Below are 226,508 nucleotides of genomic sequence, written 5' to 3' on the forward strand. Positions count from 1 at the left end.
TGGGGCCGGAGCACCAGGATGCGCAGGAACCGAGCGGATTGTCGCTCCACCCCAATCCAGCCGAAGAGGTGGTGACCGTCTCACGGGGTGGCCGGCCTCTGCCCGGTGTTCCCTATGTGGTACACGATGCGCTCGGGCGTCTTGTGGGGTCCGGCCGAACGGACGTGGTGTCCACCCTGGATGTGCGCTACCTGGTCCCAGGGGCGTATGCGGTCAGGGTGTTGAACAGCCAAGGCGCGGTGCTCGGCCAGGGGCGCATGATCAAGCACTGAGCGAACGGTCGGGGCTGTGGCCTCATCCATCGCATGGTGTGTTGTTGGTCGATCCATCCCTGAGTCCTCTCTTTGCCGCACGGGGTGCTTCCTTGGTCGAGGTGCTCCCTTGGCAGGCGGCTCCCCATGTCCCCCCGCACCCGCGCCCACCTGGCCCTCTTCGCGGTGAACCTCATCTATGGGGCCAACTACGCGGTGGCCAAGGGGCTGATGCCCGGGGTCATCGGTCCGTCCGGCTTCATCCTGGTGCGGGTGCTGGGGGCGGTGGGCCTCTTCTGGCTGCTGCGCCTGCTGCGGCCCGAACGCGTGGCCTGGAGCGATGCGCCCCGTCTGTTGCTCTGCGCGGTCTTCGGCGTGGCGCTCAATCAGCTCTGCTTCTTCCACGGGCTGATGCGCACCAGTCCGCTGCATGCCAGCCTCATCATGGTGGCCGCGCCCATCCTGGTGCTGGTCTTCGCGGCGGTGCTCATCGGCGAGCGGGTCAACTGGGGCAAGGCCGTGGGCATCGCCCTGGGCGCCACCGGGGCCACGGTGCTGCTGGTGCGCGGCGCGGAGGGCGGCGATGTGGGCGCCACCCTCACCGGCGACGGCTTCATCCTGGTGAACGCCGCCTCCTTCGCGCTGTACCTGGTGCTGGTGAAGCCTCTGATGCGCACCTACACCGCCGTCACCGTGATGGCCTGGAGCTTCGCGTTGGGCACGGTGATGGTGCTGCCGTTCGGATGGCACGAGCTGGCGGGGGTGCGCTGGGCGGCGCTGGACGGCGGCACCTGGGGGGCCATCGCCTTCGTGGTGGTGGGCGTCACCTTCGTGGCCTACCTGCTGAACACCTGGGCCCTGCGCGTGGTGGACCCCGGGGTGGTGGGCACTTACATCTACCTGCAGCCGCTGATGGCCGTGGCCTTCGCCTGGCTGTATGCGCTGGGGGGCATCGCTCCCTCCGCGATCACCGCGGCCCCGCCGGAGATCCGCCCGGTGCACGGCCTGTGCGCCGCGCTCATCTTCCTGGGGGTTCACCTGGTGAACCGCGCGGACCGTCGCACGTGAGGGCGGCCGATACCTTTGGCGAAAACCAGGGGATGCTGCGATCGATGACCGGCTTCGGCCGGGCGGAAGGCACGGTGGGTGAGCGCAAGGCGAGCGTGGAGCTGCGTTCGCTCAACAGCAAGCAGTTGGACCTGCTGGTGAAACTGCCGGCGGCGCATCGCGAGCGCGAGGCCGAGCTGCGCGCCTGGCTCGCCGAACGCGTGGTTCGGGGCAAGGTGGAGCTCTTCGTGAACATCGATCCCGTGCGTGCAGCGGACCGGACCGGCTTGGACGCCACCGTGGTGAAAGCTCAGTACGATCAGCTGAAAGCTCTGGCCGATGCGGTGGCCCCGGGGCACAGCACCGACCTGCTGGGCATCGTGCTCCGCCAGGCCGAGCAGTCGAGGCCCATGGACGAACCCACGGACCCCGCCGAATGGGAAGCGCTGCTGGCCCTGGTCCACCAGGCCGCCGAAGCGTTCACCGGCTTCCGTGCCGAGGAAGGTGCGCGCCTGATGGAGGACCTGCGCTCCACCGTGGGCCGGGTGGCAGCCCTCCTGGCCGAGGTGGAACAACTGGACGCCGGCCGGACCGACCGCGTGCGCGACCGGCTACGGAGCAAGGTCGAGGAGCTGGGTGTCACCATGGACCGGAACCGCTTCGAGCAGGAGCTTGTCTACTATTTGGAGAAGTTCGACATCAACGAGGAGAAGGTGCGCCTGAAGGCCCATTGCGCCTACTTCCTGGAGACCCTGGCGGCCCCCGACCAGCAGGGCCGCAAGCTGGGCTTCATCGCCCAGGAGATGGGGCGCGAGATGAACACCATCGGTTCCAAGGCCAACGATGCCATTCTCCAGAAGTTGGTGGTGCGCATGAAGGACGACCTGGAGAAGATCAAGGAACAACTGTTGAACGTGCTGTGACCAGCGAAGGCAAATGCGTCATCTGCTCGGCCCCTTCGGGTGCGGGCAAAACCACGTTGGTGCGCCACCTGCTGGCCATGGTGCCGCAGCTCGCTTTCTCGGTGTCCGCCACCAGCCGGCCGCGGCGCGCCAACGAAGTGGATGGGGTGGACTACCACTTCCTGAGCCCCGAGGTTTTTCGCGAGCGCATTACACAGGACGCGTTCGTGGAGTGGGAAGAGGTGTACCCGGGCCGGTACTACGGCACCCTGCGCAGTGAGGTGGAACGACTGTGGCGCGAAGGCCGGCACATCGCCTTCGACGTGGACGTGGTGGGCGGCCTCAACCTCAAGCGCCGGTTCGGGGGGCGGGCGCTTGCCTTGTTCATCCAGCCACCTTCGCTGGAGGTGCTGGCCGAGCGCCTGTCCCGGCGGGGTACGGAGACCACCGAGACCTTGAAGGTGCGGGTGGAGAAGGCGGCGGAGGAACTGCGCGCGGCCCCGTACTTCGATGCGGTGGTGGTGAACGACGACCTGGATCGTGCGTGCCGCGAAGCGGTGGAGCGGGTCCGCAGCTTCCTGGAGGCATGACCATCGCCTGCCTCTTCGGCACCTTCGATCCACCGCACCGGGGCCATGTGCACATCGCCCGGCGCGTGCTGGAGGTGCCGGGCATCGATCGGGTATGGCTGGTGGTGACCCCGCGCAATCCGTTCAAGGTGGAGCAGGCGGTGAGCCCGGATGCGCACCGGATGGCCATGGTGCGCATCGCCGTGCAGGGGGTGCCCGGCGTGGAGGCCAGCGATGCCGAGCTGGGCCTGCCGCCGCCCAACTACACGGTCGATACACTGCGCGAGTTCCGCACCCGCTGGCCGGAGCATCAGTTCGTCCTTGTGATCGGCAGCGACAACCTCGCGCAGCTGCACCGGTGGAAGGACCCGGAGGCCATCCTTGCCCACCATCGCGTGCTCGTCTTCCCGCGGCCGGGCGTCGAACTGCACCAAGGCCTGTCCGGGCTTGCCGGGCATCCGGTCATCAGCCTGCTCGAGGGGCCTGTGATGGACGTGAGCAGCACCCGCATCCGGCAGGCGTTGCGTGAGGGACGGGACCCGGGGCCGCAGCTCGACCCTTCGGTGGCCGACCACATCGGCCGGCATGGCCTTTACAGGGACTGAAGCGTCAGCGGGGCCACGCGCTCGGCGGCGCGGTGCAGGTGGTCGCCCAGCACATCGAGCGCCCGGGTCAGCGCCTGCTCGTTCACCACGTGCAGATCGCAATGGTGGCGGTAGGGCTCCAGGTAGTTGCGGTAGGCGGGCAGCACATGGTGCTCCCATTGGTAGAGCACCTCTTCGGCGCCATAGCCCCGTTCCACGCGGTCCCGCTCCAACCGGCGCCGCAGTTGGGTGTCGAGCCGTGCCTCCACGAACACGCGCAGGTCCAGGAGCTCGCGCAGCGGCTCATGGTGCAGCACGAACAGGCCTTCCACGACGATCACCGGTGCGGGCGCGATCTCGATGCGCCGGGGTTCCCGCCCCTCCTGATTGAAGGTGTACTCGGTCCGCACCAGGGTGTCCCCGGCCACCAGCAGTTGCACATCGCGCACCAAGGCGTCCAGGTCCACCGCGCCGGGCAGATCGAAGTTCAGGACCCCGTTCGCGTCGGGCAACTGCTCGTGCTTCGGGCGGTAGTAATCATCCTGGGACACCAAGCAGAGGCTGCCGGCGGGGAGCCGCTCGCGCAAGGCGCGCACCAGGCTTGTCTTGCCCGATCCGCTGCCCCCGGCGATCCCCACCAGGTAGGCGCCCCTGTGCATGGCGGCAAAGTTAGAAGAAGCAGCGGTGGAAGGAAAGATGCTCAATATCAGGGCATTGGGTCGCTAGGTTCAGGATGCGTCCGGGTTTGGCACGAAGCTTGGAACCAAGCTGCGCAAGCAACGACCCCAACGACGATGAAGACCCGCACGACCCGCGTGGAGCGCTTGAAGAAGCAGGCCCGGCGCCTGATGTTGGCCGGGGATGTGACACGCTACATGAGCAAGCTGAGGGAATTGTACGAGACCCGTTCCACCTCGGGCGGGCTCGCGATCGGATAGGGCTTGGTCCGGGGGACCGGACCGGGGACCTGGTTTTGGTGAAAGAAGGACGGGGCCTGTGGTGGGCCCCGTTCCTTTTTTCCAGGCCCTGCAAGGGCCGCGGCGCGATCCGACGACCGGCATGGATCCTTTTCCCCGCACCCCCGTACAAGGTGCCCATGACGAAGAAGGACAAGATAGCCTTCATCAAGAGCAGCAAGCGCAAATCGCACGTGTACAACGATCTGCAGCGCTACTCGGACCAGCAGCTCAACGACCTCATCCGTGAGATCGTGCAGGGCCTGGTGCGGGAGAGCGAGATCATCGCCAACGCCTACATCAACGGCTATCGGTGAACACGAGCAAGGAGCGCGCGCCGGCTTGAGCGAAGGCTGGAAGCGACAGGTAACCGGGCCCGGACGAACGTCCGGGCCTTGTTACTTCCGGGGGTCCTTGCCGCCACCGATGCTCAGTCCGAATCCATAGATGAAGCCGGCGGCCCGGAGGGAGCTTAGGTACACTTCGTCGAACAGGGCCGTTGCGCCGCCGACCTGGTAGCCCAGCATGAAGTGGACGTCCGCGTAAGCTCCGCGCAGGTCGCCGCGGAAACCGGCGCGCAGGCCGATGGGCATCAACAACCGCGACGTCTCCAGCGAAGGGGCCACGGCCTTGCCATCGGACCAGTCCCCACTGCCCTTCACCAAGGTGCGCCGTGCATACCGGATGCCCAGGAAGGGGCCCAGGTAGGGTGAGGCCTCCCGGTTGCCCAGGAAGAAATACGAGCTGTGGAGGATCGCGCTGGCTGCGAACGCCTTATCACCATACGAGAAGGACTGTGAGCCATAACGAATGTTGTTCGTGACCCCGTCCGATCCGCTGATGTCGCTCCGCAGGGTCAGGTCGAGTCCGATGGCGGAGTATGGGGATACATCCACCGACAGCCCGAGGCCATACCCGACGGCGATCCGCTGGATCTGGTCGGTGGGGCTGCGGAACCCATCGGTCGACTTGTCGGCGAACACCCGTTCGAAGCGGGGCAGGATCGCATGGACGCCCCATTGGGCTTGCGTGCTGCAAACGAGCAACAAGGCGGGAAGGAGGATCAGACGCGGGATCATGGCACCATGCGGATGTTGAGCATGTCCAGTGCGGTGCGGATGCCGAAGCCCAGGCCCTCCAGCCCGCGCCCGGTGATCTTGGCGCTGGCCACGCCCACCACATGGCCGTTCGTGTCCACCAAGGGTCCGCCACTGTTCCCCGGGTTGATGCTCACGTCGGTCTGCAGCAGTTCGCGGCCCTCGATGGTGCGCTTGCCGCTGAGGATGCCCCGGCTGACGCTCTGTCCCAGTTCGGTATCCAGCGGGGTGCCGATGGCGAAGAGCTCCTCGCCCACCAGCAGGCCGCCGTCGTCACCGATCGTTAGCGCGGGCACATCGGTCACTTCGGCCTTGAGCAGCGCGAGGTCCTGATCCACGTTCATCTTCACCACGGTGGCCTGCAGGGTGAAGCCTTGCGCGAAGCGGACCTTCACCTCCGTGACGTTCTCCACCACATGCTGGTTGGTGAGGAGGTGGCCGGTATTGCTGATCAGGAATCCGCTGCCGTGGCCTTTGCCGGTCTCCACCGTCACCACGGCGTTCACCAGGGCGCTGAGCATGTCCCGCCGCCCCTCGAAGGCGATCGCCTTGGGCCGTGGCACCTCCAGCAGCGCCCCGCGTGCCAGCGTCATCCCGGTGCGGCGCACCGAATCGATCCGGTCATGCAACCCGGGGACCTCCAGCAGGCTGCGCGCGTTGGCCTGTAGCGCCTCTTCGAGCAGGTCGCTGCCGCGGCTCCGATGGAGATGGTGCTGCTCCGTCACCGGATGGGTGAAAAGCAGGCTGTCCGTGTCGAGCCCACTATAGAAGCACCAGTCCACCGAAAGGGTCAGGGTGCCGCTATACTGATCGCGTCGCTCTTTCAGGTCCGCGTTCACGGCCGTGATGCGGGGGCGTACGTGCACCTTGGCCTTGGTCACTGCTTCCTTTCCAGCTGTGGTGTTCAGCCGCGCGGTGGGCATCTTCAACCAACTGGAACGGACGCCCTGCTGAAGGGGCACCAAGAGCTGCTCCGTGCGGCCCAGTTCCCGGGCCACCGGTGCCTCATCGCCGCGGATCGGTGTGCCGTTCACCCGGCCCAGTTCAGCGGTCCCCACCTTGTTCTCCACGCCGGTGAGCGGAACAGTGAGCGGTTCCAGCTCTTTGTTCAGCGGCCTTTTCAGGACGATGGTCCGCCCCTCCTCGTCATAGCTCCACAGGTACGGGCTCTTCCGGTCCACCAGCAGCGGGAGGTTGAAGAGCATCGCATCCGCGAACAAGGCCCCCTTGTTGGGCCTGGCTTCCACCGGAAAGGACGCATCCTCGTATCCATCGAGCCGGAGAACGATGTCCGTTCGCGCGGAGGTCCCTCCTCGATGGGTATGCGTGTACGGAGTGCGCCCCACCACGGCACTGTCCACCAGCACCTCTGCACCCTCGGGGATGGAACGAACGGTGAACGTGTTCCCGGTCCCGTTGCGCAGCAATCCGGCGCAGCCATGACCCAGCATGGCGAGCAGCAGGATCTGCGCGGTCATCCAACGGTTCATGGCGCCAAGGTATCCGATGGATCGTGACCCAGCAGTGCGGAACGCACCTCAGCCTTCCCAGCATGCGGACCATCGGTGCTGTGACGAACGGGGCGGACCGGTACTTTCACCGGGACCAAACCCCCGGACATGAGAGCACTGTACACCTTGCTGGCGGCCGCCCCCTTGTCGGCCCTCGGCCAATCGCTTGTTTCCACCCAGCCGGAGCTGCGCACGGCCCTGCTGGAGGATTTTACCGGCATTCACTGCCAGTACTGCCCTGAGGGCCATACCGTGGCGGCGGCCATCGAGGCTTCCGCGCCGGACCGCGTGGTGATCGTGGGCGTACATGCCGGCCCGTACGCCACACCCGGTACCGGCGAGCCGGATTTCCGCACGCAGGCGGGCACCGACATCGATGCCCATTTCACCATCGCCGGCTATCCGGCGGGCGTGATCAACCGCCACCTGTTCAACGGCGCCGATGACCTGGGTCGTGGCCAGTGGGAAGGTGCCGTGAACGAGATCCTGGGCCTGAGCTCCCCGGTGAACCTCGGTGTGGAAAGCAGCTTCGACATCGGCACGCGGGACCTGACGGTGAACGTGGTGGCCTACTACACGGACAACAGCCCTTCGGGCAACGACTTCATCAGCGTGCTGCTGAAGGAGAGCGACATCATCGGCCCGCAGACCAGCACCGGAGGCAACATCCCCAGCTACAACCACGAGCATGTGCTGCGCGCCTACATCACGCCCACCTGGGGTGATGAGGTGACCACCACCACGGCCGGCACCACGGTCACGCGGTCGTACACCTACAACGTCCCGGTGGACTTCGACATCGCCCATTGCGAGGTGGTGGCGTTCATCAGCGAGGACCAGAGCGAGGTGTACCAGGTGCGTGAGGTGATGGCCGATGGCGGCACCACCCTGCTGATCGGCGGCCTTGACGGCCCGGCCACACCCTATGCCGCAGGGACCAGCGGTTCGTCCACCGCCTTCGGGGCCACGTTCACCAACTCCCTTGGCGCGGATGGAGCGTTCACGGTCACCCTGGCGAGCACCGATGCCCCGGCCGACTGGACCTCCGGTTTCACCGTGCTGGGCAACAGCTACACGGGCACGGCCACGGTGACCTTCACCAACGGCAGCCCCGCGCCCATCGACATCACCGTCCAACCTGGCGCCAGCGCTGGGGTGGCCACCTACACCCTCACGGTGGCCTCGGTGGATGAGCCGAACGCGCCGGTGCTCACCGAACTGGTCCACGTCATCAGCGGGGTCAGCGACCTGGTGATCACCAATCCGCAGGCCGAGCCGCACGACCCCCTCTACATGGCCGGACTGGCCGCGGCCAACCAGGCCGGACGGGCAAAGACCAGCCGCGCCCTGTTCGGGGGCTTCGCCGATGCCGCCGCGCTCACCGGGGTGAACAACATCTACTACAATGTCAGCTGGACCTTCCCGAGCCTCACCGACGCCGTGGTGGCCCAGTTGGAGTCGTTCCTCGACGCGGGCGGCAACCTGATGATCGCCGGTCAGGACATCGGCTGGGACCAGAGCGGCGACCCCAATGCTTACGGCACCGCGCAGACCCAGGCCTTCTACACCACCTATATGTACGCCGACTTCGTAGCGGACGGCACCACGGCCAACAGCTCGGTGAACTTCGAGGATGCCGACGCGGTGTTCGGCGGTGTGCCCAACTCGAACATCAACAACGTGTTCCAAGGGAACAGCTATCCGGAGGAGATCACCCCGATCGCACCGGCCGTGCCCATCCTGCGCTACAACAACCCCAGCAAGATCGGCGGCCTGCGTGTGCAAACGGCCACCTACAAGCTGGTCTATTTCGGTGTGGGTCCCGAGCAGATGACCACCGCGAGCGTGGGCGAACAGATGGTGAAGCTGAGCCACGACTGGTTCTATGGTCTGGTGAGCGTGGACGAGCTGGATGCCGCGTTCGGCGGATCGCTCTGGCCCGTGCCGGCGGATGGTGAGCTGAACGTGTCGCTGGAGCGTCCCATCAACGCCTGGCAGGTGATCGATGCCGCCGGTCGCGCCGTGCTGCAGCCGCGCGCCGTTACGGCCACGGACCGCCTTGTGGTGAACGTGGCCGGTCTGGCCAACGGCACTTACACCTTGGTGGTGACCGCGGCCGATGGTCGGCGCGCGGCGCGCAGTTTCTCCGTGGCGCACTGACGCGGTCGCCCGCATGCGGACAGGGCCGGTGGCGAACGTCACCGGCCCTGTCCGTTCCAGGCCCTTCCTGAACGCGGATCATTAGCTTTAGGCCATGAGCCGACCCGCGAACATCCGTTGGCGCTTGAAGCCCGACCCGGACCCGGCGGCCGTGGCCGCATTGACCAACGACCGCTGTCCCGCGCCGCTGGCCCGGGTGCTCGCCCAGCGCGGCATCAGCCGCCCTGACGAGGCCGCCGCGTTCTTCCGTCCCGACCGGCGCGGGCTGCACGACCCCTTCCTGATGGCCGACATGCAGCGGGCCGTGGAACGCATCGAACAGGCGCTGGGTGATGGGGAGCGCATCATGGTCTATGGCGACTACGATGTGGACGGCACCACGGCCGTGGCTCTGGTCACCAGCTTCCTCCATCGCTTCACGGGCCACCTCTCCTTCTACATCCCGGACCGCTACGCCGAAGGGTATGGCATCTCCACCCTGGGCATCGATCACGCTGCGCGCGAAGGCGTGGGGCTGATCATCGCCCTGGACTGTGGCATCAAGTCGGTGGACAAGGTGGCCTACGCCGCGGAGAAAGGCATCGACATGATCATCTGCGACCACCACCGGCCGGGCGGGGTGCTCCCAGCGGCTGTGGCGGTGCTGGACCCCAAGCGGGACGATTGTCCGTACCCCTACAAGGAGCTCAGCGGCTGCGGCATCGGCTTCAAGCTCATGCAGGGTCTGGCCTCCCGCAACGGCATCCCCTTCAGCGAGCTGGAGGCCCTGCTCGACCTGGTGGCCGTGAGCACGGCATGCGACATCGTGCCGGTGACCGGAGAGAACCGGGTGCTGTGCGCCGCAGGGTTGGAGCGACTGAACAAGGATCCCCGGCCGGGCATCAAGGCCATGCTGGAGATGGCCAACGTGAAGCGGACCCTCACGGTCACCGACCTGGTCTTCGTGCTGGGCCCGCGCATCAACGCGGCGGGCCGCATCGAACATGGGCGGCAGGCCGTGGAGCTGCTGCTGGCCCACGATGCCGCGCAGGCCGAACAGATGAGCGCCCGCATCGACAAGAACAACGTGGAGCGCCAGGGCCTCGACAAGGAGACCACCCGCCAGGCGTTGGAGCGCATCGCCACCGATGAGTTCCTGCAGGCCTCGTGGAGCACGGTGGTGTTCGACCCGGGATGGCACAAGGGCGTCATCGGCATCGTGGCCTCGCGCCTCATCGAGGTGCACTACCGACCCACCATCGTGCTCACCGAGAGCAACGGCAAAGTGGCCGGCTCGGCGCGCAGCGTGAAGGGATTCGATGTGTACGAGGCCATCAGCGCCTGCAGCGACCTGCTGGAGCAGTTCGGCGGCCACACCTACGCGGCGGGGCTGACGCTCGACCCGAAGAACCTGGAGCCCTTCAGGATGCGTTTCGAGGAAGTGGTGCGCGCCACGCTGCGCGAGGAGCAGCGCACGCCCGAGGAGGAGGTCGATGCCGAGATCACCCTGCTGGCCATCAACGACCGCTTCGTGCGGGTGCTCCACCACATGGCGCCCTACGGTCCGGGCAACATGCGACCGGTCTTCCTCACCCGTGGGGTGGTGGACAAGGGGCGGGCGCGGATCGTGGGCGAGAACCACCTGAAGATGAACCTGGCCGACCCCAAGGACCCGCGCCGGGAGCTCGATGCCATCGCCTTCCGTCAGGCCCACCACCTGGACCTGGTGCGATCGGGCGCGCCCTTCAGCATCATCTATACCCTGGAGGAGAACACGTGGAACGGCCGCACCACGGTGCAGCTCAACATCAAGGACATCAAGCCCGGAACAGCAGACCTGCTGGTGAACGAGCCGCTGGCCAGCGCCGTGGGCGAACCGGCCTGATCGAACCCTGCCCTCTGCACCCCGTCAAACACGCCATGCGCACCCTGTTCACTGCCTTCCTGCTGTGCTCGTTCGCTGCTGCGGCACAGACGCCCACGCCCACGTGGAGCGCGGACATCGCCTGCATCGTGTACACCCACTGCGCCCCCTGCCACCGCGAGGGCGGTGCGGGCCACTTGCCGCTCACGAGCTTCATGGAGGCCTTCCCTTACCGCAACGACATCCACGATGCGACGCAGCTGCGCCTGATGCCGCCGTGGCCGCCGGACGAGGAGTACCGGAGCCTGGCGCACGAGCGGCTGCTGACCACGGAGGAGGTGGACCTCATCGCGGCCTGGGTGAACGGCGGCGCGCCGGAGGGCGATCCCAACCTGGCCCCGCCGCCGCCCACGTTCGTGAGCGACTGGGTGATCGCCCAGCCGGACATCACCGCGCGCATGGAGGAGTACGTGGTGCCGCCCTCCACCAACGACAATTACCGGTGCTTCGTGCTGCCCATCAACAACCCCGTGGACCGCTTCATCACGGGCTTCGAGGTGGTGCCGGGCAACACGGCCGTGGTGCACCACGTGCTCGTCTTCACCGACGAGACCGGCCAGGCCGCGCAGCTCGATGCCGGCGATCCGGAGCCGGGCTACACGAGCTTCGGCGGCATCGGCGTCCCCGGCGCCAAGCTGGTGGGCGAGTGGGTGCCCGGGGCCGATCCCTACTTCACGCCTCCGGGCATGGGGCTGCCTCTGCCCGCGAACGCCGACCTGGTGATCCAGGTGCACTACCCGGCCGGAAGCAGCTTCGCGCTGGACAGCACCCGCGTGAACCTGCAGCTGTCGCCCGGCGGCTTCGTGCGCAAGATGGCCTTGGACCCCATCCTGGAGCACGGAGCCACCCTGATCGACGGCCCCTTGGTGATCCCGCCCAACGTGGTGAAGACGTTCCACAACCAGTACACCGTGCCCATCCCGGCCACGATCACGGCCATCGGCCCGCACGCCCACCTGTTGTGCACACGCATGAGGTCGTACGCCGTGCTGCCGGGCAACGACACCGTGCCACTGATCGACATTCCCGAGTGGGATTTCCGCTGGCAGGGGCTCTACGCCTTTCGCAGACCGATCTTCCTGCCCACGGGCACGGTGCTGCATGGCGAGGCCACCTACGACAACACCACGAACAACCCCGATAACCCGAACGACCCGCCCCAGTGGGTGACGCTCGGCGAGGCCACCACGGACGAGATGATGTTGTTCTACTTCGGCTGGACCTACGGGTTCCCGGCCGACACCCTGATCGTGGTGGACACCGCCGCCCACGCCGCGCATCACCTGGACTGCGCACCGAGCACGGTCCTGGGCCTCGAGGAGGCGGCGGGCATGCCGGCGCTCACCGCCTACCCGGTCCCCGCCGAGGACGTGGTGCACCTCACCGGGCTGGCCGCACCGGGTGTGCTGGAGCTGCTGGACGCCGCGGGCCGGATGCACGGGCGCTGGACGGTGGCCGGCGCGTCCCTCACCCTGGAAGCGGACCACCTGCCCGCCGGGGTCTACACCGCGATCCTCCACGACCGCCAAGGTTCACCGGTGCAACGGGCCCGCGTGCTGAAGCGATGATCCAGGTGGGCGGCGATGAGCACTGGATGCGGCAGGCCCTGCGCGAGGCCGAGCGGGCGTTCAGCCTGGACGAGGTGCCCGTGGGCGCGGTGGTGGTGTGTCAGGACCGCATCATCGCCAAGGCCCACAACCTCACCGAGCGGCTCAACGACGTGACGGCCCACGCCGAAATGCAATGCATCACCGCCGCGGCCACGCACCTGGGCGGCAAGTACCTCGCCGATTGCACGCTGTACGTCACCCTGGAGCCCTGCGTGATGTGCGCCGGGGCGCTGCGCTGGTCGCAGCTGGGGCGGCTGGTCTTCGGTGCGTTCGACGAGAAGGCCGGCTACCGGCGGATCAGCGGCGGCCTGCTGCATCCCAAGACCCAGGTGACCGGCGGTGTGCTGGAACCCGAGTGCGCCGACCTGATGAAGGCCTTCTTCCGGAAGAAGCGGGCGCTGTGAGCGTGGATTAAGCGTGCCACGCGCAGAGGCGCAGTGGGCGCAGAGCAAGTTCGTTGTCGATGACGTGTTGAAAAAGAACAATGCAGGTACCGATCACCTCCGCACCGTCCCTGCGAGGCGCATGCGTGGTGGGTGGTGCGCTGGGCGCTGTGGCGGTCTCCCCGAGGTGGACGAGGTCCATTCGTCGCCATGGGCCGCCTTCGCTGTAGCTGCGGCGAGCCGAAGAGATCGCTTCGCCGGCAGAGCCCGGCTCGCGAAGACGGTTGTGCATTGGTCACAAGGAAATGGTGACCAGAAGTCTTTGTTGAGCTTGAGTTCTCGAACCTGAACCGTTTTCGGTTGAAAACCGCAACTTTTCAACAGCGTGAACCAATGCGTCGTATGTGCATTACATTGGGTGCCCCATGTGTCCCTTGCCTCCATCCAAGATCATGAAGCACCGCATGTTTGGTCGCGTACCGGAGGCTTGTGGCTGGCGGCCGATAGCCGGAAGCTGACAGCTGGAAGCTGGAAGCAGGAGGCAGGAGGCCGGAAGCAGGAAGCAGGCGGCTGGCGGCTGGCGGCTGGAGGCCAACAATCCTGGGACCTACCAAGGGAACCTCACCAACCATCGATGAAAGAAGCCCCCGGCGCTTAAGACACCGCGGGCTTTGGTCGCTCATGTCCCACTCAACCCACTGGAATAGGTAAACGAAACAGAGCAGCGCGAAGATAATGTGCCACCGCCGAGCCACCCAGGCAGCGCCGGGCCGTGCAGTCACGGTCTATCTGCGGAGCCTTGCCGCACCCCGCGACGGACAAGGACTTGAACGGAGCGGATCTTGACCGGATCGATACACGAACAGTGTATCACGAACGAGAACGAACGATGACCCTGCGACCGACGAATGGTGGGTGGCGGCGCGCAGCCGTGCGGCTCGTGTGCTGCTGCTCACTGTTCGTTGGGCCCTTGCCGGCGTTCGCCCAGAACCTCGTCCCCAACCCCAGCTTCGAGGAGCACACCGCTTGCCCTGTGACCATTGGCTTCCAGGGCTTTTCCAAGCCGCTCCAGTGGGAGAAGTGGAACGAATCCCCGGATTACTTCCACACATGCGCCGGTTCATTGGGCGGCGTGGACACCTTGATCACCGTGCCGTTGAACGGCTTTGGTTACCAGCATGCCTTGCATGGCGACGCGTATGTGGGGATGTATGCCTACGGTGCTTTGGCCGGTGGTGTCAGTTACCGGGAGATCGTCGGTTGCCAACTCCTTGAGCCATTGGTAGTAGGAGAGAGCTATGAGCTGAGCTTCTTCACCAATGTGGCGTTCGGTGGCAGCTACTGGTCACCTACCCAGGCGTGCAACAACATGGGCATGCTCTTCACCATGGAGCCGAACATCTGGACCGGATTGAACGGTCCGCTTTTCGCCCTGCGGAACTACGCGCACCTGCATAGCACGGCCATCATCAGCGATACGGCCAACTGGACCCTGGTGAGCGGCAGCTTCGTGGCCGATAGCGCCTACCAGTACCTGGTGATCGGCAACTTCTTCAGCAATGCGCTCACGGATACGATGGACCTGGCATCGGACACTTATGTACCTGCCTACTACTTCGTGGATGGTGTGTGCGTGCGCCCGAGCGGGCAGCCTTGCGAGTTCATCACGGGCATCACAGAGCCAGGTGAACAAGGACCCATCGTGTGGCCTAACCCGGCAGCGGATCTCGTGCAGGTGCGCGCTGGTGCAGGTACACGATGGCGGGCTTTCGATGCCATGGGCAGGCTGATGGATGCCGGGTTGAGCCCGGTGGATGTGCTGACTGTGCCTGTACACCATTGGGCGCCTGGGGAGTACGTTCTACGCTTGGAAGGGGCGATGAGGAGACACGTTCGTTTTGTCGTGATGCGGTAGCAGCGATCCGGTCTTCGGTTGAACACCAACAACGAAGACCATGAAAACGAAGAAGTTCTTGGGCTGCCTGGCAGCCTTGGCCATAACGCTCCAGGTGAGCGCACAAAACTGGTTGACCACTGGCAATACCGTCACCGGCGTCTCCGAGTGGTTCGGAGCGGATGCTAGTAGCACAGCGCCGCTTCGGATCGAGACCAGGGCGAACCAGCCGATCGACTGGTACACCGATGCCATCCAGCGTGTCACCCTGTCGCCCACGCTGACCGGGCAAACGGTGAACAGCTACACCGGGGTGAACCTCAGCGGCTTCCTGGGCATCGGGCCCTTCTCGAACGCGCTGGTGGACAAGCCCCAGGCCATGTTGCACCTGGACGGCGGGGGCAACCAGGACAGCGGATGGCGGCCCTGGATGAAACAGGGCACCTACATCACCTACTCGTCGGACCAGGCCTATCTGGGCTTGAAGGCCGAAGCCGGCGACAGGAACCACCTGACCCTGGCCTGGTCGGACAACGGCCTGTTGGGCGAGCCGGACGGCCCCGATCAACTGCGGTTCATCTTCACACGGAACAATGTGGGCACCACGCTGGCCGCTGGGGTTGATGGTCTGGAGGCGGGGCGCTTCACACCGGCCACGTCCTGCAACGAGGTCTTCTTCGGCCTGGGCCATTGGCAGGGTTTGGGTCTCGACCCGGACGAGCGGCTGGATCTCTTGGATCGCACCATCCGTCTGCGGAACTTCATGACCAACCCACCGATCGGCAGTGGCACCGATTACGAGAGCACGACCTTGGAGAACGTGCTGGTGGTGGACCCTGTGCCGATGGCCGGGTCCACTGGCGCACGCTTACCGGTTGGAACGGCGATTGCGACTGGGAGAACAACGGCGTGGATGACATCGTGACGGCCTGGCAGCCCGGACCCTTGAGCGGCTGCCCGGACGAGAGCAACATGGTGGGCATCGGCATGTTGGAGCCTGGGGCAAAGTTGGACGTGCTGAAGACCCGCAACACGGGGCTGGCGGAGGACATCGCGATCCGTGCGCAGAACGATGTGGCGGGTGGCACCAAAGTGGCCGCGGACCTCATCAACGTGAAGGAAGGTCTTCAGAACTTCGGCCTTCGGTCGGCGGTGGATGGGGCATACCGCAATTGGGGCGTCTCTTCCTTGACCGGAGCTGGTGTGTTGAACGGATCGGTGGTGTCGGGCTATTTCTTCGCCGATGGGGAGTACATCACGCAGGACCCGATCGCGGTGTGGGGTACGGCCGTCCGGGATATGTCCGGTGGGCCGGGCTGGGCGGCTTGGTTCGATGGCTACGGCTACCTTTCCCTGGGTCCGTGGGTCACGAGCGATGCCACGCTGAAGCAGAACATTGAGCCGTTGGGCGGTTGCCTGGATGTGGTGGACCAGCTGGCCCCCAAGTCGTATGAGTTCGCGGCGCAGGACCACCCGGAGATGAACCTGCCCACCGGCTACCAGGCGGGTGTGCTGGCGCAGGACCTGCAGCAGGTGCTGCCCCATCTGGTGCGCGAAGCGCATCGCCCGGAGGTGACGGACTCCTCTGGGAATGTGATCTCAGCATCGGCTGACCTCCTAACGGTGAATTACGAAGGGATCATTCCGTACCTCATCGGGGCCATCCAGGAGCAACAAGCCCAGATCAGTACCCTTCAACAGGACCTCGCATCGTGCTGCGCCGCCCATGGCGTACCGGATCAGCGCACCATGGGCCCGGGGGCAAGTGCAGGCGCGGCCGAAGTCCTGCGCACCGACCTCTTCATCCTGCCCAACCCGGTGGCGGACCTCACGCAGTTGCGCTACACGGTGGCCGCGCCGGGTCGCACGCGCCTGGAGGTCAGCGACGCCAGCGGCAAGCGGCTGGAGGTGCTGGAGGAGGCCGTGCGGGAGGTGGGCACGTACACCCACGACTGGACCACCACCGACCTAGCGCCGGGCACCTACCACTGTACCCTCTACCTCAACGACAGCTTCGTGGTGAAGAAGGCCGTGAAGGTGGCGCGGTAACGTTTTGCTGAACCTTGGCCGAGGGCCGCTTCGCGTTCGCGGGGCGGCCCTCGGTGCATGTGCACAAGGGCACATGAGCACGACTTGTCCCGCCCCAGCGGGATGGGCACATGCCCACGACCTGTCCCGCCCCAGCGGGATGAACACGACCCGTCCCGAACCGCACCCCCTCGCGCCCCGTTACCTTTGTACCCGCCTTCCCTGGAAGGCCTTCCAACCCGATCGACCATGTATCCCCCCGAACTCGTCGCCCCCATGAAGTCCGACCTCACCAGCGTCGGCTTCGAGGAGCTCAAGACCCCCGACCAAGTGGACAAGGCGCTGGCCCAGCCCGGCACCGTGCTCTGCGTGGTGAACAGCGTGTGCGGCTGTGCCGCCGGCGCGGCCCGCCCTGGTGTGAAGATGAGCCTGCGCGGCGCCAAGCGCCCGGAGAAGCTCGTCACGGTGTTCGCCGGGGTGGACACCGATGCCACCATGCAGGCGCGCAAGCATTTCCTGCCCTATCCGCCCAGCAGCCCCAGCATGGCGCTGTTCAAGGACGGCAAGCTGGTGCACTTCCTGGAACGCCACCACATCGAGGGCCGCACCGCGGAGATGATCGCGGACAACCTGCAGATGGCCTTCGAGGAGTTCTGCTGAGCGGGGGGCCTCTCTGCTACGGTAGCTGCTGGGCCCGCGTGGCCGTGGGCACGGTGCCGCCGATGTTCACCAGCACCATGTCGCGGTCGTTGGCGCTGCCGGCGTACTTCACCACGCCGTCCAGGTTCGTGTCCTCGATGCGGTAGCCGACCAGCGTGGCCGTGGGTACGCTGCCGCCCACGGCCACCAGGATGGGGTCGCGGTCGTTGTTGGCGCCGGCGTAACGCAGGGTGGCGTCCGGCTTCACGTTCCCGGTCCACAGCACCTGCACCCCGTTCACCGGCTTGCGCGCATCCGTCCCCCAGGTGGCGGTGCCGCCTGTGGTGAGGTCCAGCGCGGTGGTCGTCGAGGTGAGGGCCAGGGTGCCGGCGGTCATGACGCCGAGGTGGTTGCGGTGGCGCACGGCCACGTGGTAGCTGCCGGGCGGGGCCAACAAGGCCACCGGTGAGACCCCGTCCTCGGCCACCACATCGCCGTCGCGTTGCACCAGGGCCGCCCGGGTGGCCACGATGCTCGCGGGGCTCACCGCGCTGCGCAGCTCCAGCAGCACCCAGTCCACGATGGCCTGGTCGCCGGTGACGCCCGTGATGCCGGCCTGCAGGGCCTCACCACCACCGTCCGCGGCCTGCGTGAAGCCCAGTGCGGTATACGGCTCCGTGGCGGGGATGAGCCCGGCGCTGCGGAGCTGGTCGCGCATGCGGCCGGTGTTCGGGTCGTAGGGGCCTTCGAGCATCAGCTTCACGGCCAGGCGCAGGCCGCCGTTGAGCACCGCGATGTTGTCCAGGTAGAGACGATCGCCGTAGTCGTTCACCCCGGTGAAGCGCAACACCACCTGCTGTCCGTCGTAGGCGCTCAGGTCGATGTCGTGCAGCTCCCACTGGTTGGCGGCGGTGGGGGCCCAGGGGCTGCTGCCGGTGGTGGTGGTGCCCAGGGCCAGGGCCTCTTCGAAATAGAGCGTCGTCCAGTTCTGTCCGCAGTTCGTGCTGATCTCCACGCGCAGCCCGTCGGTATAGCTGGCGCCATAGGGCTTGTAAGCATGGTGGAACTGCAGTCGCGTGCCGGCGCTGCCCGCCAGGGAAAGGACAGGGCTCACCAACCGGTCCTGCTGGCCGGGTGCGTTGTAGTAGTAGTAGTCCATCCGCCAGGCGCGGGTGGCGTTGCCATCGGCACCCACAGAAAGGGCCTGGTTGGTCCATGTGGCCAGTCCATCGGGGTTCTCTAGCGACCATCCCTCAGGGGTCACCAATTGGTCCTCGGCATCGGCGGTCACCGGGGTCGCAGCGCCACCGGTGGGCACGGTGATGAAGCCCGGGATGGTGCGCGTGCTGCTGCCGTTCGCGTCCGTCACCGTCAGGGTGACGTCGTAGGAGCCCGCAGCGGTATAGGACACGAGCGGAGCGCGTGAGGTGCTGCTCGTGGGCGACCCCCCGGGGAAGCTCCAGCTCCAGGTGGCGTTGGTGCCGTGGAGCGCGCTGTTGTCCCAGAACTGGACGTTGGGGGCGAGGCAGCTCACCGTGCGCTTGTCCGCGCTGAAGTTGGCCAGGGGCTGCCCCGCGAACTCCAAGGAGCTTTCCCATACACTGCGGTCCGTGCCGTTGCGCACCTTGCCTTCGCGGTAGTTGATCAGCAGCCGGGTGCTGAAGATCTTGGAGGGAAGCCCGGCGTTCCACAAGGTCCAGGCCGGCGCCGCATCACTTCGCAGGTAGACCGCACGTCGTGTACCGATATAGAGGCCACCGTTGGTGCCCAGTTGATGGACGATGTTGGTGGGCCATTCCCCGTTCAGGTTGGCGTCGGTGATGTTGGTCCACGTGGTGCCCCCATTGGTGGAGCGGAACACGACGAAGCCGTTGAGGTCGGGATAGTTGCCGTACTGCGAGGTGCGCAGCAGCCAGAGGGTCTGGGGGTCCGTACCGCTCACGGTGATGTCGTAGGGCACCCAGGTGTTGCCGTTCAACTGCGCGCTCGCTGGCGTGATGTCGCTCCAGGTCGCCCCGCCGTCCGTGCTGCGCCACACCTTTTTCACGTCCCACCAGCCCGGGTAGGTGCACACATAGATGGTGTGGGGGTCGCTGAAGGCCACCTCGATGCTCGTGACCTTCTCGCCGAAGTCATGCACTTGTGCGAAGGAGGCGCCGTTGTCATCCGTACGCCAAAGGCTGTTGCCTTCGCCCACGAAGGCGGCGTTCACCAGGTTGGGGTGCCAGACCACCTCGCTGTTCTCGCCCACGATGTAGCTCGCGTTGGGTTCGCGCGCCCAGGAGCCGTTGGTGTTGTTCACAGTGCGGTCCCCGCTGAGCACCTTGTAGCCGTAGTCGCTCAGGGCGCGGCGGTCGTACTGCGGATGCACGAAGCCGCGGTAGTTGTCGCCGCCATCGGTGCTCACCCAGCCGCCCTGGTAGACGGCGTTGTCCTTCAGCAGGGTGCCGTTGTGGTAGGTGCCGCCGAGCATCACCTGCGCGCCGGTCCACCCGCCCTGCCCGAAGCCCCAGAAGTCGGTGCCGGCGATGCCGTTCATGCGGCGGGTGAAGGTGGCACCACCGTCGCTGCTGAAGAAGATGCCGCCGTCGCAGGCCACCCATAGCTCAGTCCCGTAGTAGCGCACGTCGTGGATGTCGGCGTGCACATAATCGACCTTGTTGCTGTGGCTCCACTTGGCCGGGCAGGTGAAGCTGACGCCACCATCCGCGCTCACCCAGCGGTTCACGGCCCCCACCTGAAGCGTGTTCGCGTTGGCGGGGTCCACATCCAGGGCAAGGTCGTAGTAGTACTGGCCGCCATCATCCTGGCCGGCATCGTCCCAGCCCATGAGGTTGAGGTTGGTGGGCGCGGGCGCACCGCCGGGCCCGGTGCCGCAGCACTGGAAGGTCCACGTGCTTCCGCTGTCCGTGCTCTTGTAGATGCCGTAGAGCCCGCTCCCGCCGTCGGCCACGCCGGTGCACAGCGCGTACACCGTGTTGGGTGCGGCGGCGCTCACCGCGATCTCGGTGCGTTCCTGTTCATCGGGGCTCGCCGGGGCGGGCCAACCGGTGCCCACGGGGGTGAAGGACACGCCGTTGTTGGTGCTGCGCCAGAACTCCGTGCGGTTGACCGTCTGCTTGATGGCGTACACGGTGTTGGGGTCTCCGGGCTTCAGTTCCAGCTCCTGCCACGACCCGTTCTGCACCTGGGTGAAGTTCGCGCCGGCGTTGATGCTGCGGTACAGGCCCTGGTCGCTGCACACGAAGAGGACCTGGTTGTTGGTGGGGTGCAGCACGAGGTCGCGGATGCTGTGCGTGGCGGCCTGGAACGTGGCATCGCCGATGGTGGCCCAGTTGGCGCCGCCGTCCGTGGTCTTCCACAGGTCGCCTTCGGCACCGAAGTAGGCGGTGTTCTGGGCGGTGTGGTCCAGCTCCACACTGAGCACGGTGCCGATCATGAGGCCTTTGGTGGCGTTGGTCCAGGTGAGGCCCTTGTCGGTGGTCTTCCACACGCCGGCATTGGCGGTGCCAGCGTAGAGCAGATCACTGTTCATCGCGCTTCGCTCCACGGTGTACACGTGCGCCGCACCGCAGGCATAGCTCTTGGCGGCCGCGCCGTGGTCCCAGTCGAAGGGTCCGATGCAGCTCCAATTGGCGGCGCGGCCGCTGCGCAATGCGTCCGTGGCGTCCAGGTAGCGGTGCAGGTCCTGGGCGTAGGTGGCGCGCTGCGTGGGATCGATGGGCAGCAGCGCATGGCCCAGCTCGCGTTTCCAGCGCTTGTAGAACTGCGTGTGGGCGTTCTTCTCGAAGGGATGTGCGGCGTAGTACGCTTCATACGCGGCGGCCACGGCACCGGGGTCGGGGTTCGGGGCATACATCAGCTGCGCCCACAGGGGCAGGGTGGAGCTGAGCGGAGGGGTCACTGGCTGCACCTGCGCATCCAGGGCGGGTGCGAGGGGCCAGGTACCCAAGGCCAGGATGAAGCAGTGGGGAAGCAGGCTACGGAAGCGGGGAAGGATCATGGAGCGAAGGTGTGGCGATCGCTGCATTGCGGGGATGACGGAAGTCGGGTAGGATGGGGATCCCGGTGCGGGGCGGGGTGATCGGGAACGAAGAAGCCCCGACCAGTGGCCGGGGCTTCCCATGGACGATCGGTCGGTGCTTACACCACGCCCTGGTCGAGCATGGCGTCGGCGACCTTCACGAAGCCGGCGATGTTGGCCTTGAGGAGGCAGCGGTCCGCTTGCTTGCTCGTGCTTCAAGCCATGCGTGCGAGCGGTTCGGGTTGACCTCATGCTCGATTTCGATCAATGAACTAGTCAAACGCAATATCCTGACACACAGGTAATTGTGCGTGGCGACATGCTTGAGCCGTTGACTTTGGAGCGCTTGCTTGCAGGTCCTTAGTCAAAGCATTTGCCCGAGGCTTGAACCGAATAGATGGGAGGTGTTTGACTAAGCTAAGTGGCGGGCGAACGCTCAGCCAGAGAAAGGGGCCTTGATGCTCAGGCCATTGCATGGTTGCAGGACCAGCGCTCATTGGCTTAGGGTCTGGCTGGTGCCGGACCGTAGCCAGAGGGAAGGCGCCAGCGCGCATTGCGTTTAACGCCGATGGCGACGATCCGGCCCTCCTTGCGCATGGCCGTCAGGAGGTTGCGGACCTTGTTCCGTTTCTGGTTGTCCGAAAGGCCATCAGAGAGCTTGGAAAGGAGGAGCTCGCGGATCTCGTGCGGCTTGGCTTCGACCCACTCCTCAAGGTAGTCGGTCACCAGCTTCTTGTAGTGCTCATCGTCCTGTTTCCGGGTCTTGATGTACTGGACCTTTTGTCCTGTGGTGGCAGCGATCGCCGCAGAGATGTGGATGTTTGGCTTGCGCCCTTCCACCCAGCCTCGCTCACGCAAGGCTCTCACCACCTGGTTCGGTACCGGCAGTCTTTTCTGGATACGGTCCAACGCGATGATGTCGGCGAGATCCAGCTCAGGCAGTGTGAGCAGTAACCGGCTGTAGTTCTCGTCGATGATGCGGCCGGGCAGGTGCAGGACCACATGGTCACCGCTATCGGTCTCATAGAAGGGCAAAGGTTTGTAGGCCCGTGCCTGCCCGCGGAACATCACTTCGCGGATGCCGAAGCCCATGCGGTCCACCATGCCCAAGTGAGACATGGCCCTGGTCAGAAAAGTGTTCCGGTACTTGCCGGGTGTACGGCTCGTCAGCAGGTAGTCCTCTGGCTTGCCATCATAGAATTGGCCGGCACTTCGGAATACCAGTTCATCCACATGCTCAGTGACCAGCACACGCTCCTGTCGGGTGTAGTCCTGGTGAGCGATGCAGTTGTGCAGCGCCTCTAGTACGATGCCCTGGTCATACTTGCGCATTTCCTTGGGGATCAACTGATCCACGGGCAGGAATTTGAGCGTGAGGTTGCGGATGCGCTGGTAGAGCAAGGAGGTAGTGAGCAGGAATGGCGGACCGAAGTGTTCGTAATCCCTTTCAGGACCTTCCAACTTCCAGGTGAGTTCGGCGGGTGCCGGACTTAAGTAATGCGCGGACGTAGGTTTACCAAGCAGGAGCAGCGCGGTGCGGGTGATACGGCCATCAATGGTGACCATCGCCTGATCAAGAAAGTGCGAAGTAGACCAGTCCATGATGGTATCACGGTCGATACGCGGCGCGCGATCGGCGAACTTCTCACGGGCCAGTTGGATAGCCTCGTCGGCGAGATCTGTTATGCCGGCATACTGTATGATCGCCGCGCTCCAATCCGAGGAACCGGTCTGCCCCCGGATCTCGTCACGTTTCGAATCGCTTAGGCCGACAAGACTGGTGTTCTCCCGTGCGTGGCAATAGCCGTTCCATGCGATGGGCATTCCCTGTGGCGCTGCAGGTATCTCGAACAGTACCACTCGACCTTGCGGGGTGTGGAGCACATGGATCTCGCGAAAGCTGATCCTTGGGCTTGTTCCGTTGGAGATGTCCAGTTTGAGCTCTTGGAGCCGTGGGACCTCTTCCCGATAATTGGTTCCAACGATCGTCCTGGTCTTGTTCTTCACACCCAGAACAAGCCATGCTCGTTGCTTTGAGCGAAGGTTGGCCTCATTGCTCAGGGCACTGAAGTACTTCCCGATCTCCTTCGTGGAGTACCCCTCATTCTCCTCCTTGAACTCCACGACCTCGCTTTCCCATCCAGCGATGAGTTCGTCAAGTAGCGTCTGTAGTTCTTCAGGGGTCATGTGCGCAGGAGCAAAGTAAAACGTGTCGGCCTGGAACGAAGAAGCCCCGACCAGTGGCCGGGGCTTCCCATGGACGATCGGTCGGTGCTTACACCACGCCCTGGTCGAGCATGGCGTCGGCGACCTTCACGAAGCCGGCGATGTTGGCGCCCTTCACGTAGTTGATGCCCTTGCCCTCTTTGCCGTGCTTCACGCAGGCGGCGTGGATGTTCTTCATGATGGTGTGCAGGCGCTGGTCCACCTCTTCGCGGGTCCAGCTCAGGCGCAGGCTGTTCTGGCTCATCTCCAGGCCGCTGGTGGCCACGCCACCGGCGTTGCTGGCCTTGCCGGGCGCGAAGGCCACGTTCGCAGCCTGGAACACGGCGATGCCTTCCGGGGTCGTGGGCATGTTCGCGCCCTCGGCCACGTACTTCACGCCCTTCTTCACAAGGTCCTTGGCGTTCTTGCCGTCGAGCTCGTTCTGCGTGGCGCAGGGCAGGGCCACATCGCACTTGGCCACCACGTCCCACACGCGCGCACCCTTTTTGTAGGTGACGCCCTTGAACTTCTTGGCGTACTCCTCGATGCGGCCGCGCTTCACGTTCTTCAGTTCCATGAGGAACGCGAGCTTCTCGGCGTTGATGCCGGCGGGGTCGTAGATGCTGCCATCGCTGTCGCTGGCGGTCACCACCTTGCCGCCGAGCTGCGTGGCCTTCTCAATGGCGTACTGGGCCACGTTGCCGCTGCCGCTCACGGCCACGGTCTTGCCCTTGAAGCCGGTCTTGTTGTGCTTCATCATCTCTTCCGCGAAGTACACGCAGCCGTAGCCGGTGGCTTCCGGACGGATCAGCGAGCCGCCCCAGGTGATGCCCTTGCCGGTGAACACGCCGGTGAACTCGTTGCGCAGGCGCTTGTCCTGGCCGTACATGAAGCCGATCTCGCGACCGCCCACGCCGATGTCGCCGGCGGGCACGTCCGTGAACTGGCCCACGTGGCGCCACAGCTCGGTCATGAAGCTCTGGCAGAAGCGCATCACTTCGCCGTCGCTCTTGCCTTTCGGGTCGAAATCGCTGCCGCCCTTGCCGCCGCCCATGGGCAGGGTGGTGAGGCTGTTCTTGAAGGTCTGCTCGAAGCCCAGGAACTTCAGGATGCTGAGGTTCACGCTGGGGTGGAAGCGCAGGCCGCCCTTGTAGGGGCCGATGGCGCTGTTGAACTCGATGCGGAAGCCGCGGTTCACCTGGATGTTGCCCTTGTCGTCCACCCAGGGTACGCGGAACATGATGGTGCGCTCCGGCTCCACCATGCGCTCCAGGAGCATCTTGCCCTTGTACTTGGGGTTCGCCTCGATGAAGGGGATCACCATCTCGGCCACTTCGTGCACGGCCTGGAGGAACTCCGGCTCGTTGCCGTTGCGCTTCTTCACCTCGGCCATGAAGGCATCCACGGCCTTGTTCGACTTTGCCATTCGTCGTGCGCCTTAGCGCTGGTTTGGTTTGTTCCGCCTGCCGGAAGGGGCGCGGCGGGTTGTTGGGTTATGCTCCCGGTGGGGAAAAGCGCGGCAAAGGTAGATGGGGGGGGCGCTCCCGCAAGGAGGGCCTAGTGCAGTTCGTAGACCTTGCCGGGAAGGCTGCGCACCACGCCGCTGAACTCCAGGTTCAGCAGCAGGGTGGCCGCTTTTCCGGGGTGCAACCGGCTGCGCAGGCACAGGTCGTCGATGCCCACGCGGCCACCGGCCCGCAGCACATCCACCAGCAGTTGTTCCTCGGGTCCCAGGTCGGCGAAGAGGGGCTGTTGCACGGGAGCCTTGCGCCGCGGAGCCTTGATGTTCCACTCCATGCGCGTGAGCAGGTCGGCGGCGCTGGTGATCAGGGCGGCCTTGTGCTGTTGGATGAGCCGGTTGCAACCCTCGCTGCGTGGATCGCCGGGCCTGCCGGGCACCGCCATCACCTCGCGGTCGTAGCTGTCGGCGATGTCGGCGGTGATGAGGCTGCCCCCTTTGGGCCCGCTCTCCACCACCACGGTGCAATCGCCGAGGCCGGCGATGATGCGGTTGCGGGCGGGGAAGTTGCCGGGTGCGAAGGGCGAACCGCTGGGCAGCTCGCTCACCACTGCGCCGTGTTCGGCGAGCTCCCGGGCCGTGGCGGCATGTTCGGCGGGGTACAACTTGTCCAGGCCATGCGCCACGCAGGCCACGGTGGGCAGGCCCTGCTTGAGGGCGGTGCGGTGGGCCACGATGTCGATGCCATAGGCCAGGCCGCTGACGATGATGGCGTTCACGGCGCGAAGGCCTTCGACCAGCTCGGCGCAGAACCGCTTGCCGTGCTCGGTGGGGGTGCGGGTGCCCACGATGCTCACCACGCGCTGGGCGTCGAGGTCGGCCGGCCCGCGTACGTAGAGCAGCACGGGGGCGTCCTCGGCCTGGGCCAGCCGGCGCGGATAGTCGGCGTCCAGGTAGAAGAGGGGCCGCAGCCCGTGCTTGCGCACGTAGGCCAGTTCCCGTTCGGCGGCGGGGATCACCCGGCGGTCCGTGACGCTGGCGGCCAGCTTGGGCCCGATCCCGGGGACCTTCTCCAGGGAACGCCGCACCTTGGGGTCGGTGAACAGGGCATCCACCCCTCCGCAATAGGCCACCAGGTTGCGCGCGTTCACCGGACCGATGCCCTTGAGCATGGCCAGGGCGATGCGGTACACCCAGGTGCGGTCGTCCACGGGAACGGCTGACGGGCTTCGCGTCATGGTGGTCCCGCCCAAGATAACCGCACACCCGATCGTGGAGGAGCGGTGGGCCGGCCACAAGGGCACGCCGGCGGGTTTGGCTACTTTCGACCCGCCACCAGACCCATGAGGAACCGCTTCGCCTGCCTTGCCCTGCTGATCGGGGCCGGCACGCAGGCCCAACAGCAGGCCGTCCTGCAGGGCCGCATCACCGACACCGCTTCAGGCATCGGCCTGATCGGTGTGAACGTCCTGGCCGGGCCCGGGAAGGGCACTGCCACCGACGCCAACGGCGACTATCGCCTCGCGCTCGACGCCGGGGAGCGCGCCATCACCTTCTCCCTGCTCGGCTATGCCAACGAGACCCGCACGGTGGTCCTCGTGGGGGGGCAGGAGACCCGACTGGACCTGGCCATGCGCGCCTCGGCGACGCAGTTGGACATGGTGGTGGTGACCGCGGGCAAGTTCGAGCAACGCGTGGGGGAGGTGAGCCAGAGCCTGAGCGTGCTGCGGCCCGAGGTGATCCAGAACAAGAACATCACCAACGTGAACGAGGTGCTGGGACAGGTGCCCGGTGTGGTGATCATCGACGAGGACCCACAGATCCGTGCCGGCAGTGGCTTCAGTTACGGGGCCGGCAGCCGCGTGATGGTGCTGGTGGACGATCTGCCCGTGCTGAGCGGCGACATCGGCCGCACCTCCTGGAGCATCGTGCCCACCGAGAACGTGGAGCAGATCGAGGTGATCAAGGGCGCCAGCAGCGTGCTGTACGGCAGCGCGGCACTGAGCGGGGTCATCAACGTGCGCACCGCCTACCCGCGCGAGGAGCCCATGACCCGCGTGAACGTGTTCGCCGGCATGTACGACACCCCTCGGAACAAAGCGGCCCGCCCGCGGACCGACCGCAACGCCTTCCTCGGCGGAACCAACTTTTTCCACAGCCAGCGCTTCGGCCAGTGGGACGTGGTGCTCGGCGGCAACTTGGTGTGGGACGAGGGCTTCCTGGGCCCCGAATCGGTGGGCAAGGACACGCTGAACCGCGACGACCCGAAATACAGCACCCCGGCGGGCTACGACCACCGCGTGCGGGTGAACGGCGGGGTGCGCTACCGGCACAAGAAGGTGAAGGGGCTCAACTACGGCATCAACGCCAACGCCATTCGGGCGGACAACACCAGCGTGTTCATCTGGGATGATGCCGGCGACAACATCTACCGCGCGGAGAACGGCACGGTGACCAACACGCAGGGGATGCAGTACTACGTGGACCCCTACGTGAACTACTTGAGCGACAAGCAGACGCGCCACAGCCTGCGGGGCCGCTACTTCAACCAGAAGTTCGACAACAGCGGCAACCAGAGCAACGCCAGCCACTTCCTTTACGGGGAGTACCAGGCTCAGCAACGGCTGGACATCTGGGGCGAGACGGTGCTCACGGGCGGTATCGTGGCCCAGCGCACCCGTTCGGTGGCCCTGCTGTACAGCGGCAGCCCCGACGGCGATACGGAGAACACGGCCACCAACACGGCCGCCTACCTGCAGGTGGACAAGAAGCTGATCAAGGAGCGTCTGGCGCTGAGCGCCGGGGTGCGTTACGAGAGCTTCGCGGTGAACGAGGACCAGCAGGCCGTGCCGGTGTTCCGTGCGGGCGGCACCTTCCGCGTGTTGAAGGGCACCTTCGTTCGGGCGAGCTATGGCCAGGGCTTCCGCTTCCCCACCATCGGCGAGCGGTTCATCCGAACCAACGTGGGCCAGCTCAACATCTACCCCAATCCGGAGCTGGAGCCCGAGGAGAGCTGGAACGCCGAGGCCGGCATCAAGCAGGGCTTCCGCATCGGCGGCTTCACCGGCTATTTCGACGCGGTGTATTTCCAGCAGGAGTACAGCCGCTACATCGAGTTCACCTTCGGACAGTGGGCGGTGCCCACCTTCACCAACTTCGCCGGCCTGGGCTTCAAGTCGGTGAACACCGGCAACGCGCGGGTGAGCGGCGTGGAGATGGAGTTGGCCGGCAAGGGCAAGGTCGGCGCCGTGGAGCTGATGGTGCTGGCCGGATACACGTGGTCCCAGCCCATTACCACCACCCCGGACGAGGTGTACGCACAGCCCGTGATCCAGGGCTACCCGCCTTCCACCTACAGCAACACCAGCTACGACGCCAGCGCCGACCTGCTGAAGTTCCGGGTGGAGCACCTGGTCCGTGCCGATGTGCAGGCCGAGTGGCGCCGCCTCAGCGCCGGCTTCAGCGTGCGCTACAACAGCCATGTGCGCAACATCGACAAGGTGTTCGTGGACCTGGACGAGAGCGCCGTGGAGCTCACCGCCCTGCGCACCGGGGTGGGTGAGTGGATGGCCACGCGCCGGAGCGGCGACACCGTTCTCGACGCCCGCGTGGGGGTCCGGGTGGGCGAGAACAACCGGGTCTCCATGGTGGTGAACAACCTCACCAACCTCACCTACGCCATCCGCCCGCTGAGCGTGGAGGCGCCGCGCACCTTCCAGTTGCAGTTCAGCCGCAGCATCTAGGCCGTGCGCATCCTGGGCGTGATCCCCGCGCGGTTCGGCAGCAGCCGGCTGCCCGGCAAGGTGCTCCTCGACATCGGCGGCCGCAGCATGGTCGCCCGCGTGATCGAACAGGCCCGGCGGTGCCCCGGGTTGGCCGCGGTCGTGGTGGCCACCGACGACGAGCGCGTGGCCGGGCACGTGCGGGGCCTCGATGCCGAGGTGGTGATGACCTCCCCGGACCATCCCAGCGGCACGGACCGCTGCTACGAGGCCCTGGAACGCTTGGGCCGCGACCGCTACGACGCGGTGGTGAACATCCAAGGCGATGAGCCCTTCCTGGACCCGGCCCAGCTGGACCTGGTGTGCGCCACGCTCCTTCGGCCCGGCGTGCAAGTGGCCACCCTGGCCAAAGCGGTGACCGATGACCGTGAACTGGACGACCCCGGAGAGGCCCACCTGGTGGTGGACAAGGACCTGAACGCCCTGTATTTCAGCCGCGCGTCGATCCCGTTCCTGCGCGAAGGCACGGCAGGACCGCGGCACAGGGCCTTTCCCTTCCTGAAGCACGTGGGCGTCTATGGTTACCGCAGCGAGGTGCTGGAGCAGCTGGTGGCGTTGCCGCCCAGCCTGCTGGAGCAGGCCGAACGGCTCGAGCAGCTACGCTGGCTGGAGAACGGTTTCCGCGTCACGGTGGCCCTGACGGAGCACGACAGTTTCTGTGTGGACACCGAGGCCGACCTCGCCGAGGCCAGGCGGCGTGCGGCGGCATTGTAATTTGGCCGGCCCCGATGGCCATCGAGCGCGACATCCACGACCTGCTGCACCATCACGACTGCGTGATCGTGCCGCGCTTCGGCGGCTTTCTGGCCCACTACCGGCCGGCCCGGTTGGACGAGGTGCACGATCTGGTGCATCCGCCGGCGCGCGAGCTCAGCTTCAACCGGCACCTGGTGCGGAACGACGGGCTGCTGGCCGACCAGCTGGCGCGTCGCACCGGGGCGGGCTTCGATGAGGCATCGGGCCGGATCGCCCAGGAGGTCGGCGGCTGGCACGAACGGATCGCTCTGGACCGACGCCTCGAACTGCCGCGCATCGGCACCTTCTTCACCGACGCGGAGGGCAACCTGCAGTTCGATCCCGACCGCCGGGTGAACTACCTGCGCGATGCCTACGGCCTGCGGCCGGTGGCGGCTGTTCCCGTGCCGCGCAAGCAGACCACGATCGCCTCTGCCGTGGTGCATCAGCTACCCCGGGTGGAGGCGGTGCCCGACGACGGTCGCCGGCCCCTGATCTGGGCCGCCGCCGCCGCGGCGGGCCTGGTGTTCCTGCTGGGCGCAGGCGTTCTCGTACGCCGTACGTGGGACACACGGCAGCTGAGCGCCCTGTTGCCCTGGAGCGGAGAACCGGCACGCTACGTCATGCGCGATGCCGTTCCGTCCTTCGACCCGGCTGTGGACACGGTGTTCCATGTTCCGGTGCCCGAAGGGTCCGGCGTGATGGTGCTGCCCCTGTTGGGCGAAGGCCATGACCCCGTACCGGTGCACCTCGGCGAACCGCCGGTGGCGGCCGTCGATTCCACCCACGTGGCCGTACCCGCGATGCCCGAGGCGCGCTACCACGTGATCGGAGGCTGCTTCAGCATCGAGGACAATGCGGGCCGCTTCATCGCGGACATGGCCCGGCGCGGCTTCCAGGCCAGGGTCATCGACGTGCATCGCGGGTTGTACCGGGTGGCGGTGGCCAGCTACGCCGACCGGTCCGCGGCGGTGAAGGCCGTATCGGCCCTGAACCAGGGGACCGTCGAGGGCGCCTGGTTGCTTGTGCACTGACGGGTGTCGGGGCCGCAGGGCACCGCACTACATTTGCCGCCCCGCCCTCGGACCATGCCCCGCCTGGAGCTTGAAGCCTGCACCATCGACCTGCTCGACGGCGATGTGGCGCACGTGCACTTCCGCGATGGGCGCACGGTGCAGGTGGAGGAGGTGCGCCGCATGTTCGAGGCCTTGGAGGCCGAGCGCAAGGGCCGGAAGGTGCTGCTGCTGGTGAGCGTGGGCGAGGGCACCACGATGTCCAACGAGGCACGCGCCTTCGCCAGCAGTCCGGAAAGCAATGTCTACGTGGCCGCGGACGCCATCATCGTGCGCGACTTCAGCCACCAGCTGGCCGCAAACGTGTTCGTGCGGCACCACAAGCCCACGCGGCCCATCCAGATGTTCCCGGACAAGGACACCGCCCTGGACTGGCTGCGGCAGCACCATCACCTGATCGATCCCGCCTGATGCGCACCCTGTTGATCCCCGTTCTGTGGGCCGCCATCCTTCCGTTGTCCGCGCAGGTGGCGAAGGAGCCCGCAGCACGCACCCTCAAACTGGCCAAGTGCGAGGTGACCTGCCTGGAGCTGGCGCCCAAGGGCGACCGCATCCTGGTGGGCACCGACAAGGGCGCCGAGCTTTGGGACATCGAGAGCGGCAAGCGGGTGCAGGCCTTTCCCTATGCGGAGGATGGCAGCACGGCGGTGTACCACGCTTCGTTCAATGCCAACGGCGAGTTCGTGGTGCTGATCGGCCACAGCGGCAAGCGCGAGGTGTGGGACGTGAAGAGCGGCAAGGTGGACAAGACCCTGCAGGGCCACACCTGGATCCCCGATCCGCGCGCGGTGAAGGCCATGGGGCTCGACATGAAGAACAGCACCTTCGACCGGTTCTACCAGCAGCTGGAGGCGCGCTCGGGCGACATCACGGCGAAGGCCGTGGAGAAGGGCGGAGTGGAGTTCCGCGATGCCACGGGCGATGTGGTGCAGAAGCTGACCTTCCCCGAGAACAAGGACCAGCACCACCGGGCGCCCTGCCTGTTCACCGAGGCGCAGTTCGTCACCGGCACCGACGACGGACGTGTCCTTTTCTACGACCGCCCATGAACAAGGTCGCCCGCTCCGTCACTGACAGCTATGCGCAGACCACCCATGTGGTCCTCCCCAACGACACCAACACGCTGGGCAATCTGTTCGGTGGGCGCTTGCTGCAATGGCTCGACATCAGTTGCGCGATCAGTGCGCACCGGCATTGCAAGCGCGTGGCGGTGACGGTGGCGGTGAACCATGTGGGATTCGACAAGCCGATCAAGCTGGGCGATTTCGTCACCATCCACAGCCATGTCAGCCGCGCGTTCGGCAGCAGCATGGAGGTGTGGAGCGATGTGTATGTGGAGGACCAGGTGACCGGCGAGAAGATCAAGTGCAACAGCGCGATCTATACGTTCGTGGCGGTGGACCAGGCCGGACGACCGGTGAACGTGCCCGAAGCGGTGCCCACGAATGAAGAGGAACAGCACCGGTATGATGGGGCGTTGCGCCGCAGGCAATTGCGGCTCATCCTCAGCGGCAAGATGAAGCCGGGGGAGGCCACCGAACTGAAGGCGCTCTTCGAGTAGAAGCGGGGTCAAAGGCCCTCCTCCAAGGTCTCGGCGTCGAACAGGTCGCCGGTGGCAGTGTCCAGTGCGCGCAAGCCGAGCTCGCGCAGCAGGGCGGCGATCCCGGCCGCGCTCTGTGGGCCCCCGTGCACATGCACCAGGATGTAGCGCACCTGCGAGGCATCCTCCAGATGCAGCTGCAGGCTCAGGTCCATGCCCGGTGCGTTCACGAAGAACCAGTCGCCATCCTGCGCATCGGCCATGGGGAAGACCTTGCGGATCCGCGCGGCCAGCAGGTCCCGCTCGCCGATCGGCCGGGGGCGGAAGTGCTCCGGGATCTCGTTCGCCGAGCGCACGGGAGGCAGGTCCTGGATGTAGATGTCCCAGCTCATGGAGCGGCAAGTTGCGCGATCCGCTGCACGTCCTGCTTCTCCATGCAGTGGAAGTGGCCCTTGGGGCAGTGGCCGAAGCCCAGCTTGCTGCACGGCCGGCAGCCGAGGCCCGGCACTTCCACCACGTGGGCCTGCTGCGGAAGGGTCGGTTGATAGGGTCCCATGCCGAAGGCGGGCACGGTGCTGCCCCACACGCTGACCACGGGTCTGGCCAGCGCGCAGGCGATGTGCATGGCGCCGCTGTCGTGCGTGATCACGCTGTGCGCGGAACCGATCAGCGAGGCGCTGCCCAGCAGGTCGAAGCGGCCGGTGGCGTCGAAGACCCGGGCCCCGACAGCGTCACCGATGGCCCGGGCCACCGCGCTGTCCACCTCGGAGCCGATGAGCACCATGGGCCCGGGGATGGCCTTCGCGAGCGTGATGAGCTTGTGCGGGGGCAGGCGTTTGGTGGCGTGCGCCGCGCCGATGGCCAGGGCGGTGTATCCGTTGCGGTGGCTGGCGGGCAGGATGTCCAGCGCCACGCGGCGGTCGGTGGGGATGTGCAGCTCAAGACCCAAGTCGTCGTTCTTCGCGCCGAGCGGGGCGATCGTGCTCATGTAGCGATCGACGATATGGACGCCCTCCATGGATGAGAGTCGAGCTTCCTTCCATCTCCACCACAAACGGGACAGGACCCGCCATTTCGCCGGCGCTTGTCCGTGTCCGAAGTTCACGAGCAGCCACTTCTCAATGTTGAGCTTGGGGAAGCTCTGCGCAGGAATGCCGAGCGCGCGCTTGATCCGTGCGGTGCGCAGGTTGTGGTGCAGGTCGATCACCCGGTCGAAGCGCTCGGCCTTCAACTGCGCGATCAGCGCGCCGAGGTCGTCGCCCAGTTCATGCACCCGGCTCACGTGCGGGTTGTAGCGCAACAGGTCGGCGAAGGCGCTCTTGGTGGCCACGTGCACCTCGGCGCCCGGCACCTGCTGCTTCACACAACGCAGCACCGGGCTGGTGAGCACGATGTCGCCGATCGAGGAGAAGCGGAGGACGAGGACCTTCATCGCGGTAAAGTTGCGCGTTCGTGCGATAGGTACCGGGACCCGCACGACACGTGACGCTGAACGCACCAATGCGCAGCTTGTCGCATTCTACATTCGCCCGATGTTCATCGATACCCACGCCCACCTCTATGGCAGGCAGTTCGACGGCGACCGCGAGGAAATGCTCGCTCGCGCCATCGCCGCCGGTGTGGAGAAGTTCTTCCTGCCCAACATCGACCTGGACAGCATCACGGGCATGAACGCGCTCGCCGCCGCGCATCCCGGGCGCTGCTTCCCCATGATGGGCCTGCACCCCTGCTCCGTGGGCGAGCACAACGATGCGGTGATGGCCGTGCTGGAACGCGAGCTGCGCACCGGCCGCTACTGCGCGGTGGGCGAGATCGGCATCGACCTCTACTGGGACAAGACCTGGCTCGCGCAGCAGCAGGAGGTCTTCCGGCAGCACATCCGCTGGGCGAAGGAGCTGCGCCTGCCCATCGTGATCCATTGCCGCAACAGCTTTGAAGCGACCATCGCGATCGTGGAGGAGGAGAAGAACGATGACCTGCGCGGCATCTTCCATTGCTTCGGCGGAACAGTGGAGGAGGGGCGGAGGATCCTGGCGCTGGACGGCTTCCTGCTCGGCATCGGCGGTGTGATCACCTACCCGAAGAGCGGCCTGGCCCAGGTAATGAGCGAGCTGGGACCGGAGCGCTGCGTCCTCGAGACCGATGCCCCCTACCTCGCGCCGTTGCCCCACCGCGGCAAGCGCAACGAGAGCAGCTACATCCCGTTCGTGGCCGCCGAACTGGCCAAGGCCACCGGTCGCTCCGTGGAGGAGATCGCGCGCATCACCACCGACAACGCCATGCGGTTGTTCGGGTTGAACCACTGATGGACACCGATGAACACGGATAACCCTGCGAACAGTTCGGGTATGGTCTGCCCGGCTTCTTGCATCCAGCCTTGCATTCATCCGTGTCCATCTGCGTTCATCTGTGGTTGAATCTCACTCGCCCATGACCCAGCGTTCCGTCCTCATCATCTACACCGGAGGCACCATCGGCATGTGGGCCGACCCGCGCACCGGCGCCCTGCGCCCCATGGACCTGGAGCATCTGGAGGAGCAGGTGCCCGAGCTGGAGCGCGTGGGCGTGAAGCTCGGCTCGGTGGCCTTCGAGAAGCCCATCGACAGCAGCGACATGCGGCCCACCGACTGGGTGCGCGTGGCGCGGATCATCGGTGAGCACTACGACCGGTACGATGGCTTCGTGGTGCTGCACGGCAGCGACACCATGGCGTACACGGCCAGTGCGCTCAGCTTCCTGCTCGAGGGGCTGGGCAAGCCCGTGGTGCTCACCGGGTCGCAGCTGCCCATCGGCACCATCCGCACCGACGCGAAGGAGAACCTGATCACCGCCATCGAGATCGCCGCGGCTGCCGAGAACGGCCGGCCCATCGTGCCCGAGGTGGCGGTGTACTTCGAGTACAGTCTGTTCCGCGGCAACCGCACGGTGAAGGTGCATGCCGAGCGCTTCGAGGCCTTCCGCAGCCCCAACTACCCGCGCCTGGCCGAGGCCGGCGTGCACCTGCGCTACGACCGCAACGCCGTGCTCCCTTTGCGCACCGGCCCGCTCACCGTACACACCGGCGTGGACGACCGCGTCGGCGTGCTGCGGCTTTTCCCCGGCATCCGGCCCGACTGGGTGCGGCACGCGCTCGCCACGCCCGACCTGCGCGCCGTGGTGCTCACCACCTTCGGCAGTGGCAACGGCCCCACCGACGAGGCCTTCCTCGAGGCCCTGCGCGAGGCCACGGAGCGCGGTGTACTGCTGGTGAACACCACCCAATGCGTCGGCGGACGGGTGGAACAGGGCCGCTACCAGACCAGCCGCGCCTTTGTGGACATGGGCATGCTCAGCGCCTACGACATGACCGTGGAGGCCGCGGTCACCAAGTTGATGTTCCTGCTGGGCCAGGGCCTTAGCGACGACCTGGTGCGCGAGCGCTTCCAGCGGCCGCTGTGCGGGGAGGTGAGCTCTGGGTAGGGACAGGTTGCTCCACTACTGGAGGCACAACCGTGTGTGATAGCGATGCTTGTCGGGAGCATGCAACTCCAGCAAGTAGGCCCCGCGTGGCAAGGCGGACACGTCGAGGGTCGCATCGCCACGGATCTGAACCGTTCGTATGACGCAGCCCTGCATGTTGCGGATCGTCGCGACCACCGTGGCCTGCGGTTCATCAAAGCGGATGTGCAGCTGTGTCTGAGCGGGGTTCGGGTGGATCTTGAAGCGCACCTGATCGGCGGGTTCATCGATCGAAACAATGGTCCATGTGCAGTCATCCGCATACGGGTCGATATAGAACAAGGAGTCATGCTCATGGAAGCAGACAAGGCTGGTGCCTGCATCTGCCATGAACGATGAGTGGGTCAAGGGACCTTCCGTGCTGCCGATCCCCTCGATCCAGACCTCCGCCCATGGAAAGTCCAACGCGGTCAGATGCCATCTTCGTCGCATGGTACCATTGAGCATGACCGTATCGAGCGCGTTTACCTGATACGCAACAGGACCCGATCCGAAGGCGGGTGGTTCAATGACGATCGTGTCACCCTCTGTACCGGTGAGGTCATAGATGCTCAACGCGAGGCTGTCACCCGGTGGCAGGAACTTCCATACGCCCAGTTCGTCGCGAAGGGCACCCGCATAGACTTGGTCCAGGCCATCGAGGACCGTGTCTTCGTTCCATACGATCTTCTTGTGGACGAGGCCATCGATCAGTGTGTCGCCGGCCATGCCATAAACCCGCCACGGCTCCGTCGCACCCATCGACCATAGATTCACTTGCCATCGAGCGGTCGCATCGGGGAAGATGAAGCTCCCCTGTGCTTGGACCATGGTGTCAGTGAACAGGGATAGCCCAAGTAGCGGCAGGAGCAGGGATCCAGATGGCCGGATGTCCATGGGAGTCAAGGATCGGACTTGTGCGTTGCCGAAAGCTACACCGCGTTGACGAGCGCAGCGTGAAGGACGCTGCTTGACGTTGACCTTCTCGAAGCGGTGAAGTTCCTCATGATGCCGGTTGGAGAAATGGCGCTTGATCCTCTGCGCTGCTGTTCAATGGGGCGCCTCCTTCTTGGATGATGGAGCCCTGTCTAGTGCGGCCCGGCCCTCTATCCCTCTTGCGGTCGTGAGCCATCCGCACCCATCCATGAACAACAAGCCCCGCTTTCGCGGGGCTGATCGGCGGAGAGAGAGGGATTCGAACCCCCGATACCCTGTTAAGGTATACGCACTTTCCAGGCGCGCGCCTTCAACCACTCGGCCATCTCTCCAAGGAGCGCGAAAGTAGCGAATGGGAGCATCCCTGGCCCCGCCCCTGCCCCTCCCGTACCTTTGCCGGCCCCTTTCCACATGCCCCGCATCGGTCCCATCGAGCTGCCGGAGTTCCCGTTGCTGCTGGCCCCCATGGAGGACGTCAGCGACCCGCCCTTCCGCGCGCTGTGCAAACAGCACGGGGCCGATCTGATGTTCACCGAGTTCATCAGCAGCGAGGGCCTCATCCGCAAGGCCGCCAAGGGGCTGAAGAAGCTCGACATCTTCGAGGCCGAGCGCCCCATCGGCATCCAGCTTTTCGGTGGTTCCGAGGACGCCATGGAGGAGGCCGCACGCATCGCCGAGGCCGCCGGGCCCGACCTCATCGACATCAACTACGGCTGCCCCGTGCATAAGGTGGTGAGCAAGGGCGCCGGCGCCTGCCTGCTGCTCGACGTGGACAAGATGGTGCGCCTCACCGAGAAGGTGGTGAAGGCCGTGAAGCTGCCCGTGACCGTGAAGACGCGCCTGGGCTGGGACGACAAAAGCAGGAACATCATCGAAGTGGCCGAGCGCCTGCAGGATGTGGGCATCCAGGCCTTGAGCATCCACGGCCGCACGCGCGCCCAGCTCTACAAAGGTCCGGCCGACTGGACGCTGATCGGCGAGGTGAAGAACAACCCGCGCATGCACATCCCCATCTTCGGCAACGGCGATGTGGACACGCCGGAGAAGGCCGTGGAGAACCGCGACCGTTACGGCGTGGACGGTGTGATGATCGGTCGTGCGAGCATCGGCCATCCGTGGATCTTCAACGAGATCAAGCATTACATGGCCACGGGCACGCACCGCACGCCGCCCACCGTGGCCGACCGCGTGGAGGCCGCCCGCCAGCACCTGCTCACCTCCATCGCGTGGAAGGGTCCGTGGGAAGGCGTGGTGGAGATGCGCCGGCACTATGGCAACTACCTCAAGGGCCTGCCCAACGTGAAGGAGGTGCGGCTGCGCCTGTGCACCGAGCGTGATCCGGCGAACATCGAGGCGATCCTGGACGAGGTGAAGGCCACCCACGCGCTGGCCGCCGTGGCCTAGGCGCTCTGGAGGAAGCGGCGGCTCAGCGCGCGCAGCGGCAGCCAGGTGGTCAGCAGCCCGATGACGGCCACGGCGCCGATCACCAGCAGCAGATCGCCGGGCAGCACCTGCACGGGGTAGCTGTCCACCACCGAGCCGCTGAGCGTGAGCAGCCCGAAGCGTTGCTGGGCCCAGCAGAGCCCCAGCCCCAAGGCGAGGCCGGCCATGGCGCCCACGCCCACGATCAGCAGGCCTTCGATCAGGAACACGCGCCGCACCAGCCGCTCATCGGCCCCCAGCGCCATCAGCGTGCGCATGTCGACCTTCTTGTCGATCATCATCATCGTCAGCGAGGCGATGATGTTGAAGGCGCCGATGAGGCCGATGAAGCTCAGCACCACGAAGGTGAACCACTTCTCGCTGGCGTTGGTGCTGTACATCAGGGCGTTCTTCTGGTGCCGCGTGCGCACGGTGCAGCGGTCGCCCAGGGCGCTGCGGAGGGTCGCGGCGGCGCGGTCGGCATCGGCCCCTGCGGGCAGCTGTAGTTCCACCGCGCTGGCCTCGCGCTCATAGTGCAGCAGGTTGGCGCCCAGCTCCAGTGGCAGCAGCACGTAGCGGGTGTCGAACTCCATGTTGATGCTGAAGGTGCCGCTCACCGCCACGTCCACCTGCTCGAAGGCGCGCCGCTGGTAGGTGCTCAGCTTGCGGCCGCGCACCGGAGCGCTGATGCGCAGGGGCGTCAGGATGCCGTCGTCCAGGGGCACGCCCAGGTCCATCTTGAGGCCCAGCCCCAGCAGGGCCGTGGGCCCCTGAACGCCTTCCAGCACGGGCTCGCCGCTGAACAGGTGGCGTTCCATGCCGCTCATGGCCAGGTACTGCGGCTCCACCGCCTTCAGGGTGGCCACCGCCTGCTGGCCATTGCCTTGCAGCAGCACGTTCTCCTCGATCACCCAGCTGGCCCGCTCGGCGCCGGCGGCCGTGCGCAGCGCCTCCACGTCCAGGCTGTCGCGCCACAGGGTCTTGCCGCGGGCCGGCGTGATGGTGAGGTCCTGGTCGAAAGGGCTGTAGATGGAATCCACCAGCTGGTTGATGCCGTTCAGCGTGCTGAGCACCACCACCATGGCCCCGGTGACCACGGCCACCACCACGATGCTGATCCAGGTGATCAGGTTGATGGCGTTGGTGCGACGCCCGGTGGCCTTGCGCGACGCCAGCAGGTAGCGCCGGGCGAAGAGGAGAGGGAGGTTCACGGCGTGAAGATCGGTGGTCACCTATCTTCGATCATCGGTGAACCCGATGAACCTCCGTTCAAGTCTGGTCTGCCTCACTTTGCTGCCGGTCTCGATGTTCGGTCAGTGGGAGCTGCGTGTGATGGCCGGCGGTGGTGCAGGGCGGATCCGGACGGACCTCTACCCGGTCACGGGCCGAGGGGAGTATCAGGTCGTCGATCATCGCTTTTCCTGGTGTGTTGGCGGAACCTTGTCGCACGCGCTCTCACGCCTCCTCCAGTTCAGCACGGGCCTTCACTGGAGCTTTATCGCTGGTCACGATGAGCACTGGCACCCAGGCGTGATGATCCGATCGACCGACCGGGCGGTGCATTCCCTGTGCCTGCCCATGATGGTGGACGTGAGCCTTTGGCGATTCCGGATCGGTACCGGACTCCAGGTGGCCACACCCCTCGTCGAACGCGGGACCTTCCGGACCTTTCCGTCCGCGAACGGGTATGGAACGCCGACCAGTGAAGAGGTCGATGACATGGGGTTGAAACACACGGACTTCGGGGCTGTGGCCAGCATCGATATCCAGCTGACGAAACTGACCCAGGCCGGTTTGCGGTACTACCATGGCCTCCAGGACGTGAAAGACCATACCGACGGGTTGATCTCCCCGCTCATGAACCAGCAGCTCGTTCTGACGTTCGGCTACCGGATATTGCCCAAGCGAAAGCCCAAGGCGAAGGAAGCACCCGTTGAACCTATGCCTACAGAATAGGGTTGCTGATCACACGAGCACATGGCACTTGGCTACTTCCACGCCTTCACGATCAGCCCCGTCCCCGTGGGGTGCTTCATGCGCACATCGGCCATGTTCAGCACGAAGGCGATGGGGTAGGTGATGAGGTAGTAGGCCGGCAGGATGAGGAAGAAGAGCTTGCTGGTATTGAGCATCAGCAACGGCCATTTCATGCTCAGCTTCCAGCTGATCTTGCCCGGGGTGCCGTAGCTGTAGCGCGCCTCCACCCGGCTGAAGCCGTTGCGCAGGCATTTCGCCTTCAGGTCGTCGATGTTGTAGCCGTCGCGAACGTGCTCCTCGATGAAGGAACCCTCGCCCTCGTCGTGCACGTCGCTGCCGCCCTGGTCGCTGGGCGTGCTGATGATGAGCATGCCGCCGGGCTTCAGGGAGCTGCCGTAGCACCGCAGGGCCGCCTCGTCCTCCAGGATGTGCTCCATCACATCCACGCACACCACCAGGTCGAAGCTGCCGGGCTGCTGGAACCGGGTGACATCGCCCACCTGGAAGCTCACCTGTGGGCGACCGATGGCGCGGAAGAAGGCGTTGCAATCGGCCACCTGCTCCTCCTTCACATCGATGGCGGTGATCCGCGCCTTCGGCAGGCGCCCGCTGAGCCAGTAGCTGTATTGGCCGTATCCGGCGCCGGCGTCGTACAGGTGCAGCGCCTTGTCGCCCACGCCGCGGGCCCAGGCCCTCAGCTCCCGGTGCACATGCCAGGCGCGCAGCAGCAACAGGTCCAGCAGGCGATAGAACAGCCGGCGCAGGAAGGGTGAGCGCTTGAAGACGGAGCCGAGCTGGCGCTTGACGGGGTCGTATTGCATTACCCTTCGGGAATTACCAATGTGGACATGAGGCGAAAGTGGCGTTCGTCATGCGTGGCTTCGATGCGGCTCGAAATGGCTCCACGTATCCACCTTCCCACGTGATCACATTTCCGCATTCGCACATTCTACTTCTTCAGGAGCTTGTCGATCTCCTCGGCCCGGTCGAGTGAATCGTCCACGTAGAAGAGCAGTTCGGGCACCACGCGCATCTGCCGGCCGATGCGTCGGCCCAGGAGCCCCCGCAGGTGATGGGCGTCGTCGCGGATGCGGTCGAGCGCGGCCTGTTTGTCCTTCACGGGGAAGAGGCTGAGGTAGGCCTTGGCCACGCCGAGGTCGGGGCTCACGCGCACGGCGCTGACGGTGATGAGGCTGCCGGGCAGCAGGCGCCGGCCCTCGGTCTGGAACACCGCGGCGAGCTCCTCCTGCAGCAGGCTGTTCACCTTGTTCTGTCGGATGCTGTCCATCGGTGGCGAAGATACCCGGCCGCGGCGGCGTGGGCGGCTACCTTTGGCCCCGCCCTGTGGGAGCGGGGATCCAGGCATGCGCAACTTCTTCCGCGTCCTGCGCTATGCGCGGCCTTACCGGGGCTACGCGGTGCTCAACGTGGTGTTCAACCTGGGGAGCACCGTGTTCCACCTGGCCTCGCTGCTGGTCTTCATCCCTTTCCTCAACCTGCTCTTCGGCCAGGCGCCGCCGCCCAGCGCACGGCCCGCGGTGGACCTCAGCCTGGAGGGCCTCAAGCGCCTGCCCGAGCTCTTCAACTGGCGGATGGCCACCTACATCCAGGAGCACGGGCAGATGGGGGGGCTGATCTTCATCTGCGTGGTGGTGGCCCTGTGCTTCCTGCTGAAGAACCTGTTCCGCTACTTCGCCTTGTGGGCCATCGGCATCCTGCGCAACCGGGCGGTGCGCGACCTGCGCAACGAGGTGTACGACAAGATCCTGGACCTGCCCATGCGCTTCCACACCGGCGAGCGCAAGGGCCACACGATCGCACGCATCACGCAGGACGTGCAGGAGGTGGAGTTCAGCATCATGAACTACATCGAGATGGTGTTCCGCGAGCCCATCACCATCGTGCTGTCGCTGGCGCTCATGATCGGCATCTCCTGGAAGCTCACCCTCATCGCGCTGCTGCTGCTGCCCCTGAGCGGGCTGCTGATCGGCCGCATCGGCAAGAGCCTGCGCAAGGAGGGCCTGCGGGCGCAGCAGAAGGCCGCCGACCTGTTGAGCACGGTGGAGGAGACCCTCACCGGCATGCGGGTGGTGAAGGCCTTCAATGGCGAGGAGCAGATGCGGCGGCGGTTCCGGCGAGAGAACGAGATGCTCAACAAGCTGAACGTGTTCACCCTGCGCCGGCGTGACATGGCCTCGCCCCTCAGCGAGTTCCTGGGCGCCCTGGTGATGGTGACGCTGGTGTACCTGGGCGGCAGCCTGGTGATCGGCCAGGACGCCAGCCTGAGCGGGGGGGCCTTCATCGGCTACATCATCCTGTTCAGCCAGCTGCTGGCGCCCGCCAAGAGCTTCACCACGGGCTATTACTGGATCCGCAAGGGCGGGGCCAGCGCAGAGCGCATCTTCGAGCTGCTGGCCGTGGACAATAGCGTGAAGGAACGCCCTGATGCCAGGCCCATCACCGCCTTCACCGACCGCGTGGTCTTCGAAAGCGTGCGGTTCGCCTATGACGAGCGCCCGGTGCTTCGCACGGTGGACCTGGTGCTGCCCAAGGGGCGCAGCGTGGCGCTGGTGGGCACCAGCGGCGGGGGCAAGAGCACGCTCGCCGGTCTGCTGCCGCGGTTCTACGACGTCACCGGCGGGCGCGTGCTGATCGACGGTCAGGATGTGCGCGGCCTGAAGCTCAAGGACCTGCGCGCCCTGATGGGCATCGTGACCCAGGACAGCATCCTGTTCAACGACACGGTGGCCAACAACATCGCCTTCGGGCAGCCGGGGGTGGCCACGGCCGACATCGAGCGGGCGGCGCGCATCGCCAACGCCCACGACTTCATCACACGGCTCGACCACGGCTACCAGACCGGCATCGGCGATATGGGGAACCGCCTGAGCGGGGGCCAGAAGCAGCGCCTGGCCATCGCCCGGGCGGTGCTGAAGAACCCCCCGATCCTCATCCTCGACGAGGCCACCAGCGCCCTGGACACCGAAAGCGAACGGCTGGTGCAGGATGCGCTCTTCCGGATGATGGAGGGGCGCACCAGCCTGGTGATCGCGCATCGGCTGAGCACGATCCAGCACTGTGACGAGATCTGCGTGGTGGTGGACGGCGCCATCGTGGAGCGGGGTACGCACGCCGGTCTGCACGCTGCGGGGGGGCATTACCGCCGGTTGTGCGATATGCAGGCCTTCGACTGACCTCCGCTTGGCCGTTCGCCGCTGATGCGTACATTTGCCCCGTCAGTCGGTTGAGCGAGGAAGAGGGGACCGCCCCTCTTTTTTGTTCCCCGGCGGTCAGGCACGATGATCACCGAAGGGCACATGCGGGAAATGGTGGAACGCCATCTGGCGGGCACCGGTCATTTCCTGGTGGACGTGGAGGTGCGCCCCGGCGACAAGGTGGTGGTGGAGGTCGACGACCCCCAGGCCATTACCCTCGAGCAGCTGGTGGCGCTGAACCGCGCCCTGCGCGCCGACCTGGATGCCCAGGGGCATGACCTGGAGCTTCAGGTGGGCAGCCCCGGCATGGGCCGTCCCTTCAAGGTGCCCGCCCAGTACGCCAAGCACACCGGCCGCCTGGTGGTGGTGAAGCTCGCCGACGGCCGCGCCCTGGAGGGGCGGTTGGAGTCGATGGACGCCGCCGCCATGAACCTCCGGCCGCTGATCCCGAGCAAGGTGAAGGGCAGGCCCGACAAGCTGGACGACAACGTGCTTGCGCTGCCTTTCGGCGACATCCGATCCACACAAGCCAGCTTAAAGTTCAATTGACCGTGCCATGAGCACCGTGAACCTCATCGAATCCTTCGGGGAATTCAAGGACATCAAGAACATCGACCGGGTGACCATGATGGGCATCCTGGAGGACGTGTTCCGGGGGGTGGTGAAGAAACGTTTCGGCGAGGAGGCCAACGTGGACATCATCATCAACCCCGACAAGGGCGACCTGGAGATCTGGCTCAACCGCGTGATCGTGGAGGACGGGATGAGCGAGGACGACAACCTGGAGATCGAGCTTAGCGAGGCCCGCAAGATCGAGCCGGACTTCGAGGTGGGCGAGGAGGTGAGCCAGGAGGTGAAGATCGTCGACTTCGGTCGTCGCAACATCTTGAGCCTGAAGCAGAACCTGCAGAGCCGGATCCTGGAGTTGGAGAAGGACCACCTGTACAACAAGTACAAGGAGCGGGTGGGCGAGATCATGACCGGCGAGGTGTACCAGGTGTGGAAGCGCGAGACGCTGATCCTGGACGACGAGGGCAACGAGCTCATCCTGCCCAAGGACCAGCAGATCAAGAGCGACTTCTTCAAGAAGGGCGACAGCGTGCGGGCGGTGGTGTGGAAGGTGGAGATGCGCAACAACACCCCGGTGGTGATCCTGAGCCGCACTGCGCCGGAGTTCCTGGCCAAGTTGTTCGAGCAGGAGGTGCCCGAGGTGGCCGACGGCCTCATCACCATCAAGCGCATCGTGCGCGAGCCGGGTGAACGGGCCAAGGTGGCCGTGGAGAGCTACGACGACCGCATCGATCCGGTGGGCGCCTGCGTGGGCATGAAGGGCAGCCGCATCCACGGTATCGTGCGCGAGCTGCGCAACGAGAACATCGACGTGATCAACTTCACGAGCAACGAGCAGCTGCTGATCCAGCGGGCGCTGAGCCCGGCCAAGATCGGCAACATCAAGCTCAACGTGGAGCACAAGCGCGCAGAGGTATACATGAAGCCCGATCAGGTGGCCCTGGCCATCGGCAAGGGCGGGCACAACATCAAGCTCGCCAGCCGCCTCACCGGCTACGAGATCGATGTGTACCGTGAGACCGACGAGGTCACCGATGACGTGGACCTGGAGGAGTTCGCCGACGAGATCGAGCACTGGATCATCGATGAGCTGAAGACCATCGGCTGCGACACGGCGCGCAGCGTGCTGGACATCCCGGTGGAGGAGCTGGTGAAGCGGACCGACCTGGAGGAGGAAACGATCAATGAAGTGGTGCGGATCCTGAAGGCGGAGCTGGAGGGCTGAGCCGGGGACCGCACGGAGAACGGCGAACGGACAACGCGAACTGAATGAGCGAAGCAGCGGACAAGGGCGTGCGATTGAGCAAGGTGGCCCGCGAGTTCAATCTCGGGCTCCACACCGTGGTGGAGTTCCTGGAGAAGAAAGGCCACAAGGTGGAGAGCAACCCGAACACGAAGATCGCCGGGGACCTCTATGAGCTGCTGCTGGCCGAATTCGGTTCGGACAAGGCCATCAAGGAGCAGAGCAAGGCCACGGTGCAACTGCGCCAGGAGCGGGAAACGATCAGCCTAGTGCCCGAAAAGCCCTCGGCCCGTCCAGTGGTCGAGGAACCCGTGCCCGCCCCTGCACCTGTGGCCACCGAGCCGGTGGCCGCACCGGAGGTCAAACCGGCCACCGAGACCATCAAGGCCAAGGTGGAGAAGCCCGCCGTGAAGGTCCTGGACAAGATCGACCTGGCCCCGCGCAAGAAGGCCGCCGCTGCGCCCGCCACCCCGGTGGAAGCGACCCCGGCGCCAGTGGCCCCCGCCGCCGCGGCCCCGTCCGCCCCTGCCGCGCCTGCGGCCCCGCCCCCGCCCGCTCCGGCCGAACCGGAGCTGATCCGTGCACGCGCCGAAAAGCTCACCGGTCCCAAGACCGTGGGCAAGATCGAACTGCCCGTGGAGCGGGAGCGCAAACCGGCCGACCGCGGTGATCAGGGCGGAGAGCGCGGACGGCGCAAGCGCATCGTGAAACCCGGGCCCGTGAACGTGGACCGGGCCGTGCAGCAGGAGCAGCGCGACGCCGCCAGCCGCCCCGGTGGCCGCCCCGGCGAGCTCGACGAGAACGCCGTGAAGAAGAAGGTGAGCGAGACCCTCGCGCGCCTGACCGGCGGCAAGAGCAAGGGCGCCAAGATCCGTCGCGACAAACGCGCCGAGCGTTTCCAACGCTTCGAGGAGGAGCAGGCTGCTCGCGAGTTGGCCGGCAAGACCCTCAAGGTCACCGAGTTCGTCACCGCGAGCGAGCTGGCCTCGATGATGGGCGTGCCCGTCACCGACATCATCAAGGCCTGCTTCAGCCTGGGCCTGATGGTGAGCATCAACCAGCGCCTCGACGCGGAGACCCTGTCGGTGATCGCCGATGAATACGGTTTCAAGGTGGAGTTCGTGGGTGCCGAGGTGCAGGAGAACATCCCCATGGAACCCGACGACGAGCGCCGCATGGTGCCACGCCCGCCCATCGTCACCGTCATGGGCCACGTGGACCATGGCAAGACCTCCCTGCTGGACCATGTGCGCAAGGCCAACGTGGTGGCCGGTGAGGCCGGTGGCATCACGCAGCACATCGGTGCGTACAGTGTGCAGCTGAAGAACGGCAAGCACATCACCTTCCTGGACACCCCGGGCCACGAGGCCTTCACGGCCATGCGCGCCCGCGGCGCCCAGGTAACGGACATCGCGATCATCGTGATCTCCGCGGACGACAGCGTGATGCCGCAGACGCGCGAGGCCATCAACCACGCGCAGGCCGCCGGCGTGCCGATGGTCTTCGCCTTGAACAAGATCGACAAGGAGGGGGCCAACCCCGATAAGATCCGCGAGGAGCTCAGCCAGATGAACATCCTGGTGGAGGAGTGGGGGGGCAAATTCCAGAGCCAGGAGATCAGCGCCAAGAAGGGCCTCGGTATCGAGAGCCTGCTGGACAAGGTGCTTCTGGAGGCGGAGATGCTGGATCTGAAGGCCGACCCGGCCAAGCGCGCCATGGGCGTGGTGATCGAGAGCACGCTGGAGCAGGGCCGCGGCTACGTCACCACCATCCTGGTGGAGGGCGGCACCCTACGCAAGGGCGATGTACTGCTGGCCGGCCAGTTCAGCGGTCGCGTGCGCAACATGTTCAACGAACGCGGGCAGGCCGTCAACGACGCGGGGCCCTCCACGCCGGTGTCGATCCTGGGCCTCGATGGTGCGCCCAACGCCGGCGACCATTTCTACGTGCTGGAGGATGAGCGCGAGGCCCGCCAGATCGCCACGCGCCGCCAGCAGCTGCAGCGCGAACAGGGCATCCGCACCCACAAGCACATCACGCTGGATGAGATCGGCCGCCGCCTCGCCATCGGCGACTTCAAGGAGCTGAACATCATCGTGAAGGGCGACGTGGACGGCTCGGTGGAGGCGCTCACCGACTCGCTGCTGAAGCTCAGCACCGAGAAGATCAAGGTGAACGTGATCCACAAGGCCGTGGGCCCGATCGCCGAGAGCGACGTGCTGCTGGCCACCGCGTCCGACGCCATCATCATCGGGTTCCAGGTGCGACCCACCCCCGGCGCGCGCAAGCTGGCCGAGACCGAGGAGATCGACATCCGCCTCTACTCCATCATCTACGACGCCATCGAGGAGATCAAGCAAGCCATGGAGGGCATGCTGGCGCCCAAGGAAGTGGAGAAGGTGGTGGGCACCGCCGAGGTGCGCGAGACCTTCAAGATCAGCAAGGTGGGCACCGTGGCCGGCTGCTTCGTCCTCGACGGCAAGCTCAAGCGCACCAACAAGGTGCGTGTGATCCGCGATGGCATTGTGGTGTACACCGGCGACCTCGGCACCCTGAAGCGCTTCAAGGACGATGTGAAGGAGGTGACCCACGGCTACGAGTGCGGCCTCAACGTGGAGAAGTTCAACGACATCAAGGTCGGCGACCACGTGGAGGCCTTCGAGCTGGTGGAGGTGAAGCAGACGCTCAACGACTGATCGGTGCGACGCACCGTCGTCCGCAGGGCCGCCCATCGGGCGGCCCTGCGACGTTCAAGCGGTGACATGATCGCGGGCGAGGGCGGTCATCGACCGCCAGGGCCTCTGCGATGCTTGGGGCCGGGAAGTATGTATGGCCATACATACTTCGGCTGAACGCCGATGACGGCCAAAGTCCCTCTATTACCTTGTTCTTGAGGGTGTTACTAATTTCTGCCCACCGCTGATGGTCGGTATCACGGCTGTATGGATGTGGCGGGGTCTGAGGCCCCGAGACCAGCGTCGTGGTAGGCATTGCGCGCGGCTTGCGTCGGACCTGGCACACTCGCAGCACGGGCACAGGAAGTATGTATGGCCATACATGTGTTCGGAGACCGCCCGCAGGCTCCGACCGCCTCACCACGGTTCCGGATCCTGACGTCCGCGAGAACGGCTTGCGCCGCTGAACCCTTTACCCTGCCGAAAACCGGGTCTTTGATCCGGTGCACCGATGATCGACCGTCGGCGCGATGTGCCGACCTTGTTCAAGGTTGTGGGAAGTGCGACCGCGGCGCCGCTTCAGCATCCGATGGGTTTCCACCATCCCAGGTGAAGCTCGCGAGCGCACGCCGTGCGATGGCTTCGATGGTCGGCGATGCTGCGGCGTGCGCAACATGGTGTTCACTGCGGAACGGGAGCAGCAGGGAATCGCGCCGGACCCGGCCCGACGGACCGGAACCGGTCCTAGAACACGATCTTCTGGCGGCGCAGGCGCGTGCGGTACTTCTTGCTGCGCGTCTTGTACTTGTACAGCTTGTAGTGCACCTGGGCGCGCAGGAAGAGGTAGGCGTCCAGGTCGTCGGGATCGCCGCGCTGTTCGCCTTCGCTGTAGCGGACCGCCTCGGGCTGCGGATCGGCGAGGAAGGCCGCCAGCTCGCCCGACTCCGAACCGATGCCACCGTTGGCCTCGGCGATCAGGTCGTTGTCGTAGTAATTGCCGCTCACGTCGTCGATGTAGTCCGTGAACGTCTTGGTGTACTGCATCTCCAGGCCCACGCTGAGCACCTTGCTGAGCTGCTTGCGGATGCCGATGCCCATGGGGATGCACAGGCTGAAGTTGCTGTACTCCTCTGGCCCGCCTTCCATGCCCTGGCCTTCGGTGCGCAGCGGCTTCAGATCGACCCAGGCGTTGTTGAACTTGGTCTTCGGGTTGAAGTAGAAGCCGCCCACGCCCACAAAGCCATAAAGGCCGATGCGCGAGGACTTGCTTCCCTTTACACCGCGGATGTCATACAGGTGGCCCAGCTCCTCCAGGAAGGGGTGGATCTCCAGCATCAGGGCCAGCTCGTACACGTCCGACCGGAAGGACAGGTTCCGCCGTTTGCGGGCAGGCTCCTCGGTGAGGTTGTCGTTGCCCGCGAGCACTCCGTAGGCCAGCTGGGTACGAAGGCTGAGGCGTTCACGCAGGTAGTACCGCCAGCCCAGGCTGAAGCCCGGACGTGTCTGGCTCACTTCCAGGTCCCAGATAAAGGAACTACCGATCTGGTCTCGTCCGCCCAATTCACCCAGGAAGTTGGAGGCGCCCAGGCCGATGGTGATCTCATTGCGATGCGTCTTCCAATAGTCCGTGGTGCGGAAATACTGGGCAGAGGATGGGACGCACAGCACGGCGGTGATGGCCGGGAGCACGATCCTGAGGGCGAGCACTGCGTTCCGCATGCGGACAGATCCGATCGGGAAGGGCGCAAGGCGCTTTGACCCGTGCACGACGCACGAGGTCCGCCACCGTTGCAACGGTCCCGAAAGGGGTGCCCAAGGTAGTGATCCGGTCCGAACCGCAGCCTACGGCGCCGAAGGAGGCTTGGCTTTGGAGAGCGCGGGCGGTTCGATCTGGTCCTGCACCACGTAGCAGCCGGGGAACTCCGAACGCAGTTCCTGCCGCAACCGCTCCGCATCCATCCGGTCGCGCAGATCGCCCACCCGGATCCGGAAGTTGGGTGCCAGATAGCTCAAGTAGGCGGGCACCTCCGGATGGCGTTGCAGGAAGGTCTGCCGCACCTTCACCGCATCGGTCTTGCTACCCAGGTGGATCTGCACGCGGTAACCTTCGATCACTCGGACCATCGTCGGGTAGGTGGCCATGAACTCCAAAGCGCGCGCATCACCGAGCCAGCGCATCGAAGTGCTATCGGCGGTCGATTGACCAACGAGCGGGCCGGCAGCTGAGAGGAGCACGACGGGAAGCAGGTGACGGAAGATCATCGCACGGCGAAGGTATCGGCGCTGGCAGCGGCATGATCATGTTTAGAACGATCCTAAATAACAACACACCTCAGGGTTCCCCATCAACCTCCTGTCCCGCGTACGCTCCGCCGTTTATTTTTGCGCCGGTCCAAAAAGGGGGGTCCCCTTCCTAAAACGTCCGGAATGCCGCGTCCATCAAGGTTCTCCTTCCGATCGCCCGGGCTGTTCCACGCACTGTTCGTCCTTGCTCTCTCGCTAGCCGCTGCGCCTGTGATGGCCCAGCCGGCGGACGCTGCGTTGTACGCCACCGGGGAAAAGGTCTTCAAAGGCAATTGCGCAAGCTGCCACAAGCCGGACAAGGACATGACCGGCCCAGCGTTGCTGGGAGCGCGTGCCCGCTGGGAGGGCAAGGGCGACATCTACGGCTGGGTGCGCAACAGCACCGATGTGATCAAGAGCGGTAACGCTTACGCCAACGAGCTCTTCAGCAAGTGGAACAAGAGCGTCATGACCCCCATGGCGCTCACCGACGTGGAGATCGACGCGGTGCTGTACTACGCGGACAACTACGTGCCGCCCGCATCGAAGACCCCCACGGACGGGACGCCCGTCCCGGCCGGTGAGCCGCAGGACGTGGCCTTCTGGCCGTGGGTGCTGGTGATCGGCCTGCTGCTGTTGGTGGTGGCGCTGAGCCTCGGCGGGGTGCGCAAGAGCCTCACCAATGCCGTGCGCGAGACGGAAGGCCGGGGCCCCGTGCCCTACCGCTCGGCCTGGCAGTCGTTCAAGGACTGGGTGTGGCACAACAAGACCTTCGCCTCGGTGCTCGGCCTGCTGCTGGTCACTTGGGGCATCGTGTCGGCCTGGGACTGGGCCCTCACCATCGGGGTGTATGGCGGCGATACCGTGGAGCACTACAAGCCCGAGCAGCCCATCCGGTTCGACCACACCCTGCATGCGGGCAAGGCCGACAAGGGCAACCTGGCCATCAACTGCGTGTACTGCCACAACAGCGCCGAGAAGAGCAAGCACGCCGGCATCCCCAGCGCCAACGTGTGCATGAACTGCCACCAGGCCGTCGGCGAATCGCAGCGCAATCCGTGGAGCAACGCGGAGATCAAGAAGATCCACGACGCCACCGGGTGGGACGGCAGGGCCTACACCGGCACGCCGAAGCCCATCGAATGGGTGAAGGTGCACAACCTGCCCGACCACGCCTACTTCAACCACGCGCAGCACGTGGCGGTGGGCAAGCTGGAGTGCCAGGAGTGCCATGGCCCCATCGACGAGAAGATGGACGTGGCAGAGCAGTGGGCCCCGCTGACGATGAGCTGGTGCATCCAGTGCCACAACGAGAAGGAGGTGAAGATGGCCGGCAACGGCTACTACGACGAGGTGATGGCCCGCCTGGAGAAGAACGAGAAGCTGGGCCACCGCGAGCTGAAGGAGTATCTGGAGGACGACAAGATCACCGTGAAGGAGCTTGGCGGCTGGGAATGCGCCAAGTGCCACTACTAAGAACACCGCCGCGCCGCATGTCGAGCACCAAGCGTTACTGGCAGGACCTGGCCCAACTGGACCAGGCCAGCGAAGCGATCCAAGGCCGGGACAACGAGTTCCAGGCTCCGCTGCCCATCGATGAGATGCTGGCGGACAAGGGCCTGACGGGAGCCACCACGGGCCGCCGCGATTTCCTCAAGTTCCTGGGCTTCGGCCTGGGCGCCGCCAGCCTCGCGGCCTGCGAGACGCCGGTGATCAAGAGCATCCCCTACGTCAACAAGCCCGAGGAGATCGTGCCCGGCGTGCCCACCTGGTACGCCAGCACCTACTACGACGGTCAGGACTACGCCAGCATCCTGGTGAAGACGCGCGAAGGCCGCCCCATCCACATCATGGGCAACCCTCGCCACGGCATCAACCGGAACCCCAGGCTGGACAAGGGCGCGATCAACGCCCGGATCAACAGCTCGCTGTTGTCGCTGTACGACGGCGAGCGCCTTCGGGGCCCGATGATGAAGGGTGCCGAGGGTCTGACGGCCACCACATGGGCCGATGCCGACAAGGCCATCAGCGGCAAGCTGGTCGAACTGAGCGCCGGAGGCAAGCGCATCGTGGTGCTGACGCCCACGGTGATCAGCCCCAGCGCCAAGGCCGCGATCGCCCAACTGCACGCCCGCTATGGCGCCAAGCCCGCCGTCGAGGGTCAGCCCGCCACCGGTGGTGCCCAGGTGGACCATGTGCAGGTGGACAGCATCAGCTATGCCGGCGTCACGGGCGCCAACCTCAAGAGCTTCGGCCTGCGGGTGATGCCCTCCTACGACCTCACCAAGGCCGACGTGCTGGTCTCCGTGGACTGCGACTTCCTGAGCAGCTGGGGCAGCACCACCGAGCATGCCTGGCAGTACACCAGCCGGCGCCGTCCTGAGGACGGGGCCATGAACAAGCACTGGCAGTTCGAGACGCGCATGAGCATCACGGGGGCCAACGCGGACGAGCGTGTGGCCATCAAGCCGAGCGAGGTGGCCGGTGCGGTGATCGCCCTGCACGATGCGGTGGCCCGCAAGGCCGGTGCCGGCGCTGCCGGTGGCGGTTTGGACCATCCGCAGCTCGCCGCCGCCGCCGATGCCCTATGGGCGGCCAAGGGCAAGGCCCTGGTGCTCTGCGGCAGCAACGACGAGGCCGTGCAGGTGGTGGTGAACCGCATCAACGACCTGCTCGGCGCCTATGGCAGCACCATCGACCTGAACAACCACACCTGGTTCTTCCAAGGCGATGACGCAGCGATGGCCCAGCTGGTGAAGGACATGAACGCCGGCCAGGTGGGCGCCCTGCTGATCGCCGGGACCAACCCGGCCTACAGCCTGCCCAACGCCGCCGAGTTCAAGGCCGGCCTGGAGAAGGTCGCGCTGACCGTGTGCATGAGCACCCATGCGGACGAGACCGCCAGCCTGTGCCAGTGGGTGTGCCCGGACCACCACTACCTGGAGGCCTGGGACGACCACATGCCCAAGGTGGGCCGGTATGCGCTCAGCCAACCTGTGATCAGCCCGCTGTTCGATACGCGCCAGTGGCAGGAGAGCCTCGTGCGCTGGTCCGGCGGCACGGGCAATTATCATGACCTGATCAAGTCGACCTGGCAGGGGGCCTTGGCCGCCCGTGCCGATGCCGCCACCCTGCCGCCCTTTGTCACGGTGTGGCAGACGAGCCTGCACAACGGTGTGTATGAGGCGTACACCAACCCGAACACCGCGGTGCCGTTCGCGGCCGATGCCGCCGCTGCCGCCACCATGGCCAGGAAGAACGCGGGCGCTGGTGGCGAATGGGAATTGATGCTGTACACCAAGGAGGGCATCGGTGACGGCCGCCATGCGAACAACCCGTGGTTGCAGGAGTTGCCCGACCCGCTCACCAAGGTGACCTGGGACAACTATGTGCTGATGGCCCCGAGCGACATGAAGCGTCTGGGCCTGCAGACCTACCTGGGCCAGGAAAGCCCGGCGAGCGTGGTGACGGTGGCGGCCAACGGCGTGGAGCTGCAGCTTCCCGTGGTGCCTGCCCCGGGTCAGAAGGCCGGCACCATCGCCATCGCCTTGGGCTATGGCCGCGGCGCCAACGGCGAGAAGGTCGGTAGGGCGGCCTGCCTACCGAACGATGACGGTGGCGCAACCCCGGTGGGCCGGAACGCCTGGCCGTTCGTGACCATGGTCGGCGGCAGCGCGAGCATGGCCGTGGGTAACGTGACGGTGACCCCGACCGGCACCACGTACCCCATCGCCATCACGCAGACGCACCTCACCCACATGGACCGCCACAGTGTGGTGAAGGAGACCACCTTCTCCACCTGGAGCAAGCACGACCCCAAGGGCACCTACAACCATCAGCATGAACTGGCGGTGCATGAGGATGTGAACGAGGATGGTGCGATCGATGCGCGCGACCGCCTGCCGGTGAAGGAGTTCGACCTATGGGAGGAGCACCCCGTGGAGGGCGTGGGCCATCGCTGGGGCCTGAGCATCGACCTGAACACCTGCACGGGCTGCGGGGCCTGTGTGACGGCCTGCACCAGCGAGAACAACGTGTCTGTGGTGGGCAAGGACGAGGTACGTCGGAGCCGCGAGATGCACTGGTTGCGCATCGACCGCTACTTCAGCTCCGACATGACCAAGGAGCGCGCGAAGGAGGAAGAACTGGGCAAGATCGACATGTACCTGGACATGGAGGTGCCTGGCGAGAACCCCCGCGTGGTGTTCATGCCGATGATGTGCCAGCACTGCAACCACGCGCCTTGCGAGACGGTGTGCCCGGTGGCGGCGACCACGCACAGCAACGAGGGCCTCAACCAGATGGCCTACAACCGCTGCATCGGCACGCGTTACTGCGCCAACAACTGCCCCTACAAGGTGCGCCGCTTCAACTGGTTCAACTACCTCACCGACAAGTTCGCCGACGTGAACCCCGCATGGGGCGAACTGGGCCGTATGGTGCTGAACCCGGACGTGGTGGTCCGCAGCCGCGGTGTCATCGAGAAATGCAGCCTGTGCGTGCAGCGCATCCAGGCCGGCAAGCTGGAGGCGAAGAAGGCCGGAGTGCCGGTGGCCGACGGTGCGGTGGAGACCGCCTGCAGCGCCGCGTGCGGCATGGGCGCCATCGTGTTCGGTGACCTCAATGACAACAAGAGCCGCGTGGCCAGGCTGCATGGCGAGGAGCGCGCATACATGGCCCTGGAGGAGATCGGCGTGAAGCCGAACGTAAGCTACCTGGCCAAGGTGCGCAACACCGAGGAGACCGCCGAAGCCCATCACGCGTAAGGAAAACAGACCGGACCCCATGCATTCCGAATCCGCGATCCGCAAGCCGCTCATCCTGGGCCACAAGACCTACCACGATATCACCAACGATATCGTGGCGCCCATCGAGAACAAGGCCCCGCGCGCCTGGTACGTCCTCATCACCATCAGCAGCCTGATCGCCCTGTACGGCATCGGCTGCATCCTGTACCTCATCGGCACGGGCATCGGGGTGTGGGGCCTGAACAAGACGGTGGACTGGGCCTGGGACATCACCAACTTCGTGTGGTGGGTGGGCATCGGCCACGCTGGTACCCTCATCAGCGCGGTGCTGCTGCTGTTCCGGCAGCGCTGGCGCATGGCGGTGAACCGCTCGGCGGAGGCCATGACCATCTTCGCGGTGATCATGGCGGCCACCTTCCCGGTGATCCACATGGGCCGGGTGTGGATGGCCTATTGGGTGCTGCCGTTGCCCAATACCTTCGGATCGCTGTGGGTGAACTTCAACAGTCCGCTGCTCTGGGACGTGTTCGCGATCACCACCTACTTCACGGTGTCGCTGGTGTTCTGGTACATCGGCCTGATCCCCGACTTCGCCACCATCCGCGACAAGGTGAAGAGCCCGGGGATGAAGAGGGCCTATGGCCTCCTGAGCTTCGGATGGACGGGCAACGCCAAGGCATGGACACGGTTCGAGGAGGTGAGCCTGGTGCTGGCCGGCATCGCCACCCCGTTGGTGTTCTCGGTGCACTCGGTGGTGAGCTTCGACTTCGCCACCTCGGTGATCCCCGGCTGGCACACCACCATCTTCCCGCCCTACTTCGTGAGCGGCGCCGTGTTCAGCGGCTTCGCCATGGTGCAGACCCTGCTGCTGGTGATGCGCAAGGTGATGAAGCTCGAGAGCTACATCACCATCAAGCACATCGAGTACATGAACATCGTGATCATCGTCACGGGCTCCATCGTGGGGGTGGCGTACATCACTGAGCTGTTCATCAGCTGGTACAGCGGTGTGGAGTACGAGAGCTACGCCTTCATCAACCGCGCTACGGGCCCCTACTGGTGGAGCTACTGGGCCATGATGACCTGCAACGTGGTGAGCCCGCAGGTGTTCTGGTTCAAGAAGCTCCGCACGAACCTCATGTTCACCTTCTTCATGAGCATCGTGGTGAACATCGGCATGTGGTTCGAGCGCTTCGTCATCATTGTCACCAGTCTTCACCGTGACTACCTGCCCAGCGCCTGGACCCTGTTCCACCCCACCTGGGTGGACGTGGGCATCTTCGTGGGCACGCTGGGCATCTTCTTCACCCTGTACCTGCTGTTCGCGCGCTTCTTCCCGGTGCTGGCCCTCAACGAGCTGAAGAGCATCCTCAAGCTGAGCGGCGAGAGCTACAAGCAGCAGGCCCAACATCACCATCACTGAGCCCATGGCCAACAAGCTCGTTTACGCGGTCTACGATGACCCCGAGGTGCTTAAAGGCGCCGCGCGCACGCTGGTGAGCGCTGGCGTCAAGGTGCGCGACGTGTTCAGCCCTTTCCCCGTGCACGGACTCGATCCGATCATCGGTGTGAAGCGCACACGCCTGGGCATCGCCGCCTTCATGTACGGCATCACCGGCACGAGCCTCGCGATGCTGAGCTTCTGGTACTTCATGATCCACGACTGGCCCATGAACATCGGGGGTAAGCCGAGCTTCACGCTGTACCAGAACCTGCCGGCCTTCATCCCGGTGGCCTTCGAGTTCGCCGTGTTCTGCGCCGCGCACGGCATGGCCATCACCTACCTGATCCGCAACAAGACGCTGCCGGGCATGCCGGCGCGCAACCCCGACCCGCGGAGCACCGATGACAAGTTCATCATGGAGGTGCGCACCGAGGAGAACCATCTGGGCGCCGAGGCCATCGTGGACCTGTTGCGCGGCACGTCGGCCCTGGAGATCAACGAACGCGAACGCTGAGCCATGCGCAAGCCGCACCCGATCACCGCCATCCCCGCCCTGCTCGCCGCGTCCCTGCTGCCGTCCTGTGGAGGCGACCCCAACAGCCCGGGCATCGAGTACATGCCCGACATGTACCGAAGCCCATCGTTGGAGGCCTATGTGGACCCCGGTCAGGATCCCTTCTACGTGGGTGAGGACAAGGCCCAAGCCCAGCGCGCCACCCAGAGCGCCCGCTTGCCGGTGGCCGGCACGGTGCCCTTCAGCATGGATCCGTCCAAGGCGGCGTTCAACTTCCCTTACCTGTACCCTGGAACGCCCGACGGCTATGAGCAGGCCGGCCTGGAGTTGAAGTGCCCCCTGCCCATGACGCAGGCCGTGGTGGACCAGGGCAAGGTGGTGTACGATAAGTTCTGCCAGCAATGCCATGGCGCCAAGGGAGAGGGCGATGGCAGTGTGGTGAAGAACGGCGACTATCCGCAGCCGCCCAGCTACACCGCTGCGCTGAAGGACCTGCCCGAGGGCAAGATCTTCCACAGCCTGGTGTACGGCAAGAACGTGGCCATGGGCAGCCATGCCGGCCAGCTGAACAAGGAGGAGCGCTGGCAGGTGACGCGCTATGTGCAGTTCCTGCAGAACGGCGGCAAGCTCACGCGGGATACGCCGCCACCCGCCGCAGATAGCACCGCCACCGCCGCCAAGTGAACCCGGACGAACACGGATCAGCGATGAACTTCACCTTCAGCAAACGGGCCCGCACCATCAGCATGTCGTTGATGGTCATCGGCGCCGTGGCCGCCGTCATCGGCATCCTCGGCGACCACACCGACCACCACCAGCGCACCTGGGCGAGCCTCTTCGTGAACGGCTTCTTCTTCTTCGGCATCGCCTTGGGCACCCTGTTCTTCTATGCGCTGCAGAACGCCACCGAGACCGCCTGGAGCGTGATGGTGAAGCGGGTGTATGAAGGCATCCTGGGCTTCCTGCCCATCGGCGCCGGCGTGGTGCTGCTGTGCCTGGCCGCAGGAAGCCTGGGCCTGCACCACATCTGGCACTGGATGGACCCGCGCGTGACCGACCCCACCAACGCCGAGCACTACGACGCGCTCATCGCCGGCAAGAGCTCCTTCCTCAACCTGCCTTTCTTCTGGGTGCGTGCCATCGCCTACATGGCCACCTTCATCCTGTTCGCCCGCTGGTTCCGCAAGCAGAGCCAGGCGCTGGACGAGCTGAGCGGCGAGGCCCTGGTGAAGCGCCACCTGCTGATGTACCGTCGGGGCGCCCTCTTCCTCGTGCTGTTCGCGGTGTTCAGCAGCATCCTGTCCTGGGACTGGCTGATGAGCATCGATGCGCACTGGTTCAGCACCCTGTTCGGCTGGTATGTGTTCAGCGGCATGTGGGTGAGCGCCATGATCACCGCGGTGGTGCTGGTGCTGTACCTGCGCCGCAAGGGCTATCTGCCCCAGGTGAACAACAGCCACATCCACGACATGGGCAAGTGGGTCTTCGCGATCAGCTTCCTTTGGAGCTACCTCTGGTTCAGCCAATTCATGCTGATCTGGTACGCCAACATCCCCGAGGAGGTCACCTGGTTCCAGACGCGGATCGACCATCACCCCGGGCTGCTGTGGACCATGTTCTTCATCAACTTCGCCGTGCCCATGGTGCTGCTCATGAGCCGCGATGCCAAGCGCAGCCCGCGCTTCCTGATCGGGGTGGGCGCCGTCATCTTCATCGGCCACTGGCTGGATGTGATCCAGATCGTGATGCCCGGTGCGTTGGGCCATCATTTCCATGGGGTGGGCCTGCTGGAGGTGGGCATGTTCCTGGCCTTCCTGGGCCTGCTGATCCACACGGTGCTCACCACCCTCACCAAGGCTCCCCTGACCCCCGTGCAGCACCCCTTCCTGGAGGAGGCCGTGCATCATTCCATCTGACGAACAAACACCCGCTTTCGAGGGTATTCCAATAGGCGAACGATGACGAAGCTGCTGATCCTCCTGGTCCTGGTCCTGGCCATCCTGGCGGTGGCCCAGCTGGCGCGGGTCTATGAACTGACCTCGAAGCTGCGCGGCAAGCGCGAGGAGGACATCTCCCCGGCCGACAACCGCATGAACGCCACCCTGTGGTATGTGTTCATGGTGGTGTACTACGCCTTCTTGTTCTGGTTGATGTGGGCCTACGGTGATAAGATGCTGCCGGTGTCCGCGAGCGAGCATGGCGTGGCCCTGGACGCCCTGCTGAACTTCAACTGGGTGATCCTCTTCATCGTTTTCTTCATCACCAACACGCTGCTGTTCTGGTTCGCCGGCAAGTACGCCTACCGGGCGGACCGGAAGGCCTACTTCTACGCCCACAACAACAAGTTGGAGCTGGTGTGGACGGTGGTGCCGGCGGCCTTCCTGGCGGTGATCATCATCTTCGGGCTGCGCACCTGGCAGGACATCACCGGCCCGGCCTCGCCCGACGCGCTGCAGGTGGAGCTTTACGCCAAGCAGTTCGATTGGACGGCCCGCTACCCCGGTGAGGACGGCATCCTGGGGGCCACGGACTTCCGCCTGATCAACGGGGACAACCCGCTGGGCATCGTCACCAAGGAGAGCATCGCCAGGCGATTGGCCGAACTGGCCGCGGACAAGGCGGAGATCGGTTCCACGCTGCATCATTCGATCCTGCCGGACGGCAAGGTGGACGAGCTGCACGCGCAGATGGCCAAGATCGACCGCCAGGCGGGCCGCATCGTGAACCTGCGCACCATGATGGAGCAGGACATCGCCGAGAAGGGCGATGCGAGCGCTTACGTGCACGGCGCCGATGACGTGGTGATCAAGGAGTTCCACCTGCCGCTGCGCAAGGAGGTGAACCTGCTCATCCGCAGCCGCGACGTCATCCACAGCGCCTACATCCCGCACATGCGCACCCAGATGAACGCCGTGCCGGGCATGACGACGACCTTCAAGATGGTGCCCACGATCAGCACCGACAGCATGCGTCTGGTAATGAAGGACGAGGCCTTCGACTTCATCCTGTTGTGCAACAAGATCTGCGGCGCCAGCCATTACAACATGCAGATGCCGCTGGTGGTGGAGGAGCAGGGCACCTATGACGCCTGGTACGCCGAGGCGCGCAAGAAGCCCTTCCAGGCCCCGCCGATGGCCGCCGCTCCTGCACCGCCCGCCGCTGCCGCGCCCGCGGACAGCACGGCCGCCCCTGCGGACAGCATCGCCGTCCCGGCCACCGCCACCGCCGCCCTGAAGCCCTGAACCGACGAGCCGCCGAACCATGGGATCCGTAGCCACCGCCCCCCACGCCCACGCCGGGCACGCGCACGATGCGCACCATCATCACGAGGAGAGCTTCGTGTCGAAGTACGTCTTCTCGCAGGACCACAAGATGATCAGCAAGCAGTTCCTGATCACAGCGATCATCATGGCGGTGGTCGCGGTGATCATGAGCGTGATCTTCCGCCTGCAGTTGGCCTGGCCGGGCGAGAGCTTTGCCTTCAGCAGCTTCTTCCTGGGAGAGAAGTGGGCGCCGAACGGTGTGCTCGACCCCAACATGTACCTAGGCCTGGTCACCATTCACGGCACCATCATGGTGTTCTTCGTGCTGACCGCTGGCCTCAGCGGCACCTTCAGCAACCTGTTGATCCCTCTGCAGGTGGGTGCGCGCGACATGGCGAGCGGCTTCCTGAACATGTTGAGCTACTGGTTCTTTTTCCTCAGCAGTGTACTGATGCTGGCCTCCCTCTACGTGGAGGGCGGCCCTGCGAGCGCGGGCTGGACGGTGTATCCGCCGCTGAGCGCGCTGCCCCAGTCGATCCCGGGTTCGGGCGCGGGCATGACCCTGTGGCTGGTGAGCATGGCCATTTTCATCGCCAGCGCCCTGTTGGGCGGCCTGAACTATGTGGTGACGGTGCTGAACCTGCGCACCAAGGGCATGAAGATGACGCGCATGCCGCTGACCATCTGGGCGTTCTTCGTGACGGCCGTGCTGGGCATCCTGAGCTTCCCGGTACTGCTGAGCTGCGCGCTGCTGCTGCTGATGGACCGCAGCCTGGGCACCAGCTTCTACCTGAGCGAGATCCACGTGGCCGGCGAGGCGCTGGACCATGTCGGGGGCAGCCCGATCCTCTTCCAGCACCTGTTCTGGTTCCTCGGCCACCCCGAGGTGTACATCGTGCTGCTGCCGGCGCTGGGCATCACCTCCGAGGTGATCGCCACCAATGCGCGCAAGCCCATCTTCGGTTACAGGGCCATGATCGGCTCGATCCTCGCGATCGGCTTCCTGAGCTTCATCGTGTGGGGCCACCACATGTTCCTCACGGGCATGAACCCCTTCCTGGGCTCGGTGTTCGTGTTCACCACCCTGCTGATCGCCATCCCCAGCGCGGTGAAGGTGTTCAACTACCTCACCACCCTGTGGCGCGGCAACCTGGTGATGAGCCCGGCGATGCTGTTCAGCATCGGCCTGGTGGCCACTTTCATCGCCGGCGGCCTCACGGGCATCATCCTGGCGGACAGCGCGCTGGACATCAACGTGCACGACACCTACTTCGTGGTGGCCCACTTCCACATCGTGATGGGCATGAGCGCCATCTTCGGCATGTTCGCGGGCGTCTACCACTGGTTCCCGAAGATGTACGGGAAGATGATGAACACCAAGTTGGGCTATGCGCACTTCTGGCTCACCTTCGTGGCGGCCTTCGGCGTGTTCTTCCCGATGCACTTCATCGGTCTGGCCGGGGCCCCGCGCCGCTACTATAGCTACACGGAGTTCCCCATGTTCGACGGTGTGGTGGACCTCAACGTGCTGGTGACCATCTTCGCCATCCTGGGTGCGCTGGCGCAGATCCTATTCCTCTTCAACTTCTTCTACAGCGTGTTCCGCGGTCCCAAGGCGGTGCAGAACCCCTGGAAGGGCACCACGCTCGAGTGGACCACACCGGTGGAGCACATCCACGGCAACTGGCCGGGCGCCATTCCCACGGTGCACCGTTGGCCGTACGACTACAGCAAGCCCGGCAAGGCGGAGGATTTTGTGCCGCAGACCGTGCCCCTGGAGCACGGCGAGGAGGAGGAGCACGGCTGATCCGTTCCGGAGATCGTTCGGGAATGTCCGCACCTTTATGGGCGGACATTCCGCTTTCCTGACCCATGCCCGCGCGGACCACGCACCGATCGCACCATCTGCTATCGCTCCTGCGCCTGCTCCTGGTCCTGCCCCTGCTCCTGCCCCTGTCCGCCCCAGCACAGCTGGTGGACAGCCTGGGCCACTTCCTGCACCTGCGCCCGCGCTGGACGCTGGGGGTGGATACGCGCGGATCCTTCATCAGCAACCGGGGCGTGAGCGTGGCCGGGGTGCGCGTGGGGCTGGAGCACGGTGGCCGCCTGCGCTACGGGCTGGGCTATCAGTTCCTGTTGACGCAGGTGGAGCGCGACCGCGCGGTGTGGGAGGACGGCGCCGAGCGTGTGGTGCCCACCCGGCTGCGGCTGGGCTATGTGGCGCCCTACATCAGCTACACCTTCCTGCAGCGGCGGCGCTGGTCCATGGCCATCCCCGTGCAGGTGGGGGTGGGGCGCGGATCGCTGCTGTACGAGGACCTGGACGGTGACCGTCGCCCGCTACAGCGCACCACCCTGTGGGTGTACGAGCCCCTGATGAACGTGCAGTACCGCTTCTGGCGCTACGCGGCCTTCCAGTTCGGCTGGGGCTACCGCCTGGTGGCGCGCAGCAAGGGCCTCGACGAGCAACTCACCGCGCCGATCTATCAGCTGGGCCTGCGGCTGTTCACGCGCGAGGTGGTGGAGGACCTGCGGAAGTGAGGGAGGCTGGCGAGGGCGGAAGGAACAAGGAGGAAGCGCCAAGAGCCAGGAAAAACGCCTTCGACAGGGCCTTCGGCGAGGCCAAGCGAGTGAAGGGAGCCGCGAGCCCGATGAGTCGACCGGGTCGGGGGCTGGGGAGTCGGCTGAGTCCACCGGGGCCGAAGCCTCGGCGATCATCGACGGAAAGTGGAGGCGACCTGTCGGCAGCGGTGGACAGGGTTTCCCGCGAATGGCGCAGAGCACCTCCGCACCGTCACTGCGAGGCACAGGTGTGTGGGTGGTGCGTTGGGCGCCGTGACAGGCTCCCTTGGATGGGCTGGTTCCTTCCCACCCCGCATCCCGAAGTTCAGCGAGCCCAGAACGCGTTGATGGGAAGGGAAAGGCGACCAGGAGTCTTTGTTGAGCTTGAGATACCGAACCTGAACCGTTCCCGGTTGAAAACCGTGACTTTTCAACAGCGGGAACCAATGCGTCGTTCGTGCACTACATTGGATGCCCCATGCGTCCCGTGCCTCCATCCAAGTTCATGAAGCACCGCATGCCTGGTCGCGTACCGGAGGCCTTTGCTGGAGGCTGGTGGCCTGAAGCCGACAAGCCGACAAGCCGACAAGCCGACAAGCCGACAAGCCGACAAGCCGACAAGCCGACAAGCCGACCGAACGGGGATCTACCAAGGTAGCCCCAGGACAGCCAGCCCGAATGAAAGAAGCCCCCGGCGCGCAAACACCGAGGGCTTTGGTCGCTCAACATTCACCCCCTAAGGCATAGGAACATGAACACGAGCTAGCGCAAAGGTACCGACCCGGGCCGGAACAGCCGCACGCCGGCCCGCGGCGGCGAGCACCCGCAGCACCAGGTGTTGCGCGGCAGGCAGCACGACCATGTGTCGGGCCCGTCCTGCATGTGCCCAAAGAGGCGGAGGCGAAAAGAAGGCGAAGAACATGAACGTGCTCAACGATCTTCCTTCCACCTGCCTGCGCGCTGTCGTCACCTTCGCGCGCGCGCGGGCCTGTCCGTTTCGCTTGTACTGTCGTCGCACCCCGGCAAAGCCCAGAACCTGGTGCCCAACTGGTCGTTCGAGGACACCGCCTATTGCACCACCGCCGATAACCCCATCCTGGTGGCCCCGCCTTGGTTCAGTGCCAACTATGCCACGCCGGACATCTACAACATGGATGATAGTCCGTGTGGGGTGTACATGGATACCACCGAATCCATTGGTCAATTCTGCTTCCAAGCACCGTACCATGGGAACCGGTTCGCAGGGGAGTATCTCTGGCAGACACTTGGAGAATTGAAGGAATACATGGAAGTGGCCCTAGCTGAGAGTCTTGTAGCTGGCCGTGCCTATCGTGTGGCCATGGAGATCTCCCTTCCCGATTGTTGGCAGCGGGCCGTGAGCACCTTGGGTGTCTACTTCTCTGCGGATAGTGTGTTTGATCCCACACTTCCGAATCCAGGGGTACTCCCTGTTGTGCCGCAGGCCACTTTTCATGATCCGTCCTACTACGTCGACGAGATCAACTGGATGCATGTAGAGGACACCATTGTCGCCGTTGGGGGCGAGCGCTTCATGGTGATCGGCTCGTTCACGAACAATGCACAGACCAACACCCTCCAGGTACCCGGGAGCAATGCGTTCTCCCATGCTTACTACTACTTCGATGCGGTCGTGGTCGAAGAGATCGGGGAGGTGCAATCAGTCGGTGATGCGCCGGTCGTGTGGTCCGGTCCTGGATGGCTGTCCGTGAGTTGGCCCGCCACCTTGTGGATCGATCGGATCTTGGTGTGGGATCTCGGCGGTCGGCAGGTGTTGGAATCCTCTGCACGCGTTCCCGGTCCGCAGGCCACCCTGGACGTGAACGCGCTGGCTTTGGGGACTTATGTGGTTGAGATCATTGGTGCTGATCGTCGTGCCACGGCGAAATGGACGAAGGTGGAATAGGTCGTTGGGCCAAACCCTGACGACATGAGAACGACTTGGTTAGTTGGAGCTTTAGTGCTTGGTTTCAGCAGCTCGGCGCAAGTGGTGGATTGGCACATCACTGGGAACGGCAGTACGTCCTTTGGGACCCATTTTGCGGGGACAACGGACAATGTACAGTTCACCATACGCACCTATGATAAGGTCCGTTTGGTGGTGAACAAAGAGGACAACTACGACATCGGCAGCTTCAGTCTGCTCCCCACAGCGGGTTTTGTCGGCATCAGCCCCAGCAGCTATTTCTGGGACAATGGGCCGGGCCCCTTCAGTCGGCTGCATCTGGCGGAACCCGGTGCCAACGGGTTCCAGGGCATCAGCTACCGGCCGTGGATGCGCAACGGCGTCACCTTCACAGGCAACAGCGACCACGGCTATGTGGGCCAGCGCTACTATGGTCACGATAGCACGGACATGGTGATCCACTGGAGCGATAACCCAGGCACCTGGCTCGGTCGTACGATCTGATCGGTGAAACCCACATGAAGTTTTCAACCGCGAGCACCAGCTTCCTTGATGTCGACTATCTTCGACCTGCCATGGCTGCCGTGAACCACATCTCCAGTGAACGCGGAGCACGCGGAGGCCTGCTGGAGGCCGGAGGCTGGAAGCTGGTAGCTGGAAGCCGACAAGCCTGGGACCTACCAAGGGAACCTCACCAACCATCGATGAAAGAAGCCCCCGGCGCTTGACACACCGAGGGCTTTGGTCGCTCAACATTCACCCCCTAAGGCATAGGAACATGAACACGAGCTAGGGCAAAGGTACAGACCCTTGGGGAGCAGGCGCATGGCCCCAATGGTGCCGGTCGCAACGGAGGGCCCAAGGCCGATCCGTACGGGAAGGCAGCGCATCCATGCGATGCGCGGTCTACCCGGCGACCAGGAGCGCCGCAACAAGTAAGGAGAACGTCTATGCCCAGAGCACTCCTTCTTCACTTGATGAACTTGGCCCTCGCCGCGATGGCGACGGCTCAGAACCTCGTGCCCAACCCGAGCTTCGAGGACACCACCCATTGCTCCCTGTATCAACCGCCTTACGAGGAGGCCGTCGGCTGGTATAGCGCCAACCTGGCCACACCGGACATCTTCGACTGCGATACTGTGGATCCTTGTGGCACCTTCATGGACCCCACGGACACTGGAATACAGGCAAAGGGGTACAGGACCGCATACGACGGGAGCCGATTGGCCGGCGGATTTCATTGGTATGGGACGGACAGTACTGGCAGCACGCGAGAGTACCTGAGCGCCAAGCTGCTCGCCGGGCTCGAGGCCGGTAGGAGCTATCGGGTGAGCCTGTATTGTGCACGACCAAAAGGGCACCGACGCGCTATTGACCACATTGGTGTGTACTTCGGCCCGGATAGTATTCACGAACCGCACACCACGGTGCTACCGTTCAGCCCGCAGATACAGCTCCGTGATCCGAACAACGCCTATCTGCTGGATACGAACTGGGTCGAACTGGCGGACACCCTTGTGGCGCAAGGCAACGAGCGCTGGCTGGTGATCGGCACCTTTCAGGACGACCCACAAGTGAACGGCATCGACCTGCCGCCCCTGTTCCCACAGCCCAAGGCCTACTATTACATTGATGCGGTGGCCGTGGTACCGCTGTATGCTGAGGCGGTTGAGGAGCAGCTGGCAGGGTCTGCAGAGCTATCGGCGACGTCCGAGATGATCCGATGGATCAGCAGCGAGCCCTTGCGCTCCTTGTCGGTCATTGATGCGGCCGGCCGGGTGGTCTGGCAGCCGCGCTTGTCCGAGAGCCGAGAGGGTGGCATCCTGGTTCCAAGCAGCTTGGCACAAGGCCTGTACACGGTCATCGCGTACATGGGTGGGCAACGAAGGGTCGTCAGGTTCATCAAGTGAGAAGGGGCCTTGGGCGCAACCCCAAGACCATGAGAACGACAGTTTTCGCAGGAACGTTGATACTTGGTTCCATTGCCGCCGTGGCCCAGAATCCGTGGCTACTCGCCGGGAATGGTGGTACAGACTACACGCTTGACTTTCTGGGCACCACCGATGCCGAGCGGCTTGCTCTTCGGACCTACGACAAGGTCCGGTTGGTGGTGAACCAGGAAGACAACTACGACATCGGCAGCTTCAGTCTGCTCCCCACATCGGGCTTCGTGGGTATCAGCCCCAGCAGCTATTTCTGGGACAATGGGCCGGGCCCCTTCAGTCGGCTGCATCTGGCAGAACCCGGTGCCAACGGGTTCCAGGGCATCGGCTACCGGCCGTGGATGCGCAACGGCGTCACCTTTACGGGCAACAGCGACCAGATGTACATCGGGCAGAAGTACACCTACGACAACCCCGAGGAGCCCGAGTCCGGTGAGCTGAACGACTACACCGATGCCGTTGTGCAGTGGAGCGATAACCCGGGCACCTGGCTCAGCGATCGCATGCGCTTCATCTTCACCTCGGAGTACAGCAGTTCCAGCCCCACCGGTAGCAACTCCATGGAGGGCTTGGAGGCCATGCAGCTCTATCCGCACGACAGCGGTTCGGAGGTGTTCGTGGGCATCGGCGATTGGTTCGGCCAGAGCGCCACGCCCGATGAGCGGCTGGACGTGCTGGACCGCACGATCATGATCCGCAGGCTGGTGCCGGACTATGAGGATGGCCAGTTGGACCGCCTGGTGGTGACGGATGCGGATGGGCGCTTGCATTGGCGCAGTCTGGCCAACCTGCCCGACAACTGCGAATGGACCATGAGCAGCACATCCCCGAACCATGTGATCACTGCAGTGGGTGCGGCCAACGGTGCATGCCCCGACGATGCCGAGAACGTAGGGATCGGTGACAGTTCGCCCGAAGCCAAACTGGACGTGCTGCGCAACCAGACCTCGTCCAACGACCTGGGATCCAGGTGTACACGAAAGGTGATAACAACGGCACTGAGAACATTGGGCTGAAGTGCGTGGTGCAGACGGCCAGCGGCCAGACCTCGGGCAACGAACACTATGGCGTGCATACGCGGGCCTACGACGGGGCTGTGAAGAACTATGGTGTATATGGCCGGGGCTGGCTCAACACCGGCAAGTCCACCACGGACAACATGGGTGTCTACGGGGACACGGAGAACGGATCCGGGCAGGCCACCAATGCGTATGGTGTAAAAGGCTACAGCAGCGGGCTGCCCACCACCAAGGGTTTCGGCGTGCATGGTTATGTGTACACCACCCCGAGCGACTCGAGCAGCGCAGTCCTATTGGCCGGCGTATATGGCAGCACGCAGCACACGAACTATCCCAATCGCTGGGCGGCCTATTTCGTCGGCGCGGGTTTTCATTCGGCCGGTGTGTGGCAGAGCTCCGATGCGATGCTGAAGCAGAATGTCACGGACCTGACCGATGCCTCGGATATACTCGCCCAGTTGCAGCCGAAGCGGTATCAGTTCAGGACGGCCGACTACCCCCAGTTGGGTCTACCGGAAGGCACCCACGATGGCATCATGGCTGGCGATCTTCAGGCCGTTCTGCCCGGTCTGGTCCGAACGGTGACCCAGCCTGCGGAGGTCGACTCGTTGGGGAACGTCCTTCAACCGGCGGTGACCTTCAAGGCCGTGAACTACGGCGGGCTGATCCCAGTGCTGGTCGGGGCCAGCAACGAACAAGGCGCACAGATGGCCGCTCTGCAAGACCAGGTCGCTCAGCTCCAGCAACAACTCGCTGCGATGCAGCAGGACCTCGCGAGCTGCTGCACGGCCAACGGAGGAACTGACCAGCGCACCATGAGCCCAGGGGCAGGGACAGGAGCGGGTGCAAACGAAGCCCTGCGCACCGATCTCTTCATCCTGCCCAACCCGGTGGCGGACCTCACGCAGCTGCGCTACACGGTGGCCGCGCCGGGCCGCACGCGCCTGGAGGTCAGCGATGCCAGCGGCAAGCGGCTGGAGGTGCTGGAGGAGGCCGTGCGGGAGGTGGGCACGTACACCCACGACTGGACCACCACCGACCTGGCGCCCGGCACCTACCACTGCACGCTGTTCCTCAACGACAGCTTCGTGGTGAAGAAGGCCGTGAAGGTGGCGCGGTAACGGGATCAGGCATTTACGGCGGGTGGTGCGAGGGTGTAAGGGTGCGAGGGTGGCAGGGACGGCCCTGGGCTCTCGCACTCTCTCACCCTTTCCCAACTGCCTCAGTGCCGACCTCGTTCGATCCGAGTGCGGCCTTCGGTGCATGGGCACATCCCGCCAAGGCGGGACAGCTCGTGGTCATGTGCACATGGGCAAATGGTCACATGCGCACATGAGCAAGTGCGCCCGCCCCGCCGAACTACCTTCGCCCCATGCCCGCGGCCTTCGACCCCCGCCAGGAGCAGCGCGCCGCCAGTGACAAGGAGCTGGAGCAGGTGCTGCGTCCGCGCCAGTTCGGCGAGTTCGCCGGGCAGCAGGCGGTGACGGACAACCTGAAGGTGTTCGTGCAGGCGGCCCGGCAGCGCGGCGAGGCCCTGGACCACGTGCTGCTTCATGGTCCGCCGGGGCTGGGCAAGACCACCCTGGCGAACATCATCGCCTCGGAGATGGGGGTGGGCATCCGGATCACCAGCGGTCCGGTGCTGGACAAACCCGCGGACCTGGCGGGTCTGCTGACGAACCTGGAGCCGCACGACGTGCTGTTCATCGACGAGATCCACCGGTTGACGCCGGTGATCGAGGAGTACCTGTACAGCGCCATGGAGGACTACCGGATCGACCTGGTGATCGATGCGGGGCCGAACGCGCGGACGGTGCAGATCGCGCTGAACCCCTTCACCCTGGTGGGGGCCACCACGCGGAGCGGCTTGCTGACGGCGCCGCTGCGGGCGCGCTTCGGCATCAACAGCCGACTGGACTACTACGACGCGCAGACCCTGACGGGCATCGTGAAGCGGAGCGCGGGCCTGCTGGGGGTGCCCATCGCCGAAGAGGCGGCCGTGGAGATCGCCCGGCGGAGCCGGGGCACGCCGAGGATCGCCAACGCGCTGCTGCGTCGGGTGCGCGACTTCGCCCAGATCCAGGGGGACGGCACCATCACGCTGGCCATCGCCCAGCACGCCCTGAAGGCCCTGAACGTGGACGCGCATGGGCTGGACGAGATGGACAACCGGATCCTGGGAGCCATCATCGACAAGTTCGGCGGCGGACCGGTGGGCCTCAACACCGTGGCCACGGCCGTGGGGGAGGAGGCCGGCACCATCGAGGAGGTGTACGAGCCCTTCCTGATCATGGAGGGCTACCTGCAGCGCACCCCGCGCGGCCGCATGGCCACCGAGCGGGCGTACCGCCACCTGGGCCGGGTGCCCAGCGCGAAGCCGGGCGGCCTGTTCGAGTGATCGGGCTGCGGCCGGCGATGGCCCTTACGCCTCGAACGTCCGCCGCGTGCCGCTGTACATCTCGTAGCGCATGAAGCGGCATTCGAGCGCACCGTTGAACAGCTTGATGCGGGGCTTGGGCGTGAGGTGGACGTGCTTCGCGGCCTCCAGGTTGCTGGTGATCATCCAGGCCGTCCAGCCGGCCCAGCGCTGCTTGAGCGTGTCGCCGATCATGGCGTAGAGGGCGTCGATGTCCTCGTCCTTCACCATGCGCTCGCCGTAGGGCGGGTTGAGCAGGAGGATGCCGCCGCCTTCGGGGGGCTCGAGCTCCTGGAAGGGCCGGTTGACCACCCGGATGCGGACCTTGAGCCCGGCGCTGGCGATGTTGCTCTCGGCCTTGCGGGCCACGTGGGGGCTGAGCTCGCCGCCGAGGATGAGGGGCTTGTGGGTGGTGTCGATGGCAGCGAGGGCCTGGGTGCGGACCGCCTGCCAGGTGTCGGCCTCGAACCCCTTCCAGCGCTCGAAGCCGAACCGCTTGCGGTGGATGCCGGGCGGGATGCGGCCGGCGATCATGGCGGCCTCGATGAGCAGGGTGCCGCTGCCGCACATGGGGTCCACCAGGTTGCTGCGCCCGTCCCAGCCCGAGAGGAGCACCAGCCCCGCGGCCAGCACCTCGTTGATGGGGGCGAGGTTGGTGTGGTCGCGGTAGCCGCGTTTGTGCAGGGAGCCGCCGCTGCTGTCCAACGACACCAAGCAGTCGTCGCCGTGCACGTGGAGGTGGATGCGCAGCGTGGGGTCCTCCAGGTCCACCGAGGGCCGCCGGCCCTGCCGTGCGCGGAAGCGGTCCACGATGGCGTCCTTGGCCTTGAGCGCCAGGAACTGCGAGTGGGTGAACCGGTCGGAGTGGAGCGTGCAGTGCACCGAAAGGGTGTCGTCCACGTCCATGTACCGCTCCCAGGGCATGGCCTTGATGCCGCGGTAGAGGTCTTCCTCGTGGCGTACGCCGAAGCCGTGGACGGGCACCAGGATCCGCAGGGCGGTGCGCAGGGTGTAATTCGCCCTGTACATGCAGGCTTCGTCGCCGCGGAAGCCCACGGCCCGGTTGTGCTTCTCGATGTCCCGCGCGCCGATGGCCTCGAGCTCGGCCACCAACAGATCCTCCAGCCCGAACATGGTCTGGGCGGTCATGGGAAAGAGGCCGTCGGACATGGGTGGGCAAAGGTCGGGTGGATCGCTTTTGCCTCACGCCTCCAGCCACGCGCTTCGCGCCTATCGCTCTCGGGGTGGCGCCCGTCCGCCTCAGCGTCCTCTGCGCCTCCGCGTGAGCCACCGTCCGCGTGCCGCGCGCTTCCCGCCTCCCTCCGCTTGCGGCCTATCGCTCCTTCCTCCAGCTTCCAGCGTCCGGCCGTCCGCCTCACCGCACCCTGCCTGGGCGCCATCGGACGTCCTCTAACTTGCCCGCATGGACGCCCGAGCTCGTGCTGAGGCCATCAAGCGCAAGGCGCACGAGCTGGGCTTTCTGGCCTGCGGGGTGGCGAAGGCGGGTTTCCTCGAGGAGGAAGCGCCGCGGCTCGAGCAATGGCTTCGGCAGGGCAGGCACGGCAGCATGAGCTACATGGAGAGCCACTTCGACCTGCGGCTGGACCCGACGAAGCTGATGCCTGGGGCGCGCAGCGTGATCAGCTTAGCGGTCAACTACTTCAGCCCGCCCCAGCAGCAGGACCCGGAGGCGCCGCTGCTGAGCACATATGCCTATGGGCGGGACTACCACAAGGTGGTGAAGCAGCGCTTGAAGCCCTTGATGGCCTTCATCGTGGAGCATTTCGGAGCGGTGGAGCTGCGCGCCTTCGTGGACAGCGCACCGGTGCTGGAGAAGGCCTGGGCCGAGCGGGCCGGCGTGGGCTGGCGGGGCAAGCACACCAACGTGATCCGCCAGGGCACAGGCAGCTGGTTCTTCCTGTGCGAGCTGATCACGGACCTGGAGTTGGCGCCCGATGCCCCGGCCACGGACCACTGCGGCACTTGCCGGCGCTGCCTCGATGCCTGCCCCACGGAGGCCATCACGCCCTATGGGGTGGACGGCGCGCGCTGCATCAGCCACCTCACCATCGAGCTGAAGGACGCGATCCCGGAGGAGTTCACCGGCAGGCTGGCGGGTTGGGCTTTCGGCTGCGACATCTGCCAGCAGGTGTGCCCATGGAACCGCTTCGCCACGCCGCATGCCGAGCCGCAGTTCGCCCCGCGGCCGGAGGTGATGGCCCTGACGGGGGAGGAGTGGCACGGCCTGACCGAAGTGGTCTTCGACCGCCTGTTCGAGGGCAGCGCGGTGAAGCGCACCAAATACGGCGGGCTGCGGCGCAACCTGGACTTTCTGCGCCGATCCGGGGGCTGAGCCCGACGGGCCCTCAGCTCCGCATGGTGGTCTGGAAGACCTCCAGGATCACATCCTTGTACATGTGCCCGAAGGTGGCCAGGCACCAGGCTTTCAGCACGAGCTGATCGCGCTGGCCGAGCCATCGGCGGGCCTTGATGAGTTCCTTGGTGAACAGCCGGCGGTCAAAGCTGACCTTTTGGAGCACCTGCTTGCTGAGCTCCATCATCTTCCTTCCCTGGTCCATCATCACAAAGCGGTTGATCAGGCGGTCGGTTCGGGGGAACGAGAGCCTGAAGGTAAGTCGTCGAACGGTCGGAACGCACCACCCGGTGGCGATCAGTTTTCCACAGGGCGGGATCGGGCCCCGGCCACAAAGAACGCGCCATGGACATCGAACTGTGCGAGGGGCGGGACGGGCGGGTGGCTCAGGGCTGGAACTTGCGTTCCTCCACCTGCATCACCTCCTTGGTGGTGGCGTCGTACACGTAGGCCACCAGGGCGCAGTTGTCCGGGTTGAGCACGCTGCCGGGCAGCGGGTTCGTGTAGGTGAAGGTGAGCGTATCGCCGGCGGCGGCGCTGCCCACGATGGCGGGCACGCCCCAGGTGCCGTTGAGGTTGCCGCGGAGCATGTGGCGGTGCTCATAGTCCGGCACCTCCGGCGGCGTGGCGTTCACGTCGATCTGCCAATCGATGATGTGGTCCTCGGTGAGGGCCACCACCAGGTTGTGGTCGCCGGTGACGGGGCCCAGAAGGGCGAGCTTCACGGTGGTGGAGACCGAACCACCCCCGACGGTGAGGGCGTCGAACCACAGGTGGAAGGCGGTGCTGTCGCCGATGATGTCGTTGATCGCATCACCCCAGTCGCCGTAGTCCAGTTGCAGGATGCTGTTGAACGGTCGGCGGCTGACCAGGCCGGTGGGTAGGAAAGTGATGCCGAAGGCGCTTTCGTAGGCCGTGCCCTCGGGGGTGCGGTGATCGCTGTCCAGGATGCCATCGCCCACGGGCGGCAAGGGTGCGGAGAAGCCGTTGACGCAGTGCACGGCGATGACGACCAGGTTCTCCCCATGGATGGCCTGCAGGGCGGCCGCCTGGGTGGCCGCGCCCGGGCAGTTGTTGCAGCGGTGGCCGGTCATGTCCTCCAACAGCACCTTGCGCACAACGGCATCCCCGCCGTTCCCCCCGCCGCCGCTCTGCACGGTCTCATAGGGCTGTTCCACCTTGTCACAGGCGGAGAAGGCAAGGGCGAGCACGAGCGCCAGGGCCGATGTGGGTCGCAGGGAGCGCATGGGTCAGAAGGTGCTGGTGATGGACACGGTGAGGCCGTTGGCGGCGGGCACCTGGCGGCATACCCCGCCCACGCAGAAGATGCCGGCGCGCTGGCGGCCGTAGTTCACCTGGAAGCGGTTGCCGCCGCGGATGTAGCCCACCGAGCCGATGGGGTAGTGCGTGCGTTCGGCCTCCACCTCCTTGCCGTCCTTGATGAAGGTGCTGCCGAAGGTCTCGTAGTTGTACTGGTCCTGAGCGGCCACGAACCAGTGCGGGCTGAAGGTGAGCTCGGCCACGGCGGTGGCCCAGTTGCCCAGGTCCTGCTTGGTCCAAAGGTGCTGCACCTCGAAGCGCAGGGAGGTGCGGTCGTTGAAGTTGTGCAGGCCCTCCAGCACCACCATGTCCGCGAAGACGAGCGGTTTGCCGGGTTTGCCCTGGATGACGTCGATGTCGTACTCGAAGTAGAGGTAGGTGAGGGCCAGCTCCCAGGTCTCCGACACGCGCTTGCGCAGCTCCACGTTGAGGTCGGTGAAGTACTTGCCATCGATGTCGTAGTTGCCAGCGAAGAGGCTGGAGCGGTAGCCGGTGCGGGCACTGTCAGTGAGCAGATTCACCCCGGTGGTGTCCAGGCCTACGGCTGTGCTTCCGTTGAGGGCGATCTTGGTGCCGTACTTGCCGCCCAGCGGAGTGCCCTTCTTGAACTTGTAGAATACCTCGCCCTGATAGCTCACCTCCCCGTTGGGCTGGGTGGCGTAGGGATAGAGGGTGGCGGGCAGGTTGTAGGTGTGCTGCTTGGTGAGGGGCGGCAGGAAGTTGATGTTCAGGTCGAACGGTGTGGGGGCGTTGCGCGCGCTCTGGTAGAGCATGTTGTCGTAGGAATGCGCGCCCACGCTCACACCAAGGCCCTTGGTGGAGTAGGTGGCGTTCACCAGCAGCCCCTGTCCGGGCTTGTAGATGTAGTTGTTCCGCCGGTTGGGGTCGTTGATCTTGAAGGCGTATTCCGCGTACACGTTCCAGCGTGGGCTGGTGAAGTTGATGCGCCCGGCCCAGGCGCCCACGTTGGCGGGCATCTCCAGCTGGGCCACGCTGCCGTCCGGCTGGGTCACCAGTTGCGAGGCGGCGCTCTGGTACTTGCTGACGAAGCTGCCCCCGAGGATGAGGTTCCAGGTGTGGCTCCAGGCGGAATCGAGCTCGCTGATGCTGAGCTCCGCATCGGCCCCGCGCACGAGGCCCTCACCCTTCACCGTGCCATCGTCGAAGGCCAGGCGCATGCGGCCCATCACGCCCTTGAGGTAGAGACCGGGTATCGGGCGGTATTTCACGCGCACACCGTCCATGGCGTTGTCCACACCGAGGTAGCGTTCCTCGTAGCTGCGGAACACCATGCCCTGGCCGAATTGTTCGAAGAAGTTGCCGACGGTGACGTCGAGGTCGGCTTGGTGATAGTTGATGTAGCGATAGCCGAGCCCGCTGCCCTTGTACGGGGTTCCGGCGGGATATCCGAGCAGGGAGGGTTCGTAGCTCTCCAGGCGGAGGCCGGCCTGGAAGCGGCCCATGGTCATCACCACGTTGCCCCAGGCGTTGAAGCCCCAGGTCTGGGGGGGCGGCACGGCTCCGATGTCCGGATCGTCGTTGTAGTACTGGCCGTCGGCGCTGAAATTGCCATGCACCTCGGGCAGCTGCTGGGCGACGCCGGGGATGTGGTATGCGGCCCAGGCCGTGGCCAGGGCGATGGCCGCGAGGCGGCGGGGATGACCGGAACCCATTGTGTTACTTGCCCGAGGCCTCCTTCACCTTCTGGTAGAGCTCGTTCTCGTCGCCCGGCTCGTAGTTGTTGTGCTGGTACACGATCTCGCCTTTGCCGTTCACGAGGAAGGTGTGCGGGATGTTGTTGACGTTGAGGGCGCGCTTGAGGTCGCCGTTGGGGTCCAGGAAGAACTCATAGTCCCAGTCCTGGCCGTTGACGTAGGGCGCCACACGGGCCATGCTGCGGGCGTCGTCGATGCTGACGGCGATGAGCTTCACGCCGGTCTCCTTCTGCCAGGTGGCGTACTTGTCGGCGATGGCGGTGAGCTCGCGTTTGCAGGGTGCGCACCAGGTCGCCCAGAAATTGATGATCATGGGTTTACCATCGTTGCTCCAGGTCTTGGTGTCCACCTTCTTGCCGTCCAGCGACTGCAGGGTGACGGAGGGGACGCGGCTCTGGGCGAGCAGCAGGGTGGGGGCCACGAACAAGGCCAAGGCGATCAGGAAGATCCTCATGAGGGGTGTGTGTTTGGAGCGTGAATGGAAAGGTCGGCGATCGGATGCAGATCCCGCACCAGACCGCCGACCTTTCCGATCCACGTTCGGCTTACTTGTTCAGGGTCACTTTGCGGGTGCTCTTCAGGTCGCCCGCGGTGATGGTCATGTAGTACACGCCGTTGGTGAGGCTGCTGAGGTCGACCAGCTCGCGCTGGGCGCCGGCGCCGATGCTGCGGGTGGTGGTGTACACCACTTCACCCAGCACGTTCGTCACCTCCAGGGAGGCCTGCTGGCCGCTGGGCAGGTCGAACGCCACGTTCACCACACCATTGCTCGGGTTGGGGAACACGCGCAGGCTGTTGTCCAGCAAGTTCTCCTCCACGCCCGTGGCCACCACGTTCACGAAGTCGGCCTGCAGCACCTCCTTGGTGGTGGTGTTCTGCACGAAGGCCACCAGTGTCACCCCGTCGAGGGTGCCCCACAGGTTGTAGTTGCCCTGCGCCGCACCACCCTCTGTGAAGGTGTAGCTCTGCGTGAAGCTCTGCGTGCCGCCTGCCGTAAGGGCCACCGTGCTGCCTTGGGCGTTCGGCATCATCTTGCGCTGGGCGTAGTGGTACTCGTCCTGGCCGGTGGTATTGCCGGAGAAGGTGTAGAAGTCCTCGATGGCGGCGATGTGCAGCTTGTAGGTGCCGGCGAAATCGGCGTAGGAATTCACCGTCACGTTGGCCGTAAGGTTGAAGCCGGAGAGGGCGTAGCTGAGGTCGATGTTGATGAAAGCGGGCTTCGCGGCCTCGGCGTTCAGGTTGGTGGCGCTGTTGATGAAGCCGTTCGCTTCGGAGCGGCCGTTCAGGAAGGCATCCGGGATGCCGGACACCCCGTAGTAGCTCTTGCGCGCATTGCCATCCGGGTTGTAGCTGGGGTCGTTGCCTGGGCTGGGCCAGTTCATCTGGTACTTGATGGCGGCGATGTTCGAGCCGGCATAGTTGGTGTTGAGGCTGCTGAGCAGGGGATCGAAGGTGCTGTTGTAGCTCGCGCAGGGAGGGCAGGTGCTGGAGGTGAACTCCTCGACCAGCACAACGCGCTGCACGCTCTGGGTGGCCACGCCGATGGTCTGCGTCAAGGTGTTGTTGCCGGCGAAGAGGTCGCCGTTCACGCCAGAGAGGGCCAGGTCAATGGTGTGGCTACCGACCGCGGCGTTCCACGGTGTGGTGAAGGAATAGGTGTAGCTGGCGCCGGGTTGCACGGTGGTGCTGAAGTTCTGGCTCACCGGGGTGCCGCCATCCACGGCGTAGGCGAGGGTGAAACCGGTGATCGCCGTGATGCCCGCGTTGGTCACCGTACCGGTCACCGTGGTGTTGCCCTGCGCGATGACAGCGGGGATGCCCAGGGTGGCGATGCCCATATCGGTGCCCGCCACCACGTTCGCCGTCTCGATGGTGGTGAAGCTGCCGCCCGTGGCAACAGGATCGCCGCCGACCGTGATGGTCCAGCTGCCATCGCCATAGGCGCAGCACATGCCATCCCCATAGCTGTCATTCACCGTCACGGTCAGTACCGTGCCATCGGGCACGCAGAAGCTCACCGGGGTCTGCGGGTATTCACCTGCGGCACCCTGATCGGTGTATGGACCACCGGAGCCGAAGACCGGGCTGCCACCGGGGCCGGTGACCTCCCAGGTGGTCTCAGAGCCATAGCGGTCGGTGACGATGGTCATGGTGACCTGCGTCTCGCCCGGCGGGCATTGCGCGAAGCTCTGGAACGAGGCCAGGGCCGCGAAGGTGGAAAGGAGTACAGCCTTCTTCATGATGTTAGGGTTGGGGTTCGGGTCGTAGGAGCGGCCGATGCGTTCACCGGTCCGGCATCACCGATGGATGGTGGCACTGACCAAAAGTAGGTGGGTGTGTCCAATGGCCAAGGGGGTTGTGGGATGCATCTTGGGATCCTACCCGAACCGACAGGGGCTGAGAAAGTGACCTCTGGGTGGGCGTTCCGCACTGCGGTCCGTCTACTTTTGTCCTCGAGCGCATCAGCCACCGTCAACAACCGACCATCATGAAGCGAACTTTCCTCTCCCTCTCCCTGCTCACCCTCTGCGGCGCGGCCCAGGCCCAGCTCGCCGAGCTGCATGACCACCTGACGGGGAACGTGGTGAACGGCCAGTTGCTCGAGCATTGGGGCGTGAACGATACGTCCAGCCATGAAGTGGATGTTCACCTGATCCTGAACGGTTCAGTGAACAAGACCGTCAACGTGCGGCGCTACGAGCTGTCGGTGGTGGCCAACACGGAGAACTACTTCTGTTGGGGTGTATGCTACGGTCCGCAAATGGCCGGGGCCCTGCCGGTGTGGAACGCTCAGCCGCAACACGCCATCCCCTGCCAGCCCGGCGTGATGGTGACCAACTTCCACGCCTATCACAACCCGTACGGAGCCTTGGGCTCAAGCACCTATCGTTACGTGTGGTATGATGTCGCCAACCCCACGGACAGTGTGTGGTGCGATATCCGATTCCAGGTGACGGCCGTGGGTGTGCCCGAACTGGCGGTGAAGGAGTTCGCGGCCTTCCCGAACCCGGCCATCGGCCAGGACGTGCAGTTGCGCCTGGAACTGAACGGCGACGCCGCTGGTGCACAAGTGGTGGTGCACAACATGGTGGGCGAGCAGGTGCTGTTGGTGCCGGTGCGCGGTGCCAGCGCGCGGATCACCATGCCCACGGCCCAGCTGGCGCCGGGCATGTACTTCGCCTCGCTGCAGCGCAACGGCCGCGCGGCTTCGAGCATCCGCTTCGTGGTGGCGGGGCGCTAGGCCTCGCCCAGCAGCCTGGAGGCCAGCATCGGCATGCCGATGCTGGCCTTCTGCTTGATGTGCTCCACGGAGGCGCTGCGCAGGGGCACGTCCGACGGATCGATGAGGTGGATGGCACGGCCCGGCCGGAGATGGTGGACCAGCCCGGCAGCCGGATATACCTGCAGGCTGGTGCCTACGATGATGAGCCGGTCGGCCAGGGCGACCAGGGCGGCGGCCTCGCCGATCAGCGGAACGGCCTCGCCGAACCACACGATGTGGGGCCGCAGTTGGGATCCCAGCGCACAGCGGTCGCCCAGGCGGAGGGTCGGACCGTTCACCGGGGTGATGAGCCGGGGTTCGGCGGTGCTGCGGGCCAGCAGGATCTCGCCATGCAGGTGCAACACGCGGGTGCTGCCGGCCCGCTCGTGCAGGTCGTCGATGTTCTGCGTCACCACGTCCACCGCGTGGGCCGTCTCCAGCCGGGCGATGGCCGCGTGGGCGGCGTTGGGGGCAGCGGCGATCACCTGGGCCCGGCGCTGGTCATAGAAGCGGAGCACCAGGGCCGGGTCGCGCTCCCAGGCCTCGGGGGTGGCCACATCCTCCACCCGATGCTCCTCCCACAGGCCGTCGCCGTCGCGGAAGGTGCGCAGTCCGCTCTCGGCGCTGACCCCGGCTCCGGTGAGCACCACGATGCGTTCGCGATCCATGCCGCAAAGGAAGCGCTGCCGCGCAGGTCCCGGATCGGGGGAAGCTCCTACATTCGCGCTTCCGAAAACCGCGCTGCATAGAAGGACCGCTACCCCGGAACATGCGAGCTGACCCCTTTCCGGGCGATCGATGATCGAGAGCCTGAGCGGAACCCTTTTGGAGAAGGCGCCCGGCCATGCCGTGGTGGAATGCCATGGTGTGGGCTATTGGGTCCAGTTGCCCGCCTCGGCCTACGAACTGCTTCCCGCCGAAGGCCGTCCCGTGCGGGTCCCTGTACACTATGCGGTCACCGTGGATGTGCGCAGCGGCCAGAGCGAGCACCGGCTCTTCGGCTTCATCAACGCCCAGGAACGGGGCTTGTTCAGGCAGTTGATCACCGTGCAAGGGGTAAGCGCCACGCTGGGGATGGCCCTGCTGGGCGCACGAAAAGCCGAGGACCTGCGGGGCGCTATCGTGGCCGGGGACGAGAGCGTTCTGCGCGGCATCAAGGGCATCGGGCCCAAGCTGGCCCAGCGCATCATCGCCGAGCTGGGTCCGGCCTTGGCCGGTGCTGCGTTCACCCCGGCCCCAGCGGCGGGCAATACGGTCCGGTCCGAGGCGTTATCGGCCTTGGTCTCCCTGGGGCTTGACCGGGTGAAGGCCGAGCGCGCACTGCAAGGGGTGCTCAAGGAACATGCGGACGGACCACCGCCATTGGAGGAGCTGATCAAGTTGACGCTGAAGAACCTGTGAATCGGTCCGTGCGCACGAACGGGGGCCTTATCAGCGCCCTTTACACCGGGTGGCCCCAGCGCCTGGTGATGCTGCTGGCCCTGCTGCTGGCCCTGCCGGAACTGGCCGAGGCCTCCATGGACCTCGGGTTCCTGGTGCAACAGGTGGATAGTCCCGAGGTGGAGCTGGTGTGGCCCATCAACAGCGATCCAGGCACCGGACAGAGCGACGGCGGGGTGGACCTGCAGGACCCGGAGAACATCGAGAGCGAAGTGATCTACGACCCGGTCACCGGTCAGTACATCCTCAACAGCAGCGTGGGCGGTTCGTTCGACTACCGCCCACCGATGAGCATGACGCTGGATGAGTACCTGCAGTACGACATGGAGCGCGCCATGCAGACGTACTGGACGGAGAAGAGCGAGAGCGAGTCGGAGCGTGCGGCCAAGGGCTTGATCCCTTCGCTGAACGTGAAGGGTGAACTGTTCGACCGGATCTTCGGGGGCAACACGATCGACATCCGGCCGCAGGGGTCGGCGGAGATCATCTTCGGGGTCAACGTGTCGAAGACGGAGAACCCGCGGATCCCGGTGGACCAGCGGCGCATCACCACCTTCGACTTCGACCAGCGGATCCAGTTGAACCTGACGGGCAACATCGGTGACAAGCTGAAGATCAACACCAGCTACAACACCGAGGCCACCTTCGATTTCGAGAACCAGGTGAAGCTGGACTACACGGGCTACGAGGACGAGATCATCCAGAAGATCGAGGCGGGCAACGTGAGCCTGCCGCTCCAGGGCCAGCTGATCCAGGGCAGCCAGAGCCTCTTCGGCATCAAGACCGAACTGCGGTTCGGGCGCCTGACGGCCACCGGCATCTTCAGCCAGGAGAAGGGGCAGCGGCGCAACATCCAGACCCAGGGCGGTGCGCAGACCACCAACTTCGACATCAAGGCGGATGAGTACGAGGCCAACAAGCACTATTTCCTGGGCCACTTCTTCCGCGACCTCTACGAGCAGAGCCTGCGCACCCTGCCCACGGTGAACAGCCCCATCCAGGTGACGCGTGTGGAGGTGTGGGTGACCAACACGCGCTTCGATTTCGCCCAGACGCGCAACATCGTGGCCTTCACCGACCTGGGGGAGAACGCCGATGCGGCCGCCATCGCCGCGGGAAAGGTGAGCGGCGACCTCCCTCCGGGTCTGCTGGTGGACCTTCCAGGCAGCGGCATCGCCGACAATTCGGCCAACTCGCTCTACCAGACCGTGGCGAACAACCCCGCCATCCGGGGCTTCGCCAATTCGAGCCAGGCCCTGCAGGCGCTGGGCGTTGTGGCCGCGCGCCACTTTGAGAAGCTGGAGAGCGCCCGTCTGCTGCAGCCCAACGAGTACAACCTCAACGACCGGCTGGGCTTCGTCAGCCTCAACCAGAGCCTCAACAACGACGAGGTGCTGGCCGTGGCCTACCAGTTCGTGTACAACGGGCAGACCTACCAGGTGGGCGAGTTCAGCACCGACGGCGCCACCGGCACCAGTGCCTTGATGCTGCGCCTGTTGAAGGCCACCATCACCAACCCGCGCATCCCGCTGTGGGACCTGATGATGAAGAACGTGTACTCCCTGGGCGCCTTCCAAGTGAACCGCGAGGACTTCCGGCTGGACCTGATCTACAACAACCCCACCACCGGGGTGGACCTGAACTACGTGCCACGCGTGCCGATCGACCAGATCCCGCTGCTGCAGGCGCTGAGCCTGGACCGGCTGGACCCGCAGAACGCGCCCAACCCCGATGGCTGGTTCGACTTCATCGACGGGGCGGCCACCACGGGCGGCACCATCAACAGCCAGAACGGGCGCATCTACTTCCCCGTGCTGGAACCCTTCGGCACCACGCTGGACCAAGCCCTGGACCCCGAGCAGCCTTTGGCCATCCGGCAACAGATCGTGTTCCAGGTGCTGTACGACAGCACCAAGGTGGCCGCGCAGAACCAACCTGAGCTCAACCGATTCCGCCTGAAGGGCAGCTACCGCAGCGCCAGCAGCGACGTCATCAGCCTCAACTCGGTGAACATCCCGCAAGGCAGCGTGGTGGTGACCGCCGGCGGGGTGCGACTGGTCGAGAACCAGGACTACACCGTGGACTACAACCTGGGCCGCGTGAAGATCATCAACCAAGGGATCCTCGAGAGCGGCACGCCGATCAACATCAGCCTGGAGAGCAACTCGTTGTTCAGCATCCAGACCAAGACCCTGGCCGGTGCGCGCCTCGACTTCCGGGTGAACAAGGACCTGACCATCGGCGGCACGGTGATGAACCTCTACGAACGGCCGTTGACCCAGAAGGTGAACGTGGGCGATGAGCCGATCAGCAACACCATCGTGGGCCTCGATGCCAACTGGCGGACGGAGAGCAACCTGATCACCACCCTGGTGGACAAGCTGCCCTTCTTCGCCACCAAGGAGATCAGCACGGTGAACGCCAGCGCCGAAGCCGCCTACCTGATCCCCGGGCACAGCAAGGCCATTGGCAACGCCGGCACCAGTTACATCGACGACTTCGAGGGCAGCGTGAGCACCATCGACCTGCGCCAGCAGAGCCTCTGGTTCCATGCGGCCACCCCGCAGGGTATCGACCTCTTCCCCGAGGGCGACTACATCAACGACCTGCGCACGGGCTTCCACCGGGCCAAGCTGGCTTGGTACGTGATCGACCCGCTCTTTTTCCGCAACAACAACCTCACGCCGTCCAACATCACCGGCGATATGCAGGCGGACCACCGCCAGCGCGAAGTGCTGGAACTGGAAGTGTTCCCCAACCGGCAGTTGCAGGCGGGCGCGCCGGCCAACATCCCCGTGCTGGACCTGGCCTACTACCCCCGCGAACGCGGCCCGTACAATTTCACCGTGAACGGGCTGGACCAGGACGGCTTCCTGCTCGACCCTGCGGACAGTTGGGCGGGCATCACACGGCGGATCACCACCACGGATTTCGAGGCCAGCAACATCGAGACCATCCAGTTCTGGATGATGGACCCCTTCAGCGAGGGCACGGGCGCGGGGAGCAACGAGGACAGCCAGAACAGCACGGGCGGCGACCTGTACATCGACCTGGGCAACATCAGCGAGGACGTGCTGCGCGACAGCCGGAAGAGCTTCGAGAACGGCCTGCCGCCCGACGGCACCGACCTGAGCTACACCACGGGAGAGACCAACTGGGGCGTGGTGGCCACCACCCAGAGCGTGGTCAACGCCTTCGCCATCACCGAGGACAACAGCAACCGGTACCAGGACGTGGGCCTGGACGGATTGAGCGACCAGCAGGCGGATGTGGAGGGCCGTACCGAGCAGAGCAAATACCAGACGGACTACCTGCAGCCGGTGGCCAGCGTGGTGACCAACGCGTCCGCCCTGGCGCGCATCAACGCCGACCCCTCGGCGGACAACTACCGCTTCTTCCGCGGCGACGACTACGACGGCAACCCGCTGGCCGACATGCTCTTCCGCTACAAGGAGTTCAACGGTCCGGAGGGCAACAGCATCACCGACGTGGACAGCCCGGAGGACTATCCCACGCAGCAGACCACCCTGCCCACCACCGAGGACATCAACCAGGACCAGAACCTGGCGGAGAACGAGAGCTACTTCCAGTACAGGGTGAACCTGCGGCCGAACGATCTCCAGGTGGGCAGCGGCTACGTCACCGACCGCGTGCTGGGCACGCACCCCATCAGCGGCAAGCAGGTGTACTGGTACCAGTTCAAGGTGCCCATCCGCCAGCCGGACCGCGTGGTGAACGGCATCCAGGACTTCCGCAGCATCCGCTTCATGCGCATGGTGATGCACGGCTGGCCGCAGGAGGCCGTGCTGCGCTTCGCCCGGCTGGAGTTCATCCGCGGCGAATGGCGCAAGTACTTCTTCTCCCTGGAGACGCCGGGCGAGGGCATCGGCACGGACCCCGACCCCACCACCTTCGAGGTGGCCGCGGTGAACGTGGAGGAGAACGGCAACCGGGTGCCCATCAACTACGTGGTGCCGCCGGGCATCCTGCAGGAGGTGGACGTGGCCAGCGCCAACCTGCGCAACCTCAACGAGCAGAGCCTGCAGCTGCGCACCTGCAACCTGCGCGACGGGGACGCCCGCGCCGCCTTCCGCAACGTGCAGTTCGACATCCGCAGCTACAAGAAGATGCGCATGTTCATCCACGCAGAGAGCTCCGACGCGGGCAATCCGGTGGAGTACGGCGACGTGAGCGTGTTCGTACGGCTGGGCAACGATTTCGACCAGAACTACTACGAGTACGAGGTGCCGGTGGTGCCCTCGGCCTTCGGCAACAACGATCCCAGCAGCGTGTGGCCCGAGGCCAACAACATGGTGATCGAGTTCGCCAAGCTCAATGACGTGAAGATCGAGCGCAACCGCGACGGATTCCCCACCAACCAACGCTACGTCCAGTTCGAAGGCGACCGCCGCATCGTGGTGAAGGGCAACCCCAACCTGAGCCAGATGCGCACCGTGATGATCGGCATCCGCAACCCCAAGAAGGACGGTGTGGAGGCCAATCCCTGGGGGATCGATGATGGGCTGAGCAAGTGCGTGGAGGTGTGGGTGAACGAACTGCGGCTCACCGACTTCGACCAGCGCGGCGGCTGGGCGGCCATCGGCCGGGTGAACACCACCCTGGCCGACCTGGGCACCCTGAGCGTGGCGGGCAACTACAGCACCCCCTTCTGGGGCAGCATCGACAAGCGCGTGAGCGAGCGCCAGCGCGAGACCAAATACGGCGTCGACCTGGCGGCCAACCTGGAGATGGGCAAGTTCCTGCCCGAGGAGAGCGGGGTGAAGGTGCCCGTGTTCGTGGGCTACAGCGAGCAGGTGAGCAACCCGCAGTTCGACCCCCTGAACCCCGATATCGAATGGGACGATGCCACGCGGAACCTCACCCCCGAGGAGCGGAAGGAGCGGCTCAAGCAGGTGCGCACCTACACACGCCGGCGCAGCATCAACCTCACCAACGTCCGCAAGGACCGCACGGCGGGCAAGAAGGAGCACTTCTGGGACGTGGAGAACCTCTCGCTCACCTACAGCTACGCCGACCAGGAATTCCACGACGTGAACACTGAGTTCGATAACACGGTGACGCACCGGGGTGCCCTTGCCTACGTGCACAACCCCAAGCCACGCGAGGTGAAGCCGCTGGCGAACATCAGCCTCATCAACAAGAGCAAGTGGCTGAAGTTGTTCAAGGAGTTCAACTTCAACCTGGGCTTCAAGCAGCTCAGCCTGCGCAGTTCGATCGACCGCGGCTACAACGAGCGGCTGATCCGGGCGAACCCCGACATCGCCTCGCTGCCTCCGCGCCCCACCTACAACAAGAACTTCAACTGGAACAGCCAGTACGGCTTCCGCTACGAGATCACCCGCAGCCTGAAGGTCGATTTCACCGCCAACAACAACGCCATCCTCGGCGAGCCGCCCGGCCGGGTGGACCCCAAGGTGAAGGGCGAGTACGAGGTGTGGAAGGACAGCGTGCTCACCAGCCTCAGCCAGTGGGGCGAGACCACCGGCTACGACCACACGGTGAACGTCACCTACACGCTGCCCTTCGACAAGCTCCCCCTCACCGATTGGATCACCTCCAATGCGGCGTATGCGGCGGGCTACCAGTGGGACCGGGCGCCCTTCACGCAGGACACCCTGGGCGCGGTGATCCAGAACTCGCAGAACATCAGCATCAACGGCCAGCTGAACTTCGTGAGCCTCTACAACAAGTCGAAGTACCTCAAGAAGGTGAACGACAAGGGCCGCACGAGCAACCGCAGCCAGAGCAACAAGGCCAAGGCGGGTGACAAGCCCAAGGAGGAGGAGAAGGACAAGGAGAAGGACAAAGGGGAGGACAAGGACAAGAAGGAGGGCGGGTTCAAGCCGCTGGATGCTTTCGCTCGTGTGCTCATGAGCATCCGGAACGGCAACATCACGTACAGCCAGAACTCGGGCATGCTGCTGCCGGGCTATGCGCGCAAGACCAACGTGATCGGGATGGACGACTTCGCGGCACCGGGCTTCGGCTTCATCCTGGGCCAGCAGAACCACGACGTCAGCGATGCCGTGGTGCGCGATTATGCCTCCTACGCCGCCGGGCAGGGATGGCTGGTGCAGACGCCCTCCATCTTCACACCGCACACCCAGACGCGCACCGAGAACATCAACGCGCGCCTCTCGCTGGAGCCGTTCAAGAGCATGCGCATCGAGCTCAGCGCCAACCGGGTGTACAGCGAGAACCGCAGCAGCTTCTTCCGGTGGAACGACTCGCTGGGCACCTACGTGAACGACAGTCCGCGCGAGTTCGGCAACTTCAGCGTCAGCACCATCACCTGGGGCACCGCCTTCAGCGTGGACGACGACAACTTCGTGAACCCGATCTTCCAGCAGATGCTGGAGAACCGGGCGATCGTCAGCGAGCGCTTGGGCCAGGAGCGGGAGGGCAGCGTGTTCGTGCCCGATAGCGGCTATTACTCGGGCTATGGGCCCACCAACCAGGACGTGGTGATCCCCGCCTTCCTGGCCGCTTACACCGGCCGCAGCGCGAGCAAGGTGACCACCAACCCGTTCAAGTTGATCCCGCTGCCGAACTGGGACGTCACGTACGACGGGCTGTCACGGATGAAACCCTTCAGCAAGTGGTTCCGCACCTTCACCGTGAAGCATAGCTACCGCAGCACCTTCAACATCGGGAACTACCAGACGAACCTGCTGTTCGTGGAGGGCGCCGGTGAACTGGACGCCGCGTTCAACTACATCCCCGAGCGGCAGATCGGCGTGGTCACCATCACCGAGGTGATGCGGCCGTTGCTGGGGGCCGATGTGACGCTGCAGAACAGCCTGCTGGCCAAGTTCGAGTACAACCGCGACCGCAACCTGAGCCTGAGCGTGAGCAACTACCAGGTGACCGAGGTGCGGGGCAAGGAGTACGTGTTCGGCACGGGCTACCGGTTCAAGAACGTGAAGTTCCCCGTCACCATCGGCGGCAACCGGCCCAAGAGCGACCTCAACCTGCGGGTGGACGTGAGCATCCGGCAGAACAACACCGTGATCCGCAAGATGCAGGAGGGCCAGAACCAGGTGACCGCCGGGCAGAACATCACCTCCATCAAGGCCTCGGCGGACTACGTGATCAGCCAGCGGCTCAACGTGCGCCTGTTCTACGAGCGCGTGGTGAACAAGCCGGTGATCTCCACCTCCTTCCCCAGCTCCAACAGCAACTTCGGCCTCAGCCTGCGCTTCACCCTCACCCAGTAGGGGTGACGGCGGCCCGATGGCCGACGCCCGATCCCGCCTATTTTCGCCGCGCAACGCAGAACACCGCACCCGATGAACTTCCCCGCAGACCTGAAGTACACCAAGGACCACGAGTGGATCCGCCTGGAGGGCGGGGAGGCCGTGGTGGGCATCACCGAATTCGCCCAGGGCGAGCTCGGCGACATCGTCTTCGTGGACATCGGCACCGAGGGCCAGGAGGTGGACGAGCATGCGGTCTTCGGCACCGTGGAGGCGGTGAAGACGGTGAGCGACCTGTTCATGCCGGTGAAGGGCACGGTGCTGGCGGTGAACGCCGGCCTGGCCGACGACCCCGCGAGCGTGAACAAGGACCCCTACGTCTCAGGCTGGATGGTGCGGATCAAGCCGGCGAACGTGGCCGATGTGGCCGCGCTGATGAGCGCCGACGAGTACCGCGCCCTGGTGGGTCACTGAGCCCATGCTGCGCCACCTGCGCTGGGCCCTGCTCTGGGCCATGGCCATCCTGGTGCTCTGCCTGATCCCCGGCCGGAGCCTGCCCCAATGGGGCTGGTTCGACCTGCTGGATCTGGACAAGCTGGTGCACGCCCTGCTCTTCCTCGGGCAGACGGTGTTGCTGGCCGCGGCTTTCCTGGGCCGCGGACGTCCGGTGTCCTACCTCGCCTGGGCCGTCGGGCTCAGCGTGGCCTATGGCCTGGGCACCGAGGTGCTGCAGGGGCTGCAGGCCCTGGGCCGCCGCACGGACCCCATGGACATGCTGGCCAACACCATCGGCGCGTTCAGCGGAGCCTGGTTCGTGGCCCTGCGCCGACGGAAGGGACGGGCCATCGTACCGGCCTTCCTCCGTTGATCACACGATCATCCCCGCCGCCACCGTCTCGTTGGTGCCCTCGTCGATGAGGATGAGGCTGCCGGTGTAGCGGTTGCGGCTGTAGGTATCGAAGTGCAGCGGCACGGTGGTGCGCAGTTGCACGCGGCCGATGTCGTTCATGCGGATGGTGGGGTCCTCCGCCTTGTGCAGGGTGCTGATGTCCATCTTGTACTTCACCTCCTTCACCATGCACCGCGCCTCGCGGCTGGTGTGTTTGAGGGCGTACTTGCCCCCCGGCTGCAAAGGCCGCTCGTTGAACCAGCAGAGCATCACGTCGATGTCCTGGCTGGTCCCGGGCACGTTGTTGGGGCTCACCAGCATGTCGCCGCGGCTGATGTCGATCTCGTCGTTCAGTGTGATCACGGCGCTCTGCGGGGCGAAGCATTCCTCCACCTTGTGCTCGCCGATGTGGATGCTCTTGATGGCGCTCTGGAAGCCGCTGGGCAGCACCTGGATGGCGTCGCCCGTGCGGAAGACGCCACCGGCCACGCGCCCGGCGAAGCCGCGGAAGTCGTGGTGCTCGGTGGTCATGGGGCGGATCACCGTCTGCACGGGGAAGCGGCGGTCGATGTGGTTGAGATCGCCCGCGATGTGGATGTTCTCCAGCAGGTACATGAGGGTGGGGCCCTGGTACCACGGCATCCGCGCGCTGCGCTCCACCACGTTGTCGCCCTTCAGCGCACTGATGGGGATGTAGCGGATGTCGCGCACCTCCAACTTGCTGCTGAAGTCCTCCAGCTCCTTCTGGATGCGGGTGAAGGTGGCCTCGTCATAGTCGACCAGATCCATCTTGTTGATGCAGAACACCAGGTGCGGGATGCCGAGCAATGACGCGATGAAGCTGTGGCGGCAGGTCTGTTCCAGGATCCCTTTGCGTGCGTCCACCAGGATGATCGCCAGGTTGGCCGTGCTGGCGCCTGTGACCATGTTGCGCGTGTACTGGATGTGTCCCGGCGTATCGGCGATGATGAACTTGCGCTTCGGCGTGGCGAAGTACCGGTAGGCCACATCGATGGTGATGCCCTGCTCGCGTTCGGCACGAAGGCCGTCCGTCAGCAGCGACAAGTCGACCTCGCCTGATCCACGCTTGGCGCTCGCACGCTCCACCGCCTCCAGCTGGTCCTCGAAGATCTGCTTGGTGTCGAAGAGCAGGCGACCGATCAAGGTGCTCTTACCGTCGTCGACGCTGCCTGCCGTGGTGAACCGCAGAAGATCCATGTCGAGGTAGCCGTGGGTGGAAGTGTCCTTCATCGTTCGGTGTCGGGGGTAGCGATCTTTCTTCTATGGAAGAGCAAGTATTGGCCGACTAGAAGAACCAGGCAAATACCGAGAGCAACATGAGGAAGGAATGTTGGCCACGCATCGAGGACGACCATGCGATACAAGACGACGAGAGAATAGCACGCGAGGAGCATGAGCAATGCAGTCCACGTGAGCTCCGCGATCTTTCTCCCTCGAAGAGCCATACGCACGGACGCGATCATCAGCCCTATCGCTACCAGGCCAGGTAGGACACCCCACAGGAGCAATTCAGGGTCCATCGCGTGCTAGAAATAACCCTCCTTCTTCCGGTCCTCCATCGCCGCTTCGCTTCGCTTGTCATCCATGCGGCTGCCACGCTCGGTCACGCGCGAGGACGCCACCTCCTCGATGATCTCCTCCAGCGTGCTCGCCGGCGAATCCACTGCGCCGGTGCAGCTCATGTCGCCGATGGTGCGGAAGCGCACGCGTTTCTGGTAGGGCTTCTCTTCCGGCTTCAGGCGCATGAAGGGCGAGTTCGCATAGATCACGCCGTCGCGATCGAAAACCTCGCGCTCGTGGCTGAAGTAGATGCTGGGGATCGGGATCCTCTCGAGCAGGATATACTGCCACACGTCCATCTCGGTCCAGTTGCTGATGGGGAAGGCGCGGAAGTGCTCGCCGGGACGCTTCTTGCCGTTGTAGAGGTTCCACAGCTCGGGCCGCTGGTTCTTGGGGTCCCACTGGCCGAACTCGTCGCGGTGGCTGAACACGCGCTCCTTCGCCCGGGCCTTCTCCTCATCACGGCGGCCGCCACCGATGGCGCAATCGATCTTGTGCTTCTCGATCGTATCGAGCAGGGTCACGGTCTGCAACTTGTTGCGGCTGGCGTAGTACCCCGTTTCCTCCTGCACGCGGCCGATGTCGATGCTCTCCTGCACACTGCCCACGATGAGCTTGGCGCCGTGCTCCTTCACCAGGTCGTCGCGGAAGATCATCGTCTCGGCGAAGTTGTGCCCGGTGTCCACGTGCACCAGGGGGAAGGGCACCTTGGCGGGGTGGAAGGCCTTGCGCGCCAGGTGGAAGCACACGATGGAATCCTTGCCGCCGCTGAAGAGCAGCGCGGGGTTCTCGAACTGTGCGGCCACCTCGCGCAGGATGTGCATGCTCTCGCTCTCGAGCTCCTTGAGGTGCGTTAATCGGTATGAATGCATGGTTCAGTTCGTTTTCACCACAGAGGCACAGAGCGCACAGAGAAGGTCAATGCGAACGGATGGGAATTCCCTCCGTGCCCTCCGTGCCTCTGTGGTGAACGCATTTGTCAGCTGCGAGATGCGCGGGGCATCACGAATTGGAAGAGCTCGAACGCGCATTCCTCTTCCGCGCGTCCGACGGTTGAGATGCGCACGGTGGGGGAAATCGGCGCCTCGAATGGCGCGCTGATGCCCGTGAAGTCCTTCACCTCGCCGGAGCGGGCCTTGGCGTAGAGCCCCTTCACGTCGCGGCGCTCGCACTCCTCCAGCGGGGTGTCGATGAAGACCTCGATGAAGTCGTCCGCACCGATGATGGCCTTTGCCTGCTCGCGGATGGCGATGGAGGGCGAGACGAAGCAGCAGATCACCACGGCGCCGTTCTGCACGAACAGCTTCGCCACTTCAGCGATGCGGCGGATGTTCTCCGTGCGGTCGGCCTCCGAGAAGCCCAGGTTGCTGTTGATGCCGGTGCGCACGTTGTCGCCGTCGAGGACGATCGAATGCACCTGCGAGGCATGGAGCATGCGCTCCAGTTCCCGGGCGATGGTGGTCTTGCCGCTGCCGCTGAGGCCGGTCATCCACACCGCGGCACCGCGCTGACCGAGGAGCGCCTCCTTGTCGGAGCGCTGGAGCAGGCGGTCGAACACCGGGTGGATGTGCGCGGGGGAGGGCATGGTGCGAAGGCCCGCGAAGGTACGCGATCACCCGTGGGAAACCCGCGCCGGACGCGGGGTCAGAGGGTGCGTGGCAGGCGCGCCAACCGGCTGTGGCGGTAGCCGTAGGCGAAGTAGCACACCAGGCCGATGACGAGCCAAGTGCCGAACCACTTCCAGTTGCTGGCGGCCATGCCGGTGAGCAGGTAGCAGCAGGAGGCCAGGCCGAGGACCGGGATCAGCGACCAGCGGTGCACGAAGCTCAGGGCGGCCATGCCGACGCAGAGCGCCCAATACACCAGCAGGGGGATGCGCTGGTCGCCGTGCTGCCCGGCAGGGTCGAGCAGGTCGCTGAAGTAGCCGGGGACGCCCAGGCGGACGAGCACCACGGCCAGCAGCAGGAGCGCGGGCACGATCCAGCGCCCGTTGATGTGCGGCAGGTGGAAGCCGGAGGGGCCGCGTTCGCGGCGGGGCATCAGCAGCACACCGCCGCAGACCAGCACGAACGCGAACAGGGTGCCGATGCTGGTGAAATCGAGGATGAAGGCCTCGTCGGTGAACAGGATGGGCACGCCCACCACCAGGCCGGTGACCAGGGTGCTGAAGCCGGGGGTGCGGTAGCGCGGGTGGATGCGGGCGAACGGCTTGGGCAGCAGGCCGTCGCGGCTCATGCTCATCCAGATGCGGGGCTGGCCGAGCTGGAAGACCAGCATCACGCTGGTCATGGCCACCACGGCGGCGATGCTCACCAGCAGCAGCATCCACTTCACCCCGCGCAGGGCGAAGACCTCGGCCAGCGGGTCGCTGACGCCCAGCTGGGCGAAGGGCACCATGCCGGTGAGCACGAGGGCGAGCAGGATGTAGACGACCGTGCAGATGACGAGGCTGAGCATCATGCCGCGGGGCAGGTCGCGCTGTGGGTCGCGGCTTTCCTCGGCCAGGGTGCTCACGGCGTCGAAGCCGATGTAGGCGAAGAAGACGGCGCTGGCCCCGGCCATCACGCCACCGAAGCCGTTGGGCAGGAAGGGCGTCCACCGGTCGATGTCGACATACGCGATGCCCACGCCGATCACCAGGACGATGATGACCAGCTTGACGATGACCATGATGTTGCTGGCGTTGCGGCTTTCGCGCACACCCACGTAGCACAGCGCGGTGATGAGGACGTTGATGGCGAAGGCCGGCAGGTCGAGGATGATGCGCAGACCGGCGATGAGGGGGGCGGTGGTCCAGGCGGTGAGGCCTTCACCGGCGGTGCCGGCAAGCGCTGCGTCGTGCGCACTGCGGTAGTTGATGGTGAGCCATTCGGGCAGGTGCAGGCCGGCGGCGTCGAGCAGGTTGGTGAAGTAGCCGCTCCAGCTGAAGGCCACGTAGATGTTGCCGATGCTGTACTCCATGAGCAGGGCCCAGCCGATGATCCAGGCGAAGAGCTCGCCGAAGCTCACGTAGGCATAGGTGTAGGCGCTTCCGCTGGCGGGAACGCGGGCGGCGAACTCGGCGTAGCACAGGGCGGTGAAGCCGCAGGCCACCGCGCACAGCACGAAGAGGAGCACCACGCCGGGGCCGCCGCTGGCGCAGGCCTGGCCCATGCTGCTGAAGCTGCCGGCGCCGATGATGGCGGCGATGCCGAAGAAGGTGAGGTCGCGCAGGGTGAGGTGTCGGCCGAGCGCCGCTCCGCCGTGGATCTCACCCTCCGGAGCAGCGTCGTGCGTAGCGGGTTTGCGGCGGAAGAGCTGGTTCATCCCGGATCGGTCTTTCTTTCCCTTCCCTCGTTGGTCGTTCTACTTCTCCAGCATCCCCTCCCACTTGCTCACCACCACGGTGGCCACGGCGTTGCCCACCACGTTGGTGGCGCTGCGGCCCATGTCCAGCAGGTGGTCCACGCCCAGCAGCAGCAGCAGGCCGGCCTCGGGGATGTCGAAGAGGGCCAGGGTGCCGGCGATCACCACCAGCGAGGCCCGTGGCACGCCGGCGATGCCCTTGCTGGTGACCATGAGCACGAGCAGCATGGTGAGCTGCTGGCTCACGCTCAGGTCGATGCCGTAAGCCTGCGCGATGAAGAGGCTGGCGAAGGTCATGTACATCATGCTGCCGTCCAGGTTGAAGCTGTAGCCCAAGGGCAGGATGAAGCTGACGATGCGGTTGGGGCAGCCGAAGCGCTCGAGGTTCTCCAGGGTTCGGGGGTAGGCCGCTTCGCTGCTGGCGGTGCTGAAGGCCAGCAGCAGCGGGTCCTTGATGCGGCCGATGAGGGTGCCGGTGCGGCGGCCGATGATGGCCCAGCACACGAGCAGCAGCACCACCCACAGCAGCACGAGGCCGAAGTAGAACTGCAGGATGAACCTCCCGTAGTCCCACAGGATGCCGAAGCCCTTCTGGGCGATGACGGCGGCCATGGCGCCGAAGACGGCGAAGGGGGCGGCGTTCATCACCATGCCGGTGACCTTGAGCATGACGTGGCCCAGGCTGTCCATGGCCTTCACGATGGGCTCGCCCTTCTCGCCGGTGGCGGCGCAGGCCACCCCGAGCATCAGGGAGAAGACCACGATCTGGAGGATCTCGTTGTGGGCCATGGCCTCCACCACGCTCTTTGGGAAGACGTGGGTGATGAAGCTGCGCAGGGTGAAGGCCTCGCGGTCGATGCCGGCGCTGGCGTCGGCGGGGGGCAGGGGCAGGTGGAGGCTCACGCCCGGTTCGAAGAGGTTCACCAGCAGCATGCCCAGGAGCAGGCTCACCAAGCTGGCGCTGATGAACCATAGCAGGGCGCGGCCGCCGATGCGCCCCACGCTGCCCAGGTCGCCCAGTTTGGCCACGCCCACCACCAGGGTGCTGAGCACCAGCGGGGCGATGATCATCTTCACCAGCCGCAGGAAGATGTCCGTGAGGATGGAGATGTGGTCGCTGAAGGCGGCGATGGAGCCCTCATCCGGGAAGGCGGCGCGGTAGCCGGCCCCCGTGGCGATCCCCAGCACCATGGCGATGAAGATCCACAGGGTGAGCCGGTTACTGCTGGTCATGCGGGGCAATGTACGCGCCGCGTTCCGGCCATGAAAAAGGGAGGCCGTGGCCTCCCTTCTCCGATGTCGGTGGCGCTGCCTACTGGGCGGGCAGGGTGCAGTCCTTGGCGCTCACGCCCTGAAGTTCCTTGGTCAGCAGCATGTCCATGCCCTGCTTGGTGTTGCTGGTGCCGGCGTTCAGGGTCTTCAGCTGTTCGAACCAGCACTTGGCCATGCCCATGTCCTTCTCCTTGCTGAAGTGGTAGAAGCCCAGGTAGAAGTAGGCCTCCTCCAGGTCCACCTTGTACTTGGCCTGGTCCTCGGGCTTGATGCGGCGCACCACGTCCTCATAGTAGGGCCGGGCCTGCCAGGTCTGCTTGTCGGGGTCGAGGCCCACGTTGGCCCGTGCCCGCCCGAGGAAGCCCTGGTGCAGGTTGGGCTGTTTCTCGCAGTACACCGTCCAGGCGCTGTCGGCGGTGGCGTACAGCTTGGCCTTGTTGGCGCTGCTGCCCAGGTAGTAGTAGTCGTTCACCTCGGGTTTGCCGCTGGCGATCTTCTCCCGGAAGGCGTGCGTGGCCAGGTCGTGGCGCTTGGCCTTGCCGAAGGCTTTGCCGGCCTCGGCGAAGAGGTAGGCCTTGGTGCGGTCCATGCGGGCGGCCTTCAGGTAGCTCTCGGCGGCCAGCGAGTCCAGGTCGGGGCCCAGGGCCGGCGGCACCGGGGCCTCGGCGGTGCCGGGGGGCGTGGGCGTGGTCGGCACCTTGGCGGCGAGCCCTGCGTAGATCTTGCCCATGTACTCGTGGTCGGTGGCGATCACCTTGTCGGCGGGCTGCTCGGCGAAGTAGGCCTCCATGGCGGCACGCGCCGCGGCGAAGTCCCCGGCCTCGCAGCGGGCGTAGCCCTCGATCCGGCGCAGGTTGTTGTCCTTCACACCGGTGCCGCGCACCGCGTCGATCTCGGCGATGCTCTCGGTGTACTTGCCCACCAGGAAGAGGAACTTGGCGTAGCGTACACGCGCGCTGATGTTGCCGGCGTTCAGCTCCAGGTACTTGGTGTAGTCCGCAGTGGCCTTGTCGTAGGCCTTGGTCATGAAGAGGGCTTCGGCACGGCCGCTGTAGGCGGGGGCGAAGGAGGGGTCGATGGCCACGGCGCGGTCGTATTCGGCCACGGCGGCCTCGTAGTTCTTGGCGCGGTGGTACATCAGGGCCTTCCTGGCCACGGGCCGGGCGGCGCTGGGCATCAGTTCGGCGGCGCGCTTGTAGGCGGCCACCGCCTCGCTGGCATCGAAGGAGCCGCGGGCCACCAGCAGGTCGCCGTGCAGCACGTGGGCGTCGGCGTCGTTGGGGTTCAGTTCGATGGCCTTGTCCACCTGGGCCAGCGCGGTGGCCACGTCCGGGTCGGGACCGGCGCCGTACGCATCAGCCACTTCACGGTAGGTGAGGGCCTTCAGCTCCTTGGGGTGCTTGGCGGTCTTGTCCTCGGCCAGGGCGATGGCCTCGTTCAGCTTGGCCTTGGCCTCTTCGCGGCGGGCCTGGGCCTCCTGCAAGGCGCCACCACTGGCGTCGTCGGGGATGCCGCGGGTGAAGAGCACCTTGCCCAGGCCGGCGTGGTTCAGCGGGTAGCGGGGGTTGAGGTCCGCGCCCCGGCGGTAGCAGAGCTGCGCGCTGTCCGGCTGTTCGTTCTCCCAGTAGTTCTCACCCATGAAGTACCAGGTGGCGCCGTCGTTGGGCGTGGCGGCCAGCAGCTTGCGGAAGGCCGTGGTGGCGGCCTCGAACTGTTCACGGTCGGTGAGGCGCTGGGCGTCCAGCAGGGTCTGGGCCTCCGTGGTGGCGGTGAAGGCGGTGAGGCTGAGGCCGGCCAGCAGGCCGATGTGGAGGTGGCGTTCTTTCAGGTGTTCCATCGTCATTCAGGGGGTCACGATCATCACTTCGCGGGCAGGCACGTGCGCTGGGGCGAGGCCTTTCTTGAGGAGGATGCGTTGACCCTTGTGTCCGGCCACAAAGGAAGCGAACCCCGTGCCAAGCCCGCTCTTGCCCTCGGTCACCAGCATCATCAAGGGCCGCCGCAGGGGGTAGCGCCCGTCCTTCAAGGTGCCCTGGGTGGGCACCAACGCCGGGCCCTGGCCAGCGTGGACGGGCACCAGCCGAAGTCCGTCGCGCAGCGCGCGGCAGGCGGGGTCGTCCAGGTCGCTCAACAGGCTGAAGGCGAGCAACCCGATGGAGGCGCTGTCGGTGCGCAGGCGCTGCACCAGGTCCTCCGGCCCCCGGGCCAGCTGCACCTTGAGGGGCTGGTCGGTGGCCCCCGTCCACAGGCTGTCCACCAGGGTGCGCGCCACCCCGCTGCCAGCGTCGTCCAGCAGGGCGGTGCAGGGCCGGTCGCCAAACCGGCCGTCGGTCAGGATGCCGCGGAGCTCGTCGAGGCTCAGGCTGTCGGGGCCGGCGGGGTGGCTCAGCACAGCGATGGCCTCAGTGGCCACGGCTTCGGTGAAGGGGGTCAGCTGCCGGGTGCGGAAGTAGGCCTGCTGGTCACCGCCGGGGAGGAAGGTGCCGAAGACGGCCCGTACGCTGTCGTTCAGCATGGCCTGAACGAGCTGGCGTTCAGGCAGGTAGCGCACCTCGATCCGGGCCTTTTCGTACAGGGCTTCGAAGGTGGTGCGCTGGTCCTCGATCACGGGTCGGAGGTCCTGGTCGGCCAGGACGAGCACGTGGCCGAAGGTGGGGCTGTCGTCGCTGCGCGGGTCGGGCGGGCCGCTGCGGCAGGCGGCCAGGAGGAGCATCAGCAGGCCGGGGCTCCGCATGGTTCAACCGGTGTGCGTGTCGGAGCGGCGCTTGCGCCACCACATCCCCAGGCGCAGCAGGCCGTAGCCCACCAGCACCAGCGCCAGGGCGGGGCGGTAGCTGGGCAACACGTCGCTGGCGAAGGGGGTGAGGCCGATGACGAGGCCGGCCAGCATGTAGAAGCCGGACATGCCGACGGCGAAGGCGGTGCGCACGTCCATCGCCCGGCCCGGCGCCTCAGCGCAGGTCGAAGTTGATGGGGATCACGTACCGCACCTTCACGGGGCGGCCGTTCTGCTTGCCGGGGCTCCACTTGGGGGAGGCCTTCATCACGCGGGTGGCCTCCTTGTCCAGGCCGGCGCTCACGCCACGCACGGTGCGCACCTCGGTGATGGTACCGTCCCTGTCCACGACGAACTCCACGAAGACCCGGCCCTCGATGCCCTGTTCCGCCTCCATCTGGGGGTACTTCACGTTCTTGCCGAGGTACTTGTAGAACTCGGCCTCACCCCCGGGGAAGGTGGGTTTCTCCTCCACGGCGGCGAACATCATCACCTCCTCCTCCACAGGCGGGGGCGGTGGCGGGGCGTCCTCACCCTTTTCGCCCTCCTGGGTCACGGTGCTGGCGGTGGTCTCCTCCAGGACCTCCTGGGTGGGGGGCGGTTCCTCGACGGGCTCGTCCACGGCCTCCAGGGCGGTGAACTGCACGGTCTCGATCTTGGGCGGCGGAGGCACCTCTACAGGCGGAGGAGGGGGTTCCTCCTTCTTCTCCTCCTCGAAGAGCTCGAGGTTCACGTCCACGATCTTCTTGGCCTCCACCACTTCCTCTTCGCCGCCACCGAGGGCTTCGATGATCTTCGGGGTGCCGATGGCCAGCCCGAAGAAGGCTACCGAGCCGCCCACGGCGATCATCAGCCGCTTCACGTAGTCGCGGCGGAGGACGAAGGCGCCGTAGGCCTGGTTGCGGCCCTCGAACACCAGCTGGTTGCGCACCGAGGTGAGCACGTTGTTCCAACTGAAATCCAGCGTCATCACCAGGGAAAGGACCAGCAGGATGCCGGTGATCAGGAGGTATTCCATGGCTCAGAGGGTTGCTTTCTCGGCGTCGAGCAGCAGCTGTTCGGCGGTCTTCAGGCTGTCCAGCACACCATAGGAGCCGATGCCGCTGATGTCCATCTCATCGACGATGTCGATCATGTTGCGGTACTTGGCGTCCTTGTCGGTCTTGATGATGGCCTTCAGGTTGGTGGGTTCGCCCTTGGTCTTGCGCCGCAGGCTGTCGTAGGCGGCCTCGTCGATCTTGCCGGTGTTGAAGTCGCGTGCCAGCTGATTGAGCTTCTCCACGGCCTCCTTGTTGCGCTCCAGCAGCACTTGACGCACCTTGCTGAAGTCGGTGCGGGTGAGGGCGGTGGGCGGCTTGCCGCTGCCGTCGGTGGGGGTGTGGAACTCGCCCAGGTAGTAGAAGATCTGGTCCTTGGCGGTGAGGATGAGCGTGATGGCGTTGCTCAGCTCGGTCTTTTTGTCGTCCGTGGGGTCCTCGTCCGGCACCGGGAAGGTCATCTGCAGGGTGCTCGGTTTGTACATGGTGGTGGTGAGGATGAAGAAGGTGAGCAGCAGGAAGGCCAGGTCCACCATCGGCGTCATGTCGATGCGGGTGCTGCCCTTCTTGGCGCGTTTCTTCTGGTGGCGTTTTCCGCCGCCGCCTTCTTCGCCTCCACCGGGTGCGTCTGCCATGGTCGGGTCTCGTTGGGCGGGTCGTTCCAAGGCCCCGTACACGCATGCACGGGAATGGTTCGACCGGCTGTTACATCCGTGATTCCTCCAGGTCGGTGATCATCTTGAAGCGGTTGATCTGGATCCCCGGGGATTGGAAGATCCGGATCACCTGCGCCACCTTGGAATAGTTGGTGTTGCCGTCGGCCTTCAAGGCCACCAGCGGGTTGATGCCCGCCTCTTCGTAGAACAGCAGGCGCGTGGTGATGATCCAGTCGCGCAGCTGGTTGTTGGTGCTGTCCGTGGGAATGCCTTTGAACTGCAGGTCGAACTCCTTGCGGGCCGCACCGGTGGGCAGGGCCAGGTAGGCGGGCAGCTGCTGGATGGGGATGCCCACGGCCCCCACGTTGGCGAACTTCACCTTGTCCTCGTCACTGGGGCTGTAGTTGATGCGCTTGCCCATCTCCTCGAGCACCTTGAGGCGCACCTTCTTGTCGGTCATGTCCCAGTACACCTTGCCGGTGCTGTCCACCACGATGGTCATCAGGTTCTCCGTGGGGATGGGGCTCTGGCTCATGGACGAGGGGGTATCCACGGCCACGGCCTCTTCCGGTCGGAACTGGGCGGTGAGCATGAAGAAGGTGACCAGCAGGAAGGCCAGGTCCACCATGGGGGTCATGTCCAGCTCCGGGCTCTTCCGGGGCATCTTCAGCTTCGGCATGCGTCGGGGGTCTGGTTGGTTGACGGTGAACGCCCGGCCGTCCGGGGGTGGACCCCGGCGGACGGTGCCGCGCCGATCACTTGTGGGAGGCCAGGGTCTGGCTCACGCTGAAGCCCGCCTCATCGATGCCATGGGTGATGGCGTCGATCTTGGTGCTGAAGAAGTTGAACATGATGATGGCCACGCACGAGCCGGTGATCCCGAAGGCCGTGTTGATGAGGGCCTCGGAGATACCGGTTGAAAGGGCGGAGGCGTCCGGCGTGCCGGCGGTGGCCAGCGCGCTGAACGCGCGGATCATTCCGAGCACCGTTCCGATCAGGCCCAGCAGGGTGCTGATGCTGGCGCAGGTGCTCAGGATCACCAGGTTCTTGCTCAGCATGGGCAGTTCCAGGGCGGTGGCCTCTTCCAGCTCCTGCTTCACGGCCTGCAGGCGGGTCTCCTTGTCGTGCGACGCATCACGCAGCACCTGCTTGTATTTCTGCAGGCCGCTGCGCATCACGTTGGCCACGCTGCCCTTCTGCTCATCGCACACGTTCACGGCCTCGTCCACCTGGTCGTTGGCCAGGAAGCCGCGCACCTGGCCCAGGAAGGCCTCGATGCGGCCCTTGCCCTTGGCCCGGTTCAGGGTGATGAAACGCTCCACCGAGAAGATGATGATGATGAGGTTGACGCTGATGAGGATGGGCACGATGAAGCCCCCCTTGTAGATGGTGCCGTAGAGCCGGCCGGGGTTCTCCGCGATGGGATGGCCCTTGATGGGGTCGCTGTTCTCGAAGTTCGCCGGATCGCCCAGGACGAACATGTAGATCATCACGCTGATGATCAGCACCAAGGGGAACACAATGGCCACGAAGAGGCTCGAGCCTTTCCCGGTGGACGTTTCGTTGCTCATGAGAAGAGGGGTCGGGTTTGCGGTTGGAGGCGTTGGTCGGTTCCGTGCGGTCGCCCGGGAGGAACGCCCGGGGCCGGTCAAGGGTTTGTGTTCAACAGGGGGGCAAACATAACAAGTCTGCCCATCCGGGCATGTTAACCCGGTGTGACCTGTGCCGGCCCCGTTGGCCGCGGGTTTCGGGCTTCCGCAGAGGCGTGGGGTGCGCGGTCGCGGGCATGGCGGTGCCGAAGTAACGGCCGCGGTCCCTCGCTTCGTCCACGGGTCCGGCGCGGAGCGGGGAACGGCAGGGCCTGGAAAAGGAACGGCGTCACCGGCCGTCGGGCTATCTTGGCCGCATGTCCACCAAGACCCTCGCGCCCGCCCGCGCCGTGCCGGTCACCGCGCCCACCATCGACCAGGTGGGCATCGAGGAGCGCGTGGCCCGCATCAAGGCCCGCAGCATCAAGAAGGAGACCAAGGTGCAGGGCATGAAGCTCGCCCTCAGCATGATCGACCTCACCACCCTGGAGGGCGCCGATACGCCCAGCAAGGTGAAGCAGCTCTGCTACAAGGGCATGCACCTGCACGACCAGCTCCCCGGTCTACCCACGGTCGCCGCCATCTGCGTGTACCCCACCATGGTGAAGGTCGCCAAGAAGGCCCTGGGCGATAGTGGGGTGAAGGTCGCCTCGGTTTCCACGGCTTTCCCAAGCGGACAGGCGCCTATGAACGTGAAGATCTCCGACACCAAGTTCGCGGTGAACCAAGGCGCCGACGAGATCGACATGGTCATCAGCCGCGGTCATTTCCACAGCGGCGACCACCACTTCGTGTTCGACGAGATCGCCGCCATCAAGGAAGCCTGTGGCGAGGCGCGCCTGAAGGTGATCCTGGAGACCGGCGAGCTGGGCACCTACGACAAGGTGCGCCTCGCGAGCGACATCGCCATCGCGGCGGGCGCCGACTTCATCAAGACCAGCACCGGCAAGATCAACCCGGCCGCCACCATGGAGGTGACGCTGGTGATGCTGCACGCCATCCGCGACCACTACCTGAGGACCGGGCAGATGATCGCCATGAAGCCTGCGGGCGGCATCCGCACCAGCAAGCAGGCCCTCCACTACCTGATGATGGTGAAGGAGGAACTGGGCCCCGATTGGCTCGATCCGAACTGGTTCCGCTTCGGCGCCAGCAGCCTGGCCAACGACATCCTGATGCAGTTGCAGAAGGAGGCCGACGGGCACTACCAGAGCGCGGACTACTTCAGTGTGGACTGAAGCAGCCCATCGCCCGACCCCATGGACCGCCTCACCATCACCCGCCCCGACGACTGGCACATCCATCTGCGCGATGGTGGTGCGCTGGCCACCACGGTGCCCCATGCCGCGCAGGTGTTCGGGCGTGCGATCGTCATGCCCAATCTGAAGCCGCCCGTCACCACGGTGAAGGACGCCATCGCCTACCGGGAGCGGATCATGGCCGCGGTGCCCGCGGGCAGCGCCTTCCGGCCGCTGATGACGCTGTACCTCACGGACCGCACCGCGCCGGCCGAGATCGCGCTGGCGAAGGAGAGCGGGGCGGTCACCGCGGTGAAGCTGTACCCCGCCGGCGCCACCACCAATTCCGATTCGGGCGTCACCTCGCTGGAGCTCTGCACCCCGGCGCTGGAGGCCATGCAGCGACACGACATCCCCCTGCTCATCCACGGGGAGGTGACCGATGCGGACATCGACATCTTCGATCGGGAGAAGGTCTTCCTGGACCGGCACCTGCGGCCCATCACGCAGCGCTTCCCCGAGCTGCGCATCGTGCTGGAGCACATCACCACGCGCGATGCCGTGCAGTTCGTGGAGGACGCTTCGCCCAAGGTGGCGGCCACCATCACCGCCCACCACCTGCTGCTGGACCGCAACGACATGCTGGCGGGCGGCATCCGTCCGCACCTCTATTGCCTGCCCATCCTGAAGCGCGGCACGCACCGCGAGGCCTTGGTGGCCGCGGCCACGAGCGGCAACCCCAAGTACTTCCTCGGCACCGACAGCGCGCCCCACGCCCGGCCCACTAAGGAGACGGCCTGCGGCTGTGCGGGTGTGTACACCGCGCATGCGGCCATCGCCCTCTATGCCGAGGTCTTCGAGCGGGCAGGGGCGCTGGACAAGCTGGAGGCCTTCGCGAGCTTCCACGGCCCGGATCATTACAAGCTGCCGCGCAACACCGATCGCATCACCCTCACGCGCCGCGAGGTGCCCGTGCCCGCCACCTTCCCCTTCGCCGGGGAGGAGCTGGTGCCCTTCCGTGCCGGAAGCACGGTGGGGTGGAGCGCGGCGCCGTCCGAGTCGTGATCATGGCACCACGAGGCTCCGCCGGGCCTCGCTTCGGCCGGGTATCGGCCCGTGGGATCGAGCTTGATCGGCGCGCCGCCAGGATGCGTGTCGCACCCTCACCGTCCAGCGCGCAGGACAGGGTATCGGACGCAGGCGATATCGGGTCCCCACAAAGGGCGAGACCCGGTCGCTGAACACGCAGCGCCGGGTCTCTGTCGGACGGGTCGCATCTGCTCCGGTGCGACGGTCGTCCGGTGCGGTCTAGGGATACAGCCACGCGTTCAGCCCCAGCAGCCCGGCCAGGCAAAGCAGCAGGGCCAGCCACCAAAGGACGGCCCGCGTGCGCGCACCGCGGGTGGGCACGTGGGGGTCGTTGGTGTGCAGGGGCATGGAACGCATGTGAGGACAAAGCTCCACGACCGGGAGGACCTGGAACAGGGGGTTTCCACGTGGGTGGGGGCAGGGAAAACCACGTGGGTGAGGGTGGCCGGAAGTTCCGTATCCTCCGCCCGAAGCAGGTCGCCCGCAATAGGAGCCCCTCCCGGTCGTTCATTGGTGCGGAACGACAAGCCCATGCGCACCCTGATCACCCTTTCGCTCATCGTGCTCACCACCACCAGCTCCTGGGCCCAGGACGGGCGCTGGCAGCTCGGGGTCCAGGCCGGCCCAGGACTCTCGTGGCTGCGCGGCAACCGGCTCATCAACCGCTCGGACGCGCTCTTCGGGCCTGCCGCAGGGCTTACCGTCCAGGTCGACCTGTCGAAGCGGTTCGGCGTCCGGCTCGGGGCCGGCTACCAGCGCAAGGGCATGCGCGAGGAGGTGACCCTGACCGATGTGAACGGCACCCCGGTCCGGGTGGTGAGCAGCCGCAACGCGATGGATCATCTCGTGGTGCCCGTGATGGCACAAGTCTCCTTCGGCGACCGGGCCCGCCTTGTGATCGCTGCCGGGCCGTATGCCGGGTTGTTGATGCGCTCGCGGCGATCATTCGGTGATGAACGGGACTACCCCACGGTCGACAACACGAACGAACTTGAGCCCTGGGACCTGGGCGTGAGCGCGAGCGTGGGTGGCGCCTTCGACGTCAGCGGTCATATCGTGCTACGGACCGAGGTCCGCTACGACAAGGGCCTCACCAACATCAGCGCGCTGCCCGTGGTGGACGATGGCAGCATCCGCACCCATGCCGTGAGCCTGTTGGTGGGCTGCAGCTACCGCTTCGGGAAGGCGCTGTAAGCGCTCCGGGGCCATATGCTTAGAGCGCATCTCAAAAATGCCCTTCGGGCTCCGCGAGGATCATTCGCGCCCATGCGTCGTTGTCGAGCCCTCACAGAGTACCCGACTATACACGGGTTCGACGCCTCGCCTGAACGCGGGATCCCGTTCGCTCGCCACTAAAAGCAATTTTGAGATGCACTCTAGCGACGAGGAGCCGACGACGGAAGAGATGATCGGGGTCTATGTCAAGGATAAGTGCTTCATACCACCTGGTTGTGGTGCCGAGCTGCCCGATTCGTACTGGACTTCTCCCCGCATCGGGATGCCCTGACCTTGCAGCGGGTCAAGCCTTGGCCGCCCAGCGCGATTCCTCACGCGCTTCTTGCCGGAGGGGGGGCACGAGGCGCTCCCGCCACCGCATGATGCCAGCAGCCCGGCCAATGACATCCTCATCCGATCGCGAAAGGAGCACGGCGGGTACTGCCAGAGCGCGGATTACATCAGCCTCGATTAGAACGCGCGCCTTCCTAACGCCTCCAGGATCTCCGTCTTGCGGCGGCGACTGATCTCCACGCGGCTGCCGTCGCTCATCAGCGCTTCATCCATGGCGGTCACCTCCTGTACGTGCATGCGATTCACGATGTGGGAGCGGTGCACGCGCAGAAAGTCATTCTCCGCTAGGAACTCCTCGTAGCTGTTCAGGGTGCGGCTGCTCACCACGCGCACGCCACGCGCCATGTGGAACACGGTGTAATTGCGGTCGGCCTCGCAACGGATGATGTCGGCCACGTTGATGTGGCGGTCGCCATCGCGCATGGGGATCACCAGCGTCCTGGGGGCACCGGCCTCCTTCGTGGTGCTCACCAATCGCTCCACGCGAGCAGGCAGTACGGCACGGTTGGCGATGAAGTGCCCCAGCGCCGCATCGAATTCCGATGGCTTGATGGGCTTGAGGAGGTAGTCGAGCGCGCTGTATCGGATAGCGCGTATGGCGTACTCATCGTGGCTGGTGGTGAAGATCACGCCGAAGTCGCGGCGCGGGAGCGCATCGAGCATGGCGAAGCCATCCATGCCCTTCATCTGGATGTCGAGGAAGACGAGGTCCGGCGCATGCGCGGTGATGGATCGAACGCCTTCCGCACCACTGGCGCATTCATCCAGAACGGCCACGGCATCGGTGAAGCGCTCGAGCTGCTTGCGTATCGCTGAGCGGGAATACGCATCGTCATCGACAATGATGGCGCGCACGATACTGGTCTGCGTGCTCATGCAAGCGACTCTTCAATGGCGTGCGCAAGTTCATGCGTATCCATGCTCCATGGCCCCGATCCATCGGAAGTCCCTTGCAGCACATGATCGCATAACGCGGCGAAGCGGGCATCGCGTTCCACCAATTGCGGCCGGAGCGTATGCACGATGCGCTTCACTTCATCATGACGCTTCTCCTCGATGGCTAAGAGCAGCGCCTTGAGCCTGGGCGGCACCAGCCAGCGGTACAGCGCCACCTGGGGGTCGGTGACATCGTAGCCCACGCCGGTGCGCGCCCCGTGGTCGCCGGTGAGCCTGCCGATGGCGCTGATGAGTTCACTGGCCTGGAAGGGCTTGCTCACGCATGCATCCATGCCCGCATCGATGCAGCGCGATAGGTCGCTGGGCAGCACGCTCGCGGTGAGCGCTATGATGGGCACCTCGCGGCGCGCCGTGCTCAGCTGCCTGATGAGGCGCGTGGCCGCCATGCCATCCAGCTCGGGCATCTGCACATCCATGAGCACGAGCGCGATATCGTCGTCCTCGTCCTCTTCGACCATGCGCACCGCCTCGGTTCCTGTGCGCACCACGATCGCTTCGGAGTCCGGGTAATAGCGGCGCAGCGTCTCGGTGGTCACCAGCGCGTTCATCTCGTTGTCCTCTGCGATCAGGATGGCGTGGCCAGCCAGGCTTCCGTTGGTGGCGTGCTTGGGCTCCTTGCTCGGCGCATGGGCAGGTGCTGCGGCAACGGGCAGGGGAAGGTCAACGGTGAAGGTGGTCCCCTTGCCCACTTCGCTCTCCACTTTGATGCTGCCCTGGTGGAGATCGACGAGCTCTTTGACGATGGTGAGGCCGAGGCCCATGCCGCTGTATCGCCGTTGATCGCTGGGAGCCACTTGCGTGAAGCGGTCGAAGATGCTGGCGAGCTTCTCCTGCGGTATGCCGATGCCGTTGTCGGATACCATGATGCGGCATCGGTCATCCGCGTGCTCGATTCTGAGCCGCACGGCACCGCCGTTGGTGAACTTGAGCGCATTGCCCACGAGGTTGAGCAGGATCTGCAGCAGGCGCGCGCTGTCGCCGTGCACCCAGCGCGGCACCGAAGGCTCTATCTCCAGCAGCAATTCATCGCCTTGCTCCAGCGCACGGTGCCGCAGCATCTCTTCGCAAAGGCTGGCCGTGCGCCGCAGGTCGAAGGATTCGCTCACCAAGCGCAGTCGTCCTGCCTCGATGCGGCTGAGGTCGAGCACATCGTTGATCACCACCAGCAGGTTGTCGCCTGCTTCGCGGATGTTGCCGAGGTAGCGCGCGGTGCGTTCATCGCGGTGCTCGTGCATGAGCAGCCCGGTGAAGCCCATGATGGCATTGAGCGGTGTACGGATCTCGTGGCTCACGTTGGCCAGGAAGCGGTCCTTGGCGCGCTCGCTCTCCTCGGCACGGTCCTTCTGCCTAAGGACCTCGGCGTTCACGCGCCCGAGCTCTTCGGCGGCCTTCCGTTTCATGCGGTAGCGCGATATGAAGAGCACCAGGAATGCGGCCAGTACGAGCGCGCCTCCGATATAGGCCGTGCGTTGCGCGCGCAGGCGATCGGCGGCGGCCGTGGCTTCGGCTTCGCGGGCCTTCGACTCCACGAGTTCCTTCTCCTTCTTCTCCGTCTCGAAGCGCGTGGTCATCTCGGCCATACTGGCATCACGGTCCTGCCTCTTCAATGAATCGTCGTAAGCCACGTAGCGCTTCATCCAATCCATGGCGCCGCGCGCATCGTTCTGTACCTCCTTCGCCAATGCCAGATTGTACATGGCCTGGGCACGATCGTCACGCAGTCCCAGCGAGTCCGCCAAGTGATAGGCTTGGAGCAGGTGCTTCTCTGCCACGACGCCTTCACCTCTCGCGATGTGCAAGCTGCCTAGCAGGATGGACGCGTGAGCGAGCTCGGCCTTGCGGTCCAGCTGTATGAACAGGTCCACGCTCGCACGCGCATGCGCGACAGCGGAAGCATCGTCACCGCGGCGATGCGCCAGTTCCCCGAGGTTGTAGTGGATGTACCCCGCCATGAGCCCATCGCCGCGCGCCTTCGAGATGGCGATGCTCTGCTCGTAATGATCGATGGCCACATCGTAGCGCTCCAGAGCGCTGTTCATGTTCGCCACGGCGATATGCTCCTGCGCGAGCCGCGAGGAGTCGCCGCGAGCACTATCGAGCGAGAGCGCCTCTGCATAGTACCCCAGCGCATCCTCGAAACGCAGGAGCGCTTCGTACGAGCTCCCTATGGCGAACAACCGTGTGCTGCGCACATGGTCGTGCGAACAGCCTTTCTCCAACTTCAGCGAGCGCATGAAACAGGCCAACGCCGAATCCTGTTGCTGCTGCATCTGATGGTTCAGGCCAACGGTGTGCAGCACGCTCGCATAGTCGCAGGAGTCGCCAACGCTGAGGTAGGTGTGCATGGCCTTATCGAGCTCGATACGAGCGGAATCGAACGCGCTCTTCCGCATGTACGCATAGCCAAGGTGGGCATGCGATCGCGCGATGCCTCCATTGAACTTGATGCGTTCCGCCAATGCGACCGCCTCTCGGCCGATGGCGATGGCCTTCACCGGGTCGAGATCGGCCTGCTCGAAGCACTTCAGGCTCAAGTCCATCACCTTCAGGCTATCCGCCTTGGTCCATTGCGCGACCAGCGATGACGAGAAGAGCGTGAACAGGATGAGCAGGACTGAACGCATCGGCCCAAGGTACCGATGCACTTCCGTGCTCGCCCTCTCCGCTGGATAATCAAGTTGCCGCTCGCACATTCCGGGGCATTCGCGGAACATGGATCGATGCTCGGCCGTTCGCTCAACGTATCACCGCTCGATCACCGTTCATGGACATGAGGGCCTTGCGCACGTTCAACTTGCCTAAACAAGCACCGGATGAACCGAACCAGACCACGAGCCTTTTCTTTCTTCCGTGTGAACGCGCTGGAAGCCCTGGCCATGCTGCTTCTAACTCTGGCCTTCGTGTTCCTGCTCTCCATTGGTGCATCGGCGCAGGGTGGGGTGGGCATCAACAACCCGGCGCCACATGCGAGTGCCTTGCTCGACCTCACGAGCACGAACAAAGGCCTGCTCATGCCGCGCATGACCTCCGCGCAACGCACGGCCATCGCTGCGCCCGCGACCGGTCTGCTGGTCTTCGACACATCGCTCAATGCGTTCTGGTATTACGACGGCGCGGCGTGGGTGCCGCTCGCTACAGGCAGCGGGTCGGGTTGGAGCACCACCGGAAATGCAGGCACCAATCCGGCCATCAATTTCCTCGGCACCACGGATAATCAAGCGCTGCGTTTCCGGGTGAACGGCCAGCATGCCGGTCGGCTGGACCCGGCGGGCGGCAACAGCACCTTCGGTCTGAACGCAGGCGCGCTGATCACGGGCACGGGCAACACCTTCGTCGGGTCCGGCAGCGGCGCAGCGAATGCGAGCGGTTCGAACAACGTGTTCGTTGGCGCAGGGACCGGGGCCACGAACGCCTGGGGATCGGAGAACACGTACTTGGGAGCAGGTGCAGGGTCCAATACGTCATGGGGCGCCATGAACACGATCGTGGGTCACGATGCCGGCCGTAGTGCCACAGCCAACCAGAACACGTTGGTGGGCGACCGTTGCGGATACTCCACCACCACCGGTGGGCTCAATACGTTCATGGGGAAATCCGCCGGCTACTGGAACACCACCGGATCATACAATACCTTCCTTGGCAATCAGGCGGGATTCTTCAACAGCACAGCTGAGTTCAACACATTCGTGGGTTTCGGCGCCGGGTATGCGAACACCACGGGGGCTGAGAACGCCTTCTTCGGCGCGTCGGCCGGAGGGGCCAACACCACCGGCGCCAACAACACCTTCGTGGGCTCCGATGCCGGCGATGCGAACACTTTGGGCAGCGCGAACACCTTCATGGGGCGCGAGGCCGGAACCAGCAACACCGTCGGGACCTGGAACACCTTCATCGGCGGTAATGCCGGATCGAACAACACAACTGCGAACTCCAACACCATGGTGGGCTGGGGAGCGGGTTTCTCCACCACGACCGGCGCGTCGAACACCTTCCTCGGCGTTGGCTCAGGCACGGCCAACACCGTCGGGAGCTCGAACACTTATGTAGGCAGCAACGCCGGTGGTGTGGCGAACCTGAACAAGGCCGTGGCCATCGGATTCAACGCGCAGGTGACCCAGAACAACAGCCTGGCGCTGGGAGGTACAGGCGCCGACGCGGTGAAGGTCGGCATCGGCACCACCGCGCCTGCGGCCGAGCTGGAAGTGAACGGCTTCACAATGCTCGGCTCCAATGCGCCGAAAGTGAAGATGTTGAAGCTGACCGGGACAACGGCCGCCAGCCAGGGGGCCTTTGTGGCGCTGCCCCACGGATTGAATGCGGCGAAGATCCTGGCCGTGAACGTATTGGTGGAGTCAGCGCCCGGCTCCAACTGGATGGCGCCCGATTTCACGCATGTGGCCGGATACCAATACGAGTACATGGTGCACTTCCTGAACATCGTGATCTATAACAACGCCACGAATTCGGCCAACATCCTGGGCAAACCGATCAAGGTGCTCATCACCTACGAGCAATGAGGAGGTTCACGGTCCTGCTCCTGTACGCTTGTTCGCTCACGCTCCATGCGCAGCTGCTCACCAACAGCGGCGCTGCCATGACCGTGCAAGCCGGCGCGCAGCTCACCGTCCAGGGCGAAGTGCTCAACGCTGCCAGCGGCACGATCAACAATAGCGGCACCATCGATCTCAACGGCAACTGGACCAACAACGCCGGCAATGATTGCTTCGGCAATAGCGAGGGAACGGTGATCCTTAACGGCGCAGGACAGCAGATCGGCGGATCGAGCTACACCATGTTCAATCACCTCGCGCTCGCTGGTGGCGATGTCACCTTGTTGCAGAACGCCTTCGTTGGCGGAGGAGCCCTGAGCATCGAGAGCGGTGTGCTCGCACTGGGTTCGGCACGCCTCTTCCTCAACAGCAGACAGATCGGCATCACCAACAGCGACCCTGCGGCAATGACTCGCACAACAGGTTTCGTCGTGAGCGAGACCGGTCCTGGCCTTGGTTACGGACGGGTGCGGTGGGACATCGCCGATCATGCACCGGCCGTGTACACCGTGCCGTTCGGTAGCGACGCGAGCGGAGACTTTCTCCCATTGAACCTGGACCTTACCGTTGCGGGAAGTGGCAGTTCGGCGTGGTTCACCTTCGCCACCTACCCGACGGATCCGTTCGCATTGCCCAACAACAGGCCATTGCCCGCGGGCATGACTTCGTTCACGGATCTTGCGGGTCTCGAGAACGCCCACAACGTGGTTGATCGTTTCTGGGTCATCGACACCGAGGAGTATCTCACTGAGCCCACGGCGGCACTGCGTTTCACATACCGCGACAGCGAGTGGAACGCCGGGACAAATGCCATCGTGGAGAGTACGCTTCAAGCCCAACGTTGGGATGGTGCGTTGTGGAGCAACCCGCCCATAGGCACCGTGAACACGCTGGCGAACACGGTGACGGCCCCTCCGGTGAACCTCTTCGCACAGGTATGGGCGCTGGTGCAGAGCTCCACACCGCTGCCCGTGGAATTGCTCGCGTTCGATGCGGAACCCGATGGCGATGATGTGCGCTGCACGTGGTCAACGGCGAGCGAGCAGAACAACGACTTCTTCACGGTGGAGCGCAGCCGAGATGGTGTTGTGTTCGATGACATCGGCGAGATGGAGGGCGCTGGCAATTCGCAACAGGTCTTGGGGTACTCGTTCTTGGATCCATCGCCTTACGCGGGTCTCTCTTATTACCGTTTGCGTCAAACCGACTTCGATGGAACCGAGACATGGTCGCAAGTCGTGGCGGTGGTGTTCGATCCGATAGGGAGCAGCCAACTGGCTGTTTACCCGAATCCAGCTCGTGATCAACTCATGCTCGCTGGCCTGCCGGACAACACCACGCGCATTGTTCTCTTCGATGCCACTGGTCGTTTGGTGCGCACTTGGAGCAACACCACGCTGCTCGACGATCTCGGCGACTTGGAGCGCGGGGTTTACACGGTGGGCGTGGAGAGCGAAGAGGGGATCACGAGCGTGAGGGTTGTGCTGGAGTGAGCGCTTCGCGCGATCTTGCGTTCGTGAGGGCGCTGATCTTGATCTGTGCATTGGTGCTGCCCGCGCTCTTGCGAGGGCAGGATGGCGGCAGGCCCCTTCGCTTCCTCAGCCTGACCGAGCGCGATGGCCTGCCGTTCCGCAACGCGCGATGCCTGCATGTGGACGACCGCGGGGCCTTGTGGATCGGCACGCGGCAGGGGCTCGCCGTGTATGATGGCGGTGTTCTTGTTCCGGTGCCGTTGGACACCGTTCGGACACAGCCGGACATCGCGGAGATCGTGCACGACAGCACCGGCACCTTATGGCTGGGCACAACGCGCGGGCTCTACCGTCTCGATCCGCGCACCAGGCTCTGGAAGCACTGGAAGCTGCCATGGGTGACCAAGCGGAACGGTTTCGTGGATGCGGTCTCCAGCCTGTGCATCACGGCCGATGACCAGCTCTATGGCGGAGGTGAAGGCGGCCTGTTCCGGTTCGATCCGGCGCATGAGCGCTTCGACAGCCTTGGCGTGAACGGGCGCAGGATCACCACGGCCAGCGCCATCATCCGTACCGACAGCGCGGGCACGGGTTTCTGGGCGACGAACGTGGAGCACAAGCTCATGTACTTCAGCACGCGCGACGGCCTGTTCCGCCATCAGGGCCATAACCCCGGAGCGCATCCTTTGCTCACCGGTCTGAGCGAGGAGTGCATGGTCGTTGATGGGCAGGGGAACATCTGGCTGGCCCGCAACCCCGACCCGGGCCTGCGGTGCTATTCCCCGGGCGACGGCCGCATGCGTGCATGGAGCCACCTGCCCGGGCATCCGGGGATCGCTGTGATGAGCTGGCCGGGAATGCGCACCGATGCCGCCGGGAGGATCTGGATGATGGGAACGGATTTCTATCCCATGCGCTTCGATCCAATGGACAGCAGCGTGGTGCGCGTGGCCAACGCCCCCGATGATCCAGGGACCATCGCCAGCAACTTCATCTCCGATGTGGCCATGGACAGGGAAGGGCGCACCTGGTTCGCGACGAACAGTGGCGTGAGCGTCCTGGTGGAAGAAGGGTTCACCTATGCCGTGCATCACATGGGCCGGCTGGTCGATGACCGCACGGATGTCTATGTCGCCGCCATCGAAGGCACCGCCGATGGCACCTTGTGGATGGCCACGGAGCTGGGCCTGCTGAGCTACGATCCCCGCGCGAACGCGAAGCGCCGTGACCTGTTGGATCCCTCTGAAGCGAGGAGCAACGCCATCCTCGACCTGTGCGAGCGAGGCGGTGTGCTGTGGCTCGCCACGCGCAATGGCATCTGGTCCTTCGACCCGCATACACGTAGAGCCAGGCATTTCACCGGCCTCCCGCCGGACGCGGGGAGCATGCGCGGCGTGGTGTACGCATGGATCACGAAGGACCGCCAGGGGATGATCTGGGCCGGCACCTGGGGCCGAGGGCTCGTGCGCATCGACCCTGCCACGAACGCGTGCACCTGGTTCGCCCCCGATGACGCTGATCCGAAAGCACCGCTGAGCGGCCAGCTCTTGTGCGCGACCAGCACGCGCGATGGCGATCTCTGGATCGGTCATGGTGGCAAGGGGCTCATGCGCTATGTGACGAGCACCGGCCGGTTCGAGCGGGTGCCGGTGCACGGAATGCCGAACGACAGCGCCCACACCATCGTGCTCGCGATCCAGGAGGATCCCAGCGGCAGGTTGTGGCTGGGCGTGCGGGACGTGGGCCTGGTGCGGTTCGAGCCAGCCACCGGCCGCACGGAGGTCTTCGGTTACGAGCATGGTCTGCGTGGCCTGGTCATCCAAGCGATGCGGATCGACAAGCGCGGCCGTCCGTGGGTGGGTACCACGAATGAGCTGGCCTGCTTCGATCCGGAGCAGAAGCGCTTCGTCGCCATGCCGGTGGCCCCCGGTGGGGCCTTTTCCGATTTCGAAGCGGGCTGCGCCGCGCTCAAGGACGGTGATCTCGTCTTCTCCTCGGTGAACACGCTCGTGCGGTTCGATCCGCTGAGCTTCGATGCCCCCGCTCCGCCACCCGCCCCGGCCCTGCGCGAAGCGCACGTGTACAACCACCGCCTGCCGTGGCTGCCCGGCGACAGCCTGGTGCTGGGCCATGAACAGGACCAGGTCGATCTGCGTTTCGGCGCGCCATCGTTGCCCCGCGCCATCGTCGCGTACAGCTATTTCCTCGACGGCGTTTCGCGCGAGTGGGTGACCACCGCCACCGGTGTCGCGCGTTTCGATCATGTGGCGCCGGGCGAGTACACGCTGCGGATGAAGGCGCGGGATCGATGGGGGAACTGGAGCCCGGAAGGCGCGCTCCGGTTCAGCGTGGTGCCGCCCTGGTGGCGGACGCTGTGGGCGCGCGGGCTCTTCGCGCTCGCCATCGCCGGCCTGATCGTGGTGAGCTTCCGCCTGCGGCTGAACTGGATCCGGAGGCGCGAGCGGAAGGAGGAGGCCATGGCGCGTTCCATGAACGAGCTGCGTCTGCAAGCGCTCAGCGCGCAGATGGATCCCCATTTCGTGTTCAACAGCCTCAACAGCATCGATCGCTTCATCCTCATGCAGCGGAGCGAGGAGGCCTCCCGTTACCTGAACCGCTTCGCCAAGCTGATCCGGCTGATCCTGCACCGGACGGACCAATTGACCGTGCCGCTGAAGAAGGAGGTGGAGATGCTCGGATACTACATGGAGCTTGAATCGCTGCGGTTCGAGACGCCGTTCAGCTTCGAGCTGAAGACCGACCCGCGCCTGCTGGATCGCGATGTGCGCCTGCCGCCCATGCTGGTGCAGCCGTTCGTTGAGAACGCCATCTGGCACGGCCTGCAGCATAAGCAGGGGCCCGGTCGCCTTCAGGTGGACTTCAGACTGCACGGCGAGGACCTGCTCATCACCGTGGAGGACGATGGGGTGGGGCGCGAGGCGAGCGCGCGGATCAACGCCCAGCGCCGCAGCGACCACCAGAGCAAGGCCACCGAGCTCACGGAGAACCGCTTGGAACTGCTGCGCCGCAACGCCGGATTGCACAGCCGCGTGGAGATCATCGACCTTCGCGATGCGGCCGGCGAGGCCTCGGGAACACGCGTGGCGATCACGCTTTCACTCGACGAGGGGTAATGCCCTTGACCCCATGTTGAACGCGATCCTCATCGACGACGAAGCGAACGCGCGGGAGAAGCTCGGCTTCATGCTCGAGCAGTATTGCGCCGCGAGCGTGAAGCTGGTGGCGCAGGCGCGCAATGTGGAAGAGGGCCTTGCCGCGATCGCCGCGCACCGGCCGCAACTGGTCTTCCTGGATGTGGAGATGCCCGGCGAGAGCGGCTTCGACCTGTTGCGACGCGTGGGCAGGCCCGAATTCGAAGTGGTGTTCACCACGGCGCACGATCACTATGCGATCAAGGCGATCAAGTTCGCCGCCGTGGACTACCTCTTGAAGCCGATCGACGTGGATCAGCTGCGCGAGGCCATTGCCCGCGTCGTGGAGAAGCGAGCAGGTGCCTCACAGGATTGCCGCATCGAGCAGCTGGTGGAATCCACGCGGCAGGGCGCGCAGGTGAGCAGCGTCAGCGTGCCTTCGCAGGATGGCTTCGTGCGCGTGAAGCTCACCGACATCATCTGGTGCGGGGCGGAGCGCTACTTCACCATCTTCCACCTCACGGGCGGGAAGGAGCTCGTGGCCACGCGCTCGCTGGGCGACTTCGAGGAGCTGCTCGACGGCAGCGGGTTCGTGCGCATCCACCACGGCCACCTCGTGAGCCTCGAGCACATCGCGCGCTACATCAAGGGCGAGGGCGGGCAGGTGGTGATGAGCGATGGCAGGACCCTGGACGTGAGCCGGCGCAAGAAGGAGGAGCTGATGAAGCGCCTCGGGAAGTAGCGCGCCCGCCAGTTATCGCGCGCGGCCGCCAGTTATCGGATGGGCCTTTTCGGGCCTGCGGGGTCGCGGGACTTTTGGCCGCACAGAACGACAACGGCCATGCGCGCGATCACGCCTTCCCTCCTTTTCCCGCTCTGCCTTGCGCCCACGCTCGCCGGCGCGCAGCTCAACATCAGCCTCGGCGACCGGTCGATCAAAGTGAACAACGGCAGCACGCTCGAATGCTCCGGGAACGTGATCATGTCGAATGCCGCCAACCGCATCTGGCTGAACGGCGTGCTGCGCGTGAACAACCCTTCGACCACCGCCTTCAACGTGAGCGCGGGCGGCATCGTGAACGAATACACGGGCACGGGCAGCGGAGTGGTCTGGAACATGAACCAGGCCGCCACTTACAGCCTGCCGTTCGTGAATGGCTCCGCGCAACCGATCCCCTTGGTGATCACACCGACCAGCGCGTTCGCGGGCACCCGTGATGTGTCCGCCTCCACGTACGCCAGTGCCAGCAACAACACACCTACGCCGTTCCTGGTGAGCAATACGCAGATCAACGGGAGCGAGGGCAGTACGCTGATGGCCGACCGCTTCTGGTCGCTCAGCAGCTCGCAGTTGATGGATGCGACCGTTGCGTTCAACCACGGAACGAGCGAGGATGCAGCGGCAGGCACCACGGCGATGCAGGCCAGACAGTGGTTCCTGGGCACGTGGAACAACATGGCCGCGAACCAGGTCCAGACCGGACAGCGACAGGTCACGGGCACGGTGAGCTTCGCGGCGAGCAATCGCCATTGGGTGCTGGCGCAGGAACCCGGCGTGCTGATCGCCCCGCGCATCTTCCTCGACGGTCCGTATGTGAGCGGCACAGGCATGATGGGCGACGGCCTGCGCGCGAACAACCTGATCCCGCTCACGGAGCCGTACACCGCCATGGGTGTGCCGATGAGCAGCTACGCATGGCCGCCGATCCAGTCGTCCGTGCTCGCCATCACCGGGGGCAATGCCATCGTGGATTGGGTGCTGGTCGATCTTCATTCCAGCATGGACGCCGCACAGCGCGTGATGACGAAGGCGGCGCTCTTGCAGCGCGATGGCGATGTGGTGGAGCTCGATGGCATCTCCGCCTTGCGCGTCCCTGCGCCGGCCGGCTCGTACTACGTGGCCATACGTCACCGCAACCACTTCGGCTGCATGACCGCGGCGCCCATCGCCTTGAGCGGTGCCATCACGAGCCTCGACCTCACGCAGCCCGGCACCGCCACCTACGGCTTGAACGCCCGCAAGAGCAACAGCGGCGTGATGACACTCTGGAGCGGCAATGTGATGCGCGACGCGATGCTGAAGTACACCGGGGCGAGCAACGACCGGGACCCCATCCTCACGGCGATCGGTGGCTCCGTGCCCACCAACGTGGTCACTGGATACGCGCTTTCCGATGTGAACATGGACGGCTCCACCAAGTACACGGGATCGGCCAACGACCGCGACCCCATCCTCAGCAACATCGGCGGTTCCGTGCCCACCAACACGCTTACCGAACAACTCCCTTGATCATGATCCGCGCATGGTTCCCGTTCCTGCTGCTACCGGCAGCGCTCAATGCCCAAGCGGTGGTCGATATCCGGCTGCGGCTTGCATCGCCCAACGAGACCCACGTGGTGCTGCTGCCGCACGACGACCACCACGGCGTGTTCAGCAGCGTGGCCTTCACCCTGCGCTGGCCAGCTGACGGAAGCCTGGAGATCACGGCCGTGCAGTCTGATCCGGCCTGCGGGGCTACGGTGGCCGTCAGCGGCGAAGCCGATGAAGAGGCGGGCCGCTACCATCAGGTCTTCGCTGGCTTCGGCTTCACCTCGCTCGATGACATCGGCGCACCGTGGGCCGCTGGTGAAGAGGTGGTGGTGCTCACGGTATCGCACACGGGTGCGGGAGCGCTGGAGCTGGTCAATGACGACTGGTCGGCCGCGCACAACGGCGACTACTACCTCTCGCTGAACGGAGCTGACCGCACCGGTGAAGTGCTTGAAGCCTTGGCCACCGCACTGCCGGAGAACGAGCAGAGGGCCGATGCGCATGTGATCGCTTATCCGAACCCCACGGATGGGCCGCTGACCGTGGCGATCCCCACGGGGATGGGGCCCGCGCGCGTGCGGATCCTGGATGGTGCAGGGCGCGTGGTCCTGGCACCGGGCATCGTCGCAGCAAGCATGACCGTTGATCTCGGCGCGCTCCCCGCTGGTTGCTATGTGATGCGATGCCAGGGGCCGGGATGGATCCACGAACAACGCATAACCAAGCAGTGAAGCCATGCGCGCGCGACGCAGGATGCCGGGCTTGCTGATGGAAGCGGTCATGCTGCTGGTCATCACAGCGGTGATCCTCATCGCCCTCTCCGTAGGCCGATAACAGATGAGAGAGCACCACCAGCCTGCCGGAAGACGCCAGCCGAATGCACGATCGACACATGACTCCAGAACTGAGACTTCCATGAAAACAGGAACGTACATGAACGAACGGGACCGCTCGGTCACAACCGCGACGCGCTGGACATGGCGCGATCTGCAGGATGCCCTCTTCTCGTTGCTGCTGGCCATGGCCGTGGTCGGGCTCAGTGCGCTGTCGGCCGCTGCCCAGAACGGCGTGGCCATCGGAACAGGCAACCCCACCGCCGACCCTTCGGCCGCGCTGGATGTGCAGAGCACCACGCAGGGCATGCTCTTCCCACGCATGACCGCCACGCAGCGCAACGCCATCGCCGCGCCTGCCACTGGCCTCATCGTCTTCGACACCTCATTGAACGAGTTCTTCTTCTTCGACGGAACCCAATGGCGTCAATGGGACGATTGGAGCCGCAACGGATCGGACGTGTACCGCATGGGCAATGTGGGCATCGGCGTGGCCGACCCCGCATTCTCGCTGGACGTGAACGGAAGCGCGCGCGTGCAGGGCTACACCAAGCTCGGTGGCGATGCGGCCACGCCGGCCATCCGGCAGAAGCTCATCACCACCAACCTGGGCGCAGGGCCCAGCACCACCATCGCGCACGGCCTCGACCAATCGAAGATCATCGGCACCAGCATGCGCGCGCAAACGACCGGAGGCTCATGGGTGGATGCGAGCGAGACCGGCGGAACCGGATCCAAGTTCCTCTGGAAGCTGACGGCCGCTTCCTACGTGGTCTCGCATACCGCCGCCACCGGCGGTTTCCTGGCGAACCAACCCATCCGCATCCTGATCACCTACATGCAATGAAGAACTCCTCGATCCGCACCCAGGCACTTCGGCTCCTTGCGGCCGGCCCCTTCGTGCTCGCGACATGCTGTAGCGCTCCGGTGCAAGCGCAGAACGGCGTGGCCATCGGCACGGGCACCCCGGTGGCGCACCCGAGCGCCGTACTGGACGTGCAGTCCCAGAGCCTCGGCGTGCTCACCCCGCGCATGACCACCGCGCAGCGCAACGCCATCGCTTCGCCGGTGGCCGGCCTGCTCGTGTTCGACACCGATACGGATGACTTCTGGCTCTACACGGGAAGCGCCTGGGTGAAGCTGGATAAATGGGAACGGAGCGGCCTGAACCACACGCGCTACGGCAACGTGGGCGTGGGCACCGTGATCCCCAGCCACGCCATCGACGTGAACGGCGATGCGCACGTGAGCGGCTACATGCGCCTTGGCGCGGACGCGCCCGGCATACGCACGAAGCGATTCACGGCATGCACTTCAGGACCGGGCACCAGTCACAGTCAGGCGCACGGCCTGGATGCCAGCAAGGTGGTGGACGTGAGCGCGACGTGGTATTGGCCGGACGATCAGGAGTACTACCCGCCGGAGTTCAGGCCCGATGTGGGCGCGCTCACCTACCGCATCACCATCGGCAATACCTACCTGAGCGCGGCAATGAGTTCCAATGCGCATCCCGGATTCGCCGGAAGCTGCGGCGTGATCCTGGTCACTTACATGGAATGAACGACATAAGCACTTTCAACATGGCACAACAACATCGGATATTCCTCGCTCTCGTAGCATTGGGAGCCTGCTTCCTGATCGCGGACCGGACGAGCGCGCAGAGCGGCGTGGCCATCGGCGCCGGAAGCCCCACCCCCGCGAGCTGCGCGGCCCTCGATGTGCAGAGCACCACGCAGGGCGCATTGATCCCGCGCATGACCAGCGCGCAGCGCAACGCGATCGCAGCGCCCGCTCAAGGTCTGACCATCTACGACACCACCGTGGGCGATGTCTACTACTTCGACGGCACGCTCTGGCGCCGCAGCGATCAATGGCACCGCACCGGGAGCGAAGTGAGCATCACCGGGAATGTCGGGATCAACACGCTGGTTCCCTCGTACCCGCTCGATTGCAACGGCACCGGACGCGTGCAGGGCTTCACCACGCTGGGCGATGGCGCGGAGACGAGCGCCGTGAAGATGAAACTGATCACCGGCACCCTGGCCTGGGGCATTGGGATATCGCACGGGCTGGACGCCTCGAAGATCATCGGCGTGGAAGCCATGGCCCAGGGAACGGACGGCGCATGGTACTGCCCGGGCTACGACGCGGTGAGCGGATACCGCTTCCACTGGTACGCGGACGGCGCGACCATCCGGTTCGATGTGGACACACAAGGGGCCAGCGCCCAAGTGCTCAACCAGCCGGTCAAGCTGCTGGTGACCTATCGGCAGTGAGCGGGGGCTCGGGGTCGCGGATCGCGGTGTACATTGGGGCGTTCGGCGAGGCGTATTGCTTCGTTCACGATGGCAACAAAGAAGAAACCCCTCGACTGGCCCCTCGCCCCAGCCCCCGAGTCCACCGACCACGTCAAGATCCAAGAGCAATACGACCTCCTCATCAACGGCAAGTGGGTGAAGCCGAAGTCCGGCAACTACTTCGACACCATCAACCCGGCCAACGAGCAGAAGCTCGCGCGCATCGCCGAGGCCGGCGAGGCCGACAGGGGCGTCGGTGTGAAGGCCCCGCGCAAGGCCCGGATCCAGTAGATGGGCTCGCCGATTTGTTGGATCCGTTCCCTTGGTGTACCATTACGCGAGGAATTACCCGCCTGTCATGGTGGCTGGCGGGAACGCAACAACCCGCACCATGCAGCAGAACCATGCCTCTTCCACACTACTGGCCAGCTTGGGCTTTCTGTTGGCGATGTCCGCCGCCGCGCAAGTGGACCTGCAGGCCGGTCTCATTGCGTACTATCCGTTCAACGGGAATGCTGACGACGCCAGCGGCAACGGGAATCATGGCACCGTGATGGGAGCGCAGCTCACTGCGGACCGTTTCGGATGGCCCGCCGCCGCGTATCTCTTCAATGGCTCATCGCACTACATCACCATTCCGGGAAGTTCCTCGCTCGATTCGCCGGACACGGCCTTGACCATGAGCGCCTGGTTGCTGTTCAACGGAACGAGCCAATCGGGAACGACCTCGATGGATCCGGTCCTGATGAAATCCGATCAGACCGCGAATGGCTTCATGTATCGCATGGATTGCACTCCCGCCTATGTCTCTGCAGCTACCGGCAATTGGCTGCACGTGACCGACATTGACACGGCCAATGTACTCGGCACGTGGTACCTGATCACGGTCGCGATGTCACCGGATACCGCGCGGATCTACATCAATGACGCCCTCGTGGCGACCAACGCGTACACGCCGCTGCTCACGCCCGATGGCCGGCCCTTGGAGATCGGCCGCGACATGCCTGGCGGGATCGAGTTTTTCAACGGCATCATCGACGAAGTGCGCATCTACGACCGTGCACTGAGCGCGGATGAGGCGGCCGCACTCTACGACTTCGCCACAGCTGAGGAAGGCCTGTCGGCGCAAGGTGGAGCGCCATCGTTTGTTGCCGTGGCCGGTGGTGTGCGGGTGGATGCGCGCGCTGGTGCGTGGTCCGCGCAGGTGATCGACCCCAGCGGCCGGATGATCGCATCGCACTCTTCCAGTTCGAAGGATGCGGCGGTGCTGCCCGTGCCAACGTCCGGTCTTTACGTGGTGACCTGCCGCACGGCCCAAGGTGTGTTCAGCCGGAAGCTCTTCGTGGAGCGTTGATGCATTTGTCTGCGACGGCGTAACCGTATAGGCGCCTGGTCGCCTCGGCCCGATGGGGCCGGTGGCGATGCTCCCATTGCTCAGGTTGCATCGCGGCTATCTTCGTCGCTCGCCCGCACGAGAACAGCAACGGCGACCAACGCATGGCCAAGAAGTAAGCCCTCGACTGGACCCTCGCCCCCGCCCCCGAGTCCACCGACCACGTCAAGCTCAACGCTCAATACGAGCTCTTCATCAACGGCAAGTGGGTGAAGCCCAAGAGCGGCAAGTACTTCGACATCATCAACCCCGCCAACGAGCAGAAGCTCGCGCGCATCGCCGAGGTGGACCTCCCCAAGGAACCGCACCGCAACAGGTTGAACGTGCTGATGAGCCGCACGAACCACCTGGCGTACCACCGTGGGCAGTTGATCATGTTGGCTGAGAAGTAGGAGGCTCGTCACCAACTGCCGCCACCGCCTCCTCCACCAAAGCCGCCCCCGCCGAAGCCCCCGAATCCACCACCACCACCACCATCACCACCGGCTCCACCAAAGCCACCCACGAATGCGCTACCATCCTCGGTACCGCCAAGCGTGAGTTCGAGGTAGCGCAGGATCGAGAAGACTGCTGCCAGATCCGAGCGACGAGGGGCGCGGCCTTCAGTTCCTCACGCGTGTCGTCGTCCAGCAACACGACGCAGCTCCACAGATCCTGCACGTGCTGCAACGATCGCTCCCATCCTCCGGGCAACTTGCCACCAATGTCCTTCTCCACCGTGAAGAGGAGATCTCGTGTACGTCGGCAAGCTTCGCGGCCTAGCTTAGAACGGAAATGCCTGGTATGGAGGAATCCCCCGGCCTTGAGGTCTTTGTACAGGTACTCGTACTTGAAGCGCTCGTGGTCCTCGATCTCCTCCTCTATCACTCGCCGCAGGTCCACAAGCATGATCGCCCGGTCAGGCGGGATCAGGTTCCAGGCGAAGGTCTGCGCGCTTGCGTCAGCGGCAGGAGCTATGCCTCGCGAAAGGAACAACCGCGTCATCATGCGCGGACGAGACCGCCCCACCATCACATCCTCATAGTGCACCTTCAAGGCTCCAGTGAAGCAGAGGTGCTGGAAAGTGTGGTACAGCATCGTCTCACCCGAGGACAGGATCGGATGCCGCAGATAGCAATAGGCCTGAGGGGAGAGCGTTGGCATATGCGTGGACCAAGTTCCTGTTTTGTGATCAACAGGCCATCCATCTTCGATCCATGGCCATCAAGAGCAAGAAGATCGTCCTCGACCAGAACAAGCGTCGCTCCCCGGGAAAGGGCCGTGACCGCCTCAGCGTGGCTTCACGGTGCGCAGCACATACACCGTCTCCGCGATCGTGAACGCGTCATCCATCGTTTCCATCGTCCACGGCGAGTCGAGGATCTCCGCTCCGTCAGGTCCGTAAACCTGCCACCACCATTGCTTCATGTCCATCTTCTCCACACGAAGCGTGTAACCGTCCTCTGTTCTGGCAACGAAATCGTCATCTGATGCGGTGGCCTCGGATGCTCCGCTCGTGGTGAGCCAGGTTACCGGTGCGAAGGGGCTCGGGCGGATGGGCATGAGCGGTCCGTACGCGCTGCGAGAAGCTCAGCGTGGCAGTTCCTTCAGCAGTTCATCAAGCTCCGCCCTGCTCACTGATGATTGCTCCGCCTTGTCATAGACCGTAAGCAGATGCACCTCCTTCGCCACATGGAACACGCATGTGACCACGCGAGCGCCGCCTGACTTGCCAGCACCTTTTGACTTGATGGCGATCCGCACCTTGAAGCAATGCTTGCCAATGGATGTGCCCTGCTCCGGATCTTGCTCCAACGATCCGATCAGCTCGTCGAGCTCGTGCTTCAACGAGGCGTACTTCTTGATCAGCCGCTTCGCTCTCGTCTTGAACGTGCGGGTGACGCTGACGCTATAGCTCATTCAGGAACTCTCTGGCTGATTGAAGTTTCCTCTTGCCCGCGAGGTGGTCCTTCACCTCCTTCACAGCCTGTTTGATATCGGCCACGAAGCGTTTCTCTTTCGTTGTCAGTTTTCGCTTCGCCGCCTTTGGCTTTGGTCGACCGGTGCCCTTGGTCGTCTTGGGTATACGCTCGACCGCAACGCCCTCGATCTCGTGCAGGATGTCCGTGACGAGCTTCTCCTTGTCCGGGTTCGTTATGCGCACCAGCAACTCTCTCATGGTGCCGCCAAGTTAAGGCGAGTTGGACGCCTATCTTCGGCGCATGGCCAAGAAGCAAGCCCTCGACTGGACCCTCGCCCCCGCCCCTGAGTCCAAGGACCATGGCCGCGGTGACCGGCTTCTGTCTTGGATTTGCGGCTTTCTTCTCGCCTTATTCTTCCTGCTCAGCATTCTCGACCTCTCTGATTTCTTGAAGGATCCAAGTCAGCACGCCATTGGTCAAGGATCGGCCACAGCGGAGGATGGTTGGCGTGAGCGATACTTGAATAGAGAGTTGACCTTCCTGGTCGGAACAGCTGCGTTATTCGGACTTATTGTTTACGCTGCGTGGAATCCGAAACAGGCTTGGACGAAGTACGCGTTACGGATCACGACGATCGGAGTGGTGGGATTTGTCGCGATGGGATACATCGCCTGGATCTGCGGCGGGTTTGATCATTGAACACGAAGGGAACGAACTATGGCAACCAAGAAGAAAGCAATTAACTGGGCGCTTGCTCCAGCACCGGAATCGAAAGACCACGTCAAGATCAACGCCCAATACGAGCTCTTCATCAACGGCAAGTGGGTGAAGCCCAGGAGCGGCAAGTACTTCGACACCATCAACCCAGCCAACGAGCAGAAGCTCGCGCGCATCGCCGAGGCCAATGAAGCCGATGTGGACGCCGCCGTGAAGGCCGCCCGCAAGGCCTACGACACCGTGTGGAGCAAGATGCCCGCGGCCGAACGCGCCAAGTACATCTACCGCATCGCGCGCTTGCTTCAGGAGAAGGCCCGCGAGTTCGCCGTCATCGAGAGCATGGACGGCGGCAAGGCCATCCGCGAAAGCCGCGACGTGGACGTGCCCCTCGCCGCCGCGCACTTCTTCTACTACGCCGGTTGGGCCGACAAGCTGCACTACGCCTTCCCTGGAAAGACCGTATCGCCGCTCGGCGTGGCGGGCCAGGTCATCCCCTGGAACTTCCCGCTGCTCATGGCCGCGTGGAAACTCGCGCCCGCACTGGCCTGCGGCAACACCGTGGTGCTGAAACCCGCCGAGACCACACCGCTCACCGCGCTCAAGCTCGCCGAACTGCTGCAAGAGGCCGAACTCCCCGATGGCGTCGTCAACATCGTTACCGGTGCGGGTGCCACGGGCGCGGCGGTCGTCAACCACCCCGATGTCAACAAGGTCGCCTTCACCGGCAGCACCGGCGTGGGCAAGCTCATCCAGCGCGCCACCGCGGGCAGCGGCAAGAAGCTCACCCTCGAGCTCGGCGGCAAGGCGGCCAACATCATCTTCGCCGACGCCGCCATCGACCAGGCCGTCGAAGGCATCATCAACGGCATCTACTTCAACCAGGGCCACGTGTGCTGCGCCGGCAGCCGCCTCTTCGTGGAGGAAGGCGTCTACGACGAGGTCATCCGCAAGCTCAAGCACCGCATGCGCTCGCTCGTGGTGGGCGATCCGCTCGACAAGAACACCGACATCGGCGCCATCAACAGCCGCGAGCAGCTCGGCACCATCAACAAATACCTCAAGGCCGGCGTGGCCGACGGTGCCGAGATGTACCAGCCCACCTGCGACCTGCCCAGCAAAGGCTTCTGGTGCCGCCCCACGCTCTTCCTCAACGTGGCGCAGAGCGCGCGCATCGCGCAGGAGGAGATCTTCGGTCCGGTGCTCGCCATCCAGACCTTCCGCACCGTGGACGAAGTGATCCAGAAAGCCAACAACACGCCCTACGGCCTCAGCGCCGGCGTGTGGACGGACAAGGGCAGCAAGATCTTCAACCTTACCAGCAAATTGCGCGCGGGCGTCATCTGGGCCAACACCTACAACAAGTTCGATCCCACCTCACCCTTCGGCGGCTACAAGGAGAGCGGGTATGGGCGGGAAGGCGGGGTGCATGGGTTGGGGGCGTATCTCAAGCTCAATTGAGGTGTGATGTGTGAGTGCGGAGCCGTGAGGTGTGAAGGGGCGCCACCTCACACCTCACAAATAACACTTCACACTTCAGCTTTCTTTGTTGGGGCGTTCCGGCTCGAAGACTCGCCGTCGGGCTTTCCCCTTCAAGTCCTCGACCGGATTACCGGCCTCCGGGCTTTCCGGTCCAATCCCTAACGCGAACTCAGTTCGTACATTCCGCATCAACACAGTTCCCATGGCACTAGAGCAGGAAATTGAAACGGGCAGACAGGACATATACGCCGAAGGCTATGATATGTCCTTTGGCGAATTGGCAAGTCTCTACAGGAACAAAGAGCTAGTCATCAACCCGGCTTACCAGCGCCTTTTCCGATGGGAGGATTCTCAGAAGACGAAGTTCATTGAATCAATTCTACTTCGGATACCAGTGCCCCCGATTTTCGTTTTCCAAAAGGAGGACGGTGTTTGGGAACTCATTGATGGCTTGCAACGTCTCTCTACTGTGTTTGAGTTCATGGGTATCCTTCGGAAGGATGAAGACAAGCTGTATCCGCCGTCTATTATGGAGGGAACAACACTGCTTCCTTCTCTGGGTGGGAAGCTCTGGGAGAAGGAAGACGACGAGGCCAACTCCTTGACTAGTGCGCAGCGAATTGAAGTGAAGCGCACACGGATACGTGTTGAGATTCTGCAGAAGGGAAGCTCGCCGAACGCTAAGTTCGAATTGTTCCAGCGGCTCAACACAGGGGGCACTCCTCTGTCTGAGCAAGAGGTACGGAACTGTGTTATGATCATGATAGACTCCTCCTTCTATGAGTGGGTTGAGGGTCTGTCAAAAGATCAGGCATTCTCGGGCACCGTTAGTTTAACAGAAACCGCAATCGAGAAGAGGGAGGACATGGAGTTCGTTCTCCGGTATCTCACCTTCATGAAGGTTCCTTACACTAACGGGTTGGATGTGCACGAGTACTTGGACATTGCAACAATCAAAATGGCGACAGACAAGGCGCTGGATCGATCGTTTGAGCAACAGAGATTCCAAGCGACCTTCGCGCTCATCAGGGATGCCTTAGGGTCGGGGGCTTTCAAGCGCTTTGATGGCTCAGGGCATTCGGGCAAGTTTCTTACCTCAATTTTCGAAGTGTTGGCGGTAGGTGTGGCGAGCAACTTGCAAGCCATTGAGGCTTTGGGTAACCCGGCCGATTTCGTAAAGAAGAAGGCTCAAGCACTTGGAACAGAAACAACCTATCAGCGGAATACAGGCGCCGGTGTTCGTGGTACCACGCGTCTGTCAAACCTCCTCTCTTGGGGAGTTGAGTACCTCAGGCCATGAAGCTGCGAACTGCAAGTGCAGCTCTGGATAAGATAGACGGGGAGTTTGCTTGGCGCCTCAAGGAGATTGCGGACCTGAAGCTCCAGACAAGTCTTTCTATTGGTGACCGTAGAAAGACAATCATCCGGTCAGGTGTGCCATTGTTATATGCCCACTGGGAGGGTTTCGTAAAGGCCAGCGCACAGCACTTCATCAATTTTGTCTCCAATCAGGCCATTACGTATCGAGAATTGGCGCCTTGCTTTGTCGTACGCAGTCTTCGTGGCCATATCTCGGGCCTATCAGGTCCTGGAAGCTATGCGCAGGCTATTGCTGGTGTGCAGCATCTGTTAGCATCACTTAATCAACCTTCTCAGTTGTCTCCCAATTCCCCTGTGGCCACACATTCCAACCTCAACTCGGAGCGATTCGTCGAATTGGCTTTGTCAATTGGCATTGATACAGCTCCATATTCGGCCAAATGGAATCTCATTGACGTTAGACTTCTTAGGTGCCGGAACATGATTGCACATGGTGAGTACTTGGAAATTGATCATGGTGCATTCATCACCCTGTGCAATGACGTGATACCACTTCTGAGACAATTCAAGAACGACTTGGAGAATGCGATCATGCTCAAGAAGTACGTGGTCGTTGCTGCTTGATGGAATACTTGCATGCCCCGCTCCATCGGCGGCGATTTATCCTCTCGCTTGTAGGCATGGTCTGACAGAAGAGTTTATCTGGTGTTTGTGCCTATCCGAAGTCTATTTCGCCTCTTATAAAAGCGAAAGTCATGACACGTGATGAAGTTTTAGACGTCTTCCTGGGAGTGCAGGATGAACTCGTAGGGGATATTAACATTCGGATTGGGAGGTTCGATCGAACGGGAGGGCTAATTGAGGCACCGCACTTGAATGAACCCGGAAGGGATGTTTTGATGAGCTTCAAGGCGACTGGTGATCGGGAACGGCTTGATTCGGTGCTCGACGAGCTACGAGGGGCACTTGGTCGATTCCTGAAGATGAATGGTCAATACAGTGGGGAATATAACTGTGTGATTCGCCTGCGCGATCAGGTGGATTGAAGGAGTGATGCCCTGCCCCACGGTCCGCGACTTCACCAGCTCGCACCCCGCAGCTTCCGTCCCGTCCTGTCGGCAGCCCTCGCCACCCTGTCAGCGCTGTTCCGCTGCATAGCGGAATACTGCACATTGGCGCATGCGCAGATCAGCGTCAGCACCTACATCCTTGCCGTGGATCGCCGCGTTCAGGAGATCGACGCGGCAAAGGACTATGAGACCAGGACACTTGAGAACGAGGAGTTCCTCGCGCAGATGATGGCCGCCTGTTTGAGGGTGGCTTTTCAAATTTTCGTCCCGAAACTTCAAAAGCTGCTCCCGCTTTTCAGATCCTGGTGAGGTTGGCCCATCAAACAACCATAAAAAAACTGAGCGTCTGTCTATCAGTCGATTAGGTTGTTGCTGCCGCCCTCCAGGGCCCTTCCCAGCAAACAAGCGGATGGGATGGGGGCAGGCGCCCAAGGCAACATCGTTTCGTTTGTTTCGTTTAGCTTTGCAGCACCTACACGGTCACCATGCCAGCAGTTGAGACCCATACCACCAAGCCCACCCGCTCCGAGCAGGAGGCCGCTCGTAGGTCGCTCCCTGCCTTGGAGGAGTCGTTGAAGAGCCTTGGCAAGAAGGACACGACCGAGATCGAGATCGAGGAGACGGCGCAGAAGATCATCGTCCCCACGATGGCACTGCAGCTGCTCTCGCGCATCCTGAAGGACCTGGGTGAAGGTCGTCCGGTGCAGATCGTGCCCATCGCTGCTGAGATGACCACACAGGCCGCTGCGGAGCTGCTCGGCTGTTCCCGGCCCCATGTGGTAAAGCTGTTGGAGCAGGGCAAGATCCCGTTCACCAAGATCGGCAAGCATCGCCGGGTGAGGTATGAGGATGTGATGAAGTACCGCAAGGCCATGAAGGAGGCGCAGCGGCAGTTGCTGAAGGACATGATGCGGGACGAGGAAGAGGCCGGTCTCTATGATACATAGCGTCCGCTTCACGTGTGTCCTGGACACCAACGTCATTTACCCGGTGAACATCCGGGATCTGTTGTTGTGGTTCGCGCATTACGACCTCTTCACCGTGAAGTGGAGCAGTGGCATTTGCGATGAGTGGGCCAAGGTGATGCGCGAGAAGGAGATCCCAGAAGCGGACATCGCCAAACGCATCCAACGCATGAGCGACGCGTTCCCGGATGCACTGGTGGAGAACTACGATGGTCTCATCGAAGGCCTGCAGTTACCCGACACGTGCGACCGCCACGTGCTGGCGGCGGCCATCAAGGCCAACGCCAACCTGATCGTCACCAACAACCTGCGCGATTTTCCCGCGGAGGAGCTGGCGAAGTATGGTCTGGAGGCCAAGAGCGCCGATGACTTTCTCACGGAAATCATCGACCTGAACCACGCCCGTGCGCTGGAGGCGTTCAAAGAGCTGGTGGCGAACCGACGTTCACCCGAGCTCGATGCGTATCAGGTGCTGGACCAGTTCCGAAGGGTCGGCCTGAAGGATACGGCCGACTACCTGCATGCGCTGTTGTGAGCGACCGCTTCCACGCCGAGATCGAATTGCGTGTCCGATATCGGTCCACATGAATGGTGAACGCACGTTCTTCACGGTGATCGGCGCTTCAACTATGGCGGATGTGCCATCATTCTTTTCGGTCGCATAGGGCAGTCGCTCAGTCCACAACCCCGTCGAATTCGACGGGGTTCGGACCACCCTGATGCCTCGTGGGTGGCTTACCTTCGTGAAGCCATGTCCACCGAGTCCCTCAAGCTCCAACTGATCGAGCGCCTGTTGCGCACGACCGATGAAGGGCTGCTGAAGAAAGTAGCCGACCTGTTCCGCTCAGAGAAAGGCGAGGATGATGACGGTCTCACCGACGAGCACTACAACATCGTAAAGGAGCGCTACGAGGAGTACAAGCGCGGTGAGGGCAAGAGCTACACTTGGGAGGAGACGAAAGCCATGATCCGCGCCGGCAAGGGCAAGGAGGCATGAGCGTGAAGATCCGTTGGCGCTACCGTGCGATCCATGAGGCCCAGGAGGCGTACGACTGGTACGAAGCTCAGTCGAGGGGGACCGGAGAGCGACTGATCGCCGAGTTGGACGAGCACATCGACTTCCTGCTGAAGCATCCAACGGGCTATCCGAAATGGCGCTCCATTTTTCGGAAGGTCACTCTGAAGCACTTCCCGTATCAGGTGATCTATCGCTTCGAGAAGGACACTGTCACGGTCTTCAGCATTTTCCATGGCAGCCGTAACCCCAGCCAATGGGGACGCCTTCGCTGATTGCATCTTTGAAGTGCAATGAAACCTGCCGTGAACAGCGACAGCGTATCCCCATGGCCTGTCTCACACTACCGGCAGTCCTCGCCACCATGGCAGCGCTGGTTTGCTGCACATTGACGCAGGCGCAGATCATCGACAGCACCTACATCCTTGCCGTGGATCGCCGCGTTCAGGAGATCGACGCGGCAAAGGACTATGGGATCAGGACACTCGAGAACGAGGAGTTCCTGGAGCAGATGACCGACGGTGGTGTGGGCAATTAGAACAACAAAGCCAGCAATTCCTCGCGCGTCATCTGATGGTGCGAAGCGACATCGCCAAGTATGCCTGCCAGCGTCCCGACCTTGATCGGCCGATGGTCCGGAATGGTGATGTGGTGCGTTCCGCTCCTTGAAGTGGTCATGCGGATGTGACCTCCGTCTGCCTTGTCACCTCGTATCCCAGCTTGCCCAGCGCCTTGATCAGTTCCCTGCCCGTGAGATCGCGCGGGATCCTCTAAGCGGCGATCACGATCTCCTTCACCATGTGCAGGCAGATCACCTTGGGCATCTGATCCGCCTCGAAGTGGGTCGCCACGGCGTCTTTCACGTTGGCTTTCAACTGCTCCAGGTCATCGCCATCCGTGAAGATGGAGTGATCCAACGCACGGGCCTCGTAGCCACCTTCCGGCGACTCTTCCACAACGAAGATGATCTCCTTCATGCTCCGAAGTTAAGCAAGCCCTACTTCGGCTCCCACAGCTCGATCTTGTTCCCCTCCGGATCATACACCCACGCGAAGCGGCCGTAATCCTCATCCTGCCGCTTGGGGTCGATGCGCACGCCGGCAGCCTCGAGCTTCTTGATCAGCCCATCGATGTCCTGCACGCGCAGGTTCAGCATGAACTGTTGCTTGCTGTCGAAGTAGTCGCTGTCGCGCTTGAACGGCGAGAACACTGTGGGGCCGGCATCCTGCTGCCAGATCCAGCCGTTGTCCTGGTCGTTGATGCCGAAGTGATCGTTGTACCACTTGGCGAGCGCCTTGTGGTCGTCCGCGCGGAAGAAGAATCCGCCGATACCGGTGACGTGTCGGGACATGGGATGCGGTTTTGCAACCCAAAGTAGGCGCGAAAACGAATGCACCCTTTGTGCCTACGCGAAACGCGCCCGGGACGGACCGATGTTCAGAGCGGTCGATGGGCCATTCGGCCGCTGACCATCCTGGTGCGCGGGTTCAGGGCGCAAGGATGACTTTCCCTTCGCGGAAGAGCGCCGGTGTGATCGCACGGATCAAGTAGCAGCCGGCACCTATACCGGCCAGGTCCAGTCGTGCGCTTGGGCTCCCTTGCACCACGGTGTTGGTGATCACAGAACCGGTGGTGCTCACGAGGAACAAATGGGTCGGGGTATCAAGTGGCAGCCCTTCGATGTTCAAGACCCCGGCGACAGGATTGGGATACCAGTTGATGCGCGCACCCAAGGCGTTCTCCTCCAAGCCCACGCTCAGCACTTCCACAGTGGTGTCGGAGGTGCAGGCATCGCGGATCGCCGTGAGCGTGACGTTGAAAGCGCCGCTGGTGAGGTAGGTATGCACCGGATGCTGCTGCGTAGCGGAGGTCCCGTCGCCGAAATCCCAGTGCCACGACAGGGCGTTGGTGGAGAGGTCGGTGAACGAGTAAGTGGCCGGTCCGGTGACCGTGTAGGCGAAGTCGGCGGAGGGCAGCAGTTCCGGCAGGTCGCCAACGGTGAAGGTGAAAAGGTTGGACCCGTTGGTGAGCGGCCCCGAATGGCAGCCGATACTGAAGGGTACCTGGGGCGTGATCGGTGCAGGATAGTCGCCGGTGACCACGATGGCATCGGCGCCGTGCACCGCTAGGTCATTGAACCGGCTCTGGCCATGCGGCGGGTCGGGGCTTTTCAGCCAGAGCACGTTGCCTGAGCCATCCAGCCTGGCCACGTACGGAGGCGTCTCCAACAGGTTGATGGCCGTAAGCGGCACACCACCGAACTGGCCCGGACCCTCGGCCCATCCAGCGATGGACACCTCTTGCTGCGCATCGATGGTGATCGCCTTGATGGCACCCATGGAGCCTTGTGAATAGCATCCAACGGCCCATTGCGGGACACCGTTGGCATCATACTTCAGCAGGGCGCAGTACGGAGGAGTGGAGGGCGTGTTCACCAACGTGTCCTCGGCGAAGAAGAGGGTGTCGCCCAGGGACCTCAAGGCGAGATAGACGTTGCCCATGTCGTCCAAGGCCACATGCGGCTGGCGCTCCGCCACGGTGGAACTGCTGTCCAGCGTGCGGGCCCAGAGCGCGCTGCCGTCCGCTTCCATCCGGAGCACGAAAAGCTCATCGCAGTATCCGGCCGGATCGAACTGCACGGTGAGGGCGTCGAACTGGACGCTGCCTCCCGCTGCGTTCTCATGGCCCGCCAGCACGAGGTGCCCGGTATTGCTGAACGCCATGTGCGACCGCGCTCCCTGGGGTCCGTAGTTGCTGAAGGTGAGGTTGGCATTGGACCCGCTGCGGGTCCATTGCACGTTCAAGGCCGTATCCAGCATCCGCACAGTATTGCCGTGGGCGATGGCCACATCGTCCCCATTGACCGCTGCGATGATCTCGTCAGGTTCGCTCAGGTACCGCAGGAAGTTCGCTGCCGTGTCGAACTGGATGACCTGATGGCTGTAAGGAGCGGCATAGGTCGTATCGCTCATGTGGGTCTCGCCCTGCACCGTGCATTCGGCATAGAGGTGACCGGTGCCATCCACATGGATCCCGTGGCCGATGTCGCTCGTTGACCCGCCGAACACCTTGGAATGGACCAGGTCGCCCTGTGCAGTGTATTTCATCAGGACAAGGTCCACGGCACCGAAAAGGTTGGTGAGGGTGTCCCCCTGCACGTAGGTTTCCGCATCGATCATGCCCAGCACGTAAACGTTGCCGTCGGCGTCCGAGACGACTCCAGTACCCTTGTGCGCCCCGCTGCTGGAACTCATGTAATCCACCCAGCCGATCCGCTGCGCGTGGCCGCCCAGCCAGAGCCCTGTGAAGAGCAGGAAGTGTAAATGCCGTTTCATCGTGGATGAAGGTGTTGCCCTGACATTGCGTCAACCATGATATATGTCAAGATCGCCAGTCTTTGCAACTGCGCTGGGAGCAGTTTGGGTCGCTCCACTTGCCAACGTGAGTGAGCTTTCTTCAGCTCCATCAACTCGATCTTGTTCCCCTCCGGGTCATACACCCACGCGAAGCGGCCGTAGTCCTCATCCTGGCGCTTGGGGTCGATGCGCACACCGGCGGCCTCGAGCTTCTTCACCAGTCCGTCGATGTCCTGCACGCGCAGGTTCAGCATGAACTGTTGCTTGCTGTCGAAGTAGTCGCTGTCGCGCTTGAAGGGCGAGAACACCGTGGGCCCGGCATCTTGTTGCCAGATCCAGCCGTTGTCCTGGTCGTTGATGCCGAAGTGGTCGTTGTACCATTTGGCCAAAGCCTTGTGTTCGTCCGCGCGGAAGAAGAAGCGGCCGATGCCGGTGACGTGTCGTGACATGGGATCGGGGTTGGTCATGCCAAAGTAAGCCGGTCTTCCCAATGCTATTACTTTGAACCATGGAGAAGCGCACCAAAGACAAACCCTGGAAACTGAAGACGCCACCCGGGACTTCGGAATACACCATGCATGTCGACGAGAAGGATGGGAAGGAAGTGCTTGTCTGTACCGTAGGCAAGACCGTGTTGCTCTACGACATCCGGTGCATCAACGACCTGCACGCCATGCTGAAGAAACACGGCGACTGGATGGACCTTGGCGGTGCTGATGAGCAGAAGCCTGCGAAAGAAGGCACCGTTGAGGCTTGGGGCCGCAGCGAGAAGAACCCGGTGAAAGGCTGGTACGGCCTGAAGAAAGGGCTTCGCGGGAGGTTCGGTGTCTACCTGCCGCCACTGATGGAGGCACTTGGTCTTGCCGAAGTGACGCACGAGGCGAAGGGGAACAAGATGCGGGCGAAATAGGCTGTCATGGGGCACCTAGCTTTGGCTACGATGCAACCACGCTTGTCCTTTATCACGCTCGGTGTTTCCGGCCTCGCCAAGTCCAAACGGTTCTACTCGGATGTCCTCGGCTGGACACCCATGCACGATTCGGACGGCATCGTGATGTACAAGCTCAACGGCATGGTGCTCTCGCTCTTCCCGCAGCATGAATTGATGGAGGACGCCAAGGTCACCGAGGAAGGACGAGGTTCACGCTTCACGCTGGCGCAATGCCTGCGGTCCGTTGAAGAGGTCGATGCCTTCTTCACGCATTTGAAGAAGCACGATGTCACCATCACCAAATTGCCGGTGAAGGTCTTCTGGGGCGGCTACAGCGGCTACTTCGCCGATCCTGACGGGCACCTGTGGGAGATAGCGCACAACCCCTTCCTGGAGATGGATGCCCAGGGCAATGTGTTGGGCATGAGGAGCTGACCCGCGCGCAGGATCGCCGCATCGCTCACGCTCGCACCGCCTTCTTCGCCTTCTTTTTCACCGGCCGCGCCACCTTCTCGATGCTGCCGAACTGCTCGCCCATCATGCGGCCCCATTTCGCGATCTCCTCCAGCAGCGGCAACAGCGTGCGGCCGTGCGCGGTGAGCTCGTACTCCACGCGCGGCGGCACTTCGGGGTAGATGGTGCGGCTCACGAAGCCGTCCTTTTCCAATTGGCGCAATTGCATGCTGAGCATCTTCTCGGTGATGCCTGGGATCTGCCGCCGCAACTCGCTGAAGCGCTTCTTGTCCTTGCGCAGGTACCACAGCACGATGGTCTTCCACTTACCACCCACCAGCTCCATGGTCACATCCAATGCGCAGTGGTAAACGCGGCCGTTCATGCGGATGCGGTACTCGTCGCCGTCGATGATCATGGTGTTGAAAACTTGTGTCCGTTCCGCTCTTCGCTCCGGCCGCTGAAACCGGCGCCCATGGCCGGTACTATCCTGGGTGACAGTACTTGTAAACGGTATAGCAGCCGGTCAACTTCGCCGCGTCAAAGGAACGCAACCAACACGCACAACCATGAGGATCGGAGTTTTCGGAACGGGGGTGGTCGGACAGGTCATCGCCGAGAAGCTGGACAGCCTGGGACACGACGTGATGCTGGGCACGCGCGATGCGCAACAGAGCCTCGCCCGCGAAGGCAAGGATGGCTACGGCCGTCCGCCGCTGAAGGAGTGGATGGCCGCGCACCCCAAGGTGAAGCTCGGCACTTTCGCGGAAACTGCATCGCACGGCGAGATGCTCGTGAACGCCACCAGCGGCTTCGGTGCGATGGAGGCCCTCAAACTTGCCGGCGAGAAGAACCTCGGCGGCAAGGCGATGCTCGACGTCGCCAACCCGCTCGATTTCTCCAAAGGATTCCCCCCCAGCCTCACGGTGTGCAACACCGACTCGCTCGGCGAGCAACTGCAACGCGCCTTCCCGCAACTGCGCGTTGTGAAGGGCCTCAACACGCTCACGAGCTTCCTGATGGTGGCGCCGCGCACGTTGCCCGAGTCGCACCACCTCTTCCTCTGCGGCAACGATGCCGATGCGAAGGCCGAGGTGCGCAAGCTGCTTGCCTCTTTCGGCTGGGCCGACAACGAGATGATCGACCTGGGCGATATCACCAATGCGCGTGGCACGGAACAGCTCCTGCCCATCTGGGTGCGGCTCTACGGCGCCTTGAAGAGCCCGATGTTCAACTTCCGGATCGTCCGGGCAGAGCAATAGCGTTCCGTGGCTTTCGCAGCGGCGGTCTTGGCGCTGCCATCGCTCTCGCGGGTGTAGCTTTGGCTTCGCATCCCATGAGCAAGACCCTGAGCAAGCCCGCCACCGTGAAAGCCGACCTCAACGGCCTCGGCACGAACGGCACGACCAAGAAGACGGAACGCGTTCCCGTGATGAAGACCTACAAGATTTTCATCGGCGGCAAGTTCCCACGCACCGAGAGCGGGCGTTACTACCAGCCCAAGGGCGCCAACGGCGCGGTCCTGGCGAATGTGTGCCGCAGCAGCCGCAAGGATGTGCGCGATGCCGTTGTGGCGGCGCGTGGCGCCTTGGGCAGCTGGGCAAGTCGCAGCGCCTTCAATCGCGGGCAGATCCTCTACCGCATCGGTGAGATGCTCGAAGGACGCAGCGCGCAGTTCGTGCATGAACTCATATTGCACGGTTGCACGCAGCAACAAGCGCAAAAGGAAGTGAGCGCCGCGATCGATCGCTGGATCCACTACGCGGGCTGGTGCGACAAGTACCAGGCGCTCTTCAGCAGCGTGAACCCCACGAACAGTTCGCACTTCAACTTCAGCGTGCAGGAACCCACCGGTGTGGTGGGCGTGATGGCTCCTGCCGATAGCGCGTTGCTCGGGCTGGTGAGCGTGATCGCGCCGGTGATCGCGGGCGGCAACACGTGCATCGTTGTGGCAAGCGAGAACATGCCCTTGCCTGCCGTCACCTTCACCGAAGTGCTGGCTACGAGCGATCTGCCCGGCGGCGTTGTGAACCTGATGTCAGGTTTCCGCAGCGAGTTGCTCAAGCCGCTCGTTGCGCACATGGACATCAACGCGCTAGTCGTGGCGGGTGTTTCCAAAGAGGAGCGCGATGCTCGACAATGAAGCTACCTGCAACCTGAAGCGCATGGTGTACCCGAAGGTGAGCGATTGGAGCAGCGACGATGCGAGAAGCCCCTACATGATCCTCGACACGCAGGAGGTGAAGACCACCTGGCATCCGATCGAGCGCGGGCAGGGAGGGGGTGGGGGGTATTGATCTCTTGACCTTCATGCCCAAGCTTTACGAGTACTTCGGAATGGTGTTCCTGATGTTCAGCAATGAACACAGCCCCATCCATGTACATGTTCGGTATGGCAGCTACGAGTCAGTGATCGAGTTGATCATGCTTGAAGGGGAGTTGGTAAAGGTCGTGTTCAGGAAGCTGGGCAATAAACGAGCGCTCCCGGTCGCTCAGCAATGTGAGGCGGAACTGTTCGTTCGTGCCAAGGCGAAGGACATCATCCGCAAGTGGAATGATTACTTTGTGTTGAACAAGCGGGTCACGCCCGAACACATCACCAAACGCATCAAGGGATGACCATCCCAGAGAAGGTCCATATCAAGAGCGCCAAATACGTGGGCGACTACCGCATCGCGTTCCGCTTCACGGATGGTCATACCACCGAGGTCGATTTCCACGCCTTCCTTACGGCACCAGGCCAGAACCCCATGGCCACACAGTTCCTGGATGTGACCCGGTTCAAGGGCTTTCACATCGAACAACGTGCGGACATCGTCTGGGGTGATTGGGAGATGTGTTTCCCATTGGCTGCTTTGTATGTTGGTGATCTTGGCGTGGATTCCCTCGGAAAGAAGCGGGGGGCACGCGTTGGCACCGGCCCACGCCGCTCGATAGGCCGTCGCAGTGGAGTGAGGAGGAAGACCACAAAAGCTGCGGTGAAATGAGTGAGAGCGGGTCTTCCAACAACACGCTGGGAACCACGATCACCTGGCACCCGATCGAGCGGGGGCAGGGAGGGGGTGGCGGATATTGAGCACATGGAGCTCCTTGGTTGGTCCGACTTCGAGAAGGTCCATCTGTGCGTGGGCACCGTGCTTTCCGCGGAGGGCCTGCCCAATGCGCGCAGGCCGGCCTACGTCCTCACCATCGACTTCGGACCGCACGGGGTGAAGCGCAGTAGCGCGCAGATCACGGTACACTACACCAAGGACGAACTGGTGGGACGACAAGTGGTGGCGGTGATCAACTTCCCGCCCAAGCAGGTCGGCAGCGTGATGAGCGAATGCCTGATCACTGGATTTCCAGATGCGAACGGCGATATCGTGCTCACCGCCGTGGAGCGGCCGCTGCCGAACGGGGCCCGGTTGGCGTGAGCCATCGAACTTCCTCCATGGCATGGCCGTTGAACGGTTCGCGGGCCTTCCCGCGCGGACGACCCATGCGCCCCTTCCTCACCCCGACGCTCCTGCTGTTGACCCTGGCCGTTGAGGCGCAAGTACCGGCCAACGGGCGCCGCATCGGCTACCTGATGAACACGGCGGAGGATGGGAACACGGGAGCGGCGCTCGGGCTGGCGGAGGCGGCCTGTGTGGAAGGCGCGCACAAGACCCTCCTGTGGTCGGCCGTTCAGCCCGCCATCGGTACCTGGGATGCGGGGGAGCTGATGGCCCTGGACCTGCTGAACCTGCAGTCCGCGGTGCAGAGCGTGCCCCGTTCGCTGCAGATCGCCGTCACCAATACGGCCCGGAACGAGGTCCCGGTCGAGTTGAACGCCTATCCCTATGATCATCCGGCCATGGTGGCGGCCTTCACGGTCTATCTCGATACGCTCTTCGCCCACATCCCCGACATGCCCTTGGTGTACCTGAACATCGGCATGGAGAGCGACATCATGTGGGGAGGGGACGCCCTGCAGTACCAGCGCTTCGGGAACTTCCTGGCGCAGGTGGTCCCCCATGCGAAGCAGCGCTACCAGGCCTTGCACGGCACGGACCTGAGCGTGGGCACCACCATGACCTGGGCGGGCCTCACCAATCCGGTGAGCGCCGCGTTGTGCCAGGGGTTGAACGCCGGGCTGGACCACATCAGCCTCACCTACTACGGGGTCGTCTTCGGCTTCACGGTGAAGCCGCCGGGCCAGGTGATCGCCGACCTGGATGCGCTGATGGCGCTCTACCCCGGGAACAAACCGGTGGTGGTGCAGGAGTGCGGATACCCCACCAGTGTGTTCAACGCCAGCAGCGAAGCGCTGCAGAGCCAGTTCGTCAGCGCGATGTTCACCGCGTGGGACCACCACTGGAGCCGGATCCCCTACCTGTCGGTGAGCATGCTGACGGATGTGGACAGCACCGCGGCGGTGGAGCTGGCGACCTACTATGGTCTGACGACCACGCCCTATGTGGAGTTCCATCGCACGCTTGGCCTGCGTAGCTGGCCCGGCAGTGGTGCCCTGAAGCCGGCGTACGAGACCCTGCTGTGCGAGCTGCGCGACCGCGGCTTCTGCGCCACCACCTGCACGGCCTCGGTGCCGGACGGGACGGACGTGGCGGAGCCCGACTACCAGCTGGTGGTGGACCCGATCGCGGGCACGGTGCGCGTCATCACGGCACCAGGGCCTTCGCGGCCCGTTCGGGTGCATGCGGCGGATGGCCGCGTGGTGGCGAGAGGCCGGACGGGAGAGTCCGTCGCGCTCGGGGCCGGGGCGATGGGCGTGCTGTTGCTGGAGGTGGAGGGGCTTGGTGTGCGGCGGTTCGTGCTGAACTGAGCCGATCGCCGTTCTTCGCAGCATGGAGCTGGGGCCGATGTGGGAGGGCCTGGGGTTGCCGGGCCTGTTCCTGGCGAGCTTCCTGGCGGCCACCATCCTGCCCTTCAGCAGCGAGGCGTTGTTGGCGGCCATGGCGATCGGACCGTGGTCGTGGCCGGCGCTGTGGCTGACGGCGAGCATCGGGAACACACTTGGCGGATTGAGCAGCACGGGCCTGGGCCGGCTGGGTCGTCGACTCACTTGGCAGGGCGTGCAGGCTGGCGCATCATCCGGCCCATGGACCATGCGCATCCGCCGCTGGGGGCCTTGGGCGGCCCTGCTCACCTGGCTTCCTGTCGTGGGTGATGCGATCGCGGTGGCCCTGGGCGTGGTCGGTGCTCCCTGGGGGCCCACCGCGCTGCTGATGTTCGTGGGCAAGGCGGCGCGCTATGCCGTGGTGCTGGGGGCGATGCGTGCGATGGGCTGAGGGGTCACGCGCGGCGGTGGCCGTTCATGCGCTCCTCGAGGAACCACCATTTGGGCGTGTCCTTGCGCGCCCGTGCGCGCTGCCACATCACCACCAGCCGGTCCTGCAGCAGTTCGGTCGCCTCCTCCACGCTGTCCGCCACGAAGACGAACTCCAGCTCCTTGCGGCCGATGGTGCCTTCGGCCACCATGCGATCGATCTGCTGCAGCATGGGCCCCCAGTAATCCCTTCCGTAGAGGAGGATCGGGAAGTCCTTCACCTTGCCGGTCTGGATGAGGGTGATGGTCTCGAAGAGCTCATCGAGGGTGCCGGCGCCGCCGGGCATCACCACGAAGCAGATGCTGTACTTCACGAGCAGCACCTTGCGGACGAAGAAGCGCTCGAAGGTGAGGCTGACGTCGAGGTAGGGGTTGGGCTTCTGTTCGTGGGGCAGGACGATGTTGCAGCCGATGCTGCGCGCGCCCACGTCGCGGGCGCCGCGGTTGGCGGCCTCCATGATGCCCGGCCCACCGCCCGTCATGATGCTGAAGCCCACCTGGCCGATGCGCCGGGCCAGCTCGCGGGCCGCCTCGTAGTAGGGGTGGTCCTCCTGGAAGCGTGCGCTGCCGAAGAAGGTGACGCAGGGGCCCACGAAATGCAGCTTGCGGAATCCGCGGATGAACTCCCGCAGGATGGAGACCATGCTCTTGAGCTCCTTCCACCGCGAGCGCGGGCCTTCCAGGAAGCGGAGGTCGATGTGCTGCGGGTCCCCGATCGGCATGGTCGGCGAAGGTAGGTCTGTGGGAAGGTGTGCTATGTTCACGCCCTCAACCACCGCCGATGCGCCGCACGACACTCGCCTTCCCCCTGCTCATCTCCCTTCCGCTGCTCGCCCAGCCCCAGCTCGACAACCCCGGCTTCGAGTCCTGGCAGAACGTGGGCACCGGCACCGAGGAGCCCACCGAATGGAGCTCGGTGAAGACCAGCGACGGCGGTACGCTGATCAACAACCTGGCGCCGCAGATGGTGTGGCGCAGCAGCGATGCGCACAGCGGGTCGTACTCGGTGAACATCCGCACGGTGTCGTCCTTTCTGGGCCCCGCCACCGGCCTGCTCACCAACGGACGCGTGCATGCCGAACTACAGGTGGAGAACAGCTACGTGTTCACCGACACGCTGAACGGGGACTGGAGCACGGCGTGCGCCTCGCGGCCGGACAGCCTGATCGGCTGGTACAAGTACACCCCGCAGCCGGGCGACCAGGCGGTGATCGGTGTGCTGATGCATGTGGATGATGCCAAGCTGCCGGCCTTCGGGACTGAACTGAACTGGGTGGGCGGTGCGGACTGGACCTCGGCGAGCGCCACGGTGGGCGCATGGACGCGTTTCGCCACGCCCTTCGTGTACACGGACAACCGCGAGCCCGAGCACATCCTGATGATCATGACCAGCGGTGACAGCACCTCGAGCCAGGTGGGCACGGAGGTGTGGTTCGACGACCTGGCCATGATCTACAATCTGGCCGCTGTGCCGGACGCGGCGGTGGCCTATGTGACGGCGCAGGATGGGTTCGACCTGAACGTGGCGTACAGCACGGGCGGCGTGCCCACGGCGGCCCTGGACTTCACTGCCGAACTGAGCGATGCGAACGGTGATTTCAGCGCCCCGGTGGCCATCGGCACGCTGAACAGCGACCAGCCCACGGGTGTGATCGCCTGCACCGTTCCGGCCGGCACGGTCCCGGGCACGGGGTACCGCATCCGCGTCACCACCCCCTCGCCCTATTACGCGCCGATCGATTCGGGCATCGTGGTGGAGGTGAGCACGGGGATCGCCCTGAGCTCGGTGCCGCAGGATTGGCGGGTCTGGGCCGATGCCGAGGCGCTGTGGCTTGATCTGCGCGGAAGCGCGCTTCAGGCCGAGCGGTTCGAGGTGGTGGATGCCCGCGGGGCGCTGGTGGCCGCAGGCCGGGCGACGCCCGGGATGCTGCGCCCGGTGGTGACCTCCGGTATACCCGGCCTGTACGTGGTGCGGCTCCACCATGCCGATGGCGTGGCCTCCGTGCGGCTGATCCGGTCGTGAGCGCGCCGGGTGCGGATCTGATAACGAATTGTTAAAGGCGCTGCGTCCGGAAGGGCGGTGCGGTACGTTCGCGGCCGCTCCGTACCTCATGGCCTCCCGCCACCGATTGAACCTGCTGATCGCCTGCACGCTGCTGCTGGCGCTCCAGTTCATCCTTCCCCCTGCCACGCGGGCCGGGCATGGAGCGCCGATGACGGAGCTGAGCCTCCCCGTGGCGGAGGATGTCTTCGGCGACTCCGACCCGGGCGAAGCCTTCGGATCCTCATCCCCCCTGTTCCTGGCGCTCCTGCTGGGGCAGCGGTCGGACGGAACCACGGGACCGCGGCTGAGCGACGCGGACAGGCCGGGCTACGCGATGATGCCGGTCACGGGCCTGCAGCCGTCGGCGCCCTGATCCTCTTGTTCTCCCGGCCAAGAGCCGGGCATGGTGCCTAGCAAGAGGCAGAGCACCATGGAGCACGCTGTGCGGCCCTCTGTGCCCGGCGCTGCATCGGCCCATCGGAGCACGCCCTTGGGGCTGCCCCTCCTGTTCATCGATCACGATCCTCCCACACCATGTTCCATGTCGTCGGCCCATCGGCCCATCCCATCGTTCTTCCGCTGGTCCAAGGGCTGCTGTCCGCATGCCCTCCCCGGGCGGTGCGGCCACCGTCCGTGCACGCGGCCGTGCTGCTCACTGCCTGGCTTCCGCTCCTCGCCGGATGCGGAGGGCACGCGGACGAGGGGGGCCACGAGGGCCATGCCCAGGGACGGTATCCGGCCACCACCGCCTTGTACACCGATACCGTGGTCCAGAAGGACTATGTGTGCCAGATCCACTCCGTCCAGCATATCGAGATGAGGGCGTTGGAGAGGGGCTATCTGCAGGACATGCTGGTGGACGAAGGCCAGCAGGTGAAGGAGGGCCAGCTGATGTTCCGGATCCGGCCGGTGCTTTACCAGGCCGAGGTCCAACGGGCGAAGGCCGAGGCGGAGTTCGCGGAGATCGAGTTCCGCAACACCAAGGCGCTGGCGGACAGCAATGTGGTCTCGGCCAACGAGCTGGCCCTGGCCAAGGCGCGGTATGACAAGGCGCTCGCGGAGCTGAACGCGGCGCAGGCCCACCTGGGCTTCACGGAGATCACCGCCCCGTTCAGCGGCATCGTCGGCCGTTTCCACGTGCGGAAGGGCAGTCTGCTGGACGAAGGGGAGCTGCTCACCGAACTGTCCGACAACAGTGAGATGTGGGTCTACTTCAACGTGCCCGAGGCCGAGTACCTGGAATACAGGAAGCGCTCCCTGGCCGGCACGGGCACGAAGCTCACCCTGCGGATGGCCAACGGAGAGCTCTTCGACCGGCCGGGGGAGATCACGGCCATTGAGTCGGACTTCAACAATGCCACCGGCAACATCGCGTTCCGGGCCACCTTCCCCAATCCCCAGGGCCTCCTGCGGCATGGGGAGACAGGCAGCATCCTGATGGATTCGCGCCTGAACGGCGTGCTCCTCATCCCGCAGAAGGCCACCTTCGAGGTGCTCGATCACCGCTACGTGTTCGTGGTGGACAGGTCGGACACGCTGCGCACCAGGCGCATCGAGGTGGGTCCGGAGCTTCAGCACGTGTTCGTGGTGGAGCAGGGGCTCACGAAGGATGACCGGTTCCTGCTGGAAGGTCTGCGGAAGGTGAAGGACGGGGACAAGGTGGAGGTCGAGCTCCTGCCCCCGGATTCCGTGATGGACCACCTCGAGCTGTACGCGGAGTAGCGGACCGAACACCTCCTGGACCATGTTCAAGAACTTCATCCAGCGGCCCGTCCTGGCCATCGTCATCTCGGTGCTGATCCTCTTCGTGGGCGGTCTGGCCATGGAACAGCTGCCCACCGCCCAGTTCCCGGAGATCGCGCCCACCACCGTCAACATCTTCATCGCCTACCCGGGAGCGAGCGCGGACGTGCTCACCAAGAGCACCATCATCCAGTTGGAGACGGCGATCAACGGCGTGCAGGACATGCGCTACATCGCCAGTGATGCCACAAGCGCGGGTGAGGGCACCATCCGGGTGATCTTCGAGCCAGGCACCGACCCCGACGAGGCCGTGGTGCGCGTCAAGACGCGCGTGGACCAGGTGATGCCCAACCTGCCCCTGCTGGTGCAGCGCGAAGGGGTGATCATCACGCCGGTGCAGCCCAGCATGCTGATGTACGTGAACCTGTACGGCAACGGGGAGGACGCGGACGAGCTCTTCCTGTACAACTATGCGTTCACGCAGCTGATCCCGGAGATCCAGCGGATCACCGGCGTGGCGCAGGCCCAGATCCTGGGCAGCCGCAAGTACGCCATGCGCGTATGGTTGAAACCGGACCGTATGCGTGCCTACTCCATCAGCGCGGAGGAGGTGATGAAGGCCATGGAGGAGCAGAGCCTCATCGCACGCCCCGGCCGTCTGGGTCAGAGCTCCGGGATCAACGCTCAGTCGCTGGAGTACGTGCTGGTCTACCAGGGCCAGTTCAACAAACCGGAGCAGTATCGCGACATCATCGTCCGCGCCAACGAGGAGGGGGAACTGATCCGCCTGCGTGATGTGGCCGACGTGGAGCTCGGCAGCGAGTTCTTCGACATCTACTCCAATCTGGACGGACGGCCCTCGGCGTCCATCGTGCTGAAGCAGACCCTGGGCAGCAACGCCAGCGATGTGATCGCGCAGGTGAAGGAGAAGTTGAAGGAGCAGGCCGAGTTCATGCCGCCGGGCGTGGACTACAAGGTGAGCTACGACGTCAGCACCTTCCTTGACGCGTCGATCGAGCAGGTGCTGCACACCCTCCGCGATGCGTTCATCCTGGTGGCGCTCGTGGTCTTCCTGTTCCTGGGCGACTGGCGCAGCACGCTCATCCCCATCCTCGCGGTCCCGGTGTCGCTCATCGGCGCCTTCTTCGTGATGCAGCTGTTCGGGCTGTCGATCAACCTGATCACGCTCTTCGCCCTGGTGCTGGCCATCGGCATCGTGGTGGACAACGCCATCGTGGTGGTGGAGGCCGTGCATGCGAAGATGGAGGCGGACCATCAGCTCACCCCGTACACGGCGGTGAAGCAGGTGATGGGCGAGATCGGCGGCGCCATCATCGCCATCACGCTGGTGATGGTCTCGGTATTCATCCCCATCTCGTTCATGACCGGTCCGGTGGGGGTCTTCTACCGCCAGTTCTCCATCACGATGGCAGGCTCCATCGTGATCAGTGCCGTGGTGGCGCTCACGCTCACACCGGTGCTGTGCGCCATGCTGATGAAGCCTCATGACGGCGCGCCCAGGAAGTCCATCCTCGATCGCGGCATCGACGCGTTCAACCGGTGGTTCGAACGCCTCACGGGCCGCTATGTGGCCGTGCTGGACCGGATCGTCGTGCGGCGTCTGCTCACCTTCGGGCTGCTCGCCGGGTTCTGCGCGGCCATCTACCTGAGCAACGAGGTCCTTCCGGCCGGCTTCATCCCGAGCGAGGACCAGGGCACCATCTACGCGATCGTGCAGACTCCGCCGGGATCCACCCTGGAGACCACCAACGAGGTGGCGCGCGAGCTGCAGCGCATCTGCGACGAGATCCCCGAAGTGGCGTCGGTATCGTCGCTGGCCGGCTATGAGATCATGACCGAGGGCCGGGGGTCGAACGCGGGCACCTGCCTGATCGATCTCAAGCCTTGGAACGAGCGGGAGAAGGATGTGAACGAGGTGATGGAGGAGCTGGAGGAGCGGACCAGGGACCTCGGCGCCGTGATCGAGTTCTTCGAACCGCCCGCAGTGCCCGGCTTCGGCTCGTCCGCCGGCTTCTCACTGCGCATGCTGGACAAGACCAACGGCACCGACTACCATGAGTTCGAGCGGATCAACAACGCGTTCATGGACGCACTTCGGCAGCGCAAGGAGCTCACCGGTCTGTTCACCTTCTATGCGGCCAACTTCCCGCAGTACGAGATGATCGTCGACAACGACATGGCGATGCAGAAGGGTGTGTCCATCGGCAAGGCGGTCGAGAACCTCAACATCCTCATTGGCAGCACCTACGAGCAGGGTTTCATCCGGTTCGGGCGCTTCTTCAAGGTGTACACCCAGGCTGGACCGGAGTACCGGCGCTATCCTTCGGACCTCAGCGGGCTCTTCGTGAAGAACGAGAGCGGGGAGATGGTGCCCTACTCCTCGTTCATGCGCTTCGAGAAGCGTCTGGGCCCCAACGAGATCACGCGGTACAACATGTACAACTCGGCCACCATCCGCGGGCTTTCCGTGGAGGGGTACACGAGCGGCGATGCGATCAAGGCCATCCAGGAGGTGGCCCGGGAGTCCCTGCCACGCGGCTACGACATCGCTTGGGAGGGCCTGTCGTTCGACGAGGCCCGGCGCGGCAACGAGGCGCTCTACATCTTCATCGTGGTGCTCATCTTCGTGTACCTGGTGCTGGCCGCGCAGTATGAGAGCTTCGTGCTGCCGTTGGTGGTGATCCTCTCGCTCCCCGTGGGCGTCCTGGGTTCTTTCCTGATGCTGAAGGCGATGGGGCTCGCCAACGACGTGTACGCGCAGATCGGCATCATCATGCTGATCGGTCTGCTGGGCAAGAACGCGGTGCTGATCGTGGAGTTCGCGGTGCAGAGGCAGCGCGAAGGGTCCACGGTGCGGGAGGCGGCGATCGAAGGTGCCAAGGCCCGCTTCAGGCCCATTCTCATGACCTCGTTCGCCTTCGTGGCCGGTCTGATCCCGCTGGTGCTGGCCAGCGGGGCGGGCGCCATCGGCAACCGCACCATCGGCTCCTCCTCGCTGGGTGGCATGCTCGCGGGCACCGTGGTCGGTGTGCTGGTGATCCCCGGCCTGTACTATGTCTTCGCCACCTTGATCCAGGGCCGCAAGCTCATCAGCGATGAACGCGATGAACCGATGTCCGAACAGTTCGTGCGCCACGCCCAGGAGGAGGTGGAGTCGAGGGAGACGATCCGCACGCTCAAGGAGCGGGTGAGCGACCTGTTGAAACGCAAGAAGGACTGATGCACGAGATCCCCATGCCACGACCGACCGAGCTTCTGACCCGTATCGGCCTTTTCGCCGTGCTTGCGCTCTCCTCCTGCGTACCGGCGTTGAAGGTGCGCGAGGTGCGCCGGGACATGCCCGGCACGTACGGGGCCGGCAGCGACAGTATCAGTTCCGCAGCGACGCCTTGGGCGCAGTTCCACAGCGATCCCGATCTGCGGGCCCTGATCGACACAGCGCTGGCGAACAACCAGGAGCTCAACATCATGCTGCAGGAGATCGAGGTGCTCCGCAACGAGGCCCGCGCCCGCAAGGGCGAGTATCTGCCCTTCGTGGGGTTCGCCGCAGGCGCCGGGATCGAGAAGGCCGGAGAGCACACCCGGAACGGCGCCGTGGAGCGTTCCTTGAACATCGTGGAGGACACGCCGTTCCCGGAGCCGTTGAGCGACCTCGGGTTCGGCTTGAGGGCCTCCTGGGAGCTCGACGTGTGGAAACGCTTCCGCAACGCGAGGAAGGCCGCCACGCTGCGCTATCTGGGCGGGATCGAGGGGCGCAACTTCATGGTGACGAACCTGGTGGCGGAGATCGCGAACAGCTACTATGAACTGCTGGCCTTGGACGCCCAGATGTCGATCCTCCGCGCCAACATCACCATCCAACAGGACGCGTTGGAGGTGGTGAAGCTGGAGAAGGAGGCCGCGAAGGTCACCGAACTGGCGGTGCGGCGCTTCGAGGCCGAGGTGCTCAAGAACCGGAGCGATCTGTTCGACATCCAGCAGCGCATCGTCGAGACGGAGAACCGCATCAATTTCCTGGTGGGGCGCTACCCACAGCCGGTGCAGCGGGCTTCCGTGGGAGCGCTGGACCTGGTCCCCGCCGCGTTGTCCAGCGGACGGCCCGGAGACCTGCTCACGCATCGTCCGGACATTCGAAGGGCCGAGCTCGAACTGGAAGCGGCGAAGCTGGATGTGCGATCGGCCCGGGCCTGCTTCTATCCCTCCGTGGGCATCAAGGCGGGGGTCGGCTTCAACGCGTTCGATGCAGCCCTGCTGCTCGAGTCACCCGCCTCGCTGGTGTACTCCGTGGCGGGCGACCTGGTGGCACCCTTGGTCAACAGGAACGCCATCAAGGCGATGTACGCCACCGCGAACGCCCGGCAGCTGCAGGCGGTGCATGCTTATGAGCGGACCGTGCTGGGCGCTACCGTGGAGGTGATGAACCAGCTATCGCGGGTCGCCAACCTGGAGAACAGCTATGCCCTGCGGAAGCAGCAGGTGGACGCCCTGGGCGCCTCGATCACCATCTCGGGCAACCTGTTCCGTTCCGCACGAGCGGACTACATGGAGGTGCTGCTCACCCAGCGCGATGCGTTGGAGTCGCGCTTTGAGCTCGCGGAGACCCGGAAGCAGCGGATGAACGCGATGGTGAACCTCTACCAAGCGCTGGGTGGGGGCTGGAGGTAGCCGACTATCCGCACATGCGTGAGGCGGTCGCATCTCAATGCACGACCACACGGGCCGTGGCCCTTGCCCCGGAGCCATCGCGCCAGGTGACCAGGAACACACCCGCTCCGGGCGGTCGAAGCTCGAGCGCGTTCCCGGTCAGGGTCCAACGCCCCAGGGTTCGCCCGAGCACGTCTCTGACCTCGATCGAAGCCGGTCCCGACGACCGTCCCGAGCGGATGGTGAGGAGGCCACCGCGCTCCACCGGGTTGGGCCCCACGTTGAACGCGAGCTCTTCACCGCGCTCCTCCACGCCGACGCTGAGTGCGCACTGGGCGAATTGCGGGTTCAGCCAGTCGATGTCCCCGTCGGTGTAGCACCGCAAGGGTCCGTTGAGCTCGCCATCGCAGGCCCCGAAGATCCACGGGAACAGGAAGGGGGAGGGACCTAGCCGCTCCACGATGGAGCCATCGCACAACGATGCGGTGCCGGCGTTCTGGGTGGCCTGCACCGCCACCTCCAGCGTTCGCAGAGTGAGACCATCGATCACGGTGCTGCCCGTGTCCGTGACGGTCCAGGTGAGCGTGTCGCTGTTGATCCAGGAGTCTCCGTGATCGGCCCGCATGCTCCAGCTGTCGCCGATATCGGCCCCGATCACGAAGAGCGTCTGAAAAACTACTGTCCGCCCCGCACCAGAAGAGCACCGAATCGCCCATGGTGGTGACGAACCGGTGGAACGGCATGCAACCCCCGGATCCTGCGTGGGCTCCAGGATGGAGCACGTGAGTCCGTCGATGACCGTGTCCCCTACGCATTCGATGACCATTAACCCGCTGTCCGGCGCGAAGGCGAAACGCTGCGTGTAGGTCCAGGTGGCGCCCACGGGGGCGAAGACGGTGGAGGTCGGTGGTGGTTCGCAATCGTTCGATCCGGGACGCAGATAGGTGCCCAGGTCATCATCCGTGTAGCAGCGCAGCGGCCAGGGGGGGATCACATCGCAGAAGGCGGCCAGCCAGGGGAACAGGAACAGGGTGTCGCCGATGTGCTCGACCAGCACGCCGCTGCTCTGGGCCCAGGCCCCCTGTGTGTCGGTCGCTTCAACGTTCAGGGTCCGCAGGGTCTGCCCGTTCACCGTGGTGAGGCCGGTGGACAGCACGGTGTAGGTCACGGTCACCGGGCCGTTCACCCACACATTCCAGCTCTCGCCGGGCTGCGCGTTCCACCGGTACAACTCGAAGAACTGGGGGAGGAAAAGGTCGTCCGACCAGAACACCGTGTCGCCGTTCTGGTAGGTGTAGGCGCGTGACTGCCAGCAACCGGTGAAGAACGAACCTTCGATGATGGAGCAGGGGTGGCCGTTCAGGGTGGTATCACCTACGACGGTCATGGTGTACGGGACAGCCCAGTGGTCGTAGGTCCATTGAGCCCCGGGTGGGGCGAACTGGGCCTGTACCAGGAAGGTCACGAACAGGCCGATCGAGGCAAGGAGCTGGCGCATGACCAACTGACGGGCAATGGGGTCGCAACGCTGCCTGAAGGCATTCGGATCAGTCCACCTTCACCACCACGTTCCCGATCTTCTGACCGGTCTCCACATACCGTGTCGCCTCCACAAGTTCATCGAAGCCCACCACACGATCGATCAGCGGTCGCAAAGTGCCCGCCTCGGCCATGTTCCGGAAGTGATCCACGTCGGCACGGCTGATGCTGGGAAGCGGGAATAGCACCCGCGGCCCCTTGCGCAGGCCGCCGATGAGTGCCAGGAAGACGTTCTCGCCGCGCGGACCGAGCTCCGTGCTGATGTAGCAACCCTTTTCGGTGAGCAGGTGCTTGCACAGGGTGAAGCGGCTCTTTCCGACCGCGTCGAAGACCAGATCATAAGGTCCAGGTATCGTGCGGAAGTCGGTGGTGGTGCGGTCGATCACGGCGTGTGCCCCCAGCGCCTTGATGCGGTCCACGTAGGGCGTCGAGCACACGGCGGTCACCTTGGCGCCGAGCGATACTGCGAGTTGCACCGCTCCCGAGCCGATGGCACCCGTGGCCCCGTTCACCAGCACCCGGCTGCCTGCACCATGCTGCCATCCCCGCGGAACCGCGTGGTCAGGTATCGGCCCTCATCTGCCCGCCCAGGGCACGGGCGCGCACTGCCCGGCTTCCCATGCGAGCATGCCGTGCACGCGCTCCACGCGCTCAAGCTGCTGCTCTGTGGCCACGGCCTGCACGCGCTGGAAGATCTCGCGCTCCTCGAAGCGGATATGCGAATCAAGCTCTTCCTCGATGCCGGAGAGCTCGCTGGGCGCGTCATCATCTGCCAGGAACAGGCGCGTGAGGCGCCGGTGCTGGGCCAGCGCCACCTTCACCAGCGGGTCATCGGCCCCGAGGACCGGGAATATGGCCTCCTCCTCCACGGCGAAATGCGGCAGCAGCTGCTCGCGGAAATAGCGGGCGCACCGCTGCTTCACCCCAGCCGGATCGGTGCCAGCGGTTAGTTCTTTCCGGATGTACCAGCACAGCAGCAGGCCATCGTGGTGCTCGCGGCTCATGGGCCGCAGCAGCGCATGCCGCTCAAGCGGCGGCATGGCCCAACTGCTTCTCCAAGGCGATCGCTCGTGGGAAGAGGATGTTGTTCTCCAGGTGGATGTGCAGATGGAGGTCCTGCTCGAACTCCTTGAGCATACCATGGCCGTGTAATAGGTGGCGCAGCCATCGGGCGGGTTCTGGTAGCCGTTGCTCAGCTCAGCGATGCGGCGGAAGCGCTCACCCTCGGTCTCATGCTCGTCCATCATCATGTGCACGGGGTTCTCCACCGTGCCGAAGGGTGGCATGGGCGCGGGCTCGCCGGTCTTCTCGGCCTGCTCCAAGCGCACGATGAAGGGGAAGAGGATGAGCTCCTCCTTCTTCATGTGCGCGGCCATACCATGGCGCATTCGTTGAACTCCGTAGCGATGTCGAAGAGCTCGGGGTGGCGATCGCCGTGAACCCGGCAGAGCTTCTCGAGGAACTGCTGGATGGTGGGGGTGCGGGCCTCGATGTACCGATGGTGCACGCGCTCGATATGCTCCACCAGCCTGCCCAGGCTCCAGGTCTTGAAGTCGCTATCGGCCGCCGTGTCGCGGTTGAGCACCTCGTGGATCTCCTGCTCGATGACCTTCTGGTCGATGCCCTTGGTGCGGCAGGCCTCCTCCAAGGAGCGGCCGCCCTTGCAGCAGAAGTCGATGCCATGGGCGTTGAAGACGGCTGCGGTGCGGAAGTCATCGGCCACGATGGAGCCAATGGTGCTGGTGGGTGCGATTTGCATGGATTGGTTCTTAATTGCGCCAAATGAACGGGCATGCATGGCCGCTTTAGCTGACGCTCGTCAGGACCTTCGGTCATGAACTTGTCACGAACGCGCTATTCCTTGACCACGATGAGCTGGCTGCGCTGAGCCGCGCCCATGAGCGTAACGCGGTACAGGCCGGCCGGCAAGCCGCGCAGGTCGATCTTGGCCTGCTGCGCCGCCATTGCCGTTCTGCTTCACCACCAACCGACCGAGCGCGTCGTTCACTTCCAAGCTTACCAGCGCGAATTCGGAGCGAACCACCACTTGGCCGCTCGTGGGATTCGGGAACGCGTTCGCACCGCCGCTGGTCGGTTCACTGACTCCAAGCGACGGGTCCTGCACGATGTACTGCAGCATCATCATGTTGTCCTCATGCAGCAGGTTGTGGCAGTGGTACATGAAGGGCCATCCGTCGGTGACCTCGCCGAAGCGCATCACCAGCTTCACCGTCCCCAAGCGGTCCACCAGCACCACGTCCTTGGGCCCTTGCTCCCAGGCGGGCGGCGGCGCACCGTTGCGCTCCAGCACGGTGAACGACACGCCGTGGATGTGCATGGGGTGCGCCATGTTCGAGTTGTTCACGATGTTCCACACCTCGACGGTGTTGAGCTGCATGGTGTCGTTCACCACGTCGATGTCGAACATGAGGCCGTCGATCATGAACATGCCCATGCCCACCATGCCCATGCCGGTGATGGTCTTGGTGCGCGTGCGGATGCTCTCTGATTCCGAAGGCATGGGCACGTTGAGCAGCGCGGGAGGAATAGCGATGATGGGGTCAACTGTGGGGGCGGTGACGCGGATGCGCAGCACCGGGAAGCTCACGCCGTTGAGGATGCTGCTCTCCCACATCATGTTGCCCGAGCCGGGCACGGTGTTCGGCAATTCGTCGCCGTAGCTCATCAGCAGCAGGCTGTCGCCTTCCATGCCGGTGAGGTCCAAGAGCACCTCAGCGCGCTCGCCGTTGCTCAGCCAGAGGCGATCGGTGGCGGTGGGCGCGGGCAGCAGTCCACCATCGCCGGCGATCACGTGCAGGTCCTGGCCGTTGTCGAGGCCCAGCGGATAGATGCCGCGTTGGATCCGTTGAGCAGGCGCAGGCGCACCACTTGCGCGGGGCATTCCAGGTAGGCGTTCGGCGTGCCGTTCACCAGCACCGAATCGCCGAAGGGATAGAAGGCGAAGTCGCCGCTGGGGAGGAATTTGCGGTCCTGGATCACCACGGGGAAATCGTCCACGCCGTAATCGCGGGGCAAGGCGAGCTGTTCTTCCTCTTCATCACGCACGACGATGAAGCCGGCGATGCCGAAGTTGGCCTGCTCCGCCGTGAGCTCGTGCGGATGCGGATGGTACCAGTATGTGGCCGCCGGGGTCTTCACCACGAACTCCGCCATGAACGAATCGCCGGGGTCGATGATCCGCCGAGGGCCGCCGTCCATCTCACCGGGCACGTGCATGCCATGCCAGTGCATGCTGGTCATCTCCGCCAATTCGTTGTGGATGCGGATACGCGCCGTGTCACCACGATGCAGGATCAACGTGGGGCCGAGGTACTCGGCGCTCGCGCCCAGGTGCTCGTGTTGATACCGGGGTAGAATTGGTGCACGTGCTCGTCGGTCACCAGGTCGAAGGTGTCCAGGTCTAGGGCGGGCGGAATGGCGAGCGGGTTCTGCGCGGCGAGGGTCAATGAAAGGACCAGTGCGGGCAGCGTGCGGATTCGGGCGATCATGGGTGCAGGTATTCGCCGCCGAAGGTATCCAGTGGTGGCGGGCAGGCGCCTGCTGTCGATCAGCTGCCAGCGGTGCCGGTGGCCGCCGCGCGCATCTATCTTCTTAGCCCCGACTTTGACGAGAATGATGGCGATCCGAAGAACCCCAGCCCCCGTGGGCGGGCTGGTGCCCCTGGGCCCAAGGCGTGTGGCCCATCGCGTGGCGCGGCCCGCATGCCGTGCTCAAATGGGTGTACACAATACATGCGAAGCCGCCCATGGTGGCTTGCGCATCCATTGGAATGTGAGCCAGGCCGACATCGTGCGCGCCATGGAGGCGCACGCGGCCTTCAGCCGGGCGCCTCCGTGCAGCTCGGCCCACTGGTGCGCCGGCGCATCCTGCAACGCAAGTGGAGCTTCGAGCGCGGCAGCTTCTTCTACCGCATCGAGGGCGCACGGCCCGGACGCGAATGGAGCATGGGCGAGCAGGAGCCCCTGGAGCGGCTGAAAGCGGTGGAAGAAGCGTGAAGCGGTGACCCCGGCTCACGCGCCCAATGCACGCAACGCCTCATACACCCGTTGCGTGGGCAGGTGCTCATTTGCTCACCTGCATGCGCATGGCAGGAGCGCGATGATCGCGCACCTTGCGCCCATGCCCGCATGGCTCAGCGAAGCACCGCGGTCCATCACGCTCCGCGTGCATGTGCAGCCCGGCGCCAAGCGCACCGAGGTGGCTGGCACGCATGGCGATGCGCTCAAGATCCGCCTGGCCGCTCCGCCGGTGGATGGGCAGGCGAACGAAGCGCTCCTCTCCTATCTAGCGGAGCAATTCGGCGTGCCCAAGCGGCAGGTGGAATTGGTGAGCGGGCACGCGAGCCGCAGCAAGCGCGTGCTGGTGATTGAACCTGTGCACAGGCCGGATCGGGGGTGGTGAAGCCGCCTGTCTGCGCAGGCCGTGCCGCTTCGAACGCGGCAGCTTCTTCGGCCGCATCCAAGGCGCGAGGCCCGGACGCGAATGGAGCATGGGCGAGCAGGAATTGCTGGAGCGGTTGAAGGCGGGGAAGAACCAGCGATCGCGTGCGCGATGTCACGGTGAAGAATAGTCATGATCGAGCCCGGATGCTTCGTTGACAACGGCCCTGCGAGATATCGTTCCGATCGCGACTAATGCTGCTCACCATCAATACTGCCATGCCGCGCCCACGCCCCTTCCCGCATTGCTCGTGCTCACGACAGCAACTTGTGCCACCTCCGCGCAGCGCTTCCCGGCGGCAGCAAAGTGCAGTACGGCGAGAAGGATGGCGCGCCCTACCTGGCGCAATGGACCGATGGCGCCTCGGTGCCCATCGCGGTGACCGCCGGTGTGGCGCCCGCGAAAGGAGAAATCGAGGGCGTGTGCGCCGATGTGTAACGCGACCTCTTCGGCGGCTGAATCCGCTGGCGTCACCACGCTCCACCAGGTCTTCAACGCCGACCTCAACCCTATTGGGTTCATGGTGGAGAAGCCGCTGGGCAACCTCTTCGATCATATCGCGGGGAAGATGAGGGAGGCGCATGGGTAGGAAGCAAGGGCACGGGGGCGCCGAAGACGGAGAGCCCGCTGCGGTTGAGAAGCAGTGCCATACACGGATGCAAGACCCGATGATCCTGGTCACGGTATGGAGCATCCGGGCGGGGTGCTACATTCCGGCCCGCAAGCGCTTCGCGACGCGCGCGGCCACCGCCCATGCCTTGATCCATGAAGACAGCCTCGCACACCCATGGAGAACACCAGGATCCTGATCGTTGAGGATGAGCCGGATGTCCTGCAGTTCATCCGCCAGGGGCTGGAGGAGCATGGGTTCACGGTGGATTTCGCCTATGATGGCGAATGCGGGAAGAAACTCGCGCTGTCCAGGAACTACGACCTGATCGTGCTCGACCTGATCATCCCGCAGCTCAACGGGCTCGAGCTGTGCCGCACCCTCCGCGAACGCGGGCTGGAATCCAAAGTGCTCATGCTGACGGCGCTGGGCACGCTGGATGACAAGCTCGAAGGCTTCGAGGCCGGGGCGGACGACTACCTCATCAAGCCCCTTCGAGTTCCCTGAGCTGCTGGCCCGCGTGAACGCGCTCCTGAAGCGCACTGCGCACACGGCCCCGGCGGCGGCAGCGCCGCAGAACATCCTGCGCGTAGCCGACCTGGAGATCAACTGCGACTCGAAGCGGGCGAGGCGAGGAGGCGAAGAGATCGCGCTCACAGCCAAGGAATTCGGCCTGCTGGAGCTGTTGGTGCGCAACAAGAACCGCGTGGTGAGCAAAGTGGAGATCGCCGAGAAGATCTGGGACATCCACTTCGACCGGGGCACCAACGTGATCGAGGTGTACATCAACTTCATTCGGAAGAAGGTGGACAAGGGTCATCCGGTGAAGCTGCTGCACACCGTGGTGGGCATGGGCTACGTCATCAAGGATGCATGAGGCATGAAGATCAAGACCCGGTTCACCCTGCTCTTCGCCTTCGTGGTGGGCGCGATCCTCTTCTTCTTCTCCTATGCCATCTATTACTTCTCACAGGATTACCGGCAGAAGGATTTCGAGCTGCGGCTGCGCGATCGGGCAGTGGAGGTGCTCGAGTCGGTGAAGAGCGAAACGGCGCCCGCGCAGCGCAACGAGGAGGACAACCCCCATGCGCTGATCGGCGAACGCTCGCCATCCATGCCACCGATGGCCGGTTGCTGTTCGGCGAAGCGATACCCCTGCCCGCCGCCATGGGCCTTGCGAGGGTGCATGAGCAGAGTCCCTACACCTGGGCCGAGAAGGACCGAAGGGAGGGCATCGCTTTCCTGCACACCTATGATGGCGTCGAGCATGTCATCATCTCCACCGCCTACGACCGGCACGGGTGGAACTACATCGACAACCTCAAGCGCATCCTCATCGTCCGTCCGATCATCCTCATGCTCATCATCTTCATCAGCGGCTACGTGTTCGTGAGCTTCTTCCTCAAGCCCATTTCGACATGGTGAAGCAGGTGGACCGACCACCCACAGCAACCTCAGCCATCGGCTCACGGCTGCGCATCCGCATGACGAGATCGGGCAGCTCACCGCCACCTTCAACCGCATGCTCGACCGGCTCGAGTCAGCCTTCAACGTGCAGAAGCGCTTCGTATCGAATGCCTCGCATGAGCTCCGCAATCCGCTCACGGCCATCGGCGGCAAGATCGATGTGGCGCTGATAAAGGACCGCGGCACCGAGGAATACAAAGAGACCCTCAAGGCCATCTCGGTCCACATCCGAAGCCTCAGCGCGCTCACCAACAACCTGCTTGAACTGGCCAACAGCGATGTGGAGACGCTCTTCCAGAACCTGGAGGAGGTGCGGGTGGACGAGGTGCTTTGACCTGCCGCGAGAACCTGCTCAAGCAGAACCCCGACTATCGCGTGGACATCCGCTTCGAGGGCATCAGCGACGATGGGGCCGACCTGCTGTGCAAGGGCAAGAGCAAGCTGCTGGAGACCGCCTTCATCAACATGGCCGAGAATGCCTGCAAGTATTCCGAGGACCGCACGGTGCGTATCCGCGTCACCGCTGACAAACGCAACATCATCCTGTTCTTCACCGACCATGGCATCGGCATGCCGGAGGAGTACCTGAAGCACCTCTTCGAGCCTTTCCACAGGGGTCGCAACGTGCATGGTGTCTCCGGCAAGGGCATCGGGCTGGCGCTGGTCAAGGGCATCATCAAGCTGCACTCCGGGAAGATCTTCGTGCAGTCCAAGGTCAACCGCGGCACCACCATTGAGATCGCGCTGCCCAAGATGGCCTGGAGCCGCTGGCCGGTCTTTAAGGCGGTTTTAACGAGGCGCGCGTTGAAGGCCGACCGAGGCGCTGATCTTTAATGAGGCTTAATGCCATGCTAAGCGGGCTTTAAGGAGGCGGTTCCAGCTTTGTCGGGCCGGATGACCCTCGCCGAGTTCCACAGCCACCTGTTGCCGCGCCTGCGTGCGGAGATCGCCCAGTTGTTCCCGGCCCATTTCGCCTTGGTGATGGCCACGGGCATCGTCTCCATAGGCGCTTACCAGTTGGGCATGCCCATGGCGGCTCAAGTGTTGTTCGGCTTCAACAAGACAGCCCACCTTATTCTGTGGCTGATGCTCCTGCTCCGGCTCATCTTCTACAGCGACCGGTTCCTTCGGGACATCTCCGATCACGCCGGAGCCCGGCTTCCTCACCGTGGTGGCCGCCACCAATGTGCTGGGCAGCCAGTACGCCATCATCGCCGAAGACCCTGGGCCGGCACGCTGGCTCTATTACCTCGGCTTCGCGCTCTACGTGGCCATCATCTACTTCTTCTTCGTGATGATCACCGTGAAGCGGGGCAAGCCAACGCTCGAGATGGGGATCAATGGGGTGTGGCTGCTCATGGTGGTGTCTACCCAATCGGTAGTCGTCCTAGGGACCCAACTGGCCGACCTGCTCTCTTCATCTCCAAGGAAGCGGCCTTGTTCATCTCGATGCTCCTGTTCTTCATCGGATGCATGCTCTACATCATCGCGATCCCTGATCTTCTACCGCCTCACCTTCTTCGAGATGAGGGCCGAGGAGTGCGCCCCGCCGTTCTGGATCAGCATGGGTGCGGTGGCCATCACCACCCTCGCCGGGGCTACTTTGATCAACGCCGCATCCCAGTGGGAGCTGCTGGCCGCTCAAGCATTCATCACCGGCCTCACGCTACTGTTCTGGGGTTTCGGCACCTGGTGGATCCCGATCATCATCGTGCTCGGGATGTGGCGCCATCTGTACCGCCTGATTCCCATGAGCTACCACCCGCAGTACTGGGGCATGGTATTCCCGATCGGCATGTACACGGTATGCACCTACAGGCTTGCCCAAGCGCTGGAACTCCACTTCCTGCTGCCCATCCCGCAAGCGCTGGTGTACATGTCGCTGTTCGCATGGGCCACCGTAATGACCATGTGGCTGCGCCTGACCTTGGAGAACTCGCTCTCATTCACCTCAAAACGAGCAAGCCATGAACACGCCCTTCACCACCATCGAGACCCGGCACACACCAGTTGAACCGATCAGCCGGCTAAAGGAGATGACCGTGCCCGACTTCGAGTCAGTGCCCGGATCCCCGCACGCGCACTATTACGGAGAGGTGGGCTCCTATCCTTCGACATCAAGCATGTGCGCTACGGGCCCATGAGCGCCGTGCCTTCCATCGTGGGCGACATCCGCGAAGGGGTCAACGGCTCGGTCATTAAGCTCGAGTTCGACATCGAGGAGCACTACACCATGACCAAGCGGATGTACGGCGCTACGTTGATTCCGTTGAGCCTCATCTTCATCCTGCTGAGCGTGCTGATGCACTGGGGAACCGAGTACCAATGGCAGAGCCTGACTGCCTCTGGATCCTTCCTGGCGATGTCCCTGCTCATCATCTGGTTCGCCAAGGTCTCCTCAAGAGCATCCGCAAGAAGGAGCTCGGAGAGTACATAGAGGCCGTGGATGGGCATGTCATGGTGAACACGAGCCTGGGCGACCACAGGCACTCCCTGGAGCTGAGCCCCCGCCTGAGGCGCTACATCGATCCGGTGCCGGTCGGTCGGTGCCTGCACCATGCGCTGACGTTGGCAGAACGCTTCATGTGGGGCGAGAGCCAGCAGCAAGCATGGAGACGGCCTGGAAGAACCGGTCGATCACCACTGCGAATTGAGGATGTGAATAAGAGAGCAGGCCGTGCCTTTCCTCACTTCTTCACCGCCGCTGCCGCAGACTCTAGACTTTGTCCCGCGCTTAGGGTTCAGACCATAGCGAAGAAGGGCCACCGAAGAGGACTGAGCTGGGCTTGGGCAGGGCTATCGGCTCTTAAACCCACGGTGGGCGGTTAATCGATCGTAGGTCGGGGGTCTTGATCCCCACCATTGAGAAGGAGTGCTTGCGGCCTCTCGCTCACATGCGGGAACCGCACCATGGACCTGTTGGAGCCCTTCGAGGAACTGGAAGACCCGCGCATCGACCGCACCAAGCGGTATCCGCTGAGCTCGCTCTTGCTGCTGATCCTCTCGGCGGTGCTCAGCGATTGCCAGGGAGCCAGCGAGATCGCCCACTTCGGCCTGGCCAAGCTCGATTGGTTCAAACGCCACGGCCACTTCACGGATGACAAGGTGCCATCGCACGACACGATCGGCGACCTGCTCCGGCGGCTCGATCCGGTGGCCTTCGCCGCCTGCTTCGCCCGGTGGACGGCCCGCGTGTGCCAGATCACCGAAGGAGAGCTGGTGGCCAGTGATGGCAAGCGCTTGCGCGGCAGCTACGATCGGCTCGATGGCAAGGAGGCCATCCACATGATCAGCGCATGGAGCCACCAGAACCAGCTTGTGCTGGGGCAACTGCAAAGTGGATGGCAAGACCAACGAGATCACGGCCATCCCCGCATTGCTTGAAATGCTGGAGTTGAAGGGTGGTGAGCATCGATGCCATGGGTTGCCAGAAAAAGATCGCAGCACTGATCCAGGAGCGCAAGGCCGACTATCTCCTGGGCTTGAAGGAGAACCAGCCCGAACTGCTCGAAGAGGTCGCCCTTGCCTTCGTCCATCACAAGACCCACAGCCACGACCAGCAGGACACCAAAGGCCATGGTCGCGTGGAAACACGCGGATGCGCGAAGTGATCGACGATCCTACGTGCTCTCCGATGCGGCGCATTGGACCGGCTTGCGTTCACTGGTGCGCGTCCAGGCCATCACCCACCGGGTGATCGAGAGCAAGACCACCAGCCAGACCCGCTACTACCTCTCCAGCCTCAAGACCGATGCACGCAGGTTCAACGCCCTGATACGCGCCCATTGGGGCATCGAGAACTCGCTGCACTGGGTCTTGGACGTCACCTTCCAGGAAGACGCCTCCCGCGTGCGGAAGGACCACGCCGATCGCAATCTGGCCACCATCCGCCGATGGGCCCTCAACCTCTGTAAACTGGACCGGACACCCAAGCTCACCATGAACCTCAAGCGCAAGCAGGCCTCCTACTCAGATGCCTTCCGTGAGCAACTCCTAAGGATTAAGACCCGATAGCCCTGACAGAGCACCATCACACTATCGGATGCCATCGTCGCGGCGGACATTGTGCAGCAAGCTTTCCGCGCGATCGGGCAAGAGGATAGCGCCTACACGTACTTGCATCGCATGGTATGGCTGCAGGACAGCCTGACCAACGTGAACAACTTGTACAAGGTGCAAGGCATGACCTTCGAGCAGGAACTGAAGGACCACGAGGATGCCAAATTGAAAGCCGAAGCCTCCGCCGCCCGCTCCCGCAACATCCAGTTCGGCATCATCGCCCTCATCGTTCTCACACTGGGCATCTTCCTGCTGGTGTTCAGCCGTACGGCGGTCGTTGGCGCCAAGGCCATCAAGAACCTCTCGCCGATCGCGCTGCTGCTCTTCTTCGAGTTCATCAATCTGCTGCTGCATCCGTTCTTGGACCGCATCACCAACCACTCACCGATCCTGATGCTGTTGTGCATGGCCGCGATCGCAGGGGCTGCTGATCCCGCTGCACCACCGCATGGAGAAGCTCATCACCAATATGCTTGTATCGAAGAACAACCGCGTACGATTGGAGGCGGCGAGAAGGACGATCGAGGAGTTGGAGTCCAACACCGACAGCGCCCAATGAGGAAGTACATCACGATCGCCCGGCCGGTCGTCTTTGTGTTAGCAAGCATGGTTCACCTCGTGCTATCTGCGCAGCAGTTCGTCAGTCAACCGCGGTTCGATTCCTTGCGAACGCGCTATGACTTGTCACGGCCGCCGCAAGAGCGTTATTGGATCACCAGCAACCATCGGTGGGCATGTTGGAACAGAGGGCTCAAGCAGGAGGCCCGACAGTCTGCCAAAGAGGAGCTTGAACTTGCCGAGCAACTGCAGGTGGACACTTTGCTCGCCAACGCCTACGACGACCTGAGCGGAAGCTTTATCGGTTCATCGGAAAGCGCGCTGCAATTGAAGTACTCGCAGAAGGCGCTGGAACATGCGAATGCTTCGGGAAGCCATGACTATATCGGCACCGTGCAGAAGGGCTTTGCCTCCATCTATAAGCCGTTGGGAGACTTTCCCCTGGCCAGACTACTTGAGGAAGGCGTTGACCAACCTGCGCCGACCATCGCAGATCAATCGGGCGTGTTGTCATATGAGCGATTGTTTCAGGTTGATGGGGCAAGCCGATTCCGCGCTGTACTGGGCGCAGCGGTCGAACATTGTGACCAACCCGGCTGAGGATACGTACGGCTACGCGCTCGTATTATGTGCCTTGGGCGGCCTATGCGGCCAAGGGCGAACGCGACTTGGCCGAGGTGCATTTCAAGCGTTGCATCGAGGTGGCTGAGTCGTTCAAGGTGATGGTTCCGCTCTATGCAGCGCTGGTTGCCCGTGGGCGCATGAAGCTGGAGGCGGAGGACGTGGAGGGAGCGATCGCCGATGGCCGACGGGGCTTGAAGGTGAGCCAGGACGGGGACGATCTGGTCGGTATGATCGAGTCAACAGAGCTGCTGCGTGATGCCTTCAAACGCATTGGTCGCCTCGATAGCGCATTCCACTTCTTCACATTTAAAGCGGCCTATGACGACAGTTTGAGGAACGTGACCAACCTGAACAAGCTACAGAACATGGCCTTCGAGCAGGAGCTGAAGGATCGAGAGGATGCGAAGCTGAAGGCCGAAGCCGCAGAGGCCCGCTCCCGCAACATCCAGTTCGGCATCATCGCCCTCATCGTGATCACGCTGGGCATCTTCCTGCTGGTGTTCAGCCGAACGGCGGTGGGGGCGCCAAGGCCATCAAGAACCCTCTCGCTCATCGCGCTGCTGCTCTTCTTCGAGTTCATCAATCTGCTGCTGCATCCGTTCTTGGACCGCATCACCAACCACTCGCCGATCCTCATGCTGCTTTGCATGGCCGCCATAGCAGGGTTGTTGATCCCACTGCACCACCGCATGGAGAAGCTCATCACCAACATGCTTGTATCGAAGAACAACCGCGTACGATTGGAAGCGGCGCGGCGGACGCATCGAAGAGTTGGAAGCAAGGCCAACAGACACGGGCCCGAGATGATGGGAATGATGCGTAACACACCTCAAGGACGATCGATCATGAAGGTGGTCCGGCTGCTCTGTGCGGTTGTCATCATGAGCACCATCGGAGATCTGCGTGCACAGCCTTTCGATACGATTCAAACGCGGTTCAGCACGCTGCCGTTGGAAGAACTGATCGTACGGGAAAAAAGCGACCACCGACGCGCGTGAGAAGGTCGCGCTGCTCTCCAGGCTCGTAATGAAGTACCTGTACCTCAACAAGCAGGACGAATGCACGAGCACCTCGATCCGCACGCTTGAGGTGGCCGAACCCACCAGGAACGACACGCTTATCGGCAGGGCGCATCTGGCCATCGGGTCGGCATTCACCATCGCCAATGACGTGAACGGGGCATTGAAGCATTACAACTTATCGCTCGACCACTACACAAGTGCTGGTGACAGTATTTGGATGGGCGCGGTGTGCAAGGAGCTCGCCGTGCTCTATCAACGCGTGGGCGACAATGATGGCTCCATGCGCTACATGCGCAAAGCGCTGGCTTTGGGCATGCCCCCCGGGATCCGTTCGCGAGGGCTGTCAACAATAGCCCGGGTCTTCATGGACCGTGGCGAGCTCGATTCCGCGCTGTACTACACCAAGCAAGTGGAAATGGTCGGTTCACCAGGCGTGGACCCATGGACCTACACGTATTCGAACGGTGCGCTTGCCGCAGTGTATGCGGCCCGGAAAGAGAACCATCTGGCCGAGCTGCATTTCAAGCGCACGATCGCCGCTGCTGATTCGTTCCAACTACCGCTTCCCCTCGTTCAGTTCGCTTCGGAGTATGCTTCCTTGCTCATGGAACAGGGCCGCACAGCGGAGGCGCAATCCATCGCGCAATTGGCTTTCCGAGCCGCAGAAGGGGTGAGCAACCCAGGGATGGCGCAGAGAGCTGCCGAAGCCCTGGCCGATGCATACCATGCGAACGGCAGGACGGATAGCGCGTTCCATTACGCGAAGCTCTGCATCTCATTTCGCGACAGCGTTATCTCCACGCAGAACCGCAGCCAGCTCCAGAGCCAGCTCTTCGCGCAGCAGCTCAAGGACATGGAGGATGCCAAATTGCGCGCGGAGGAAGTCGCGACCCGCTCCCGCAACATCCAGTTCGGCATCATCGCCCTCATCGTTATCACGCTGGGCATCTTCCTGCTGGTGTTCAGCCGCACGGCGGTGGTCGGCGCCAAGGCGATCAAGAACCTTTCGCTCATCGCGCTGCTGCTCTTCTTTGAGTTCATCAATCTACTGGTGCATCCTGTACTGGGTGAACTCACGCACCACTCGCCGTTGCTGATGCTGCTGTGCATGGCCGCCATCGCCGCGTTGCTCATCCCGCTGCACCACCGCATGGAGAAGCTCATCACCAACATGCTCGTGAGCAAGAACAACCGGGTGCGGTTGGAGGCGGCGCGGCGGACGATCGAGGAGTTGGAGGGGGCGGGGAAGGGGAGGCCGATGCGGCGGGTTGAACACGGACTGGTCGTGCTCCACTGTCGAGCAATCAGGGATCACAGTTCCCGTTCGAACTGCGGAGCGAAATGCTCCTCTCAACGGGCTGCGATCGCATCCAACCGTTCGAGAATGCGGCGCAGCAGCACCACGGTCTCCTCACTGGCCGCTGAGGAAGGACTGGTTTGTTCAGGTTCGCGCCCATGCTTCAAGGCTTCGCGCTGTGCCAGGATCCGGTCGCGGAACTCGTGCGCGTCGATGATGCCGATCAACCGCATGTCGTGCGCTTGTCCCTGGCTCTGACCGGCCGTCTCGAACTTCAGGATGCTCAGGTTGAAGTGCTTGAGCAGAGGACCCTCCACGAAAGTCACATCCTGGATGTTCTCCAACGGGATCGTCTTCTCGATCTGGAACAGGATGCCCTTGCGGTAGCGCAGCAGCTTCGGCCCCAACTCGCATTCCAACTTATCGAAGTAATGGCGGGCCCACCATTGACCCACACCAAGCACCCAGATCACGGCCAGCGGAATGCACACGACCGTTGCAGCAAGGAATAGGGCGACCTGAAGCACCAGGTACGGTCGTATGAGCGGGTTGAAGCGCGCGCGTAGCGGTTCGGGCGGGGTAACGTCGGTCATGCGCCTTTTCGTGTTTCTGTGGTGGCCAATGCCGAATGTACCGGTTCCCACCAGTCGGGTCGCTTGTTGTCCGCTAGCCTTGCACTGAAGAGGATCGTTGAAAGCGGCGAGAAGGACGATCGAGGAGTTGGAGTCCACCTCCGCCACGGCTTCTGCGGATGAAAGGGCGGGAAAGGGTGAGGCGCCGTAGATCCGGTCAGTGGTACTATGCCCGTGCCGTTGGTGGTTCAGCGACAGCTCGAGGATCGATCCGCCCTCAGCGGGTTCGTGAGGCTGCCTGCACCAGATGCGTCTTGAAGCAGCAGGATCGCATGCGCCGATCCCGGTTCGTCCGTGTCGATGGGATCTGCTTCGGAAACGTTGTACCACGTCGAGTGGACCGTCGAAGCACTTCCGGGAAGGACACCAGCGGCCATCCGATCGCGTGCGCGCTGGATGGTTTCCTCGCGCCATGCGCCTGCCGGGTGCCACGGTGTGATCGTGCAAGCGGCGATCCCATCGTGCTTCATGGCGAAAGGCAATGCGCGTTCACCGGTCGGTTCAAACGATGGTTCGCTATCAAGCACGATGTCAGGAACGACACCCTCCAGTTGCACACTGGTCCCCGATGGTCGGAAGAAGAGGCCCACGGTGATCTTGGCGGAACCAGTGGAGGTCACTGCGCCATCAGCATCAGCGATCGGCGCGAGGGGCACCATGTTCTGGATGGTGCCTTTGCCGTAGGTCCGAGGTCCACCCAGCACCACGGCGCGCTTGTGGTCCTGCAAGGCGGCCGCGAAGAACTCAGAGGCCGATGCGCTGTGCTCGTTCACGAGCACGACGAGCGGTCCTCGATAGCGGGCCCGCTCCGGGGTCGTCGAAAGCACGCGCACGGTGCCGTCACGGGGCAAGGCGCTGCGCGACGGGTCCCGCATCGAGAAAGAGGCCGAGGATGTGGATGGTCTCGCTCATGCTGCCGCCCTGGTTGTCGCGCAGGTCGATGGCGAGGCCGCCGATCCCTGCGTACAGGAGGGTGTCGAGCAGTTCCGCGACGTCCTGGGAACAGCGCGGCGCGCTCCCGCCGGACAGGTCGGTATAGAAGCGCGGCAAGGTGATCACACCGATGGGTGGACCGGCACCACGCACCACACATGCCCGCGCCTGGCCCGCCGCAGGGTGGATGAGCGCGCGTTCCAGGACCACGGTCCGTTGTTCGCCGTCCGCCTGGCGAAGGATCAGCTCCAGCGTGCTTCCGGCCGGGCCACGAAGCAGGTCCACCGTTGCGTCGATGGAAAGACCAGGCACCGGCACGGGTGCGGCGTTCAGCTCGCGCACCGTCAGCAGCTCATCGCCCATGGCCAATGCACCGCCCAACGCCGCGGGGCCGCCGGGTTCCATCGACCCGATGCGGATGCGGCCATCGGTGCTCGACAGCGTGACACCGATGCCGACGAAGCTCTGCGTCATCGCATGGTCGAAGCCCGTACGCTCTTCCGCCGACAGGTAGGTGCTTTGTGCGTCATGCACGTTCGCCAGCGTGCCAAGGAAAAGGTCCATGCGTTCTTCACGTCCGCGCTCGATCCGGGCGCGCAGGTCGTTCTGTGCGCGGGCCCGCACAAGGGCCCTGGCCTCATCTGCGGAACCGCCCAGGGCAGCACGGACCTCCGAGCTGCGTTCGGCGAGTCGGCAATGCCAGCGTCGGTCCGGTTCTGCGTGCGCAGTGGGCGTGCCGTCCCCATCGACCAGTGCCAGGGCGCAACAGACCGGCGTACATCAGGCTGTCGCAGCGATGCACGAACGATGGCACACCGTGCGCCAGTTGGTCATCGATGTGCAAGCGATCGCTGGCCAGAATTTCGCGCTCTGGCGCTGAGAGATAGAGGGTGTCCGGGTCAAGGGTGCGCAGGTAGCTGTCGAAGACGTCCGCTGAGAACCGGTCGTCGATGGCTCGTGGCGCGAAGTGCCGCTCCCGCAGGATCGTCATCAGCTCGGCGATGCGCGCGCTGTCGGCGTCCAGTTGCGCGGGGCAGAAAGTGCAGCAGGACAGGCAAAGAGCGAATCCCGTGATGCGTAGCATGATCCGAAGGTATCGGCAGTGGCATGCGTGGGATCCAAGGAACTGTTAATGGCCGGTTGCTGTTAGTGGTAACGGAGCGGGTTGCTGCATGAAGGCGAAAGTCAGCGCGCATCTCTCCAAAGGCTGGAGTCGGTAAGAAGGACGATCGAGGAGTTGGAAGGTGGGCCGCGCAAGGACTAACCCCATATCGCGTCCCAAAGCCCCTCGATGATATCGGGGTCTTGAGCCTCCGTTGTCAACGGACCATGACGCGCTCAACGAACCATTCACCTCGACCCGAACTGAACTGCAAGACATACGCGCCTGGGCGATCGAACGTAATGACCTGTTCGCCACGGACGGTCTGCGCGCTCAATTGCCGTCCGGTCGCGTCGAAGACGGTCATGGAGCCTTCAACCCCAGTAATGAAGACCGGCTCTCCGCGGGAGGCCAGGGAAGGTCTGATCCACGATCCGGCCTCTTCACGCTCTCCGATCCCGACCCCCAGCGTGCATTGCGCGACCAATGGGTTCTGCCAGGTGATATCCGTATCCTCATAACACCGAAGACCCGCGAAGACCTCGCCATCGCAGACGCCATAGAGCCAGGCGAACGGCGCGATCAGATTTCCGAGCCGCTCCGTGACCGTACCTCCGAAACCGAAGCTGGACCACTGCCTGGACTCCACGCTCACTTCCAGGCTGCGCAGCGAAAGTCCATCCACCCAGATCAGGCTCGTATCCAGCACGGTCCAATCGAGTGTATCCTGCTGACCGATCTGCACCACCGGAGTGGACCACACATCACCGATGGCCGCGTTCCATCGAAAGACCAGATGATGCTGGCCTGTGCTTGATCCGAAGTAGAACAGGGAGTCCTGCGACTCCGAGAGGAACTGGGCAAGTTGATGACAGCCGAACCAACCCTCGTTGATCTGGAGCTTCTTGCATATTCGGCCCTCGATGAGCGTGTCGCCCGTCACCTCGATCACCATCAGGGCGGTATCTGGACCGCCCCAATGAGCCTGCTTGTAGGTCCATTTCGCACCGGTCGGAGCGAACGTCGTCTGCGCATGCATCGAGGTCGCGACAAGAGCGGCGCTGAGCGTGAGGATCTGCCCGTTGGTCATGGCATGGTGAAGATAGACCAACTGGACGCGTTTCCAGGGCGAAGTGCTGCCCGGGATCAGGCCGGACCCCCCCACCCCCTCCAACGCCACCTTCGCCCCATGCACAGCCTGCCCCGCGCATTTGGCGGGGTTCTTCACGACCTGTCCCGCCTTAGCGGGATCCAGCACGCTGATCCGCAAGGTGCCTGACACATCGCGGACGTTCGGGAGCCTTTAGAGCAGATGCAGCGTGAGTTCGTTCTTGAGCTTCTTGAAGTGCTTGTCTTCCGTGACGAGCGGTACTCCGGAGCCGGATGGCGGTCGCCGCGATCAGCGCATCGGCGAGTTTCATTCGATAACGAGCACGGAAGTCCATGGCTGCTGACTTGATCCCGTCGTCGAGGTCCACGATCTTGATGAATGCCAGGTCGGCGGTCACTTTCGCACGCTCATGGGCCGTGTAGCCATGAAAGCCGAGTATTTCGATCTCGGTGACGAAGGAGACGTGGATGATCGTGTCTTCGAGCAGCGGCGTTGTGCGCGCATCGCCGTCCCAGTGGTGGATCAATACGTTGGTGTCGACCAGCAACGACTTAGCGGTCATCACGCATGGTCTTCAAATACTCCTTCATACGCTCCGCTATGCCGGGGATCATCCCGGAGGAGCGCTTGGCATCGTAGCCTTTCTGCTTCTGCCGTTTGGATGTTGTTCTCGGGGTCGTCTTTCGTGCGTATACGGCCTGCGGGTCGCTCACCACGGTAAGCGCCTTCTCCGAAGTCTGCTTGGGTTTCTTTGGTCGCTTTGAGCTGGTGGCCATGGATCGAAGATAGGTCAGGCCACCTCCTTCACCCCCACCACACTCTCCATTGCCGCCTTCGCCCCTTCGATGTTCTTCACGACCTGTCCCGCCTCGGCGGGATCCTGCACGCTGATCAGCATCGTTCCCGCCTTCTCGTACACCTTGAATCGGCATGGTTTGCCCTCGGCAAGTTCTCAAGTGTGAATGACCGGCAGGCCTCACCGGCGGATCTCGAATCCAGTCTCCGTCGATACAGTGTCAACCATTGGTGCAAGTCGGATCCGATCCTTACGGGTAAAGACCGTGTCAACTCCCCATTCACCCAACTCACCTGTATTCATCGAAACAACGAGTGTGTCGTTAGTCTCCACGAGGAACGCGCTGCGTTCATAGACGCCGCCATGGTCGTCGTTCTCGATGAGGGAGAACCAATGGGGCTGCTTCGAGCATCCATCGAAGAGGGTGAGCGTCAGATACCGCACCGCATGGTCGCACTCGGGAGAGCTGTTCAGCACGAGGAGTCCGATGCGAGATTCTCTTATGATGACCTTGCCTATGACCCACGCAGAATCACTTTCCGTCATTCTCCTGTCGTGGAGGGCATGGAACCCTTCCGCATCCAGGCGGATCCAACTCGGGTCGATCGCCTTGTCAACGTAATCCAGATCGAAGTGGCGTTCCGATATCTCGGGAACGAGCAAGAGCACTTCGCAAAGGTCCTGTGGGGATGAGGGTAGGCGAGAAGCACAAGGTTGACCGAGCACGAGCGGCACACAGGTCAATTAGGACAGGTAGGGCTTCATGCCAACTGGTTCAAGTATTGGTTGAACGATCTACGGCCCAAGTTCTTATGCTGCAACGTTCACCTCAACAACCGATTCCATCGCCGCCTTCGCCCCTTCGATGTTCTTCACGACCTGTCCCGCCTCGGCGGGATCCTGCACACTGATCCGCGACGTCCCCGCATTCTCGTACACCTTGAACCGTCGTGGTTGCGCCTGCGCGGCGCGCAGCAGCGCGTTGAAGCCAATGGCCTCAAAGAAGCCATACTTCCGGTCGGCAAAGGCTTCAGGCCGCCTTGGCTGTCGCCAGTGGGATCTCCGCCAACTCCTTGCCTTTTCCTTTGAGCTCTTCTTCGATATCGAAATCGTCCTGTAACCCCAGCCAGAACTTGGCCGAATTACCGAAGTACTTGGAGAGGCGCAGGGCGGTATCCGCTGTGACGCGACGCTCGCCCTTGATGATCTGAGATACGCGCGTTTGCGGGATACTGATGTCCTTGGCCAGGCGGTAGGCCGTGATGCCCATGGGTACGAGGAACTCCTCTTCGAGCACAGTGCCGGGGTGGATGTTCGGGAGCTTCTTCATGGGTGCTGATCTTAATGGTAGTCGATGATCTCCACTTCGTAGGCGTTGCCGCTTTGCCACTTGAAAATGATGCGCCACTGGTCGTTGATGCGCACGCTATAGAAGTCCTTCAGGCGGCCAGCCAGTTTCTCCAAGCGGTTGGCGGGTGGGACGCGCAGATCGGCGATGTCTTGGGCGTTGTTGATCATCCGGAGCTTTCTTCTGGCCGTTTCCTGGATCGTCGAAGGCAGTTTCCGCTGTGGATCACCGTTCCAGATCCCTTCTGTCACCTTCGATCCGAACGACCTGATCATGTCCGGCAAATATACTATCGCGTGGCGTCACTAGCAACTGCCACCCCACCACCCCACCACTCCCTCCATCGCCGCCTTCGCCGCGTGGATGATCTGACCGAAGTAAAGTGGCCTAGGTCTTCTTTCGTGTTGCGGACCTCCCCATGGTAAGCGCTTTCCTTGCGCTCAACGGTGTTACGACCTTCTTGCCAGTACGAGCCTCCAATTCCAAGCGCGCCACCTTGGCCACGTTCCCACCTTGTCGCGCCACTTCTTTGTTGTCCTCGAAGGTCTCGGGCTCGGTGGCTTGTGAAATGTCCTTCGCGGATGCCTCGGCAAGCATGTTCAGGATCAGTTCCGTGTTGGTCATATTGTCGCGGAGGTTCTCCTTCTTCAGGCCCTTGAGCACCTTGTACTCCTTCGTGCTGTTCCCGCTCCACGCCTTGGTGATTATGTCCGTGAGCGTCGCGAAGTGCATGCCTTCCTTCATCCCGCGTTTCCTCCATTCATCGGTCAGCTCCTTGCGGATCTCGATGCTCTGTAGGGAGGTTCAAAGCACATCGTTCCGGCGGCGATGTATTGAAGTAGAGTATCAGTGATGCTTGCTCCCGTTCGACCATACGGCGTTGCTCCTAGGCCGGATACTTCGTTCCAGTATCCTTGCCTCGGAGCGCCTTGTCTGGTCATACGATAGCTGTGCACGCCATCCGTTCGATGTGCTTTGAACCTCCCTGGCCGCTGGTTGATCCAACTCTCCGAGTAGCCCAGCCGCAGGTATTGTTCAAGCGCACGGTCGATGGTGATCTCCGGATCCGCCATTTCATCCATCCGCTCCGATGCCACTTGTGCCAGCCATAGTTTGAACGGCTCGGCCTTGGGTGAAGGGATGGATTGGATCAGCCGGAAGAGCTGCTCGGTGTCGGCCACATCGGTGAGGCGGAGCTTGCCGTCGTCGGCGGGCAATTTCAACTGTCCGATTTTATCGGACAGTTGGCTGCCTTCCTTCACTAGCTTGGTCTTCAGGTCGTTCCAGTACTTGCGAGGGCGCTCGTTACCGGTGAGGGCCGCTATCACATCGATGATGGAGAAGAACCACTTCTCCTGCTCCCCGTCCCACACGGTGCGAACCTGCTTCTCCTCGAAGACCTTGATGGCGTTCTTGTCGGTCATGATAGGAGCAAGGTAGGGACTGCAAACGCTGCGGCGTTAAGCAGCGACGGTAATGCCCACAACGGATTCCAACGCGTCCTTCGCCGCGTGCACAGCCTGCCCCGCGCATTTGGCGGGGTTCTTCACATCCTGCACACTGATCCTTAAGGTTCCCGCCTTCTCGTACACCTTGAAGCGTCGCGGTTGCGTCCCGCGATTCGCCATCTCGCCTTGCTCGATCGCAAATCACTGGATTTCGCCCTCGGTCGCTTTTGCGCCTGCGGTCCATGCCTTCGGCATTGCTCAACTTGCACCGGGCGCACTGCGCTAAGCGGGAACGACCAGCACTGCTCCCAGCACTTCTTTGGCCTCGTGCAAGGTCTTGGTGTCTTGAACACTTACCCTCAACGTACCGGCCTTTTCATACACTTTGAATTTCCCGGGTTGAGCCTGTACTGCTCTGAGCACCGCATTGAACCCATCCCCCTCGAAGAAGGGATGCTTCTGATCCGCAATGAAGGTGCCGATGAGCGTGCCCTTCTTCAGCACCATCTTCGCCAGGCCCATGCGTTGGCCCAGCCAGCGGAGGCGGATGCCTTCCAGCAGTTCGTTCACCAGTTGCGGGATCGGACCGAAGCGATCGGTGACCTCCGTGGTGAACTTCTGCAGTTCCGCTTCGTCCTTGATGTCGTCCAGTCGGCGGTAGAGCGCGAGGCGTTCGGCGGTCTCGCTCACGTAGCTGTTGGGGATCAGCATCGTCAGGTCGGTCTCGATGATGCAGTCGTCGCTCTGGTCGCGACGTGATCCGCGGGCCAGCGCGTGGCTGCCTTCCTGCGCGTCGTCGAAGAGGTCCTTGAAGTGCTGGTCCTTCAGTTCGCGCACGGCCTCTTCGAGGATCTTGTGGTAGGTCTCGAAGCCGATGTCGTTGATGAAGCCGCTCTGCTCCGCGCCGAGCAGGTCGCCCGCGCCGCGGATGTCGAGGTCCTTCATGGCGATGTGGATGCCGCTGCCCAGGTCGCTGAACTGCTCGATCGCTTGCAGACGCTTGCGTGAGAGGTCAGGCAGCAAATGTGGACTTGGGGCCAGCAGGTAGCAGTACGCCTTCTTGTTGCTGCGGCCCACACGTCCGCGCAGTTGGTGCAGATCGCTAAGGCCAAAGTTCTGCGCTTCGTTCACGATGATGGTGTTGGCGTTCGGGATGTCGAGGCCGTTCTCCACGATGGTCGTACACACGAGCACGTCGGTGTTGCCCTCGATGAAGTCGAGCATCACCTCTTCCAGCTTGTGCCCTTCCAGTTGACCGTGCCCCACGCCCACACGCGCGCCGGGCACCAGCTTGCGGATCATGTCGGCGATGAACTCGATGTTCTTCACCTTGTCGTGCAGGAAGTACACCTGGCCGCCGCGTGAGAGTTCGTACTCGATCGCGCCACGGATCGTCACCTCATCGTACGGCTGCAACATCGTGGCCACCGGATAACGGTTCGGCGGCGGCGTGCTGATGATGCTGAGGTCGCGCGCGCCCATGAGACTGAACTGCAACGTGCGCGGGATGGGCGTGGCAGTGAGGGTGAGCGTGTCCACCGTGGCGCGCAGGGTCTTCAGCTTGTCCTTCACGTTCACGCCGAACTTCTGCTCCTCGTCGATGATCAGCAGGCCGAGGTCCTTGTACACCACGTCCTTGCTCACCAATCGGTGCGTGCCGATGAGGATGTCGATCTTCCCTTCCTTCAGGTCTTTCAGGATCTGCGTTTGCTGCGCCGAAGAGCGGAAGCGGTTGATGTAGTCCACGCGCACGGGCAGGCCCTTCATGCGCGCCGAGAAGCTCTTCCAGTGTTGCAGCGCGAGGATGGTTGTTGGCACCAGCACCGCCGCCTGCTTGCCGTCGCACACCGCTTTGAACGCGGCGCGTATGGCAACTTCTGTCTTGCCGAAGCCCACATCGCCGCAGACCAGTCGATCCATGGGCACGCCCTTCTCCATATCGCGCTTCACGTCCTGCGTGGCCTTCAACTGGTCGGGCGTGTCCTCGTAGATGAAGCTCGCCTCCAACTCGTGCTGCAGGTAGTTGTCCGGCTGGAACGCGAAGCCCGGCTTGCTCTTGCGCTGGGCGTAGAGCTTGATCAGGTCGAAGGCCAGTGCCTTCACTTTCGCCTTGGTCTTTTCCTTCAGGTTCTTCCACGCGGGTGAACCGAGCTTGCTCACAGGCGGCGCATTGCCACCTTCTTCACCGCTGTACTTGCTCACGCGGTGCAGGCTGTGGATGCCCACGTAGAGGATGTCGTTGTCGCGGTACTTCAGGCGGATCGCTTCCTGCATGCTTCCGCCGGCATCGATCGTTTCCAGTCCGCTGAACACACCAACGCCGTGATCGATGTGTACCACGAGGTCGCCGGGCTTCAGTTGCGTCAGCTCCTTCAGGGTGAGCGCCTGCGAGTTCTTACGGAAGCCCTCCTTCAGCCGGTAGCGGTGGTAACGCTCGAAGATCTGGTGGTCGGTGTAGAGCGCCAGCTTCAGCTCGGGATCGATGAAGCCCTCGTGCAGGTCGAGCACCAGCGGCGTGAAGGCCACCTCGTGCTCCATGTCGTTGAAGATGGTGTACAGCCGTTCGCTCTGCTTCGCGCTGTTGCACGCGATGAGATTCGTGTAGCCCGCGTTCTGCTTGTTGTGCAGGTCGCCGCTGAGCACCTTGAACTCCTTGGCGAACGTCGGTTGAGGCCGTTGCTGGAAGTCCACCACCACTTGCGCCTTACTGTCTTGCGTCGCGTTCCCGTCGCGTCGTTGCGCCGCTGCGGTTACTGCCTTCTCTGTGTCCTCTGCGTCTCGGTGGTGAATGGATCGCCCCCAGAACACCTTCCTGAACCCCAACGTCCCCTTGATCAACTCACCGTCCGTCGCCAGCAGCTCGTTCGGCGTGGGATGTTTCTCCTTCTCGGAAAGTCGCTCGTACGCTTCGCCCAGCAACTTCAACTGCTTTGTTGCCGCATCGCCGATGGCTTGCAGATCGCGGAGCCAGATCACTGCATCCTCGGGTAGTTGCGCGAAGAAGTTCTGCTGGCGCGCGGTGTCCTCGTCCTGGAGGTCGGGCACGATCACCGCTTCGGCGAGGAACTCCACGGTCAATTGGTCCTGCGGATCAAAGCGGCGCACGCTTTCCACGGTGTCGCCGTACAGCTCGATGCGGTAAGGCTTGTCGCTGCCGTAGCTGAACACGTCCACGATGCCGCCGCGGATGCTGAACTGCCCCGGCTCGTACACGAACTCCACGCGACTGAAGCCGGTCTCGTCCAACCACTCTTGCAGCGTGTCGATCGGCAGCTCCTCGTGACGCTTCACGGTGAGCGTGTTGCTCATCATCTCCTCCTGGCCCATCACGAGCGGCACCAGTGCTTCGGGGTAGGTGACGATGATGAGCTTGTTGGTGATCGGTGAATGGGAGTTGGTGAATGGGGAATGCGCATTCGCACCATTCGCCATTCGCCATTCGATATTCACCCTCATCAACGCTTCCAACACTTCCGTCCTTGTGACGCGTTCACCGTCGTGGTGGCCTTCCGGATCGTACGGCGATCGCGAGGGTGCGGGATAGAAGAGCATGTCTTCATCCTTCTTCGCATGACGGCCATCCTTGTCCTTGCCACGTAGCGCTTCCAGGTCGTTGATGAAGTAGGCCGCTTCTTCCTTGTCGGTGAGCACGAACACATGCACGCCGCCGCGCTGCTCGATGACCGACGCGGCGATCAGCGCTTGCGCCGAACCGATGGTGCCCGCGATCTGCACGCGCGCGGAATCTGGTTGCAGGCCTTCGGCGATGCGCGCGACGCGTGGGTCGTTGCGGTAGAGGGTGAGTAGGTCGGGGAGGGAGGTCAAAGGCATCGCTGTTGAATCACCTATTTCGAGTTCGATTGCGTAGTCAGATGGTCTTCTAGAATGACTCCCGGAGGAAATGAGAAGAGTAGTTCTCGGTACTCAGAAAGAACTGCTTGCTCTCGTGACTTTTTCCAGATTTCTACAAAGCCGTTGAGCACGTCTCTGTTCCAAGCGGCCACATAACGACTGGCCTGCTCAATGGCGAGGATATTGTAGGCTACAGCATGAGTCTTTGTACTGCCAGTCCAATCTGTGTTCTCCGGGATTGACCAGTATAGTCGTTGGCTCGAAAGAGGGAACACGAAATTCCTGAACACATCTTCATTCCTCTTGGGCGTATTACGATATATGACTGGATGATCACCAAGCACTAAGAATGGGATGTCCATCTGGCCAACGTGCGAGTATGCTGGTTGTTCGAACGCCTTGCCGGACTCGAAGTACTTGAGAAATTGCTCTGCTGAAAGGAAGGATCTTTCGAGTTGTATTCCATCCAAAATTCCTAGAATACGTGCTGGGTCTTCACGGATGGAAGGGTCATCAGACAATGCGAACTTGAGTCTGTCAAATGCCTTAACAGCGAAATGGCTGTCTCGTTGAGGTGACCTAACCCATTGTGTTGCGACGAAACCGAGCGCCCCCAGCATACGGTCCTGTGTGAGAAGGCCAGTTGCCGTTGGCTCAGTTGCCAAGGCATTCAAACGTGCTGCGGTAAGTGTTTCATTCTTTTGGTAGATGGTTTCGGGTAAGGAGGCTGGGATGTCCCCCATCATCACAGTGTTCCGATCCCATTCAAAGAACAGTTGCTTGGGAGAGAATGCCTTGCGTTCGACCTTTCCAGTTTTCTTGTCAAAGCGATAGAGCTTCCCATCCGGATTACAGAAGTTGGCCTGGAAGGACTCAGGGATGTAATGATGCCTATGTGAGTCAGGGGTATTCATCGACGCCAAAATGCCCGAAACCCGGTGCCGGGGATTCCGGGCATCGGGTTCGGGAGCGGAACAAAGTTACGGAGACGGGTAGCGCGGCACCTCGTTCACTCCGCTCACGTGCGACGAGATGGCCCGCCAGTGGCCATCGGTGCGGATGAACACGTTGCTGGACCAATAGGTGGTCTCCGAGGTATCCGTGAGCATGTGCCCAACGCCGGTGACGATGGCCGTGCCGTTCGGCCACTGCTGCAAGCGCTTGATCTCGTAGCGGAACGAGTCCACGCTCCAGGTATGGGTCCTTATCCACTCCAACTCATCCTGCTTGCGGTAGACGTGCCCTTCGGCATCGACCATCTCGAAGTCAGGATGCAGGATCCGGTCCAGGAGCACGGTATCCTGTTCACGATACGCTTTAGGCCATTCCACTTCCTTGAGGCGGCGTAGCTCTGCGGCCGTGGCATCGGATGGTGGAATTCCGGTATCGGCCCCATCGTGTACGCGTGAACATGCCGACAGGAGGATGACCGAACAGGCGAGGGCGTAGGCGCGCATCCTTGTTCAATTCAGGCCGTGCATGATGAGCGGATCGTTCCGGTACCGGCCTATTCAGCGTGAGCCTCCGTCGTCGGTCCACTGCGTCCAGGCGCCACGGTTCGAGCTGTTGCGCACGGGGCCCACTGCGGCCAGCGCCCTCTTGTTGTGCAGCGCCTTCCGGAAGGGGCGATCCGAGACGCTGCCGCCGTTGGGGAGCGCCACAAAGGTGGTGAACGGAAGGAAGCACAGGGATACGCGCATGGTCAGGCCTTCATCGCCTGCTCCACCATGTTCCGGCTGCCGATGTAGAGCGGGCAGCGCTGGTGCAGCTCGGTGGGCTTCAGGTCGAGGATGCGGGTGGTGCCATCGGTGGCCATGCCGCCGGCCTGTTCCACCAGGAAGGCGAGCGGGTTGGCCTCGTACAGCAGGCGCAGCTTGCCCTTCGGGGCCTTGGTCGTTCCGGGGTAGAGGTAGATGCCGCCCTTGAGCAGGTTGCGGTGGAAGTCGGCCACCAGGCTGCCGATGTAGCGCGCGCTCATCCTTTTCTGCTTGCAGGCGTCGATGTAGGTGCGTACGCCATCGCTGAACTCGACCCAGTTGCCTTCATTGATCGAATAGATCTTGCCGTCGGCGGGCGTCCGCATGTCAGGGTGGCTCAGGCAGAAGGTGCCGATGCTGGGGTCGAGCGTGAAGCCGTTGACGCCGTGGCCGGTGCTGTAGACGAGCATGGTGCTGCTGCCGTACACGATGTAGCCTGCGGCCACCTGCGTCGTCCCGGGCTGCAGGAAGTCCTCCAGGGTGGCCTTGGGGCCGGTGCTGATGCGCTTGTAGATGCTGAAGATGGTGCCGATGCTCACGTTCACGTCGATGTTGCTGCTGCCATCGAGCGGGTCCATGGTCACCACGTACTTGCCACCATTGTCGAAATGCACGATGTCGTCGTTCTCCTCGCTGGCCACCGCGCACACCGCCCCCTGGGTCCTCATCATGCGGATGAAGAGGTTGTTGGCGTAGACATCGAGCTTCTGCTGGGCCTCGCCCTGCACGTTCTCGGTCCCTTCGGCGCCGAGGATGTCGGCCATCAGTCCGGCCTTGTTCACTTCGCGGTTCACGATCTTGCCGGCGAGGCGGAAGGCGGTGAGCAGGGAGCTGAGGTCGCCCGAGGCGCCCGGGAACTCGGCCTGGCGTTCCACGATGAACTCGGAGAGGGTCTTGATCTCGGACATGGGGCAAAGATGCGGCACCGCTTTCTTTGCACGCATGGAGGTCACGGTACGTCAGGCCGAGGAGCGCGATGTGCCGCGCATGTTCGAGCTGGTGAACGAACTCGCGGTCTTTGAACGGGCCCCGGATGAGGTCACGGTCACCTTGGAGCATATGCTCGACGCCGGGTTCGGCTCCGATCCGGTCTGGGTGGGCTGGGTGGCCGAGGTCGGCGGGGTGATCCAAGGGATGGCGGTCTGTTACGTGCGCTATTCGACCTGGAAAGGGCGACGGCTCTATCTGGAGGACATCGTGGTCACGGAGTCGGCGAGAGGTCGGCGTATCGGCGAGAAGCTCTTCTTGGCCTGTGCACGCTATGCCGTGGAGAAGAACCATAGCGGCATGCTCTGGCAGGTGCTCGATTGGAATGAGGATGCCCATCGGTTCTACGGCCGGTTCGGGGCCCGCTATTCGAAGGAGTGGTGGAACGGTTCGTTGGAACTGGACCAATTGAAGAACTTGGCCGCCCGATGAAGGTCTTCAAGTTCGGCGGGGCCAGCGTGAAGGACGCGGCCGGTGTGCGCAACCTGGCGGGCGTGCTGTCCCATTTCCTCCAGGATGACCTGCTCATCGTGGTGAGCGCCATGGGCAAGACCACCAACGCGCTGGAGGAGGTGGTGTGGGTGTACGGCGAGGGGCGGGACACGCGCCCGATGGTGGAGAAGCTCCGCGCCGCGCACACCGCGGTGCTGGCCGATGTGGCGCCCGGCGACGAAGCCGCGCAGGCCGCCCTGAACGGCTCGTTCCGCGAGCTGCAGCGCACCCTGGGCCAGCGCTCCAGCGGCCGGGCGGACGAGGACTACGACCAGATGGTGTCCCTCGGCGAGGTGTGGAGCACGCTGGTGGTGAGCGCTCACCTGAAGCACGCCGGCATCGCCAACACCTGGTTCGACGCGCGGACGGTAGTGCGCACCGATGGGCGATATCGAGCGGCGAAGGTGGAGTGGCAGGCCTGCGAGAACCTGGCGACGCGATACCTGAAGCCGCTGTTCGCCGGCCAGCCGGGGCGCGTCCTCACGCAGGGCTTCATCGGCCGCACGGCGGAAGGGCGCACCACCACCCTGGGCCGCGAGGGCTCCGACTTCAGCGCCGCCATCTTCGCCTACCTGCTCGATGCGGAGAGCGTCACCATCTGGAAGGACGTGCCCGGCATGTTCAACGCCGACCCGAAGCGGTTCGCGGACACGAAACTGCTGAGCCACATCAGCTACCGCGAGGCCATCGAGCTCAGCTACTTCGGCGCCAGCGTGATCCACCCGCGCACGCTGCAGCCCCTCCAGCAGAAGCACATCCCGCTCTACGTCCGTTCCTTCATCGACCTCGACGCGCCAGGCAGCACCATCGACGACCGCAGCGAGAACGACTCGCTGATCCCCGCGTTCATCGTGAAGCCCGGGCAGCTGCTGATCAGCATCACCCCGCGGGACCTGAGCTTCATCGTGGAGGAGAACCTCAGCGGCATCTTCTGGCTCTTCGCCCAGCGCAACGTGCGCATCGACCTGATGCAGAACAGCGCGCTGGCCTTCAGCGTGGTGGTGGACGACACGCCGCGCGCGCAGGAACTGATCGCCGAACTGCGCAAGGGCTACGAGGTGCGCTACAACTCCGGCTGCGAACTGGTGACCGTGCGCCACTACGATGAGCCGACGCTGGCCGCGCTCACCACGGGCAGGGAGGTGCTGCTGGAGCAGCGCAGCCGCACCACGGCCCGCTTCGTCCTTCGGTCCTGATCACTCGCCCTCCTCCAGGATCCGCAGCACGCGGTCGGGGAAGTCGCTGATGATGCCGTCCACCCCGAGGGCGGTCATCCTGCGGAGGTCGGCCTCCTCGTTCACGGTCCACACCACCACCTCGATGTTGCGTTCCTGCAGCGACCGCACGGCAGCGGCGTCCACCAGCCCGAACTGGGGGCTGTACACCTCCGGGACATAGCTCAGCCGCGCAAGCTCCGTGTCGGGGTCGGTGCCGGACTCCACCAGCAAGGCGGTGCGCAGGCCCGGGTCCTGGGCGTGCACGGCCTCCAGCACGGCGGGGTCGAAGCTCTGCACCAGGCAGTTGGCGCCGAGCTGCAGGTCGGTGAGGGTGCGCAGCACGGCGGCGGCCAGGGTGTCCGGTGCGGGTTGGTAGGTGCCGTACCAGGCCGGGTCGCTCTTGATCTCGATGTTGTAGGAGACGGGCCCCACGCCTTCGGTGAGCGTGAGCTCCTCGATGGCGGCCACCACCTCGGCCAGCGTCGGCTTGATGGCGCGGCGGTTGTCCTGGTCGGGGAAGTCCGGATGCGTGAGCGAACCGCAGTCGCAGCGCTGGGCTTCCGCAAGGGTCATGCGATGGATGTTGAGGGCCAGTCCCTGATCCTCGGTGAGCGGAGCGCCGTCGGGACCGGTGCAGATGCGGTGGTCCATCCAGGGCTCGTGGCTCACGAGCACGTGCCCGTCGGCCGTGAGCACCACGTCCAGCTCGAGCCAGGTGCAGCCCAGGCGGGCGGCGCGTTGGAAGGCGGCGATGGTGTTCTCGGGCTCCAGGCCCCGGCAGCCGCGGTGGCCGTGCACTTCGGGTGGTTCTGGAGCGGAGGTCATGCAGGCGGACAGCAGGAGGGTGAGCGCGGGCAGGGCCCTAGGGTTGGGCATGGGGGAAGCGGGTGAGGATCTTGTCGGCGAGCACGGCGGCCATCTTGAAGCGGCCTTCGTGGGTGACCCCGGCGATGTGAGGGGTGAGGATCACGCGGTCGTGGCGCAGCAGGTGCTCGAGCACCGACGCCTCGGGGCCGGGGTCGAGGCCGGAGAGGTCGGCGCGCTCGAACTCGAGCACGTCGAGGCCGGCGGCGAGGACCCGGCCGCTGTCCAGCGCATCCAGGAGAGCGGCGGTGTGCAGCACGGGCCCTCGGCTGGTGTTCACCAGGCGGATGGGGCGCGCGAAACCCGCGAGGAACGAGGCGTTCGCGTAGTGGTGCGTTTCCGCGGTCAGCGGAAGGTGCAGGCTCACGATGTCGCTCTCGCGATGCAGGGTGGCCAGGTCGCACTCCTCGACATGCGGAGGGGTGTGGCCATCGCGGTACTTGTCGTGGCCCAGCACGCGCACCCCGAAGCCCTGCAGGCGATCGGCGAAGGCGAGGCCCATGTGGCCCAGGCCGATGATGCCCACCGTGAGGCCGTGGAGGTCGGTGCCGCGGTTCTCCTCGCGGCGCCACTGGCCGGTGTGCACCTGGCGGTCCGCACGGGGCAGATGCTTCAGCAGCGCCAGCACCAGCAGCAGGGTGTGCTCGGCGACGCCATCGCGATTGCCTTCGGGCGAGTTGATCACCTCCACGCCGCGTGCGGCGCAGACGGCCGTGTCGATGTTCTCCAGGCCGGAGCCCACACGGGCCACGAAACGCAGGGCGGGGACGCGGTCCAGCACGTCCCGGCCCACGCTCTTGCTGCGCACCACCAGGCCGGCGCACCGCTCCAGGTCCGCGGCCTCGGGATGGTCGTGCGCGATGCAGGTGTGGCCGGCGGCGGTGAGCCGCTCGGCGAGCACGGGATGGACCTCGTCCAGGAAGTGGACCCGCATGGTCAGTGGAAGAGGTCGTACATGACGTGGCCCACGGAGAAGTAGGTGAGCAGGCCGAAGATGTCGTTGAGCGTGGTGACGAAGGGCCCGGTGGCCAGGGCGGGGTCCACCTTGATGCGGTCGAGCACCAGGGGGATGAGGGTGCCGAAGAGGGCGGCGGTGAGGATCACCGTGCAGAGGGCGATGCTGACGGTGTAGCTGAGGGCCTGGCTTTGGCGGAGGGCGAGGTTGACGGCGAAGATGAGGGTGCCACAGATGACGGCGGTGAGCACGGCCACCCGTAGCTCCTTCCACAGGCGGGCCCCTACGCGCATGTTCTGCAGGGTACCGGCGGCGAGGCCCTGCACCACGATGGCGCTGGACTGTACGCCCACGTTGCCCGCAGTGGCGGCGATGAGCGGCATGAAGAAGGCCATCTTCGGGTCGATGCGGAGCTCTTCCTCGTAGAGGCCGATGATCTGGGAGCTGAGCACGCCGCCGGCCAGGCCGATGAGCAGCCAGGGCAGCCGCGCACGCGTCTGCACCAGCGGGCTGTCGGTGGCGTCCACGTCCTCGCTGATGCCGCTGGCGAGCTGGTAGTCCTCGGTGGCCTCCTCCTGCATCACGTCCATCACGTCGTCGAAGGTGATGCGGCCCACGAGCCGGCCGTCCTTGTCCACCACGGGCAGCACCACCACGTCGTACTTCTTCATGAGGTTCACCACCTCCTCGGCGTCGGTATCCACGCGCACATGGACGACATCGGTCTCGCAGATGTGCTTGATGAGGGTGCGCGTGCTCTCGGCCGAGAAGAGGAGCTCCTTCAACGGAAGGATGCCCACCAGGCGGTCGTCCTTGTCCACCACGTACACGGTGTAGACGTGGTCCGCCTCGCGGGCCTGCTGGCGCATCTCCACGATCGCACGGGCCACGGACGCGTCGGCGCGGACGCTCACGAGCTCCTTGGCCATCAGGGCGCCGGCGGTGCCCTCCTGGTAGCGGAGCAGTTCCTCGATGTCGTCGGCCTGCTCCGCGTCGTCCAGCAGGTCCAGCACCTCCTTGGCCTTCTCCTCGGGGAGGTCGGCCATCACGTCGGCGGCGTCGTCCGATTCGATGTGGCCGATCACCTTGTCGGCGATCTCCTGGCTGGTGAGCCCTTCGAGCAGGCGTTCGCGCAGGTCCTCGTCGAGCTCCAGGATGGCCTCGGCGGCGGTCTCCTCCTCCAGCAGGCGCAGCACGTAGCGCGCCTCGTCGAGCGTCAGGCGGCCGAGCAGGCCCCCGATGTCGGAGGGGTGCAGCTCACTGACCACGGCCAGGATGTCCTGGTCGCGGCCCACCTCCACATCGCCCCGGATGCGGTCCAGAAGGCCTTTGGTGAGCTCGAACGACATGCCGGCGGGTGGTCCATGGAGGCCCCTGAAGCGGGGCGTTCAAAGCTACGAAGGGGCGGGCGGCTCACACGGTGGCGGGGCCGGCGGCGGCGGCGAGCGCCACGAAGGCGTCCACCGGCAGCTGTTCGGCGCGGCGCGGGGCGAGGTCCGCGGGCAGGCCGCCTTCCAGCCCGGGGAAGTGGCGCAGGGCGTTGGCCAGGGTCTTGCGCCGCTGGTTGAAGGCGGCTTTCACCAGGCGGTGGAAAATGCCCTCGTCGCAGGCGAGCCGTGCGGTGGCGTTGCGCCGCAGGCGGATCACCGAGCTGCGCACCTTGGGCGGCGGGATGAAAGAGCCGGGCTCCACGTGGAAGAGGAGCTCCACATCGTAGTACGCCTGCGCCAGCACGCTGGTGATGCCATACACTTTGCTGCCATGCCCGGCGCGGATGCGGTCGGCCACCTCCTTCTGGAACATGCCCACCACCTCGGTGCAGCGGTCGCGGTGCTCCAGCACCTTGAAGATGATCTGTGTGCTGATGTTGTAGGGGAAGTTGCCAATGACGGCGAAAGGGCCGTCGCCCAGCGCGTTCAGGTCGAGCCGCAGGAAGTCGCCCTCGATGAGCCGCAGCTCCGGATGGTGCGCACGGAGGTGGGCCAGGCTCTCGGTGTCCACCTCGATGCAGACGAGGTCGATGTCCGTGCGAGGGATCAGGTGCCTGGTGAGCGCTCCGGTGCCGGGCCCCACCTCCAGCACCCGGCGGTAGCCGCCGTGGTGGGTGAGGGCGTCGGCGATGCGCGCGGCGATGGCGTCCTCCTTCAGGAAGTGCTGGCCCAGGTGCTTCTTGGGGCGGACGTGCATGGGGCGGTGGCGCGGATCACGCGGTGTGCAGCACCTGCAGCAGGGTGCGGAAAGCGGCGAAGCGGCCTCCGTAGCGCTTCTGCGTTTCGGCCTGCAGGCGCGGGGCGTGCTCGTCGCGGTACCGCTCGTAGGTGGCCATGTCGGCGCAGGTGTACTGCACGGCATAGGTGAGGCCGCCGTTCTCCTCGGCCAGCACACGCAGGATCCGGCTGTCGAGGAAGAGGCCGGTGGCCATCACCTCGGGCACATGCACGCTGTGCATCCACCGCAGCCAGTCCTCGGCCACGTCGGCATCGACGTTGACGGTGACGTTGTAGATGATCATTGGGGCGGGGTGGTGCCGCCGTCGGCCGGATCGGTGTCCGGGGCATCGCCGCGCAACCGGCGGAACCGGGCGCGGGCCTCGGGCACGAAGATGCTGCCGGGCTGCTCGAACAGGAGCTTCTCGTAATACTGTCTGGCCTTCTCGGGGTCCTTCAGCTGGTCCTCATGCAGGCGGCCCAGTTCGAAGAGGGCGTTGTCCACCAGGATGGCGAGCGGGTGTTCGGCCACGATCCGTTCAAGATAGGAGGCGGCCTCGGCGTGCGCCTTGCGGTCGCGGGCGATGCGGTGGCGCAGGAACAGCACGTCGTCCGCGATGCCGTCCATGGGAAAGGCCCGGTCGAGGGTGTCGAGCACGGCGATGGCTTCGGGGTAGCGGCGCTGGAAGGTGAGCAGGTCCGCCTGGGCGTAAAGGGCGAGCGGCGTGCTGTTGCTGTCCGCGCCGATGTGGTCGCTGATCAGCAGGCTCAGCTCCATGGCGTCGTTGGCGATGAGCTTCGAGGTGGAGGCCTTGAGCACATCGAGCTGGCCCTTGGCCCACAGGAAGTCGCCGGCGTAGAAGCTCACCTTGGCGTTGCGCAGGCGGGCCTCGTGGCCGAGGGGGTCGTACTTGAAGTCGAGGTCCACCTGGCTGTAGAGCAGCGAGGCCTCCCAGATGTCGCCATCGAAGAGGTGCACATCGGCCAGGGCGAGCTTGATGCGTCCGCGGGTGGCGGCATCGATGTCGGGCAGGTCCAGGGCCTGATCCAGCAGGGCGGAGGCGGCGGCGCGGTCGTTGAGGTAGTAGGCCTGCACCCGGGCGAGGTCCTCCATCAGGTCCACGGTGCTCTTGTTGCGGCCCAGCTCATCGAGGGTGACCTCGTAGCGGGTGCGCAGGGCCGCGAGGTCGGCGGCGGGGGGCTCGGCCATCGTGGTGAGGCGGGCCATTTCGGTGCGCACCTGGCCCATGCGGGCCTTGGCGTACAGGCCATCGCGTCGGCCCAGGCCCACCACATGGTCATAGCACTTCATGGCGGTGGCGTGCTCGCCGTTGCTCAGGGCGATCTCCGCCAGGTCCATCAGCCGCGTGCCGCCCTCGTCGAAGCGCTTGTCCAGTGCCTTGCATTGCACGAAGGCGCCGTCCAGGTCCTTTTGTTGGATGTACATCCAGATGAGCAGCTCCTGGTGGATGGAGCGTTCGGGGTTGCGCTGGATGCGCCGCAGCAGTTCGGTGCGGAGGGCCTCGGTGGCGGCATCGCGGCGGGTGAAGTCGATGGCGCGGGAAAGGCCGTTCTGCACCGCCTGGATGTAGCCCTCGTTCACCGCGAGCAGGTCCAGGTAGGCGCTGGTCATGGCGGGCACATCGCCCTTCAGGGCGTACAGGTTGGCGATCTCGAACTGGAAGCCGGGGCCGTCCTTCAACAGGCGCTGCCCGCGCTGGTAAGCCTCCAGGGCCAGGTCGTGCTCGTTGTGCCGGGTGAAGGCGTTGGCCACCTGGCGGATGCTGTTCTGTTCGGGGCGCATGCCGCGCAGCACCTTCTCGAACTGTTGCCGGGCCTTGTCCTCCTCGCCGGCCAGGCGCAGCACCATGCCCAGGTCCACCGCGTAGCGCGGGTCGCTGTCGCGCTTCATCTGTTCGCGGGCCAGTTTCTCGGCACGCGGCAGGTCCTTCAGGGCCACATAGCTCTTGTAGAGCTGCTCGTAGTAGAAGGGCGTGGGCTGCTTGCGGTAGAGGCGTTCGTAGTAGAGGATGGCCTTCTCGTGGTCGCCGGACTGGAAGTACTGGGCGGCCAGCTGCTCGTCGGTCCCGTCCTGGGCCTGCGCGGACGCCGCCGCCGCAGTGAGCAGCAGCGCGAACAGGATGGGCCGCGGCAGCTTCATGGCGTGGTGCCCGGCGGGGCCAGCAGTTCGGCGATGGCGCGGTGGTGGGCCTCCCACTCGCGCTGGCAGGTGCCCACGCTGCGGGTGACGGTGGTGGCGCTCTTCTCCAGCTGGTCCAGCATCAGGCGTTCCTGCTGCAGGTAGGTGGTGCGCGGGCCTTCCGGCAGCAGGTCGCGGCCGATGTCGTGGCGCAGGTCGGTGAGCTGGGTGCGGCTGCGGTCCAGCTCGGCGCGCAGCTCCGGCGTCTGCTTGCGCACGCGGCCCAGGGAGCGGTCCATGGCGCGGTAGTAGTTGCCGATGGGCACGGCCTGTTCCTTGGCCAGGGTGTCCTTCAGCAGCTCCTCCAGCGCGGTGCGCTGGCTGCGGAACACCGAGTCCATGTGGTCGTAGGCGGCCAGGTCGATGGTGTCCACGAGCTGCTTCAGGCTGTCGGCGCGGCGGAGCATGGCGTCCACCTCGGCCAGCAGCTCGGGGTGGGCGTTGCGGGTGCACGCGCCCAGCGTGAGGATGAACGCGGCCAGGAGGGCGATCGGTGCGCGGCGCGTCATCGGGTGATGCGGTCGAAGCCGGTGTAGGGCTGCAGGGCCTTGGGGATGTGGATGCCGTCGGGCGTCTGGTTGTTCTCCAGCAGGGCGGCGACGATGCGGGCCAGGGCCAGGGCGCTGCCGTTCAAGGTGTGTGCCAGGCGGGGCTTCTTGTCCTCGCCGCGGAAGCGCAGTTTCAGGCGGTTGCTCTGGAAGGTCTCGAAGTTGCTGATGCTGCTCACCTCCAGCCAGCGCTGCTGGGCGGCGCTGAACACCTCCATGTCGTAGGTGAGCGCGCTGGCGAAGCCCATGTCGCCGCCGCAGAGCAGCAGCTGGCGGAAGGGCATCTCCAGGTCGCGCAGCAGTCCTTTCACGTGCTCCACCATCTCCTCCAGCGCGGCGTAGCTGTCCTCGGGTCGCTCCACGCGCACGATCTCCACCTTGTCGAACTGGTGCACGCGGTTGAGGCCGCGCACATGGGCGCCGTAGCTGCCGGCCTCACGGCGGAAGCAGGGGGTGTAGCCCACGTTGCGGATGGGCAGCCGGTCGGCGTCCACGATCTCGTCGCGGTACAGGTTGGTGATGGGCACCTCGGCGGTGGGGATCAGGTAGAGGTCGTCCACCGTGGCGTGGTACATCTGGCCCTCTTTGTCCGGCAGCTGGCCAGTGGCGTAGGCGCTGGCGGCGTTCACCAGGTGCGGCGGGATGATCTCGCGGTAGCCGGCGGCGGTGGCGCGGTCCAGGAAGAAGGCGATGAGGGCACGCTGCAGCCGGGCGCCCTGGCCGCTGTACACCGGGAAGCCGGCGCCGGTGAGCTTCACGCCCAGGTCCATGTGCAGGATGCCGTACTCCTCTCCCAGTTCCCAGTGGGGCTTGGCGCCGGGGCCCAGGTCGGGGATGGCGCCTTCCTGCACCACCACCACGTTGTCCTCCGGTGTGCGCCCGGCGGGAACGCGGTCGGCGGGGGCGTTGGGCAGGGTGAGCAGGTGGTCGGTGAGGGCGCGTTCGGCGGCCTCCATCGCGGAGCGCAACGGGTCCATGCCCTCTTTAAGCGCGGTGCTGCGGGCCTTGGCGGCTTCGGCCTCGGCCTTTTGGCCGGCCTTCATCAGCTCACCGATGCTGCGGCTCAGGGTATTGATCTCGGCCTGGCGGTCGTCCACGGCCACCTGGGCGGCGCGGCGCGCCTCATCCAGTTGGCGGGCGTGCTCCAGCGCGGCGCGGGCATCGATGTGGCGTTTCGCGAGGCGACGTTCGGCCTCGTCGGCCTGGGTGCGCAGGAAGGACAGTTCGAGCATGCGGGCGTGGGGCGGTGAGCGGACAAAGGTAGCGGGTGGGGTGGGGCGGGGCCATCTGATCCCGTGCCGTGGCGACCGTGCTTTGGGGCGGATGCTGCAGAATGGAACGAGGAGCGGCCACCTTGGGCTGCGGAAGGATCCCGAACTTTCCGCTGTCCATCTCGGCCGAGGTGAAACGCAATGTGAAGAACGGATGCGCTCGATCGCATGCATGGCGATGATCGTTCTGGCGGGCACCATGGGGGTGCCCGCCCAGAACGGCTTTGTCGTGCATTTTGATCAGGTCCAGGACGGTAGTCCGGGGGACGGTGTAAGCATTTTTGAAACTGATAGCGGGTATTTGCTCTTCTCCCACCAGATTTCGCACGACGGCTCGGGCAAGACCCACCTCTTTGTGCGCAAGCTGGATGCACAGGGGCAGTTCGTGCATGAACGGGAGTATGCCTTCGGGGATCCCAGGCATTATGCCTTCGGGCAGGTCTCTCCGGTCTGTCGGATGGATACCGGCGGCTTCGCCAGCATCGTGCTGGAGGGCTCTGACTTCTGGGCGCATTCGTACCTCTATCGGTTCAATGAGGATGGGGATACGACCGATCGGAAGTTCCTCTTCACGTATGATCCTTCCGATTCCCTCACCCACTTCTTCCACCAGACCAGGCCAACCGCAGATGGAGGTTTCATCGCCGCTGGCTTCTTCGATCCGCCGGCGATCGCGGATGGTGCGCGTGCCTTTGCGGTGCGGTTGAACACCGATGGCGATACCCTGTGGACGCGGCGCTATGGCCAAGCGGATCAATCCACCCTGGCCTACTCATGTGCAGAGATACCTGGAGGCGGGTTTGTACTAACTGGCGTCAACTACAGGCTGGGCGTGAATGATGAGCAGTTCCTGATCCGCACGGATACAATGGGCAACCTGCTTTGGTGGAGACAGTTCGGGGAAGATGCCACGGGGGTCTTTGCCGTGCGCATGGCACCGGACAGCACGATCATCACGGCGGGTGAATACCGGGAGGATAACTGGCCCAACTACTGGCAGCAGGTAATGTTCACCAAGTGGGATGCACAAGGCGACATCGTCTGGCAGAAGCGCTCGCACTACCACTACCTCGCCTCGCCGCTCGACATGGAGGTGCTGCCCGATGGTTCGTTCGTGAGCTGCATCCACGTCTTCCTGGGGCTCACGCACATCGCCAAGTTCAGCGCGGCCGGTGACAGCCTCTGGAGCCGGACCTATTCGGCGTTCGTCGACCTTCACAATCCTCGGGACATCAGCCTCACCTCGGATGGTGGTTTCATCAGCACCGGCTGGGTCTATCAGGATAATACGGGCGGGCACCCGGGGCTTCAGACCGCCTACGTGATCAAGATCGACAGCCTGGGCTGCGTGGTGCCGGGCTGCCATCTGGTGGGTGTGCAGGAGTATGAGGTCAGCCTACAGGAGCGGCTGCGGCTGTGGCCCAACCCCGCCACGGAGCAAGTGCGTCTGGAGCTGGAGCTGCCGCCTGGGTACAGGCCCACGGGCGCGGTGCAGGCCGTGCTGCTGGACGCCTCGGGCCGGGAGGTGCTGCGGGAGACCGTACCGCTGAACGGATCCTCCCTCTCGCACCTTCTCCCCCTCACGCCCTTCGCCCCCGGCCTCTACCACCTGCATCTGGCGGATGGGAAGCGCTGGTTGGCGGGGGGCAACGTGGTGGTTTCACCGCCGTAGCCTTGGCGGAGGGGGGGTGTCACCGCCGTCGCCCAAGCCGCATCCGGGCCTGCGACATGGTGGTGTTTGAACCAGGGTGGGGCGGGGCCGACGACCTCACGCCCCGGAACGCGAACGACCTCCGGGGTCGCCGGAGGTCGTTCAGCCGGGAGGTCGGGATCAGGCCTTGGCCGTCTCGGCGGGGATCACGCTGACGAAGCTGCGTTCGCCGCGCTTGGTGCGGAACTCCACCACGCCGTCCACGAGGGCGTAGAGGGTGTGGTCCACACCGATGCCCACGTTCTTGCCGGGGTGGTGCTTGGTGCCGCGCTGGCGGACCAGGATGTTGCCGGCCGTGGCCTGTTGGCCGCCGTAGATCTTCACGCCGAGGCGTTTGCTGTGGCTTTCGCGACCGTTGCTGGTGCTGCCTTCACCTTTCTTGTGTGCCATGGCTGTCGGGGTCTTTCAGGGTCGGCCGTTGGCGGGCCGGGGAATGATCACTTCTTGCTGTCCTTCTTGGGGGCGGCTTTCTTGGCCGGGGCCTTCTTGGCGGGCGCCGCCTTCTTGGCCGGAGCGGCCTTCTTGGCGGGGGCGGCCTTCTTGGCTGCGGCCTTGGTCGCCTTGGGGGCGGCCTCCTTCTTCGCCGGGGCCTCGGCCTTCACGGCCTTGGGGGCGGGGGCGGTGCTCTTGCTGGCGTCGAACTTCTCGCCTTTGCCGAGGATGGCCTCGATCCACAGTTCGGTGATGGCCTGGCGGTGGCCGTTCATCTTCTGGTAGCCCTTGCGGCGCTTCTTCTTGAACACCAGCACGGTGTCGCCCTTGCTGTGCGCGAGCACCTTGGCGGCCACACGGGCGCCCTCCACGGTGGGGGTGCCCACGCTGACGGTGGAGCCATTGCTCACCAGCAGCACCTGGTCCAGTTCCACGTGCTTGCCGGCCTCGGCTTCGAGGCGGTGCACCTTCAGCTTCTGGCCGCCCTGCACCTTGTATTGCTGGCCGAGGATGTTGACGATGGCGTACATGTTCTCCGAAATGGGCTGCGAAAGTAGTGTGAAATCCGGATCTGGACGAAGGGGTAGAGGTCTTGTGGGGATAAGAGACTGGGAGACAGGGGGGTTTGTGGCGAGTAGGGAGTGGCGAGTGGCGAGTGGCGAGTAGCGAGTAGGGAGTGGTGAGGGATGCGGCCTCAACGGAGAAAGTAGGGGGTGGAGAGGTTGAACCAGAGTCCAAGCAGGGCCATCGCACCTGGGATATTGCGCCAGCCGGTGGTCTTGGTCTTGATGTAGGTCCGCAGGAGCCGGGCAGTCTGGTCCTGTAGGGCCATCATGCGGTCGATCTGATCCGGCGGGAAGTACTTCCTGCGGCGGGCAAGATGGAGCATGGAGCAAACTTCATTGCAGGAGCCCTTGGCGATCCAGAGGTAGCGGAGCTGATGGGCCTTCGTAGGCATTTCGTGGCCTTCTGCGATGTTGTTGCAGATGGACAGGGATGCACGGAATAACTGGTCCCTGAAGCCCCAGTTCTTGTTCTCGGATAGCGCGATGTCCACGGCCTCGTTCAAGTCCATGGCCCGCTGCCAGGCGATCGACTCTTCAAAGCTCTTCATGGGTGGGTGGGGATGGGTCGGGTTACGAGTAGCGAGTACCGAGTGGCGAGTAGCGAGTAGCGAGTACCGAGTGGCGAGTAGTGAGTACCGAGTGGCGAGTAGTGAGTACCGAGTGGCGAGTAGTGAGTACCGAGTGGCGAGTAGTGAGTACCGAGTGGCGAGTAGCGAGTAGCGAGTGGCGAGTAGTGAGTACCGAGTGGCGAGTAGTGAGTACCGAGTGGCGAGTAGTGAGTACCGAGTGGCGAGTAGTGAGTACCGAGTGGCGAGTAGTGAGTACCGAGTGGCGAGTAGCGAGTACCGGTGGCGAGTAGTGAGTGCCGAGTGGCGAGTAGTGAGTACCGAGTGGCGAGAAGCGAGTACCGAGTGGCGAGTAGTGAGTAGCGAGTGGCGAGTAGTGAGTACCGAGTGGCGAGTAGTGAGTACCGAGTGGCGAGTAGTGAGTACCGAGTGGCGAGTAGTGAGTACCGAGTGGCGAGTAGTGAGTACCGAGTGGCGAGTAGCGAGTACCGAGTGGCGAGTAGTGAGTACCGAGTGGCGAGTAGTGAGTACCGGTGGCGAGTAGCGAGTACCGAGTGGCGAGTAGTGAGTACCGAGTGGCGAGTAGTGAGTACCGAGTGGCGAGTAGTGAGTACCGAGTGGCGAGTAGCGAGTACCGAGTGGCGAGTAGTGAGTACCGAGTGGCGAGTAGCGAGTACCGAGTGGCGAGTACCGAGTGGGTTGCTGGATGCACCTCAACGCCAAGGTAAAGGGCCTCCTTGAAATGCGATCGCGAGTGACGATGGCGGACTCGCCACGCGTCACTCGCGACTCGATACTTGGGTCAGGGAAGCTTACAGCTTGAACGCCTTTTTCACCGCGGCCACGGCATTGAGCTCCTCCCAGGGGAACAGCTTCACCTTCACGGTGGCTTTCTGACCGGCGTTGCTGAAGGTCTTGGTCACCTCCTTGCACTCGCGGCCCATGTGCCCGTAAGCGGCGGTCTCGCTGTAGATGGGGGTGCGGAGCTTGAAGCGCTGCTCGATGAAGTACGGGCGCATGTCGAACTCCTTCAGGCCGCCCACCACCTGGGCGATCCGGCCGTCGCTCATCTTCACCTTGCTGGTGCCGTAGGTGTTCACGTAGAAGCCCACGGGCCTGGCCACGCCGATGGCGTAGGCCACCTGCACCAGGCATTCGTCGCACACGCCGGCCGCCACCAGGTGCTTGGCCACGTGGCGCGCCGCGTAGGCCGCGCTGCGATCCACCTTGCTGGGGTCCTTGCCGCTGAAGGCACCGCCGCCGTGCGCGCCCTTGCCGCCGTAGGTGTCCACGATGATCTTGCGGCCGGTGAGGCCGGTGTCGCCGTGCGGGCCGCCGATCACGAACTTGCCGGTGGGGTTGATGTGGTAGGCGATGTCCTTGCCGAAGAGGGCCTGCACCCGCTTGGGCAGCTTCTTCATTACGCGGGGGATCAGCACCTCGATCACGTCCTTCTTGATGCGCGCCAGCATCTTCGCCTCGCTGTCGAAGTCGTCATGCTGGGTGCTCACCACGATGGCGTCGATGCGCTTGGGCGTGTGGTCGTCGTTGTACTCGATGGTCACCTGGCTCTTGGCGTCGGGGCGCAGGTAGGGCATCTTGCTGTTCTTCTCACGGCGGATGGCGGCGAGCTCGCGGAGCAGCAGGTGGCTGAGCTCGAGCGGCAGCGGCATGAACGTATCTGTGTCGCGGCAGGCGTAGCCGAACATCATGCCCTGGTCGCCGGCGCCCTGTTCCTCGGGCTTCTTGCGCTCCACGCCCTGGTTGATGTCGGGGCTCTGCTCGTGGATGGCGCTCAGCACACCGCAGCTGTGCGCCTCGAACATGTACTCGCTCTTGGTGTAACCGATACGCTCGATCACCTCGCGGGCGATCTGCTGCACATCGAGGTAGGCGTTGCTCTTCACCTCGCCGGCCAGCACCACCTGTCCGGTGGTCACCAGGGTTTCGCAGGCCACCTTGCTCTGCGGGTCGAACGCGAGGAAGTGGTCGATGAGGGCATCGCTGATCTGGTCGGCGACCTTGTCGGGGTGGCCTTCGCTGACGGATTCGGAGGTGAAGAGGTAGGGCATGGGGCTTGGACTAAGCGGCGGCAAAGAACGGGGTTTCGCCGGGATGCGCCGACCCTGCGCACGGTCGTGGCTTCAAAGGGGGCCTGTTGGTAAGCCGTCCGTCCGGGCCCGGGACAAGGCCGTTGCGCCCCATCTACTTTTGCCCCATCGAACCTTTCGCCATGTTCCGCTCCCTGCTCGCCGCCGGCCTTCTGTGGGCCCTGACCCCCGATCACGCACACGCCCAAGCCTTCCAGGCCGGCGACAACGCCGTGGGGGTGGGCGTCGGGGTGGGCGGCAACTACTACCGCTATGGCAGCTACTACGGGTTCCGCCCCACGCTCTCTCTGATGTACGACCGCGGAACGGCCATCCCGGTGGGCCCAGGCGTCCTTGGCATCGGCGGCTATTTCTCCTATACCAACCGGCGCATTTACGAGGACTATCTCTACTGGGTGGAGGACAAGCGCTACGACTTCTGGAGCTTCGGCTTCCGCGGCACCTACCACTGGAACAGTTGGCACAAGGTGGAGAACTGGGATGTGTACGCGGGCATCGGCCTGGGCTTCACCGTCACCACGTACTCCGACCGGTCCACGTATTCCTCCACGTATTACGAGAACCTCTACCGCCGGAACTTCAACGCGCGGAGCCCGGTGCGTTCCTCGGTCTTTGTTGGCACGCGCTACTACTTCACGAACTTCCTGGGCGTGTTCGCCGAGGTGGGTTACGACACGTCCTTCCTCACGGCGGGGCTGCAGCTGAAGTTCTGAGGGGGCGGCGACTCACCCCTTGGTGAGCTCCTTGAACACCTCTTCCAGGCCCCGCGTGCTCTTCTGCAGGGTGAGCACCTTGCGGCCGTGGTCCACGGCGAACTGGAACACGGCGGGCCGCACATCCTGCTCGCGAGCATGGCCGATGGCCCACCGCACCGGGCTCTCCTGGCGCGCATGCACCACGCCGGGGATGGCCAGTAGCTGCCGCATCTCCACGCCACCGTCGAACTCCACCTCCAGCACCTCGAGGTCGCGCTGGGCGCTGCGCAGCCGGTCGGCCCGGTCGTCGGCCACGATGCGGCCGCGGTCGATGATGATCACCCGTTCGCAGATGGCCTCCACCTCCTGCATGATATGCGTGCTGAGGAGCACGGTCTTCTCGCGTCCCACGGTGCGGATGAGGCCGCGCACCTCTTCCAGCTGATTGGGGTCGAGGCCGCTCGTGGGCTCGTCGAGGATGAGCACCTGCGGGTCATGGATCAGGGCCTGGGCCAGGCCCACGCGCTGGCGGTAGCCCTTGCTGAGCGCGCCGATGCGCTTGTGCTGTTCACGCTCCAGGCCCACCAGACCGATCATCTCCCGCACCCGGGCCTCCTTCCCCTTCAGCCCGTGGATGCCGGCCACGAACTCCAGGTACTCGCGCACATACAGGTCCACGTACAGCGGATTGTGCTCCGGCAGGTAGCCCACGTTGCGCCGCACCTGCATGCTGGCCGAGCGGATGTCGTGCCCGCACACGCTGGCCTCGCCGCTGGTGGGCGGCAGGTAGCAGGTGAGCACCTTCATCATGGTGCTCTTGCCCGCGCCGTTGGGTCCCAGGAAGCCCACCACGCCCGCCTTCGCCAGCTCGAAGCTCACGTCGTCCAGCGCCTTCTGCGGGCCGTAGAGCTTGGTGATGCCGCGGACGGAGATGGACATGGGGTGTAAAGGTATCCTTGGGTGGTCAGCGAGGGATAATGTGTGAATGTGGAGATGTGGCAGCCACCTCAAGGGTTGACCTGCGTGGAGCATGCGACCTCACCCTGGCACGAACCTGAAGCCACATTCCTTTCATGTTCACATTTCCACATTGCAGCGCGTTCCCACCGATCTTCGCACCATGCCCACCGGCCTTGTGATGCGCTCCACCGGCAGCCGCTACCTGGTGCGTGGCGACGACGGCACGCTGCACGAGTGCGTGGCCAAGGGCAACCTGCGGATCAAGGGGTGGAAGAGCACGAACCCGGTGGCGGTGGGCGATCGGGTGGACTTCAGCCCGCAGGAGGATGCGGACCACCCGGGCGCCATCACCGACCTGCACGACCGGCGCAACTACCTGGTGCGGCGCAGCGTGAACCTGAGCCACCACAAGCATGTGATCGCCGCCAATCTGGACCAGGCGCTGCTGATCGTGACGGTGGCGCGCCCGCGCACCTCCACGGGCTTCATCGACCGCTTCCTGGTGACCGCCGAGGCTTACCAGGTGCCGGTGGTGCTGGTGGTGAACAAGGTGGACGACCTGGCCGACGACGAGATGGAGGACCTGGCGGAGCTGGTGGACACCTACCAGCAGGCGGGCTATCGGGTGCTGATGACCTCGGCGCGGACCGGGGCCGGGGTGGACGATGTGCGGGAGCTGCTCGCCGGCCGGGTGACCTTGGTGGCCGGGCACAGCGGGGTGGGGAAGAGCACCCTCATCAACAGCATCGATCCGGCGCTCGACCTGCACACCGCCGTCATCAGCGAGGCCAGTGAGAAGGGCCAGCACACCACCACCTACGCCGAGATGTTCGAGCTGGGAGTGGCGAGTGATGAATTGCGAGTGGCGAGTGATCAGCCGGCTGACACTCGCCGCTCGTCACTCGCCACTCAGGCCGTGATCCCACCGACCTTCATCATCGACACCCCCGGCATCAAGGGCTTCGGGCTGGTGGACCTGGAGGCCGAGGACATCGGCGATCAGTTCCCCGAGATCTTCCGGTTGAAGGGCGGTTGCCGCTTCAACAACTGCCTGCACAAGGACGAACCCGGCTGTGCGGTGCGCGCCGCGGTGGAGGCTGGAGAGCTGGCCGGAAGCCGCTACAGCAGCTACCGCGACATGCTCGAGGGCATCGATGAGGAGAGTCCTTACCGACTGGATTGAACCCGTGAACGATGCGCATCCCCGTCATTCCCCTGCTCGTCCCCGTCATGGGGCTCTGGTCCTGCACCGCTCAGCGCCCGGTGGCCGAGGATGCCGAGGCCGCTGCGGCAAGAGAGCTCGTGGCCCAGAACGTGAACGCCGCCCTCTACCAGAACGCTTCGGCCGAGGTGGCCTGGTTGTACGAGCAGGGATATGCCTACGCCCGGCTGAAGCTCGACGCCAACCTCGCCATGCCCGATAGCCTGCCACCGGCCGTGATCGTGGACGTGGACGAGACCGTGCTCGACAACAGCCCGTACGAACTCGAGAACATCCGTGCGGGGCGCGGCTACAGCCCGGAGACCTGGAAGGCCTGGACCGCGCGGGCCGAGGCCAAACCCCTGCCCGGTGCACTGGACTTCCTGAACCACACGGTCTCCCACGGTTGCAGCGTGTACTACATCACCAACCGCGATGCCGATGAGAAGGAGGTGACCATCGCCAACCTCGCCGGGCTAGGATTCCCCATGGCGGACAAGGAACATGTGCTCACCATGCAGGGCACCAGCGACAAGACGGCCAGGCGTGATTCGGTGCGGCGCACCCATCGTGTGGTGCTGCTGGTGGGCGATCAGCTCACCGATTTCGAACAGGTGTTGAAGGACCGGAGTGCTGGTCAGGGACTGCCGGGCATGTACATGATGTCCGGCCAACTGTCGCAGTATTTCATCCTCCTGCCCAATGCCACCTATGGGTATTGGCGCGACGGCATCACCGGCAAGGGAAGTGCGGTGGAGAAGCGCGACCGGGTGCGGTCCTTCATCCAGCAGCGCGAGCACTGACCATGAGGGCCGTGCTGCAGCGGGTATCCGGAGCGTCGGTGCACATCGGCGGGGCCGAGCACGCGCGCATCGGTCGTGGTCTGCTGGTGCTGCTGGGCGTGGAGGTGGGCGACACCGCTGCGGAGGCCGAGTGGCTGTGCGGCAAGATCGCCCGCATGCGGATCTTCCCCGATGCGGACGGGGTGATGAACCTCGACATCACCCAGGTCGGTGGGGAGGTGCTCCTGGTGAGCCAGTTCACCCTCCAGGCGAGCACCGCCAAGGGCAACCGCCCGAGCTACATCCGCGCGGCCCGGCCTGAAGAGGCGGTACCGCTTTATCTGCGCGTCAAGCAACTGCTCACCGAGGCTGTGGGCCGACCGGTGCGCACCGGTGAGTTCGGCGCGGACATGCAGGTGGAGCTGGTGAACGACGGCCCGGTCACCATCCTCATCGACAGCCGGCTCAGGGAGTAAGGCTGCGGTCCACCAGCACGCGGGCGGTCCGTCGGTCGTCGCCGCCACCCACCACGAGCAGGTGCAGGCCCTGGGCGTGGCGGTCGAGCACCACTTCGGAACGGCCCGGGCCGGCGGGGCGCCGAAGGAAGGCCACGGCACGCCCGAGCGCGTCGAACACCTCGATCGGCGATCCGTGGCAGGCCACGGAAAAGCGCCCGGCGGACGGATTGGGCACCACGTCCACGAGGGGAGCGGACCATTCCGCGCTTACCGTGGGGCCGGTGGCGATGGTGCCGTCGTGATGCATGATCCGCAACCGATAGAAGTTGGTGCCGGTGACGGGACGGAGATGCGTCAACGCGTATTCGGTCTCCTGCGCAGGACCACCGGAAGCCTGCACCTCGCTCACCGTGGTCCAGGCCTCGGGCCCGGTGCCGTGGTCGATCAGGAAGGAGCGCACCCCTTCCTCGCTGGAGGTGTGCCAGGCGAGGGCGATGCCCGCCTCGACCGGGTCGGCCGTGAAGCCGGTGAGCGTGATAGGCAGCACGATGGGGTCGCAGCTCACCGTGGCGGTGCCGCCGAACTCCAGGGGCACCAGGGTGGTCACGCTGCTCCAGTTGCTGAAGCAGATGATGTACTGCTGACCGGCCAGCACGTTGAGCGGCGGCTCGAAGTTGCCGGCATCACCGCCGGGCGGGGTGGTGGCCGCAAGCCCGGTGCCGCCGAAGGCCACCTCGTTCCAGTTGCAGCGGATCGGCGCGAGGGTGTTGGCGGAGATCGCGGAGCAGGTCCCTGGCGTGTAGGGGTACATGATCCAGTCGTAGAAGCCGGCCTGGCTGCCGAGCCCGCCGAAGGTGAACTCCAGCGATCCACTGCCGCTGATGTTGACCACCATCCAGGTGCTGTTGAGCTCGTTGTTGCGCAGGCAGCCCCAGTTGTCGCTGCCCCAGGTGCTGAAGGCCAGGTCGCCCAGCAACAGGTCCGGATTGCCCAGGGAGCCGAGCGGCGGGATCTCATTGAGGCTGCCGATGCCGTTGGGGTCGATCTGGAAGGCGTAGTTCGTGCAGATGTTTACGGCTTGCGGGCAATCGCTGGCCGTCACCGGCCCGCTGCTGATCGAGCAATTCGTGGTGGGGCTCAGGTCGATCACCTGCTGGCCGATGCTGCCGGTGGCCAGGGTGCCCGAGCCCACCGTGGTGCCGCCGCTGTTGGTCAGGGTCCAGGTGGCGCCGTTCCATCCATCGCCGAAGGAGTCGAACATCTGCATCACGAAGCAGCCGGTGTCCAGGCAAAGCACCTGGGAACTCGGGGCGAAGCCGGTGCCCACGATCTGCACGCCGCTCACCAGGTTCCAGCTCACCTCGGTGGGGAAGCTGCCGCCGCTGACCGTGAGCGTGTAGTTGCTGCAGTTGGCGCCACCGCACCCGCCGCCGAGGTTCACCTGCGCGGTGCCGAAGGACCCGTTGGCCAGCGTTCCGGAGCTGACGATCGTGTTCGCCGGCTGCACGCGGACCACGAAGCTGGCGCCGTTCCAGCCATCGCCGAAGAGATCGTACATGTACATGGTGTAGCAGCCGGCCGGCAGGCACACGCTCACCGTCTGGGGGGCGAAGCCCGTGGCCACCGTGACGCCCAGGTCGTTCACCAGCTCCCAATCGATCTCGAAGTCCCAGGTGCCACCACCTACGGTGATGGTGTAGTTCGTGCACTGCGCGGACGCGCCCTCCGCCCCGATCCCCAGCAGGAGCGCGGCGACCAGGAGGGTCCGCAGGGTCTTCATCGCTCGGCGGGGGCCTGATCGCAGGTGCGGGGATCGAGGTGCCGGAAGGGTCCGATGCCGTCCAGCGGCGTGCGCCGATAACAACGCAGGCTCATGCCCAGCGGCGCGATCGACTGGTCGAGCTGGGCCTGGGTGACAGGGCTGCCAGGGCTCAGGTGAAGCAGCAGGTTGCGCGTGTTGTGGTCCACGCGGCCCATCTCGACGCCGGGCAGTTGGCGGATGAGGACGGCGGCCTGATGGGCATGCTGCGGGCTGCGCACACCATCGACCACCGCCTGCACCTGATCGCGCTCCTCCTGCGCCGCCGCCGGCAGGGAGATGCACAGCACAAGCGCGATCCACACACCTTTGTGCAAAACCCGGCTGATCATGGCGGTGGAAGATACGAGTTCGGGACTAAGGAGCACGATGACGCTCCGCAGCCTTCAGACCGAGGTGGACCAGTGGGTCGGCACCGTGGGGGTGCGCTACTTCGATCCGCTCACCAACATGGCCATGCTCGCCGAGGAGGTGGGCGAGGTGGCGCGGATCCTCGCGCGGCGTTATGGAGAGCAGAGCGAGAAGGAGAGCGACCGGGCAAAGGACCTCGGCGAGGAGCTGGCCGATGTGCTGTTCGTGATGCTGTGCCTGGCCAACCAGACCGGCACGGACCTGGGGGCGGCGTGGGAACGCCGCATGGTGGCGAAGACCGCACGCGATGCCGAACGGCACCGGAACAATCCGAAGCTGAAGGGCTGACCCCCTGCGCCCTCACCAGGGCGTTTCCAGGTCCTTGGCCACGTAGGTGTGGTCGCGCACCGTCCACACACTGCCGGTGGGCTTGCGCAGGGCGAGGCCATCGGAGCGGCCCAGGCGGCGCAACAGCGCGATGGGCGTCAGCAGCGCGAAGAAGACCGCGCTGAGGAGCACGCGTCCGTTGAACCAGCCCAAGGCGAGGGCCAGCTTCATCCAGCCGCGGTGCACCAGGCGGGCCAGCGGTGGCAGCAGCAGGCCGATGAGGCCGGCGCACACGGCCACCACCAGCATCCACGGTTTGTGGAAGATGAAGTGCAGCACCAGGAAGCCCGTGGTGATGACCAGCATGCTGGCGTCGGTGCGTTCCTCGGGGTGGGCCGGGGCGCTCATGGCTCAGAACAGGGTGTAGATGAAGGGGGCCACGGCCGATCCGCCGCCGATGACGAGCAGCACGCCGAGCAGCAGCAGCACGATGATGACGGGGGCAAGCCACCACTTCTTGCGGCTCCACAGGAAGCCCCAGAGGTCCTTCAGAAAGTCCATGCGTTCAGTGCGTCAGGTGTTGCGGAAAGCGGGCCGAAAGGTAGGCGGTGAGCCGTTCCGCGCACAGGGCTGCGACCGCGGCGGAACCGGCCTTGGTGAAGTGGAACGCGTCGTAGAAGTGTGCAGGCCCGCCAGGCAGTTCACGGGCCAGGTCGATCAGCGGCAGGTCCTGTTCCTCGGCCACGCGGCGTGTCACGCTGTTGATGAGGTCGAGGCGTTCAAGCAGGGTGCGTCCATCCGTGCCGGTGAGCAGGGGCAGGTCCAGCAGCCTTCGCGCGAGCGCCGTGTCCATGACGTTGGCAGCGATACAGGGTTGCGTCATCAGCACCGGCTGGCTTCCCTCAGCGCGGCATAGGGTGATCAAGGCCTCCAGTCGGGCGCGGTACCGAGGAAGCAGGGCCTGCTCGCGCGCCAGCTGCATCCGCAGGCTGTCCGGTGGAAGCGGAGCCGGTGTGCCGTCCAACTCGAGGGCGCGGTGCCCGATCCCGGCTTCGCGCACCGTGCGCGCCTGCCGCCAGGCCCGCCAGGTGCGGAGGATGGCGCTGTGCTCCGGCCAGGACCGGGAGCGCTGGCGCCACTGTGCCCGGTCGTACCGCCCCAGGTCGCTCCGCCCCAGCTCATTGGCGCCCACCAGAAGCAGAACCACCTGCGGGCGCAGCGGGAGCACCACGTCATCCAACAGGATGGCGTGCCCGAAGGTGCTGTGGCCGTCGAGCCCGGCGTTGTTCACCCAGATGGGGCGGCCTTCCCGGGATAGCTGCGCACCGAGGAGCGCGGGCCAGTCCTGGCCGTCGCTCAGGTACATGCATTCGGTGGTGCTACCGCCCACGGCCACGATGCGCAGCAGCCCGGCGGTGTCACGCGGAAGGTCGGGTCCGCGCAGGCCCAGGTGGTTGCGGTGCACATGGATGACCGTGTCGCTGCCGGGCAGGGCGGAGCCGCGGATCACATCGTCCACATCGGTGGGCAGCACGAGGCGGTCGCCCTGCACGCGGATGCCCAGCGGGGGCCACAGGCGGAGCAGCACCTCGGCCGCGGCCACGGTGAACAGCAGCAGCAACAGGGCGGTGCCGACGCGCCGCGCCATGGTCAGTCGAGCACGAACTCCTCCTTCCAGTTGTCCGTGCGCTGCCAGGCGGGCTGCTCGGGCTTCAGGAAGAGGTGGTCGCCCACCACCAGGGCGTCCATCTCGGTGCGCATGAAGCAGCGGTAGGCGTCCTCGGGGGTGCACACGATGGGTTCGCCGCGCACGTTGAAGCTGGTGTTCACCAGCACGCCCACGCCGGTGCGGGCCTTGAAGGCGCTGATGAGGGCGTGGAAGCGCGGGTTGGTCTCGCGGTGCACGGTCTGCACGCGCGCGCTGAAGTCCACGTGGGTGATGGCCGGCAGGCTGGAGCGCTCGTGGTACAGCTTTTCGCGGATGCCGAACTGCGGGTAGTCGGACGGCAGCGACTTGCGGAGGTCGTGCTGCACGGGCCGCACCAGCAGCATGTAGGGCGAGCGGGTGTGGATGTCGAAGTAGCGGGGGGCGTCCTCGGCGAGCACGGCGGGGGCGAAGGGGCGGAAGCTCTCGCGGTACTTGATCTTCAGGTTGAGCTTCTTCTGCATCTCGGTGTCGCGGGGGTCGCCCAGGATGCTTCGGGCGCCGAGGGCGCGGGGACCGAACTCCATGCGGCCGTTCACCCAGCCCACCACCTTGCCCACGGCCAGCAGCGCGGCGGCGCGCTCCACCAGTTGCGTCGGGTCGTCGAAGCGGTGGAAGGGCGCGCTGTAGCGGCGCGCGGTGCGTTCCACGTCCTGCGTGGTGATGTCCGGACCGAGGTAACCACCGCGCATGGCGTCGGGCTGTTCGGCCATGTCGCGCGCGGCACCATGGTGGATGTGGTGCGCAGCGTAGGCAGCACCCAGAGCGCCACCGGCATCACCCGCGGCGGGTTGGATGAAGAGGTCCTTGAAGAGGCCGCTCTCGAGCAGCTTGCCGTTGGCCACGCAGTTGAGGGCCACGCCGCCGGCCAGGCAGAGGTGGTCGCTGCCAGTGAGGCGCTTCGCCTCGCGCGCCATGCGCAGCACGGCCTCCTCGGTCACCTGCTGGATGGCCAGCGCCAGGTCGCAGTGATGCTGGGCAAGCTCATCCTTCTCAGGTTCGCGGCGCGGGAAGCCGAACAGCTTGGCCCAGGCCGCGTCGTCGGCCATGCGCAGACCGGCCGCATAGTCGAAGTAGCGCTGATCGAGCCACACCGAGCCATCGTCGTTCAGGCGCACGAGCTCCTTGAGGATGAGGTCGCGGTAGCGCTCCACCTCCGGCGATCCGGCGCGGCCATACGGGGCCAGGCCCATCAGCTTGTATTCGCCGCTGTTCACGCGGAAGCCGCAGAAGTAGGTGAAGGCCGAATAGAGCAGCCCCAGGCTGTGCGGGAAGCGGAGCTCGCGCAGGATCGTCATGTCCTTCCCCTTGCCGTGGCAGATGCTGGCGGTGGCCCACTCGCCCACGCCGTCGATGGTGAGCACGGCGGCATCGGTGTAGGGCGAAGCGTAGTAGGCGCTGGCCGCGTGGCTCAGGTGGTGCTCGGGGAAGAGCAGCTTGCGCATCACGGGCCCGGGGTCGCCGAAGGCCTTCAGCTCGTCGCGGATGAGCTTCTTCAGGAAGAGCTTCTCCTTCATCCACACGGGCATGCTCATCAGGAAGGAGCGGATGCCCTTGGGGGCGAAGCCATAGTACGTCTCCAGCAGCCGCTCGAACTTCAGCAGGGGCTTGTCATAGAAGGCGATGGCGTCCAGGTCCTCAAGGCGTACACCGGCCTCCTCAAGGCAATAGCGCACCGCGTGGGTGGGGAAGCCGGGGTCGTGCTTCTTGCGGGTGAAGCGTTCCTCCTGGGCGGCGGCGATGATGCGGCCGTCCTGGAGCAGGGCGGCGGCGCTGTCGTGGTAGAAGGCGGAGATGCCGAGGATCCTCATGATGGGGGCGCCAAGGTAGCGGGGCCGGGGAAAGACGGAGGGTCGGCCCGAACGCTGCCTCTCGCCCGGAGGTCAGGGGCGCAGCACCCGGATCATCCGCGGGGCACCGGTGGGCGCCTGCACCTGCACCAGGTAGAGGCCCGCTGGCCGCTCGCTCAGGTCCACCAGGCCCGGCGCGCGTAGGTCCGCTGGCAGGACGCGCCCCTGCGCATCGTGCACGGAGCGCACCGCCGTGCCCGGCGGCTCCACCTGGTAGAGCCCTTCGGTGTCCAAGGTTCGCACGGTCGGCGCCGCCGCCGGTGCCGCCTCGGCCATCGCCGTGGGCACCTGGTCCACGCACAGGGTCATGTCCCGCGTCACCTGGCCGATCAGTTGTCCGTTGCGCCATTCCGAGCAGCGGATGACCACGTTGTAACGGCCGATGAGCTGCGGGTGGTCCCACAGCAAGGTGCCGGTGGTGGGATCCAGCCAGAACAGCGGAGTGCCAGGCACTACTTGGTCCGCAGGCACATACCCCGGGATGGACTGGCACGCGTCGCCCAAGGGTTCCACCAGCTCGAACGACAGGCTGTCACCGTCCGTGTCCACGGCACCGGGGTCGTGCACCAGGGTGCTGAAGCTGAAGGCCGCCTCGGTCTGCATGTTGGTGAACCGTGTCGAGCTGTTGGCGGCGACCATTGGGTCGATCACCAACAGGGTGTGCAGACAGAACGCCACATTGACCGAATTCGGGATGTTCAGGATGCTGTTGGTGCGGTTGGGGTCGGTCACGGTCAACAGGTAAGTGCCGTATCCCGGATACGTATGGGAGCCGGTGTACACGTGCAGCTCGGTCGTACAGGCCGTCCCTTGAAGTGGGGGTGATGCTCGTGCGCGGCAGGGTGTCCACCACGCCGTCGCCCATGTCAACAGGCATCCCGGGGCGGTCCGCCGGAGAGCTCGCATCCACAAACAGGTGCAGGGTCACCGTGTACGTCGAGGCGGATAGCGCGTCCACGTAAAGTTCACCGCCAAGGATGTGGGTCGCTTGGACCCGGACAATGCTGGCGAACGCCATCAGAAGGAGGATGCTGCGCATGGGTCAGGGGTGTTTCTCGAGTCCTTGCTGCACACCGTCCACCACCCGTGCTGTGGCGCCGGCTTGCTCGCGCACATAGCGAGCGGCGGCCTCCCCGGCGGTCCGGCGGGCTTCGGGATCGGTCAGCAGGCGCTGGAGAACGGTGCGCAGCTGGTCGATATTGCCCACCTCGAAGCCGGCGCCGGCGGCGATGAGCGCGCGGGCCTCGGCGAACTTGGCGTGGCGTGGACCGAAGATCACCGGCAGGCCCCAGGCCGCGGGCTCCAGCAGGCTGTGGATGCCCTCTCCGAACCCACCGCCGACGTAGGCCACATCGCCATGCCGGTAGAGGCGCGCCAGCAGGCCCATGCGGTCCACCAGCAGCGTGCCGGCCGGGTTGCTTCCCAGCATCGCGGCGGCGTTGCCCGGTGAGGTCCGTTCCAGCTCGCTCCATCGGACCAAGGGCTTGGGGAAGCGCGCTTCGGTGGCCGCCAGCCCGGACGTGGAGATCTCGTGGGGCACCACCACGACTTTCGCGGGAAGGTCCATGCCGGCCAGGGCATCGCGCAGAAGCGCTTCGTCCGCCGGCCAGGTGCTGCCGCAGATCAGCGCAGGTCCCGCCCCGCGGAAGGCCGCGGCCGTGGGCAGCTCCTCGTTCGCCTCCACGATGGCGCGCACACGATCGAAGCGCGTGTCGCCGCTCACCGTCACGTGGCGGATGCCGATGCGTTCCAGCAGGGCGCGCGAGCCCTCGTCCTGCACGAAGAGGTGGGTGAGGCCGCGCAGCATGCGGCGCCACGCGCCGCCATACCACTGGAAGAAGGGTTGACCGGCGCGGAAGATGCCGCTCACCAGAAAGGTGGGGACGCCCGCCGTGGCAAGGGCGCCCAGGGTGCCGGGCCAGAACTCGTACTTCACCCAAAGGACGGCCGAAGGGCGCAGCAGCGCGACGAGCCGGGCGCCGTGGGCCGCGCTGTCGGCGGGCAGGTGGTCCACGTGCGTGGCCAGGGGCAGGTCCTTGCGGGCCTCGTAGCCGCTGGGGCTGAAGAAGGTGACCAGCACGGGGCGGTCGGGGTGTGCGGCATGCAGGGCTTCGAGCACGGGCCGGCCCTGTTCGAACTCGCCCACGCTGGCGCAGTGCATCCACAGGCAGCCCTGCAGGGCCGGGGCCTTTGCCTGCAGCCGCTCCCACAGGCCGCGGCGGCCCGTCACCCAGGCGCGCGCCTTCGGGTGGAAGGGTGCGGCCGCGCGCACCAGGATCGTGTAGCACGCCGGGACCAGGTGCGCCAGGCCGGCCATCAGTAGATGTAGAAGCTGTCCGCCTTCCGTCGGTAGATGGGCACGGTCCATCCGGCGCGCAGGCCGGTGAGCACGTCGGTGCGGCGGTCGGTGTCGCTGCGGCCGGTATCGAAGTTCATGGCGCGCAACGGGGTGGTGAGGCCCACGATCATCTCGAAGCCCACGTGGAAGTTGATGAATCGGCGGTTGCCGAGGTGCTGATAGCCCAGGGCGAAGCCGAAGGCCGGTCCGGCGCACAACCGGTCGTAGCCCTCCAGGTAGTCGCCCTCCAACTGGGGCACGGTGTTGTTCTGCGTCTCGATGCGGATCTTGTGGCGCATGTAACCGCCCATGAGCTTCAGCATGAGGCCGCTGTTGGGGTTGGGCCCTACGATGGGCAGGATCTTGCCCACCACGGCCATGGCCGTGTAGCCGCGCTGGTAGGTGAAGACGGTGGCGGGTTGTCCGTTCTGGTCGAGCACCTGTCCGGCGGCGTTGCGCACACCGTTCAACAGACCGGGCTCCACCACCTTGTTGCCGAAGAGGAAGCCGCCCTCGGCGCCCAGGAAGTAGTTGCTGCGCAGCTTCACCACCGCGCTGAGGCCCAGGTTGCTGTTGTGCCCGAAGCGGGTGGCCAGTGAGCCGCCCGGCACCTGATAGCTGTAGCTCACGGTCACCGGCACCAGCACGATCGACGAGTCGCGCACGCTCCGTTGTGCGACGGCCGGCGCTGTGGCGAGCGCGACAAGGAAGGGGAGGAGGATGCTGCGGGACCCGATCATGGACGCGCGAAGGTAGCGGCTTGTGCGCCGGGACAATGCGCGCCAAGCGCCCGCCGATCGCGGCCCGGCCGCGAGGGCCGATGGCTATCTTCGCCGCCGCGCGCCGCAGGCGCATCCCCGCATCCATGAATCCCATCCATATGGTCGACCTCGTCGGCCAGTACGCCCGCATCAAGCCCGAGGTGGACGCCGCGATCCAGAGGGTGATCGAAAGCACCGCCTTCATCAACGGACCGGAGGTGAAGGCGTTCGAGCAGGAGCTGGCGACCTACCTCGGTGCGAAGCACGTGATCGGCTGCGCCAACGGCACGGACGCGCTGCAGATCGCCATGATGGCCTTGGACCTCAAGCCGGGCGATGAGGTGATCACCCCGTCGTTCACCTTCGTGGCCACGGTGGAAGTGGTGGCGCTGCTGGGCATCGTGCCGGTGTTCGCCGACGTGCTGCCGGGAAGCTTCAACCTGGATCCGGAGGACGTGCGGCGCAAGATCACTCCCCGCACCAAGGCCATCGTGCCGGTGCACCTCTTCGGGCAGACGGCGGACATGGACGCCATCATGGCCATTGCGAAGGAGCACAGCCTGTACGTGATCGAGGACAACTGCCAGGCCATCGGCAGCGACCACCGCTCGTCCGCGGGCGCCGTGCGCAAGGCCGGCACCATCGGCCACATCGGTACCACCAGCTTTTTCCCCAGCAAGAACCTGGGCTGCTACGGCGATGGCGGTGCCCTGTTCACCGATGATGAGGCGCTGGCGAAGAGGCTTCGCCGGGTGTGCAACCACGGCAGCGAGGTGCGTTACTACCATGAGGTGGTGGGCGTGAACAGCAGGCTGGACAGCCTGCAGGCGGCGGTGCTGCGCATCAAGTTGCGGCACCTGGACGCCTACGCCGAGGCTCGTCGCCAGGCCGCCGCCGCGTATGATGCGGCCTTCGCCGGTTTGCCCGCGCTCACCATCCCTGACCGCAGCTCGTTCAGCACCCACGTGTTCCATCAGTACACCCTGCGCGTGTCCGGCGGGCGCCGCGATGCCCTGCGCAAACACTTGGAGGACCGGGGGATACCGGCGATGATCTACTACCCTGTACCCTGTCACCTGCAGAATGCGTACAAGAGCCCCCGCTTCGCTGAAGGGTCGCTGCCGGTGACGGAGCGGCTCGTCCATGAAGTGCTGAGCCTGCCCATGAGCACCGAACTGGACACCGAGCAACTGGAGCACATCACCGGGGCCGTGAAGGCCTTCTTCAACTGAGACCGACCGGGCGTCGACCGCCCCAATCAACCGCCGAATGAACATCGCAGTCGTAGGAACAGGATACGTGGGGCTGGTGACCGGCACCTGCTTCGCCGAGACCGGCAACCACGTGGTGTGCGTGGACATCAACGAGGAGAAGGTGCGCCAGCTGAAGGCCGGGCAGGTGCCGATCTATGAGCCGCACCTCGATGTGCTCTTCGAGCGCAACATCCGCCAGGGCCGCCTGCGGTTCACCACGGATCTGAAGGATGCGGTGGCCCAGGCGCAGGTGATCTTCCTGGCCCTGCCCACACCGCCGGGCGAGGATGGCAGCGCCGACCTGAAGTACGTGCTGGGCGTGGCCGACGACCTGGGCCGCATCATCACCGACTACAAGGTGATCGTGGATAAGAGCACCGTGCCCGTGGGCACCGCCGAAAAGGTGCACGCCGCGCTGGCGCGGAACGCGAAGGAGGAGCTCTTCGACGTGGTGAGCAACCCCGAGTTCCTGCGCGAGGGCTTCGCCGTGGACGACTTCCTGAAGCCGGACCGCGTGGTGGTGGGCACCAGCAGCGAGCGTGCCCGCAAGGTGATGGAGGAGCTTTACAAACCCTTCGTGCGGCAGGGCAACCCCATCATCTTCATGGACGAGCGCAGCGCCGAGCTCACCAAGTACGCCGCCAACGCCTTCCTGGCCACCAAGATCACGTTCATGAACGAGATCGCGAACTTCTGCGAGAAGGTGGGCGCCGACGTGGACAAGGTGCGGATCGGCATCGGCACGGACACGCGCATCGGCAAGCGTTTCCTCTTCCCCGGCATCGGCTACGGCGGCAGCTGCTTCCCCAAGGATGTGCAGGCGCTGGCCCACAGCGGCGATGAGGCCGGCTACACTTTCGAGATCATCCGCAGTGTGATGGCCGTGAACGAACGCCAGAAGATGAGCTTGGTGGACAAGGTGAAAGCGCACTTCGGCGGCTCGCTCAAGGGGCGCCGGTTCGCCCTGTGGGGCCTGGCGTTCAAGCCGGACACCGACGACATCCGGGAAGCACCCGCCCTCTACATCATCGACGGCCTGCTGAAGGAGGGTGCCCAGGTGGCCGCCTTCGATCCGGAGGCCATGCCGAACGTGCAGCGCCTGCTGGGCGACCGAGTCACCTTCGCAGCTGACGAATACGAGGCGTTGCAGGGGGCCGATGCCCTGCTCATCGCCACCGAATGGGCCGAGTTCCGCACGCCCGACCTCAAGCGTGTGGGCGAGCTGCTCAAGGAGAAGCTGATCTTCGACGGCCGCAACCTCTACGACCTCGACCACATGCAGGACAACGGCTTCACCTACGTGAGCGTGGGCCGGCAGACCGTGGGCGCGAAGAAGCCGGTGAACGCCTAGGACACACCATGCCACGCGAACGCGTCCTCATCACCGGAGCCGCCGGCTTCCTGGGCTCGCACCTGTGCGACCGCTTCATCAAGGAGGGATACCATGTCGTGGGCATGGACAACCTCATCACCGGCCGGCTGAAGAACATCGAGCACCTCTTCAAGCTGGAGCAGTTCGAGTTCTACCACCACGACGTCTCCAAGTTCGTGCATGTGCCCGGTGAGGTGAAGTACATCCTGCACTTTGCCAGCCCCGCCTCGCCGATCGACTACCTGAAGATCCCGATCCAGACCCTGAAGGTGAGTTCGCTGGGCACGCACAACCTGCTGGGCCTGGCCAAGGCCAAGAAGGCGCGCATCCTGGTGGCCAGCACCAGCGAGGTGTACGGCGACCCGCAGGTGCATCCGCAGACCGAGGACTACTGGGGCCACGTGAACCCCATCGGCCCGCGCGGCGTGTACGACGAGGCCAAGCGCTTCCAGGAGGCCATCACCATGGCCTACCACACCTACCACGGGTTGGAGACGCGCATCGTGCGCATCTTCAACACCTACGGACCGCGCATGCGCCTCAACGACGGCCGGGTGCTGCCCGCCTTCATCGGCCAGGCGCTGCGGGGCGAGGACCTCACCGTGTTCGGTGACGGCTCCCAGACCCGCAGCTTCTGCTACGTGGACGACCTCATCGAGGGCATCCACCGCCTGCTGTTGGGCGACTACGCCGGTCCGGTGAACGTGGGCAACCCCGGCGAGATCACCATCAAGCAGTTCGCCGACGAGATCATCAAGCTCACGGGCACCACGCAGAAGGTGGTGTACAAGCCGCTGCCCAAGGACGACCCCATGCAGCGTCAGCCGGACATCAGCCTGGCGCGCAAGCTGCTGGGCTGGGAGCCGAAGGTGAGCCGCGCCGAGGGGTTGAAGATCACCTACGACTACTTCAAGGGCCTCACCCCCGAGGAGCTCAATGAGAAGGAGCACTTCAGCTTCGAGGGGTACGCGCGAAAGTGAGCCCAGGATCTGTTGGTCGATCGCCAAGCTCAAAGCAGGAAGCGCCACACCTTTGCGCTTGAACCCTGAGTCTTGAGCCTTGAAGCGTGAACCGCTCCGCGTCGCCGGCGTGCCCGAACCCTACAACCTGCCCTGGCACATGGCCATGGAGCGGGGCCGCTTTGCAGAGGCGGGCATTGACCTGCAGTGGCACACCGTGCCCGAAGGCACCGGTCGCATGTGCCGGATGCTGCGCGATGGCGAGCTGGACATGGCCGTGCTGGTGACCGAGGGCGCCGTGCGCGACATACTGAACAGCGGCCCGCACCGCATCGTGAGCACCTTCGTGGAGAGCCCGCTGCCGTGGGGCGTGCATGTGCCGGCACGGTCGGACCTGCGGGAGCCCGCCCGGTTGAAGGGCGTTCCCTTTGCCATCAGCCGGCTCGGCAGCGGCAGCCACATCATGGCCATGGTGTATGCGGAACGGCTCGGCTGGCGTCCGGGACCGCAGGATCTGGAAGTGGTGCACAACATGGAGGGCGCCGCCGCGCGCATGGCCGAGGGAGGCCCGGTGATCTTCCTGTGGGAGACCTACGTCACTTCACGCTACGTGGAGGCCGGTGTCATGCGCCGTGTGGACGAGGTGCGTGGCGACTGGCCGGGTTTTGTGATCGTGGCGCGGGAGGAGTTCGCGCGTGCGCATCCGGCACGGCTTGAACGCGCGCTGGAGGTGCTCCGACGTGAGGCCTTGGCCCTCCGCGAGGACCCGCGCTCGGTGGAGCTGGTGATGCGCAACGCGGGCTTCAACGACGAGCTGGCCCGCGAATGGCTGCGGCATGTGCGGTGGAAGGTGGGACGGCCACGTTCCGGGGTGTTGCAGCCACTGATCGGAACGCTCCAGGACCTGGGTCTCGTGCCGGAGGGCGCCCCCTCCGACCCCGTTGTCGCGGACACTGGGTCGGGTTAGGTAACCCGCTGGGGTCCAGCTGGCTCACAGGTCGCCCGGAAGCGGTACCTTCGCAGCCCTTCGGCGTGGGTCCATGGGCACATGGGCACATGTCCACGATGCGCACATGTCCTACACCGCCCATCCCACCGCCGTCATCGACGAAGGAGCGACCATCGGGGCCGGCACCCGCATCTGGCACTTCAGCCACATCATGCCGGGCTGCGCGATCGGGGAGGGCTGCAACATCGGGCAGAACGTGGTGGTGAGCCCCGGCGTGACCCTGGGCCGCAACGTGAAGGTGCAGAACAACGTGAGCATCTACACCGGGGTGGAGTGCGGTGATGACGTGTTCCTGGGCCCCAGCATGGTGTTCACCAACGTGATCAATCCCCGCAGCGCCGTGGCGCGCCGGGATCAGTATCTGCGGACACGGGTGGGACGGGGGGCCAGCATCGGCGCCAACGCCACCATCGTCTGCGGGCACGACATCGGCGAGTTCGCCTTCATCGGCGCCGGCGCGGTGGTGACCAAGGAGGTGCCCGCCTACGCCTTGGTGGTGGGCAACCCCGCCCGGCGCACCGGCTGGATGAGCGAGTACGGTCACAAGCTGAGCTTCAATGAGGCGGGTGAGGCCACCTGCCCCGAGAGCGGGCAGCGATACGAACTGAAGGAAGGCCGCGTATCCCGCATCGACTGAACCCATGAGCAGCGGTCCCCACGACAAGGTGCGCTTCGCCGTCATCGGCTGCGGCCACATCGGCAAGCGGCACGCGGAAATGATCCAGCGCGACGGCGAGGCGGAGCTGGTGGCGCTCTGCGACGTGCGCCCCCGAGCGGAGCTGGGCCTCGACGGACACGACGTGCCCTTTTTCACCGACCCGGTGGTGATGCTGCGCGACGTGCCCGGCATCGATGTGGTGAACGTGTGCGGTCCCAACGGCCTGCATGCGCGGCACAGCCTGCTGGCCCTGGAGCACCGCAAGCACGTGGTGTGCGAGAAGCCCATGGGCCTCAGCAAGGCCGACTGCGAGGCGGTGATCTACAAGGCCCTGCAGATGCATCGCCACGTCTTCGGTGTGATGCAGAACCGCTACAGCCCGCCGAGCCAGTGGATCAAGGGCGTGGTGGACCGCGGGCTTTTGGGCGACATCTATCTGGTGCAGGTGAACTGCTACTGGAACCGCGATGCGCGTTACTACAAGCCGGGCGGATGGAAGGGCACCGCGGAGCTCGACGGGGGCACCCTGTTCACCCAGTTCAGCCACTTCATCGACATCCTGTACTGGCTCTTCGGCGACATCGCCGACATCCAGGGCCGCTTCGCCGACTTCAACCACGACGGGCTCACCGAGTTCGAGGACAGCGGGCTGGTGAACTTCCGCTTCCTCAACGGCGGCATGGGCTGCCTGAACTACAGCACCAGCGTGTGGGACCGGAACCTGGAGAGCAGCATGACCATCATCGGGTCCACGGGCAGCGTGAAGATCGGCGGCCAGTACATGGACCAGGTGGAGGTGTGCCACATCAAGGACTACACCATGCCCGAGCTCGCGCCCACCAACCCGGCCAATGACTACGGGGCCTACAAGGGCAGCGCGCAGAACCACCACTACATCATCCGCAACGTGGTGGAGACCATCAAGGGAAGCAACACCATGACCACCAATGCCCTCGAGGGCCTCAAGGTGGTCGAGATCATCGAACGCATCTACGAGAAGAGGGATGAGCAGCAGTCTGTATGACCGCCTTGTGCGGAAGGAGGCCAAGCTGGCCGTGATCGGCCTGGGCTACGTGGGCCTTCCCATCGCGCTGGCCTTCGCGCGGAAGCTGAAGGTCGTGGGCTTCGACATCAACCGGAAGCGCGTGGACATGATGCGCCGCAACGAGGACCCGAGCAACGAGCTCGCGCCGTCCGAGTTCGAGGGCTGTGACATCCACTTCACCGCGGACCTCAGCGACCTGAAGGACGTGGAGTTCTTCATCGTGGCGGTGCCCACGCCGATCGACGACCAGAACATCCCCGACCTGCGGCCGCTGCTGGGCGCCACGCGCACGGTGGGGCAGGTGCTGAAGAAGGGCGACCACGTGGTGTACGAGAGCACCGTGTACCCCGGCTGCACCGAGGAGGACTGCGTGCCCCTGCTGGAGAGCCTCAGCGGGCTGAAGTCCGTCACCGACTTCAAGGTGGGCTACAGTCCCGAGCGCATCAACCCCGGCGACAAGGAGCACACGCTGGAGCGCATCGTGAAGGTGACCAGCGGCTGCGATGCCGAGAGCGCCGAGACCGTGGCCAAGGTGTACGAGCTGGTGGTGAAGGCCGGCGTGCACCGCGCGGCCAACATCAAGGTGGCCGAAGCCGCCAAGATCATCGAGAACACCCAGCGCGACGTGAACATCGCGCTCATCAACGAGCTGTCGATCATCTTCAACCGAGTGGGCATCAACACCTACGACGTGCTCGAGGCGGCCGGCACCAAGTGGAACTTCCTCAAGTTCCAACCCGGGCTGGTGGGCGGCCACTGCATCGGGGTGGACCCCTACTACCTGGTGTACAAGGCGAAGGAGCTCGGCTACCATGCCCAGATCATCGACAGCGGCCGATTCGTGAACGACAGCATGGGCGGCTACGTGGCCAAGCAGACGGTGAAGAAGATCATCGCCTCCGGCAAGAACCCCGCCGAGGCCCGCGTGCTGGTGATGGGCGCCACCTTCAAGGAGAACGTCACCGACATCCGCAACAGCAAGGTGATCGACGTGGTGCGCGAGCTCACCAGCTTCAGCTGCCACGTGGACGTCACCGACCCCCACGCCGACAGCGAGGAGGTGGTGCACGAGTACGGCTATTCCCTCGCCAAGGAGATGAAAGGACCCTACGACGCCATCATCGTGGCCGTGAACCACACCGAGTACGCCAACAAGGACGAGGCCTGGTTCAAGAACATGCTGACGGCGAAAGGCATCCTCGTGGACCTGAAGGGCATCTACCGCAAGAAGGTGAAGAGCGTGAACTACTGGAGCCTGTGAGCTGAACCACAGATGGACGCGGACGGATACAGATATGCTCAAGACCTCCGTTCCCATCCATCATCTGTGTCCATCCGTGGTTGAAATGAAGGAGCCGCGGACCATCCTCATCACCGGCGGCGCCGGCTTCATCGGCAGCCACGTCGTGCGCCGCTTTGTCACGAAGTACCCGCAGTACCGCATCGTCAACCTCGATGCGCTCACTTACGCGGGCAACCTGGAGAACCTGCGTGACATCGAGAACGCGCCCAACTACACCTTCGTGAAGGCCGACATCTGCGACGCCGATGCCGTGACCAAGGTGTTCCAGGACTTCAGCATCGATGGTGTGGTGCACCTCGCCGCCGAGAGCCATGTGGATCGTAGCATCACCGACCCGCTCGCCTTCGTGCGCACCAACGTGTTCGGTACGGTCACCTTGCTGAATGCAGCGAAAGAGGCCTGGAAAGGAGCAATGGAGGGCAAGCGCTTCTACCACGTGAGCACCGATGAGGTGTACGGCTCGCTGCACGGCGGCGGTTTCTTCACCGAGGAGACGCCCTACGACCCGCAGAGCCCGTACAGCGCGAGCAAGGCCTCCAGCGACCATTTTGTGCGCGCTTATGGCAACACGTACAAGCTGCCCTTCGTGGTGAGCAACTGCAGCAACAACTACGGCAGCCACCACTTCCCGGAGAAGCTGATCCCGCTCATGATCAACAACATCCGCAACAACAAGCCGCTGCCCGTGTACGGCAAGGGTGAGAACGTTCGCGACTGGTTGTGGGTGGAGGACCATGCCTCCGCCATCGACACCATCTTCCACACCGGGAAGAACGGTGAGACGTACAACATCGGGGGCCACAACGAGTGGAAGAACATCGACCTGGTACACCTGCTCTGCGCCGTGATGGACCGCAAGCTGGGCCGTACGGAAGGGGAGAGCGCGAAGCTGATCACCTACGTCACCGACCGCGCGGGGCATGACCTGCGCTACGCCATCGATGCCAGCAAGATCGAGCGCGAACTGGGCTGGAAGCCGAGCATCACCTTCGAAGTGGGGCTCGAACGCACGGTGGATTGGTACCTGGCCAACACCGAGTGGCTGGACCACGTGACCAGCGGGGCCTACCAGCAGTACTACGCGGACCACTACGCCGGGCGATGAGGGACACCGACACCCTTGCACCGTCGCGCCGCTCCACCCTCGCACCACACCACCCTCGAACCGCATTCCTGTTGATCCGCTCAGCGCCCTCTGCCCCTCTGCGTGAGGCTTCGCCTGCTCTCCTCGCCGGAGATCCAACGGAGACGTGCCCGTACCGTAGCACCCTCGCACCGTAGCACCCTCACACCCTCATGGGCCTGTTCTCCTCGCTCTTCGGCCGCAAGGCCCCGCAGCCGGCTCCGGTGGACCTGGCCGCGTTGAAGTGCGATGTGCACAGCCACTTCATCCCCGGCATCGACGACGGTGCGCCCACCTTGGAGGCGGCGATGGAACTGTTGCACGCCATGCGGGAGCTCGGCTTCACCAAGGTGATCACCACCCCGCACGTGATGAGCGACGGCTACCGCAACACCCCGGAGCTCATCCTGGGCGGTCTGGACAAGCTGCGGCGGGAGGTGGCGGCCCAGGGCCTGGACATCACCGTGGAGGCGGCCGCCGAGTACTACCTGGACCACGAGCTGGAGCAGAAGGTGATGGAGCGGCAGGTGCTCACCTTCGGGCAGGACCTGCTGCTGTTCGAGCTGCCCTTCATCAGCGAGCCTGCGATCCTGCTGCAGCTCGTCTTCGCCATGCAGACACAGGGCTACCGGCCGGTGCTGGCCCACCCGGAGCGCTACGGCTTCTGGAACCAGGACCTCTCGCGCTGCGAGCAGCTCAAGGAACGCGGCGTGCTGTTCCAGCTCAACACCATCGCCCTCATGGGCGGATACGGGCCCTCGGTGCGCAAGCAGGCGGAGAAGTTCATCGACCGCGGCTGGTACGAGCTCATCGGCAGCGATTGCCACCGCATGGACCATGTGCACGCCCTGCGCGACACCCTCGAGGAGCCCTACCTGCACAAGCTGGTGAACAGCGGGAAGCTGCTGAACGCGGGCCTGTAGGTCCTACCCCGCCACCGTCTCCAGCTCCTTGTTCACCTTCTTGAAGAGGCCCTGGAGCACGTTGCCGGGGCCCACCTCCACCACCTTGGTGCAGCCGTCGGCGAGCATGTGCTGCATGGTCTGGGTCCAGCGGACGGGCGCGGTGAGCTGGGCGATGAGGTTGGCCTTGATGCGGGCGGGGTCGGTGTGGGGCCGGGCGTCCACGTTCTGGTACACCGGGCAGCGCGGGTTCACGATGGGCGTGTAGGCGATGGCGGTCTCCAGTTCCACGCGGGCGGGCTCCATGAGCGGGCTGTGGAAGGCGCCGCCCACCTGCAGCACGAGGGCGCGTTTGGCGCCGGCGGCCTTCAGGGCCTCGCAGGCGGCGTTCACCGCATCGATGCTGCCGCTGATCACCAGTTGGCCGGGGCAGTTGTAGTTGGCGGGCACCACCACACCGGGGATGGTGCCGCACACCTCCTCCACCTTCGCATCCTCGAGGCCCAGGATGGCGGCCATGGTGCTGGGCTGCAGCTCGCAGGCCTTCTGCATGGCGTTGGCGCGTGCGGCCACCAGCTTCATGCCGTCCGCGAACTCCATGGCCCCGGCGGCCACCAGCGCGCTGAACTCCCCCAGGCTGTGGCCCGCCACCATGGCCGGTCGGAACGCATCGCCCATCACCTTGGCCTTCACCACGCTGTGCAGGAAGATGGCGGGTTGCGTCACGTTGGTGCGCTTCAGGTCGGCCTCCGTGCCGCTGAACATCACGTCGGTGAGCTTGAAGCCCAGGATGTCGTTGGCGTGCTCGAACCAGATGCGCGCGTTGCTGTCGGCGTCGTACAGGTCCCTGCCCATGCCGGGGAACTGGCTGCCCTGGCCGGGGAATACGTAGGCGGTCATGCGGATGCGGTTGGGTGGAGGCGGTTCAGTCCCTGCGGCCGCCGAACAGGCGCAACAGCATCAGGAGCAGGTTGATGAAATCGAGGTAGAGGCTGAGGGCGCCCATCAGGGCCATCTTCTGCGCGGCCTCGGTGCCGGTGGCCATCACCTCGCCCATGCGCTTGAGCTTCTGCACATCGTAGGCCGTGAGGCCCGTGAACACCACCACGCCGATGATGCTCACCACGTAGTCCAGCGTGCTGCTCTCCAACCAGAAGTTCACGAGGGACGCGATGACGATGCCGATGAGGCCGATCATGAGGATGCTGCCGAGCTTGGTGAGGTCGGTGCGGGTGGTGTAGCCGGCCACGGCCATCACACCGAACACTGCGGCGGACAGGAAGAAGACGTTGACGATGGCCGACATGGCATAGATGAGGAAGATGTAGCTGAGGCTGATGCCCATGATGGTGCTGAAGGCCAGGAAGGTGAGCAGCAGGGCCATGCCGCTCATGCGCTGCACCAGGCCGCCCATCAGCAGCACCAGGCCCAGGGGAGCCAGCAGCACCACCCAGCCCAGGAAGGTCTGCCGTCCGGTGGCGGGGTCGAAGAGCAACTGGAAGAGGGCCGGGTCGGTGCCGAACCACCAGGCCATCACGCCGCTGATCACCAGGGCGAGGGCCATGTAGCTGAACACGTTGGCCAGGAAGGTGCGCACACTGGCGACATCGGTGGTGCCGATGAGGGGCGGGTTGAAGCCGTTCTGTTCCATGGTCAGTGGAGGTTGGCGCTGGTGAGCTTGATGAACTCCTCGCGGGTGCGGTGATCGGTGAGAAAGATACCGGTGAAGGCCGATGTGGTGGTCACCGAGTTCTGTTTCTGGATCCCGCGCATCTGCATGCACAGGTGGGCGCACTCCAGCACCACGGCCACCCCGAGGGGGCGGAGGGTCTCGTGCATGCAGTCGCGGATCTGGTCTGTGAGGCGCTCCTGCACCTGCAGGCGGCGGGCGAAGGCGTCGACCACGCGGGGGATCTTGCTCAGGCCGGTGATGCGCCCGTCGGGGATGTAGGCCACGTGGGCCTTGCCGAAGAAGGGCAGCATGTGGTGCTCGCACATGCTGTACACCTCGATGTCCTTCACCAGCACCATCTGGCTGTAGGCCTCGGTGAACATCGCGCTGCGCAGGATGGCCGCAGGGTCCAGGTCGTAGCCATGGGTGAGGTACTGCAGCGCCTTGGCCACCCGCTCGGGCGTCTTCTTGAGCCCTTCGCGCCGGGGGTCCTCGCCGATGGCCTTCAGGATGTCGCCATAGTGGCCGCTGATGCGGCGGATGCCCTTGGCGTCGTAGAGGTCGATGCGCTCGTAGCCTTCGCCCTGGGGCTCGTGCTCCCCGTCGGGGGCGGCGGTGCGCTTGCGGGAGGCCTGGGGTGCGGGTTTACGCGCCATGGTATTCCACGTGGTTGTTCTCGGTCTCCTGCAGCTTCACACAGTGCAGCGCGGCGCCGGCCTCCCGGATGGGCGCCTCCAGCTGCTCCCAGATGGCGATGGCCAGGTTCTCCGTGCTGCTGTATCGGCCCTGCATGAAGGGCACGTCCACATCGAGGTTGCGGTGGTCGACGTACTGGATCACGCGGTCCTTGATGATGCGGCCCAGCAGGCTGAGGTCGATCACGAAGCTGGTCTCCGGGTCGGGCTCGCCCTTCACGGTCACCCACAGGTCGTAGTTGTGGCCGTGGCCGTTGGGGTTGGCGCATTTGCCGAAGACCTGCAGGTTCTTCTCCAGGCTCCAATCGGGCCGGGCCAGGCGGTGGCTGGCGCTGAAGCGTTCGCGGCGGGTGATGTGCACGAGGGGCATGCGCGAGGAATGCCGGAGGGCGCCCGAATGTTCGGTGCCCGGCGAAGGTAACGAGCGGCGGCCGGGGCGTGCGTGCGTTACTTTGCCGCCATGATCGTGGTGACGGGGGCGGCGGGCTTCATCGGCAGCGCGCTGGTGGGCGACCTGCTGCGTGCGGGCTGGCAGGACATCGTGGCGGTGGACGACTTCAGCCGCGCGGACAAGGCGCCCAATCTGGCCGGCAAGGCGCTCACCGCCAAGGTGGACCGGGACCGGTTCTTCACCTGGTTGGAGGAGAACCACCGCTCCGTGCAGTTCATCTTCCACCTGGGCGCCCGCACGGACACCACGGAGTTCGACCGCTCCATCTTCGACCGGCTGAACCTGCACTACAGCCAGCGCATGTGGGAGGCCTGCGTGAAGCACGGGATCCCCCTGGTGTACGCCAGTTCAGCGGCCACGTATGGCGACGGCGCCTTGGGCTACGACGACGTGGACGACACCCTGCCGGCCCGGCTGCACCCGCTGAACCCGTACGGCGAGAGCAAGAACGACTTCGACAGGTGGGCGCTGGCCCAGGAACGCAAGCCCTACTTCTGGGCCGGGCTGAAGTTCTTCAACGTGTACGGTCCAAACGAATACCACAAGGGCCGCATGGCCAGTGTGGTCTTCCATGCCCACGGCCAGATCACGGCCACCGGCGGCATGAAGCTCTTCCGCAGCCACCGGCCCGAGTACCGGGACGGCGAGCAGCTGCGCGATTTCGTGTATGTGAAGGACGTGTGCGCGGTGTGCCGGTTCCTGATGGAGGACCGCCGGCACAGTGGGCTGTACAACCTGGGCAGCGGCCGGGCGCGCACCTTCCTGGACCTGGCGCGGGCCACCTTCCGGGCCATGGGCCGTGAGGAACGCATCGCGTTCATCGACACCCCGGCCGACATCCGCGACCGCTACCAGTACTTCACGGAGGCGCGCATGGGCAAGCTGGTGCAGGCGGGCTTCACCCAGCCCTTCACCACCTTGGAGGACGGCATCACGGATTACGTGCGCAACTACCTGGCGCCGGGCGTGTACCTCTGAGCCTTACCGCGCTCACGCGGGCATGGGCTCGGCGATGCCTTCGCGCAGTTCCACAAGGGCGCCGCGCACGGTCAGCAGGCGCTCGCGCACCTCGGCGAGGCGGTCGGGTGCGGCGTCGGCGGCGCGCAGCTTCTCCTTGGCCCCGTTGAGGGTGAAGCCCTGTTCCTTCACCAGGTGGTGGATGCGCCGCAACTGGTCGATGTCCTTGTGGGTGTACAGGCGGTCGCCCTTGCCGTTGCGGCGGGGCCGCAGCGTGCCGAACTCCTTCTCCCAATAGCGGATCAGCGAGGTGTTCACCCCCAGTTCCACGGCCACCTCCCCGATGGTCCAGTACAGCTTCCCGATCGTTCGCTCCTTGTAAGGCATGGTCGTGGGCAAATGTATCCGCCCCATTCAGTGGGAGATGAGCACCGTGGCGCTCCGCAGCCGATCGCTCCCCTGCAGCAGGATGCGGTAGGCACCGCTCTCCAAGTGGTGAAGGGACAGTTCCACCAGTCGCGCAGGGCCACCAGGATATCGTGCCTGATGCACCGTGCGCCCGTGGGCATCAACGGCTGAGAGCCTGCGCTCATCCGGGAATGCGGGCAGCTCGACCATGATCGTGCCGTTGCTTGGGTTGGGCCGGACCTGCAGAGCCTCGCCCATGGTCGTCCCCTCCTCCATGCCCACCGAACCGCTCACGGTGACGAAGGCGGTATCCGAGGTGAGATAGCCGCAGGCGCTGCCCAGCCATTGCTGCCAGTAATACTCGCCGGTATCGGCAAGCGTGGCCTGCGCCACGGAGTAGGTGAAGGAGATGGGCCCCACCGATAGCCCGTTGTGGAACCATTGCGAGGCGTTCGTCGTCCCCGTGGTGACCACCTCCAAGGTGAAGGGGTCACCCACATTGACGGTGAGCGATTGTGGCTGCTGCAGGATGACCGGTAAAGCGGTGACCGTTCCGTTGAGCGATGCCAGGGGCCCCGGCCCGCAGGTGTCCAGCGTCCCATCGGTGCCACCCGCCACGTGGTGCTCCCCCACCACCGCAAGCGCAGGTGTCCAAGCTGCACCTCCGTTCGTCGTGCGCAAGAGAACGCCATTTCCTGCGATGATACCGGCGTCATCGCTCCAAAAGAAAGCGGAGGTCAGTTCAGTGTTGGTTCCGGAGGGGATGCTGTTCCAATTGGCGCCTCCGTCCAACGTCCGGATCACCCGACCATTGGTTCCTACAGCGTAACCGACAGATAAAGAGGGGAATACCATGGCATTCAGCCGGCGAGGCCATGCCCCTGCATAGCTGGCGTAGCGTGTGGTCCAGGCGACCCCACCATTGGGTGTCCCGATGACCGCGTACTGGTTGTCCAGGTCGAACGCTCCAGCCACCAACCCGTGAGTTGATGACGTGAAGTAGCCATCCTTCCATACCGCGATCATTGGAAAGCCCCCCTGGGTCGGGGTCCAATAAGTCCAGGTGTCACCCTGATCGAGGCTTTTGTAGAAATCACTGCTCAAGGCGAACGCACCACTGGTGGGATAGTGGCATATCGCATTGATCACGACCGAACCGCTGGTATCCACCACGGACCACTGGCCGTGGGTCAGCTGACCACCGAGGGCAGCGCATATGAGAGAAAGAATGCGGAAGGAAGTCATCTGTGTTGGCATGGTCATCAATCCAACGACTGTCCTGCGTTGCGCGAGATCTCGAGCACGCGGGCGTATTCCTCCGGCGTCAGGTCGTTGAAGAAGTAGTTGGCGGGGTCCACCGGTGCGCCGCCCTTGTGCACCTCGTAATGCAGGTGGGGGCCTGCGCTCAGGCCGGTGTTGCCCACGAGGCCGATGGGGTCGCCGCGCTTCACCAGCTGGCCGGGCCGCACCTTCAGGGTGCTCAGGTGCCCGTACAGCGTCTTGTAGTCGAAGCCGTGGTCGATCACCACGTGGATGCCGTAGCCGTTGGTGGCGTAGTCGGCGAACTCCACCCGGCCATCGCCAGTGGCATAGATCTCGGTGCCCACCGGTGCGGTGAAGTCCATGCCCGCGTGGAACTTGGCGATCTTGTGGATGGGGTGCAGCCGTTCGCCGAAGCCGCTGCTGATCATGGTGAGGTCGCGGTTGCTGATGGGCTGCACGGCGGGGATGCTGGCCAGCAGTTCCTTCTTGCGGAGGGCGAGGGCGGCCACGTCATCCAGGCTCTCGCTCTGCACGATCAGCTGGCGGGTGAGGGCGTCCAGCCGCTTGCGGGTGCCCAACACCACCTCGCTGCCCGCGAAGCCCGCCAGGTCGCGGTAGCGGTTCACCCCGCCGCTGCCGGCCCGCCGCATGCTCTCCGGCAGGGGGTCGGCCTCGAAGATCACCCGGTAGATGTTGTCGTCGCGCCGCCGCACGTCGCGCAGCACGTCCTCCACCTCGCTCAGCTGGCGGTTCAGCAGCTCGTACTGGGTCAGCAGCTGCTGGTTCTCCCGCTTCAGCAGGGCCTCCTTGGGGCTGTCCACGAACTGGTACACCAGGAAGATGCCCAGCATGCCCACCAGCAGGCCGGGAGTGAGCGCCAGAGTCACCCGCCGCACCTTCTGCCAGGCCGTCAGCCGGATGCGCTCGAAGTTGAGCGTCTGCGGGTTGAACCGGTATTTGTGCTCGGGCATGGGGGGCGTGAAAATACACAGGATGACGTGGACGCGGACCTGACCTGTCCGACCCAAGTGCGACCTTTGCGGCCGCTTTCGCCCCGCCATGCTCACCAGCCAGCAGATCCGCCAGAAGTTCCTCGACCATTTCGCCCGGCACGGCCACGCCATCGTGCCCAGCGCACCCATGGTCGTGAAGGACGACCCCACGCTCATGTTCACCAACGCGGGCATGAACCAGTTCAAGGACCTCTTCCTGGGCAACCGCCCCGCCCAGCACAAGCGCATCGCCGACACGCAGAAGTGCCTGCGCGTCTCCGGCAAGCACAACGACCTCGAGGAGGTGGGCATCGACACGTACCACCACACGATGTTCGAGATGCTCGGCAACTGGAGCTTCGGCGACTACTTCAAGAAGGAGGCCATCGAGTGGGCCTGGGAGCTGCTCACCGAGGTCTACGGCATCGACAAGAACAACATCTACGTCACCTACTTCGGTGGTGACGAAAAGGACAAGCTGCCCGCCGACCTGGAGACGCGCGATCTGTGGAAGCAGTTCATGGCCGAGGACCGCATCCTGCCCTTCAGCCGCAAGGACAACTTCTGGGAGATGGGCGACACCGGTCCCTGCGGGCCGTGCACCGAGATCCATGTGGATGTGCGCACCGCCGAGGAGAAGGCCCGGAAGCCCGGCCGCGACCTGGTGAACAACGACCACCCGCAGGTGATCGAGATCTGGAACAACGTGTTCATGCAGTTCGAGCGCAAGGCCGACGGCTCGCTCGTGGAGCTGCCCGCGCAGCATGTGGACACCGGCATGGGCTTCGAGCGCCTGTGCATGGTGCTGCAGGGTAAGCGCAGCAACTACGACACCGATGTGTTCCAGCCGCTGATCCAAGCCATCGCGAAGCGGAGCGGCAGGACCTACGGCAAGGACGAGAAGGCCGACATCGCCATGCGCGTGATCGCCGACCACCTGCGCGCCATCAGTTTCGCCATCGCTGACGGGCAGCTGCCCAGCAACACCGGCGCGGGCTACGTGATCCGCCGCATCCTGCGCCGGGCCGTGCGCTACGGCTACAGCTTCCTCGGCTTCAACGAGCCCTTCATGCACGAACTGGTGAAGACCCTCGCCGACCAGATGGGCGACCAGTTCCCCGAGCTGCGCAAACAGCAGCAGGTCGTGGAGAGCGTCATGCAAGAGGAGGAGAAGGCCTTCCTGCGCACCTTGGAGCAGGGCACGAAGCGACTTGAACAAGCCCTTGCCGAGTCCAAGGGCACGCTCGCCGGCGACCGGGCCTTCGAGCTCTTCGACACCTACGGCTTCCCCATCGACCTCACGCAGCTCATGGCGCGCGAACAGAAGATGGATGTGGACATGAACGGCTTCGAGGCCGAGCTGCAGAAGCAGAAGGAACGCTCCCGCGCCGCCACGGCCGTCACCACGGGTGATTGGGTGGAGCTGGGCAAGGGCGAGACCGTCTTCATCGGCTACGATGCGCTGGGCACCGAGGCCCGCATCCTGCGCTACCGCAAGGTGAGCGGCAAGGGCGGCGACCAGTTCCAGCTCGTGCTCGACCGCACGCCCTTCTATGCGGAAGGCGGCGGTCAGGTGGGCGACCAGGGCTGGCTCATCCAGGGCGCGGACCAGGTGGAGGTGGTCGACACCAAGCGCGAGAACCAGCTCATCGTGCACTTCACGAAGGAGCTCCCGAAGGATGTGACCCAGCCGCTCACCGCGCAGGTGAACACGCAGCGCCGCGGCCTCACCGCGCGCAACCACACCGCCACGCACCTGCTGCACCACGCCCTGCGCAAGCACCTGGGCACGCACGTGGAGCAGAAGGGCTCCCTGGTGGCGCCCGACCGTCTGCGCTTCGACATCAGCCACTTCGCCAAGGTGACGCCCGAGGAGCTGGCCACCATCGAGCGCGAGGTGAATGCCATGATCACCGACGACATCGTGTTCGAGGACCAGCGCAACGTGCCCATCGCCGAGGCGAAGGCCATGGGCGCCATGGCGCTCTTCGGCGAGAAGTACGGCGACAACGTGCGCGTGGTGAAGTTCGGTCCCAGCGTCGAGCTCTGCGGGGGAACGCATGTGCCGCGCACCGGCGTCATCGGTCCCTTCCGGATCGTGAGCGAGAGCGCGCTGGCCGCGGGCATCCGCCGCATCGAGGCCATCACCAGCGTGGAGGCCGAGCGCATGATCAACGAGAAGCTCGCGAAGCTGGAGGCCATCGAGGCCCTGCTGAAGAACCCCGCCGATGTGGTGGCCGCCGTGCAGAAGCTCGCCGAGCAGAATGCCGTACTCAGCAAGGAGCTGGAGAAGGCCGCCCGCGAGAAGGTGAAGCGCTATGCCACGGCGATCCCCGCCAAGGCCAAAGCCAACAGCAAGGGCGTGAAGGTGCTCGTGGAACAGCTGGACCTCGATGCCCAGGGCCTGAAGGACCTCGGCTTTGCGCTGCGCGAACAGCACGCCGACCTCGCCTTCGTGGCTGGATCGGTCATCGACGGCAAGCCGCTGCTCGCGGTATCGCTGGGCAAGCAGGTGCTGGAGGCCACGGGCCTGAAGGCGGTGGACATCATCAAGCTGATCGGCCCGTTGATCAAGGGCGGCGGCGGCGGCCAGCCCGACTTCGCCACGGCCGGCGGCAAGGAGCCTGGCGGCATGGCCGACGCACTGAGGAAGGCGGCGGAGCTGCTGGGGTGAGGGCAGGAACGATCTGGATCACCGTTCGATGATCGCGGTCAGGCGGTCATGCCGCCACGTCCTTCGCAAGGCCGCCGGGCCTGTCCCACGCCTTGCGACCCGCCTTAGGCGAGGCTAGGCCGTGGCCCGAGAGGGCGGCTGGGGGCGGGGGCGGGTCGTCCGTAGACCGGGCCCATGTAGCGGGTCTCGTAGCTCAGGCCCAGGTTCAGGATGTACAGGCCGTTGAGCAGGATCACCAGCGCATGGTCCAGGAAGGAGGTCTTGCCAAAGCTCTCCGCCACCTCGATCCACACCTTGGGCAAGAGGTAAACCTGCCCGTAAATGGGAATGAAGAACAACCACAGGTGGCTGGCCGGCCGGCCCACGATCTTCAGGAAGACGATGAAGTTCCAGATGGGCACCAGCGCGGCGTAGCCCGGCTGGCCCGCCTTCTCGTACAGCTTCCACTGGGCCACCAAGGCGATGGTGCCGAAGAAGATGAGGACGTAGTACATGGTGTCGCCCATGCTGGCGTAGAGCGCATCGTGCACGCTCATGATGGCATTGATGATCGGTTCCATGGCGATCAGGTGATTAAGTGTAGCGCCTTCTTCCCAAGGCAGGTCCATACGAAAGACGGAGGATGCCGTAGGAGGTTGCCTGTGCAACGATAGCCCGTGAGGGCCGGGGGCAGGCATTCGACGAAAGGCGGAGTATCAACGTTCGGCAGTGCATTCCGCTGGGGCTGTTGCGGAAGAACGACGCCAGGAGGGCGATCCGTGCGCGGCCCGGTTCGGCGGTGAGGAACGGCTTGAGCGGGCAGGCCACCGGTCACCGGAGGTCGGTCGAGCGTCGGACCACGTCCGGACCACCTGCTGATACGCTAAGGCACTGAGCATCACGATAAGAAACACGGGAAGTTGTGGCTGATCCCCCCATTCGGCGGTACGGCCGCCTGACGACGGAACACACATGCCAGAAGGGCCCCTGAGCGGCAGGCTCAGACGCGGGGCGTGGCGTAGGCCTTCACGTCGGCCTCGGAGATCTCCTTGCCGGAGAGGATCACCAGGCGCTCGATCACGTTGCGCAGCTCGCGCACGTTGCCGGTCCAGGGCAGCTTCTGCAGCTCCTTGACGGCCTTATCGGCGATCTTCTTGGGGGCGATGCCCTGTTCGGTGCAGACCTGCTGGATGAAGTGGTCGGCGAGCAGAGGGATGTCCTCCAGGCGTTCGCCCAGGCTGGGCACATGGATGGGGATCACGCTGAGGCGGTGGAAGAGGTCCTCGCGGAAGCGGCCTTCGGCGATCTCCTTCTTCAGGTCCTTGTTGGTGGCGGCGATCACGCGCACGTCCACCTGCACGTCCTTGTCGCCGCCCACCGGGGTGATGCGGCCTTCCTGCAGGGCGCGGAGCACCTTGGCCTGGGCGGCCAGCGCCATGTCGCCGATCTCGTCCAGGAAGAGCGTGCCGCCATGCGCCAGCTCGAACTTGCCCTTGCGGTCCTTGATGGCGCTGGT

219 protein-coding genes, 1 tRNA gene and 6 pseudogenes (2 of these 226 only partly in view) are annotated in these 226,508 nt (G+C 64.5%); 123 read left to right on the plus strand and 103 right to left on the minus strand.

Annotated features, from left to right (window positions below):
• The 5 genes from IPJ87_16035 to nadD all read left to right on the plus strand — a co-directional run.
• On the plus strand, nt 1–272 hold the 3' portion of the coding sequence (locus tag IPJ87_16035) for a T9SS type A sorting domain-containing protein (GenBank protein MBK7943357.1). It extends 1,111 nt beyond the left edge of the window; only the last 272 of its 1,383 coding nucleotides appear in the window; its start codon lies off the left edge, out of view; its stop codon occupies nt 270–272.
• 126 nt (nt 273–398) lie between these two features.
• Nucleotides 399–1,319, plus strand: a complete 921-nt coding sequence (locus IPJ87_16040; GenBank protein MBK7943358.1) for a DMT family transporter — start codon at nt 399–401, stop codon at nt 1,317–1,319.
• Nucleotides 1,320–1,351: 32 nt separating this feature from the next.
• Nucleotides 1,352–2,221 (plus strand): YicC family protein, encoded by an 870-nt coding sequence (locus tag IPJ87_16045; protein MBK7943359.1) that lies wholly within the window; start codon nt 1,352–1,354, stop codon nt 2,219–2,221.
• Nucleotides 2,218–2,790, plus strand: coding sequence for a guanylate kinase (gene gmk / locus IPJ87_16050; protein ID MBK7943360.1), 573 nt, complete (start codon nt 2,218–2,220; stop codon nt 2,788–2,790). Before IPJ87_16045 ends, gmk begins: the two co-directional genes overlap by 4 nt.
• On the plus strand, nt 2,787–3,374 hold the full coding sequence (gene nadD / locus IPJ87_16055) for a nicotinate (nicotinamide) nucleotide adenylyltransferase (GenBank protein ID MBK7943361.1): 588 nt from the start codon (nt 2,787–2,789) through the stop codon (nt 3,372–3,374). The genes gmk and nadD overlap by 4 nt, the downstream gene beginning before the upstream one ends.
• Here nadD and IPJ87_16060 read toward each other — a convergent pair.
• Complete coding sequence (locus IPJ87_16060) at nt 3,362–4,012, minus strand: uridine kinase (GenBank protein ID MBK7943362.1); 651 nt, start codon at nt 4,010–4,012, stop codon at nt 3,362–3,364. The two genes, nadD and IPJ87_16060, sit on opposite strands and share 13 nt — an antisense overlap.
• Before the next feature lie 135 nt (nt 4,013–4,147).
• Here IPJ87_16060 and IPJ87_16065 point away from each other — a divergent pair, with 135 nt between their 5' ends.
• Together IPJ87_16065 and IPJ87_16070 are read left to right on the plus strand one after the other, a co-directional pair.
• Complete coding sequence (locus IPJ87_16065) at nt 4,148–4,291, plus strand: hypothetical protein (protein ID MBK7943363.1); 144 nt, start codon at nt 4,148–4,150, stop codon at nt 4,289–4,291.
• 158 nt (nt 4,292–4,449) lie between these two features.
• Nucleotides 4,450–4,626: a hypothetical protein gene (locus tag IPJ87_16070; protein ID MBK7943364.1), complete on the plus strand. Its 177-nt coding sequence runs from the start codon at nt 4,450–4,452 to the stop codon at nt 4,624–4,626.
• 81 nt (nt 4,627–4,707) lie between these two features.
• Here IPJ87_16070 and IPJ87_16075 read toward each other — a convergent pair whose 3' ends face one another.
• On the minus strand, nt 4,708–5,388 hold the full coding sequence (locus tag IPJ87_16075; GenBank protein MBK7943365.1) for a hypothetical protein: 681 nt from the start codon (nt 5,386–5,388) through the stop codon (nt 4,708–4,710).
• A complete protein-coding gene (locus tag IPJ87_16080; protein ID MBK7943366.1) occupies nt 5,385–6,896 on the minus strand; it encodes a trypsin-like peptidase domain-containing protein in 1,512 nt (503 codons plus the stop codon). The genes IPJ87_16075 and IPJ87_16080 overlap by 4 nt, the downstream gene beginning before the upstream one ends.
• A 129-nt stretch (nt 6,897–7,025) precedes the next feature.
• Here IPJ87_16080 and IPJ87_16085 point away from each other — a divergent pair, with 129 nt between their 5' ends.
• From IPJ87_16085 to IPJ87_16120, 8 genes are all read left to right on the plus strand, one after another.
• Nucleotides 7,026–9,077, plus strand: a complete 2,052-nt coding sequence (locus IPJ87_16085; protein ID MBK7943367.1) for an Omp28-related outer membrane protein — start codon at nt 7,026–7,028, stop codon at nt 9,075–9,077.
• A gap of 94 nt (nt 9,078–9,171) precedes the next feature.
• Nucleotides 9,172–10,941, plus strand: coding sequence for a single-stranded-DNA-specific exonuclease RecJ (gene recJ, locus IPJ87_16090; protein ID MBK7943368.1), 1,770 nt, complete (start codon nt 9,172–9,174; stop codon nt 10,939–10,941).
• Nucleotides 10,942–10,976: 35 nt separating this feature from the next.
• Complete coding sequence (locus tag IPJ87_16095; protein MBK7943369.1) at nt 10,977–12,548, plus strand: hypothetical protein; 1,572 nt, start codon at nt 10,977–10,979, stop codon at nt 12,546–12,548.
• On the plus strand, nt 12,545–12,994 hold the full coding sequence (locus IPJ87_16100; protein ID MBK7943370.1) for a nucleoside deaminase: 450 nt from the start codon (nt 12,545–12,547) through the stop codon (nt 12,992–12,994). The genes IPJ87_16095 and IPJ87_16100 overlap by 4 nt, the downstream gene beginning before the upstream one ends.
• A gap of 949 nt (nt 12,995–13,943) precedes the next feature.
• A complete protein-coding gene (locus tag IPJ87_16105) occupies nt 13,944–14,888 on the plus strand; it encodes a hypothetical protein (GenBank protein MBK7943371.1) in 945 nt (314 codons plus the stop codon).
• Nucleotides 14,889–14,928: 40 nt separating this feature from the next.
• Nucleotides 14,929–15,792 carry a hypothetical protein gene (locus IPJ87_16110; GenBank protein MBK7943372.1) on the plus strand — a complete coding sequence of 288 codons (864 nt, stop codon included), beginning with the start codon at nt 14,929–14,931 and terminating at the stop codon, nt 15,790–15,792.
• Nucleotides 15,777–16,916, plus strand: coding sequence for a tail fiber domain-containing protein (locus IPJ87_16115; GenBank protein MBK7943373.1), 1,140 nt, complete (start codon nt 15,777–15,779; stop codon nt 16,914–16,916). The genes IPJ87_16110 and IPJ87_16115 overlap by 16 nt, the downstream gene beginning before the upstream one ends.
• A gap of 228 nt (nt 16,917–17,144) precedes the next feature.
• Nucleotides 17,145–17,555 (plus strand): BrxA/BrxB family bacilliredoxin, encoded by a 411-nt coding sequence (locus tag IPJ87_16120; GenBank protein ID MBK7943374.1) that lies wholly within the window; start codon nt 17,145–17,147, stop codon nt 17,553–17,555.
• A 16-nt stretch (nt 17,556–17,571) separates the two neighbouring features.
• Here IPJ87_16120 and IPJ87_16125 read toward each other — a convergent pair whose 3' ends face one another.
• From IPJ87_16125 to dprA, 4 genes are all read right to left on the minus strand, one after another.
• Complete coding sequence (locus IPJ87_16125; GenBank protein MBK7943375.1) at nt 17,572–21,537, minus strand: PKD domain-containing protein; 3,966 nt, start codon at nt 21,535–21,537, stop codon at nt 17,572–17,574.
• 522 nt (nt 21,538–22,059) lie between these two features.
• Complete coding sequence (locus IPJ87_16130) at nt 22,060–23,745, minus strand: putative DNA binding domain-containing protein (GenBank protein ID MBK7943376.1); 1,686 nt, start codon at nt 23,743–23,745, stop codon at nt 22,060–22,062.
• 88 nt (nt 23,746–23,833) lie between these two features.
• Nucleotides 23,834–25,189 (minus strand): NADP-specific glutamate dehydrogenase, encoded by a 1,356-nt coding sequence (gene gdhA, locus IPJ87_16135; GenBank protein ID MBK7943377.1) that lies wholly within the window; start codon nt 25,187–25,189, stop codon nt 23,834–23,836.
• A gap of 131 nt (nt 25,190–25,320) precedes the next feature.
• Complete coding sequence (dprA, locus tag IPJ87_16140; GenBank protein MBK7943378.1) at nt 25,321–26,460, minus strand: DNA-protecting protein DprA; 1,140 nt, start codon at nt 26,458–26,460, stop codon at nt 25,321–25,323.
• A 105-nt stretch (nt 26,461–26,565) separates the two neighbouring features.
• Between dprA and IPJ87_16145 the strand changes: the two genes are divergently transcribed.
• From IPJ87_16145 to IPJ87_16170, 6 genes are read left to right on the plus strand one after another with little or no spacing between them, the layout of a single operon-like run.
• A complete protein-coding gene (locus tag IPJ87_16145; protein ID MBK7943379.1) occupies nt 26,566–28,965 on the plus strand; it encodes a TonB-dependent receptor in 2,400 nt (799 codons plus the stop codon).
• A gap of 3 nt (nt 28,966–28,968) precedes the next feature.
• Nucleotides 28,969–29,718 (plus strand): 3-deoxy-manno-octulosonate cytidylyltransferase, encoded by a 750-nt coding sequence (gene kdsB / locus IPJ87_16150; GenBank protein MBK7943380.1) that lies wholly within the window; start codon nt 28,969–28,971, stop codon nt 29,716–29,718.
• Between the two features lie 14 nt (nt 29,719–29,732).
• The gene (locus IPJ87_16155) at nt 29,733–30,773 is read left to right on the plus strand and encodes an SPOR domain-containing protein (protein ID MBK7943381.1); all 1,041 of its coding nucleotides are present in this window, start codon (nt 29,733–29,735) and stop codon (nt 30,771–30,773) included.
• Nucleotides 30,774–30,827: 54 nt separating this feature from the next.
• Entirely contained in the window at nt 30,828–31,223 is a 396-nt protein-coding gene (locus IPJ87_16160; protein ID MBK7943382.1) for a hypothetical protein, read from the plus strand.
• Nucleotides 31,223–31,861: a hypothetical protein gene (locus tag IPJ87_16165; protein MBK7943383.1), complete on the plus strand. Its 639-nt coding sequence runs from the start codon at nt 31,223–31,225 to the stop codon at nt 31,859–31,861. Before IPJ87_16160 ends, IPJ87_16165 begins: the two co-directional genes overlap by 1 nt.
• Nucleotides 31,858–32,373, plus strand: a complete 516-nt coding sequence (locus IPJ87_16170; GenBank protein MBK7943384.1) for an acyl-CoA thioesterase — start codon at nt 31,858–31,860, stop codon at nt 32,371–32,373. The genes IPJ87_16165 and IPJ87_16170 overlap by 4 nt, the downstream gene beginning before the upstream one ends.
• Nucleotides 32,374–32,381: 8 nt before the next feature.
• Here IPJ87_16170 and IPJ87_16175 read toward each other — a convergent pair whose 3' ends face one another.
• Together IPJ87_16175 and IPJ87_16180 are read right to left on the minus strand one after the other, a co-directional pair.
• Nucleotides 32,382–32,744, minus strand: a complete 363-nt coding sequence (locus IPJ87_16175) for a hypothetical protein (protein ID MBK7943385.1) — start codon at nt 32,742–32,744, stop codon at nt 32,382–32,384.
• Nucleotides 32,741–33,784, minus strand: a complete 1,044-nt coding sequence (locus tag IPJ87_16180; protein ID MBK7943386.1) for a glycosyltransferase family 9 protein — start codon at nt 33,782–33,784, stop codon at nt 32,741–32,743. The genes IPJ87_16175 and IPJ87_16180 overlap by 4 nt, the downstream gene beginning before the upstream one ends.
• A gap of 100 nt (nt 33,785–33,884) precedes the next feature.
• On the opposite strand from IPJ87_16180, the gene IPJ87_16185 reads away from it, so the two are divergent.
• A complete protein-coding gene (locus IPJ87_16185; protein MBK7943387.1) occupies nt 33,885–34,658 on the plus strand; it encodes a TatD family hydrolase in 774 nt (257 codons plus the stop codon).
• Nucleotides 34,659–34,782: 124 nt separating this feature from the next.
• Nucleotides 34,783–35,811, plus strand: coding sequence for a type I asparaginase (locus IPJ87_16190; GenBank protein ID MBK7943388.1), 1,029 nt, complete (start codon nt 34,783–34,785; stop codon nt 35,809–35,811).
• Nucleotides 35,812–35,826: 15 nt separating this feature from the next.
• Here IPJ87_16190 and IPJ87_16195 read toward each other — a convergent pair whose 3' ends face one another.
• Together IPJ87_16195 and IPJ87_16200 are read right to left on the minus strand one after the other, a co-directional pair.
• Nucleotides 35,827–36,726 (minus strand): T9SS type A sorting domain-containing protein, encoded by a 900-nt coding sequence (locus tag IPJ87_16195; GenBank protein ID MBK7943389.1) that lies wholly within the window; start codon nt 36,724–36,726, stop codon nt 35,827–35,829.
• A gap of 283 nt (nt 36,727–37,009) precedes the next feature.
• Nucleotides 37,010–37,097 (minus strand) — tRNA-Ser (locus IPJ87_16200).
• A gap of 79 nt (nt 37,098–37,176) precedes the next feature.
• Between IPJ87_16200 and dusB the strand changes: the two genes are divergently transcribed.
• Entirely contained in the window at nt 37,177–38,169 is a 993-nt protein-coding gene (gene dusB, locus IPJ87_16205; protein ID MBK7943390.1) for a tRNA dihydrouridine synthase DusB, read from the plus strand.
• Here the strand turns inward: dusB and IPJ87_16210 are convergent.
• The gene (locus IPJ87_16210) at nt 38,166–39,398 is read right to left on the minus strand and encodes an FtsX-like permease family protein (GenBank protein ID MBK7943391.1); all 1,233 of its coding nucleotides are present in this window, start codon (nt 39,396–39,398) and stop codon (nt 38,166–38,168) included. The two genes, dusB and IPJ87_16210, sit on opposite strands and share 4 nt — an antisense overlap.
• 46 nt (nt 39,399–39,444) lie before the next feature.
• Between IPJ87_16210 and IPJ87_16215 the strand changes: the two genes are divergently transcribed.
• A complete protein-coding gene (locus IPJ87_16215; GenBank protein MBK7943392.1) occupies nt 39,445–40,143 on the plus strand; it encodes a hypothetical protein in 699 nt (232 codons plus the stop codon).
• A gap of 32 nt (nt 40,144–40,175) precedes the next feature.
• On the opposite strand, the gene IPJ87_16220 is transcribed toward IPJ87_16215, so the two are convergent.
• Both IPJ87_16220 and rbfA read right to left on the minus strand, forming a co-directional pair.
• Nucleotides 40,176–40,985 (minus strand): class I SAM-dependent methyltransferase, encoded by an 810-nt coding sequence (locus IPJ87_16220; GenBank protein ID MBK7943393.1) that lies wholly within the window; start codon nt 40,983–40,985, stop codon nt 40,176–40,178.
• 128 nt (nt 40,986–41,113) lie between these two features.
• A complete protein-coding gene (gene rbfA / locus IPJ87_16225; GenBank protein MBK7943394.1) occupies nt 41,114–41,452 on the minus strand; it encodes a 30S ribosome-binding factor RbfA in 339 nt (112 codons plus the stop codon).
• 76 nt (nt 41,453–41,528) lie between these two features.
• On the opposite strand from rbfA, the gene IPJ87_16230 reads away from it, so the two are divergent.
• The 4 genes from IPJ87_16230 (at nt 41,529) to infB (ending at nt 47,888) form a co-directional block, all read left to right on the plus strand.
• Nucleotides 41,529–43,358: an ABC transporter ATP-binding protein gene (locus IPJ87_16230; GenBank protein MBK7943395.1), complete on the plus strand. Its 1,830-nt coding sequence runs from the start codon at nt 41,529–41,531 to the stop codon at nt 43,356–43,358.
• A 105-nt stretch (nt 43,359–43,463) separates the two neighbouring features.
• On the plus strand, nt 43,464–43,928 hold the full coding sequence (locus IPJ87_16235; GenBank protein MBK7943396.1) for a ribosome assembly cofactor RimP: 465 nt from the start codon (nt 43,464–43,466) through the stop codon (nt 43,926–43,928).
• Between the two features lie 7 nt (nt 43,929–43,935).
• The gene (gene nusA, locus IPJ87_16240; GenBank protein ID MBK7943397.1) at nt 43,936–45,174 is read left to right on the plus strand and encodes a transcription termination/antitermination protein NusA; all 1,239 of its coding nucleotides are present in this window, start codon (nt 43,936–43,938) and stop codon (nt 45,172–45,174) included.
• 44 nt (nt 45,175–45,218) lie between these two features.
• Entirely contained in the window at nt 45,219–47,888 is a 2,670-nt protein-coding gene (gene infB / locus IPJ87_16245; GenBank protein MBK7943398.1) for a translation initiation factor IF-2, read from the plus strand.
• Nucleotides 47,889–48,611: 723 nt separating this feature from the next.
• Here infB and IPJ87_16250 read toward each other — a convergent pair.
• Together IPJ87_16250 and IPJ87_16255 are read right to left on the minus strand one after the other, a co-directional pair.
• Complete coding sequence (locus tag IPJ87_16250) at nt 48,612–49,586, minus strand: hypothetical protein (GenBank protein MBK7943399.1); 975 nt, start codon at nt 49,584–49,586, stop codon at nt 48,612–48,614.
• 123 nt (nt 49,587–49,709) lie between these two features.
• The gene (locus IPJ87_16255; GenBank protein MBK7943400.1) at nt 49,710–50,129 is read right to left on the minus strand and encodes an SPOR domain-containing protein; all 420 of its coding nucleotides are present in this window, start codon (nt 50,127–50,129) and stop codon (nt 49,710–49,712) included.
• 255 nt (nt 50,130–50,384) lie between these two features.
• On the opposite strand from IPJ87_16255, the gene IPJ87_16260 reads away from it, so the two are divergent.
• From IPJ87_16260 to IPJ87_16315, 12 genes are all read left to right on the plus strand, one after another.
• Nucleotides 50,385–51,626 (plus strand): c-type cytochrome, encoded by a 1,242-nt coding sequence (locus IPJ87_16260; protein ID MBK7943401.1) that lies wholly within the window; start codon nt 50,385–50,387, stop codon nt 51,624–51,626.
• A gap of 17 nt (nt 51,627–51,643) precedes the next feature.
• Nucleotides 51,644–54,916 (plus strand): TAT-variant-translocated molybdopterin oxidoreductase, encoded by a 3,273-nt coding sequence (locus IPJ87_16265; GenBank protein ID MBK7943402.1) that lies wholly within the window; start codon nt 51,644–51,646, stop codon nt 54,914–54,916.
• A gap of 19 nt (nt 54,917–54,935) precedes the next feature.
• Nucleotides 54,936–56,321, plus strand: coding sequence for a polysulfide reductase NrfD (gene nrfD / locus IPJ87_16270; GenBank protein ID MBK7943403.1), 1,386 nt, complete (start codon nt 54,936–54,938; stop codon nt 56,319–56,321).
• Between the two features lie 4 nt (nt 56,322–56,325).
• On the plus strand, nt 56,326–56,856 hold the full coding sequence (locus tag IPJ87_16275) for a DUF3341 domain-containing protein (GenBank protein MBK7943404.1): 531 nt from the start codon (nt 56,326–56,328) through the stop codon (nt 56,854–56,856).
• Nucleotides 56,857–56,859: 3 nt separating this feature from the next.
• Entirely contained in the window at nt 56,860–57,540 is a 681-nt protein-coding gene (locus IPJ87_16280; protein MBK7943405.1) for a cytochrome c, read from the plus strand.
• A gap of 71 nt (nt 57,541–57,611) precedes the next feature.
• Nucleotides 57,612–58,772 (plus strand): quinol:cytochrome C oxidoreductase, encoded by a 1,161-nt coding sequence (locus tag IPJ87_16285; GenBank protein ID MBK7943406.1) that lies wholly within the window; start codon nt 57,612–57,614, stop codon nt 58,770–58,772.
• Between the two features lie 42 nt (nt 58,773–58,814).
• Nucleotides 58,815–60,098, plus strand: coding sequence for a cytochrome c oxidase subunit II (locus tag IPJ87_16290; protein ID MBK7943407.1), 1,284 nt, complete (start codon nt 58,815–58,817; stop codon nt 60,096–60,098).
• 19 nt (nt 60,099–60,117) lie between these two features.
• Nucleotides 60,118–61,926: a cbb3-type cytochrome c oxidase subunit I gene (locus tag IPJ87_16295; protein ID MBK7943408.1), complete on the plus strand. Its 1,809-nt coding sequence runs from the start codon at nt 60,118–60,120 to the stop codon at nt 61,924–61,926.
• A 65-nt stretch (nt 61,927–61,991) separates the two neighbouring features.
• Entirely contained in the window at nt 61,992–62,660 is a 669-nt protein-coding gene (locus IPJ87_16300) for a hypothetical protein (protein ID MBK7943409.1), read from the plus strand.
• 1,060 nt (nt 62,661–63,720) lie between these two features.
• Complete coding sequence (locus IPJ87_16305) at nt 63,721–64,605, plus strand: hypothetical protein (protein ID MBK7943410.1); 885 nt, start codon at nt 63,721–63,723, stop codon at nt 64,603–64,605.
• Between the two features lie 24 nt (nt 64,606–64,629).
• The gene (locus tag IPJ87_16310; GenBank protein ID MBK7943411.1) at nt 64,630–65,109 is read left to right on the plus strand and encodes a hypothetical protein; all 480 of its coding nucleotides are present in this window, start codon (nt 64,630–64,632) and stop codon (nt 65,107–65,109) included.
• A gap of 473 nt (nt 65,110–65,582) precedes the next feature.
• The gene (locus tag IPJ87_16315; GenBank protein ID MBK7943412.1) at nt 65,583–66,515 is read left to right on the plus strand and encodes a T9SS type A sorting domain-containing protein; all 933 of its coding nucleotides are present in this window, start codon (nt 65,583–65,585) and stop codon (nt 66,513–66,515) included.
• 873 nt (nt 66,516–67,388) lie between these two features.
• On the opposite strand, the gene IPJ87_16320 is transcribed toward IPJ87_16315, so the two are convergent.
• The gene (locus tag IPJ87_16320; protein MBK7943413.1) at nt 67,389–67,556 is read right to left on the minus strand and encodes a YXWGXW repeat-containing protein; all 168 of its coding nucleotides are present in this window, start codon (nt 67,554–67,556) and stop codon (nt 67,389–67,391) included.
• A gap of 13 nt (nt 67,557–67,569) precedes the next feature.
• On the opposite strand from IPJ87_16320, the gene IPJ87_16325 reads away from it, so the two are divergent.
• Together IPJ87_16325 and ruvB are read left to right on the plus strand one after the other, a co-directional pair.
• On the plus strand, nt 67,570–68,688 hold the full coding sequence (locus IPJ87_16325; GenBank protein MBK7943414.1) for a tail fiber domain-containing protein: 1,119 nt from the start codon (nt 67,570–67,572) through the stop codon (nt 68,686–68,688).
• 251 nt (nt 68,689–68,939) lie between these two features.
• Nucleotides 68,940–69,965, plus strand: coding sequence for a Holliday junction branch migration DNA helicase RuvB (gene ruvB / locus IPJ87_16330; GenBank protein MBK7943415.1), 1,026 nt, complete (start codon nt 68,940–68,942; stop codon nt 69,963–69,965).
• Nucleotides 69,966–69,989: 24 nt separating this feature from the next.
• Here the strand turns inward: ruvB and IPJ87_16335 are convergent, their stop codons facing one another.
• Nucleotides 69,990–71,153 carry a class I SAM-dependent RNA methyltransferase gene (locus tag IPJ87_16335; GenBank protein ID MBK7943416.1) on the minus strand — a complete coding sequence of 388 codons (1,164 nt, stop codon included), beginning with the start codon at nt 71,151–71,153 and terminating at the stop codon, nt 69,990–69,992.
• 253 nt (nt 71,154–71,406) lie between these two features.
• On the opposite strand from IPJ87_16335, the gene queG reads away from it, so the two are divergent.
• Nucleotides 71,407–72,336, plus strand: a complete 930-nt coding sequence (gene queG / locus IPJ87_16340) for a tRNA epoxyqueuosine(34) reductase QueG (protein ID MBK7943417.1) — start codon at nt 71,407–71,409, stop codon at nt 72,334–72,336.
• Nucleotides 72,337–72,349: 13 nt separating this feature from the next.
• Here queG and IPJ87_16345 read toward each other — a convergent pair whose 3' ends face one another.
• The 5 genes from IPJ87_16345 to IPJ87_16365 all read right to left on the minus strand — a co-directional run bounded on the left by IPJ87_16345 (nt 72,350) and on the right by IPJ87_16365 (nt 77,632).
• Nucleotides 72,350–72,544 (minus strand): hypothetical protein, encoded by a 195-nt coding sequence (locus tag IPJ87_16345; GenBank protein MBK7943418.1) that lies wholly within the window; start codon nt 72,542–72,544, stop codon nt 72,350–72,352.
• A 199-nt stretch (nt 72,545–72,743) separates the two neighbouring features.
• Entirely contained in the window at nt 72,744–73,604 is an 861-nt protein-coding gene (locus tag IPJ87_16350) for an Omp28-related outer membrane protein (protein ID MBK7943419.1), read from the minus strand.
• A 3-nt stretch (nt 73,605–73,607) separates the two neighbouring features.
• On the minus strand, nt 73,608–75,350 hold the full coding sequence (locus IPJ87_16355) for a hypothetical protein (protein ID MBK7943420.1): 1,743 nt from the start codon (nt 75,348–75,350) through the stop codon (nt 73,608–73,610).
• 4 nt (nt 75,351–75,354) lie between these two features.
• The gene (locus tag IPJ87_16360; protein ID MBK7943421.1) at nt 75,355–75,846 is read right to left on the minus strand and encodes a TlpA family protein disulfide reductase; all 492 of its coding nucleotides are present in this window, start codon (nt 75,844–75,846) and stop codon (nt 75,355–75,357) included.
• Between the two features lie 91 nt (nt 75,847–75,937).
• Nucleotides 75,938–77,632, minus strand: coding sequence for an Omp28-related outer membrane protein (locus tag IPJ87_16365; protein MBK7943422.1), 1,695 nt, complete (start codon nt 77,630–77,632; stop codon nt 75,938–75,940).
• A 248-nt stretch (nt 77,633–77,880) separates the two neighbouring features.
• Between IPJ87_16365 and IPJ87_16370 the strand changes: the two genes are divergently transcribed.
• Nucleotides 77,881–78,633: a T9SS type A sorting domain-containing protein gene (locus IPJ87_16370; protein MBK7943423.1), complete on the plus strand. Its 753-nt coding sequence runs from the start codon at nt 77,881–77,883 to the stop codon at nt 78,631–78,633.
• Here the strand turns inward: IPJ87_16370 and IPJ87_16375 are convergent.
• Complete coding sequence (locus tag IPJ87_16375) at nt 78,630–79,322, minus strand: NAD-dependent deacylase (GenBank protein ID MBK7943424.1); 693 nt, start codon at nt 79,320–79,322, stop codon at nt 78,630–78,632. The two genes, IPJ87_16370 and IPJ87_16375, sit on opposite strands and share 4 nt — an antisense overlap.
• Before the next feature lie 130 nt (nt 79,323–79,452).
• Here IPJ87_16375 and IPJ87_16380 point away from each other — a divergent pair, with 130 nt between their 5' ends.
• From IPJ87_16380 to IPJ87_16395, 4 genes are all read left to right on the plus strand, one after another.
• Entirely contained in the window at nt 79,453–80,055 is a 603-nt protein-coding gene (locus IPJ87_16380) for a Holliday junction branch migration protein RuvA (GenBank protein MBK7943425.1), read from the plus strand.
• Between the two features lie 8 nt (nt 80,056–80,063).
• Nucleotides 80,064–87,332, plus strand: a complete 7,269-nt coding sequence (sprA, locus tag IPJ87_16385; protein MBK7943426.1) for a cell surface protein SprA — start codon at nt 80,064–80,066, stop codon at nt 87,330–87,332.
• 72 nt (nt 87,333–87,404) lie between these two features.
• Nucleotides 87,405–87,785: a glycine cleavage system protein GcvH gene (gene gcvH / locus IPJ87_16390; GenBank protein MBK7943427.1), complete on the plus strand. Its 381-nt coding sequence runs from the start codon at nt 87,405–87,407 to the stop codon at nt 87,783–87,785.
• A gap of 4 nt (nt 87,786–87,789) precedes the next feature.
• Nucleotides 87,790–88,179, plus strand: a complete 390-nt coding sequence (locus tag IPJ87_16395; GenBank protein ID MBK7943428.1) for a VanZ family protein — start codon at nt 87,790–87,792, stop codon at nt 88,177–88,179.
• Here the strand turns inward: IPJ87_16395 and cysN are convergent, their stop codons facing one another.
• The 12 genes from cysN to IPJ87_16455 form a co-directional block, all read right to left on the minus strand.
• Nucleotides 88,180–89,418 carry a sulfate adenylyltransferase subunit CysN gene (cysN, locus tag IPJ87_16400; GenBank protein MBK7943429.1) on the minus strand — a complete coding sequence of 413 codons (1,239 nt, stop codon included), beginning with the start codon at nt 89,416–89,418 and terminating at the stop codon, nt 88,180–88,182.
• A gap of 329 nt (nt 89,419–89,747) precedes the next feature.
• Nucleotides 89,748–90,653 carry a sulfate adenylyltransferase subunit CysD gene (cysD, locus tag IPJ87_16405; GenBank protein MBK7943430.1) on the minus strand — a complete coding sequence of 302 codons (906 nt, stop codon included), beginning with the start codon at nt 90,651–90,653 and terminating at the stop codon, nt 89,748–89,750.
• A 107-nt stretch (nt 90,654–90,760) separates the two neighbouring features.
• Nucleotides 90,761–91,366, minus strand: coding sequence for an adenylyl-sulfate kinase (gene cysC, locus IPJ87_16410; GenBank protein ID MBK7943431.1), 606 nt, complete (start codon nt 91,364–91,366; stop codon nt 90,761–90,763).
• Between the two features lie 59 nt (nt 91,367–91,425).
• On the minus strand, nt 91,426–93,087 hold the full coding sequence (locus IPJ87_16415; protein ID MBK7943432.1) for an amino acid permease: 1,662 nt from the start codon (nt 93,085–93,087) through the stop codon (nt 91,426–91,428).
• A gap of 39 nt (nt 93,088–93,126) precedes the next feature.
• Nucleotides 93,127–94,359, minus strand: a complete 1,233-nt coding sequence (locus IPJ87_16420) for a dicarboxylate/amino acid:cation symporter (GenBank protein MBK7943433.1) — start codon at nt 94,357–94,359, stop codon at nt 93,127–93,129.
• 79 nt (nt 94,360–94,438) lie between these two features.
• Nucleotides 94,439–96,235, minus strand: a complete 1,797-nt coding sequence (locus IPJ87_16425; GenBank protein MBK7943434.1) for a tetratricopeptide repeat protein — start codon at nt 96,233–96,235, stop codon at nt 94,439–94,441.
• Between the two features lie 6 nt (nt 96,236–96,241).
• Entirely contained in the window at nt 96,242–97,132 is an 891-nt protein-coding gene (locus IPJ87_16430) for a substrate-binding domain-containing protein (protein ID MBK7943435.1), read from the minus strand.
• Between the two features lie 3 nt (nt 97,133–97,135).
• On the minus strand, nt 97,136–97,303 hold the full coding sequence (locus IPJ87_16435) for a hypothetical protein (GenBank protein MBK7943436.1): 168 nt from the start codon (nt 97,301–97,303) through the stop codon (nt 97,136–97,138).
• A 46-nt stretch (nt 97,304–97,349) separates the two neighbouring features.
• Nucleotides 97,350–98,192 (minus strand): energy transducer TonB, encoded by an 843-nt coding sequence (locus IPJ87_16440; protein ID MBK7943437.1) that lies wholly within the window; start codon nt 98,190–98,192, stop codon nt 97,350–97,352.
• A 3-nt stretch (nt 98,193–98,195) separates the two neighbouring features.
• Nucleotides 98,196–98,846 (minus strand): biopolymer transporter ExbD, encoded by a 651-nt coding sequence (locus IPJ87_16445; protein MBK7943438.1) that lies wholly within the window; start codon nt 98,844–98,846, stop codon nt 98,196–98,198.
• A gap of 70 nt (nt 98,847–98,916) precedes the next feature.
• Nucleotides 98,917–99,546 carry a biopolymer transporter ExbD gene (locus IPJ87_16450; GenBank protein ID MBK7943439.1) on the minus strand — a complete coding sequence of 210 codons (630 nt, stop codon included), beginning with the start codon at nt 99,544–99,546 and terminating at the stop codon, nt 98,917–98,919.
• Nucleotides 99,547–99,622: 76 nt separating this feature from the next.
• Nucleotides 99,623–100,438 (minus strand): MotA/TolQ/ExbB proton channel family protein, encoded by an 816-nt coding sequence (locus IPJ87_16455; protein MBK7943440.1) that lies wholly within the window; start codon nt 100,436–100,438, stop codon nt 99,623–99,625.
• 335 nt (nt 100,439–100,773) lie between these two features.
• Between IPJ87_16455 and deoC the strand changes: the two genes are divergently transcribed.
• Both deoC and pyrC read left to right on the plus strand, forming a co-directional pair.
• Nucleotides 100,774–101,694, plus strand: coding sequence for a deoxyribose-phosphate aldolase (gene deoC, locus IPJ87_16460; GenBank protein MBK7943441.1), 921 nt, complete (start codon nt 100,774–100,776; stop codon nt 101,692–101,694).
• 21 nt (nt 101,695–101,715) lie between these two features.
• On the plus strand, nt 101,716–102,759 hold the full coding sequence (gene pyrC, locus IPJ87_16465) for a dihydroorotase (protein ID MBK7943442.1): 1,044 nt from the start codon (nt 101,716–101,718) through the stop codon (nt 102,757–102,759).
• Between the two features lie 243 nt (nt 102,760–103,002).
• Here the strand turns inward: pyrC and IPJ87_16470 are convergent, their stop codons facing one another.
• Nucleotides 103,003–103,140, minus strand: a complete 138-nt coding sequence (locus tag IPJ87_16470; GenBank protein MBK7943443.1) for a hypothetical protein — start codon at nt 103,138–103,140, stop codon at nt 103,003–103,005.
• 174 nt (nt 103,141–103,314) lie between these two features.
• Here IPJ87_16470 and IPJ87_16475 point away from each other — a divergent pair, with 174 nt between their 5' ends.
• Complete coding sequence (locus IPJ87_16475; GenBank protein ID MBK7943444.1) at nt 103,315–103,977, plus strand: PorT family protein; 663 nt, start codon at nt 103,315–103,317, stop codon at nt 103,975–103,977.
• 492 nt (nt 103,978–104,469) lie between these two features.
• On the opposite strand, the gene IPJ87_16480 is transcribed toward IPJ87_16475, so the two are convergent.
• Together IPJ87_16480 and IPJ87_16485 are read right to left on the minus strand one after the other, a co-directional pair.
• Nucleotides 104,470–105,228: a response regulator transcription factor gene (locus tag IPJ87_16480; GenBank protein MBK7943445.1), complete on the minus strand. Its 759-nt coding sequence runs from the start codon at nt 105,226–105,228 to the stop codon at nt 104,470–104,472.
• The gene (locus tag IPJ87_16485; protein MBK7943446.1) at nt 105,225–107,933 is read right to left on the minus strand and encodes a response regulator; all 2,709 of its coding nucleotides are present in this window, start codon (nt 107,931–107,933) and stop codon (nt 105,225–105,227) included. The genes IPJ87_16480 and IPJ87_16485 overlap by 4 nt, the downstream gene beginning before the upstream one ends.
• 228 nt (nt 107,934–108,161) lie before the next feature.
• Here IPJ87_16485 and IPJ87_16490 point away from each other — a divergent pair, with 228 nt between their 5' ends.
• The 12 genes from IPJ87_16490 to IPJ87_16545 all read left to right on the plus strand — a co-directional run bounded on the left by IPJ87_16490 (nt 108,162) and on the right by IPJ87_16545 (nt 121,709).
• Nucleotides 108,162–109,826, plus strand: coding sequence for a hypothetical protein (locus IPJ87_16490; GenBank protein MBK7943447.1), 1,665 nt, complete (start codon nt 108,162–108,164; stop codon nt 109,824–109,826).
• Nucleotides 109,823–111,352: a T9SS type A sorting domain-containing protein gene (locus IPJ87_16495; GenBank protein ID MBK7943448.1), complete on the plus strand. Its 1,530-nt coding sequence runs from the start codon at nt 109,823–109,825 to the stop codon at nt 111,350–111,352. The genes IPJ87_16490 and IPJ87_16495 overlap by 4 nt, the downstream gene beginning before the upstream one ends.
• Before the next feature lie 23 nt (nt 111,353–111,375).
• Entirely contained in the window at nt 111,376–114,465 is a 3,090-nt protein-coding gene (locus IPJ87_16500; protein ID MBK7943449.1) for a histidine kinase, read from the plus strand.
• A gap of 13 nt (nt 114,466–114,478) precedes the next feature.
• On the plus strand, nt 114,479–115,225 hold the full coding sequence (locus IPJ87_16505) for a response regulator transcription factor (protein ID MBK7943450.1): 747 nt from the start codon (nt 114,479–114,481) through the stop codon (nt 115,223–115,225).
• Between the two features lie 99 nt (nt 115,226–115,324).
• Nucleotides 115,325–116,773, plus strand: coding sequence for a hypothetical protein (locus IPJ87_16510; GenBank protein ID MBK7943451.1), 1,449 nt, complete (start codon nt 115,325–115,327; stop codon nt 116,771–116,773).
• A 2-nt stretch (nt 116,774–116,775) separates the two neighbouring features.
• Nucleotides 116,776–117,525, plus strand: coding sequence for a T9SS type A sorting domain-containing protein (locus tag IPJ87_16515; protein ID MBK7943452.1), 750 nt, complete (start codon nt 116,776–116,778; stop codon nt 117,523–117,525).
• A gap of 184 nt (nt 117,526–117,709) precedes the next feature.
• Entirely contained in the window at nt 117,710–118,474 is a 765-nt protein-coding gene (locus tag IPJ87_16520) for a hypothetical protein (protein MBK7943453.1), read from the plus strand.
• Nucleotides 118,471–119,187 (plus strand): hypothetical protein, encoded by a 717-nt coding sequence (locus tag IPJ87_16525; GenBank protein ID MBK7943454.1) that lies wholly within the window; start codon nt 118,471–118,473, stop codon nt 119,185–119,187. The genes IPJ87_16520 and IPJ87_16525 overlap by 4 nt, the downstream gene beginning before the upstream one ends.
• A 20-nt stretch (nt 119,188–119,207) precedes the next feature.
• The gene (locus IPJ87_16530) at nt 119,208–119,903 is read left to right on the plus strand and encodes a hypothetical protein (protein MBK7943455.1); all 696 of its coding nucleotides are present in this window, start codon (nt 119,208–119,210) and stop codon (nt 119,901–119,903) included.
• 69 nt (nt 119,904–119,972) lie between these two features.
• Entirely contained in the window at nt 119,973–120,215 is a 243-nt protein-coding gene (locus tag IPJ87_16535; GenBank protein MBK7943456.1) for a hypothetical protein, read from the plus strand.
• Nucleotides 120,216–120,315: 100 nt separating this feature from the next.
• A complete protein-coding gene (locus tag IPJ87_16540; GenBank protein MBK7943457.1) occupies nt 120,316–121,278 on the plus strand; it encodes a LamG domain-containing protein in 963 nt (320 codons plus the stop codon).
• Between the two features lie 248 nt (nt 121,279–121,526).
• Nucleotides 121,527–121,709, plus strand: coding sequence for a hypothetical protein (locus IPJ87_16545; protein ID MBK7943458.1), 183 nt, complete (start codon nt 121,527–121,529; stop codon nt 121,707–121,709).
• Here the strand turns inward: IPJ87_16545 and IPJ87_16550 are convergent.
• From IPJ87_16550 to IPJ87_16565, 4 genes are all read right to left on the minus strand, one after another.
• Nucleotides 121,690–122,460, minus strand: coding sequence for a hypothetical protein (locus tag IPJ87_16550; GenBank protein MBK7943459.1), 771 nt, complete (start codon nt 122,458–122,460; stop codon nt 121,690–121,692). The genes IPJ87_16545 and IPJ87_16550 overlap by 20 nt on opposite strands.
• A 126-nt stretch (nt 122,461–122,586) precedes the next feature.
• The gene (locus tag IPJ87_16555; GenBank protein MBK7943460.1) at nt 122,587–122,859 is read right to left on the minus strand and encodes a hypothetical protein; all 273 of its coding nucleotides are present in this window, start codon (nt 122,857–122,859) and stop codon (nt 122,587–122,589) included.
• A gap of 27 nt (nt 122,860–122,886) precedes the next feature.
• A complete protein-coding gene (locus tag IPJ87_16560) occupies nt 122,887–123,216 on the minus strand; it encodes a type II toxin-antitoxin system RelE/ParE family toxin (GenBank protein MBK7943461.1) in 330 nt (109 codons plus the stop codon).
• Nucleotides 123,206–123,475, minus strand: coding sequence for a hypothetical protein (locus IPJ87_16565; GenBank protein MBK7943462.1), 270 nt, complete (start codon nt 123,473–123,475; stop codon nt 123,206–123,208). Before IPJ87_16565 ends, IPJ87_16560 begins: the two co-directional genes overlap by 11 nt.
• 43 nt (nt 123,476–123,518) lie before the next feature.
• On the opposite strand from IPJ87_16565, the gene IPJ87_16570 reads away from it, so the two are divergent.
• From IPJ87_16570 to IPJ87_16615, 10 genes are all read left to right on the plus strand, one after another.
• The gene (locus tag IPJ87_16570; protein ID MBK7943463.1) at nt 123,519–123,917 is read left to right on the plus strand and encodes a hypothetical protein; all 399 of its coding nucleotides are present in this window, start codon (nt 123,519–123,521) and stop codon (nt 123,915–123,917) included.
• A gap of 18 nt (nt 123,918–123,935) precedes the next feature.
• Entirely contained in the window at nt 123,936–125,393 is a 1,458-nt protein-coding gene (locus IPJ87_16575; GenBank protein MBK7943464.1) for an aldehyde dehydrogenase family protein, read from the plus strand.
• 223 nt (nt 125,394–125,616) lie between these two features.
• Nucleotides 125,617–126,714, plus strand: coding sequence for a DUF262 domain-containing protein (locus IPJ87_16580; protein MBK7943465.1), 1,098 nt, complete (start codon nt 125,617–125,619; stop codon nt 126,712–126,714).
• Nucleotides 126,711–127,358, plus strand: a complete 648-nt coding sequence (locus IPJ87_16585; protein MBK7943466.1) for a hypothetical protein — start codon at nt 126,711–126,713, stop codon at nt 127,356–127,358. Before IPJ87_16580 ends, IPJ87_16585 begins: the two co-directional genes overlap by 4 nt.
• Before the next feature lie 275 nt (nt 127,359–127,633).
• Nucleotides 127,634–127,780 carry a hypothetical protein gene (locus tag IPJ87_16590; GenBank protein MBK7943467.1) on the plus strand — a complete coding sequence of 49 codons (147 nt, stop codon included), beginning with the start codon at nt 127,634–127,636 and terminating at the stop codon, nt 127,778–127,780.
• A gap of 509 nt (nt 127,781–128,289) precedes the next feature.
• A complete protein-coding gene (locus IPJ87_16595) occupies nt 128,290–128,751 on the plus strand; it encodes a helix-turn-helix domain-containing protein (GenBank protein MBK7943468.1) in 462 nt (153 codons plus the stop codon).
• A complete protein-coding gene (locus IPJ87_16600; GenBank protein ID MBK7943469.1) occupies nt 128,741–129,304 on the plus strand; it encodes a PIN domain-containing protein in 564 nt (187 codons plus the stop codon). The genes IPJ87_16595 and IPJ87_16600 overlap by 11 nt, the downstream gene beginning before the upstream one ends.
• A 216-nt stretch (nt 129,305–129,520) precedes the next feature.
• Nucleotides 129,521–129,766, plus strand: coding sequence for an addiction module protein (locus IPJ87_16605; GenBank protein MBK7943470.1), 246 nt, complete (start codon nt 129,521–129,523; stop codon nt 129,764–129,766).
• A complete protein-coding gene (locus IPJ87_16610) occupies nt 129,763–130,059 on the plus strand; it encodes a type II toxin-antitoxin system RelE/ParE family toxin (GenBank protein ID MBK7943471.1) in 297 nt (98 codons plus the stop codon). The genes IPJ87_16605 and IPJ87_16610 overlap by 4 nt, the downstream gene beginning before the upstream one ends.
• 89 nt (nt 130,060–130,148) lie before the next feature.
• A complete protein-coding gene (locus IPJ87_16615) occupies nt 130,149–130,322 on the plus strand; it encodes a hypothetical protein (GenBank protein ID MBK7943472.1) in 174 nt (57 codons plus the stop codon).
• A gap of 232 nt (nt 130,323–130,554) precedes the next feature.
• Here the strand turns inward: IPJ87_16615 and IPJ87_16620 are convergent, their stop codons facing one another.
• The 4 genes from IPJ87_16620 to IPJ87_16635 all read right to left on the minus strand — a co-directional run bounded on the left by IPJ87_16620 (nt 130,555) and on the right by IPJ87_16635 (nt 133,589).
• Nucleotides 130,555–130,761 (minus strand): 2-oxoisovalerate dehydrogenase, encoded by a 207-nt coding sequence (locus IPJ87_16620; protein ID MBK7943473.1) that lies wholly within the window; start codon nt 130,759–130,761, stop codon nt 130,555–130,557.
• Nucleotides 130,762–130,781: 20 nt separating this feature from the next.
• Nucleotides 130,782–131,135, minus strand: coding sequence for a VOC family protein (locus IPJ87_16625; protein MBK7943474.1), 354 nt, complete (start codon nt 131,133–131,135; stop codon nt 130,782–130,784).
• Between the two features lie 136 nt (nt 131,136–131,271).
• Nucleotides 131,272–133,119: a PKD domain-containing protein gene (locus IPJ87_16630; GenBank protein ID MBK7943475.1), complete on the minus strand. Its 1,848-nt coding sequence runs from the start codon at nt 133,117–133,119 to the stop codon at nt 131,272–131,274.
• Entirely contained in the window at nt 133,116–133,589 is a 474-nt protein-coding gene (locus IPJ87_16635) for a VOC family protein (protein MBK7943476.1), read from the minus strand. The genes IPJ87_16630 and IPJ87_16635 overlap by 4 nt, the downstream gene beginning before the upstream one ends.
• A 59-nt stretch (nt 133,590–133,648) precedes the next feature.
• Here IPJ87_16635 and IPJ87_16640 point away from each other — a divergent pair, with 59 nt between their 5' ends.
• Together IPJ87_16640 and IPJ87_16645 are read left to right on the plus strand one after the other, a co-directional pair.
• Complete coding sequence (locus tag IPJ87_16640; GenBank protein ID MBK7943477.1) at nt 133,649–134,050, plus strand: hypothetical protein; 402 nt, start codon at nt 133,649–133,651, stop codon at nt 134,048–134,050.
• Nucleotides 134,051–134,080: 30 nt separating this feature from the next.
• A complete protein-coding gene (locus IPJ87_16645) occupies nt 134,081–134,506 on the plus strand; it encodes a VOC family protein (GenBank protein MBK7943478.1) in 426 nt (141 codons plus the stop codon).
• 25 nt (nt 134,507–134,531) lie between these two features.
• Here the strand turns inward: IPJ87_16645 and IPJ87_16650 are convergent, their stop codons facing one another.
• The gene (locus IPJ87_16650) at nt 134,532–134,942 is read right to left on the minus strand and encodes a helix-turn-helix transcriptional regulator (protein MBK7943479.1); all 411 of its coding nucleotides are present in this window, start codon (nt 134,940–134,942) and stop codon (nt 134,532–134,534) included.
• 151 nt (nt 134,943–135,093) lie between these two features.
• Between IPJ87_16650 and IPJ87_16655 the strand changes: the two genes are divergently transcribed.
• The 7 genes and pseudogenes from IPJ87_16655 (at nt 135,094) to IPJ87_16685 (ending at nt 139,797) form a co-directional block, all read left to right on the plus strand.
• Entirely contained in the window at nt 135,094–135,786 is a 693-nt protein-coding gene (locus IPJ87_16655; protein MBK7943480.1) for an NAD(P)-binding domain-containing protein, read from the plus strand.
• A gap of 74 nt (nt 135,787–135,860) precedes the next feature.
• A pseudogene (locus IPJ87_16660) lies at nt 135,861–136,821 on the plus strand (aldehyde dehydrogenase family protein).
• Nucleotides 136,822–136,834: 13 nt separating this feature from the next.
• Nucleotides 136,835–137,143: a DUF4160 domain-containing protein gene (locus IPJ87_16665; GenBank protein MBK7943481.1), complete on the plus strand. Its 309-nt coding sequence runs from the start codon at nt 136,835–136,837 to the stop codon at nt 137,141–137,143.
• Nucleotides 137,140–137,511 carry a DUF2442 domain-containing protein gene (locus IPJ87_16670; GenBank protein MBK7943482.1) on the plus strand — a complete coding sequence of 124 codons (372 nt, stop codon included), beginning with the start codon at nt 137,140–137,142 and terminating at the stop codon, nt 137,509–137,511. Before IPJ87_16665 ends, IPJ87_16670 begins: the two co-directional genes overlap by 4 nt.
• A gap of 93 nt (nt 137,512–137,604) precedes the next feature.
• Nucleotides 137,605–137,940, plus strand: a complete 336-nt coding sequence (locus IPJ87_16675) for a tRNA-binding protein (GenBank protein ID MBK7943483.1) — start codon at nt 137,605–137,607, stop codon at nt 137,938–137,940.
• A 65-nt stretch (nt 137,941–138,005) separates the two neighbouring features.
• A complete protein-coding gene (locus tag IPJ87_16680) occupies nt 138,006–139,331 on the plus strand; it encodes a hypothetical protein (GenBank protein ID MBK7943484.1) in 1,326 nt (441 codons plus the stop codon).
• 37 nt (nt 139,332–139,368) lie between these two features.
• Nucleotides 139,369–139,797: a DedA family protein gene (locus IPJ87_16685; protein ID MBK7943485.1), complete on the plus strand. Its 429-nt coding sequence runs from the start codon at nt 139,369–139,371 to the stop codon at nt 139,795–139,797.
• Between the two features lie 4 nt (nt 139,798–139,801).
• Here IPJ87_16685 and IPJ87_16690 read toward each other — a convergent pair whose 3' ends face one another.
• Nucleotides 139,802–140,557 carry a TIGR00730 family Rossman fold protein gene (locus IPJ87_16690; GenBank protein ID MBK7943486.1) on the minus strand — a complete coding sequence of 252 codons (756 nt, stop codon included), beginning with the start codon at nt 140,555–140,557 and terminating at the stop codon, nt 139,802–139,804.
• A gap of 59 nt (nt 140,558–140,616) precedes the next feature.
• On the opposite strand from IPJ87_16690, the gene IPJ87_16695 reads away from it, so the two are divergent.
• From IPJ87_16695 to IPJ87_16715, 5 genes are all read left to right on the plus strand, one after another.
• Nucleotides 140,617–141,858 (plus strand): hypothetical protein, encoded by a 1,242-nt coding sequence (locus tag IPJ87_16695; GenBank protein MBK7943487.1) that lies wholly within the window; start codon nt 140,617–140,619, stop codon nt 141,856–141,858.
• 88 nt (nt 141,859–141,946) lie between these two features.
• Nucleotides 141,947–142,252: a hypothetical protein gene (locus IPJ87_16700; GenBank protein ID MBK7943488.1), complete on the plus strand. Its 306-nt coding sequence runs from the start codon at nt 141,947–141,949 to the stop codon at nt 142,250–142,252.
• A gap of 161 nt (nt 142,253–142,413) precedes the next feature.
• Entirely contained in the window at nt 142,414–143,601 is a 1,188-nt protein-coding gene (locus IPJ87_16705; protein ID MBK7943489.1) for an efflux RND transporter periplasmic adaptor subunit, read from the plus strand.
• Between the two features lie 22 nt (nt 143,602–143,623).
• Nucleotides 143,624–146,863, plus strand: coding sequence for an efflux RND transporter permease subunit (locus IPJ87_16710; GenBank protein MBK7943490.1), 3,240 nt, complete (start codon nt 143,624–143,626; stop codon nt 146,861–146,863).
• A 14-nt stretch (nt 146,864–146,877) separates the two neighbouring features.
• On the plus strand, nt 146,878–148,308 hold the full coding sequence (locus IPJ87_16715) for a TolC family protein (GenBank protein ID MBK7943491.1): 1,431 nt from the start codon (nt 146,878–146,880) through the stop codon (nt 148,306–148,308).
• Nucleotides 148,309–148,342: 34 nt separating this feature from the next.
• Here the strand turns inward: IPJ87_16715 and IPJ87_16720 are convergent, their stop codons facing one another.
• The 6 genes and pseudogenes from IPJ87_16720 to IPJ87_16745 form a co-directional block, all read right to left on the minus strand.
• Entirely contained in the window at nt 148,343–149,785 is a 1,443-nt protein-coding gene (locus IPJ87_16720; protein MBK7943492.1) for a hypothetical protein, read from the minus strand.
• A gap of 49 nt (nt 149,786–149,834) precedes the next feature.
• Complete coding sequence (locus tag IPJ87_16725) at nt 149,835–150,338, minus strand: zinc-binding dehydrogenase (protein MBK7943493.1); 504 nt, start codon at nt 150,336–150,338, stop codon at nt 149,835–149,837.
• Nucleotides 150,339–150,401: 63 nt separating this feature from the next.
• Nucleotides 150,402–150,866: a hemerythrin domain-containing protein gene (locus IPJ87_16730; protein ID MBK7943494.1), complete on the minus strand. Its 465-nt coding sequence runs from the start codon at nt 150,864–150,866 to the stop codon at nt 150,402–150,404.
• Nucleotides 150,853–151,585, minus strand: a pseudogene (gene ric, locus IPJ87_16735) (iron-sulfur cluster repair di-iron protein). The gene IPJ87_16730 and the pseudogene ric overlap by 14 nt, the downstream one beginning before the upstream one ends.
• Before the next feature lie 84 nt (nt 151,586–151,669).
• Entirely contained in the window at nt 151,670–152,728 is a 1,059-nt protein-coding gene (locus IPJ87_16740) for a multicopper oxidase domain-containing protein (GenBank protein MBK7943495.1), read from the minus strand.
• Nucleotides 152,635–153,405, minus strand: a complete 771-nt coding sequence (locus IPJ87_16745) for a multicopper oxidase domain-containing protein (GenBank protein MBK7943496.1) — start codon at nt 153,403–153,405, stop codon at nt 152,635–152,637. The genes IPJ87_16740 and IPJ87_16745 overlap by 94 nt, the downstream gene beginning before the upstream one ends.
• 293 nt (nt 153,406–153,698) lie before the next feature.
• Here IPJ87_16745 and IPJ87_16750 point away from each other — a divergent pair, with 293 nt between their 5' ends.
• The 16 genes and pseudogenes from IPJ87_16750 (at nt 153,699) to IPJ87_16825 (ending at nt 162,603) form a co-directional block, all read left to right on the plus strand.
• Entirely contained in the window at nt 153,699–153,842 is a 144-nt protein-coding gene (locus IPJ87_16750) for a hypothetical protein (GenBank protein ID MBK7943497.1), read from the plus strand.
• Nucleotides 153,843–153,966: 124 nt separating this feature from the next.
• Nucleotides 153,967–154,248 carry a YggU family protein gene (locus tag IPJ87_16755; protein ID MBK7943498.1) on the plus strand — a complete coding sequence of 94 codons (282 nt, stop codon included), beginning with the start codon at nt 153,967–153,969 and terminating at the stop codon, nt 154,246–154,248.
• Between the two features lie 306 nt (nt 154,249–154,554).
• Nucleotides 154,555–154,725, plus strand: a complete 171-nt coding sequence (locus IPJ87_16760) for a hypothetical protein (GenBank protein MBK7943499.1) — start codon at nt 154,555–154,557, stop codon at nt 154,723–154,725.
• 349 nt (nt 154,726–155,074) lie between these two features.
• A pseudogene (locus tag IPJ87_16765) lies at nt 155,075–155,774 on the plus strand (response regulator transcription factor).
• Between the two features lie 290 nt (nt 155,775–156,064).
• The gene (locus tag IPJ87_16770; GenBank protein MBK7943500.1) at nt 156,065–156,322 is read left to right on the plus strand and encodes a hypothetical protein; all 258 of its coding nucleotides are present in this window, start codon (nt 156,065–156,067) and stop codon (nt 156,320–156,322) included.
• Between the two features lie 7 nt (nt 156,323–156,329).
• A pseudogene (locus IPJ87_16775) lies at nt 156,330–156,437 on the plus strand (HAMP domain-containing protein).
• Nucleotides 156,420–156,698: a hypothetical protein gene (locus tag IPJ87_16780; GenBank protein ID MBK7943501.1), complete on the plus strand. Its 279-nt coding sequence runs from the start codon at nt 156,420–156,422 to the stop codon at nt 156,696–156,698. The pseudogene IPJ87_16775 and the gene IPJ87_16780 overlap by 18 nt, the downstream one beginning before the upstream one ends.
• Complete coding sequence (locus tag IPJ87_16785; protein ID MBK7943502.1) at nt 156,695–157,198, plus strand: sensor histidine kinase; 504 nt, start codon at nt 156,695–156,697, stop codon at nt 157,196–157,198. The genes IPJ87_16780 and IPJ87_16785 overlap by 4 nt, the downstream gene beginning before the upstream one ends.
• 60 nt (nt 157,199–157,258) lie before the next feature.
• A pseudogene (locus IPJ87_16790) lies at nt 157,259–157,507 on the plus strand (C4-dicarboxylate ABC transporter).
• Between the two features lie 28 nt (nt 157,508–157,535).
• Entirely contained in the window at nt 157,536–158,378 is an 843-nt protein-coding gene (locus IPJ87_16795; GenBank protein ID MBK7943503.1) for a tellurite resistance/C4-dicarboxylate transporter family protein, read from the plus strand.
• A 126-nt stretch (nt 158,379–158,504) separates the two neighbouring features.
• Complete coding sequence (locus IPJ87_16800; protein MBK7943504.1) at nt 158,505–158,801, plus strand: hypothetical protein; 297 nt, start codon at nt 158,505–158,507, stop codon at nt 158,799–158,801.
• A 473-nt stretch (nt 158,802–159,274) separates the two neighbouring features.
• Nucleotides 159,275–159,748: an ISAs1 family transposase gene (locus IPJ87_16805; GenBank protein ID MBK7943505.1), complete on the plus strand. Its 474-nt coding sequence runs from the start codon at nt 159,275–159,277 to the stop codon at nt 159,746–159,748.
• Nucleotides 159,749–159,768: 20 nt separating this feature from the next.
• Entirely contained in the window at nt 159,769–159,975 is a 207-nt protein-coding gene (locus IPJ87_16810; protein ID MBK7943506.1) for a hypothetical protein, read from the plus strand.
• 13 nt (nt 159,976–159,988) lie between these two features.
• Nucleotides 159,989–160,378 (plus strand): ISAs1 family transposase, encoded by a 390-nt coding sequence (locus tag IPJ87_16815; protein MBK7943507.1) that lies wholly within the window; start codon nt 159,989–159,991, stop codon nt 160,376–160,378.
• Between the two features lie 111 nt (nt 160,379–160,489).
• Nucleotides 160,490–161,581, plus strand: a complete 1,092-nt coding sequence (locus IPJ87_16820; protein MBK7943508.1) for a hypothetical protein — start codon at nt 160,490–160,492, stop codon at nt 161,579–161,581.
• Between the two features lie 29 nt (nt 161,582–161,610).
• Nucleotides 161,611–162,603 carry a hypothetical protein gene (locus IPJ87_16825; GenBank protein MBK7943509.1) on the plus strand — a complete coding sequence of 331 codons (993 nt, stop codon included), beginning with the start codon at nt 161,611–161,613 and terminating at the stop codon, nt 162,601–162,603.
• Nucleotides 162,604–163,977: 1,374 nt separating this feature from the next.
• Here IPJ87_16825 and IPJ87_16830 read toward each other — a convergent pair.
• The 17 genes and pseudogenes from IPJ87_16830 to fbp form a co-directional block, all read right to left on the minus strand.
• Nucleotides 163,978–164,664: a PH domain-containing protein gene (locus IPJ87_16830; protein MBK7943510.1), complete on the minus strand. Its 687-nt coding sequence runs from the start codon at nt 164,662–164,664 to the stop codon at nt 163,978–163,980.
• Nucleotides 164,665–164,744: 80 nt separating this feature from the next.
• Nucleotides 164,745–165,431 carry a hypothetical protein gene (locus IPJ87_16835; protein ID MBK7943511.1) on the minus strand — a complete coding sequence of 229 codons (687 nt, stop codon included), beginning with the start codon at nt 165,429–165,431 and terminating at the stop codon, nt 164,745–164,747.
• Entirely contained in the window at nt 165,397–166,053 is a 657-nt protein-coding gene (locus tag IPJ87_16840) for a PDZ domain-containing protein (protein ID MBK7943512.1), read from the minus strand. The genes IPJ87_16835 and IPJ87_16840 overlap by 35 nt, the downstream gene beginning before the upstream one ends.
• Nucleotides 166,054–166,126: 73 nt before the next feature.
• A complete protein-coding gene (locus tag IPJ87_16845) occupies nt 166,127–166,573 on the minus strand; it encodes a hypothetical protein (GenBank protein ID MBK7943513.1) in 447 nt (148 codons plus the stop codon).
• 235 nt (nt 166,574–166,808) lie between these two features.
• Nucleotides 166,809–167,681, minus strand: coding sequence for a hypothetical protein (locus IPJ87_16850; GenBank protein MBK7943514.1), 873 nt, complete (start codon nt 167,679–167,681; stop codon nt 166,809–166,811).
• A 151-nt stretch (nt 167,682–167,832) separates the two neighbouring features.
• Nucleotides 167,833–168,264 carry a PIN domain-containing protein gene (locus tag IPJ87_16855; protein MBK7943515.1) on the minus strand — a complete coding sequence of 144 codons (432 nt, stop codon included), beginning with the start codon at nt 168,262–168,264 and terminating at the stop codon, nt 167,833–167,835.
• Nucleotides 168,254–168,478 (minus strand): hypothetical protein, encoded by a 225-nt coding sequence (locus tag IPJ87_16860; protein MBK7943516.1) that lies wholly within the window; start codon nt 168,476–168,478, stop codon nt 168,254–168,256. The genes IPJ87_16855 and IPJ87_16860 overlap by 11 nt, the downstream gene beginning before the upstream one ends.
• 200 nt (nt 168,479–168,678) lie before the next feature.
• Nucleotides 168,679–169,167 carry a hypothetical protein gene (locus tag IPJ87_16865; GenBank protein ID MBK7943517.1) on the minus strand — a complete coding sequence of 163 codons (489 nt, stop codon included), beginning with the start codon at nt 169,165–169,167 and terminating at the stop codon, nt 168,679–168,681.
• 361 nt (nt 169,168–169,528) lie between these two features.
• Nucleotides 169,529–169,828, minus strand: coding sequence for a HigA family addiction module antidote protein (locus IPJ87_16870; GenBank protein ID MBK7943518.1), 300 nt, complete (start codon nt 169,826–169,828; stop codon nt 169,529–169,531).
• A gap of 11 nt (nt 169,829–169,839) precedes the next feature.
• Complete coding sequence (locus IPJ87_16875; GenBank protein ID MBK7943519.1) at nt 169,840–170,121, minus strand: type II toxin-antitoxin system RelE/ParE family toxin; 282 nt, start codon at nt 170,119–170,121, stop codon at nt 169,840–169,842.
• Between the two features lie 112 nt (nt 170,122–170,233).
• Nucleotides 170,234–170,644: pseudogene (locus tag IPJ87_16880) on the minus strand (hypothetical protein).
• Complete coding sequence (locus IPJ87_16885) at nt 170,614–171,270, minus strand: Bro-N domain-containing protein (protein ID MBK7943520.1); 657 nt, start codon at nt 171,268–171,270, stop codon at nt 170,614–170,616. The pseudogene IPJ87_16880 and the gene IPJ87_16885 overlap by 31 nt, the downstream one beginning before the upstream one ends.
• Nucleotides 171,271–171,576: 306 nt before the next feature.
• On the minus strand, nt 171,577–175,125 hold the full coding sequence (mfd, locus tag IPJ87_16890; protein ID MBK7943521.1) for a transcription-repair coupling factor: 3,549 nt from the start codon (nt 175,123–175,125) through the stop codon (nt 171,577–171,579).
• 14 nt (nt 175,126–175,139) lie between these two features.
• The gene (locus IPJ87_16895) at nt 175,140–176,060 is read right to left on the minus strand and encodes a DUF4238 domain-containing protein (GenBank protein MBK7943522.1); all 921 of its coding nucleotides are present in this window, start codon (nt 176,058–176,060) and stop codon (nt 175,140–175,142) included.
• 66 nt (nt 176,061–176,126) lie between these two features.
• Complete coding sequence (locus IPJ87_16900; protein ID MBK7943523.1) at nt 176,127–176,441, minus strand: nuclear transport factor 2 family protein; 315 nt, start codon at nt 176,439–176,441, stop codon at nt 176,127–176,129.
• Between the two features lie 216 nt (nt 176,442–176,657).
• Nucleotides 176,658–176,846, minus strand: coding sequence for a hypothetical protein (locus tag IPJ87_16905; protein MBK7943524.1), 189 nt, complete (start codon nt 176,844–176,846; stop codon nt 176,658–176,660).
• A gap of 2 nt (nt 176,847–176,848) precedes the next feature.
• On the minus strand, nt 176,849–177,811 hold the full coding sequence (gene fbp / locus IPJ87_16910) for a class 1 fructose-bisphosphatase (protein ID MBK7943525.1): 963 nt from the start codon (nt 177,809–177,811) through the stop codon (nt 176,849–176,851).
• A gap of 34 nt (nt 177,812–177,845) precedes the next feature.
• On the opposite strand from fbp, the gene IPJ87_16915 reads away from it, so the two are divergent.
• Complete coding sequence (locus IPJ87_16915; protein MBK7943526.1) at nt 177,846–178,322, plus strand: GNAT family N-acetyltransferase; 477 nt, start codon at nt 177,846–177,848, stop codon at nt 178,320–178,322.
• Nucleotides 178,319–179,578 (plus strand): aspartate kinase, encoded by a 1,260-nt coding sequence (locus IPJ87_16920; GenBank protein ID MBK7943527.1) that lies wholly within the window; start codon nt 178,319–178,321, stop codon nt 179,576–179,578. Before IPJ87_16915 ends, IPJ87_16920 begins: the two co-directional genes overlap by 4 nt.
• On the opposite strand, the gene IPJ87_16925 is transcribed toward IPJ87_16920, so the two are convergent.
• From IPJ87_16925 to serS, 8 genes are all read right to left on the minus strand, one after another.
• Nucleotides 179,579–180,475, minus strand: a complete 897-nt coding sequence (locus IPJ87_16925; protein ID MBK7943528.1) for a glycerophosphodiester phosphodiesterase — start codon at nt 180,473–180,475, stop codon at nt 179,579–179,581.
• Entirely contained in the window at nt 180,462–181,397 is a 936-nt protein-coding gene (locus IPJ87_16930) for a hypothetical protein (GenBank protein MBK7943529.1), read from the minus strand. Before IPJ87_16930 ends, IPJ87_16925 begins: the two co-directional genes overlap by 14 nt.
• A 2-nt stretch (nt 181,398–181,399) precedes the next feature.
• Entirely contained in the window at nt 181,400–182,767 is a 1,368-nt protein-coding gene (gene mgtE, locus IPJ87_16935; protein MBK7943530.1) for a magnesium transporter, read from the minus strand.
• Nucleotides 182,768–182,831: 64 nt separating this feature from the next.
• On the minus strand, nt 182,832–183,605 hold the full coding sequence (rsmA, locus tag IPJ87_16940) for a ribosomal RNA small subunit methyltransferase A (GenBank protein MBK7943531.1): 774 nt from the start codon (nt 183,603–183,605) through the stop codon (nt 182,832–182,834).
• Between the two features lie 16 nt (nt 183,606–183,621).
• The gene (locus tag IPJ87_16945; protein MBK7943532.1) at nt 183,622–183,930 is read right to left on the minus strand and encodes a DUF4286 family protein; all 309 of its coding nucleotides are present in this window, start codon (nt 183,928–183,930) and stop codon (nt 183,622–183,624) included.
• On the minus strand, nt 183,927–185,786 hold the full coding sequence (locus tag IPJ87_16950; protein ID MBK7943533.1) for a tetratricopeptide repeat protein: 1,860 nt from the start codon (nt 185,784–185,786) through the stop codon (nt 183,927–183,929). The genes IPJ87_16945 and IPJ87_16950 overlap by 4 nt, the downstream gene beginning before the upstream one ends.
• Entirely contained in the window at nt 185,783–186,334 is a 552-nt protein-coding gene (locus tag IPJ87_16955; protein MBK7943534.1) for a hypothetical protein, read from the minus strand. The genes IPJ87_16950 and IPJ87_16955 overlap by 4 nt, the downstream gene beginning before the upstream one ends.
• On the minus strand, nt 186,331–187,605 hold the full coding sequence (gene serS / locus IPJ87_16960) for a serine--tRNA ligase (protein MBK7943535.1): 1,275 nt from the start codon (nt 187,603–187,605) through the stop codon (nt 186,331–186,333). The genes IPJ87_16955 and serS overlap by 4 nt, the downstream gene beginning before the upstream one ends.
• Nucleotides 187,606–187,816: 211 nt before the next feature.
• Here serS and IPJ87_16965 point away from each other — a divergent pair, with 211 nt between their 5' ends.
• Nucleotides 187,817–189,316: a hypothetical protein gene (locus tag IPJ87_16965; protein ID MBK7943536.1), complete on the plus strand. Its 1,500-nt coding sequence runs from the start codon at nt 187,817–187,819 to the stop codon at nt 189,314–189,316.
• A 159-nt stretch (nt 189,317–189,475) separates the two neighbouring features.
• On the opposite strand, the gene rpmA is transcribed toward IPJ87_16965, so the two are convergent.
• From rpmA to IPJ87_16985, 4 genes are all read right to left on the minus strand, one after another.
• Nucleotides 189,476–189,745 (minus strand): 50S ribosomal protein L27, encoded by a 270-nt coding sequence (gene rpmA / locus IPJ87_16970; protein MBK7943537.1) that lies wholly within the window; start codon nt 189,743–189,745, stop codon nt 189,476–189,478.
• A 47-nt stretch (nt 189,746–189,792) separates the two neighbouring features.
• Complete coding sequence (gene rplU, locus IPJ87_16975) at nt 189,793–190,317, minus strand: 50S ribosomal protein L21 (protein MBK7943538.1); 525 nt, start codon at nt 190,315–190,317, stop codon at nt 189,793–189,795.
• A gap of 164 nt (nt 190,318–190,481) precedes the next feature.
• Entirely contained in the window at nt 190,482–190,901 is a 420-nt protein-coding gene (locus IPJ87_16980) for a four helix bundle protein (GenBank protein MBK7943539.1), read from the minus strand.
• Nucleotides 190,902–191,731: 830 nt separating this feature from the next.
• Nucleotides 191,732–192,991, minus strand: a complete 1,260-nt coding sequence (locus tag IPJ87_16985) for a methionine adenosyltransferase (protein MBK7943540.1) — start codon at nt 192,989–192,991, stop codon at nt 191,732–191,734.
• 161 nt (nt 192,992–193,152) lie between these two features.
• Here IPJ87_16985 and IPJ87_16990 point away from each other — a divergent pair, with 161 nt between their 5' ends.
• On the plus strand, nt 193,153–193,743 hold the full coding sequence (locus tag IPJ87_16990) for a hypothetical protein (GenBank protein MBK7943541.1): 591 nt from the start codon (nt 193,153–193,155) through the stop codon (nt 193,741–193,743).
• 12 nt (nt 193,744–193,755) lie between these two features.
• On the opposite strand, the gene gldA is transcribed toward IPJ87_16990, so the two are convergent.
• Nucleotides 193,756–194,664: a gliding motility-associated ABC transporter ATP-binding subunit GldA gene (gldA, locus tag IPJ87_16995; GenBank protein MBK7943542.1), complete on the minus strand. Its 909-nt coding sequence runs from the start codon at nt 194,662–194,664 to the stop codon at nt 193,756–193,758.
• 181 nt (nt 194,665–194,845) lie between these two features.
• Here gldA and rsgA point away from each other — a divergent pair, with 181 nt between their 5' ends.
• The 3 genes from rsgA to IPJ87_17010 are packed head-to-tail and all read left to right on the plus strand — an operon-like array spanning nt 194,846 to nt 197,144.
• The gene (rsgA, locus tag IPJ87_17000) at nt 194,846–195,868 is read left to right on the plus strand and encodes a ribosome small subunit-dependent GTPase A (protein ID MBK7943543.1); all 1,023 of its coding nucleotides are present in this window, start codon (nt 194,846–194,848) and stop codon (nt 195,866–195,868) included.
• An 11-nt stretch (nt 195,869–195,879) separates the two neighbouring features.
• Entirely contained in the window at nt 195,880–196,689 is an 810-nt protein-coding gene (locus IPJ87_17005; GenBank protein ID MBK7943544.1) for a 5'-nucleotidase, lipoprotein e(P4) family, read from the plus strand.
• A 2-nt stretch (nt 196,690–196,691) separates the two neighbouring features.
• Nucleotides 196,692–197,144, plus strand: a complete 453-nt coding sequence (locus tag IPJ87_17010) for a D-tyrosyl-tRNA(Tyr) deacylase (protein ID MBK7943545.1) — start codon at nt 196,692–196,694, stop codon at nt 197,142–197,144.
• Here the strand turns inward: IPJ87_17010 and IPJ87_17015 are convergent.
• Complete coding sequence (locus IPJ87_17015; protein ID MBK7943546.1) at nt 197,134–198,906, minus strand: hypothetical protein; 1,773 nt, start codon at nt 198,904–198,906, stop codon at nt 197,134–197,136. The genes IPJ87_17010 and IPJ87_17015 overlap by 11 nt on opposite strands.
• Nucleotides 198,903–199,277, minus strand: coding sequence for a hypothetical protein (locus tag IPJ87_17020; protein MBK7943547.1), 375 nt, complete (start codon nt 199,275–199,277; stop codon nt 198,903–198,905). The genes IPJ87_17015 and IPJ87_17020 overlap by 4 nt, the downstream gene beginning before the upstream one ends.
• A gap of 37 nt (nt 199,278–199,314) precedes the next feature.
• Between IPJ87_17020 and IPJ87_17025 the strand changes: the two genes are divergently transcribed.
• Nucleotides 199,315–199,644 (plus strand): nucleotide pyrophosphohydrolase, encoded by a 330-nt coding sequence (locus IPJ87_17025; protein ID MBK7943548.1) that lies wholly within the window; start codon nt 199,315–199,317, stop codon nt 199,642–199,644.
• A gap of 12 nt (nt 199,645–199,656) precedes the next feature.
• Here IPJ87_17025 and IPJ87_17030 read toward each other — a convergent pair whose 3' ends face one another.
• The 7 genes from IPJ87_17030 to IPJ87_17060 all read right to left on the minus strand — a co-directional run bounded on the left by IPJ87_17030 (nt 199,657) and on the right by IPJ87_17060 (nt 206,256).
• Nucleotides 199,657–200,031: a hypothetical protein gene (locus IPJ87_17030; GenBank protein ID MBK7943549.1), complete on the minus strand. Its 375-nt coding sequence runs from the start codon at nt 200,029–200,031 to the stop codon at nt 199,657–199,659.
• Nucleotides 200,032–200,034: 3 nt separating this feature from the next.
• Nucleotides 200,035–200,184, minus strand: coding sequence for a hypothetical protein (locus IPJ87_17035; GenBank protein ID MBK7943550.1), 150 nt, complete (start codon nt 200,182–200,184; stop codon nt 200,035–200,037).
• Nucleotides 200,185–200,188: 4 nt separating this feature from the next.
• Nucleotides 200,189–201,271 (minus strand): SGNH/GDSL hydrolase family protein, encoded by a 1,083-nt coding sequence (locus IPJ87_17040; GenBank protein MBK7943551.1) that lies wholly within the window; start codon nt 201,269–201,271, stop codon nt 200,189–200,191.
• A 2-nt stretch (nt 201,272–201,273) separates the two neighbouring features.
• Nucleotides 201,274–203,139 (minus strand): carbamoyltransferase, encoded by a 1,866-nt coding sequence (locus tag IPJ87_17045; GenBank protein MBK7943552.1) that lies wholly within the window; start codon nt 203,137–203,139, stop codon nt 201,274–201,276.
• 72 nt (nt 203,140–203,211) lie between these two features.
• Nucleotides 203,212–203,961 carry a hypothetical protein gene (locus IPJ87_17050; protein ID MBK7943553.1) on the minus strand — a complete coding sequence of 250 codons (750 nt, stop codon included), beginning with the start codon at nt 203,959–203,961 and terminating at the stop codon, nt 203,212–203,214.
• Nucleotides 203,962–204,220: 259 nt separating this feature from the next.
• Entirely contained in the window at nt 204,221–205,495 is a 1,275-nt protein-coding gene (locus IPJ87_17055; GenBank protein MBK7943554.1) for a 3-deoxy-D-manno-octulosonic acid transferase, read from the minus strand.
• The gene (locus IPJ87_17060) at nt 205,495–206,256 is read right to left on the minus strand and encodes a hypothetical protein (GenBank protein ID MBK7943555.1); all 762 of its coding nucleotides are present in this window, start codon (nt 206,254–206,256) and stop codon (nt 205,495–205,497) included. Before IPJ87_17060 ends, IPJ87_17055 begins: the two co-directional genes overlap by 1 nt.
• A 140-nt stretch (nt 206,257–206,396) precedes the next feature.
• Here IPJ87_17060 and IPJ87_17065 point away from each other — a divergent pair, with 140 nt between their 5' ends.
• The 9 genes from IPJ87_17065 (at nt 206,397) to IPJ87_17105 (ending at nt 215,922) form a co-directional block, all read left to right on the plus strand.
• Nucleotides 206,397–207,509 carry a DegT/DnrJ/EryC1/StrS family aminotransferase gene (locus IPJ87_17065; protein MBK7943556.1) on the plus strand — a complete coding sequence of 371 codons (1,113 nt, stop codon included), beginning with the start codon at nt 206,397–206,399 and terminating at the stop codon, nt 207,507–207,509.
• A 37-nt stretch (nt 207,510–207,546) separates the two neighbouring features.
• Nucleotides 207,547–208,881 (plus strand): UDP-glucose/GDP-mannose dehydrogenase family protein, encoded by a 1,335-nt coding sequence (locus IPJ87_17070; protein ID MBK7943557.1) that lies wholly within the window; start codon nt 207,547–207,549, stop codon nt 208,879–208,881.
• An 8-nt stretch (nt 208,882–208,889) separates the two neighbouring features.
• Nucleotides 208,890–209,882, plus strand: coding sequence for an SDR family oxidoreductase (locus tag IPJ87_17075; protein MBK7943558.1), 993 nt, complete (start codon nt 208,890–208,892; stop codon nt 209,880–209,882).
• Between the two features lie 79 nt (nt 209,883–209,961).
• Nucleotides 209,962–210,828 (plus strand): ABC transporter substrate-binding protein, encoded by an 867-nt coding sequence (locus IPJ87_17080; GenBank protein ID MBK7943559.1) that lies wholly within the window; start codon nt 209,962–209,964, stop codon nt 210,826–210,828.
• Nucleotides 210,829–210,934: 106 nt separating this feature from the next.
• Nucleotides 210,935–211,507, plus strand: coding sequence for an N-acetyltransferase (locus tag IPJ87_17085; GenBank protein ID MBK7943560.1), 573 nt, complete (start codon nt 210,935–210,937; stop codon nt 211,505–211,507).
• Nucleotides 211,508–211,511: 4 nt separating this feature from the next.
• Nucleotides 211,512–212,552 carry a Gfo/Idh/MocA family oxidoreductase gene (locus tag IPJ87_17090; protein MBK7943561.1) on the plus strand — a complete coding sequence of 347 codons (1,041 nt, stop codon included), beginning with the start codon at nt 211,512–211,514 and terminating at the stop codon, nt 212,550–212,552.
• Nucleotides 212,545–213,834, plus strand: coding sequence for a nucleotide sugar dehydrogenase (locus IPJ87_17095; GenBank protein MBK7943562.1), 1,290 nt, complete (start codon nt 212,545–212,547; stop codon nt 213,832–213,834). Before IPJ87_17090 ends, IPJ87_17095 begins: the two co-directional genes overlap by 8 nt.
• Nucleotides 213,835–213,919: 85 nt before the next feature.
• Nucleotides 213,920–214,981, plus strand: a complete 1,062-nt coding sequence (rfbB, locus tag IPJ87_17100; GenBank protein MBK7943563.1) for a dTDP-glucose 4,6-dehydratase — start codon at nt 213,920–213,922, stop codon at nt 214,979–214,981.
• Between the two features lie 191 nt (nt 214,982–215,172).
• On the plus strand, nt 215,173–215,922 hold the full coding sequence (locus tag IPJ87_17105) for a capsular biosynthesis protein (protein MBK7943564.1): 750 nt from the start codon (nt 215,173–215,175) through the stop codon (nt 215,920–215,922).
• 3 nt (nt 215,923–215,925) lie between these two features.
• Here the strand turns inward: IPJ87_17105 and fabD are convergent, their stop codons facing one another.
• Genes fabD through IPJ87_17125 form a run of 4 tightly spaced genes read right to left on the minus strand, consistent with a single transcriptional unit; the run spans nt 215,926 to nt 218,638 of the window.
• A complete protein-coding gene (fabD, locus tag IPJ87_17110; GenBank protein ID MBK7943565.1) occupies nt 215,926–216,801 on the minus strand; it encodes an ACP S-malonyltransferase in 876 nt (291 codons plus the stop codon).
• A 25-nt stretch (nt 216,802–216,826) separates the two neighbouring features.
• On the minus strand, nt 216,827–217,552 hold the full coding sequence (locus IPJ87_17115; GenBank protein ID MBK7943566.1) for a Bax inhibitor-1/YccA family protein: 726 nt from the start codon (nt 217,550–217,552) through the stop codon (nt 216,827–216,829).
• Nucleotides 217,553–217,554: 2 nt separating this feature from the next.
• A complete protein-coding gene (gene folE, locus IPJ87_17120) occupies nt 217,555–218,229 on the minus strand; it encodes a GTP cyclohydrolase I FolE (GenBank protein ID MBK7943567.1) in 675 nt (224 codons plus the stop codon).
• Entirely contained in the window at nt 218,219–218,638 is a 420-nt protein-coding gene (locus IPJ87_17125) for a 6-carboxytetrahydropterin synthase (protein ID MBK7943568.1), read from the minus strand. The genes folE and IPJ87_17125 overlap by 11 nt, the downstream gene beginning before the upstream one ends.
• 90 nt (nt 218,639–218,728) lie before the next feature.
• On the opposite strand from IPJ87_17125, the gene rfaD reads away from it, so the two are divergent.
• Nucleotides 218,729–219,697, plus strand: a complete 969-nt coding sequence (rfaD, locus tag IPJ87_17130) for an ADP-glyceromanno-heptose 6-epimerase (GenBank protein MBK7943569.1) — start codon at nt 218,729–218,731, stop codon at nt 219,695–219,697.
• Between the two features lie 12 nt (nt 219,698–219,709).
• Here rfaD and IPJ87_17135 read toward each other — a convergent pair whose 3' ends face one another.
• From IPJ87_17135 to IPJ87_17145, 3 genes are read right to left on the minus strand one after another with little or no spacing between them, the layout of a single operon-like run.
• On the minus strand, nt 219,710–220,063 hold the full coding sequence (locus tag IPJ87_17135; GenBank protein MBK7943570.1) for a MerR family transcriptional regulator: 354 nt from the start codon (nt 220,061–220,063) through the stop codon (nt 219,710–219,712).
• Between the two features lie 27 nt (nt 220,064–220,090).
• The gene (locus tag IPJ87_17140; GenBank protein MBK7943571.1) at nt 220,091–221,329 is read right to left on the minus strand and encodes a hypothetical protein; all 1,239 of its coding nucleotides are present in this window, start codon (nt 221,327–221,329) and stop codon (nt 220,091–220,093) included.
• Nucleotides 221,330–221,346: 17 nt separating this feature from the next.
• Nucleotides 221,347–222,318, minus strand: coding sequence for a M23 family metallopeptidase (locus IPJ87_17145; protein MBK7943572.1), 972 nt, complete (start codon nt 222,316–222,318; stop codon nt 221,347–221,349).
• Between the two features lie 88 nt (nt 222,319–222,406).
• On the opposite strand from IPJ87_17145, the gene alaS reads away from it, so the two are divergent.
• Nucleotides 222,407–225,013 (plus strand): alanine--tRNA ligase, encoded by a 2,607-nt coding sequence (gene alaS, locus IPJ87_17150; GenBank protein ID MBK7943573.1) that lies wholly within the window; start codon nt 222,407–222,409, stop codon nt 225,011–225,013.
• A gap of 104 nt (nt 225,014–225,117) precedes the next feature.
• Here the strand turns inward: alaS and IPJ87_17155 are convergent, their stop codons facing one another.
• Together IPJ87_17155 and IPJ87_17160 are read right to left on the minus strand one after the other, a co-directional pair.
• The gene (locus IPJ87_17155; protein MBK7943574.1) at nt 225,118–225,573 is read right to left on the minus strand and encodes a hypothetical protein; all 456 of its coding nucleotides are present in this window, start codon (nt 225,571–225,573) and stop codon (nt 225,118–225,120) included.
• Nucleotides 225,574–225,992: 419 nt separating this feature from the next.
• A protein-coding gene (locus IPJ87_17160; protein ID MBK7943575.1) for a sigma-54-dependent Fis family transcriptional regulator crosses the window boundary here: on the minus strand, nt 225,993–226,508 show its 3' end. The gene runs 660 nt beyond the window's last position; the window shows 516 of its 1,176 coding nt (coding positions 661–1,176); the start codon falls outside the window, past its right edge — the gene reads right to left on this strand; its stop codon occupies nt 225,993–225,995.

Source organism: Flavobacteriales bacterium, from assembly GCA_016713875.1.
Classification (GTDB): domain Bacteria; phylum Bacteroidota; class Bacteroidia; order Flavobacteriales_F; family PHOS-HE28; genus PHOS-HE28.

Bases quoted from the DNA above. Each gene is read 5' to 3' on its own strand.
- IPJ87_16665 (MBK7943481.1), top strand. From the start codon at position 136,835: ATGCCCAAGCTTTACGAGTACTTCGGAATGGTGTTCCTGATGTTCAGC.
- IPJ87_16445 (MBK7943438.1), bottom strand. From the start codon at position 98,846: ATGGCAGACGCACCCGGTGGAGGCGAAGAAGGCGGCGGCGGAAAACGC.
- IPJ87_16685 (MBK7943485.1), top strand. From the start codon at position 139,369: ATGTGGGAGGGCCTGGGGTTGCCGGGCCTGTTCCTGGCGAGCTTCCTG.
- gldA (MBK7943542.1), bottom strand. From the start codon at position 194,664: ATGTCCATCTCCGTCCGCGGCATCACCAAGCTCTACGGCCCGCAGAAG.
- IPJ87_16365 (MBK7943422.1), bottom strand. From the start codon at position 77,632: ATGAAGAAGGCTGTACTCCTTTCCACCTTCGCGGCCCTGGCCTCGTTC.
- IPJ87_16510 (MBK7943451.1), top strand. From the start codon at position 115,325: ATGCGCGCGATCACGCCTTCCCTCCTTTTCCCGCTCTGCCTTGCGCCC.
- IPJ87_16565 (MBK7943462.1), bottom strand. From the start codon at position 123,475: ATGAGAGAGTTGCTGGTGCGCATAACGAACCCGGACAAGGAGAAGCTC.
- IPJ87_16710 (MBK7943490.1), top strand. From the start codon at position 143,624: ATGTTCAAGAACTTCATCCAGCGGCCCGTCCTGGCCATCGTCATCTCG.
- IPJ87_16985 (MBK7943540.1), bottom strand. From the start codon at position 192,991: ATGCCCTACCTCTTCACCTCCGAATCCGTCAGCGAAGGCCACCCCGAC.
- IPJ87_16575 (MBK7943464.1), top strand. From the start codon at position 123,936: ATGGCAACCAAGAAGAAAGCAATTAACTGGGCGCTTGCTCCAGCACCG.
- IPJ87_16455 (MBK7943440.1), bottom strand. From the start codon at position 100,438: ATGAGCAACGAAACGTCCACCGGGAAAGGCTCGAGCCTCTTCGTGGCC.
- IPJ87_16875 (MBK7943519.1), bottom strand. From the start codon at position 170,121: ATGATCAGGTCGTTCGGATCGAAGGTGACAGAAGGGATCTGGAACGGT.
- IPJ87_16800 (MBK7943504.1), top strand. From the start codon at position 158,505: ATGAGCGCCGTGCCTTCCATCGTGGGCGACATCCGCGAAGGGGTCAAC.
- gcvH (MBK7943427.1), top strand. From the start codon at position 87,405: ATGAACTTCCCCGCAGACCTGAAGTACACCAAGGACCACGAGTGGATC.
- IPJ87_16525 (MBK7943454.1), top strand. From the start codon at position 118,471: ATGAAGAACTCCTCGATCCGCACCCAGGCACTTCGGCTCCTTGCGGCC.
- IPJ87_16600 (MBK7943469.1), top strand. From the start codon at position 128,741: ATGATACATAGCGTCCGCTTCACGTGTGTCCTGGACACCAACGTCATT.
- IPJ87_17115 (MBK7943566.1), bottom strand. From the start codon at position 217,552: ATGGAACAGAACGGCTTCAACCCGCCCCTCATCGGCACCACCGATGTC.
- IPJ87_16350 (MBK7943419.1), bottom strand. From the start codon at position 73,604: ATGCGCTCCCTGCGACCCACATCGGCCCTGGCGCTCGTGCTCGCCCTT.
- fabD (MBK7943565.1), bottom strand. From the start codon at position 216,801: ATGACCGCCTACGTATTCCCCGGCCAGGGCAGCCAGTTCCCCGGCATG.
- ruvB (MBK7943415.1), top strand. From the start codon at position 68,940: ATGCCCGCGGCCTTCGACCCCCGCCAGGAGCAGCGCGCCGCCAGTGAC.
- IPJ87_16145 (MBK7943379.1), top strand. From the start codon at position 26,566: ATGAGGAACCGCTTCGCCTGCCTTGCCCTGCTGATCGGGGCCGGCACG.
- IPJ87_16770 (MBK7943500.1), top strand. From the start codon at position 156,065: ATGGGCCTTGCGAGGGTGCATGAGCAGAGTCCCTACACCTGGGCCGAG.
- IPJ87_16780 (MBK7943501.1), top strand. From the start codon at position 156,420: ATGCTCGACCGGCTCGAGTCAGCCTTCAACGTGCAGAAGCGCTTCGTA.
- serS (MBK7943535.1), bottom strand. From the start codon at position 187,605: ATGCTCGAACTGTCCTTCCTGCGCACCCAGGCCGACGAGGCCGAACGT.
- IPJ87_17035 (MBK7943550.1), bottom strand. From the start codon at position 200,184: ATGGACTTTCTGAAGGACCTCTGGGGCTTCCTGTGGAGCCGCAAGAAG.
- IPJ87_16930 (MBK7943529.1), bottom strand. From the start codon at position 181,397: ATGCGGGTCCACTTCCTGGACGAGGTCCATCCCGTGCTCGCCGAGCGG.
- nadD (MBK7943361.1), top strand. From the start codon at position 2,787: ATGACCATCGCCTGCCTCTTCGGCACCTTCGATCCACCGCACCGGGGC.
- IPJ87_16625 (MBK7943474.1), bottom strand. From the start codon at position 131,135: ATGTCCCGACACGTCACCGGTATCGGCGGATTCTTCTTCCGCGCGGAC.
- IPJ87_16925 (MBK7943528.1), bottom strand. From the start codon at position 180,475: ATGCCCAACCCTAGGGCCCTGCCCGCGCTCACCCTCCTGCTGTCCGCC.
- IPJ87_16120 (MBK7943374.1), top strand. From the start codon at position 17,145: ATGTATCCCCCCGAACTCGTCGCCCCCATGAAGTCCGACCTCACCAGC.
- IPJ87_16920 (MBK7943527.1), top strand. From the start codon at position 178,319: ATGAAGGTCTTCAAGTTCGGCGGGGCCAGCGTGAAGGACGCGGCCGGT.
- IPJ87_16440 (MBK7943437.1), bottom strand. From the start codon at position 98,192: ATGGAATACCTCCTGATCACCGGCATCCTGCTGGTCCTTTCCCTGGTG.
- IPJ87_16950 (MBK7943533.1), bottom strand. From the start codon at position 185,786: ATGAAGCTGCCGCGGCCCATCCTGTTCGCGCTGCTGCTCACTGCGGCG.
- IPJ87_16470 (MBK7943443.1), bottom strand. From the start codon at position 103,140: ATGCGTTCCATGCCCCTGCACACCAACGACCCCCACGTGCCCACCCGC.
- IPJ87_16110 (MBK7943372.1), top strand. From the start codon at position 14,929: ATGAAAACGAAGAAGTTCTTGGGCTGCCTGGCAGCCTTGGCCATAACG.
- dprA (MBK7943378.1), bottom strand. From the start codon at position 26,460: ATGACGCGAAGCCCGTCAGCCGTTCCCGTGGACGACCGCACCTGGGTG.
- IPJ87_17060 (MBK7943555.1), bottom strand. From the start codon at position 206,256: ATGATCGGGTCCCGCAGCATCCTCCTCCCCTTCCTTGTCGCGCTCGCC.
- IPJ87_16705 (MBK7943489.1), top strand. From the start codon at position 142,414: ATGTTCCATGTCGTCGGCCCATCGGCCCATCCCATCGTTCTTCCGCTG.
- IPJ87_16640 (MBK7943477.1), top strand. From the start codon at position 133,649: ATGGAGAAGCGCACCAAAGACAAACCCTGGAAACTGAAGACGCCACCC.
- IPJ87_16570 (MBK7943463.1), top strand. From the start codon at position 123,519: ATGGCCAAGAAGCAAGCCCTCGACTGGACCCTCGCCCCCGCCCCTGAG.
- IPJ87_16215 (MBK7943392.1), top strand. From the start codon at position 39,445: ATGAACCTCCGTTCAAGTCTGGTCTGCCTCACTTTGCTGCCGGTCTCG.
- IPJ87_16590 (MBK7943467.1), top strand. From the start codon at position 127,634: ATGAGCTTCAAGGCGACTGGTGATCGGGAACGGCTTGATTCGGTGCTC.
- rsgA (MBK7943543.1), top strand. From the start codon at position 194,846: ATGCCCACCGGCCTTGTGATGCGCTCCACCGGCAGCCGCTACCTGGTG.
- IPJ87_17020 (MBK7943547.1), bottom strand. From the start codon at position 199,277: ATGATCAGCCGGGTTTTGCACAAAGGTGTGTGGATCGCGCTTGTGCTG.
- IPJ87_16655 (MBK7943480.1), top strand. From the start codon at position 135,094: ATGAGGATCGGAGTTTTCGGAACGGGGGTGGTCGGACAGGTCATCGCC.
- IPJ87_16730 (MBK7943494.1), bottom strand. From the start codon at position 150,866: ATGCCGCCGCTTGAGCGGCATGCGCTGCTGCGGCCCATGAGCCGCGAG.
- IPJ87_16870 (MBK7943518.1), bottom strand. From the start codon at position 169,828: ATGAAGAAGCTCCCGAACATCCACCCCGGCACTGTGCTCGAAGAGGAG.
- deoC (MBK7943441.1), top strand. From the start codon at position 100,774: ATGTCCACCAAGACCCTCGCGCCCGCCCGCGCCGTGCCGGTCACCGCG.
- rbfA (MBK7943394.1), bottom strand. From the start codon at position 41,452: ATGGACAGCATCCGACAGAACAAGGTGAACAGCCTGCTGCAGGAGGAG.
- IPJ87_16675 (MBK7943483.1), top strand. From the start codon at position 137,605: ATGGAGCTCCTTGGTTGGTCCGACTTCGAGAAGGTCCATCTGTGCGTG.
- IPJ87_16945 (MBK7943532.1), bottom strand. From the start codon at position 183,930: ATGATCATCTACAACGTCACCGTCAACGTCGATGCCGACGTGGCCGAG.
- IPJ87_17090 (MBK7943561.1), top strand. From the start codon at position 211,512: ATGAGCAGCGGTCCCCACGACAAGGTGCGCTTCGCCGTCATCGGCTGC.
- IPJ87_16895 (MBK7943522.1), bottom strand. From the start codon at position 176,060: ATGAATACCCCTGACTCACATAGGCATCATTACATCCCTGAGTCCTTC.
- IPJ87_16380 (MBK7943425.1), top strand. From the start codon at position 79,453: ATGATCGAGAGCCTGAGCGGAACCCTTTTGGAGAAGGCGCCCGGCCAT.
- IPJ87_16475 (MBK7943444.1), top strand. From the start codon at position 103,315: ATGCGCACCCTGATCACCCTTTCGCTCATCGTGCTCACCACCACCAGC.
- IPJ87_16670 (MBK7943482.1), top strand. From the start codon at position 137,140: ATGACCATCCCAGAGAAGGTCCATATCAAGAGCGCCAAATACGTGGGC.
- IPJ87_16275 (MBK7943404.1), top strand. From the start codon at position 56,326: ATGGCCAACAAGCTCGTTTACGCGGTCTACGATGACCCCGAGGTGCTT.
- IPJ87_16755 (MBK7943498.1), top strand. From the start codon at position 153,967: ATGCCCGCATGGCTCAGCGAAGCACCGCGGTCCATCACGCTCCGCGTG.
- IPJ87_16835 (MBK7943511.1), bottom strand. From the start codon at position 165,431: ATGCGGGACCCGTCGCGCAGCGCCTTGCCCCGTGACGGCACCGTGCGC.
- IPJ87_16415 (MBK7943432.1), bottom strand. From the start codon at position 93,087: ATGAACCAGCTCTTCCGCCGCAAACCCGCTACGCACGACGCTGCTCCG.
- IPJ87_17045 (MBK7943552.1), bottom strand. From the start codon at position 203,139: ATGAGGATCCTCGGCATCTCCGCCTTCTACCACGACAGCGCCGCCGCC.
- IPJ87_16375 (MBK7943424.1), bottom strand. From the start codon at position 79,322: ATGGATCGCGAACGCATCGTGGTGCTCACCGGAGCCGGGGTCAGCGCC.
- IPJ87_16905 (MBK7943524.1), bottom strand. From the start codon at position 176,846: ATGCGCGTATCCCTGTGCTTCCTTCCGTTCACCACCTTTGTGGCGCTC.
- IPJ87_16915 (MBK7943526.1), top strand. From the start codon at position 177,846: ATGGAGGTCACGGTACGTCAGGCCGAGGAGCGCGATGTGCCGCGCATG.
- IPJ87_16520 (MBK7943453.1), top strand. From the start codon at position 117,710: ATGAAAACAGGAACGTACATGAACGAACGGGACCGCTCGGTCACAACC.
- IPJ87_16075 (MBK7943365.1), bottom strand. From the start codon at position 5,388: ATGATCCCGCGTCTGATCCTCCTTCCCGCCTTGTTGCTCGTTTGCAGC.
- IPJ87_16450 (MBK7943439.1), bottom strand. From the start codon at position 99,546: ATGCCGAAGCTGAAGATGCCCCGGAAGAGCCCGGAGCTGGACATGACC.
- IPJ87_16430 (MBK7943435.1), bottom strand. From the start codon at position 97,132: ATGCGGAGCCCCGGCCTGCTGATGCTCCTCCTGGCCGCCTGCCGCAGC.
- IPJ87_17015 (MBK7943546.1), bottom strand. From the start codon at position 198,906: ATGAAGACCCTGCGGACCCTCCTGGTCGCCGCGCTCCTGCTGGGGATC.
- mfd (MBK7943521.1), bottom strand. From the start codon at position 175,125: ATGCCTTTGACCTCCCTCCCCGACCTACTCACCCTCTACCGCAACGAC.
- IPJ87_16695 (MBK7943487.1), top strand. From the start codon at position 140,617: ATGCGCCGCACGACACTCGCCTTCCCCCTGCTCATCTCCCTTCCGCTG.
- dusB (MBK7943390.1), top strand. From the start codon at position 37,177: ATGCCCCGCATCGGTCCCATCGAGCTGCCGGAGTTCCCGTTGCTGCTG.
- IPJ87_16690 (MBK7943486.1), bottom strand. From the start codon at position 140,557: ATGCCGATCGGGGACCCGCAGCACATCGACCTCCGCTTCCTGGAAGGC.
- IPJ87_16535 (MBK7943456.1), top strand. From the start codon at position 119,973: ATGGCAACAAAGAAGAAACCCCTCGACTGGCCCCTCGCCCCAGCCCCC.
- IPJ87_17125 (MBK7943568.1), bottom strand. From the start codon at position 218,638: ATGCCCCTCGTGCACATCACCCGCCGCGAACGCTTCAGCGCCAGCCAC.
- IPJ87_16990 (MBK7943541.1), top strand. From the start codon at position 193,153: ATGTTCCGCTCCCTGCTCGCCGCCGGCCTTCTGTGGGCCCTGACCCCC.
- IPJ87_17085 (MBK7943560.1), top strand. From the start codon at position 210,935: ATGTCCTACACCGCCCATCCCACCGCCGTCATCGACGAAGGAGCGACC.
- IPJ87_16555 (MBK7943460.1), bottom strand. From the start codon at position 122,859: ATGCCCATCCGCCCGAGCCCCTTCGCACCGGTAACCTGGCTCACCACG.
- rsmA (MBK7943531.1), bottom strand. From the start codon at position 183,605: ATGCACGTCCGCCCCAAGAAGCACCTGGGCCAGCACTTCCTGAAGGAG.
- IPJ87_16435 (MBK7943436.1), bottom strand. From the start codon at position 97,303: ATGTCCGGCTTCTACATGCTGGCCGGCCTCGTCATCGGCCTCACCCCC.
- IPJ87_16530 (MBK7943455.1), top strand. From the start codon at position 119,208: ATGGCACAACAACATCGGATATTCCTCGCTCTCGTAGCATTGGGAGCC.
- IPJ87_17105 (MBK7943564.1), top strand. From the start codon at position 215,173: ATGGGCCTGTTCTCCTCGCTCTTCGGCCGCAAGGCCCCGCAGCCGGCT.
- IPJ87_16295 (MBK7943408.1), top strand. From the start codon at position 60,118: ATGGGATCCGTAGCCACCGCCCCCCACGCCCACGCCGGGCACGCGCAC.
- IPJ87_16255 (MBK7943400.1), bottom strand. From the start codon at position 50,129: ATGATCTTCCGTCACCTGCTTCCCGTCGTGCTCCTCTCAGCTGCCGGC.
- IPJ87_16175 (MBK7943385.1), bottom strand. From the start codon at position 32,744: ATGAGCTGGGACATCTACATCCAGGACCTGCCTCCCGTGCGCTCGGCG.
- IPJ87_17135 (MBK7943570.1), bottom strand. From the start codon at position 220,063: ATGCCTTACAAGGAGCGAACGATCGGGAAGCTGTACTGGACCATCGGG.
- gdhA (MBK7943377.1), bottom strand. From the start codon at position 25,189: ATGGCAAAGTCGAACAAGGCCGTGGATGCCTTCATGGCCGAGGTGAAG.
- rfaD (MBK7943569.1), top strand. From the start codon at position 218,729: ATGATCGTGGTGACGGGGGCGGCGGGCTTCATCGGCAGCGCGCTGGTG.
- IPJ87_17030 (MBK7943549.1), bottom strand. From the start codon at position 200,031: ATGAGCGCCCCGGCCCACCCCGAGGAACGCACCGACGCCAGCATGCTG.
- mgtE (MBK7943530.1), bottom strand. From the start codon at position 182,767: ATGTCGTTCGAGCTCACCAAAGGCCTTCTGGACCGCATCCGGGGCGAT.
- nusA (MBK7943397.1), top strand. From the start codon at position 43,936: ATGAGCACCGTGAACCTCATCGAATCCTTCGGGGAATTCAAGGACATC.
- IPJ87_16080 (MBK7943366.1), bottom strand. From the start codon at position 6,896: ATGAACCGTTGGATGACCGCGCAGATCCTGCTGCTCGCCATGCTGGGT.
- IPJ87_16715 (MBK7943491.1), top strand. From the start codon at position 146,878: ATGCCACGACCGACCGAGCTTCTGACCCGTATCGGCCTTTTCGCCGTG.
- IPJ87_17070 (MBK7943557.1), top strand. From the start codon at position 207,547: ATGAACATCGCAGTCGTAGGAACAGGATACGTGGGGCTGGTGACCGGC.
- IPJ87_16700 (MBK7943488.1), top strand. From the start codon at position 141,947: ATGGCCTCCCGCCACCGATTGAACCTGCTGATCGCCTGCACGCTGCTG.
- IPJ87_16335 (MBK7943416.1), bottom strand. From the start codon at position 71,153: ATGTCCGACGGCCTCTTTCCCATGACCGCCCAGACCATGTTCGGGCTG.
- IPJ87_16635 (MBK7943476.1), bottom strand. From the start codon at position 133,589: ATGTCACGACACGTCACCGGCATCGGCCGCTTCTTCTTCCGCGCGGAC.
- IPJ87_16195 (MBK7943389.1), bottom strand. From the start codon at position 36,726: ATGGACATCCGGCCATCTGGATCCCTGCTCCTGCCGCTACTTGGGCTA.
- rpmA (MBK7943537.1), bottom strand. From the start codon at position 189,745: ATGGCACACAAGAAAGGTGAAGGCAGCACCAGCAACGGTCGCGAAAGC.
- IPJ87_16550 (MBK7943459.1), bottom strand. From the start codon at position 122,460: ATGCCAACGCTCTCCCCTCAGGCCTATTGCTATCTGCGGCATCCGATC.
- IPJ87_16480 (MBK7943445.1), bottom strand. From the start codon at position 105,228: ATGAGCACGCAGACCAGTATCGTGCGCGCCATCATTGTCGATGACGAT.
- IPJ87_16220 (MBK7943393.1), bottom strand. From the start codon at position 40,985: ATGCAATACGACCCCGTCAAGCGCCAGCTCGGCTCCGTCTTCAAGCGC.
- IPJ87_16860 (MBK7943516.1), bottom strand. From the start codon at position 168,478: ATGGCCACCAGCTCAAAGCGACCAAAGAAACCCAAGCAGACTTCGGAG.
- IPJ87_16595 (MBK7943468.1), top strand. From the start codon at position 128,290: ATGCCAGCAGTTGAGACCCATACCACCAAGCCCACCCGCTCCGAGCAG.
- IPJ87_16485 (MBK7943446.1), bottom strand. From the start codon at position 107,933: ATGCGTTCAGTCCTGCTCATCCTGTTCACGCTCTTCTCGTCATCGCTG.
- IPJ87_17155 (MBK7943574.1), bottom strand. From the start codon at position 225,573: ATGGAACCGATCATCAATGCCATCATGAGCGTGCACGATGCGCTCTAC.
- IPJ87_16615 (MBK7943472.1), top strand. From the start codon at position 130,149: ATGGCAGCGCTGGTTTGCTGCACATTGACGCAGGCGCAGATCATCGAC.
- pyrC (MBK7943442.1), top strand. From the start codon at position 101,716: ATGGACCGCCTCACCATCACCCGCCCCGACGACTGGCACATCCATCTG.
- IPJ87_16170 (MBK7943384.1), top strand. From the start codon at position 31,858: ATGAACAAGGTCGCCCGCTCCGTCACTGACAGCTATGCGCAGACCACC.
- IPJ87_16290 (MBK7943407.1), top strand. From the start codon at position 58,815: ATGACGAAGCTGCTGATCCTCCTGGTCCTGGTCCTGGCCATCCTGGCG.
- IPJ87_16425 (MBK7943434.1), bottom strand. From the start codon at position 96,235: ATGGAACACCTGAAAGAACGCCACCTCCACATCGGCCTGCTGGCCGGC.
- IPJ87_16315 (MBK7943412.1), top strand. From the start codon at position 65,583: ATGAACTTGGCCCTCGCCGCGATGGCGACGGCTCAGAACCTCGTGCCC.
- IPJ87_16620 (MBK7943473.1), bottom strand. From the start codon at position 130,761: ATGAAGGAGATCATCTTCGTTGTGGAAGAGTCGCCGGAAGGTGGCTAC.
- IPJ87_16125 (MBK7943375.1), bottom strand. From the start codon at position 21,537: ATGATCCTTCCCCGCTTCCGTAGCCTGCTTCCCCACTGCTTCATCCTG.
- IPJ87_16855 (MBK7943515.1), bottom strand. From the start codon at position 168,264: ATGACCGCTAAGTCGTTGCTGGTCGACACCAACGTATTGATCCACCAC.
- alaS (MBK7943573.1), top strand. From the start codon at position 222,407: ATGCTCACCAGCCAGCAGATCCGCCAGAAGTTCCTCGACCATTTCGCC.
- IPJ87_16740 (MBK7943495.1), bottom strand. From the start codon at position 152,728: ATGCCCCGCGCAAGTGGTGCGCCTGCGCCTGCTCAACGGATCCAACGC.
- IPJ87_17145 (MBK7943572.1), bottom strand. From the start codon at position 222,318: ATGCCCGAGCACAAATACCGGTTCAACCCGCAGACGCTCAACTTCGAG.
- IPJ87_16300 (MBK7943409.1), top strand. From the start codon at position 61,992: ATGCCCGCGCGGACCACGCACCGATCGCACCATCTGCTATCGCTCCTG.
- IPJ87_16965 (MBK7943536.1), top strand. From the start codon at position 187,817: ATGGCGATGATCGTTCTGGCGGGCACCATGGGGGTGCCCGCCCAGAAC.
- IPJ87_16395 (MBK7943428.1), top strand. From the start codon at position 87,790: ATGCTGCGCCACCTGCGCTGGGCCCTGCTCTGGGCCATGGCCATCCTG.
- IPJ87_16585 (MBK7943466.1), top strand. From the start codon at position 126,711: ATGAAGCTGCGAACTGCAAGTGCAGCTCTGGATAAGATAGACGGGGAG.
- IPJ87_16100 (MBK7943370.1), top strand. From the start codon at position 12,545: ATGATCCAGGTGGGCGGCGATGAGCACTGGATGCGGCAGGCCCTGCGC.
- nrfD (MBK7943403.1), top strand. From the start codon at position 54,936: ATGCATTCCGAATCCGCGATCCGCAAGCCGCTCATCCTGGGCCACAAG.
- IPJ87_16230 (MBK7943395.1), top strand. From the start codon at position 41,529: ATGCGCAACTTCTTCCGCGTCCTGCGCTATGCGCGGCCTTACCGGGGC.
- infB (MBK7943398.1), top strand. From the start codon at position 45,219: ATGAGCGAAGCAGCGGACAAGGGCGTGCGATTGAGCAAGGTGGCCCGC.
- IPJ87_16610 (MBK7943471.1), top strand. From the start codon at position 129,763: ATGAGCGTGAAGATCCGTTGGCGCTACCGTGCGATCCATGAGGCCCAG.
- folE (MBK7943567.1), bottom strand. From the start codon at position 218,229: ATGGCGCGTAAACCCGCACCCCAGGCCTCCCGCAAGCGCACCGCCGCC.
- IPJ87_16680 (MBK7943484.1), top strand. From the start codon at position 138,006: ATGCGCCCCTTCCTCACCCCGACGCTCCTGCTGTTGACCCTGGCCGTT.
- IPJ87_17075 (MBK7943558.1), top strand. From the start codon at position 208,890: ATGCCACGCGAACGCGTCCTCATCACCGGAGCCGCCGGCTTCCTGGGC.
- IPJ87_16560 (MBK7943461.1), bottom strand. From the start codon at position 123,216: ATGAGCTATAGCGTCAGCGTCACCCGCACGTTCAAGACGAGAGCGAAG.
- IPJ87_17140 (MBK7943571.1), bottom strand. From the start codon at position 221,329: ATGACTTCCTTCCGCATTCTTTCTCTCATATGCGCTGCCCTCGGTGGT.
- IPJ87_16155 (MBK7943381.1), top strand. From the start codon at position 29,733: ATGGCCATCGAGCGCGACATCCACGACCTGCTGCACCATCACGACTGC.
- IPJ87_16130 (MBK7943376.1), bottom strand. From the start codon at position 23,745: ATGACCCCTGAAGAACTACAGACGCTACTTGACGAACTCATCGCTGGA.
- IPJ87_17010 (MBK7943545.1), top strand. From the start codon at position 196,692: ATGAGGGCCGTGCTGCAGCGGGTATCCGGAGCGTCGGTGCACATCGGC.
- IPJ87_16845 (MBK7943513.1), bottom strand. From the start codon at position 166,573: ATGCTACGCATCACGGGATTCGCTCTTTGCCTGTCCTGCTGCACTTTC.
- IPJ87_16720 (MBK7943492.1), bottom strand. From the start codon at position 149,785: ATGCGCCAGCTCCTTGCCTCGATCGGCCTGTTCGTGACCTTCCTGGTA.
- cysD (MBK7943430.1), bottom strand. From the start codon at position 90,653: ATGCATTCATACCGATTAACGCACCTCAAGGAGCTCGAGAGCGAGAGC.
- IPJ87_16345 (MBK7943418.1), bottom strand. From the start codon at position 72,544: ATGATGGAGCTCAGCAAGCAGGTGCTCCAAAAGGTCAGCTTTGACCGC.
- IPJ87_16165 (MBK7943383.1), top strand. From the start codon at position 31,223: ATGCGCACCCTGTTGATCCCCGTTCTGTGGGCCGCCATCCTTCCGTTG.
- IPJ87_17025 (MBK7943548.1), top strand. From the start codon at position 199,315: ATGACGCTCCGCAGCCTTCAGACCGAGGTGGACCAGTGGGTCGGCACC.
- IPJ87_16085 (MBK7943367.1), top strand. From the start codon at position 7,026: ATGAGAGCACTGTACACCTTGCTGGCGGCCGCCCCCTTGTCGGCCCTC.
- IPJ87_16040 (MBK7943358.1), top strand. From the start codon at position 399: ATGTCCCCCCGCACCCGCGCCCACCTGGCCCTCTTCGCGGTGAACCTC.
- IPJ87_16820 (MBK7943508.1), top strand. From the start codon at position 160,490: ATGGTATGGCTGCAGGACAGCCTGACCAACGTGAACAACTTGTACAAG.
- IPJ87_16160 (MBK7943382.1), top strand. From the start codon at position 30,828: ATGCCCCGCCTGGAGCTTGAAGCCTGCACCATCGACCTGCTCGACGGC.
- IPJ87_16420 (MBK7943433.1), bottom strand. From the start codon at position 94,359: ATGACCAGCAGTAACCGGCTCACCCTGTGGATCTTCATCGCCATGGTG.
- IPJ87_16605 (MBK7943470.1), top strand. From the start codon at position 129,521: ATGTCCACCGAGTCCCTCAAGCTCCAACTGATCGAGCGCCTGTTGCGC.
- IPJ87_16065 (MBK7943363.1), top strand. From the start codon at position 4,148: ATGAAGACCCGCACGACCCGCGTGGAGCGCTTGAAGAAGCAGGCCCGG.
- rplU (MBK7943538.1), bottom strand. From the start codon at position 190,317: ATGTACGCCATCGTCAACATCCTCGGCCAGCAATACAAGGTGCAGGGC.
- IPJ87_16285 (MBK7943406.1), top strand. From the start codon at position 57,612: ATGGTCATCGGCGCCGTGGCCGCCGTCATCGGCATCCTCGGCGACCAC.
- IPJ87_17040 (MBK7943551.1), bottom strand. From the start codon at position 201,271: ATGGCGCGGCGCGTCGGCACCGCCCTGTTGCTGCTGCTGTTCACCGTG.
- IPJ87_16320 (MBK7943413.1), bottom strand. From the start codon at position 67,556: ATGTTCTCAGTGCCGTTGTTATCACCTTTCGTGTACACCTGGATCCCA.
- IPJ87_17065 (MBK7943556.1), top strand. From the start codon at position 206,397: ATGGTCGACCTCGTCGGCCAGTACGCCCGCATCAAGCCCGAGGTGGAC.
- IPJ87_16190 (MBK7943388.1), top strand. From the start codon at position 34,783: ATGACCCAGCGTTCCGTCCTCATCATCTACACCGGAGGCACCATCGGC.
- IPJ87_16955 (MBK7943534.1), bottom strand. From the start codon at position 186,334: ATGACGCGCCGCGCACCGATCGCCCTCCTGGCCGCGTTCATCCTCACG.
- IPJ87_16260 (MBK7943401.1), top strand. From the start codon at position 50,385: ATGGCCCAGCCGGCGGACGCTGCGTTGTACGCCACCGGGGAAAAGGTC.
- IPJ87_16370 (MBK7943423.1), top strand. From the start codon at position 77,881: ATGAAGCGAACTTTCCTCTCCCTCTCCCTGCTCACCCTCTGCGGCGCG.
- IPJ87_16540 (MBK7943457.1), top strand. From the start codon at position 120,316: ATGCAGCAGAACCATGCCTCTTCCACACTACTGGCCAGCTTGGGCTTT.
- IPJ87_16630 (MBK7943475.1), bottom strand. From the start codon at position 133,119: ATGAAACGGCATTTACACTTCCTGCTCTTCACAGGGCTCTGGCTGGGC.
- IPJ87_16060 (MBK7943362.1), bottom strand. From the start codon at position 4,012: ATGCACAGGGGCGCCTACCTGGTGGGGATCGCCGGGGGCAGCGGATCG.
- queG (MBK7943417.1), top strand. From the start codon at position 71,407: ATGGACGCCCGAGCTCGTGCTGAGGCCATCAAGCGCAAGGCGCACGAG.
- IPJ87_16265 (MBK7943402.1), top strand. From the start codon at position 51,644: ATGTCGAGCACCAAGCGTTACTGGCAGGACCTGGCCCAACTGGACCAG.
- recJ (MBK7943368.1), top strand. From the start codon at position 9,172: ATGAGCCGACCCGCGAACATCCGTTGGCGCTTGAAGCCCGACCCGGAC.
- IPJ87_16360 (MBK7943421.1), bottom strand. From the start codon at position 75,846: ATGAGGATCTTCCTGATCGCCTTGGCCTTGTTCGTGGCCCCCACCCTG.
- IPJ87_16070 (MBK7943364.1), top strand. From the start codon at position 4,450: ATGACGAAGAAGGACAAGATAGCCTTCATCAAGAGCAGCAAGCGCAAA.
- IPJ87_16250 (MBK7943399.1), bottom strand. From the start codon at position 49,586: ATGCGGAACGCAGTGCTCGCCCTCAGGATCGTGCTCCCGGCCATCACC.
- IPJ87_16185 (MBK7943387.1), top strand. From the start codon at position 33,885: ATGTTCATCGATACCCACGCCCACCTCTATGGCAGGCAGTTCGACGGC.
- IPJ87_17005 (MBK7943544.1), top strand. From the start codon at position 195,880: ATGCGCATCCCCGTCATTCCCCTGCTCGTCCCCGTCATGGGGCTCTGG.
- IPJ87_16180 (MBK7943386.1), bottom strand. From the start codon at position 33,784: ATGAAGGTCCTCGTCCTCCGCTTCTCCTCGATCGGCGACATCGTGCTC.
- IPJ87_16495 (MBK7943448.1), top strand. From the start codon at position 109,823: ATGAGGAGGTTCACGGTCCTGCTCCTGTACGCTTGTTCGCTCACGCTC.
- IPJ87_16310 (MBK7943411.1), top strand. From the start codon at position 64,630: ATGAGAACGACTTGGTTAGTTGGAGCTTTAGTGCTTGGTTTCAGCAGC.
- IPJ87_16645 (MBK7943478.1), top strand. From the start codon at position 134,081: ATGCAACCACGCTTGTCCTTTATCACGCTCGGTGTTTCCGGCCTCGCC.
- IPJ87_16580 (MBK7943465.1), top strand. From the start codon at position 125,617: ATGGCACTAGAGCAGGAAATTGAAACGGGCAGACAGGACATATACGCC.
- rfbB (MBK7943563.1), top strand. From the start codon at position 213,920: ATGAAGGAGCCGCGGACCATCCTCATCACCGGCGGCGCCGGCTTCATC.
- IPJ87_16840 (MBK7943512.1), bottom strand. From the start codon at position 166,053: ATGGACCTTTTCCTTGGCACGCTGGCGAACGTGCATGACGCACAAAGC.
- IPJ87_16980 (MBK7943539.1), bottom strand. From the start codon at position 190,901: ATGAAGAGCTTTGAAGAGTCGATCGCCTGGCAGCGGGCCATGGACTTG.
- IPJ87_16650 (MBK7943479.1), bottom strand. From the start codon at position 134,942: ATGATCATCGACGGCGACGAGTACCGCATCCGCATGAACGGCCGCGTT.
- IPJ87_16355 (MBK7943420.1), bottom strand. From the start codon at position 75,350: ATGGGTTCCGGTCATCCCCGCCGCCTCGCGGCCATCGCCCTGGCCACG.
- IPJ87_16505 (MBK7943450.1), top strand. From the start codon at position 114,479: ATGTTGAACGCGATCCTCATCGACGACGAAGCGAACGCGCGGGAGAAG.
- cysC (MBK7943431.1), bottom strand. From the start codon at position 91,366: ATGCCCTCCCCCGCGCACATCCACCCGGTGTTCGACCGCCTGCTCCAG.
- IPJ87_16045 (MBK7943359.1), top strand. From the start codon at position 1,352: ATGCTGCGATCGATGACCGGCTTCGGCCGGGCGGAAGGCACGGTGGGT.
- IPJ87_16095 (MBK7943369.1), top strand. From the start codon at position 10,977: ATGCGCACCCTGTTCACTGCCTTCCTGCTGTGCTCGTTCGCTGCTGCG.
- IPJ87_16850 (MBK7943514.1), bottom strand. From the start codon at position 167,681: ATGACCAACGGGCAGATCCTCACGCTCAGCGCCGCTCTTGTCGCGACC.
- IPJ87_16885 (MBK7943520.1), bottom strand. From the start codon at position 171,270: ATGACCGACAAGAACGCCATCAAGGTCTTCGAGGAGAAGCAGGTTCGC.
- IPJ87_16280 (MBK7943405.1), top strand. From the start codon at position 56,860: ATGCGCAAGCCGCACCCGATCACCGCCATCCCCGCCCTGCTCGCCGCG.
- IPJ87_16515 (MBK7943452.1), top strand. From the start codon at position 116,776: ATGATCCGCGCATGGTTCCCGTTCCTGCTGCTACCGGCAGCGCTCAAT.
- IPJ87_16235 (MBK7943396.1), top strand. From the start codon at position 43,464: ATGATCACCGAAGGGCACATGCGGGAAATGGTGGAACGCCATCTGGCG.
- fbp (MBK7943525.1), bottom strand. From the start codon at position 177,811: ATGTCCGAGATCAAGACCCTCTCCGAGTTCATCGTGGAACGCCAGGCC.
- IPJ87_17055 (MBK7943554.1), bottom strand. From the start codon at position 205,495: ATGGCCGGCCTGGCGCACCTGGTCCCGGCGTGCTACACGATCCTGGTG.
- cysN (MBK7943429.1), bottom strand. From the start codon at position 89,418: ATGGATCTTCTGCGGTTCACCACGGCAGGCAGCGTCGACGACGGTAAG.
- IPJ87_16805 (MBK7943505.1), top strand. From the start codon at position 159,275: ATGGACCTGTTGGAGCCCTTCGAGGAACTGGAAGACCCGCGCATCGAC.